This window comes from Mesorhizobium sp. CNPSo 4671 (assembly GCF_057784245.1).
On record NZ_JBWLUW010000001.1, the window covers coordinates 455,310 to 683,751 of the forward strand.

Below are 228,442 nucleotides of genomic sequence, written 5' to 3' on the forward strand. Positions count from 1 at the left end.
GAAAAGGCCCGCATCGAGCGTGAGGGCGCGCAAAGCAAGCTGGAGATAGAACGCAAGAAGCTGCTCGAGGTCGCCGAGTTGGAACGCCAGATCGCGCTCGCCGAAAAGGCACTGGAAGTGACCAGGGCCGAGGCAGAAAAGCGTCGCGCCGAGATCGTCGAGAACCAGGCGACCGAGACGGCGCGCATCGCGCAGGAGCGGGTCGTCGACGAGGTTCGCATTGAACGCGAGCGCCATCTCGAAGCCCTACAGATCGCCAAGCGCCAGGCGTTCGAGGAGGCCGAGATTTCGGCCAGCGAGGAGGTCGAGCGCGCCCGCATCACCACCGAGCGCGGCATCGAGGAAGCGCGGCTGATCAAGGATCGCGATATCAGGCAGATGGGCGTGGAGCGCGACCAGAAGATCGAGATCGCCGAGATCCAGAAGGCGATCGACATCGCCAAGAAGACGCAGGAGCGTTCTTCGGCGATCGCGGCTTCCGAAGCCGTGCGCGCCAAGGCCGTCCAGGCCGAGGAGCAGGCCTTCACCGCCCGCGAGCGCGAGATCGCCGAGCGCCGCAAGCTGACCGACCTGATAGGCGCACAGCGCGAGGCCGAACGCGAGGCGCTGCGCATCACATCCGCAGCGGACGCCGAGATGAAGGCGGCGAAGAGCCTGGCGGAAGCGCAGAAGATCGCCGCGGTTGCGTCGGCCGAGTCGGAGAAGATCCACGCCCTTGCCGCCGCGCAGCGCTACGAGGTCGACGCCGCCGGCCACCGCCAGCTCAACGAGGCCGAGAACATCCTTTCCGAAGGCGCGCGGGCCGGTCGCCTGCGCGGCAAATTGCTCGACCACATGGAAGGCATCATCCGCGAGAGCGTCAAGCCGATGGAGAAGATCGACGGCATCAAGATCCTGCATGTCGACGGCATCAATGGCGGCACGGGGGGCAACCGCAACGTCACCGACGAGGTGATCGACTCCGCGCTGCGCTACCGGGTGCAGGCGCCGATGATCGACAATCTGATGAAGGAGATCGGCATCGAGGGCGGCTCGCTCGGCCGCATGACCGATGTGCTGCGCGACGCCAAGGACATTTCCAGCCTGACCCGCGACAAGAAGGGCAAGGGCAAACCCGCCAAGGACGACGATGACGACCGCGATCACTGAGGTGAGGGCGGTGTTTCCTTGCGCTTCGTTGGGCCGTGCGAGACGACGTCTTGCGCCTGATTGCCAAGTGGTTCCCCCACTCCGTCGCTGCTTCGCACCGCCACCTCTCCCCCCTCCGGAGGGAGAGGAAAGGAGCCTGCCGCGGATGGCTCGCGCCCTTCCTCTCCCCCGTCGAGCGGGGGAGAGGTGTCGAGCGAAGCTCGACGGAGTGGGGGTCGACCTGGCGTGGCGCGAGACAATGCTTGCGCGGACTGCCATGCCCGCAACCGGCTCGCAAGAATGACCAAGGTCTATGTCTCCTCGGTCATTCCTGCGCCGGCGGCGGAAGTGTGGAAGCTCGTTCGCAACTTCAATGCATTGCCGAGCTGGGCGCCGTTCGTCGCCGACAGCCGCATTGAGCAGAATGCGCAACCCGACCAGATCGGCTGCATCAGGAATTTCACGCTCAGGGACGGCGGCCGCGTCCGCGAAAGGCTGCTGGCGCTGTCCGACTACGACCTGTCCTGCAGCTATGCGATCCTCGAAAGCCCGATGGCAGTGGAGAACTATGTCGCCACCCTCTCGCTGACGCCGATCACCGACGGCAATCTGACGCTCGCCGAATGGCAAGCGGAGTTCGACTGCGCGCCGGACCGCGAGGCCGCCCTGATGCACCAGATCGGCCATGGCGTGTTCCAGACCGCCTTGACCGCGCTGAAACACCGGTTCGGGCGCTGACGCCGGCCGATGGTCAAGGTTTGCCAGAGCACGATCATCGAGGCGCCAATCGACGAGGTCTGGGCGATCCTGCGCGATTTCAACGGCCATGACCGCTGGCATCCGGCGATCGCTTTCAGCGAGATCGAGGGCGGCGAGCCGGTCGATGCGGTAGGCTCCGTGCGCCACTTCAGGCTGAACGACGGCGGGGAGTTGCGCGAACAATTGCTGGCGCTGTCCGACAAGGACCGGCGTCTGAGCTATTGCCTGCTCGAAGCGCCGCTGCCGCTGATGGGCTATGTCGCCTCGCTCAGGCTGAAGCCGGTGACCGACGGCGATGCTACTTTCTGGGAGTGGCGCTCCGAGTTTCAGCCGCCGGCGCATCGCCGCGACGAACTGGTCAGGCTGGTGACCGAAGACATCTATCAGGCCGGCTTCGCGGCGGTGCGCAATCTGCTGCGGCGCCGGAGGACGGGCTCACCAGTCGAAACGAGATCGCCTCGAGAGGTTGTCGAGCCGACTCCATCGGTGAATGTACGGCATTCCGCGTCAATGGTCGCGGCAGGCCAGGTCGCAACGACCCGTGCGATCGTCGTCGAGCGCTATGGCGGGCCGGAGGAGTTGCAGTTCAAAGAGATCGGACTGCCGCCGCCCACGCCGAACGAGGTGCGGATCCGCCATACGGTGATCGGGGTCAATTTCATCGACGTCTATTGCCGAATCGGGTTTTTCGACCTCCTGCAGCCGCCCGGCGTGCCGGGCATGGAGGCGGCGGGTGTCATCGAGGCGGTTGGTTCGGTGGTGTCGGGCTTTTCGGTTGGCGACCGCATCGCCTATGCCTGTCCGCCGGTCGGCGCCTACAGCGAGCGGCGCAATATGGCGCCTGAACTGCTGGTCCATCTCTCGGACGACATTGCCGATGAGATCGCCGCCGCCTCGCTGCTCAAGGGCGTCAGCGCCAGTTTCCTGCTGCATGATGTCCACGCGGTGAAGCCAGGCGATATCGTGCTCATCCATGCGGCGGCCGGCGGCATCGGCCAATTGCTGGTGCAATGGGCTCGTCATCTCGGCGCAACGGTGATCGCGACGGTGTCGAGCGACGACAAGGCGCGCATCGTCGAGCGTCTCGGCGCGCACCATGTCATCGTCTATTCCCGCGAAAATTTCACTGAGGCCGTCTTGCGGCTGACCGGGGGCAGGGGCGCCGACGTCGCCTATGACGCGGTCGGCAACGACACATTCGCCGGCTCGCTCGCGGCTTTGGCCGTGCGCGGCCATCTCGTCAGCTTTGGCCAGGCTTCCGGACCGATCGGCAATTGGGATATCGGCCGCTTCGCGTCGAAGTCGCTGACCGTCTCGCGGCCCAACTATGCCCATTACACCGACACGCCGGAAAAGCTTGCGCCGCACGTCGCCAGGTTCTTCCAGGCACTTCGCCAGGGCGTGGTCCGCGTAGAGGCGCCGACGCGTTACACCCTCGCCAACGCCGCCGATGCGCACCGCGATCTGGAAGCCCGCCGCACCACGGGAGCCCTGATCCTGCTGCCGTAGCCGAGGGCACCAAGCCCAAGTTTCATTTTTGAGCGTCAATAAATAATTTGACGCGCGGAACTCTTTTGCGTTGTAGTGGAAACGCGAAAATTTGACTGAACAAATTTGGTCAAGCAAAGCTGCCTCACGGCAACGGCCGCAGTACTGATTCTGGCCGGACCGAGAAGGTTGGCGGGCGCGGGCAAAGGAATATCGATGGCGGAGAAGACCCACCGCACGATGGATGATTTCGCCAGGGCGTCCGGCGTGTCGCGGCCGACCCTGTCGAAATATTTCGACGATCCGGCGAGCGTGAAGCCGGCGACGCGGGCGCGCATCGAGGCGGCACTTCGATCCTCGGACTATCAGCCCAACGTTTTCGCGCGCAATCTCAACCGCAAACGCACCCGCAATGTCGGCATCGTCGTGCCGGCGCTCACCGATCCGTTCTATGCCGAGATGGTCAGCCGCATCGAACTGCGCTGCCGCGACGAAGGTTTCTGGCCGATCGTCATCTCCTCGCACGGTTCGCCGAAACTGGAGGCGGAATCAGTCAAGACGCTGTTGTCGCTGAAGGTCGCCGGCGCCATCATCGCTCCGCTGGGATCAGTCTCCGAACCAGGCGTCTTCGAGCGAATGAGCGAGGACATTCCAATCGTCTATTTCGACACCTACATCGAAGGCGATACGCCTTTCGTCGGCAACGACAACCACCAGAGCACCTCGACCATCGTCGACTATCTCTGCCGGTCCGGCGAACCGCCGGTCTATGTCGACATTCCGCACGTCAACCACAATTCGGGCGAGCGCCTGCAGAGCTATATCGAGACGATGCGGGCCGCCGGCCTTGAACCGGTCGTGCTCGAGGCGGCGGGCGGCTACAACTGGGATTTCGAGCGCATCGGCCATGAATGGATGGAGCGCACGCTCGAGAAAGGCGGACTGCCGGCGCGCACGCTGCTGTGCGCCAATGACCGTCTCGCCTTCGGCGTCATGGCGGCCGCCTTTTCGCGCGGGCTGAAGATCGGCCGCCGGGCCGATTGCGACTTCCGCGTCGCCGCCCATGACGACCATCCGCTGAGCCGCTACACCTGTCCGGCGCTGACCACCATGGCGCAGGATTTCGCCGCCATGGCCGGCCGCAGCGTCGAGATGCTGCTGGCCTTACTGGACGAGGCCGACCCGCCCGGCCAGGGTCTGGCGCGCAACGTCAAGCTCGGCGCAACGCTGGTGATGCGTCAGTCGGCCTGAGCGGGCGTCTGCAGTTTGAGCCAGGCCGCCGCTTCGCTCACCGCTTGTCGCGCGGCTAGAATGTGGCGGCCCATCGAGACGAAGCCGTGGATCTGGCCCGGCCATTCCCGCAGGACCAGCGGCACGCCTTCGGCGCGCAGGCGTTCGGCATAGGCCGCGCCTTCGTCGGCAAGGATGTCGTGTCCGGCGATCGCGACAAATGCGGGTGCGGCGCCGGCAAGGCTTGACGCCAGCAGCGGCGAGATGCGCCAGTTCGAGATGTCGTCCGGCGTTCGCACATAATGGTCGCGAAACCAGGCCATGGTGGCGGCGGTCAGCCCAAAGCCGTCGCCGAAACGCCGGTAGCTGTCCGCGGTCTGGCGGGCATCGGTGTTGGGATAGATCAGGATCTGCGCGGCAAGCGGGGGCGCCAGTCCGTCGCGGGCAAGCAACGCCAGAACGGCGGCGAGGTTGCCGCCGGCGCTGTCGCCTGCGACGCTGATGGCGGCTGGGTCGATGCCCAGTTCGCCGCCATTCTCCGCCATGAAGCGGAGCGCCGCCGTGCAATCCTCGAGCCCGGCGGGAAATTTGTGCTCCGGCGCCAGCCGGTAATCGGGGCAGACCACGACGGCGTTGCCCAGATTGGCGAGCCATCGGCAGATCTCGTCATGCGAGGAGAGATTGCCCACGACCCAGCCGCCGCCATGCAGATAGAGCACGGCGCGCGCCCCAGTGCGCGGCGCGCCGATGCCGCGATGGATGCGGATCGCGACTGGGCCGTTCAGCCCGTCGATCTCTTGCTGTGCGGTCGCCGCCACCGGCTCGTGCTCGCCCTGCTGTGTTGGGAAGGAAGCGTTATAGGCGGCCCGCGCCGCCGCAACACTGCCATTCTCGAACGGCTCGCCACCGGCCGCACGGCCGATTTCGAGGACACGCAAAGCATCAGGATCGAGTGTCATCCCCACCTCCATCATGCCCGTGCCTAGGCGAGCAGGCTGCTTGCCTCGTCCTCGGTCAACAGCGCCGGCTGGATGACGTCACCGGTAACGGTGACCGAACTCTTCGTTTCGCCCGAACGCAGGATCGCTTCCATGATCTCCAGCACATGCAGCGCCAGAGTGCCGGAGGCGCGGGGTGTGGCGCCTGTCTTCAGCGAGCGCACCAGATCGGCGACGCCGAGCATGCGGTAATTGGCGCGGTCGGGCGCCGCATAGGGCCAGTTGCGGGCGCCGTAAAGTTCGCCTTCGCTGGCGAAATCCTTCCACTCGGCGCCGCGTTCGGACAGCGACACGGTGCCACCGAACGTGTCGGGATCGGGCAGGCGCAGCGAACCTTCCGTGCCATGCAGTTCGATTGGATGGTTGGAGTGCTTGAAGACATCCCATGACGCGCCGAAGGTAACGGTGGCGCCGGAGCGGAATTCCAGCAACGACAGCACGTTGGTCGGCGTGCCGACCTTGAAGCTGGTGTTCTTGAACGGCCCCTCGGCAGTGATCAAACGCTCCTCCTGGCCGCGCGTCGCCATCGCCATGACGCGTGCGACGGGACCAAGCAGATTGACCAGCATGGTCAGATAATAGGGGCCCATGTCGAACACCGGGCCGCCGCCCGGCTGGTAGTAGAATTGCGGGTTCGGATGCCAGTGCTCCATGCCGCGCCCCATCATGAAGGCGGTGCCGGTGACCGGGCGGCCGATCGCGCCCTCATCCATCAGACGGCGCGCCCGGCGTCCGGCGGCACCGAGGAAGGTATCGGGGGCCGAGCCGAGCAGCACACCGCGCTTGGCCGCCTCCGCCACCAGGCGGCGACCGTCGCCGGCCGACGTCGCCAGAGGCTTTTCGGTGAAGACGTGTTTTCCCGCCGAAAGCGCTGAGAACGAAATGTCGAAATGCGCCGCCGGAATGGTCAGGTTGAGGACGAGATCAATCTCGGGGTCGGCGAGCAGCGCATCGACGCCCAGCGCCCGGATGCCATATTCCTTCGCCCGCAGCGCCGCCATGTCGGCCGAGATATCGGCGCAGGCGCGCAGCTCGATGCCGCCGAAAAGCGCGGCATTGCGCAGGTAGGTCATCGAGATGTTGCCGCATCCGATGACGCCGATTCCGAGCTTCGCCTTTGATTTTCCCTGCATTTCTGGCCGTACCTCCCAACTTCGTCATGCTCTGCCGGATCCGCCGCGCCGGCAACGGATCATTCTGGTAAAGCGCTATACAACATTTTAAATCTTGACGCGCGTAAAATTTTTATAGAACATGCGAAAATGCTGGCGCGACATTCGGGAGGCTGCCGGCCCTAGGAGGAGAAAATGGCAGACGTGAAAAAACGGCCGGCCGCCGATGCGAATCCCGTGGGTCATGCGCGCATTGGATATTTCGGTCGCAGCCAGGGACAGCGACGGGGTCAGGCATAGATCACCTTGGCCCCGGTCCTATCAAGCTGGCTGCGTATCGGGCCGGACAGGCCATCGTCGGTGATCACAACATCGACGCTCGACAGCGAAAATGCCTTGGAGGTCCCGCTGACGCCCCATTTGCTCGAATCCGCAAGCAGGACAACGCGCCGGGCCATGCGCACGAGGTTTCGCTTCGTTCGCGCCATGTCTTCGTTCACGTCGACCACATCCAGTGACGAGTCAATCGCATGCGCTCCAACAAAGACCTGATGCGCCACCAAGCCGCCGAGAGCCGTGTCGGCATCGGTGATCAGCGTGCTCACCGTGTCTGGATAGACGCGGCCACCGATCATGTGAACGTCGAGCCCGGGCCGATGCATCAGATGCTGCACAATATTCATCGCCGTGGCCGCGACCACGACATTGTTGAGCGGCGGTAACAGCATGGCAACCTGCATCAATGTCGAGCCGCCGTCGAAGATGACCGATTGGTTGTCCTCGAACAGTTCTACCGCTGCCCGGGCGATGCGTTTCTTTGCATCGAGGTTCGTTTGCATCCGCCGGGCGAACGCGGCCGTGGTCGAATCCGTAGTCCGGGTCACTGCCCCTCCACGGGTCTTGGTCAGCAGTCCCTTGCGATCCAGTATCTCGAGGTCGGAACGCACCGTGACTTCCGACACGCCAAAATCGTCGGACAGGTCCTTGATGCGAACCTGTCCGCTGCGTTGCACTTCACCCAGGATCGATTGGCGTCTCTGCTCCGACAACATTGCTCTGTCCTTGCCTCCATGCGCCAAGCGCTCGCCCTGGCCTCGGTTCACTCTACCAAAAATATGCGAATTCGAAAGATTTCGAAAGATTGCATTTGTTCTTTCTTTCGAAAACACTGGGTCCAGGATTTTGAAATCAATCGATTGGAGAGTTTTGGACACATGAGCCTCGGAACCAAGGTGCGGCTGGCGCGCCTCTTCTCACATCCATCGGGGAACCTTTTTGGCGGCGCCGTCGACCACTTCGTCGGCTATGGCGACGTGCGCAAAGGCGGCCTTGCCGACCTGCCGGGCGCGCTTGCACGCGTCATGATGGGCAAACCCGACTACGTCAGCATCCAGCCCGGCACCGCGCGCCATCTGTGGCCGCAATATGCGGGCAAGGCTGCCCTGGTGATCCAGGCCGGCTGCTTCACCCCGGACGATCGCATCAGTGAACTGATTGCAACGCCCGAGGATGCGGTGCGCGCTGGCGCCGATGCGTTGGCCGTGGCCATTCCGGTGCGCGGCGCGACCGAGGGCAAATACATACGCTGGCTGACCGATTCGGTGAATGCGGCGGCCCGCTACGGCATGCCGGTGGTGGCGCATATCTACCCTCGCGATTTCACCGACGGGGCAAAAATCGTCTTCACCCCCGACGAGATCGCCTATGCGGCGCGCATCGGCTACGAGTCCGGCGTCGACGTGATCAAGATCGGCTACACGGGCGATTTCGAGTCGTTCCGGGAGACCGTGCGGACCTGCCCGGTGCCGGTTGTGATCGCGGGTGGTCCGAAGACCGATACGCTGCTCGGCGCGCTTCAGCAGACGGCGGACGCTATCCGTGCCGGCGCGCGCGGTGCCGTGGTGGGCCGCAATCTCTGGGGGCATGGCGATCCTCAGAAGGCGGCGCTTGCCTTTCGCGGCGTCATCCATGACGGCCTGTCGGCGCAAGACGCCCTGGCGAAAGCGGGGGCCTGAACGATGCCCGCCATCCCCTCGATCCTCGGCTTCGGCGCTATTGCGATCGACGACATCGTCTATGTCGATCAGCCGTTGTCCGCAGGCAAGGGGAAGGTGCTGCAAAGTGCCCGGGCTTTCGGGGGAAATGTCGCGACGGCCCTTGCCGCCGTCGCGCGGCTCGGCGGAAGCGCCGGGTTCGTCGGCTGGCTGGGCAATGCCGCGGACGACGCCGTGCTGTGCGATCTCATTGAGAGCGGTGTTGAAACCGCATTCGCGCCGCGCCACCCGCACGCGCGCCCGGTGCGCTCGCGCATCACCGTCGGTTCGGATGGGGAGCGGTTCATCGCGTATGACGACGAAGCGATGCTGGGCACCGCGCCGGACTTTCCGGACGAGGTTCTCAGCCGCGCGACTGTCCTGATCGTCGACAGCTATGCGATCCGGTCGCTGGATGTCGTGGCTCGGGCTCGCGATCTCGGCCTTGCGATCCTTGGCGATATCGAATGGAGCGGCGGCCCGGCCACGGAGCGGCTGATCGCGCTCTGCGACCACCTCATTCTTCCCCTGGGCTTTGCGCGGACCGCTACGGGCTGCCGATCTCCCGCCGAGATGCTCGATGCATTGTGGTCGCCGTCGCGATCCGCCGTCGTTCTGACCGATGGCGGCAGGGGCGTGTACTATCGCGGACGCGAAGAGACAGGGCTCTGGCACTTGCCCCCGCACCGGGTTGCCGTCGTCGACACGACCGGCGCCGGTGACTGCTTTCACGGCGCCTATGCCCATGCATTGACGCGCGGCGCCGACACTGGGGGCCGGGTGGCATTCGCTGCCGCGGCGGCGGCCCTTTCGATAACGGGGCATGGCGGGCGCGAAGCGCTTCCGACCGACGACCAGGTCACGCAACTCCTGGCATCGGCGAACGCGCCGTCGGCAGTCGAACTCAGATGTGCGCAACTCGATACCGGGACATAGCCTGAAACGATCCGAGGAAACATTTTCACAGGTGAAAATAGGCCAAGGAGAATAACAAAATCAGCGGCTTAGACTTGTGGAGGGAGGAATATGGCAGAAGTCGTTCTTGAGAATATCTGCAAGACATACGGGAACAATTTTCACGCAATCGACCAATTGAACCTGTCGGTCAAGGACGGCGAGTTCTTGATACTCGTCGGGCCGTCCGGCTGCGGCAAATCCACCGCGTTGCGGATGATCGCGGGATTGGAGGATGTCACCAGCGGCAGCCTCCGGATCGGTGGCGTCGACGTCGTCGACATGCCGCCCAAGGACCGTGACATCGCAATGGTCTTCCAGAGCTATGCCCTCTACCCGCATATGACGGTGTTCGAAAATATCGGCTTTTCGATGCGGCTGGCAGGCAAGCCGAAGGCCGAGCGCAAGAAGCGCGTCGACGAGATCGCCAAGACCCTTCAGCTGACGTCGCTGCTGGACAGCAAACCCGCCAACCTTTCCGGCGGACAGCGTCAGCGCGTCGCCATGGGCCGCGCCATGGTGCGCGAGCCGGCTGCCTTTCTCATGGACGAACCGCTTTCCAATCTGGACGCGAAACTGCGCGTGCAGATGCGTGCTGAAATCACCAGCCTGCAAAAGCAGCTCGGCGTCACCACCATATACGTGACCCACGACCAGATCGAAGCGATGACGATGGGCGACAGGGTCGCGGTGCTGAAAGGCGGTGTGCTGCAGCAGGTCGATACCCCCAAGAGGCTCTATGAATCGCCGGTGAACGCCTTCGTTGCCGGCTTTATCGGTTCTCCCTCGATGAACCTTTTCGAGGCGACGCTGACGGGCAACGAACTGATGGCCGGTGCCTTCGCCATCCGGCTGCAGGATGCGGCCTTCGTGCGCAGGCCCGGCTTGAGATCGTATTCGGGGCGCAAAATCGTGTTCGGGATCCGGCCGGAACATCTCTATGACAGCAGCCTCGAATCCGGCCGCAAGTATCAGACGATACCGGCAAAGGTGACGTCGATCGAGGAGCTCGGGTCCGAACACATCGTCCATCTGAACATCGACGCGGTCCGGGTGGACTCCGGCGATCCGGACGCGGTGCAGGATTTCGGCCTGACGTCGAACGCGGTGGCGAAATTCGAACCGGACAGCGCAGTCCGCCCCGGTTCGGAAATCCGGTTGGCCCTGGATGATACCAAGCTCCATTTCTTCGATCCCGAGACGCATCTGGCGATCTGAAGAATTGTGGGCAGAGCCCGCAGGCGAGAGCGAGGCGCCTGCGAAAGTAAGCGGAAGAAGACTTCTGAATGAAGCAGACGATCGGCTGCATTGTGCGGTCGATCCTAGAGAAGGAGGAGAAAAAAATGACGTTTCGGATAAAACCCGCGATGCTGAAAATGGCCGCGGCAGCCTGGTTGCTTGGCGCTACCGCCGCCATGGCGGACACGACGCTGGAGTTCACCCAATGGTGGGAGCCTGAATTGCCCGCAGGCTCCTTGCGGAAAATCATGGACGATTTCGAGACCGCGAATCCCGGCATCAAGGTGACGCTGGTCAGCGGCCCCTATGCGACCACGCGAGACCAGATCTCGGTTGGTGCGGCAACCGGAACGCTCAGCGACGTCGTTGGGCTCGACGGCGCCTGGGTGAACAATCTGAACGCGCAGGGCGCGCTCGCCGACATGAATCCAATGATGGATGCGAGCAAGTTCGACAAAGCCCAAGTCGCGGATATCATCAAGGTGGACGGCAAGGCGGTGATGTTTCCCGTGGCTTCCTTCGTCTATCCGGTCTTCGTGAATTTGGACCTCGCCGCCCAGGCAGGCGTGACCAAGCTGCCGTCGACCCGTGCGGAGTTTCTCGAAGCCGCCAAGAAGATGACGCACGCCGACAAGAACCAGTATGGCTGGGTGCTGCCGCTGTCGCTGCAGACGCCGTCCGGCGTCCAGAACGACATGATGTCGTGGGTCTGGGCATCGGGTCAATCGATGATGGCGGACGGCAAGCCCGCCCTCGAGGGCAAGCCGGTCGTGGATATGCTCGCCTTCGTCAAATCGCTCAACGACGCGGGCACCATCTCGCCCGGCATTGCCACCAAGACCGAGCAGGAAAAGGTCGAGGAATTCGTCAACGACCGGGTCGGAATGATGGTCGACTCGCTCGCACATGTGAACCTCATCCGCAAACGCAATCCCAAGCTGAACTTCGACATCATCCCGGTTCCGGTCGTGGAGGGTTATACGGGCAAGCGGGGCCTTCCCTATGCCTCATGGGGCATCGGCATCTCCGCGAGCTCAAAGCATCAGGAAGAGGCCTGGAAGCTCGTCCAGTACTTGATGAGCGAGAAGGTCAACGCCAAGCTGGTGTCGCTGGCCAATGCGTTCCCGGGCAACGTCAACGCCAAGCCCGATTTCGTGACCTCGGACAAGGCTTTCGCCAAGGCTTTCGAGATCTTCAAGACCGGCTATCTCGCCAACGAGTTCACCGGCCTGCCGGTGGCTGAAGACCTGATGACCCAGTTCGACGTGCAAGCCCAGAAGATGCTTGCCGGCGAGCAGTCTCCGGAACAAGCCGCCGCCGCCGCTCAAAAGGGCTGGATGGCGAAATTCTGATCCGGCTGTTCCCATCTGCTATCTTCAACCGGGTGGCCTGGCTTCGGGCAGGCCACCCGGCAACAACGGATCGGCAATTTGAGATGGACCTGTTTTTGAAGCTTACCTTCTCTTGAAGGCGTATCCCAAGGTTGGCACATGACCCGGCAAAAGCGCTCCCACCACAAGCTGAAACGAGCGGTCGCACCCTACCTCTATCTGTCTCCCTCGCTGCTCATAATCGGGCTGCTGATGCTGCTGCCGATGGTGACGGTGATTGGCTATTCGTTCCAGAACAGCGCGGTGCTGCGTCGTGACCCATCCTTTGCCGGACTGAAACACTACCAGGCGATCTTCGACGACCCCGTGTTCTGGGCTTCGCTGTGGCACACGCTCTACTTCACATGCATGAGTGTCATTTTCCACATGACCATCGGCATGGTCTTCGCGCTCATGCTGAACAGCGACCGCATCAATCCGACGCTGCGCAATATTCTGCGCGTGCTTTACATACTGCCCTGGCTGTTCACCGCGGTGATCATCGCCGTGATCTGGCGCCTGCTGCTCGAGCCGAACGGTGTCGTGAACAGCATTCTCATGCAATTGGGCATCATCGGCTCCAAGGTCGAGTGGTTCTCCTCGCCCGAAACCGCGCTGCACGCCGTCACCTTCGCCAATATCTGGGCGGGCTACCCGCTTTTCATGGTCAGCCTGCTCGCGGGTTTGCAGGGCATTCCCAAGGACTTCTACGAGGCCGCCGATATTGACGGGGCGAAGGCCTACCAGAAGCTGATCTTCATCACTATCCCGCAGCTGATGCCGATCATCATCAGCATCTCGCTGCTCGACTTCATCTGGACCATGCAGGTCTTTCCGTTGATCTGGATCACGACAGGCGGCGGTCCGATCTACTCGACCGAGGTGCTGAGCACCTACACCTACAAGCTGGCGTTTTCGAGCTACAACCTGTCGCAGGCTTCGGCGAGTGCCGTGGTCATCCTGCTGATCTCTCTCGGCCTGACGCTGTTGTACATCCGCTATCAAAAGGCTCGGTAGTCACCATGAGGAAAAGGCACACGCCGAAAGACAGGCTGATCACCGTTGCGCTCCATCTAGCGCTTGCAGCGGGGCTCTTTTTCGCGGCCTTCCCGATCTACTGGATGCTGAGCAGTTCGTTCAAATCGAATACCGAAATCTTTGCCCTGCCGCCAACAATCCTGCCAAAGGCCTTCACGCTTGAAGCCTATGCAGCCATCCTTGGCGACCCGGTAAAGCTGCGCTTCTTCTTCAACAGCTACTTCGTGGCCGGAGCAGTGACCGTGCTGACGGTGCTGATCGCCCTGCTTGCGGCTTACGGGTTCAGCCGCTTCAACTTCCGCGGCAAGGGCAGCCTGAACACACTCATCATCAGCACGCAGACGATCCCGCCGATCACGCTTTTGATCCCCTTCTTCGGGCTTGTCGTCTCATACGGTATCTTCGATACCTACATCGCACTGATCCTGACATACCTGGTGTTTACACTGCCCTACGCGATCCTGCTGATGACGGGATATCTGAACACCTTGCCCCGCGATCTCGACGAAGCGGTGGCTGTCGACGGCGGCAGCAGCTGGACAGCGCTTTGGCGGGTGATCGTCCCGATTTCACTGCCTGGTATCGTGGCGACGTCGGTCTACACCTTCCTGTTGTGCTGGAACGAGTTCCTCTTCGCACTCACGCTGACAAAGTCGACCTCCATGCGCACCGTCCCGATCGGCATCCAGCTGTTGATGGGGCAGCACGCCTTCGAATGGAACCAGATGATGGCGATGAGCGTGCTTGGCTCTCTACCGCTCCTGCTCATCTACCTCGTTGCCCAGAGGTACTTCCTCGCCGGCATGACCGCGGGCTCGGTCAAATAGGATGTCCCTCCCACGGCGACGCAGACTGGTATCAAGGAATAAGCGGTATCAAGGATTGAAAGGATGAACGTGAAAGACCTCAAAGTCGGCTGCCAGACCTTTACCTGGGAAATGCTCGGTGACCGTTTTACCGGCGGCCCCGACGATCTGTTGAAGGCGATTTCCGATGGCGGCTACTCCGGTATCGAGATCACCGACACCATGATCGGCCGCTACGCCGGCCGGCCGTCGGAGTTCGCCGCCGCGCTGAAGTCGTCCGGCCTGACGCTGGTCTCCTTCGCCTTCGGTTCGAACAGCGGGTTTACGCTGAAGGATCAGATCGGCGCCGACCTCGATGCGGCGCAGCGCTGGATCGACTTCGCCGCCGCCTTTCCCGGCGCGCTTGTCTCGATGGGGTCGGCAACCGTGGTGTCCGAGGGGCCGCGCGACGACAAGTTCGCCATCGCCGCCGAGGTCTACAACAAGGCCGGCGAGCTCGGCCGCAAGGCCGGCGTCCAGGTCGCGGTGCATCCGAGCTCGCACCACAACACGCTGCTGTTCGACCGCGCCGATTACGACAGGATCTTTGCCTTGCTCGACCGCGATCTGGTCGGCTGGGTGCCGGACACCGGCCACATCTTGCGCGGCCACAAGGACATGGCCGACACGCTGCGCACCTATCGCGACCGCATCCGCTATATCCATTTGAAGGACGTCGACGCCAAAGGCACTTGGGCGATGCTGGGCAAGGGCGTCTGTGACACGCCGAAGGTTATCGAGATCGCGAACACCGCGCCGCGCTTCAACGGCTGGCTGGTGCTGGAAGAGGAATCCGAAACGGCCGCCGCCGATCCCGCCGGCGCGGTCAAGACCAACCGCCAGACAATGCGCAGCTACGGCGCCTGAAGAACGAGACGATGATCAAGAAACAAGACAGACGCCTGAGAGTCGGTGTGCTCGGCTGCGGCCCGATCGCGCAATTCGCGCATCTGCAATCCTGCGCCAAGGCCGGCAATGCCGATCTCTACGCCATCTGCGACGCGGCGCCCGATCTGCTCGCCCGCATGGGCGCCACCTACGAACCGCAAAAAATGTATGCCGACTATGACGCCATGCTCGCCGATCCCGAGCTGGAGGCGGTGATCGTCGCCACCTCGGACGCCTATCACGTACCGATGTCGATCAAGGCGCTCGATGCCGGCAAGCATGTGCTCTGCGAAAAGCCGATCGGCACTTCGGTGGAGGAAGGCGAGGCCCTGGCCGCGGCGGTGAAGCGTTCGGGCAAGGTGCTGCAGGTCGGCCACATGAAGCGCTTCGATCCGGCGCTGGAAGCAGCGCGCGACTTCGTCTGCGATGAGATGGGCGAGGTGCTGGCGCTGAAGGCCTGGTACTGCGATTCCACCCACCGCTACACCAACACCGACGCCATTCAGCCGCTGCCCGTCACCAGCAAGCTGGCGCGCAAGCCGTCGGGCAATCCCAAGGCGGATCTCAGGCAATATTTCATGCTGGCGCATGGCTCGCATCTCGTCGACACAGCCCGCTTCCTCTGCGGCGAGATCACTGCAGTCCGCGCACGTCTCAACGAACGCTTCGGCGCCTATTGCTGGTTCGTCGAGACCGAATTCGCCAGCGGCGCGCTCGGCCATCTCGATCTGACCGTCGCCGTGAGGATGGACTGGCATGAAGGTTTCCAGCTCTATGGCGAGAACGGTTCGGTCATCGCCAAGACCTTCAATCCCTGGTACTTCCGCGCCAGCGAGGTCGATATCTTCCACGAAAAGGACGCGACCTCGCGCAAACCGCTTGGCGCCGATGGTCATTTCTTCCGCCGCCAGTTGGAAGGCCTTGCCGACACCGTGCTGAACGGCACGCCGATGCGTGGCGCCAATGTCGAGGACGGCATCGCCTCGATCCGCGCCATGGTCGCCATTGCCCGCTCAGTGGAAACGGGCGAGCGGGTCGGACTCGCCTCCGTTTCGGGTGCGGTCTGATGCGCCTCGGCATCTTCGCCAAGACGTTTGCGGGCACTGACCCCGCCGCCGTGCTGGCCGCGGTGAAGCAGGCCGGATATGAGACGACGCAGTTCAATCTTGCCTGCGCCGGCCTGCCGTCTATGCCGGATGCGGTACCAGCGGATGCCATCGCTTCCATCCGCGCTGCCGCACAATCATCAGGTGTTTCGCTTGCTGCACTTTCGGGCACCTACAATATGGCGCATCCCGACAGGGCCGTGCGCGACGATGGCCTCCGGCGCCTCGCCGTCGTCATCAAGACGGCGGCATCCCTTGGCATCCCGCTGGTCACACTCTGCACCGGCTCGCGCAATATTGCCGATCAATGGGCCTATCATCCCGAAAATGCCACGCCTTCCGCCTGGTTCGACATGGCCGCCGAAATGGGGAAGGCGCTGGCGCTGGCCGAGGACGCCGGCGTCGATCTCGGCATCGAGCCCGAGCAGGCCAACATCGTCACCTCGGCCAGGGACGCGACGCGCCTGATCGCCGACATGCGCTCGAAGCGCTTGAAGATCGTGCTCGACCCGGCCAACCTGTTCGACTACGCGACGCCCGGCGAAGCGCGCGCCATCGTCGCTGCCGCGATCGACGAAGCCGCCGGCCACATTGCCATGGCACACGCCAAGGACCGGCATGGTGACGGCCGCTTCGCCACGTCAGGGCAAGGCATCGTCGACTTCCCGGATTTCGTGGCGCGTTTGAAGGCCGTAGGTTTCGACGGGGCGCTCGTCACCCACGGGCTGTCCGCCGATGAGGCTCAGGGCGTTGCCGCCTTCCTGCGAGGGCTGCTCTGATGAGTGCGGCGCCAACGATCCTGCTGCGCGATGATGCCTCTCTTCGTGTCTTCGACACGGGGCAGGGCGGGCTTTCTATCGTCTTTCAGCATGGCCTCGGCGGCGATGCCGCGCAGGTGGCGCAGAATTTTCCCGACGGCCCGTCACGCCGCCGGCTGACGGTCGAATGCCGCGCGCAAGGTGGCTCCGGCGCCGGCAGCAAACGACCGTTCACGATCGCGATGTTCGCCGACGATGTACTGGCTGCCGCAGACGCGGCCGGCCTCGACCGCTTCGTTGCCGGCGGCATTTCGATGGGCGCGGCGATCGCGCTGCGCCTCGCTGCTCGCCACCCGGACCGTGTGCTTGGCTTGGTGCTCGTGCGCCCCGCCTGGACCTTCGACGCAGCACCACAAAACATGCGGCCCTATGTCGAAGTGGCGGAACTCATCCGCCGGCTTCCACTGGCTGAAGCGCGCGAAACCTTCGCGTCCTCCGCGACAGCAGCCCGCTTTAGCACAGAGGCGCCGGACAATCTCGCCTCGCTGCTCGGCTTCTTCCAGCGCGAGAATGCGACCGTCTTCGCTGAGGTGATGCAGGCGATCGCCAATGACGGGCCTGGCGTGACGCGGGCGCAAGCCGCCAGCCTCGCAATACCCACGCTGGTCATCGGCAGCGGCATCGATCTCGTCCATCCCCTGGCGACCGCCCGCGATCTCGCCGAGACCATCCCCAATGCGGTCTTCGCCGAGGTGACGCCGAAGGCCATCGACAAGGAACGCCACTTCGCCGAAATCCGCGCCGCCATCGGCGGCTTTCTCGACAGACATTTCAACAAACAGGACCCATCATGACGTCAAAGCCCCTGTCAGGCCCGGCGGCCATCGCCGCATTGCCGCGCGATCGCTTGATCGCCGAATTCTCGCTCTGGTCAGCCAATCTCGCCAATTTCGAGAGCGATCTCAGGCGAATCGAACCCCATGTCGATCTGCATCACATCGATGTGGCGGACGGCCATTTCGCGCCGTCCTTCCTGTTCTTTCCCGATCTCGTCGCCCGCATCGCCGGGCTGACGGCGAAACCCATCCACGTCCATCTGATGGTCGATGCGGGAATCGTCGAAGCGCAGACGCGCCAGTTCATCGAGGCCGGCGCCGACATGATCAGCGTCCATGCCGAAAACGGCGAGGCGGGATTGCGCGCCGTGCGGCTGGCCCGCGAACTCGGTGCCGAAGCCGGCGTCGTGCTGAGGCTGGAGACGCCGGTCGAGGCGGTAAAACCTTTCGTTTCCGAGGTCGCCTTCGTCACGCTGCTCGGCACCGCGATCGGCGTCAAGGGCCAGAGCCTGTCGGAGAAGGCCTGCGACCGGCTGGGTGCCGCCCGTGCCATTCTGCGGGAGGCCGGCCGCGAGGCGGCCGTCGTGCTTGCCGCCGATGGCGGCATCCGCCACGAGACCGTGCCGCTGCTGCGTGCCGCCGGTGCCGAAACCGTGGTTCTCGGTTCGCTCGCCTTCGGCGACAAGGATCTGGCCGGCCGCATCGGCTGGCTGCATGGGCTGAAGGTCGCGGCATGAGCATCGAAGCCGCCCTCGCAATCGATCTTGGCGGCACCGAGCTTCGTGCCGCGCTGGTCGATCGTGACGGCAAGATCCTGGCCTTCGCCGCCGTGCCGACACAGGCGCAGGCCGGACCCGACGTGGTGATCGGCCAGATCGAGGCGCTGGCCGCGACCGTGCATGCCGAGGCGCCGGGCCTCGCCATTGTCGGCGTCGGCGTCGGCGCGCCGGGACCGCTCGACCCGCTGGCCGGCATTGCCGTTGGGCCGCCGACGCTGGCCGGCTGGCAGGACGTGCCGCTGGCCGATATCCTCGAGCGCCGGCTCGGCCTGCCGGTGCGGCTGGAGAACGACGCCAATGCGGCAGCACTTGGCGAATGGCGCTTCGGTGCCGGCCATGGCGCGCGTTCGCTGGTCTTCGTCACGGTGTCGACCGGCATCGGTGGCGGCGTCGTTGCCGACGGGCGCATCCTGCACGGCCGCCGTGGGCTGGCCGCCGAGATCGGCCATATGACCATCACCAATGAGGGCGAGCGCTGCGTCTGCGGCGTCGTCGGTTGCTTCGAGGCCATCGCCTCGGGCACGGCACTTGGCCGCCGTGCCAATGCAGCGACGTCGGCCTTTGACGGCTCGACGCTGCGCCGTCTCTCGGCCAATGCCGAGGTCACCGGCCGCCACGTGGTCGAGGCCGCACGGCTGCAGGACGACCTCGCTCTGGCCTTGCTCGAGGAGGAGGCGCGCTGGCTGGGCGTCGGCTTCACCAATCTCTTGCATCTCTATTCGCCCGACGTGCTGGTCGTCGGCGGCGGCATCGCCAATGGCCTCGACCTGATGCATCCCGTCATCGAGGCTACAATCCGGCAGCGCGCCATGCGTGCCTATCGCGACGTGCCGGTCGTGCAGGCCCAACTCGGCCGTCACGCCGGGCTGGTCGGCGCCGCCAGCCTTGTCCTCTTCGATGATGGCAGCCTGGCCGCCCGCATGCCTGTCGGTCCAAGCACGTTTCCGGAAGCGAGGCGGGACTTCAACGGCTGACACGTCAATCTAAAAATGGCCGGAGGCGCGATGCTTCCGGCCATTTGGTGTGCGACCGCGGATTACTCGGCGGGAACGACATCCGCCGGCAGGCTGTCATCGGGCGTGCCAGCCAGGGCTCTCGCCAGCTTTGCTTCGTCGAGCTCGCCTTCCCAGCGGGCGACCACCAGCGTGGCGACGGCATTGCCTACGAAGTTGGTCAGCGCCCGGCACTCCGACATGAAGCGGTCGACGCCGAGGATCAGCGCCATGCCGGCGACCGGCACCGAAGGCACGACCGAAAGCGTCGCGGCGAGCGTGATAAAGCCGGCTCCGGTGATGCCGGCGGCACCCTTGGACGAGAGCATTGCCACCAGCAGCAGCAGGATCTGGTCGCCCATCGACAGGTGGATGTTCGTCGCCTGGGCGATGAACAGCGCGGCAAGCGTCATGTAGATGTTGGTGCCGTCGAGGTTGAAGGAATAGCCGGTCGGAATGACCAGGCCGACCACCGAACGCTTGGCGCCGGCCTTTTCCATCTTCTCCATCAGCGAGGGCAGGGCGGCTTCCGACGAGGAGGTGCCCAGCACCAAAAGCAGCTCTTCCTTGATGTAGCGCAGCAGCGACAGGATGGAGAAGCCGTTGTAGCGGCAGACCGCACCCAGCACGACGAACACGAACAGCAGCGACGTCGCGTAGAAGGTGCCGACCAGCATGGCGAGGTTGATGACCGAGCCGATGCCGTATTTGCCGATGGTGAAGGCCATGGCGCCGAAAGCGCCGATGGGGGCTGCCTTCATCAGCACGCTGACCAGCTTGAACATCGGCGCCATCAGCGCCTGCAGGAAGTTGAGCACCGGTGCGCCCCTGTCGCCGACCAGCGCCAGCGCGATGCCGAACAGCACCGAGAAGAACAGCACCTGCAAGATGTCGCCATCGGCGAAGGCGCCGACGATCGTGCCGGGGATGATGTTCATCAGGAAGCCGGTGACCGACTGGTCATGCGCCTTGGCGGCATAGGTGTTGACGGTCGAGGCATCGAGTGTTGCCGGGTCGATGTTGAAGCCGGCGCCCGGCTGCACGACATTGGCGACTACGAGACCGATGATGAGCGCCAGCGTCGAGAAGGTGAGGAAGTAGAGCATCGCCTTGCCGGCGACACGGCCGACCTTCTGCAGGTCGCTCATGCCGGCGATGCCTGTCGCCACCGTCAGGAAGATGACCGGGGCGATGATCATCTTGACCAGCTTGATGAAGGCGTCGCCGAGCGGCTTCATGCTCTCGCCGATCGACGGATAGTAATGGCCGAGCAGGATGCCGACGGTGATCGCCACCAGCACCTGCACGTAGAGTTGGGCATAAAGGGGCTTGCGCTGCGCGGCGGCCGCGCCGGATTGGTCTGCGATGTGCATCGAACTCTCCCTGGCCGGATGGACGGAATGCACCGTCCTGCGTGACTTCTCCCATCGCGGCGTTCCGGTCGCCCGCCGCTGGCAAGGAGGTTTGCAAGCGCTGTGCCAGATCGGGGGAAGCCCGGAATCCCGGGATTCCGGGCATTCTTCAGCGGCCTTCGGTGGAGGCGTGTGCGGATTTCCGCACAGGAGGCGTTTGCCTGGGCGGAATTTCGCATTAGAGTGTGGCCGCAAGGCCGCGAGAAAAGGGAGAGGTCAGACGCCGCAGGCACGCACTGATAGCGGCTCAGCCGGGTTTGCTGGCGGCGGACCGCTACGCGAGGCGGTGGCCCGGCTGCGCGACGGCCGCTGGCTTGTCGTCATCATCGCCCTGGCGATCCTGGCCGGCGCGATCGCCATCGCGGGACGCATCGCCACCGGCCAGGCGACCAATGATCTGCGCGACACAGCGCTTGCCGCTTTGCCGCTGGCGGCGGGAACGCTGACCGGCGAGATAGAAAAACAGCGCCTGGTTCCCTTGGTGCTGGCCCGCGACGATGCGGTGCGCGGGGCGCTGCGCCGGGCCGGAAAGATGCAGGAAGCGGCCCTCAACGACAAGCTCAAGGCGATCGCCGGCGATGCCTCGGCATCCGCCATCTATGTCATCGATACGGCGGGCATCGCGATATCGGCCAGCAATGCCGGCGAGCCGACGAGCTTTGTCGGCATAGACTATAATTTTCGCCATTACTTCAACGAGGCGATGGCGAAGGGCTCTGCCAGCCAGTATGGCCTCGGCACGATCAGCGGCCGCCCGGGACTCTATCTTTCGAGCCGGGTCGACGACAACGGCAAGCCCCTGGGTGTCGCGGTGTTGAAGGTCGAGCTCGACGGCGTCGAAGCCAATTGGCGCTCCAGCGGCTTTCTTGTTTTCGTCACCGACGAACGCGGCGTCGTGCTGGCCACCAGTGAGCCCAAATGGCGGTTTCATGCACTGGCGCCGCTCTCCGCCCAAGACGCCGCCGCTGCCCATGAGCAGCTGCAATTGCCGGACGCCGCCTTCGAACCCTTGCCGATACGGCGCGGCGCCGGCGACGGCCTGGCGACGATCGACAGCGCCGGCAAGCCGCGCCAGTTCGTCGAAGTGGTCCAGGACCTGCCCGGTGCCGTCCCCGGCTGGCGCCTCTGGCTGCTGACGCCGGCGGACGCCGCTCTCTCGTCAGCTGCCAACACGGCGCGGCTGACGACGCTGCTCGGGCTGCTGCTGACTGGCCTGCTTGGCTATGTGTTCACAAGACGCCGCCGCACACGCCGTCTGCGGCAGGAGGCACTGGCGCGCATGAATGCCGAGCTCGAAAGCCGGGTCAGCACACGGACGGCCGAACTGACACGCTCCAACACCGCACTCGCCGGCGAGATCGCCGAGCGCGAAAATGCCGAGGCCAAGGTCCGCCGGCTGCGTGACGATCTCGCCCAGGCCAACAGGCTTTCCATCCTCGGCCAGATCGCCGCCGGCGTGGCGCATGAGATCAACCAGCCGGTCGCCGCGATCCGCACCTATGCCGAGAATGCCGGCCGTTTTCTCGATCGCGGCAAGACCGAACCGGCAAGCGGCAATCTGACCTCGATCGTCTCGATGACCGAGCGCATCGGCGCGATCACCAGTACTTTGCGCACCTTCGCCCGTCGGCCCGGTGTCGCCGCCTCGCCCTTGCCGGTGCGCGAGGCGATCGACGGCGCGCTGTCGCTGCTGTCCGGCCGTATCCGCGATTCCGGCGTCACCATCGTCAAGCCGCAAGGCAACCCATCGCCGATGGTGATGGCCAGTCGCATCCGGCTGGAACAGATCCTCGTCAACCTGTTGCAGAACGCGCTGGATGCCATGAAGGACCAACCCGATCCCCGCATCGAGATCGACCTCGCCGAGCGAGACGACCGGGTGCTGATTTCGGTGCGCGACAACGGTCCCGGCCTCGGGCCGGAAGCAGCCGGCAATCTGTTCATGCCGTTCCAGACCACCAAGGAGAAGGGGCTCGGCCTCGGGCTGGTGATCTCGCAGGAGATCGCCCAGGAATTGGGCGGCACCTTGCAGCTCGACCCCGGCAGCGCCAAAGGCGCGTCCTTCACCATCGATTTGAGGCGAATTGAATGAACGAGGGATCAGGGTTGGTCGCACTCGTCGATGACGATGCCGATCTGCTGCACGCCACCACGCAATTGCTCGAGCTTGCCGGCTTTACGGTCGTCGCGCGCGATGCCGCCGAAGCCGCACTTGCCGTTGTCGACAGGGACTTTGACGGCGTCGTCGTCAGCGACATCCGCATGCGGGGCATGAACGGCCTGCAGCTGTTCGACCGCATCAAGGCGATCGACCCTGATATACCGGTGATCTTGGTCACCGGACATGGCGATGTCGATCTTGCTGTGGCCGCACTCAAGGACGGCGTCTACGATTTTATCCCAAAACCCTATGCCGGCGATCGCCTTGTCGAGGCGCTGAAACGGGCATCGGAGAAGCGGCGGCTGGTGATGGAAAACCGGCGGCTGCGCGAAGCAGCCGCTCTGGCCGCCGACGGCCTGCCGCTGATCGGCGAGGCGCCCGCCATCCGTCGCTTGCGCGAGACCTTGCGCCAGATCGCCGACATGGATGTCGACGTGCTGGTGGAGGGCGAGACCGGAACCGGCAAGGAAGTGGTGGCCGACCTCTTGCACCGCTGGGGCAGGCGCCGCGCCAAACCCTTCGTGGCGCTGAACTGCGGCGCCCTGCCGGAGACCGTCATCGAAAGCGAGCTGTTCGGCCACGAGGTGGGCGCGTTCACCGGCGCGCAGCGGCGGCGGATCGGTCGCGTCGAGCATTCCAGCGGCGGCACGCTGTTCCTCGACGAGATCGAGTCCATGCCGCCGGCCCTGCAGGTCAAGCTGCTGCGGGTGCTGGAGACGCGCAGCCTCACGCCGCTCGGCTCGAACGACATCCGGCGCATCGATTTGCGGGTCGTGGCGGCAACCAAGGTCGATCTCGGGCGGCCCGACCAGCGTGGCGATTTTCGCGAGGATCTCTATTTCCGCCTCAACGTGGTGACGCTGCGCATCCCGCCGCTGCGCGAGCGGCGCGGCGACATCCCGATGCTGTTCGGCCATTTCCTCGGCAAGGCGGCGGAACGCTTCGGCCGGTCGGTTGCCAAGGTGAACGCCGCGGTCAGCGATCATCTCCAGTCGCATGCCTGGCCGGGGAATGTGCGAGAGCTCGCGCATTTCGCCGATCGCGTCGCGCTCGGTCTCGGTCCGGACGACGAGACGAAAGCGGTTCCTCCGCAATCGGCGGAGCCTGCGGCCTCGCTGCCCGAACGCGTCGGCCACTACGAGGCGCAGCTCATCCGCGAGGCGCTGCGCGAGCATGGCGGCGATGTGCGCGGCGCCATCGACGCGCTCGGCGTGCCGCGCAAGACTTTTTACGACAAGCTCAAGCGCTACGGCATCGCGGCATCCGAGTTCCGCAATGGCGGCGATCCGCACTCTGCTCGAGAGCAGATATAGATTGCGCGGACCTCACGCTTCACAACCCTTCATCCCATCCAGCCATGCATTCCGGAAACCGCCATGAACACGACACTTGAAACAACGGCAAATCCCTTGCCGCAAGACCTCACATTTCTCGGCGAACAGCTGACGGCATTCAACGACGGCGATGTCGGCGCATCGGAAAGAAAGGCGCTCGCTGTGTTCGTGCGCGACGAGAATGGCGCGGTCGTTGCCGGCATTTCGGGCTACACCGCCTGGGGCTGGCTCTACGTGCAGTGGCTGTGGGTCGATGAAAGGCTGCGCGGCCAGCATATGGCGGGCCGGATGCTGGACGCCGCTGAGCGGGAAGCCGTGGCGCGCGGCTGCAACAACGCCTGGATCGACACCTTCAGTCCCAACGCCGCCAAGGTCTACCAGCGCCAGGGTTATGTGCCCTTCGGCACGCTGGCCGATTTCCCCGTCGGTCGCAGCCGCATCTTCCTGCAGAAGAAACTGACTTAACCGGCGAGCTTTCCGCCGCGCATCGGCTGCGGCGCGCCGGTGGTGCTTGGAAAACTGATCGGCAGGCCGCGCAGCACGCGCACCGCGAGGAAGGCAAAACACTCTGCTTCCACCGCATCGCCACTCCAGCCGAGGCTTTCGGCCTGCACCACCTCGACGCCGGCGCGGCTGGCCAGCATGGCCATCATTGTCGGGTTGTGGCGGCCGCCGCCGCTGACCACCAGCTTTTTCGGCCGGGTCGGCAAAAGGTCGAGCGCCTTGCCGACGGCGCCGGCGGTGAAGGCGGTGAGCAGGGCCGCGCCATCCTCGGCGTCGAGGCCATCGGCCATGGCGGCGCCGAAGTCGAAACGGTCCAGTGATTTGGGGTAGGGCTTGCTGAGATAGGGATGCTGCAGCAGCTTGGCGAGCCTTGCCTCGTCGACCGTTCCCGCGCGGCCAAGCGCGCCGTCGCGGTCCATGTCGCCAAGCCCCTTAGACTTGATGAAGTCGTTGAGCGGGGCATTGGCGGGCCCAGTGTCGAAGGCGACGACGTTGTCGGCGCCATCCCACCAGGTGATGTTGGCGACGCCGCCGAGATTGAGCACGGCCACCTCGCCGCTGGCGCCGGCGCTGCGCATCAGCGCGGTGTGATAGGCGGCGGCCAAGGGCGCGCCTTGTCCGCCGGCGCGCATGTCGGCCGAGCGGAAATCATAGGCGACCTTTGTACCCAATATGCTGTGCATCAGCTCGCCGTCACCGAGCTGCCGGGTCTGGCCGAGCCGTCCAACCTGCGGCGCGCGATGCAGCACGGTCTGGCCGTGAAAACCGACGACGCCGATATCGGCCATGGTCATGCCATAGCCTTCGACCAGCTCCTTCACCGCCGCCGACTGGGCACGCGTCAGCGCCTCCTCGGCCTTGCGGAAGATCGTCGGTTCCGGCCCGACAAAATTCCAGGCCCGCGCCGCCGTCAGCGTCTCTTCCAGCAGTGACCGGATCGATTGGGGGTAGGGCATCAGCCGGTAGGTGCCGAAATCGTCGATGCGCTCGCCATCGGTCTTGATCAGCGCGACGTCGATATTGCCGTCAAGCACGGTGCCGGTCATCAGGCCGACGGCCCAGATTGGTTCCATCATTGAGCTCCTAAAGTCCATTGACGAGATCGCCGACCGTCTGCCGAAGCTGAACGATTCCGCTGTCGAAATGACGTGTCGGATGGATCCGGTTGGTGAGCAAGGTCCATGCCTTGCCCCTGTCGAAGTCGATCCACAGTCCGGTGCCGGTGAAGCCGGTATGACCGATGGTTCCCGGGCTGCACAAGGCCCCGCCGGACCAGCCGTCATAGGGGCGCTCCCAGCCATGGGTGCGGGTGGCGGACAGGGGCGTGCGCATCAGCGCGATCGACTGCTCGGCGGCACCTGTACCGTCCAGCAGCCCTTGCGCGAAATCCAGCACCGAAGCGACTGTTCCGAACAGGCCGGCATGACCGGCGCCCTGCAGCGCCGAGCAATTGTCGTCATGCACCTCGCCGGACAGAACGCAATGGCGCCAGGTGCAGTCCTCGGTCGCCGCGGCAACATCCGGCTCCGTCGCCCAAGCAAAACCTGGGCCGGGATCCATGTCGCGGATGGTCTTGCCCGACAGCCGCTCAAGGGCAAAGCCGAGCAGGATGAAATTGATGTCGGAATAGACGGGGTCACGGGCGCGCCATTCGCGCTGCAGGATGAAGGCGCGCAGCAGGTCGGGGTCACGTCCGTAAGTGTAGATCGGCTCGACGGCCGGAAACGGCGTCTGATGGCCGAGGCACTGGCGGAATGTCACCTTCCGCTCCCAGGCCTCGGCATCATATTGGCGCAGGTCCGGCAGCACCGAAATCAACGGCGCGTCGAGATCGATGACACCATTCTCCGCCAGCGCCAGGATGCGCGGCGTGGTGAAGATGATTTTGGTCAGCGACGCCAGGTCGAACCAGGTTTCGACGGTCATCGGTCGCTGCTTCGGCACGAGTTGCGCCGTGCCGATCGCCCTGGCGATACGGTGGCCATTGCTGTCTACGATGCCGAGCACGCCGCCGGGGATGCGCTTTGCAGTCACTGCGGCTTCCAACGGTACGACCGCGCGGTCGAAGAGCTGTTGAAGGTCGCCAGAGAGCACGGAAGTCACGCCTCGACCCTCGCCATATGATCCCCGCCAAACTGCTTCCACCGCGCCGGCGCCGGCTCGAACCCCTGCGGGCGCACAAGCGAGGGTACCTGGCGTGTGTCGATCTCGAAACGCTCGCGCCGTCGCTCGATGGTCGGAACGGCGGCGATCAGCTTCCTCGTATAGGAATGCTTCGGCTGCGACAGCACCGAAGCCGCGTCGCCGATCTCGACGATCTGGCCGGCATAGATGACGGCGATGCGGTGCGCGATCCGCTCGACCACCGCCATGTCGTGCGAGATGAAGAGATAGGCCAGCCCGAACTCGCGCTGCAGGTCGACCAGCAGCTCCAGCACCTTGGCCTGCACCGAGACGTCCAGCGCCGACACCGCTTCATCGAGAACGACCACGGACGGATTGAGCATCAGCGCGCGGGCAATGCACAGCCTTTGCCGCTGGCCGCCGGAGAATTCATGGGGATAACGCTGCAAGCTGTTCGTGGGCAGGCCGACGCGCTCGAGCAGGCTCGCCATTCTGGCCCGCGTTCCGGCATTCACGCGACCACCGTTCGCGATCACCGGCTCGGCCAGGATGCTCTCGATGCTGAGCCTCGGATTGAGCGAGGCATAGGGGTTCTGGAACACCATCTGCACGGGCTTGGCGCTGTGTTCTGCCGAGGCTGCCCGAGCGCCAACCGAGAAGCTGCCGCGCGTCGAGCGCACCAGCCCAAGCACCGCCTTTGCAGTGGTCGATTTGCCGGAACCGCTCTCGCCAACGATGGCCAGCGTCTCGCCCGGCATCAGGTCGAGATCGATGCCGTCGACGGCATGCACCGCGCCGGTGGCGCGGCTAAAGAAATTGCTCTTGAGGGGAAACCGCACGGCGAGGCCGTCGACCTTCAAGGCCGGTTCTGCGGGTATGTCCTTGTCGCGCCGGCCGTCGACGCGCGCGGCGCTTCCGTTGGCGAAATGCGGCACGGCGTGCAGCAGATGCTGCGTGTAAGGATGTTGCGGCCTGTCGAGGATCTGGTTCAGTTCGCCCTGTTCGACGGCCCGCCCGTTCTGCATCACCATCACCTTGTCGGCGATGCCGGCAACCAGGCCGATATCGTGGGTGATGAAGATCATCGACATGCCGCTTTCCTGTTTCAACTCGGCAAGCAGCGCCATGATCTGTGCCTGCACGGTGACGTCGAGCGCCGTCGTCGGCTCGTCGGCGATCAGCAGGCGCGGATTGCATGCGAGCGCAAGGGCGATCATCACCCTTTGCAGCATGCCGCCCGACAGCTGGTTGGGCGTGTATTTCAGCCGCCTTGCCGCATCGGGAATGCGCACGCGGTCGAGCGCATCCTTGGCAGCCGCCGTGGCCCGACTTCCGGTCAGGCCGCGATGCAGCCGGAACGATTCCTCGATCTGCGTGCCGATGGTCAGCACCGGATTGAGCGAGGTCATCGGTTCCTGGAAGATCATGCCGATCTCGGCGCCACGAATGCCGGTCAGCTGCGGTTCGGTGGCAGCCATCAGGTCGAAGAGGCTGCCATCGGCCCGCTTCAGCTTCATCGCGCCGCCGGTGATGCGGCCGCCGCCGAAATCGATGAGGCGGTTGATCGACAGCGCGGTGACGGATTTGCCTGAACCGCTCTCGCCGACAATGGCCAGTGTTTCGCCATCCGCCAGATCGAAGCTGACGCCGCGCACCACTTCATTGGCTTGTGGATTGCGGCCGAAGCCGACGCGAAGGTCGCTGACCGACAGCAGCGGGATCATGCCGGCGCCCTCCGCATCCTCGGGTCGAGGATATCGCGCAAGGCATCGCCCAGAAGGTTGAAGCCGAGGATGCTGATCATGATCGCCAGCCCCGGGAAGATCATCAGCCAGGGCGCTGTCTCCATCAAATTGCGGCTGTCGCTCAGCATCAGACCAAGTGATGCGGCGGGCGGCTGCGTTCCCAGCCCGAGAAAACTCAGGCCTGCTTCCGTCAACAGCGCCCAGGCAAGCGCCAGCGTCACTTGGACGGTCAATGGCGCCACCAGATTGAGCAGCAAATGGCGCGTGACGATGTAGAACGAACTGCTGCCGAAGGTACGCGCGGCGTCGACGAATTCACGTGCCTTGAGCGAAAGGGCAGGGCCGCGCACCACGCGGGTGAAGATCGGCGTGTAGACGATGCCGATGGCGACGACACTGGTCCATGTGCCTGGCCCCGCAACCGTGACGATGAGCAGCGCCAGCAGGATGGCCGGGAAGGCCAGCAGCACATCCATGATACGCATCACCACGCCGTCCCAGCGGCGGCCGAGCCAGGCGGCTGCCAGCCCCAGCACGGTGCCGGCAAGGGCGGCGAAGGCGACCGAGAAGAAGGCAACCGTAAAAGACTGGCCGACGCCCGCCATCAGACGGCTGGCGACGTCGCGGCCGAACAAGTCGGTGCCCATCCAGTAGGCGCCATTGGGCGCGTGCAGCCGGTCGACGCGGAACTGCGTGATCGGATTGTGCGGCGTCAGCCCAACCAGGCCGAGGATGGCGATCAGCAAATAGACGCCGACGATGACACCGCCGATGCGGCCGCTGCCATGGCCGAAGATGGCGCGCAGGATGCGCATCACTGCTCTCCCAGTCGGATGCGCGGATCGAGCCCGACATAGGCGAGGTCGACCAGGAGATTGACGATCATGAAGTTGAAGGCGATGAACAGCACGGCGCCCTGCACCAGCGCGTAGTCGCGCTGCAGGATCGCGTCGAGCACCATGCGCCCGAGGCCGGGCAAGGCATAGATCTGCTCGACGATGACGGCGCCGCCCAGGAGATAGCCAAACTCGATGCCGCTCAGCGTCACCACCGGGATCAGCGCATTGGGGAGCGCATGCCGCCAGACGACGCTGCGCGCCGACGCGCCCTTGCTGCGCGCGGTGCGCACATAATCGTCGCTCAAAACGTCGAGCATCGCCGAGCGCGATATGCGCGTGACCGACGCGGCGAAGGCAAAGCCCAGCGTGATGGCGGGCAGGATCAGCTGGCTGAGATTGCGCAAGGGATCCTGCCAGAGCGGCGCGAATTCGCCCATCGCCGGCAGCACGCCGAAGCCGGCCGACAGCGTGTAGATGATCAGGAGGCCGAGCACGAAGCTCGGCGTCGACTGGCCGATCATGGCGACGATGCGCACACCGAGATCGGACGGTTTTTCGTTGTGAGTGGCGGCGTAGATGCCGGCCGGCATGCCGACGGCAAGCGCGATGATCATCGACAGCAGAGCCAACTCCAGCGTCAGCGGGAAGCGTTCAAGGATGACGTCGAGGACTGGCCTGCCATAGGTGACGGAGATGCCGAAATTGCCGTGCAGGATGCCGCCGATCCAGCGCCAGTACTGGACGAACCAGGGCTGGTCGATGCCGAAATAGGCGGCGAGCGAATCCCGTTGTGCCGGCGTCAGCAGGCCGGCTTCGGTGCCGAGCATGGCCGTGATCGAATCGCCAGGCACCATCCGGATCGCCACGAAGACCAGGATGGACACGCCAAGCAGGACGAGAGGAAACGTCGCCAGTCGTCGCATCAGATAGTTCACGCGAAGAAGTCCTCTCGTCCGATGCCTGCACCGGTCACTGCTGGATGGTAACCTTGCTCAGGCTGAACAGCGTGCCCGTCGGCGTCGGCACGAAGCCGGCGATGTTCTTCTGCTGTGCCGTATAGCTGTAGGAGGTGTAGAGCCAGATCCACGGCGACATCTCGGCGAGGTGCTTTTCGAATTCGGCGAAGATCGCCTTGCGCTTGGCCGGGTCGGTCTCGGCGCGGCCCTGCTGCATCTGGCTGTCCAGCGTGTCGTCGATGTAGTTGGCCACCTTCTGCAGATTGCCTGCCTTGGTCCAGTAGCGGTTGTACATGGTGTAGGGGTCGGCGCGGCCGCCATTGAGCGCGATCGCCATGTCGAAATCGCCCTTCAGCCAGGCGTCGACATAGACGTTGAGCTCCATCATTTTGATGTCGAGCTTGACGCCGATTTCGGCGAGCTGCGACTGGATGACCTGGGCTTCCGCCGCCGCCGTCGGCGGTTCGCCGGTGGCGCCGATCACGGTCGCCGAAAAGCCGTCGGCAAAGCCGGCTTCTTCCATCAGCTTCTTGGCCTTCTCGACGTCGCGCTTGTAGCAGAACAGCTGGCTCGGATCGGTCGCCAGTGCCGGTATGGTCAGCGGTCCGGTGACCTTGCCTTCGCCGAGCGAAGCCGTGTCCAGCACCTCCTGCCGGTCGATGGCGCAGGAGATCGCCTGGCGCACCTTGAGCTCGGTCATCGGCTTGCGTGACGGATTGAGCTGCAGCACGTGATAGGCGAGCACCGGCACGCGGTTCAGCTGCAGGCTGGCTTCTTTCGGCACCAGCGTGGCGACCAGCGGGTCGTTGAGCAGCGCGAAATCGATCTGCTTGGTGCGCATGGCGGCAAGGATCGCCGCTTCGTCCGGCAGCACGCTGATCTCGATGCCGTCGACGCCGGTCGCGCCGCCGGCCCAGTCCTTGTTGGCACTCAAGACTTCCTTGGCGTTGGGGTCCCATTTGTCGAGCTTGAACGGGCCCGAGCCGACCGCCTTGGTGCCGACCGAGCCGGCCTTGATTTCGGCCGCCGGGACGATCGCGGCGTTGACGTCGCTCATCGCCGTCAGGATTGGCACGTCGGGCTGCGACAGATGGAACACGACAGTCGCCGCATCGGGCGTGTCGATGCCGGCGATCGACAGGAAATTGGCGCGGGCGGCCGCCCCCGTCTTCTCGTCGAGAATGCGCTCGAACGAGGCCTTGACGTCGGCTGAGGTGACGGCCGTGCCGTCCTGGAACTTCGCCTTGGGGTCGAGCTTGAAGGTCAGTTCCTTGCCATCCTTGGAGAACTCCCAGGATGTGGCGATTGCCGGGATGATCTGCAGGCCGGCATCGACCCGCACCAGCGGCTCATAGATCAGTTCCAGCAGCCGCAGTGACGAAAACGCCGTCTGCTTGTGCGGATCAAGCCCGGTGGCGTCCTGCGACCAGGCCATGTGCAGTGTTGCGGCCTGCGTCGAAACCACAGCCACGCCGAGCATCGCGGCAACCGTGATGCCCGACAGCAATGTTCTTGTGAGATGCCTTGTCATTTCTCGTCTCCCATTATGATTTGACTTGATGCCTTGCAGTTTCCGCCGACCGCTTCCAAGGCACACATGCTTCGGAGTATCGGCCCAGTCTATGCGGCTTCGCGCCGTCTTGTCTAAAGCGGCCTCTTGCCGTTTTGTCCCCGGGCGGCTTCATGCCGTCCTGTCGCTGATTGCCTTTCGCAGGAAGCCTCCAGCCTTGCCGAGGGCAGCCCGCGCCGTCTCGGTATCGAGGCCGGTGATCGTCACCAGGATCGCCAGCTTCACGTCATTGCTTGTCTGGTGGAGTGCCTGCCTGGCCTGCTGCGCCGAACAGCCGGTGGTCTGCATGACGATCCTTGTTGCCCTCGCCACCAGCTTCTTGTTGGACGGGTTGAGGTCGACCATCAGATTTTGAAAACTCTTACCGATGCGGATCATCGAGGCGGTGGTCAGCATGTTGAGCACCAGCTTCTGTGCCGTTCCCGACTTCAGCCTGGTCGAGCCGGTGAGCACTTCCGGGCCGACGACCGGCGAGATGGCGATGTTGGCGATGCCGGCAATGGTCGATGCCGGATTGCAGGACAGGGCAACCGTGGTGGCACCCACCTGCTTGGCATAGTTCAGTCCGCCGATGACATAAGGCGTGCGCCCGCTGACCGCGATGCCGACCACCACGTCGTTCGGTGTTAGTCCGATCTCCTGCAGCGCCCTGGCGCCCATTTTCGGATCATCCTCGGCGCCTTCCGTCGACCGTACCAGGGCGTCCGAACCGCCGGCGATCAGGCCGATCACCATGTCCTCGGGCACACCGAAAGTGGGCGGGCATTCCGAAGCGTCGAGTACGCCGAGCCGCCCGCTGGTGCCGGCGCCGATATAGATTAGGCGCGCGCCTTTCTGGAAGGCAAGCACGATGCGGTCGACCGCAGCCGCGATCTCCGGCAGCACCTTTTCGACGGCCGCCGGAACAATTCTGTCCTCGTCATTGATCTTACGCAGCACATCGATGGTCGGCAGCAGGTCGATGTCCATGGTCCGCGGGTTGCGGCCTTCGGAAACCAGCAGGTCCAGCTCGGACATCAACCCTTGCTCGGTCATTCCAGTGCTTTCAAAAATCATGCTGCCCGGACGGCTCAACGGGCACCAGGGCATAGGGACCTTGGGTCCGTCATCGCAGTTTTTCTTTGTTAACTTTTTAGAATTTTATATTCACATCGTCAACAAAAATTTGGAATATTTTATTCCATCTCCTTCGATGGCTACCGCGTGCAGAGCGACCTCTTGGCAAGGATGATCGCCCCGGACACGGCGTCGCCGTCGGCGGGCTTCAGGCGGCGCCTTACATCGGGCGAAAGCCAGGGTTCGAGTGGGCTGGCGAGGCCGCCAAGCAGGGTCACGCGCGGCGCGCCTTTTTCGAACAGCACCCGCACCAGCGTGTCGATCTGCTCGGCCGCACTTTGCACGATGCGCCGACCGGCCGGATCGCCCTGGTCGGCGTGGCGCATCACCATCGGTGCCAGCGCCGCGTAGTCGGTAGCGCTGGCGCGATCCATCCAGGCGACGGCCTCCATCGGGTCGCTGTCGAAGCGCTGCATCACTTCCGCCAACAGCGCCGTCCGCTCGTGCCGTTCGTCATGGCTGCGCAGCGCCAGCTGTACCGCCTTCAGGCCAAGGTCCGCGCCGCTGCCTTCGTCGGAGATCGGAAAGCCGTAGCCGCCGACGCGCAAATCGCGGCCCTCGGCGAAGCCAAGGCCGATCGAGCCTGTACCGGCAATGACGATGGCGCCGTCCTGACCGGAATGCGCGCCAAGGCAGGCGCCGACGCCGTCGCTGACGAAATCGATGCTGGCAAAGGGATGCGCGATCGCCCGTAGCGCCTCCAACGCGCCCTTGCGGCCGATACCGGCAAGGCCGATGCCGGCGCGAATCCGGGCGGTCTCGGCCGGCCCGAAGCCTGTCTCTTCGATTGCCGCGCCAAAGGCCTTGGCGATGGAGGCCCAGGCCGCGTCGATGCCGAGCCGCGTCGTCGCCGGGCCGGACAGGCCTTGCCCCAGCACGGTTCCCTCCGCATCTTCGATCCGGGCCCGACAGCCAGTGCCGCCGCCATCGACGCCGAGAAAATAGTCCGGGCCGCTCATGGGCTCAGCCGCTCGATATCGGCGCCGCAAAGACGCAGCTTGCGGTCCAGCTGTTCATAGCCGCGGTCGAGGTGATAGACGCGGTTGATGATCGTCTCGCCCTCGCTGACCAGTGCCGCCAGCACCAGCGACACCGAAGCGCGTAGATCGGTGGCCATCACCTGCGCGCCATGCAGTTTTTCGCCGCCGCGCACCAGCGCCATGGTGCCCTGCAGCTTGATGTTGGCGCCGAGCCGCATCAGTTCCGGCACATGCATGAAGCGGTTCTCGAAGATGGTTTCGCGCAGCAGCGACGCGCCGTCGGCGCAACACATAAGCGCCATGAACTGCGCCTGCAGATCGGTCGGAAATCCCGGATAAGGTTCCGTCGTGAGATCGGCGGCCTTGAGTGGCCGGTCGCGAGACACGATCAATCCGCGATCTCCAGGCCAGACGCTGACGCCGGTGGCCTCCAGCAATTGCACGACAGAAGCCATGTGTTCGAGCCGGGCATGCGTCAGTTCAAGCTGACCGCCGGTGATCGCCGCGGCAATCGCATAGGTGCCGGCCTCGATCCGGTCCGGGATAATGTCGTGCCGGGCCGCGTGCCATCTGGTGCCGCCGGCGATCAGGATGCGGTGCGTGCCGGCGCCCTCGATGCGCGCGCCCATCGCGTTGAGGCAAGCGGCGAGATCGGCCACTTCCGGCTCGCGCGCCGCGTTGAGGATTTCTGTTTCGCCTTTGGCCGTGGTCGCCGCCATCATGGCGGTCTCCGTTGCCCCGACCGATGGCGAACTGAGCACGATGCGGGTGCCGGTTAGCCCGTTTGGCGCCGAGGCGACGATCAGGCCATTCTCGATGGCGATGCGGGCGCCGAGTGCGGCGAGGGCGGAGACATGCATGTCGACCGGCCGCGCGCCGATCGCGCAGCCGCCGGGCAGCGAAACGCGGGCATGGCCGAACCGGGCGAGCAGCGGCGCCAGAACCAGCACCGTCGCGCGCATTTTGCGTACCGCGTCATAAGACGTTTCCTTCGACACGGCGGCACTGGTGTCGATGGTCGCGGCATGGGCCGACCGCGTCACGTCGGCGCCGTGAAGCCGGACCACGCCGAGCATGTTTTCGACGTCGGTCACATCTGGCAGATTGGTCAGTTCGAGCGGGTAGGGGCTGAGCAGGGCGGCCGCGATCTGCGGCAAGGCAGCGTTCTTGGCGCCGGATATGGTGACCGCGCCTTCCAGTCTTCGTCCGCCGACGATCCGCAATCTGTCCATGGCTGAACCCTTGTCTGGCGAAAGCCGGGCGGCGGTCTCTCCGGGAGAGCCATTCGATTCCCAAGCCTGGCCAGTTCGAGAATTAATTCTGCGTTCTTGGCTGTCAATCGAAATTGGAATATTTTATTCCTATAAGCATCGAAGCGCGCCAGAGGGTTCATGTCCGTTCTCAAGCAGATCAATGCGAAGCTCGATGGCATGGCGCCTGGCGATCGCGAGATCGGCCAGTACATAGTCGACAATCCCGACCACATGCTGCGCCTGTCGACGGCAGCGCTTGCCGCCGAGATCGGCCGCAGCCAGTCGAGTGTCGTCAAGTTCAGCCAGAAACTCGGCTATGCCAGCTACCAGGAACTCAAGCTCGCCGTCAGCGAGGCCAAGGCGCAGGACTGGCAGGTGCCTGCCGGCGTCATCCACGGTTCGATCGAGGTCGGCGACACCTATCCGGTCATCCTGAAGAAGCTGATCGGCAGCAAGCTTCTGTCGATGCAGCAGACCGTGGCCGCCAACACCGAGCGCATCATTTCCCGCACGCTGGAACTGCTGGATGGCGCGCGCCGCATCCATCTGGTCGGCGTCGGCGCCTCCTCGCTGGTGGCGCGCGATTTCTCCTACAAGCTGATGAAGCTCGGCCGCAACGTGCTGCATGACAGCGACAGCCACATCCAGATGGCCAATGCGGCGACGCTGGGGCCCGGCGACGTGCTGTTCGCGCTCTCCTATTCCGGTGCCAGCATCGAAACCTTGCGCATCGCCGAGCTTGCACGCAAGCGCGGCACGATGGTGATCGCCGTCACCGGCCTGCACGACAATCCGCTGAGCCGCGTCGCCGACATCCGCCTCTTCACCATCGCCGACGAGGAGCGTGCGCGCTCCTCGTCCATCACTGCGCGCGACGCGCAGCTGACGCTGACCGACCTTTTGTTCATTCTGCTGGTGCAGAAGCAGCCGGACGCCAACGACTATGTCCACAACAGCGAGGCGGCGGTCTCCGTGCTGAAGGCCGAGCGGTCCTCGTAGGCGTTACCAAGTCGTGTGCATCTTCAGCTTGAACGAGCGGCCTTCGCCGAAGGAGCAGGTCAGCGTCGTCTGGCAACTGGCGACATAGGTCTTGTTGAACAGATTGGTGACGTTGAGATCGACGCTCCAATTCTCCTTCTCGTAGCCGAGTTTCAGATCGGCGAGCGTGACGGCCGGCACCTTCGCCGTGTTCTCGTTGTCGGCCCATGAGGAGCCAATGTAGCGCAGGCCACCGCCGACCAAGATGCCGTCATACCAGTCGCCGCGGAACGTGTAGTCGACCGAGGCCGAGGCCATAACCTCCGGCGCGATGAAGGGTGTCTTGCCGATCAGCGCCGGATTGGCATCCTTAGTGATTTCGAGATTGTAGGCCGTGAATGCGCCCGAAATCCGGAAATCATCCGTCACATTGACCTTGCCTTCGAGTTCGACGCCGCGCGAGCGCACTTCGCCGGTCTGCATCTGTGTGAAGAGCGTGACGTTCGAGGGGACGTTCTGGCGCGTCAGGTCAAACAGCGACACGGTGAACAGGCCATCGACAAAGGTCGGCACATACTTCACGCCGACTTCATATTGCGTACCCTCTTCGGGCTTGAACAGATTGCCGATCGCGTCGGTGCCGATGATCGGATTGAAGAAAGTGGCGATGCTGGCATAGGGGGTTACGCCGTTGGCGAACTCATAGGCGAGGCCGGCACGGCCGGAGAAATCGCCTACCGTGCTGCTCTGCGTGCTGGAGCTCGCCGAGTAATAGGTCGGACGATTATCGGCGTCGAGCCAGCCACGGTCATAGCGGCCGTTCAGTGTCACCAGCCAGCCATCGCCAAAACGCAGCTGATCCTGCGCATAGAAGCCAAGCTGCTTCTGCGTCAGGTTCTGGCTGAGATAGCTGACGCGTGGCGTCAGCGGCGAACCGTAGACGGGGTTGAACGCGTCGATGGGATTGTCATAGTTGGGATCGTAGAGGCCAGACGACTGCACCTGATCGATGTTGTAGTACTTGAAATCCAGACCGGCGAGGATCGTGTGCTCGATTGGACCGGTCGTCACCTTGCCCTCGATCTGGTTGTCGAGAAGGAAGGTCTTTGCCGTGGTGTCGTGGTCGAAATTTATTCGCGCCAGGTCGGTAGGCCCGCCGGTGAGCGACCAGCCGTTCGGATAGATACTGACCTCATTGATATCGGCGGCGGTGAAGCGGGCGTTGGAACGAACCGTCCAATCATTGTCGAATTCGTGTTCGAATTCGTAACCGATCGAGCCCTGTTCGCGCTTGTAGAGATCGATGCTCGGTTCAGTGAAATTCGCATCGGGGTCGATGCGGCCGTAGTTTACGCCGCCGACTATGTGGTCCGTTACCGTGCCGTCATAGGGCAAAAAGCTGCCGCCATTGTGGTTCTCGTCGATGTGGCTGTAATTGGCCAGGATGGTCAGCGTGGTCGCTTCGTCCGGCTTCCAGCTGATGCTGGGCGAGATGAAGCCGCGCCAGCCGTTCTGGAAGTCGCTGTAGGTGTCGCCGCCGGCGATCTTGCCATTGATGCGGTAGCTGACCGTGCCGTTGCTGGCCACGTCGCCAATGTCGAAGCCGAGATAGACATTGCCGGCATCGTTGATGCCGGTTTCGACAGTGCGCTTACGTTCGAACTCCGGCCGCTTGCTGACATAGTTGACCAGCCCGCCGGGATTGCTGCCGCCATAGAGTACGGAAGCCGGGCCCTTCAGCACCTCGATGCGCTCGAGCCCGAAACTGTCGACATAAAAGCCGCCGAAGCCATAGCTGAACAGCTGCAACCCATCCATGTAGGTGCCGGTGGCGGTCGCCTGGAAACCGCGGATGAACAGCCAGTTGGTGTCGCTGTCCGGGCCGAAGGGCTGGGCGAAGACGCCGGCGGTGTAGCGCAGGGCCTCATCCACCTTCTGCGCGCCCTGGTCGTCGATCTCCTGCCGGCCGACCACGGAGACGGATTGCGGGATGTCCTTGATGTCGGTTGCCGTCTTGGAGCCGGTCGTGGTCTTCTTGGCGACGACACCTTCGACCGGGCCGGTCGCGCTGCCGCCAGCCTCGCCCTCGACCACGACAGGCTCAAGCTGGGTGCCGGCAGGTGCCGTTTGAGCGAAGGCGTCGATCGGCGGGATCATCGCGACGGCGGCGACACTGGCCCCCAGAAGCGCCTTCATCCGGTAAAGTCTGCTCATCAGGAAAGTCCCCGCCTGTCGTCGTTGAGATACTTGATCATTTATCTCAACTTATAGGCAGGTCATTGGACGGATTTGGGCGGCTTGTCCATTCTTGTCCAAACGAGGGACATCGCGGCATCATGTTGCGGAAATGTCACGGGTGACCGCTGCTCCTCGCCTATGCGCGGGGCGTTAGTCCAACCGCCGACTTGAACCAGCGCGTCAGCCCTCAAGCGTGCAATGAAGCGCCGTCTTCGCGATTTTTATACATCAGGAAGTGCTTATATCACGCGATGTTGCGATAGCTTGAGCACTATATAGAAAGAGCACAATGTAAAATATACGCTTGCTTAACCTCCGCGTGCATACTGCGGACTGGGCAGACCTGTTTGCTTGCTCTCCCGCACGAATTGAGAATGCGCATGTCGGTTACGCGTCGTACGCTGCTTATGGCCGGAAGCGGTGGGTTGCTGATTTCGCAGGCTCAGGCGGCCGGCACTCAGGCGCAGAGCGCCCCAAAGCCCGTCGCAAGCGGCGATGCGCTGCGTATCGCAATGCCGGCCTTTGCTTCCAATCCGTTCTTCCCGGCCGATGGGCTGGGCGACAATGGCATAGACATGGAACTGGCGCACGGCATCGCCGCGCAGCTTGGCTTGGAGCCGGTGTTCGACCGGTCCGCCGCGACATTCGACGGCGTGGTGAATCTGGTGAGTTCCGGTCAGGCGGACCTGGCGATCGGCAAACTCAGCCGGACGCTTCAGCGCGGTCGGTCGATCGTCTATTCCCGGCCCTATGCCATGCTGCGCCAGGGGCTGATCGCCAACCGCCTCAACCTGGCGCGTATTGCGCAAGGCAAGCCGCCCGAGCAGATCATCCGCAATTTCTCAGGCGATCTCGGCGTGATCGAGGGTTCTTCCTTCGCCACCTATGCGCCGGCAACCTTCCCGCATGCACAGATCCACCGCTTCGCCAGCTGGGATCTGATCATCGATGCGATCCGCAACGGGACGATCGACATGGCTTATCGCGATGATTTCGAGATCAAGAAGCTGATGGTCGACGATCCGTCGATGACGGTGGCCGCGCGCTCGATCACGCTGACCGACAAGGTCGACACCATCGCCGTCGGCGTGCGGCCCGACAATCCGCATCTCGCGGCCTTTGTCGACCTTTATCTCGATCTCGCCCGGGGTCAGCAGGTTCTCAACACCGACGAGATCATCGCCCGCTATCGCCAGGGGAGCAAAGCCTGACATGGCCATCTCCGAGGCAGCCGGACCCATGCCTTTCGATTGGCGGCTCGCCGCAAGGCGCATCTTGCGCTCGCCGGTGACGACGCTCGCGATGATCGGGGCAGGGATCCTGTGCGGTCTCTACTATCCGGCCTTTGCCCATGCGATCAGCCCTGTCGCGCAGCTCTATCTGAATTTCCTCAAGATGGTCGTCCTGCCTTATCTGGTCTCGTCGGTTATCTTCTCCATCACCGCGATGGTTCAGGACCCCAAATCAGTGCGTTACCTGGGCAAGGTGGGTGTGGCCGTTCTGGTTGTGTCGTTCCTCGGCGTGCTGGTGAGCGGCACCTTGTCGCTAATCCTCCAGCCGGGCCAGGTCGAGAACCCGCAATCGCGCATCGAGCTTGGCGAGTTCATCAATTCGCAGGGCAGCGTCTCCACCGATCTCGCCTTCCCGTTCCAGCCGCCATACAATGAGGGCGCCGAGAGCGGGCATTCGATCCTGCTCGACCTGGTGCCGAACAATGTCTTCAACGCACTGGCCTCGGGCCAGACCATCCAGGTCCTGCTGTTCTGCCTGCTTTTCGGGCTCGCCATGGGAAAGATCCCTCAGCCCTCGTCGATGAGCCTGACTCAGGCGCTCAACGCGGTCTACCGGGCCTGTACGGTCCTCACCAACTGGTTCATCTGGGGATTGCCCTTCGCGACCTTCATCCTGATCGCCGACCAGACCGCATCGACCGGAACCAAGCCGCTGATGCTGATGGGCGGCTACCTGCTGGTTATGGGGCTTTCCTGCCTCATCTTCGTCGCCGGCGCCCTTGCCATCATCGCCATCCGGTCGCGGCGAAGCTACTGGACGACGATCAAGACCTGCCAGCCCCTGCTCATGGTGGCCATCACCACGCGTTCCACCGTCGCTTCGCTGCCATGGGTCATCAACCTGTTGAGCGAGCGCCTGCGGTTCAGCCTGGTGGTCGTCGAACTGCTGGTGCCGCTGCAGGCGGCGCTGCTGCGCACCGGCCCGGCGCTGCTCTACACCTCGGGCACCCTGTTCATTGCTCAGCTCTACGGCCATCCGCTCGGCGTGCCGGACCTCGTGCTCGTCGGCATCGCCTCGGCGCTTCTCGCGCTGACCACCGGCGGCATGGGCAGCCTGCTCATCCTGTCCCAGATGTCCATCGTGTGTGGCTACCTCAAGCTTCCCTTCGAGGCGGCGTTCGCCCTGTTCGTCGCGGTGGATGCAGCCGTGGACACGTTCATGACGCTGGCCAGCGTTTCTACCGTCGCGGCGAGCACGGCAATGATCGCGCCCAGCCACAGGGAGACGACGCAGCCTGTCGAAACCGTCTCCGAGCAGCTCGAAGCCGAGCCCGTCGGATGATCGACGACAGCATCCGTCCGCAGCTTGGCATTATCGGCGGCCTCGGGCCGCTTGCGTCGGCCGACTTCTACTTCAAGCTGACCCGAATGACCCAGGCGTTCCGGGACAACGACCATGTGCCTTCAGTCATCCTCAGCGTCCCACAGCTGCCCGACAGGACCGAAGCGATCCTCGGCAACCATGACGGACCGCTGGCGCCTCTGAAGGCCGCGGTCTCGACGCTCAATGCGCTCGGCGTCGCCTGTATCGCGGTGCCGTGCAACACCGCCCATCATTGGTACGACCAGCTGGCGGCGAATTCGCAGGCGGAAATCATCCATATCGGCGACGCAGTGGTGGCGGAGACGCGTCGTAGCCTGGACCGCGGCCGGGTTGCGATTCTCGCCACCCGGGGCACGCTGGTCTCCGGCTTCTATCAGGACAGGATGTCGGCGGCGGGATTTGGGCTCTGCCTTCCCGCGAATGGCGAGTTTCAGCAGCGCGTCGATAACGCGATCGGCCTCGTCAAGGCTGGCTCGATCACGGATGCGGCGATCGAGACTGAGCGCGCGCTGGATATCGCGCGATCAGCTGGCGCCGATGCCGCCCTTCTCGGCTGTACCGAACTGTCGGTGGTGGCCGCAAGCCTCAACGATGTCAGTGGATTGGTCGTCGTCGACAGCAATGCCGCCCTGGCGCGAGCCTGTCTGACACGGTTGGGTTTCGGTGCGCAGGACGCCCGCGGCCTGCCGACCGTAACGCAGTTGCCGGGACATGACCGGTCGATGCGCGCCAGTTCAGCCGTACTGGCCCAGTCGTATTCGCGCTTGTAGGGATCGATGCTCGGTTCCGTGAACAGATAAATGTCACTGGCTGCCGGCGCTCTTCATCCAGGCGCCGGGCGTCACGCCGACCACCGCCTTGAACACGCGCGTCAGATGCGCCTGGTCGAAGAAGCCGGTTGCCTCGGCGATGTCGGCAAGCGAGGCGGCGTCATGCGCCATCATTGCCTTTGCTCTGCCAATCCGCGCCTGCATCTGCCAGCGGTGCGGCGGCACGCCGGTTGCCGCCTTGAAGGCATGGCTCATTGCGGTTTCCGACAGGCCGGTCAGCGCGGCGAGATCGGCAAGCCGGATACGGTCGAGGCAGTGCGCGTCGATGTAGTCGGTGACGAGACGCAGCTTACGGCGTGACAGCGACGACCGACGCCTGGCGGTTCTTGGCGGATCGATCTGGAAAAGACTGGCGAACAGGGCGTTGAGCAGGCCCTCGCCATAGAGATCGTGCAGGGGCTGGTCGCTGCTGCACTCCGCCGCGATCAGGCCGGCCAGCATGGCGATCCGCTCGTCGCGGAACTGGAAGCGCGACATCTGCAAGGTTTCACGGTCAAGACTGCGGCCGAAGCGGCGCGTCAGCGTCGCCACGTCGAAATGCAGGTCAAGATGCCGGATCCGGCGCAGCCCCTCGACCCGGCCACGGATCGGCACGCCGGCCGGAATGTAGGCCATGGAGAGGGCTTGATCGTGGCGGCTCAATTCACCCTTGGCGCCTTCGACGAAGAAGGCGCCGTCGCCATCCACGTCGAGCGCGACAAACAGCCGGGGATCGGGAGAGACATAGTAACCCTCGGCCCGGTCACCGCACGAGACATCCCAGAGATCGGCAACCACGCCGTCCCAAAGATGCCATTTCAGGTCGCCGATGATCGAAAAGCCCTCGATCCGGCTTTCCATGCGCGCAACGAAGGTCAAGTCCTGTCTGTCTCCCGGCATAATACATGATAAAAATAATCATGTTATGCCCGGTTGACGACCGCGCCGCAAGTCCTTTGCCTTTTACAGCTGTTCGAAGGTCGTCCGCGCCGACGCTTATGGTCAGTTGAGCCTAAACGCTTTCGAGATAGGTCTCGATCTCGAAGTCGCTGACGTTGAGCGCGAAGGTGTTCAGCTCCTGGCGTTTGCAGGCGACGAAGGAGTCGCGCAGGATCGCCGGGAAGATTTCCGCCACATGCGTCCCGCTTTCGAAGGTGGCGATCGCCGATGCCCAGTCCGGCGGCAGCTTGGCCGGTGCCGTGCCTTGCCCGTCGCTTCCGGTCGGTTCGCCCGGCGACATCTGCCCTTCGATGCCGATCAGCGCCGCGCCCAGTATGGCGGCAAGCACCAGATAGGGATTGGCGTCGGCTCCCGACACGCGATGCTCGATGCGGCGTGCGGCGGTCGGCCCGCCGGGAATGCGGATCGCCACCATGCGGTTCTCGTAGCCCCAGGCGACCGCGGTCGGCGCGTAGGAGCGCGGGCGAAGCCGGCGGTAGGAATTGAAGTGCGGTGCGAACACCAGCGTGCTCTCGGCCATCGCCGCCAGCAACCCGCCGACGGCGTGGCGCATGATTTCGGAGCCCTGGCCGGTACCGTCGTCGAACACATTGCGGCCTTCGGCGTCGACCAGGCTGAAATGGACGTGAAAGCCGTTGCCGGCCCGGTCGCCATAGGGCTTGGCCATGAAGCAGGCGGCAAAGCCGTGCTTGCGGGCAATGCCCTTCACCGTGCGCTTGAACAGCACCGCGTCGTCGGCCGCCCGCAAGGCGTCGGCGACATGGTTCAGATTGATCTCGAACTGGCCGACGCCATTTTCGGCAATCGCCGTGTCGACGGGAATGCCTTGCGCCCGGCAGGCCTCGTAGACGTCATGGATGAAGGCCTCGAAATCGTCGATCTCGTCGATCGACAGCGCCGCGTCGGAATCGAGACGCCGCCCGGTGACCGGCGAGACGGGTCCCACCGGCCGCTGCGACTGCGGATCGACTAGGTAGAATTCGAGTTCGGTTGCCGCGACCGGGGTCAGGCCGAGCGCCTTGTAGCGGTCGAGGATGCGCGCCAGCGCCCGCCGGGGATCGCCGAGATAGGGCGCGCCGCTTTCGTCGGCGAGCCAGAGCGGGACGAGCGCCGTCGGATGCGCCGTCCAGTCCACCGGCAGGATGCCGCGTCCCGTCCATTGGCAGAGGCCATCGGCGTCGCCGGTCGAGAAAACCAGCGTGTTGCCTTCGATATCCTCGCCCCAGATGTCGAGCCCGATCAGCGAGTAGGGCATGCGCAGCTTGCCCTCCAGCGCCTTGCGCGCCTGCTCGACAGGAATGCGTTTTCCCCGCATGACGCCGTTGAGGTCGCACACCGCCGCCCTCAGGCTCTGTATGTCGCTTCTGCTTTCAAGCCAGCTCAGGACGTCCGCAATTGCATCGCTCAATTTAAAGCCTCTGGTTTTCGAAGGTGCCCAAGCCCTGCCGGCTGCGCTATCCCTGGTAAAGATGCTTGTGAGTTTTTCGGAAAGCCTATCCGGTTGATGCCGGATATTTTTCCTTATTTTTTCAAGTCACTAGCCGGGATGTCGGGAGGCATCTGAAAACCAATTGCGCGATCTGCGATCGCAACATAGAGGCAAGATAGCGGAAAGCCAAGGGGCATTCGGCATGCGGCTTCGCCGCCGGGCAGGCACGATCGGCCTTTGGGTCCAGCGACTGTCGCCCGGCGATCTTAGCGCCCGGCACCCGGAAATCTGGCCTGCCGCAAGATGTGCGCGGCGCCTTCTTCGATGTCGCGCACGATGGCTGAGCGGGCGCGCGCCGCGTCCTGCGCCTCTATCGCGGCGACGACTTCCTCGTGATAATCGATATCGAGGATGGGGGAGAGATCGTCCTCGAACCCCATGGCAAGGTTCCGGAGGAAGGGGCCGACCTGCATCCAGACGGTTTCGATCAGGAAGATCATCTGCTCGTTGCCGCAATGGCGATAGATCGAGAATTTGAAGGCGTAGTTCTTCCTGAGATAATCGTCGATGTCGCCCTCGCGCGCCGCCAGGGTCAATTCGCTGCTGTGGCGCCGGATCGTCCGCAGATTGTTGCCGTTGATGCGCTTTGTCGCGAGTTCGGTCGCCGAGCCTTCCAGGATCGTGCGCACTGCTGTCAATTGCGAAAACCGTTCGGCCGAAATGACAGGCACCTCGACACTGCCGTTCGGCATAGGGCTCAGCGCCCGCAGCGCCTGCAGCCGCATAAAGGCGCTGCGCACCGGCATGTCGCTGGTACCGAGTTCCTTGGCGAGCTTGCGCGAGGTCAGCTTCTGGCCAGGCGTGAACTGGCCCGACATCAGCGCCCGCACAAGCTCCAGATAGACCTTTTCATGCAGGGGCACGCTGTCGATGGCGCTCAACCCGAATTGTGTTCTGTCGGCCATTGGCGGGAGCGCTACTTCATTCGTTCTGAAATCTGGCCTGACGACGGCAGCCGCAGATGATCCTGATCGGGTCGAGCACGGCCGACGCCGAAGTCGATATATCTGCACATGATAGACGCCTCATTCGTTATGCGGCAAGCTGTTAGCAATGTGGCCAAGGGCAGGTCGCGCGGCAAAGATGCCGGCGCACGCGGCAGGCCCGCGGCATCCGCGTAGCGATTTGCAATATCGCCATCACAAATCTTGACCTTTCGCGCACTTGCACGTCCGGCCGCTCTCTGGCTTTTTGGGGCACCCATCCGAACGGACTGATTCGCGTCATGCCGCTCGATTGCAATGTCCTAGAGGCAGTCTGCGGATGGGTCGTGAAGCGCGCGCAATTGACGAAGGAGAAGCAGGCATGGCCGAGTTCAAGAAGCCGGAAATCTCCGAGATGAGACCCAAGATCACCGTCATCGGTGTCGGCGGCGGTGGCGGCAACGCCATCAACAACATGATCGCGGAGCAGCTTCAGGGAACCGAATTCATCGCCGCCAACACCGATGCCCAGGCGCTGACCATGTCGAAGGCGACGCGGCTGATCCAGCTCGGCGCGCATGTCACCGAGGGTCTTGGCGCTGGTTCGCTGCCCGAGATCGGCCGGGCCGCGGCCGAGGAGTCGCTCGACGAGATCATGGACCACCTGGCCGGCACGCATATGTGTTTCGTCACCGCCGGCATGGGCGGCGGCACGGGAACCGGCGCCGCCCCGGTCATTGCCCAGGCAGCGCGCAAGGCCGGGATACTGACGGTGGGTGTCGTCACCAAGCCTTTCACCTTCGAGGGCCGGCGCCGCATGCAGATGGCCGAGGAAGGCATCGAGCGGCTGCGCGAAGCCGCCGACACGGTGATCGTCATCCCGAACCAGAACCTGTTCCGCATCGCCGATGCCAAGACCACCTTCGCCGACGCTTTCGTGATTGCAGACCGGGTGCTTTATTCCGGCGTCAGCTGCATCACCGATCTCATCGTCAAGGAAGGTCTGATCAATCTCGACTTCGCCGACGTCAAATCGGTCATGCGTGGCATGGGCCGCGCCATGATGGGAACCGGCGAGGCGTCGGGCGAAAGCCGGGCGATGAAGGCGGCGGAAGCCGCGATAGCCAACCCGCTGCTAGACGAAGTGTCGATGAAGGGCGCCAAGGGCGTGCTGGTCTCGATATCGGGCGGCCGCGACATGACCCTGTTCGAGGTCGACGAGGCTGCCACCCGCATCCGCGAGGAGGTCTACGAGGACGCCGACATCATTGTCGGCGCCATCTTCGATAAGAGCATGGAAGGCCGCTTCAGGGTTTCGGTGGTGGCGACCGGCCTCGATAGGGCGATCGCCGATGCCGATGCCGGCATCGCCCATGACCGTTCCATGCCCCCCGCCGCACGGATTTTACAGTAGGCCTTTTCCCTTTGAGTTGACGGAGCCTCGGGCAGGCGGCCTGCAGAACAACGCAGGCGCGCCGTGTTTGCTCGCGTTCCGTACCCGGCTGACATCACCTCCGATCGAAATTTAAAACGTTTGCATTTTTGCAAAAGGCAATTACAAACGTTTCAAACTCGCCTGAGGGAGGATCGGTGACCACCCGCGTCATCACGCTGAAGGAGCTCGCGGCAAGCCTGGACCTGTCGATCACGACGGTTTCGCGGGCGCTTGCCGGCCATGAGCAGATCGCGCTCAAGACGCGTGAGCGCGTCGCGCAGGCGGCGCGCCAGGCCGGTTATGTGCCCAACACCGCGGCGCGCACGCTTGTCTCGGGTCGAAGCGGCTTCGTCGGCCTCGTCCTGCCGATACGCGGCCCCAACCTCGTCGATTCCTTCCTCGGCGAATTCGTCACCGGGCTTGGCGAAGGGCTGGTCTCGCATGGCGCCGACCTCATCCTGGCGACGGCCGCGCTTGGCCATTCCGAGCTGTCGGTGCTGCGCCATGTCGTTGAATCCGGGCGCGCCGACGGCGTCGTCGTCACCCGCATCGCCGAGACCGACGAGCGCCTTGCCTATCTGCGCGAGCGTGGCTTTCCGTTTGTCGCTCATGGCCGGCTGCTCGACAGCGACTTCGGCTACAACTGGCTCGACACCGATGGCGCGCACGCCTTCGGCGAAGCCTTCGACATGCTCTATGATCTCGGCCACCGCCATTTCGGCCTGGTGACGATCTCCGAAGCGATGACCTTTCGTCATCTGAGGCAAGATGGCCTCGCGGCCGCCATCGCCCGGCGGGGCGATCCCTCGGTGCGGCTCGACGTGGTGACGGCGCCGCGCTTCGACCAGCAGGCGCGCATCGAGGCCGTCAACCGGATGCTTCGAGGCCCCGGCAGGCCGACGGCCATCGTCGCTTTGTTCGACGAACTGGCGCTGACCGTGATGGAGGAGGCTGTCCGTGCCGGGCTCAGCGTGCCGCGCGACCTGTCCGTCATCGGCTTCGACAACATCGCTGCGTCGGCCTATGCGCCGCCGGGCCTCACCACCTTCGACGCCTCGATCCGGCAATGCGCGCGCGAGATCGCCGACATGCTGCTCACCATCATCGCCGAGAAGCCCGGCAAGCCGCTGACGCGGCTGATCCGGCCGACACTGGTTGCGCGGGCAAGCCATGGACCGGCGCCACGGACAAAAAGCTGACGCCGCAAACCCGGCGCATATCCAGGGAGGAAGACCATGATGAAAGCATTGAAGATATTGGCAGGGGCCTCGCTGGCACTCTCGGTCGCCGCTGGTGGTGCCGAGGCACAACAGGTGCTGTTCTGGTCGACGCAGGCACGTCCGGTCGAAGAGACGCAGAAGATGCGCGACGAGGTGCTGAAAGGCTTTGAAGGCGCGGTCGACTATCAGGTTGCCGAGGACGGTCCCTGGCTCACCCGCCTGCAGGCGGAATTGCAAGCCGGCTCCGGCACGATCGGCCTGCTTGGCGGCCTGCACGGCGATTTCTCCACCGTCGGCGCCAGCCTTGTCGATCTGTCGGCTGTCAATGTCGGCGGGGTCAAGGTCAACGAGGCCTACAAGAAACTCGGCATGCTCGGCACCGGCGAGCAGAAATACATGCCCTGGATGCAGGCCACCTATCTGATGGCGGCCAACAAGCAGGCGCTGCAATATCTGCCGGCGGGCACCGATCTCAACACCATCACCTATGACCAGCTGATTGAATGGTCGAAGAATATCGCCGAGAAGACCGGCTCGCCGAAATTCGGCTTTCCGGCTGGTCCCAAGGGCCTGAAGCATCGCTTCTTCGAAGGTTTTCTCTATCCGTCCTACACCGGTTCGATGGTCACGAAATTCCGCTCGGCCGAGGCTGAAACGGCGTGGAACAAGTTCAAGGAATTGTGGCAGTACACCAACCCGAATTCGACCAACTACGCCTTCATGCAGGAGCCGCTGCTTTCAGGCGAGGTCTGGGTGGCGTTCGACCATGTCGCGCGGCTCGCCGACGCCTTCAACAAGAAGCCGGATGAGTTCGTTGCCTTTCCCGCACCGGCCGGCCCTGCCGGTCGCGGCTTCATGCCTGTCGTGGCCGGTGTCGCCATTCCCAAAACCTCGCCGGACCCGGAGAAAGCCAAGGCGCTGGTCGCCTATATGCTGAAGCCGGAAACGCAGATCGCCACGCTGAAGGCGACCAATTTCTTCCCTGTCGTCGACGTCAAATTGCCCGACGACATGCCGGCTTCGGTGAAGGCCTTCGGCCCGGCGATCGCCACCATGACCGGGGCTCCTGACGCACTGCCGGCGCTGCTGCCGATGGGGCTCGGTGACCTCGGCGGCAAGTTCAACCAGGTCTACACCGACAGTTTCGAGCGCATCGTGCTCGGTGGTGAGGACGTGCATGGCGTGCTCGAACAGCAAGCGGCCGCGCTCAAGGCGATCATCGATCAGGCGAAGGCGCCGTGCTGGGCGCCCGACAAGCCATCCACAGGCGCTTGCCCGGTGGAATAGGCAGGCCACGATCCCAAACCGAAGGACCGCGTCAGCGAAAAGTGGAAGCCGGTTTTCGGAAAAGATCATGGTCAAACGATAAGACATCCTCCCGAGGGGGGCGTCCGGAGTTTGTTGCACTCCGGGCGCCCAGACCGCCCACCTTCCGCGGCTTCAAAGGACACCACAAATGCACGGCAAGGCTCTGCCCTATCTGCTGCTGATGCCGGCGACCTTGTTCCTGTGCATCTTCTTCCTCTACCCGTTCGCGCTGGTCGCCTTCGAGGCGGTGACCCGCGACGGCGCCTTCACCCTCGACAATTTCCGCACCATGGCCGGCAGCTGGAAATTCCCGGTCACCGTCCGCAACACGCTGCTTCTGGCCGCGATCGTCGTGCCGATCCAGCTCACCATGGCGTTGCTGATGGCAAGCGTCGTGTCGCGGCTGGAGACCGGGCGCAGTGCAGCGCTCTACATCTTCGCCATCCCGCTCGGCATTTCCGATCTCGCCGCCGGTCTGATCTGGCTCGCCATCTTCGACCAGTCCGGCTTCCTCAACACGCTGCTTTCGAGCTTAGGCGTCGTCGACAGGCCGGTCATGTTCCTCGGCTACCAGAGCAAGCTGACCATCTTCATCGCCGTGGCGCTGGCCGAGATCTGGCGGGCGACCGCAATCATGATGGTCATCCTCGTCGCCGGCATGGGGCTGATCCCCAAGGAATATTACGAGGCGGCGGAAGTGTTCGGGGCAAGCCCCTGGCAGCGCTTTGTGCGCGTCACGCTGCCGCTGCTGCGCCCCTCGCTGCAGACGGCGATCATCCTGCGCGTCATCCTCGCCTTCGAGGTCTTCGCCGTGGTCGCGGCCCTTGGCGGCACCAATCTGCCGGTGCTGATGGGCGAGACCTATAATTGGCAATTCACGCTGCAGGACCGCAATGTCGCCGCCGCCTCGGCGCTGCTCATCCTCGCCATCTCGATCGGCTTCACGCTGTTTTTCCTCAGGGTGCTGCGCGTTCCCAAGGAGGCACGGATATGAGTGCCGTTGCCGAAACACCGGTCGCAGCGGTCGCCGACGCACGCAAGGCCGGGGACTGGCTGCTGATCGCCACCGCCCTTCTGCTTTGCGTCTGGGTGCTGCTGCCGATCTATCTCTTGATCGTCAACGCCCTGTCGTCGCCCGACCAGGTGACCGCTTTCCCCAAGCGCTTCTTCCCGTCCTTCGATCTCGGCAGCCTTTCCTTCTTCATCAATTTCGCCGGCGTCGCCAGGGCGCTGTGGAATTCGGTGCTCGTCGCGACGCTGACCATGGTCCTGGCCATCGGCTTCGGCGCGCCGGCCGGCTACGCGCTGTCGCGCTTCGATTTTCCGGGGAAGGGCACATTCCGCTTCCTGGTGCTGATGACCCGCGCCTTCCCGCTGCCGCTTCTGGCGCTGCCGCTGGCGGTGATGTTCATCCGCACCGGCCTCGACGACACCGCCATCGGGCTGGCGCTGGTGCACACCACGCTGGCGCTGCCGTTCGCCGTGCTGATCACCTTCTCGCTGTTCTCGGGTATTCCCTTCGAGCTCGAGGAGGCGGCCTGGACGCTCGGCTGTACGCGCTGGCAGGCGTTCCGCAAGGTGATCCTGCCGCTGGCGCTGCCCGGCATCGCCGCCTCGGCGGTGTTTGCCTTCACCATCTCCTGGAACGAGGTGTTCGCCGCCGCCGTGCTCACCATCGAAAACCGGACGCTGCCCGCCTTCCTGCTGCAGAGCCTTGGCGAGTCGCCGCTCTATCTCAAATTCGCCGGCGGCGCGGCACTGGTCGTGCCGGCGCTGATCTTCATCTTCGCCGTCCGCAAATACCTTTTCGCCATGTGGGGGATCGCCAACCGATGACAAGTGACACGGAGACGGCCCATGGCTGAGATCGCAATCAAGGGCGTGGCCAAGCGCTTCGGCGGCTTCACTGCGCTGCACCAGGTCGACCTCACAATATCGGACCAGGAATTCATGGTGCTGCTTGGCGCCTCGGGCTGCGGCAAGACCACGCTGCTTCGGATCGTCGCCGGGTTAGAACGCCCGAGCCAGGGCGAGGTCTGGATCGGCGGGCGCCGGGTCGACCAGCTGCCGCCGCGCGAGCGCGGCATCGCCATGGTGTTCCAGAACTATGCCGTCTTCCCGCATCTAACCGTGTTCGAGAACATCGCCTTCGGCCTGCGCATGAAGAAATTGCCGCAACAGGAGGTCGAGCGCCGCGTCAACCGCACCGCCGAGCTCATGCATATCGAGCAATTGCTGAAGCGCTATTCCGGCCAATTGTCCGGCGGCCAGCGCCAGCGTGTCGCCGTCGCCCGCGCGCTCGCCATGGAGCCCGACGTCATCCTGATGGACGAGCCGCTGTCGAACCTCGACGCGCTGCTGCGGCTGGAAATGCGCGCCGAGCTCAAGGGCGTGCTGGCTGCGTCGAAGACCACCACCATCTATGTCACCCACGACCAGGTCGAGGCGATGAGCCTCGCCGACCGCATCGCCGTCATGCATCAGGGCCGCATCGTCCAGGCGGCCTCGCCGGTCGAGGTCTACCGCAATCCGGCCGCGCGTTTCGTCGGCTCCTTCATCGGCAATCCACCGATGAATTTCATCCCGGCGACCAAGGCCGCGAACGGCAGCTGGACCGTTGCCGGACTGACCCTGCCGGGCCCGAAGTCGGACAAGCCAAGAATAGAATTCGCCATCCGTCCCGAGGATGTCGAAGCCGGCGGCGAGGGCTTGCACGCCACGGTGCGCGTCATCGAGCCGCTCGGGCCGCACACGCTGGTCACCTGCGATGTCGAGGGCGGCCTCTTTCGCGCCATTCTGGATTCTAACGCCAGCGTTCAGGTCGGTGACAGCCTGCGCCTGGCGCCCAAGCCCGACCGCATCCGCTGGTTCGATCCTGAAACCACCAATGCCCTTTGACGCCGAAAGCCCTGAAACGCCCATGACTGCTTCCGCCACCAGTGACATCATCGCCCGCGCCGTCGAGGTGCTCAGGGAGAACGACCAGGGCGCCTACACCATTCCGACAAAGGGTCTCTACCCCTTCCAGTGGAACTGGGATTCCTGCCTGACCGCACTCGGCCTTGCCCATTACGACGAGGCGCGTGCCTGGACCGAAATGGAGACCTTGTTCGCGCATCAGTGGCCGGACGGCATGGTGCCGCACATCGTCTTCCATGTCTGGAACGACGGCTATTTTCCCGGCCCCGGGGTCTGGCGGACCGGCCGTCCGACGGCGACTTCCGGCATCACTCAGCCGGCGGTCGCCGGCTTTGCCGCGCGCCGGCTTTTCGACCGGGCGAGCGACAAAAAACTGGCAGCAGAGCGAGCTCGCGCATTGCTGCCGAAGATCGATGCCTGGCACCGCTGGTTTTACGCGAACCGCGACCCCAAGGGGGAGGGGCTGGTCGCCATCGTCCATCCCTGGGAGTCCGGCCGCGACAATTCCGTCGACTGGGACGAGGCTTTCGAACGCGTGCCGACCGAGGGCGTCGAGCCCTATACGCGCCGCGACACCTTGCATGCTGATCCGGCGCATCGGCCGACGCGCGAGCAATATGATCGCTACATCTGGCTGGTGCAGCATTTTCGCGGGCTCGGCTGGGATAATGCCAGGCTGCATGACGCCTCGCCCTTCCAGGTCGTCGATCCCGGCTTCAATGCCATTCTGATCCGCGCCGCGGCTGATCTTGCCGATCTCGCCGAGGAACTGGGCGAAACCGAGATCGCCGCCGCCAACCGCGCCCGCGCGCAAAAGGGCCTGGCCGCCATGGAGCGGCTGTGGAGCGATGCGCATGGCCAGTATCTCTGCCTCGACCGCGTCGCCGGCGAGCTGATCGACAGCGCGTCGGTGGGCGGCATCCTGCCGGTCTTCGCGGCCATCCCCAAGCCTCGCGCTGCCGCGCTCGCCGCAACCGTCGAACGGCTTGCCGGCAAGGCACGCCATGTCGTGCCGTCGCATGATCCCGGCGATCCGCGTTTCGACGCCAAGCGCTATTGGCGCGGTCCGGTCTGGCTGGTGGTCAACTACATGATATCAGACGGGCTTGCCGCTGCCGGCCACGCCGACACGGCAGTGCGCATCACTCAGTCAGGCCTGGATTTGATCCGCGAAAGTGGCTTTGCCGAATATTACGACCCGCTCACCGGCGAGCCGCTTGGCGGCGGCCGCTTCACCTGGACGGCGGCAATGGTGATAGAGTTTCTGCGCAACGCCAGTTGATTGCTTGCAGCCCGCTGTATCGATCTCTATCCCTCTGTTGCTACAAGAATCCGTCATATCGGGCCATCTATATTGGCAACCGGAATTCGTTCGAGCGACGAGAGGCGCGGCTTGGAATTTGACTTGAAGACCATAGAAGCGCTCGCGCCCGACCAGGCGTCGCTGAGCGCAGCGTCCAAGTTGACCAGGCAGTCGAACTGGCCCCGGCTGGAAAAGAACGAAGAACTGGCGCTTATCTGGGGCGAATGCCAGGGCTCCGGCTCAAATCCCTATCGCGTCGTCGTCGACACCGGCGACCACGGCTACAAATGCACCTGTCCGTCGCGAAAATTTCCCTGCAAGCACACTCTGGCGCTGATGTGGATCGCCGCCACCGCGCCAGCGAGTTTCGCCACCGCCCGCTCGACGCCGGAATGGGTGAACGATTGGCTGGGCCGTCGCCGGAAGACCACCGCGCAGCCGGCCGCACCGGCGCCCGGCGCGGCAGGCAAGAGCATTGGCGAAGCCTCGCGCGACGATGAAGGCGCTGCTGTCGAGGATCCCGCCGCGATCGAGCGCCGCGAGGCCGCGCAGCGCAAGCGCGCCGAGGATACGCGGTCCTCGGTCTCGGCTGCTTTGGACGAGCTCGATCAATGGATATCGGATCAGTTGCGGCTCGGCCTTGCCGGCTTTGTGGACAACAGCAGCGATCGTTGCCGCCGCATCGCGGCACGGCTGGTCGACATGAAGGCGACGGCGCTTGCCGGCCGCATCGACGAGATTCCGTCGCGGCTGATGGGGCTGCGCAGCGAGGAGCGGCCGGATGCCGCGATCCGAGAACTCGGCAAGCTCGTGCTGCTGGCCAAGGCCTGGCGCTCGGCACCAGACGACGCCGAACTGAGACGGCTGGTATCGACCTCGGAAAGCCGCGAGCAGGTCCTCGCCAATCCCGACGCGATCCAGGTCGAAAGCATCTGGGAGGTGCTGGGTGAGAAGATCGAGACGCGCCGTGACGGTCTTGTCAGCCATTCGACCTGGCTGCTCGACCTGAAGAGCGCCGCCCCGCAATTTGCTCTCCTGCTGGACTTTTTCCCCGCCTCAGCCGGTCGCCGGTCCAACGCCTTCACGCCGGGCGATCGCTTCGATGCAAGGCTGGTCTTCTATCCCGCGCGCCTGCCGCTGCGGGCGCTGGTGGTGGAGCGAAAGGGCGACGTCTCGCCGGGCCACTGGCCGGATTTCGGCTTTGGCGCGGCCGATCCGCTGGCGTCCCATGTCGCTCAGCAGGACATGGCTCCCTGGCTCACCGATTGTCCCGTCATGCTGCCGCCCGGCGCGATCCTGCTGGACGATCGCGGCGATGCCTGGTGGCAATCCACTGACGATCCGCACGGCATCGCCTTGCCTGTCGCCGATACCGTCAATCCCACGCTGCTTGGTCTCGACCTTGCGGCAACGGCAGCGCTTTGGAGCGGCAGCCGGCTTCATTTGCTGGCGGCGCAAAGCGGCTTCGGGAGGCTTGACCTGTCGTGAACGAGATCGAGCAGACGGGCCTTGCGACCATGCGCGATTGCTGGATCACCGGCGCAACGAGCTTTGAGCTGGCTCCAGCCACGTGGAAGGAGTTCGCCGCCGGCGCAAGCCCCGATGAGCGTGAGCGCCGCTTGTTGGCGATCGCCGCGCAAGCCCTCGAAATCGCCTTGCGGCCGGCGGCACCAAAAACGCTGAAGCGTCGCCCGCCGCTGCCCGGACTTGCCTTGGCGATGCTGCCGGAGCGGCTGCGGCCGCTTCTGCGGTCGGCGCTGAAGCATGCCGCCGACGCAAGGGGCAAGTCGCGCGTGGTGGCCCTCGTCGCCAGCCGCGGCTTCGTGCTGCACCCGATGGACTGGATGCCGGCCGCGTCCGATCAGACCAGCCCGGATGTCTATGCGCCGTGGATCGACTGGCAGGCGGGCGTCGATGGCGAAAAACACACCAGACGGGAGCAGCTGACGGCGCAGAATTGGGACGATTTCTATCCCGCCGCGCGCCGTGGTGCGCTGGCCGACATGCGCCGCACCGCGCCGGCTGTGGCCCGGCAACTGATCGAGGCCAGGGGGGCAAGCGAGCCGGCGGAGATCAGGCTTGCGCTCATCGCACTCATGCACTTCGGCCTGGGCGCCGATGATGTGCCCTTCCTGAAAAGCCTGTCCGCCGATCGCTCCGGCAAGGTGCGCGAATTGGCCGGCCGGCTGCTGGCGCGGTTGGGAGTGCATGGCCAGCCAGGCGATGGCGGGCCGGAAGATCCGATAGCCGAACTCGCCGCCTTCATCACGGAAGGCAAATCCGGCTTCATCCGCCGCCGCACCACCTACACGCCGGCTAAGCTTAAATCCCCGGCGCAGGAACGGCGCCGCGCGGAACTGTTCGAGACCTGCAACCTGGTCGACCTTGCCGATCGCTTCGGCGTCAGCGAGTCTGATTTCATCGGCGCGTGGCAGTTCGGCGCCGACAACAATGTCGATATCCTTGTCGCCCGCATGGTCGCCGCGTCCGGCAGCGACGCCGCGGTCACGCACATGGCCGACATGCTGGTCGCCGAGGGCGGCAAGCCGTCGCCTTTCGTCCTGCATCTGATGCCGCGGCTGGACAGTCGCCGGCAGCGTGTCCTGATCAGGCTGATCCTGAAGGACACGCAGTATCTCGGCGCACTCAGCCTGGCCGAAGGCGTCGAAGCCGGCTGGCTGGACTGGGCCGACCTGACCAACGGCAAGACGCTGCCGGCACTGCGCGCCGCTGTCGCGGGAAACGATGACGCCGTGAAGCGCGGCGTCGACCAGATTCTGGAAACCATGGGCTTTCTGGCCACGGCAGCGGCGGCGGAAAAATTGATCGGCGATGTCGTTGCGGCCGGCATGGCGCCGGCAGCGCCTTCGCTCGCTTTTCTGCGCCTCAACGCATCCCTGGCAGGGCCCAACACATGATCAATCCGGAGAACAGCAAATGAACGCAGCCATCCGTCTTCCGGTCGAGCAGGCCTACGCCGCCGAATTGCAGGCGCTCGCGCGCAATGACGATCGGCAAAGGCCCGCCGGCTGGAGCCTGTCGCCAAAGGCGGTGCTGACCTATCTCCTTGGCGGAAAGGCTGATGACGGCACACTGATCACGCCCAAATATGTCGGCCGCCGCCGGCTGATGGAAACCGCGGTGGCGACGCTTGCCACCGACCGCGCGCTGTTGCTGCTCGGTGTTCCCGGCACCGCCAAGTCCTGGGTGTCGGAGCATCTCGCCGCTGCCATCATGGGCGACTCGACGCTGATCGTGCAGTGCACGGCCGGCACCGACGAGAACCAGATCCGTTACGGCTGGAACTACGCGCAGCTTCTGGCCAAGGGCCCGAGCCAGGAGGCATTGGTGCCGACGCCGCTCTACCGCGCCATGCAGGACGGCAAGCTCTGCCGCCTCGAGGAACTGACGCGCATGGGTTCGGACGTGCAGGACACGCTGATCACCGTGCTGTCAGAAAAGATGATGCCGATCCCCGAACTCAACACCTCGATCTATGCGCAGCGCGGCTTCAACATCATCGCCACCGCCAACAACCGCGACAAGGGCGTCAACGAATTGTCCTCGGCGCTGAAGCGCCGCTTCAATGTCGTCGTGCTGCCCTTGCCCGAAGACATGGCGGAGGAAGTGGCGATCGTCTCCAAGCGCGTCGGCGAGATGGCCGGCGGTCTCGACCTGCCGGTGCCGAAGAATGTCGGTGAGGAGATCGCCCGGGTGCTGACCATTTTCCGTGAGCTGCGCTCGGGTGCAACGGCGGATGGCAAGGTGACGCTGAAGACGCCGTCGGGCTCGCTGTCCACGGCCGAAGCGATCGCCACCATGGTTGGCGGTCTCAGCCAGGCGGCCTGGTTCGACAGCGGCAAGCTCGGCGCCGAGGGCCTCGCTGCCAGCCTTGTCGGCGCGATTGTGAAGGATCCCGTTCAGGACAAACTGGTTCTGGAGGAATACCTTGAGACCGTGCTCAAGAAGCGGCCCGACTATGCCGGCTACTACGCTGCCTTGAACGCCGCGATCTGACGCCATGGCAACAGGCGACGTTTCCTATTTCGGCATACGCCATCACGGGCCCGGTTCCGCCGACAGCCTGGTGCAGGCGTTGCAGGAGTTGAAACCGGTCGCCGTGCTGATCGAAGGGCCGGCCGATGCCTCGGCATTGCTGCCACTGCTCGCCCGCGCCGAAATGCAGCCGCCCGTGGCGCTGCTATGCTATCCCGAGGACGATCCGGCCTCGACCAGTTTCTGGCCCTTTGCCGAGTTCTCACCCGAGTATCAGGCCACACTCTGGGCCGTCGCCAACAACGCGGCAGTGCGTTTCATCGACCTGCCGTCTTCGGCCCGGGTCGCACCGGCTGAGGTTGCGGAAAAAACCGATGGAACGGAAGCCACCGTCGAGCCTGAGACGGCGCCGCATCTGCGCGACCCGATCGGCACGCTGGCGCAGGCCGCCGGCTATGAGGATGGCGAGAGCTGGTGGGCCGATATCATCGAGCAGAACCCTGAGCCCGGCCCGATCTTCGCGGCAATCGCCGACGCGATGACCACTCTGCGCGAAGGTGAAGGTCCGCTTGCCGAATTCGAGGCGAAGCGCGAAGCGCATATACGGCTTGAAATCGCCGCCGCGCGCAAGGAACTCGACGGGCCGATCGCTGTCGTCTGCGGCGCCTTCCATGTGCCGGCGCTGCGGGCGACACGACCGCTCAAAGAGGACCAGGCCCTGCTCAAGGGGCTCGCCCGGCGCAAGAGCACGATGACCTGGGCGCCATGGACGGGGCCACGTCTGGCGCTCGGCTTCGGTTATGGCGCCGGCGTCGTGGCACCGGGCTGGTGCAAGCATCTGTGGCGCACGCGAGGCCGGCATGACGCGGCGACGCTGTGGCTCGCCATGATCGCGGCAGTGCTGCGGGCAAAGGGGCACATGGTCTCGACCGCTTCGCTGATCGAAGCCGAGAGGCTGGCCCGCGCGCTGGCTGCGATCCGCGAGCGGCCAAAGGCTGGCTTCGAGGAATTGCGCGATGCGGCGATCGCCGCCTTGTTCAACGGCGAAGCGGTGCTGTGGGCGCTGGTCGAAGCCGAACTGCTGCTGGGTGCCGATGTCGGTGAAATTCCACCCGACACCCCACTGGCGCCGCTGATCGAGGATCTGCAGCGCAACCAGAAGGCGGCGCGGCTGAAGCCGGAGGCGCTGGAGCGCGAATTGTCGGTCGACCTGCGCAGCGACAGCGGGCTGTCCCGGTCGACCTTGCTGCACCGGCTGAACGTGCTTGGCGTGCACTGGGGCAAACTCACCGACAGCGGCCGCAGCCGCGGCACGTTTCGCGAGCGCTGGACGCTGTCATGGGAGCCGGAATATGCCGTTCGCCTGGTCGAGAACCTCGTCCATGGGCCGACCATCGAAAAGGCCGCCAACGGCCGGCTGATCCAGATGATCGGCGCGTCGACATCGCTGGACGCGCTGGCGGCGCTGGTTCAGGGCGCCATCACGGCCAATTTGTCGGAGGCGTCGACGGCTGGCCTCGCGACATTGGAGGAACGCGCAGCGCGCAGCAGCGAATGCCTGGAAATCCTGGCATCGGTGCCGCCGCTCGCCGACATCATCCGCTATGGCGAAGCCCGCAAGACCGAAACGGCTCGCCTGTCCGGCCTGCTGGAGCGGCTGATCGTCGAAGGCGGTATCGCGCTCCCCTACGCCGCCCGCGACCTCGATGCCCAGGCTTCGACGGCGCTGGTCGGCGCCATGCGCAAGGCCGACGAGGCGATCAAGCTGGTCGAATCGGAACAGGACGTGCTGGACGCCTGGCGCAATGGACTGGCGGCGGTGCTCGATGGATCGCGATCGACGGCGCTGGTGGCCGGCTGTGCTGCGCATCTGCTTTACGAGGCCGGCCATTTGTCCGCGGAAGCCGCGGCGGGCCTGATCGCGCGGCGCCTGTCGCCGGGAACGCCGGTCGCCGAGGCCGCGGGGTTCTTCGAGGGCTTCTTCAGTACCGCCGGTCAGCGGCTGATCTATGATGAAGGCCTGCGCGGAGCGGTCGATGCCTGGCTCAAATCCCTCGACGAGGATGCTTTCATCGCGCATCTGCCGTTGCTGCGCCGGGTCTTTTCGCATCTGGATTCGATGGAGCGGCGGCGGTTGATCGAAGCGGTCCTCGGCCGCGCCAGGCGCCTGCCGGCCGGGCTGACGCCGACGCCTGGCGGTGACGAGGCCTGGCGCCGGCATCTGGAACGGCTTGGACCTCTCCTGATGAGCGAGAATGGCAATGGATGACGAGGCCGACATCAGCGAAACCGGGCCGACCGGCGACGGACGGGAGCGCCGCTGGCGCCTGGCGATCGGCGCCGATGACGAGAACTCTTCAGCGCTGTCCGACACCGACAAGCGGCTGTCGGCAGCGCTCGATGCTCTCTATGGCGATGGCGCCGGCGATGCGGCAGCCGACCCGCGCAAGCGGCGCGGCGGGCTCGGCCGCTCGGCGCCGAAGGTGGCGCAGTGGATGGGGGATATCAGGTCGTTCTTTCCCGTGCAGGTCGTGCAGATCGTCCAGAAGGATGCCTTCGAGCGGCTCAATTTGAAGCAGATGCTGATGGAGCCGGAATTCCTCAAGGCGATCGACGCCGACGTCAATCTCGTCGCCGATTTGATCTCGCTGCGCTCGGTCATGCCGACCAAGACCAAGGATATCGCCCGCACCATCATCGCCGACATCGTTGCCAAGCTGATGCAGCGGCTGGAGCAGAAGACCGCCGAGGCGATCCGTGGCGCGCTCGACCGGTCGCAGCGCACCAACCGCCCCCGACAGCGCGACATCGACTGGCCGCGGACCATTTCGGCCAACCTTCGCCATTACCAGCCCGAGCACAAAACCATCGTCCCGGAGAAGCTGGTCGGCTTCGTGCGCAAGCAGCGCAGGCTGGTCGATCTCGACGAAGTCGTGCTCTGCGTCGACCAGTCGGGCTCGATGGCAAGCTCGGTGATCTACGCCTCGATATTCGCTGCTGTGATGGCTTCCTTGCCGGTGGTGCGAACAAAACTCGTCTGCTTCGATACGGCCATCGTCGACCTGACTGAAGACCTCAGCGACCCGGTCGAGGTCCTTTTCGGCGTGCAGCTTGGCGGCGGCACCGACATCAACCAGGCCGTCGCCTATTGCGCCGACCGTATCGAGCGGCCGACCAAGTCGCATATGGTGCTGATCACCGACCTCTATGAAGGCGGCAACGGCCAGGAATTGCTGCAGCGGCTGGCGGCACTTGTCCGCTCCGGCGTCAATGTCGTGGTGCTGCTGGCGCTGACCGACCAGGGCAGGCCGGGCTATGACCCGAAGATGGCAGGCTCCGTGGCCGCACTCGGCATCCCGGTCTTCGCCTGCACGCCGGACCTGTTCCCCGACATGATGGCGGCGGCCTTGCGACGCGAAGATGTCGGCGCATGGGCGGCAAGCGCCGATATCAAGCTGGTTCGCGCCGAGGACGCCAACCCGGCGGCTGACGCCTAAGCCGCGCTCAACTCGGCGTCATCGAGCGGCAATCCAAAACCAGGCTTGAACAGCCGGCGATGCTGATCTGCACGCCGAACAGGGCTGCTCGCGTTGCCATTCACCGACATCGCCAGACGGCCGGCCCAAGCCCGCTTCGGTCGCCATGTCGTGATTTGCACAGGGGTCGCTTGACTCCAATCGCCCGTTGTGAAAAATTTTGCAGCAACTGATAAAAATATCAAAGGGTGGAAATGGTAGGGTTCGGCAACGGTCTCCTGCGCGACGATGAAACCAGCATGGCGACGCGTGCCGCCTGGCTTCACTATGCCGGCGGCCTAACCCAGTCCGAGGTCGCCAAGCGGCTGGGGCTGACCAGCCTCAAGGCCCATCGCCTCATCACCAAGGCCAACCAGGAAGGGCTGGTGAAGGTCTATATCGACGGCGAAGTCTCCGAATGCGTCGAGCTCGAGGACGAGTTGTCCCGCCGCTACGGCCTCGACTATTGCGAGGTGGTTCCGGACTTCGATTCCGAGGATTTGCCGCTCAAGGCGCTGGGCATTGCCGGCGCGCAGTTCCTCAAGCGCGAGATCGAGCGCGGCGAGGAGGCGCTGATCGGTGTCGGTCATGGCCGCACTCTGGCCGCTTGCGTGGAATATCTGCCGCGCACCTCGACCGACAAGATCCGCTTCGTCTCGCTGCTCGGCGGCCTGACGCGCAAATTCTCGGCCAATCCGCATGATGTCATTCACCGCCTCGCCGAACGCACCGGCGCCGAAGCCTATGTCATGCCGGTGCCGATGTTCGCCAACACCGCCGAGGATCGCACCGTCCTGCTCGGGCAGAAGGGCATCAGCGAGGTGTTTGATCTCGCGCGCTCCGCCGACCTGTTGTTTGCCGGCATCGGCACCGCCGAACGCGAAGCGTCGCTGGTTGCCACCGGCATGATCGAGAAGGGCGAGATGGAGGAGATCCGCCGCAATGGCGGCGTCGGCGAATTGCTCGGCCATTTCTTCGACGAGGCCGGCAAGGCGGTGGCGACGACCGTTTCCAACCGGGCGCTGGCCTTGACGCGTGAGGACATTGCCAGCCGCCGGATCGTCGCCGTCGCCGGCGGCAAGATCAAGGTTCGCGCCATCAAGTCGGTGCTCGAAGGCCGCTATCTCAAGGGCCTGATAACAGACGAGCGGACGGCGCGATCGCTCGTGGAAGAGACGCCGGTCGGGTAGCCGGCAACGTTTTAGTTGAAACTACCCTGTGGAGGAGAAGACGAAATGCATGAGAAAGAGAAAGACCTCATTGACGCCTTCCTGCGCGGACAAGTTGACCGTCGCGGGCTGATAAAGGGCCTCGGTGCCATGGGCCTTGCCGCCGGCACCGCCGGCACGCTGCTCAATCTGGGGCAGACCCGCGCGCTCGCCGCCGATTTCGACTGGCAGGCGCACAAGGGCAAGACCATCAAGCTCCTGCTCAACAAGCATCCCTATGCCGATGCGATGATCGCAGATCTCGAAAACTTCAAGAAGCTGACGGGCATGAATGTCGTCTATGACGTGTTCCCGGAAGACGTCTATTTCGACAAGGTCACGGCGGCCCTTTCGGCAAGCTCGCCCGAATACGACGCGTTCATGACAGGCGCCTACATGACCTGGACCTATGGTCCCGCCGGCTGGATCACCGACCTCAACGAATGGATCAAGGATCCGGCCAAGACCAACCCGAACTATGCCTGGGACGATTTCCTGCCCGGCGTGAAGAATTCCTGTGCCTGGAATGGCAAGCCGGGCGGCGCGCTGGGTTCGGAAGATGCCAAGCAGTGGTGCATTCCGTGGGGCTTCGAACAGAACAACATCACCTACAACAAGGCGATGTTCGACAAGGCCGGTGTCACCATTCCCGGCAACATGGATGAGATGGTCGCTGCCGCGGCCAAGCTCACCAAGGATGTCGGTGGCGGCGTCTACGGCATCGGCGTGCGTGGCTCGCGCTCCTGGGCGACGATCCATCCCGGCTTCCTGTCGGCCTACGCCAATTTTGACCAGAAGGACCTCAACGTTTCGGCCGACGGAAAACTGTCGGCGGCCATGAACACCGCCGAATCCAAGGCCTTCCACAAGCAGTGGGTGCAGATGATCCAGGAGAGCGGCCCCAAGGACTGGTCGACCTACACCTGGTATCAGGTCGGTACCGATCTTGGCGCCGGCGCCTCGGCGATGATCTTCGACGCCGATATCCTCGGCTACTTCATGAATGGCGGCGACAACAAAATGGCCGGCAAGCTTGCCTTCGCAAGCTTCAAGGCCAACCCGGCAGCCAAGGCGGCGACCCCCAACATCTGGATCTGGTCGCTGGCAATGTCCAATTTCTCCAAGGACAAGGACGCCACCTGGTACTTCATGCAATGGGCCTCCGGGCCGGAGCATGGGCTGTTCGGCGCGACCAAGATGGACTTCGTCAATCCGGTCCGCCAGTCGGTGTGGAAGGACGAGATGTTCCGCGAAAAGCTGAACAAGAGCTATCCGGGCTATGTCGAGATGTTCGACGCCTCGGCGCCGGGCGCCTCGATCAAGTTCACCGCGCAGCCGCTGTTCTTCGACCTCACCACCGAATGGGCGGCGACGCTGCAGAAGATGGTGGCAAAGGAAGTGCCGGTCGACGAAGGCCTCGACAAGCTCGCCGAAAGCATCAACGGCCAGCTCAAGGAAGCCGGGCTCGGTTAAGTGGCAACGAGGGCCGGCCTGCTTGGCGGACCGGCCCTCATCACACCTTTTGACGTTTGCGATGCGGTGCCGGAAGGTGGCCGCTATTTCGCCCGACCGGCCGCCTTGCTCCCTTGGGCGGCCGGCAGGGCGAAGCGACAGCAACAACGGAGCAGCTCGATGACTGCGGTGGTATCGCAAAGGCCCAAGCCATCCGGCTTCAGGATCAGCAAGCGGGTGCTGCCCTATGTGCTCAGCCTGCCGGCCTTGCTCGTCTGCATCGGCATCCTGATCCCGTTCCTCACCTCGGTCGTCTATTCCTTCCAGCGCTACCGGCTGAGCCAACCCTGGGCGCGGCAGTTCAACTGGGGCGACAACTACATCTCCTTTTTCACCGACCCGAAATTCTGGAACACGCTGAAGGTGTCGCTGCTCTATGCCGGCACCACGGTCGTGCTGGAACTGCTTCTCGGCCTCGCCATCGCCTTGCTGCTGCAGAAGCGCTCGACGCTGAACAATTTCATTTCGATCATGCTGTTGATGCCGTTGATGACGGCGCCCGCACTTGCCGCGCTGATGTGGAAGCTGATGACGAATCCTGGCTTCGGCGTGCTGAGCTATCTCGCCAGCCTGATCGGGCTGCAGGATTTCCGCTGGGCCTCGTCGCCGTCGACGGCGCTGTTCACCGTCGTGCTCGTCGACATCTGGGTCTACACGCCCTTCATCATGATCCTGCTGCTCGCCGGCCTGCGCAGCCTGCCGACCCAGCCCTTCGAGGCGGCGGCGCTGGATGGCGTGCCGAGAAGCTTCGTCTTCTTCCGCATCACGCTGCCGATGCTCACGCCCTACATCCTGACGGCGACTTTGTTCCGGCTGCTTGATTCCATCCAGCAGTTCGACATCATCTATGCCATGACCCAAGGCGGCCCGGGCGACACGCTGACGGTCTTCCAGGTCGAGGCCTATCTCAACTTCTTCCAGTCGACCAATGTCGGCCGCTCGGCGGCGCTGATGATCATCCTGTGGGCGATCACTTATTTCCTCTCCAACATCTTCATCAAGAACTGGCTCAGGCTGCGCGAACGCGCCCGTGGCCAGGCATAGGAGGCCGGGATGGAACACACCTCGTTTCTCGAACGCATCCTGCGCGGCATTGCGCTCACGCTGGTCGTGATCTTCTTCATGTTCCCGATCGTCTGGATCTTCATGATGTCATTCCAGACCAACGAGACGATCCTGCGCATTCCACCACAGCTGATCTTCGAGCCGACGCTGGCCAACTACACCGCGCTGATCACCGGCAAGCTGATGACCGCCGCCGGCACGCTCGACATCGCCTTCATGCGCAACCTCGGGAATTCGGTGTTCCTCTCGGTGACCTCGGTGGCGGTGTCGCTGCTGCTCGGCGTGCCGGCGGCCTATGCCTTCGCGCGGCACAAATTCCGCGGCTCGGAGGACATTGCCTTCACGCTGCTGTCGTTCAAATTCGCGCCGGCGCTCCTGGTGCTGTTGCCGCTCACCCTCTATTTCCAGAAGCTCGGGCTCGCCAACACCTATATCGGGCTGATCTGGGTCTACCAGCTGATCTGCCTGCCGCTGATCCTGTGGATCGTGCGCGGCTACTTCGAGGATATCCCGGCCGACATCGAATATGCCTACCGCATCGGCGGCCATTCCTGGTTCGCCACCTTCCGCAAGATCGCCCTGCCGCTCGCCGGCCCCGGCATCGCCGCCGCCGGCTTGCTCGCCTTCATTTTCGCCTGGAACAATTTCGTCTTCGCGCTGGTGCTGGCCTCGGCCGACAAGCAGCCGGTGACGGTCGGCGCGCTCGCCTTCATCACTTCCTCCGGCATACAGTACGGCCAGATTTCGGCGGCCATCGTGCTCTCGATCACGCCGACGCTAGCGCTCGCCCTCTATGCGCAGCGCTATCTGGTCGAAGGCCTCTCGCTTGGCGCGGTGAAAGGATAGACATGGCCAGCCTCGAACTCAGAAACATCGTCAAGCGCTACAAGAGCCAGACCGTCCTCGACAATCTGTCGCTGACTGTCGCCGACGGTGAAACCCTCGTGCTGTTTGGACCCTCGGGTGCCGGCAAGACGGTGCTGCTCAGGCTCGTTGCCGGCGTCATCGATCCGGATGAGGGTAAGATCTTCATCGGCGGTGACGACATGACTGATGTCGATGCGGAGTTCCGCGGCATCGGCATGGCGTTCCAGAATTTCGCGCTGTTTCCGCATATGACCGCATTCGACAACATCGCCACGCCGCTGGAGGCCAAGCGGTCCTCGCAAGGCGCCATCAAGGCCGGCGTCGAGAGCGTCGCCAAGCTGTTGAAGATCGCCCATGTGCTCAGCCACAAGCCGCGCGCGCTCTCCAACGGCCAGAAGCAGCGCACCGCACTTGCCCGCGCGCTGGTCGGCTCGCCGCCGCTTCTGCTGCTCGACGATCCCTTGCGCAATGTCGACGCCAAGCTGCGTTTCGAGATGCGGCTCGAACTGCCGCGCCTGCTCGCCGATCGCGGTGCCACCGTCGTCTACGTCACCCAGGACTATAAGGAAGCCATGGCACTCGGCGATCGCATCGCTGTCATGTCGCAAGGCGTCATCAGGCAGCTCGGCACGCCCGAGCAGATCTATCGCGAGCCGGCCAATATCGAGATCGCGCGGCTGTTCGGCGACCCCACCATCAACCTTCTCGACGTCAAGCCCGCGCGGGATAGCAGGGGCATTTATGTCGGCCTCTCCAATGTCCAGGTTCATCTCGCCGGTGCTTATGACACGGCGGTCGGCCGCGACTGTGTGATCGGCCTGCGGCCTGAAGCGCTGAGCTTCGTCGAGGAGGGCATCCCGGGCGCCATTCCGGTGACGGTCGAGGCCGAGACGCCGCTCAACGAAAAGATCGTCACATTGGTGCGCACCGTGCGCGGCCGCGAGATCCTGGTTTCGCGCCCGGCCGGAGCGCCGGGGCGCAGCGAGGGCAAGGCCCATATCGCCGTCGACGGCAAGAGTGCCCTGCTGTTCGATCACGCCAGCGGCGACCGCATCGGTTCGAAGAACGTCGTCGCCTTGCGCAATGGAGAAGCGGCATGAGCCAGAGCGCACTCACCATTTCAGGCGTCGACAAGTTCTATGGTCCGATCGACCGGGGCGTGCACGCCGTCAAGAACCTGACGATGGACATCGCCAAAGGCGAGATCGTCGCCCTGCTCGGTTCGTCGGGCTGCGGCAAGACCTCGACACTGCGCATGATCGCCGGTTTCGAGGACGTGTCGCGCGGCGAAATCGCCGTCGCCGGCCGCAAGGTGCACACTCTGGCGCCGGTCAAGCGCAATGTGGCGATGGCCTTCGAAGGTTACTCGCTCTATCCGCCGCTCACCGTGCGCGAGAACATGGCTTTCGCGCTGAAGGCGGCGCGGTTGCCGAAGAGCGAGGTCGACGCCAAGGTCGCCAGCATCGCCAAACTGCTCGAGATCGAGGACATACTGGAGCGCTACCCCAGCTCCATTTCCGGCGGCCAACAGCAACGCGCCAGCCTCGGCCGAGCGTTGATCCGCGAGGCTGATCTGCATCTGCTCGACGAGCCGATGGGGCAGCTCGAACCGCAGCTGCGCGCCGTGCTGCGCGGCCGCATCAAGCATTTCATCAAGGAGCGCGGTCTGACCGCGATCCTGGTCACCCACGACCAGACCGAGGCCAATGCGCTTGCCGACCGCATCGCGGTGATGGAAGGCGGCGTGCTGCAGCAGTTCGACACGCCGGACCGGATCAAGGAGCGCCCGGCGAACCTGTTTACCGGCACCTTCGTTGGCGAACCGCCGATGAACGTCTTCGAGGCGTATGTCGCGACAGCCGCCGGCCGCATCAATCTCAGGCTGCCCGATGGCCTGTCGCTCGACTACGACAAGGACGCCTTCAGCGCTCCGGTGCGCGATCAACTGCTCAGCCGCGAGCGGGTCGTCATCGGCATCAGGCCCTATGCGGTCCGGCGCTCGAAGGAGGGTGTTCCCGCCAGGGTTTCGGCCAATCAGTGGCTTGGCGACCAGACCCATATCGCCGCCGACTTCGCCGGCGGTTCGCTGGTCCTGGTCGAACATGACCGCACCCGCCTCGACCTGGGTGCGCCGATCAATGTCAGCATCGATCCGAAGAACCTGCACGTCTTCGACCAGGCGAGCGGCGAGGCGATCTCGCACGGCATGGAGCTTGCGTGATGCGTGACATACTGATCGGCATCGACGCCGGCACCTCCGTCATCAAATCCATCGCCTTCGACATAAAGGGCCGGCAGATTGCCGCCGCCGCTTTACCGAACCACTATGAAACGTTGCCGGGAGGCGGCGCCGAACAGGATCTTACGCAGACATGGTCCGACGCCGCCACGACCCTTCGCCAGCTCGCCGACAAGGTGCCGGACCTCGCCAGCCGGACGGTGGCGATCGCGGTGACCGGGCAAGGCGACGGCACCTGGCTTATCGACGACAGGGGCGAGCCGGTGGCCAAGGGCTGGCTCTGGCTCGACGCGCGCGCCGCCGCCGTCGTCGAAGAGATCCGCGCGCGGCCCGAGGATCGGCTTCGCTTCGAGAAGACCGGTAGTGGGCTCGCCGCCTGCCAGCAAGGTTCGCAATTCGTCTTCATGAAGCGCACCATGCCCGCAATGCTTGGCAAGGCGGCAACCGCGTTCCACTGCAAGGACTGGCTCTATTTCAAGCTGACCGGCGAACGCGCTACCGATCCGTCCGAGGGCACCTTCACCTTCGGCGATTTCCACACCCGCGACTACAGCGACGAGGTGCTCGACGTGCTTGGCGTCGACGATCTCAGGCATCTGCTGCCGCCGATCGTCGATGGCACAAGGCACAGCACCGCTCTGTCGCAAGCTGCGGCCGACGCCACCGGCATGCTGGCCGGCACACCGGTGGTGCTCGGCTACGTCGACGTCGTCTGTACCGCGCTCGGCGCCGGCCTGCTCGACCGCGAGCGCAAGCCGGGTTGCTCGATCATCGGCTCCACGGGCATGCATATGCGGCTGGCCGAAACTCCCGACGACGTGCAGCTCAACGAAGCGGCGACCGGTTATACGATGGCGATGCCGGCGCCCGGCGTGTTCGCGCAGATGCAGTCGAACATGGCGGCGACGCTCAACATCGACTGGGTGCTTGGGCTAGCCTCCGGCATTCTCGCCTCGCAAGGCATCACCCGCAGCAATGGCGAGATGATCGCTCTGGTCGATGCCTGGATCGCAGCCTCGGAACCGGCCTCGCTGCTCTATCAGCCCTATGTTTCGGAGGCGGGTGAGCGGGGGCCGTTCGTCGATGCCAACGCTAGGGCCGGCTTCGTCGGCATTTCCTCGCGGCACGGTTATGCCGATCTCGTGCGCGCCGTCTTCGAGGGCCTGGCCTTCGCGGCGCGCGATTGCTACGCCGCCATGGGGCCGCTGCCGCGCGAAGTCCGCCTCACCGGCGGCGCGGCCAGAAGCCCGGCGCTGCGCAAGATCCTGGGGGCGGCGCTGGGCGCCGACATTCGCACCAGCGCGCGCGAGGAGGCGGGCGCGGCGGGCGCCGCGATGATCGCCGCGGTCAGCGTCGGCCTTTACAAATCAATGGACGAATGCGTCGGTGAATGGGTGACGCCGCTGCTTGGCGAGGCCGAGCCGAGTGACCGCAACCTCGCCGCGATCTACGACAAGATGACCCCGTCCTACATGTTGGCGCACCAGGCGTTGCGGCCGGTCTGGCGCGCAATGGCGGCATCGCAGGCAAATTGAGAAGTTGAGTATGCGTAAGACAATAGCGATCATTGGCGACAACTTCATGCTTCCGCAGGTGTTCCGTGCGGAAATCGAGAAGGCCGCGAGCGGCGACCTCGACATCAGGACATTGCAGACGGCCTGGCCCGACGAGCCGATGGAGTTCGGCAATCCGTTGCTCGGCCTCGACAAGGTCAAGGAGTATTTCGGCCACCCGGACGAGGTCGTCGATTTCATCGGCGATGCCGAAATCCTCGTCACCCAGCTGGCGCCCCTGTCGGACGGCATGATGCGGCGCCTGCCGACGCTTAAGCTGGTTGCGGTTTCCCGTGGCGGCCCGATCAACATCGACATGGAGGCGGCCAAGGCGCACGGCATCACCGTGGTCAACGTGCCCGGCCGCAACGCGACGGCCGTTGCAGAGTTCACCCTCGGCGCCATCCTGGCCGAGACGCGGCTGATCCGGGTCGGCCACGAGGCCTTGCGCAAGGGCGAATGGCGCGGCGACCTCTACCGCGCCGACCGCACAGGCCGCGAGCTCAACGAAATGACCGTCGGTGTCATCGGCTACGGCAATATCGGCACCAAGGTCGTCCGCCTGCTGCGCGCCTTCGGCTGCCATGTTCTCGTTTGCGACCCTTATGTGCAATTGAGTGCCGAAGACCGCAATGCCGGCGTCGAACTCGTCGCGCTGGACGATCTCCTGTCCCGCTCCGATGTCGTTACGCTGCATCCCCGGGTGACTGAGGAGACGCGCGGCATGATCGGCAAGGACATCATCGCGCGGATGAAGCCGGGAGTGATTCTCATCAACACCGCGCGCGGACCGCTGGTCGACTATGACGCGCTCTACGAGGCACTCGTTTCAGGCCAGATCGCCAGCGCCATGCTGGAGACGTTCGCGGTCGAGCCGGTGCCATCGGACTGGCCGCTGCTGCAGCTTCCCAATGTGACGCTGACGCCCCACATCGCCGGCGCTTCGGTGCGCACCGTCACCTATGCCGCCGAACAGGCCGCCGAAGAGGTGCGCCGCTACCTCGCCGGCTTGCCCCCGGTCAATCCGTGCTGAGGCAGTGGCCATGACTTTTCAAATCGACATCGAGGCCAAGCGACATGAATGGCGGCCCTGAAATCGTCGACCTCTTCGTCATCGGCGGCGGCGTCAATGGCGCCGGCATTGCCCGCGACGCCGCCGGCCGTGGCCTTTCCGTCATCCTGTGCGAAAAGGACGATCTCGCCGAAGGCACCAGTTCGCGCTCCGGCAAGCTCGTCCATGGCGGCCTGCGCTACCTCGAATATTACGAATTCCGCCTGGTGCGCGAAGCGCTGATCGAGCGCGAGGTGCTGCTGGAATCGGCGCCGCACATCATCTGGCCGATGCGCTTCGTGCTGCCGCACAGCCCCGACGACCGGCCGGCCTGGCTGGTGCGGCTTGGCCTGTTCCTCTACGACCATCTCGGCGGCCGCAAGCGGCTGCCGGCGACCCGCACGCTCAATTTGCGCACCGCGCCCGAGGGCGCGCCGATCAAGGATGCGTTCCGGCGCGGCTTCGAATATTCAGACTGCTGGGTCGACGATGCCCGCCTCGTCGTCATCAACGCGCTCGACGCCGCCGAGCGCGGCGCCAGGGTTTTCAGCCGCACCGCCTGCACCGCCGCCCGCCGCGAGGGCGGCCTGTGGCTTGTCGAGATGCAGGACGGCAGGACGGGCATCAGGACGGTGGTTCGGGCCCGCGCGCTGATCAATGCCGCCGGCCCGTGGGTCAACGACATCGTCAACCGCGTTGCCGGCCAGAACTCCACGCGCAATGTGCGCCTGGTCAAGGGCAGCCACATCGTCGTGCCGAAATTCTGGGAGGGGCGGCAGGCCTATCTCATCCAGAACAGCGACAAGCGTGTGATCTTCATCAATCCCTATCAGAACGATCTCGCCCTGATCGGCACCACCGACATCCCTTACGAGGGCCGGCCCGAAGACGTGGCGGCGGATGAGAGCGAGATCGACTACCTGATCAAGGTGGTCAACCGCTATTTCAAGCGCGGCCTTGCGCGCGGCGATTTAGTCTATTCGTTCTCCGGCGTCAGGCCGCTCTATGACGACAATGCCGACAACCCCAGTGCGGTGACCCGCGACTATATTTTCGAGCTTGACGCGCCGAACGCGCAGGCGCCGCTGCTTTCCGTCTTCGGCGGCAAGATCACCACCTTCCGCAAGCTGGCAGAGCATGCGCTGGACAGGATCGCCCCGTTCTTTCCCCATATGGGCAAGCCGTGGACCGCGAAGGCGTATCTGCCCGGCGGCGACATCGCCAATGCCGATTTCGAACAGTTTCTCGGCGACCTCGCAGGCGAATATCCCTGGATGCCGGCATCGCTGCTGAAGCACTATGGCCGGCTCTACGGCACCAGGACACGGGCTTTGGTTGGCGGGGCCCGTTCGCTCGACGAGCTCGGCCGCTGCTTCGGCAAGGATTTCTTCGAGCGCGAGGCCAACTATCTCTTCGACCGGGAATGGGCCGTGACATCGGCCGATATTCTCGAGCGGCGCACCAAGCACGGCCTGCATCTGTCCGCCGAGGAGAGGGCGGCCTTCGAGCATTGGTGCGTTAACCGGCTGGCGAGGGCAGGCTGATGGTCCATCCCGTCGATACCGGCGCCAGCGAATTCCGCATGCTGCGCTCTCTGTCCGCCAGCATCGGCGCCGACCCGTTGTTGGTTCAGGGCGCCGGCGGCAACACCTCCATCAAGCAGTCCGGCGTGCTGTGGATAAAGGCCTCGGGCACCTGGCTGAAGAATGCGCGCGACGACGAGATCATGGTGCCGGTCGCGCTGGCGCCGTTGCTCGATGCCGTGGCGCAGCGGAGCCCGGCGGCGGAGACGGCCGGGCAGTTCACTCTGGCGGAGCTCAACCCTCGCCAGCTGCGGCCCTCCATAGAGACGACGGTGCACGCGCTGCTGCCGCAGAAGATCGTGGTCCACGTCCATTGCGTCGAGACGATTTCGATCGCCGTGCAGGCCGATGCCGAGGCTCTGCTGGAGGAGCGCCTGCGTGGCCTCGATTGGGCTTTCGTGCCCTATCGCCGGCCTGGGCTGCCGCTGGCGCAGGGAATCGCCGAGCGGCTGAAGCCCGCGACCAATGTGCTGGTCCTTGGCAATCATGGGTTGGTGGTCGCCGCCGACACGGTCGCCGAAGCGGCCTTGCTGCTGCAACGGGCGACCGGGCTGCTCGCGCGGCAGCCACGACCGGCCCCGCCGCCTGATCTCGACGCGCTGCTGCGGCTCGCAGCCGGCAGCGACTACCGGCTGCCGGCCTCGGCCGCCGCGCATGCCGTTGCGACCGATCTTGCCAGTTGCCGCATCGCTGCTTCCGGCAGCCTCTATCCGGATCATGTGATCTTCCTTGGCGTCGGCTCGGTGATCGCCGGTCCCGGCGAGGACGCGGCGGCGGTTGTCGCCCGCACCGCGGCGGCGCCGACATCGATCCTCTTTCCCGGCAAGGGCGTGCTGACGCGCCGGGATGCCAATGCTGGCGCCGAAGCGATGGCGCGCTGCCTGGCCGACGTCGCCCAGCGCATCGATGGCGCGGCGCGCGTCAACTACCTCAGCCCGAAGGAGAATGCAGAGCTCTTGAACTGGGACGCCGAAAAATACCGCCAGCAACTCAACCGCGAGGGGGTGACGCTGCAATGACGGCATCTGTCGCCACCAACCTGCGCCAGCGCTGAGGAGGGAACGCGCCTTGGCTTTTACGCTCTCCCTCAACACCAATCCGCTGGTAAACCGTTTTGCTGATCCGGATGACCTGATCGACACCATCGCCTATGACATCGGCATTCGCGACGTGCAGTTCACACATGAATTCGTCAATCCGGGCTGGCCGGCGGCGACGATCGTCAAATTCGTCCGCCTGTTTCGCAACGCGCTCGCCCGCACCGGCGTGCGCGTCACCTCGGGCATGACCGGCCCTTATGGCCGGCTCAATCATTTCGGCCATCCCGACCCCGATGTGCGCCGCTACTATGTCGACTGGTTCAAGACCTTTGCCGACATCTCGGCCGAGCTTGGTGCCAGCGGCATGGGCACCCAATTCGCCATCTTTACCCATCGCGACTTTGACGAGCCAGCGCGCCGCGCGCGGCTGTTCGATATCGCGCTGGATTGCTGGCGCGAGGTCGCCGACCACGCCAGGGCGGCGGGCCTGACCTATCTGTTCTGGGAACCGATGTCGGTCGGCCGCGAATTCGGCCACACCATCGAGAATTGCCGGATGCTGCAAGGCACGATCGACGCCGCCGGCATGGCCATTCCGCTGGAGATGATGGTCGACATCGACCATGGCGACGTCACCTCAAGCAATCCCGCCGACATCGATCCCTATGCCTGGGCCGAGGCCTTTCCCAGGAAATCGCCGATCATCCACGTCAAGCAATCGTCGATGAACAAGGGCGGCCATTGGCCGTTCACCGCAACCTACAACAAGGACGGCCGCATCACGCCGGAGAAGCTGCTGGAGACGGTGCGGCGCGGCGGCGGCACCGACAACGAGATCTGTCTCGAACTGTCGTTCCGCGAGCGCGAGCCGGTCGACCATCAGGTCGTCGCCATGATCCGCGAGTCCGTCGACTACTGGGCGCCGTTCATCGACGCCGGCAGGGCCAGCCTTTTGCCAAAGGGCAAATGAAAAAAGGGCAGGGGCCGATGCGGCTCCTGCCCGTTGAAAGCAGATTTCAAATCAGCCGAACTCAGCCGAATTTCGGATCGAGGCTGCCCGACTTGTAGCGCTTGGCCATTTCCGAGACCGGCAGCGGCTTGATCTTCGGCGCATTGCCGGCGGTGCCGAACTGTTCGAAACGCTCCTTGCAGAGCTTGCGCATCGCCGCCATCGCCGGCGTCAGATATTTGCGCGGATCGAACTCGCTCGGGTTTTCCGTCAGCACCTTGCGGATTGCGCCGGTCAGCGCCATGCGGTTGTCGGTGTCGATGTTGATCTTGCGCACGCCATGCTTGATGCCGCGCTGGATCTCTTCCACCGGCACGCCCCAGGTCGGCTTCATCTGGCCGCCATATTTGTTGATGATCTCCTGCAGGTCCTCCGGCACCGAGGACGAACCGTGCATGACCAGATGCATGTTGGGCAGGCGGCGATGGATTTCCTCGATCACGTTCATCGCCAGCACTGCGCCGTCGGGCTTGCGCGAGAATTTGTAGGCGCCGTGGCTGGTGCCCATCGCCACCGCCAGCGCATCGACATGGGTGTCCTTGACGAACTCCACCGCCTGTTCCGGATCGGTCAAGAGCTGGTCGTGGCTGATCGCGCCTTCGACGCCGTGGCCGTCTTCCTGCTCGCCGCCGCCGCTCTCCAGCGAGCCGAGCACGCCGATCTCACCTTCGACCGAGACACCGCCCCAATGCGCCATGTCGACGACGCGCTTGGTGATGCCCGAATTGTAGGCGTAATCGGCCGGCGACTTGCCGTCTTCCTTGAGCGAGCCGTCCATCATCACCGAGGTGAACCCATACTGGATCGCGGTGACGCAGGTGGCTTCGTTGTTGCCATGGTCGAGATGCATGCAGACCGGGATGTCGGGGTGGATTTCGACCAGCGCGTCGATCAGCTTGGCCAGCACCACGTCATTGGCATAGGCGCGCGCACCGCGGCTTGCCTGCAGGATGACAGGCGATTTGGTCTCTTCCGCCGCCTCCATGATGGCGAGGCCCTGTTCCATGTTGTTCATGTTGAAGGCCGGCACGCCATAGCCGTATTCAGCAGCGTGATCGAGCAATTGTCTCAATGTGATGCGAGCCAACGAATAGTCTCCCGTATCTGGTTTCAAACCTGGTGGTTGCGGGCTGTCCGCGCATCGTCCAGCCCACCGATGCTTCTGGCCGGATTTCCACGCAACCGCAACCGTGACAGACCGTCCCGGCAGCAATTCTTGTTACAGCGCCGCGATCAGGGCAAGCGGAATATCTCAAGATATTATCCCATTATCACAAAATATTTGATACTTTTGCGACGATAGCTGTTATATCTACGATCCCATCAAGGAGCTACGCTTCGGCGTTTTCGGTCAGCGGTGATGAAGAGCGACATCAGGCGGCAAGGCATCATGGAGTTTCTGATGGACGCCGGTCAGGCCGGCGTCGACGACCTCGCCTTGCGTTTTGGCGTCTCGAAAATGACCGTGCACCGCGACCTTGACGATCTCGAGGAAAGCGGTTTCCTGCGCAAGGTGCGCGGCGGCGCTTCGATCCAGCCGAGCAGTCTGTTCGAAAGCGATTTGCGCTACCGGCAGAAGCAGGCGACCGAGGAAAAGCAGCGCCTCGCGGCGGCGGCCGTGGCCATGATCGAACCCGGCCAGACGGTGATCATCGACGACGGTTCGACGGCGGGCGGCATTGCACGCCATCTCGCCGACTTGCGGCCGCTGACGGTGATCTCCAACAATCTCTCCGTCATCCAGGACCTGTCCGGCGCCGGCGGCATCAACCTGATCGCGCTCGGCGGCCAATACAGCAAGAAATTCCACGGCTTCTTCGGCCTGTTGGCAGAGGCTTCGCTCAAATCGCTGCGCGCCGACGTCGCCTTCCTGTCCTCATCCGCCATCCATGGTGCTTCCGCCTTCCACCAGGACCAGGAAGTCGTGCAGGCCAAGCGGCTGATGATGGCGGCGGCGACCCGCAAATATCTCCTGGTCGATCATGGCAAGTTCGGCCGCACGGCGCTGCATTTTCTCACCGACCTCAGCGCATTCGACACCGTCTTCACCGGCCGTGCGCCCGAGCCGGGAATGCGCGCGGCGCTGGATGCCGCCGGCGTTTCGCTGACGGTTATCGACAAGGGATCATGATTCCGACAGCGGGAGCTCCCGTGGGAAGCTGATCGCCAAGCAAAAAGTATGGAGCAGTACGCGTGGTTTACTGGGTAGGCACAAGCTGGAAGATGAACAAGACGCTCGCCGAGGCGCTTGATTTTGCGGAGCGCCTGGCCGGCTTCATTCCCGGTTTTGATGACCGCATCCAGCCCTTCATCATCCCGCCTTTCACGGCGGTGCGCGAGGTCAAGCGGGCACTGTCGTCGACGCGCATCAAGGTCGGCGCGCAGAACATGCATTGGGCCGATGCCGGCGCCTGGACCGGCGAGATCTCGCCGCCGATGCTGAAAGACTGCGGGCTCGATCTGGTCGAACTCGGCCACAGCGAACGGCGCGAGCATTTTGGCGAGACGGATCGAACCGTCGGCCTGAAGACGGCGGCTGCGGTGAAGCACGGCTTGATACCGCTGATCTGTGTCGGCGAGACGCTGGCCGAGCGCGAAGGCGGCAAGGCCGACGCCGTGTTGAGCGCCCAGGTTGAGGGCGCGCTGCAATTCCTCGAAGGCGAGGCGAAGGGCGCAAAAATCCTGTTCGCTTACGAGCCGGTCTGGGCGATCGGCGACAAGGGCATTCCGGCCAGCGCCGACTATGCCGACAAGCAGCAGGCATTGATAAAGACAGTGGCCGGCGGCCTGCTGCCGTCAGTGCCGCCGGTGCTCTATGGCGGCAGCGTCAACCCCGGCAATGCCGCCGAACTGGTCGGCCAGCCCAATATAGACGGCCTCTTCATCGGCCGCTCCGCCTGGCAGGCGGACGGCTACATCGACATTCTGCGCCGCGCCTCGGCGGCGATCTGAAATCATCCAAACACGAAAGGGAAAAACCCATGAAAATAGCCATTGGAGCCGACAGCGCCGGCAAGCCGCTGCTTGACGTCATCGCCGCACACCTTGCGACCAAGCCGGGCCTCATCGTCAGCGACCTCAGCCAGGCCGGCTACTATGCCGACCTGTCGCAAAAGCTCGCCCAGACCATCATCGACGGCGAGAACGAGCGCGGCATCCTGTTCTGCGGCACCGGCATCGGCGTCTCGATCTCGGCCAACAAGGTGCCGGGCATTCGTGCCGCGCTTACCCACGACACCTATTCGGCCGAGCGGGCGGCGAAATCCAACAACGCCCAGATCATCACCATGGGCGCCCGTGTCATCGGCCCGGAACTGGCCAAGGCGATCGTCGACACCTGGCTGGCGTCGGAGTTCGACGAGAAGGGGCCGTCGGCCGGCAATGTCCAGGCGATCGACAGGCTCGACGCAGCGAAGGCCTAACCCAGGCTCTTGCGTATCGCTGCGATGACGGTGACGGCAGACGCCGCGCCCGGGTCCATATGGCCAAGCGACCGCTCGCCGAGCCGCGAGGAGCGGCCCTTGGCGGCGATCATGTCCTTGGTCGCTTCAGCCCCAGACTCGGCGGCGGCAAGGGCCGCCTCGAGGCTCTGAGCCAAAGTCTTGCCGGCGACATTGGCTGCGGCGGCCGCTTCGGCCGCCGGCTGCCAGGCGTCGACCATCGTCTTTTCGCCGGGTTCGGCCTTGCCGCGATCCTTGATGCCTTGCGCCATGGCCTGGAACAGCGCGATGAAATCCGCGTCCACCAGCGTCGCCTTGCCCTTGACGGCGGAAGCCGCGCGCATGAAGGCCGTCGCGTAGAGCGGGCCTGACGAGGCGCCGACGGCATTGAGGAACGATTTCGCCGTGGTGTTGAGCAACGCTGTCGGCTCGGTCACCGAAAGGTCAAGCGGCGCCAGCGCATCGCGCACGGCGTTGAAGCCGAGCGCCATGGCAATGCCGTGGTCGGCGTCGCCAATGACGCCGTCGAGCTGGCAGAGCCTGTCCCTGTCGGCCTCGATCGCCACCGCGATGGCGTCAAACATTCTTTTCAGGTCAGCGGCGTCGATGGTCACGGGAACGCTCTTTCGTCAGCCGGCACGGAACATCGCGCAATCACAGGGGTGGTCGAGCATGGTCTGCAATTCCTCATCGAGATGAAAAAGCGTCACCGAGGCGCCGGCCATTTCCAGCGACGTGCAGTAATTGCCGACCCAGGTCGCGTGGATGGAAACACCGATGTCATCGAGCCGCTGCTTGACCCGCCGGTTCATGATGTAGAGTTCCATCAGCGGCGTCGAGCCGAGTGAATTGACCAGCACCGCGACCTTGTCGCCGCGCTTCGGCGCCATCTCGGCAAAAATCTTGTCCAGCATCTCGTCGGTGATTTCGTCGGCGGTCCTGAGCTTGCCGCGGGCGATGCCGGGTTCGCCATGGATGCCCATGCCGATCTCCATCTCGTCCGCGCCGATCTCGAAATTCGGCCGCCTTGTCTGCGGTAGCGAGCAGGGCGACAGCGCGACGCCCATGGTGAAAGTGTGGTCGTTGGCCTTGCGCGCGATACGTTCGACTTCGTCCAGGGAGAGCATGCGGTCGCAGGCCGCACCGGCCGCCTTGAAGATGAAGAAATTGCCGGCGACACCACGGCGCTTCTGCCGCTGGTCGCGCGGTGCCGAGGCGACGTCGTCGGTGGTCAGCACGGTGCGCACCTCGATGTCGTCCATCGCTGCCATTTCGGCCGCCATGTCGAAATTCATCACGTCGCCGGCATAGTTGCCGTACATGAACAGCACACCGGCGCCGCCGCTGACGGCCTTGGCGCATTCCAGGATCGGATCGGGCGGCGGCGAGGCGAAGACGTTGCCGATGGCCGCCGCGTCCGCCAGTCCCTTGCCGACAAAGCCGAGAAAGGTCGGCTCATGGCCGGAACCGCCGCCGATGACGAGGCCGACCTTGCCGGGCCGTGGCCCGTCACGGGCGATGATCGAGCGCGGGCTGCCGTCCACGCTCCTGAGATGGCGAGGATGCGCAGCGAGGATCCCTTCGAGCATCTCGTCGACGGCACGGTTGCCGTCATTGATGATCTTCTTGGTCTGCACCGGCATCCTCCCGACTTTTCGCAAATACTACCGGGTGTTATCGCGATTTCCACCCGGCCGGGAAGATTTCATGCCGCGATCTTTTCCCGTGCGGCGAGAATTTCCACACAGGCCTTGGCCGCTTCCTTGCCCTTGACGGTGAAGTGCTCGAAGAAGAAGCGGTGGTGCTCGGCGCTGTCGTGGTAGTTATGCGGCGTCAGCACAGCCGAAAGCACCGGAACGCCGGTCGACAACTGTACGTTCATCATACCGTCGATGACGGCGCTGGCGACGAACTCATGCCGGTAGATGCCGCCATTGACGACGAACGCCGTGCCGAGGATCGCGGCATAGCGGCCGGTCTCAGCCAAGGTCTTGGCATGTAGCGGGATCTCGTAGGCGCCGGGTACGTCGAAGACTTCGACGGCGAAGCGGCCGCCTCGGATGTCGGCCAGTTCCGCCTCGAAGGCATGTACGCATTGGTCGACGATGTCGGCGTGCCAGCGCGCCCTGATTACGGCGATGCGAACAGTTTCATAGTCTTTGTGGGAATGCTGATTCATGGGTCCATCCTTCCGTTTCGAACCAGAATCAGGACGCACGATACGGAATCCGTCCCGCCAAGGCGATCCGTTTTCCGTTTCGTTCTCTTTCATCCGGACTCTAACCGTCGGCTCCGGAATCACACCGGATCTGCTGACCTTTCCAATTGTCTTGGAAAGCGCTCGCGGGCTTGGGCTTGAGGCCCTTACCGCCGGTGGGGACTTTCACCCCGCCCTGAGAACATTAACGCGGCTTGTATGAAAGGGCAGGGCGCGGCTGTCAACCGCATGACAGGCCGGTGGCCAATCACGTTCTGTCGACTGGAGCAATGGCGCGAAAAACCGCTTTATCGTGCGCGCCACGCCGCTGCCGCCGCGGCAACCAGCATCAGCAGTGCCGCAACCATCGCGCAGATGGCAAAGCCGAAGCTGGAATAGATCGGCCCGAAGCCGGTGGTGCCGATAAAGACCGCCAGATAGGTGACCGAGCTGTTCAGGCCCATGATTGTGCCGCGCCGCGAGGGGTCGAGTGCCGAGAGTCGCATTACCAGGACATTCAATCCGAAATGATTGGCAAGCCCCCACACCGCCACCATGGCGAGCGTCAGGCCGAAACTGTCACTCGTCGCGGCAATGGCGACATAGACGGCGGCGACAAGAAGATAGGCGAACGGCATGACGCGCCGCGCACCAAGCCGGTCGATCACGCCGTCGAGCAGAGCAGCCGTGCCAAAACCGATGCCATAGGCGAGTGCGGCCCAGCCATTGGCGCTTACCGGCTTGCCCAGCCCAGTGTGAAGGTGATCGCCGAGATAGCCGTAGACCCCGTAGAAGGCGGTCATGAAGGCCGCACAGGCGATCAGAAGCGGCACAATGCCGGGAATGCTGAGCGCTGCCAGCGGTGTCGGCGCCGGGCCGCTCTTCCTGACGTCACTCAGTGACGTCATGGTGAGGCTGGCCAGCGCCAGCAGTGCAAGCACCGCGACGGCTGCGAAGACGGCGCGCCAGTGCACGAGGTCGGCAAGCACGGCCGACAGCGAGACGCCGGCCACCATGCTGAGCGTCCATCCGGTCAGCACGACGCCGATGGTGCCGCTTTCGCGGCCGGGCGGCGCGATCGCCGCCGAACTGGCATAGATCGCCGGCATGGCGACACCGGCAGCGATGCCGGCGAGCAATTGTGCCGCGACCAGCATGATCACCGTCGGCGCCACGGTACTGGCGACGAGCGCCAGTGCCAGCAACAGCAATGCCCCTTGCAGCATCCGGCGGGCGCCGAGCCGGTCTATATAGCGGGCCAGGAACAGGGCGCTCGCCGAGGTTCCGAGGCCGAATGCGGCCGCCGCGATCATGACGGTCGGCACGCTGCTTTCGAAGGACGCGGCCACGGCCGGAGCTATCGGCCCCAGCACCAGCGAATTCGAGCCGATCACGGCGATGCATCCGGTCAACAGATAGGCGAGGGCCGGGATCGGCGGCCTGGCATCGGCTTGTAGCGCTGTGGCTTGATTGCTGTTCGACATATCATCATAATGGCCGTATTAAATTCTGTGGCAATCGGGATTGTCGATATGGATGAAGAAACAGATACCATTCCGCGGAACACGCCGGCACCCCGCGATGTCGACGCGATTGACCGAAAAATATTAGGCGTTCTCGTCGACGACGCCACGGTCAGCTATGCCGAACTCGGCGATCGGGTCGGCCTCTCGCCGCCAGCCGCCCATGAACGGGTCAAGCGCCTTCGGCGCAGCGGTGCCATTCGCGGCACCATGGCCATCATCGACCCCAAGGCGGTGAAGAAACCGCTGCTCGCCTTCGTGCACATCGACACCAGGGGCTGGGGCAAGACCCCGGAGCTGATGGCGGTTTCGCAGTATCCGGAAGTCGAGGAGATCCACACCGTCGCCGGTGACACCTGCATGTTGCTGAAGGTCCGCACCGAAGATACGAGAGCGCTGGAAGGCCTGCTCGCGCGCCTCTACGAAACGCCCGGCGTCACCTCGACCCGCAGCTATGTGGTGCTGTCGACCTATCTCGAGCGTCCGGTGCAGCCTGGCGTCACCGAGACGTGGCCGACGCCCAACCACATGAGCAAGCCGCTGTATTAACCGGCATCGGCGCTATCCGCGCTCCGGGAACATCGCCTTCAAGCCCTCGCGCGAGGCTTTGGCGACGCCGCGTTCGGTGATCAGCCCGGTCACCAGTCGCGCCGGGGTCACGTCGAAAGCCGGGTTCGCGGCCGGCGTCGCTTCGGGTGAGATTCGCACCTGAGCGATTTCGCCATCGGCGGTCTTGCCCCAGACCAGCGAGACCTCGTCGGCCGAACGCTGCTCGATCGGAATCTCGTTCAGCCCATCATGCACCATCCAGTCGATGGTCGGCGACGGCAGCGCGACATAGAACGGCACGTCATTGTCGGCGGCGGCGAGCGCCTTCAAATAGGTGCCGATCTTGTTGCAGACATCGCCGTCGGCGGTGGTGCGGTCGGTGCCGACGATGACCATGTCGATCGCGCCGCGCTGCATCAGATGGCCACCGGCATTGTCGACGATGAGCGTGTGCGGCACACCGTGGCCGGCCATCTCCCAGGCAGTGAGCTGAGCACCCTGGTTGCGCGGCCGCGTCTCGTCGACATAGACGTGGACCGGGATGCCGGCTTCCGTTGCCAGATAGATCGGCGCGGTAGCGGTGCCGTAATCGACGGTCGCCAGCCAGCCCGCGTTGCAATGGGTGAGAATGTTGACCGTCTCGCCCGGCTGCTTGCGCGCGGCGATCGCCTTGATGATGGCGAGACCATTCTCGCCGATGGCGCGATTCAGCCCGACATCCTCGTCGGCGATCTCGGCCGCGCGCCGATAGGCGGCCGCGGCGCGTTGTGCTGTCGGCAGCGGCTTGAGGAAGCGCCGCATCTCGTCAAGCGCCCAGCGCAGATTGATCGCCGTCGGGCGCGTCTCGTGCAGCGTCTCCCAGACGGCATCGAGCGCCGCGTCGGACGGATCGTCCGCCATCTGCATGGCGACGCCATAGGCCGCCGTGACGCCGATGAGCGGCGCGCCGCGCACCCACATGTCGCGGATCGCCGTGGCAATGCCGGTGACAGTGCGGATCGTCTCGATGCGGAAATCATGCGGCAGCCAGCGCTGGTCGATGATCTCAACCGAACGTCCGTCGTCGCTCAGCCAGATGGTGCGATAGTGGCGCTCGCCGACGTTCAAATGCTGCTCTCCTGTTCGATCAACGCGGCCAGGGTGTTGACCTCGTCGATGCTGTGAATCTGGCGCCGGTTGACGGCGATGTGACGGCCGAATTTCAGCGCCTTCGCCTCGCAGGAGGCGCGCAGATCCTCGTCGGCGATGGTCTCGAAATCGCCATTGTGGGCGAGGCCGAGGATGCGCCGATGCACCTCAATGCCGGCAAAGCCGAGCAGATCGGTCCAGATCTGGTGCAGTACATGGTCGAGCGCCTGTTCCGCACCCAGCCTGTCGCCCTGATCCTCGAACAGGCTTTTTTGATAGAGCATGCCGGTGCGCTCGCTGCGCCACAGATGCGAGAACTCGGCGCGGAACACCATCCATGTCTCTGCGGTGACCCCAAGCAGATAGGCACGCATAGCATCGCGTTTGCCCTCCTGTTCGTGTCCGCGCTGTGAGAAGAAGGACATCCAGAAATTGGCGAGCAGCATGCCGACATCGAACGCCATCGGTCCGTAGAAGGCGAACTCCGGATCGATCATCCGGGTCTCCTGGTCGGTGACCATGATCGAGCCGGAATGCAGATCGCCATGCAGCAGCGTTTCGGCATTGGCGGCGAAGATGTGCTTCAGCCGTTGCGCCTCGACCTTGAGGTCGCGGTCGGCGCGCAGTTCGGTGACGAGGCCGTCGAGCTGCGGCGTATGCCGGTTCATCTTGGCGTCGAAATAGGGATCGGAAAACACCAGGTTCTCGGTGATGTCGCAGAGGTCGACATTGTCGGCGAACAGCGCCAGATCGGCCTTGCGATCCTTGGTCACCATCGACAGGTCGGAACCACGAAACAAAGTGCGGGCCATGAACAGGCCGATATCCCTGGCGATGTTCGGCAGCTGGCGTCCCTCGATCAGGGCGCGCCTGAGAATGATATGCGGCGGCGCCAGATACTCCATGATGATCAGCGCCTGGCCTTCATCGAAGTAATAGATTGCCGGCACGGAGCCGGGTGCGCGCGCCTCTTGCCTGGTCAGCGCATGATATTCGAAGAAGGAGCGCTTCAGCGGCAGCGGCCAGCTGTCGCCGACCAGGCGGACATAGGGCAAGGCCTGCTTGATCACAGCCGCACCACTGGCGCCTTCGACGATGAACACGAGGTTCAGATTGCCGTCGCCGACCTCACGGACTTTCCACTGTGTCGTGTCCCGGCCGATCTTGGCGCACAGCGCCTCGTTCGCCCCGAGGCGCGTTGCAAGCGTCTCCACCGACAGTGCTTCGAACGGCAATTTCCCAGTCATCGTCATCCTCTCGCTTATGCGCTCCGAACATAACGGAGGCATGGCGGCTGGGCCAAGCTAGGAAGCGATCTGGCAATTGTCAATCGTGTTGACAATTGCCGACATAGCCCATAGCGTCATGGTCAGGGAGGAACGCATGGTCGGCAATGCCGTGTTCCGTGTAGAGGGACTGAGGAAATCCTTTGGCCGCAACGAGGTGCTTGGCGGCATCTCGCTCGAGCTGCATTCCGGCGAAGTCACCGTGCTGATGGGCGCCAACGGCGCCGGCAAATCCACCCTCGTCAAGATCATCAGCGGCGTCTACGAGTGCGGCGGCGGCACCATGACGCTTGCCGGGCTGGAGTTCATGCCGAACACGCCGGCGGAGGCGATCCGCGCCGGTGTCGTCACCGTGCACCAGAACATCAATGACGGTGTCGTGGCCGACCTCGATGTCGCCACCAATCTGACGCTCGATAGGCTGAGCGGCAAGGGCGTGCCGACCCTGTTCAATCCGGCCCGCGTGCGCCGCGAGGCCAAGGCCGTCGCCGACCGCATGGGTCTGGCCATCGATCTCAAGGCCCGCGTCAACGACCTTTCGCTGGCCGATCGCCAGATGGTGGCGATCGCGCGTGCACTGGCGCATCAGCCGAAAGTGCTGATCCTCGACGAACCGACCTCCTCGCTCTCCAGCGCCGAGGCCGACCGGCTGTTCGCGCTGGTCGACCGGCTGCGCGAGCAAGGCGTGGCGATCCTCTACATCTCGCATCGTATGTCGGACATCAGGCGGCTTGCCGATCGAATCGTCTCGATGCGTGACGGTGTCATCTCCGGTGTCTTCGACACCAAGCCGCTCGACTATGAAGGCGCGGTCAACGCCATGCTCGGTCGTAAGATCCATCTCGACCAGATCGTTGCCCGGAGTTCCGCCAAACCGGTCCTGACGGTCGAAGGCCTGCGAATCGCGCAGGGCGCCAGGCCGATTTCGCTGACGCTTGGCGATGGCGAGGTCGTCGCCATCACCGGCCTCGTCGGTGTCGGCAAGACGGCACTTGCCGAAACGCTGTTCGGCGTGCGCAAGCCGCTCGCCGGCGCCATGACGATGAACGGCAAGCCCTATGCGCCGCGCTCGGCGGGCGATGCAATCGCCGCCGGCGTGTTCCTCGTCGCCAAGGATCGCGCCACCAGCGGCATCGTCGGCGGCTTCAACATCGAGCGCAATGTCAGCCTGCCATTCCTCAAGCGCATGTCTAGCCTGAGCGTGCTCAAGCGCCGCCTCGAACGCGCCACCGCACGCCGGCAGATCGAGGAGCTCAGCATCGTCTGCCGCTCCGAGAAGGACGAGATGTCTGCATTGTCAGGCGGCAACCAGCAGAAGGTCATGGTCGCCCGCTGGATGGCGCAAGACGCAAAGCTGTTCATCCTCGACGAGCCGTTTCAGGGCGTCGACATCTCCGCCAGGCGCGACATCGCCGCCAAGCTGAGGGCAAGCGCCCATGGCCGCGCGACGCTCTTGTTCGTCACCGAACTCGACGAGGCGCTGGAGACGGCCGACCGCATTTTGGTGATGTCGGAACACACAATCGTCGGCGAACACCGCAATGCCGAAGTCGATCTTGATCGCCTGCTGGCCGAGGTCGCCGGCGGGCCACTACACAGCGCGGCCTGAGCGTGGCGGTCGACAGAATTGGAATGGAGAGACTATGGGTTCGAGTTCGGTAAGAATGGCTGCGTCGCGCGGGTGCGCTGAATGACGCTGCGCGACTACGCCATCCGCTATGGCTTCATTGTCCTGTTGTTCGGGCTGGTCGCCTATTTCGCGATCGCCGCCGACGGTTTCGTCTCGCCGCAAAGTGCCGTCTTCATTTTCCAGTCGGTCGCCATCACCGGCGTGCTGGCGCTCGGCGTCACCGCCACGCTGGTCGTCGGCGGCTTCGACCTGTCGATCGGCTCGGTCGCCACGTCGGCCATGATGGCGGCTGCCTATGTCATGGTGGTGCTGGAGCAGAACGCCGTCGTCGCGGTCGTCGTCTGCTTGCTCATCGGCGCCATTGTCGGCCTGATCAATGGCTGGCTGATCGTCTATATGCGTGTGCCCGATCTCCTGGCGACGCTCGGCATGATGTTCCTGCTGGTCGGCCTGCAGCGCATCCCGACCGAAGGCCGTTCGATCGCCACCGGCATGACCATGCCGGACGGCTCGGTCGCCAATGGCAAGTTCGGCGACGCCTTCCTGGCGCTTGGCCGCCACCGCTTCGACTTCTTCATCCCGAACCTCATTCCTGTGTCGGTGGTCGTGCTGCTGGTGCTTGCCGTGCTGATCTGGTTCTTCCTCGAATACACCCGCTTCGGCCGCATGATGTATGCGGTCGGCTCCAACGAGCGCGCCGCCGAACTCGCCGGCGCGCCGGTCAAGGCATACAAGATCTGGGCCTACGTCATTTCAGGCGTCTTCGCCTCGATCGGCGGCATCTTGCTCGCCGCCCGGCTCGGGCGCGGCGACATCGCCTCGGGCAACAATCTGCTGCTCGACGCGGTCGCCGCGGCGCTGATCGGCTATGCGGTGCTCGGTGCCGCCAAGCCGAACGCGTTCGGCACCGCCGTCGGCGCGCTGTTCGTCGGCATCTTGCTACAGGGCCTGACGATGATGAACGCGCCTTATTACACGCAGGATTTCGTCAAGGGCGTGGTTCTGGTCGTCGCCCTTGTCTTCACCTTTGCCCTTTCGGGCAGGGGCAGGGGGTAGTCCGACCGGGCAGGATTTTTGGGTTCAACAAGAGTGGAGGAAAACAAGTGGACATCACAAGAAGACTTCTGGGGAAGGTGGCGCTCGGATTGGCCGGCGCAACCATGCTGATGCAGGTGCCCGCGCTGGCCGCGGACAAGCCGGCGCCGTTCGACAAGCCCGGCGTCAAGATCGCGCTGGTGCGCTATCTCTCGACCGGCGACTTCTTCCAGGCCTATCTCTCGGGCGTGGAAGCGCAGTCGAAGACGCTCGGCATCGATTTGCGCGTGCTCGACAGCCGTCAGGATGCCGCCCTTCAGTCCGACATGGTCGACCAGGCCATCGCGCTCGGCGTGCAGGGCATCATCATCCAGCACGGCCTGACGGAATCGATGAAGGATGCCGCCCAGCGCGCGGTCGACGCCGGCATCAAGGTGGTGGCGTTCGACGTCAATGTCGAAAACCCCAAGATCCCGCAGATCGAACAGTCGGACAAAGACCTTGCGCGCCTGGCGCTCGAGCAGGCGGTCAAGGACAATGGCGAGAGCTGGAACGCCGGCTACGTCTATGTCGCCGGCATCGCGCCGCTCGACCGCCGCAACGAGACCTGGGTCGACGTGAAGAAAAAATATGCCGGCATCAAGGAAGTCGCGATGTTCGGCACGCTCGACAACCCGATCGCCAACTCCGTCGCCAACCAGGCGCGTTCGGTGCTGTCGGCCCATCCCGATATCAAGGTGATGTTCGCCCCCTATGACGAGTTTGCCAAGGGCGTGAAGATCGCCGTCGACGAAGCCGGCCTGAACAAGGGCATCAAGATCTATTCGGCCGACATCTCGACCTCGGACATATCAGCGATGCGCGAGCCCGACAGCGCCTGGGCTGCGACCGCCGCGACCAACCCGGCCGTCGTCGGCCAGGTCTCGGTGCGCGCGCTGGCGCAACTGCTCGCCGGTGAAGACCCCGGCCACAACGTCATCGTGCCACCGACGCTGATCACCCAGAAGGAGCTGATCGACAAGGACATCAAGAACATGGAAGACCTGTCGGCCAAGCTGCCGCAGTTCGCCCATGCCGATGTCGCCATGCCGGCCTGGATGCCGAACCCGAACGCGAAGTAAGGTTCATCATCGCGCAAACGAAAAAGGCGGCCCGTGAGCCGCCTTTTTTGTTGTCTGCTGGAACGTTTACCGCAGCGCCGCCGCGATGTTGCCGCCGTCGACCGTCGTCACGTCGGCGGTGGTGCGTTCGGCCAGCGCATGGTGCAGGAAGGCCTGCGCCACATCCTGTGCCGTCACTTCCTGGCCGAGCAGATTGCCGGACATGTATTCCTTCTCCGACACGCCGCGCGCGCCGGAGCGGCTGGCGATCATGGCGTCGGTCAAAATGCCGGAACGGATGCGGTCGGCGTTGACGGCGTTCGAGCGGATGCCATGGGCGCCGTAGTCGAGCGCGTATTGCCTGGACAGGAACAAAGTCGCCGCCTTCGGCACGCCGTAGGCGCCGAATTTCGGGCCAGGATTGACCGCCTGCTTGGAGGTGTTGAACAACAGCACGCCGCCGGTGCCCTGTTCCAGCATGATGCGCACGGCGTTCTGCGCCACCGACTGGTGGGCGAAGAAATTGAGCTCGAAACTCTTGCGCAGCAGCGCGTCATCGAGCTCGCCGATGCGGCCTTCCCAGGCCGCGCCCGCATTGGAGACGAGAATGTCGACGCCGCCGAAGACAGCAACCGCTTTGTCGAAGGCGGCACGCACCTGTGCCGGGTCGGTGATGTCGGCGGCGACGCCGATCGAATTGTTGCCGGCTTTTTTGGCGGCATCGGCGGCCTTGTCGCCATCGAGATCGACGACGACGGCATGGGCGCCATTGTCGGCGAACAACTTGGCAGTCGCCGCACCGATCGCGCCGGCGCCGCCAGTGATCAGCACGACCTGACCGGTCAGCGGCTTCGGCTTGTTGGAGGCAAGCTTGGCCTGTTCGAGCGACCAGTATTCCAGCGGGAACAAATCGGCCTTGGACAGCGGATGGAACCGGCCGACCGCTTCGGCGCCGCGCACCGCCTCGATCCACATCTCGCCAACGTCGGAGGCGATCCTGGCATCCTTCAGCGTGCGGCCATGGCCGAACATGCCAAGCCCCGGCACCAGCGTCAGTCGCGGCATCGGGTCGAGCATGGTGCGCTTGACGTCGTCGAGCGCGTCATTGGTCTCGAAATAGGCGCGATACTCCTTGGCGAAGGCGTCGACATGGCTCTTGATCACGGCCTTGTAGTCACCGGCCTTGTCGGCATCGGGCGCCGGCACCGCCATCGGCCCGGTCTTGATGCGGATCGACAGATCCGGCGTCGACACGCCGCGTCCGGCATAGTCGGCAATCGCGGCCGAATTGATGAAATCGACAATTGCATCCGAGGTGCGGAAATCAGAGATCATGCGGTCGAAGCGGCCTTCACCACGCGCCACCGCGACGGCGCCGCGCAGCATCGGCGCGATGGAAGCCGGCGTCGCGAGTTTTGCCGGCAGCACCGCCTTGGCGGCCTTCGGCTTGGCATTCTCAGCGACATAGTCCTCGGCGACGTTCACATAGTGGATCATCCGGTCATAGGCCTGTCTGGCATCGTCGCCGAAGGTGAAGATGCCGTGCTTGTCGAGGATCAGGCCTTCGACCGAAGGGTCGGCATCGAAAACGTCGGCCGCCGCCTTGGCGAGGTCGAAGCCCGGCATGATGTAGGGCACGTAGCCCATCTTTTCGCCGAAGACCGTCTTCACCAACGGCTTCGAGTCTTCCTGGTCGACGATGGCCAGGATGGCGGTCGAATGGGTGTGGTCGACGAATTTGTGCGGCAGGAAGGCATGCAGCAGCGTCTCGACCGACGGGTTGGGCGAAGAGGGGTCGATGAGGTTCGCCCGCTGCAGCGCCACCATGTCCTCGTCGGCGAGCTTGTCCAGCGCGCGCGCCTTGAGCAGGGCGCCCATCTTGACCGCCGGCAGGCCCTGCGGCTCGATGACGGCCATGTCCCAGCCGCTGCCCTTGACGCACAGCACATCCCATTCATCGCCGACAAGGTCGGTCGCCTTGATCTTGCAGGAAGTGTTGCCGCCGCCATGCAGGACCAGCTGCGGCACGCCGCCCAAGAGCCGCGTCGTGTAGACGCGCAGCGCGAGGTCGCGGCCGACGCCTTTCTTCGCATAGTCGGCGACGAGTTTCTCGGCCGCGTCGTCGTTCCACAAATTCTTCATGTTCGCTTCGTCCAGTTGCTGTCTTGGGTGGTGAAACAGGAATGCCGCGACGCCTTGATGACAATGCGCCGGCGAAGGGTTGCTTTTCAGGATGCTTTTTGTGGTGCCGCTCCGGCATGATCGAGCAGCCGCTGCGCCATATGCGCGCCGACCACCAGATGCGTGCAAAGCCCGCCGGCGAGTGCCGCCAGCAGCGGTTCGAACTTGCTGTCCTCCTGCACCACCATCAGGCGTTTTTCGATGGCACCGAGCGAGGCGAGTTCGGCCGAAATGACCCGGCGGTTGTAGCTGCAGTCGAGCGCCTCGCCCCTGGCGTCGATGATCTGTCCGGCGATCACACCGGCGGCACCGATGCCGCGCAGGGCGGCCATTTCGTCCGGGTTCAGCGCGCCGCATTTGACGACATGGCTGTCGGCGTCGACGGTGCCGACCGAAAAAAGCGCGAGATTGCAATCGCTGATGCCGGCCAACTGCTCACGGATCACCGGCTCGGCGCGCAGCGCACGCGCCAGTTCTTCGGTCGACAGCACCAGCGGCGCGTAGAAATTGAGCCCCTTGGCGTTGAGCCGGCGCGCGATTTCCATGGTGCACTGGTCTGGCCGATAGGAGTAGGGCGCGCCGAGATTGCCGCAGAGCTGGACCACCGTGACATCCTGCAGGTCGGCATAGGACATGATGTCGGCGATCATGTAGACGGTGCGACCCCAGGCGACGCCGATGCGGTCGCCCTTCTTGACCAGTTCGAGAAAGACGCTCGCCGCCAGCACGGCGATATCCGTAGACGGGTCGGGGATATGGCCGTTCTCCGGCGCGATCCAGACCGCGTCGAGTTTCAAGGCGTCCTCGAGTTTGCGTGCCATCACGTCGTCGGTGAACAGCTGGGTCGAGGTCGAGATGTTGACGATGCCGGTCTCGCGCGCCTTGCGCAGATACATCGCCACCGAAGCACGCGAAATGTTAAGCTGGCTTGCAACCTGGTCCTGCCGCAGGCCATGCGCATAATAGAGCCAGGCGGCTTTGTGAATGATTTGTTCTGCCGGTCGGATCGCCATGCCGCCTCCTCGGCTGACATTAGTCACGGCTCTCGACAAAAGTCAAATTTGGATGTGTGAGCGCGATCGCCTCTCGGCAAGGTGCATCCGGGATCGCCATTCTACAAAGCCTGGATAGCATAGTATTTTCGGCCATTCAGGGGGATGGCCTGACGCGAGACCTAAGGTTAGAAAGCTCGAAAGGACTTTGGGGAGAACGGGATGGGCAACCCTTACGAACAGGATCTGGACAGGAACGCGGCCAACCATCAGCCGCTGACGCCGCTCACCTATCTGGAACGCGCGGCAAAGACCTATCCCGACCACATCGCCATCGTCCATGGAAGCCAGCGCATCTCCTATCGTGATTTCTGGCGCCGCTCGCTGAAGCTTGCCTCGGCGCTGCAAAAGCGCGGCATCGGCAAGGGCGACACGGTCACCGTCATGCTGTCGAACACGCCGCCGATGCTGGAGGCGCATTTCGGCGTGCCGATGACCAAGGCGGTGCTGCACTCACTCAACACGCGGCTCGATGCCGCGGTCATCGCTTTCCAGCTCGACCATGCCGAAACCAAGGTGCTGATCGTCGACCGTGAATTCTCCGGCGTTGTCCGGCAGGCGCTCGATCTGGCCAAGGTCAAGCCTCTGGTCATCGACTTTGACGATCCCGACTACGCCGCCGACGCACCCTATCCGAAGGGGCAACGGATCGGCGCGCTCGATTACGAGGATTTTGTCGCCGGCGGCGACGAGGATTTTGCCTGGTCGATGCCCGACGACGAATGGGACGCCATCTCGCTCAACTACACCTCGGGCACGACGGGCAATCCGAAAGGCGTCGTCTATCACCATCGCGGTGCCGCCCTGATGGCCTATACCAACACCATCCATGCCGGCATGGCCAAGCACGCCGTCTATCTCTGGACGCTGCCCATGTTCCACTGCAACGGCTGGTGTTTTCCCTGGACGCTGGCCGTCCAGGCCGGCACCCATGTCTGCCTGCGCTGGGTGCGGCCGAAGCCGATCTACGACGCCATCGCCGACCATGGCGTCACCCATCTCTGCGGCGCGCCGGTCGTGATGTCGGTGCTCATCAACGCCCGGGATGAGGACAAGCGAACGTTCGCGCAGACCGTGACCTTCAACACCGCGGCCGCGCCGCCGCCGGAAGCCGTGCTGTCGGGGATGGCCGACGCCGGCTTTGCCGTCACCCATCTCTATGGCCTGACCGAAACCTATGGCCCGGCGGTGGTCAACGAATGGCATGGCGAATGGGACAGTCTCGCAAAGGGCGAGCGCAGCGCCAAGAAGGCAAGGCAGGGCGTGCGCTACGCCGCGCTCGAAGGCCTGACCGTCATGGACCCCGAAACGATGCAGGCGACGCCGGCCGACGGCGAAACCATCGGCGAGGTCATGTTCCGCGGCAACATCGTCATGAAGGGCTATCTGAAAAACCGCAAAGCCAGCGACGAAGCCTTCGCCGGCGGCTGGTTCCATTCCGGCGATCTCGGCGTCATGCATCCCGACGGCTACATCCAACTCAAGGACCGCTCCAAGGACATCATCATCTCGGGCGGCGAGAACATTTCCTCGATCGAGGTCGAGGACGCGCTCTACAAACATCCGTCCGTTGCTTCTTGCGGCGTGGTGGCACGCCATGACGACAAATGGGGCGAGGTGCCGGTTGCCTATGTCGAGCTGAAGCCGGGCAAGGCGGCGACCGAGGCCGAGATCATCGAGCACTGCCGCACGCTGCTTGCCCGCTTCAAAGTGCCGAAAGCGGTGATTTTCGCCGAAATACCGAAGACGTCGACGGGCAAGATCCAGAAGTTCCGGCTGCGGGAAATGGCGAAGGGTACCTAACCTCGTCATCCTGCGGTGGAGCAGTCGCGAAGCGACGTCGCGGAAACCCTGGGATCCATGCCGCGACCTCGCGGCGGTGCTCCAGCGGTCGAGAATGGTTCGCCGCTTAGGGGCGTAAACCATTGATTAACCAGGTTCTTGACCGAAGTCCCGAAATGGGTCCTAGGGATCTGCGCCGGGTCGCTACGCTCCTTGCTTCGCTCTAGGATGACGAACTCACCGGAGCCAGTCGCCAATCGCGAGGCCAGTTGTCGCGCCCGCCCACTGTCACCATCTGTCACCAATTATACGCGTACGTCGATTTCGCGTTGACATCCCGCCTTCTTCAATTTACGACTGACGAAAATTGAAATTCGTCACTTGTCAAACGAAAGAGCTATGTCCGAAGCCGCCAACATAGTGGTCGATGCCGCCAGGCAGGAGAATGTGACGCGCATTCTCGACTGCGCCGAGCGCCTGTTCCGACACTATGGCTACGGCAAGACCAATGTTGCCGACATTGCGCGCGACCTCGGCATGTCGCCGGCCAACATCTACCGTTTCTTCGCCTCCAAGGTCGAAATCCACCAGGCGGTCTGCGGCCGGATGCTCGGCGCCAGCTACAAGATGGCCTACGAGATCATGCACCTGCCGATCAGCGCGGAGGAGCGGCTGCGGCGCTACATTCACGCCCAGTACAAGATGACGCTCGAGACCATGCTCGATGAGCAAAAGGTCCATGAGATGGTCATTGTCGCGCTCGAACGCGACTGGGGCGTCATCGACAAGCACGTCAACAGCATCCACGACCTGTTCGCCGAGGTGATCCGCGAGGGCGTCGAGACCGGCGAGTTCAGGCAGCAGGATCACGAAGTTGCCTCGCGCTGCTTCGGCGCCGCCACCGTCATTCTCTGCCACCCGCAGATGGTGGCGCAGTGCCTTGCCAAGACCAACCGGGCAATGCCCGACGAACTTATCGACTACGCCATCAGAGCCTTGAAATAGCCGCCGGTCGCCGGTGTCGACAGTCCGCCTCCAGTCGGGAGTACCACGATGTCTTTGTCCCATTCCATCATCCGCCGGTTGCCGGTCGCGGGCTTGGTCGTTGCAGGGCTCACGCTTGCCGGCTGCAGCCAGGAGAAGGCCGAGGTCAAGGAGATCATCCGCCCGGTCAAGGTCGTCGAGATCGCCCAGGCGCATGACACCCGCATGCTCTCCTATTCCGGCTCGGTGCGTGCCCGCACCGAAAGCGCCCTGGCTTTCCGCGTCAACGGCAAGATCACCGAGCGTCTGGTCGATATCGGCCAGCATGTGGCGCCGGGCGATGTGCTCGCCCGCATCGATCCCACCGACTACGACCTCTCGGTCAAGAGCGCGCAGGCAGCCCTCGATGCCGCCGAGCGGCAGGTCGAGACGACGGAGCTTGCGCGCAAGCGCGCCGAACAACTCTTCGCCAAGAATTTTTCACCGAAATCGCAGCTCGAACAGGCGACGCTGACCTATGACCAGGCGGTCGCCACACGCGACTCCGCCCGCTCGTCGCTCGACCAGGCCAAGAACCAGGTCGGCTATACCGATCTCAAGGCCGACAGGGACGGCATCGTCACCGCGGTCAACGCCGATGTCGGCCAGGTGGTCGGCTCCGGCACGCCTGTGGTCACCGTTGCTGTCGACGGCGAAAAGGAAGTGCTGATCGCGGTGCCGGAAATGGAGATCGCCGAGTTCAAGCCGGGCAAGTCAGTCAAGGCCGGCTTCTGGTCCGACACCACGCTGACGCTCGACGGCAAGGTCCGTGAGGTCGCAGGCAGCGCCGATGCGCAGTCGCGCACCTTCGCCGTCCGTGTCAGCCTGCCCAACGACCAGCGCGTGCTGCTCGGCATGACCGCCAATATCGAGGCCTCGGCCGCCAACGAAAAGCAGCTCGTATCGATCCCGCTGAGCGCGTTGGCGAAGCAGGACAGCCAATCGATCGTCTGGACCGTCGATCGTGGTGCCGACACCGTTCATGCCCGCCCGGTCAAGGTCGCCGAGTTCGCCGCCGATGGCGTGCGTGTCGCCGAAGGATTGAGGCCCGGCGATATCGTGGTCGCCGCCGGCACGCAGTTCATGACCGAGAATCTGAAGGTGAAGCTCGCCGGAGGCGTGGCGCAGCAATCCGCCTCCGCCGAGGGCGAAGACGCCAGCCGGCTGCGCTGACGACAGACAGGTCGGCCGCGCGTTCCCGCGGCCGCAGGTTTCCGGGCGGCGAGCGCCCCGAAGGTCGAGACGTCAAGGGCCCGATGTACCCCCGCATCGATCCTAGCGTCCCACCGCGATGAGTGTCTCTCCACTTGGAAGGCCTCGCCGCCCGGAAGCCAGATCGAAGATGATTTCGTTTCGCGCGCCGCGCTTCTCCGAAGCATCAGGCGCCGGCAACCAAGTAAAGTGGACCAGCACCGATGACGACCTCCACTGAAGAAAAGCGGCCCTTCAACCTATCACGCTGGGCGATCGGCCATCCCTCCATCGCGCGCTTCCTGTTCGGGCTGATCATCATCGCCGGTGCGCTCGGCCTGATGCGCATGGGCCAGAAGGAAGACCCCGACTTCACCTTCCGGGTCATGGTCGTGCAAGCGATCTGGCCGGGCTCTTCGATCCAGGAAATGGAAGATCAGGTCGTCAACAAGATCGAGCGCAAGCTGCAGGAAACGCCACATCTCGACTTCGTGCGCTCCTTCACCCGCGCCGGCAGCGCCATCATCACCGTCCAGATCAAGGGCGACACCAATGCCGCCGAGGTGACGGACGCCTTCTATCAGGTGCGCAAGAAGGTCGGCGACATCTCCGGCGACCTGCCGCAAGGCCTGCTCGGCCCGTATTTCAACGATGAGTTCGGCGATACCTTCATCACGCTCCATTCGATCAGCGGTGATGGCTTCTCCTATCCAGAGCTGAAGAAGTTCGCCATCCAGGCGCGCGATATGCTGTTGACGACGCCCGGCGTCGAGAAGGCCGTCATCATCGGCGACCAGCCGGAAAAGCTCTATATCGACGTCTCGTCCAAGGCACTGGCCGAGCGCGGCCTGACGCTGACCGACCTGCAGAACGCGATCAAGGGCCAGAACAATGTCGATCCGGCCGGTGCCGTCGACACCGGCGTCAATTCGGTGCGCATCTCCGTCGAAGGCGACGTCACCAAGGCTGCCGATATCAGGGAATTGCGCCTGCGTGCCGGTGGTCAGGTCACCCGTCTCGGCGACATCGCCACCGTGACCTCGGGTCTCGAAGATCCCTTCCAGCGCAAATACCGCTTCAACGGTCATGACAGCGTGCAGCTTGGCGTCGTCATGGCCAAGGGCTTCAAGGTCACCGACGTCGGCAAGGATGTCGAGGCGACCTACAAGCGCTTCGAGGAGGCGCTGCCCTATGGCGTGTCGGTCGACCAGATTTCCGACCAGCCGGGTGTCGTCACCGATGCGGTGGCCGAATTCATGCATGCGCTCGGTGAAGCGCTGCTGATCGTGCTTGTCGTCTCGTTCCTGTCGATCGGCTGGCGTTCGGGCCTGGTCATTGCCATCGCCATTCCGCTGGTTCTGGCCGCCACGTTCGCCATCATGTACGAGCTCGGCATCGACCTGCAGCGCATTTCGCTGGGCGCCCTGATCATCGCGCTCGGCCTGCTTGTCGACGACGCCATGATCGTCGTCGAGATGATGGAGCGCAAGCTGGAGGAGGGGCTGGTCAAGATCGAGGCCGCGAGCTTCGCCTATACATCGACCGCTTTCCCGATGCTGACCGGCACGCTGATCACCACCGCCGGCTTCATCCCGGTCGGCTTCGCTGCCTCGACCGCCGGCGAATATGTGCGCACCCTGTTCTATGTCGTCGGCATCGCGCTGATCGTGTCGTGGTTTGTCGCGGTCTATTTCACGCCGTGGCTTGGGCATATGATCCTCAAGCAGCGCAAGCATGCCGGCACCCATCACGATGCCTTCGACACGCGCTTCTACCGTCGGCTGCGCTCGACCGTCGGCTGGGCGGTGCGCCATCGCATCATCGTGCTTGTGATGACGCTGGTGACCTTCGGCACCAGCCTGTGGGCGTTCCAGTTCATCCCGCAGAACTTCTTCCCGCAATCGTCACGGCCGGAAATCCTCGTCGACCTCTGGCTGCCGGAAGGCACCAGCATCAAGGAGGTCGAGGCACAGGCCAAGGCGCTCGAAACCAAGATGATGGACGACAAGGACAAGCGCTTCATCGCCACCTATATCGGCGAAGGCGCGCCGCGCTTCTTCCTGCCGCTCGACCAGCAGCTCACCAATCCGAACTTCGCCCAGATGCTGGTGATGGCCAATGACGAGCCGGCGCGCGAGCGGCTGATCGTCAAGCTGCGTACCGTTCTGGCCGAGGATTTCCCCTCGGTCCGCGCCAAGGTCGACCGCCTGTTCCTCGGGCCACCGACCGGCTGGCCGGTGCAGATGCGCGTCATGGGCCCCGATCGCCAGGAGGTGCGCCGCATTGCCGATCAGGTGAAGGCGAAGTTCCAGCAGAATCCGCTGCTCGGCGCCGTGCATGACGACTGGCTCGAACCCGTGCCGGCGATGAAGCTGGTGATCGACCAGGATCGTGCCCGGGCGCTCGGCGTCACCTCGCAGCGCATCCGCCAGATGCTGCAGGCAACCATGTCCGGCGCGCCGCTCGACAACTTCCGCGACGGCGAAGAGACGGTCTCGATCGTCGCTCGCGAGCCGGACGCCAGCCGCAGCCTGCTGTCCTCGGTCGACTCGGTCTATATCCCGACCGATTTCGGCGGCTTCGTGCCGCTGTCGCAGGTGGCCAAGGTGGTGCCTGTGCTGGAGCAAGGCATCGAGTGGCGCCGCGACCGACTGCCGACCATTAGCGTGCGGGCAACGTTGCCCGACGGTGTGCAGTCCAACGATGTCGTCACCAAGATGTACAAGGACATCCAGGGGCTGCGCGATGGCCTGGCGCCCGGCTACAAGATCGAGATCCAGGGCGGCGCCGAGGATTCGGCCGAAAGCCAGGCGTCCATCGCCGCCAAGGCGCCGATCATGCTGGCCATCATCGTCGTGCTCCTGATGATCCAGCTGCAGAATTTCGGCAAGGCGATGCTGGTGCTGGCAACCGGTCCGCTCGGCATCATCGGGGCGGCCGCCGCCCTTCTGATCAGCGGCGCACCGTTCGGCTTCGTCGCCATTCTCGGCGTCATCGCACTGCTCGGCATCATCATGCGCAACTCGATCATCCTGGTCGACCAGATCGACCAGGACATCGCCAGGGGCATGGAGCGCTCGGAGGCCATCATCGGCTCGGCCGTGCGCCGTTTCCGGCCGATCGTGCTGACGGCGATGACGGCGGTGCTGGCACTGATCCCGATCTCGCGCGCCGTGTTCTGGGGCCCGCTTGCCTACGCCATGATGGGCGGCATCGTGGTCGCCACCGTGCTGACCATCCTGGTGCTGCCGGCCGGCTACGCCCTGTTCTTCGGCCGCGAGCCGAAGAAGGTGGTGAACAGCGAGCAGGCGCCCGAACCGGAGCTGGCCGCCGAGCGGCCGCAACTGGCCCTGGCCGCGGAATAGAGCGGCTTTATCGCATCATCCGCCGCCGATGGCGGGTGATGCGGCGTGACGGCTGATCCGTCATGCCGACGAAAATGCTCCCCGATGCCGGTTTTGCAAAACAGAATTCCTTCCCAGCACCGCAAAGCGGTCCCATCCTGCGCTACACTGGAGCGGTAACGCTCGTCCTCATCAGGGTGTCTTCCCATGGCAGAAAAAAAGCAGTTGCGGCTCGGTGCCTTCATGCGCCCGGTCAGCTTGCACACCGGCGCCTGGCGCTATCCCGACGCCTATCCCGACGCCAACTTCAACTTCGCGCATCTGAAGCGCTTCGCGCAGACGCTTGAGGCGGCGAAGTTCGACGCCTTCTTCATGGCCGACCATCTGGCCGTGCTCAACATGCCGATCGAGGCGCTACGGCGCAGCCACACGGTGACCTCGTTCGAGCCGTTCACGCTCTTGTCGGCGCTTGCTGCCGTCACCGACCATATCGGGCTGGTCGCCACCGCATCGACGACATTCGATGCGCCCTATCACATCGCCCGGCGCTTTGCCTCGCTCGACCATATCAGCGGCGGCCGCGCCGGCTGGAACATCGTCACCACGTCCAATCCCGATGCGGCGCTGAACTTCGGGCTGGACGAACATGTCGAGCATGACGATCGCTATCACCGGGCGCGGGAATTCTATGATGTCGTGACCGGCCTGTGGGACAGTTTTGCCGACGACGCCTTCATCCGCGACGCTGAAAGCGGGCTCTATTTCGATCCGGCCAAATTGCATGTGCTGGACCACAAGGGCGAGCACCTCTCGGTGCGCGGCCCGCTCAACATAGCCCGGCCGGTACAGGGCTGGCCGGTCATCGTCCAGGCCGGCGCGTCGGAAGCCGGACGGCAGCTGGCCGCTGAAACGGCCGAGGTGATTTTCGCCGCCCATGGCGATCTCGCCGCCGGGCAGCGCTTCTTTGCCGACGTCAAGGGCAGGGCCCAAAAACTCGGCCGTTCGCGCGACGACATCAAGATCCTGCCTGGTGCTTTCGTCATTGTCGGCGACAGTGTCGAGGACGCACGGGCCAAGCGGGCGAAGCTCGACAGCCTGGTCTATTACGAGAGCGGTATTGCCTCGCTGTCGATCGCGCTTGGACATGACGCGTCGGCCTTCGATCCCGACGCCGCCTTGCCTGAGATACCGGAGACCAATGCCTCCAAGAGCAGCCGCGAGCGCGTCATCGAGCTCGCCCGGAATGAAAATCTGACGGTGCGCCAGCTTGCCCAGCGGCTGGGCGGCTATTCCGGCCTGGCCTTCGTCGGCACGCCGCAAACCATCGCCGACGAGATGGAGGAATGGCTGGTCACCGAGGGATCGGACGGCTTCAACATCATGTTTCCCTATCTGCCCGCCGGGCTCGACGATTTCGTCGAGAAGGTGGCGCCCGAGCTGCAGCGGCGCGGCATCTTCAGGCGGCAATATGAGGGATCGACGCTGCGCGAGAATCTCGGCCTGAAGCGGCCACCCAACCAGTTCTTCGAAGGCTCCCAAGCGGCCATTCGCAAGGCCGGCTGACGTCTCGGCGCAAAAAAGAAACGGGCGCGCCGAAGCGCGCCCGTTATCATCGGTTGGCGGTGTCAGATGACAAAGTACCAGTTGGCGATCAGCATCACCGCCACGCCGGCGACCAGCGTCAGATAGGGCAGCATGCCCGCTTTTTTGACCGACAGGTCAGCTCCCGTCATGCCGAGATCGGCCAGCATGTGGTCGGGGAATTTGCCCTTGTCCTGGATGTAGTGGCGGAAGCAGAACACCGGGATGATCAGCGCCGCGGTGATCAGCCCGGCCCACAGCGCCATCGGGTTCCACACCTTGGCGCCGGCGCCCATGAACATCGCATTGACATAGGCGAAGATCGCCCCGATCCCCAAGAGCCAGCTCGGCGCGCGCCAGGGTCGCGCAATATGGCCATTGTCGATGCGGTGGATCCAGCCGGCGTTGAGGTTGAGGAAGTTGAAGATGATGTAGCCGCAGTTCGACACGGCGAGGATGAAGAAGAAGCTCGTCGCGTCGGCCGAGGCGATGGCCAGCACGATCAGGTTGAAGCAGAGGTCAGTCCACATCGCCCGCGTCGGCGCGCCATGCTCGTTGACGTGGCTGAGATAGCGCGGCAGCCAGCCATCGACCGAGCCCTGGTAGAGCGTGCGCGAGGAGCCGGCCATCGCCGTCATGATGCACAGCACCAGCGCAAGGATCATCAGCATCACCAAGAGGCTGTGGATGATCTTGCCGCCGCCGACCATGCCGGCTAGCGCGTCCGCCACGCCGGAACCATCGACGATCGGCGTCGCCAGCATGCCGTTGAGGCCCAGCACGCCCTGGAAGGTGAAGGGCACCAGGATGAACAACAGCATGCAGAGCAGGCCGGAATAGAAGATGGCCTTGAAGGTGTCGGTACCGGGGTTCTTGAACTCCGAGGTATAGCAGACGGCGGTCTCGAAGCCGTAGGTCGACCAGGCGGCGATGAACATGCCACCGAGCACCAGCGTCCAGCCGGCGATGTTCCAGGCGCCGGGGTCCGGCGCATAGGCGGCGGCCAGCGGCACCAGCGGCGAGAAGTTGGCCCAGTTGATCTGCCCGGTGAAGATCGGCACGACGCCGACGATCAGCATCGGGATGATGACCAGCAGGCCGATATATTTCTGCACATTGGCGGTGCCGAGGATGCCGCGATGCTGGATCGAGAAGATTATCAGCATCAGCACCGCGCCGATGAAGAAGGTCGCATTGAAGGTGAAGGAGACCGGACCCAACGTGTGGCTGTACAGCGTCCAGTTGCGGATCGCCGGTGTCGCGGCGGTCGTCACCGCGGCAATCGCGTCGGCGGGCGCCGTCCCGGCATGCGCAGCGATATAGGCAACGACTTCCGCCGAGGTCTCGGTGAACAGCGGCACCGGCGCCAGCGCGTTGAGGATATAGGCGGCGGCGATCGAGCAGCCGAGCGACAGCACCGGTGACCAGGCGAACCAGTTGCACCATACCGACAGCGGCGCGATGAATTTGGAGTAGCGCAGCCAGGCGGTGGCGCCATAGATCGACGCGCCGCCCGACTTGTTCGGGAACAGGCCGGCGATCTCGGCATAGGTGAAGGATTGCAGGAAGCCCATGATCATGGACACCGTCCAGATCAGGAAGGCCAGCGTCCCCGTCGTGCCGGCGATGCCGCCGATCGAAAACAGGACCAGCGCCGGAACGCCGCTTGCCACCCAGAAGGCGCCGCGCCAGTCGATATGCCTGAGCAGCTTGCTTTCGGCAGGCTGCTCGAGGGCCGTGCTTATGGTGCTCATGTCAGTGACTTCCCCTTTTTTAAGTGTTCCCCGCCGGCGATGCCTCGGCTTTGCGAAGCTTGCTCCCCGGCCAATGATCTCGACCGACGTGTTTCCACTCAGTCGTATTTTTTTCTTAGGAGTGAAGATTGATCCGGCGCGCTTTCACGTCAAGCGTTTTGTGGCGTCGTGCACATCACGCTTGCGCGCGCACGCTCTTCCCTTCTCCCCTTGAGGGAGAAGGTGGCCTCGCGAAGCGAGGTCGGATGAGGGGTGCTCCAGGGAACGCCGACGTCTCACTCCGCTGGAACACCCCTCAACCGTCTCGGCGCTGCGCGCCGATCCACCTTCTCCCACAAGGGGAGAAGGCAAGGGTCGCAACGTTCAGGAGCGCGGTCTGGTCTTCTGCGGATCGTAATGAGCGAAGGCGACGACTCGCGCCGGCAGCCGCTTGGCGTGGCCGTCGAGCTTGCCGATCTCGACCTCGGTGCCGATGGCCGCATGGGTGACGTCGAGCCTGGCTAGCGCGATGTTCTTGCCGAGCACCGGCGAACGCATGCCCGACGTGACCACGCCGATTTGCGCACGGCCGACATGGACGCAGTCGCCATGGCCGACGGCGACATTGCTGTCGATGTCGAGGCCCACCAATTTGTTCTCCGGGTTCTCCTTACGCCGGATCAGCGCCTCGCGGCCGATGAAATCGTCGGTCTTGCTCTTCAGCGGCACGGTGAAGCCGATGCCGGCCTCGAACGGGTCGGTCTGGTCGGAAAATTCGTAACCGGCGAAGATCAGCCCGGCCTCGATGCGCACCATGTCGAGCGCCTGCAGGCCCATCGGCTTCAGCCCATGCGGCTGGCCGGCCTCCCAGATCGCGTCGAACACCTTTTCGGCGTCGCGCGGATGACACCAGATCTCATAGCCGAGTTCGCCAGTATAGCCGGTGCGCGAGACGACAACCGGAATGCCGTTGCCGCCGCCGATGCGCGCGACCGCGAAGCGGAACCATTCGAGTTCATCGATCGACGGCTGCAGTGGCGAGGTCCAGATCACTTCTCTCAGGATGTCGCGGCTTTTCGGACCCTGCACGGCGACATTGTGCATCTGGTCGGTCGATGAGCGCACCAGCACGTTGAGCCCGAGCTTCTTGGCTGTCTCGCGCAGCCATTCGCCGGACAGATCGTCGCCGCCGACCCAGCGGAAATTGTCCTTGCCGAGCCTGAGCAGCGTGCCGTCGTCGATCATGCCGCCATGCTCGTAGCACATGGCGGAATAGACAACCTGGCCCACGCCGAGCTTCTTGACGTCGCGGGTCAGCGTGTATTGCAGCAGCGCTTCGGAATCCGGGCCGGTGACCTCGAATTTTCTGAGCGGCGACAGGTCCATGATCACGGCGTCCTGCCGGCAGGCCCAGTATTCGGCGATGGGGCCTTCCTTGGCGAAGGAATTGGCCAGCCAATAGCCCCTGTACTCCGAGAAGTTGCGGGTCTGTTTGGCAAAGCTCGAATGAAAAGCGGTCTCGCGGGTCATTTTTGGTTCCGAATCGGGCGTCATGCGTCTGGCGATCGCTCGCGAGAATTTGTGCTGGCCGGAATAGGTCCGCACATGGATGTCGGTCAGGTCCCAGCCATTGGCCGGCGTCGTGTCGTCAGGGCAGGCGGAGGAGACACAGACGATGTCGGCCAATGCGCGCAGCAGGACATAGTCGCCGGCGCGTGACCACGGCTCGTCGGAGACCATGACGCCATGCGCGTCGATCGACGTGTTGAAGAAGAAGTTGATCGCCATCCAGCCGGCGCGGGGGTTGACGCCCTTGCCGGCCAGCGCGCCGTTGAAATTCTCCGAGCAGTTGGTGTGGCCGGGATAGCCGATGTCGTCGTAATATTTGGCAGCACAGGCGAGAGCAAAGGCATCGTGCCGGCCGCATGTGTCCTGCACCACTTCGACCAGCGGCTCCATGTCCTGGTCGTAATATTTCGAATGCAGGCCGGGCATCGGATAGCTCGACCCCATCAGCGTGCGCGTCGTCGTCACGTCGAGCGGATGGTCGAGGCCCTTGTCGAGTTTACGCGCGGAAAAGCACTGGAAGTCGGTGCACTGGCGCCCGTCGACATCGATGATCTGCAGATAGTCGCCGGCCTTGACGAAATAGGATTCAGCCGTCGCCGAATGGACGCGCAGGTCGAGCACCGGATCGGCGAGGGGATCGGCAAGCTGCGATTTCGTTTTCAGGCGGATCGTGGCGCGGCGCACGATGGCGGTGAGCGGCGTTGCCGTATCATGGCCATCGACCAGCATCAGCCCGCCGGGCGCGGCGATTATCATCGAGCCGTCGCGCGCGACGGTGAAACTCTGTTCGGTGCCGGCCGGCGTGGTGGCGCCGAACACGCGCACCGCCTTGGCCTGGTCGAGCTGCACCTGCCGGCGTGCAATGCCGCGCCGCAACGCGCCGATACTGTCGTCGCCATCCACAAGCAGCGCCTTGATGCTGGCGGCGTTGCTGTTGGATTTCTCGCCGAAGATGCCGGGGTCGGTGGCACCGGTGATGTCCCAGGCCAGGAGTTCGCAGGCCTGGCCACCCTCGACATTGCGCACCGTGATCGTGTCGCCGGCCTCGACCTCGATCAGCACCGCGCCATTGCCCTGGATCGTATAGCGCTCCATCCCCGGCGGCAGCGCGATCTGACCGGGCCTCAGGATGAGGCTCGGGCGCGGCGGTCCGGCAGTGACTGCGGGGTAGGGCGACTGGCTCATCTCAGCCTTGCGGTTCGAGAAACAAGTTTGCCTGTGTGTAAAATTATTTTAGCAGCAAGAATAGCAGGGCGGTTGGGTTTGGCAAGGCGGAGGTGATGTAAGCTCCCCTTCTCCCCCTGTGGGAGAAGGTGTCGCCGAAGGTGACGGATGAGGGGTGCTTCAGGGAAAGCGAACGTCTCACTTCGCTGGAACACCCCTCATCCCTCTCGTCGCTGCGCGCCGATCCACCTTCTCCCACACGGGGAGAAGGGAAGAGCGCGCACAAGCGCTACGCCAACTCCTCGGAATGGCCGATAACCACTCCATACTCTGCCGCCGAATCCAGCATCGTATGCCAAAGGCTCTCGGCAAAGGTCGCGAACACCAGAACGTTGAACACCGCCTGCCCATCCGTCCGATCATTACCCCGCCACAGCGTGACGCTGGTGTGATCCATCGAGGTCGCGGCAGCCGCGCCAATCGCGAACGCATCGGCATGCAGATCGATCGACGACAGCTTGGCCAGCATCGCCCGCGCCTTGGCACCGGAGACGCTGATCAGCACCCGCGCATGCGACTGGTCGGAGAGCGAAGCCGACCCGGCGAGGGAAGGAGCAAGAACCGCCATCCCGTTCTTGCCACCCTTTGACAGGACGAAAAACTGATCCGGTCCCGACCAGATCAGTGTGGCATCCGCGGTCTGCACCGCCCTCGGCGTTCCTGGCGCAGCAACGCCGAACCAGCCCTTCGCAGCCTTGGCCAGCTCCGCCGCCTTGCCACGCCGCGCCATCACTTGCACCAGGTCGAAATTGCGGATCTCGGTCAGCGCCACGCCGGCTTCGCCCTGCGCACCATACCGCCCCACCGCGAGCGCGCGGTCGAGGGGGCTGCGGACATCCCAGGAAAACTCAGCCACGCTGGCGCCCTCCATCCGGATCGTAGAAGACGGGATTGCAGAGTTCGACGTCATAGTCTTCGCCGCGTATCGGGTCATGCGCATGGACGATCTCGCCGATGCGTTCGCGGCCGCGCTCGACCAGTGCCAGTCCGATCCACTGGTCCGATGTCGGCGAGAAGCAAACCGAGGTGACGTAGCCCTGGTCGTTGCCCGGCCCGGGTGTCTGCCCTTTCGGGATGATGTGCGCACCCGATCGCAGCCGGCGCGCTCTGTCCGTCGGCCTGACGCCGACGACGACCTGCCGGTCCGGCGCGACCAGTGCCTCGCGGCCGGCCATGACGCGGCCGATGAAATCCTTCTTGGTCGACATCATCTTGCCGAGGCCGAGATCGGCGGCGGTCGTCGTGCCGCTCAGTTCCGGTCCGGCGATGTGGCCCTTTTCGACGCGCATCACGCCGAGCGCCTCGGTGCCGTAAGGCGTGACGCCGAACTGTTTTCCGGCCAGCATCAAATTGCGCGCCATCGCCTCGCCATAGCGCGCCGGCACCGAAATCTCGAACGCCATCTCGCCGGAGAAGGAGATGCGGAACAGCCGCGCCTTGATGCCGCCGCGCAAAGCGACTTCGCGCGCGCCCATGAACGGGAAACCCTCGTTGGAAAGGTCTTCCGCAGGATCGACGATCTCCTTGAGCAGGTCGCGGGTCTTCGGTCCCGCGATCGAGAATTGCGCCCACTGGTCGGAGACCGAGGTCAGCTGCACATCGAGTTCGGGGAACAGCACTTGCCGGCAAAATTCGAGGTGCTGCATCACCAGCCCGGCCTTGGCCGTGGTGGTGGTGAGGAAATAGTGGTCCTCGGCCAACCGTGACGTCGTGCCGTCATCATAGACGATGCCGTCCTCGCGCAGCATCAGCCCGTAACGGGCTTTTCCCACGGCAAGATTGGAGAAGGTGTTGATGTAGACGCGGTCGAGGAAGGCGCCGGCATCCGGGCCGTGCACGTCGATCTTGCCAAGCGTCGAGACATCGCAGAAGCCGACGCCTGAGCGCACCGCCTTGACCTCGCGGGTCACCGATTCCAGCCAGTCCTTTTCACCGGCGCGCGGATACCATTGCGCCCGCTTCCAAAGCCCGGTGTCGACGAAGATCGCGCCCTGTTCGGCGGCCCAGTGATGCGACGGCGTCAGTCTGGTCGCATGGAAAGTCTCGTCGCGATGGTGGCCGGCGAAGGCGCCGATGGCGACCGGCACGTAAGGCGGCCGGTAGATCGTCGCGCCGGTCTCGGGAATGGACCTGCCGCTGACCGCCGCCATGATCGCGAGGCCGGCGACGTTGGACGTCTTGCCCTGGTCGGTCGCCATGCCGAGCGTGGTGTAACGCTTCAGATGCTCGACCGATTCGAAACCCTCGCGCTGCGCCAGTTCGATGTCGGATGCGGTCACGTCATGCTGGTAATCGACAAAGGCCTTGCCCTTGCCGGCGACGTGCCAGAGCGGCGTCAGCGAAAAGGCTTCGTCGTTGGCGAGTGGCGCTGAGCCGACCGTGCCGGCACGCCCGGCATCACGCGCCGCCGCTGCACCTGCGGCGAACCCTTCAGCCAGGCAGGCGCCGAGGCCGAAGGCACCGTTGGCGGCACCGGCTGCAATCATGCCAGGAGGCGCGCCGTCGGGCACGAAGGCAGCGATGTCGTCGCGCCATTTCGGCCGGGCGCGATGATAGGAGGTCAGCCCGACCGCGGGATTCCAGCCGCCGGAAACCGCAAGCCCGTCGGCCTCGACTTCAGCGCGTGCTCCGCCGGTCAGCGACACTGCGATCTTCCTGACCCCATCCTTGCTGCCGTCGACGCCGCTGACGGAGCCATGCAGCACAGTGAAGCCGTTCTTGGAAGCGAGCGAACGATGCGCTGGCGATACATCAGGCCGTGCGTCGATCACCGCCGCGATCTGCAGCCCGGCGCCGAGCGCCATCTCGACCGTGCGCCAGCCATCCTCATTGTTGGTGAACAGTGCGACCCGCTTTGCGGGAGCGGCGGCATAGCGCGTGACATAGGTCCGCATCGCCGACGCCATCATCACGCCGGGCGTGTCATTGCCGGCAAAGACGATGGGACGTTCGATGGCGCCGGCGGCAACGACGCAGCGCTTGGCGACGATCCGCCACAGCCGCTGGCGCACCTGATGTTCGGGCGGCGAGGGCAGGTGGTCGCTGACCCGCTCCAGCGCGCCATAAGTACCGCCATCATAGACGCCGAACAGCGTCGTGCGGGTCATGATACGGACATCGGGCATCGCCGCGAGCTCGGCCAGTGTCCGCGACAACCATTCGGCAGCCGGCAGGCCATCGATTGTGCCGCCATCCGAGAGCAGGCGGCCGCCAGGCGTGAAATCTTCCTCGCAGACAATGACGCGGGCGCCGCTGCGGCCGGCCGCCAATGCTGCCGCCAGACCGGCCGGACCGGAGCCGGCGATCAGCACATCGCAATGCGCCCAGGCCTTGTCGTAGTGGTCGGGATCGGCGACGCCTGCGGCACGGCCAAGACCGGCAGCGCGGCGGATCGCCGGCTCGTAGATGGCTTCCCAGAATTTCGCCGGCCACATGAAGGTCTTGTAGTAGAAGCCGGCGACGAAGATCGGTGCGAACAGCTGGTTCACCGACATCACATCGTGGCGCAGCGACGGCCAACGGTTCTGGCTGGCGGCCTCGAGCCCCTCATAAAGCTCCGCCGTCGTCGCCTTGGTGTTCGGCTCGCGGCGGGCGCCGGTGCGCAGTTCGACCAGCGCGTTGGGCTCTTCCGAGCCAGCGGTCAGGATGCCGCGCGGGCGGTGGTACTTGAACGAGCGGCCGACCAGCTTGACGCCATTGGCAACCAGCGCCGACGCCAGCGTATCGCCCTGGAAGCCGGAAAAGCTCTTGCCGTCGAAGCGGAAATTTAGCGGCGCCGTGCGGTCGATGAGGCCGCCACCGTCGAGCCGGTTTGTCTGCATGCCGGCCATCACGCGCCAACCTTCGCGGCACCGGCGCCCGCTGCCGGTTCCACGGCCGAAATCTCATGCGTCAGCGTGTTGCGGGTGACCTTCAGCCACGCCCGGCAACCGCCGCCATGATACCAGTTCTCGCTCATCACGCCGGCGATGTTGTCGCGCAGATAGACGTAGTCGAAGACCTCGTCTTCCGAAGCGCCAGCCGCTGGCCGCACCGGTTTGGCGTCGCCGAGATAGGTGAACTCGCCGAGTGCGCGTTCGCCGCAGAAAGGACAGACAATACGCATGTTTTCTGGCCGTCCTCAGTGCAGGTTCGGTTGGGCGCCCTGGCCCTTTTCGTCGATCATGGCGCCGGTCCGGAAGCGGTCGAGGCGGAACCGCGCAGCCTCCTCATGTGGCGTGTCGCGGGCCAGAAGATGGGCAAAGACGAAGCCGGATCCCGGCGTCGCCTTGAAGCCGCCATAGCACCAGCCGGCATTGAGATAGAGCCCGTCCACCGGTGTCTTGTCGATGATCGGTGAGCCGTCCATCGACATGTCCATGATGCCGCCCCACTGGCGCAAAAGCCGCACGCGGCCGATCATCGGCATCAGCGCCATGCCGCCCTCGCAGACATCCTCCATGACAGGCATGTTGCCGCGCTGGGCGTAAGAATTGTAGCCGTCAATGTCGCCGCCGAAGACAAGGCCGCCCTTGTCGGACTGGCTGACATAGAAATGGCCGGCGCCGAAGGTCATGACGCCGGGGATAAGCGGCTTGATCGCCTCGGAGACAAAGGCCTGCAGCACGTGACTTTCGATCGGCAGGCGCAGGCCCGCCATATCAGCGACGCGCGACGAAGAGCCGGCGACCGCCATGCCGACCTTGCCGGCGCCGATCCTGCCGCGCGAGGTTTCGACGCCGGTCACCTTGCCGTTGGTGTCCCTGACAAAGCCGGTCACTTCGCAATTCTGGATGATGTCGACGCCGAGCCCGCTCGCCGCATGCGCGTAGCCCCAGACAACGGCATCGTGCCGCGCCGTACCGCCGCGCCGCTGCAGCAATCCGCCCTGTACGGGAAAGCGCGCATTGTCGTAGTTCAGGAACGGGATCATCTTCTTGACCGCGGCGAGGTCGAGCAGTTCGGCGTCGATGCCGTTGATGCGCATCGTGTTGCCGCGCCGCGCATAGGCGTCGCGCTGGGCGTCGGAGTGATAGAGGTTGATGACGCCGCGCTGGCTGACCATCGAATTGTAGTTGAGGTCCTGCTCCATCCGCTCCCACAGCTTCATCGACAATTCGTAGAAGCCGGTGTTGCCGGGCAGGCCGTAATTGGAGCGGATGATGGTGGTGTTGCGGCCGGCATTGCCGGAGCCGATCCAGCCTTTTTCCAGCACGGCGACATTTTTGATGCCGTATTCGCTGGCGAGGAACCAGGCGGTGGCCAGGCCATGGCCGCCGCCGCCGATGATCACCACGTCGTAGCGGTCCTTCGGCGTGGCGTCGCGCCAGGTGCGCTGCCAGTTCTTGTGGCCGGAAAGGGCGGCGCGGGCGAGCGAGAAGATCGAGTATTTCATCAGTTCATTCCGAGGTCGCTCGCACCGGCAGGACGGTTATATGTCCAGCGTGTGGTCGCGCTCCCATTGCGTGAAGTGCGAAGCATAGGAATTCCATTCCTGGTGCTTCAGCTTTAGGTAGGCCGACGAGAATTCCTCCCCCAGCGCCGCCTTGAGCGATTTGTCCTTGTCGAACTCGCGCAGCGCGTCGAGCAGGTTGAGCGGCAGTTTCGGCGCGCCTTTCACCGTGTGGCCGTGCTGGTACATGTCTATGTCGTAGCGCTTGCCGGGATCGGCCTTGGAGCGGATGCCGTCGAGGCCGGCGGCAATGATCACCGCCTGCAAGAGATAAGGGTTGGCAGCACCGTCCGGCAGACGCAGCTCGAAGCGGCCGGGGCCGGGCACGCGCACCATATGGGTGCGGTTGTTGCCGGTCCAGGTCACCGTGTTCGGCGCCCAGGTCGCGCCCGAAATCGTGCGCGGCGCGTTGATGCGCTTGTAGGAGTTGACCGTCGGGTTGGTGATGGCGGCAAGCGCCGAGGCATGCTTCATGATGCCGCCGAGGAAGTTCTTGCCCTTGGCCGACAGGCCGAGTTCCATCGAATTGTCGGCGAAGACGTTGGTCTTGCCCGCCTTGTCCCACACCGAGATATGGGCATGGCAGCCATTGCCGGTCAGGCCCTGGAAGGGTTTTGGCATGAAGGTGGCGCGCAGGCCGTGCTTCTCGGCCACCGACTTGACCATGAACTTGAAGAAGGAGTGCTTGTCGGCGGTGGCGAGCACGTCGTCGAAGGCCCAGTTCATCTCGAACTGGCCGTTGGCGTCCTCATGGTCGTTCTGGTAGGGGCCCCAGCCGAGCGCCAGCATGTGGTCGCAGATCTCGGCGATGACATCGTAGCGGCGCATCACCGCCTGCTGGTCGTAGCAGGGCTTTGAGGCCGTGTCGTATTGGTCCGAGATGACGCTGCCGTCCGGCGAGATCAGGAAGAACTCGGCCTCGACACCGGTCTTGACATGCATCCCATCGCCGGCGGCCTCCGCGATCAGCCGCCTCAGCGTGTTGCGCGGCGTCTGGTCGACCTCCTTGTCGTCCATGATGCAGTTGGCGGCGACCCAGGCCACCTCCTTTTTCCATGGCAACTGGATGACGGAGTCCGGATCCGGCACCGCCAGCATGTCGGGATGGGCCGGCGTGAGATCCAGCCAGGTGGCGAAGCCGGCAAAGCCGGCACCGTCCTTCTGCATGTCAGTGATGGCCTGCGCCGGCACCAGCTTGGCACGTTGTCCGCCAAACAAGTCGGTGTAGGAAATCATGAAGTATTTGACGCCGTTCTCTTTGGCGAATGCGGCGAGATCGTTCCCCATTATAATTCCTCGCTTATGTCTTTGGATGCTGTTTTAGAAGCCGTTCTTCCCCGGTATCCAGTTGGTGCCGGCCAGCGGCACGCCGGCCATGGCGGCGGCTTCGATCGTCAATGCGACGAGGTCCTCGGGTTCGAGATTGTGCAGGCTGTTCTTGCCGCAGGCGCGGGCAATCGTCTGCGCCTCGAGCGTCATCACCTTGAGGTAGTTTGCCAGACGGCGTCCGGCGGCCACCGGGTCGACCCGCTTCATCAACTCCGGGTCCTGGGTGGTAATGCCGGCAGGGTCGCGGCCCTCATGCCAGTCGTCATAGGCGCCGGCCGTCGTGCCGAGTTCGTTGTACTCCGCCTCCCAGCGGGGATCGTTGTCGCCGAGAGCGACGAGAGCTGCCGTGCCGATCGAGACCGCGTCGACACCGAGCGCCAGCGCCTTGGCGACATCGGCGCCGTTGCGGATGCCGCCGGAGACGATCAGCTGCACCTTGCGGTGCATGCCGAGATCTTGCAGCGCCTGCACCGCCGGGCGGATACAGGCAAGCGTAGGCTGGCCGACATTCTCGATGAACACTTCCTGCGTGGCTGCGGTGCCACCCTGCATGCCGTCGACGACGACGACATCGGCGCCGGCCTTCACCGCAAGCGCGGTATCATAATAGGGGCGGGCGCCGCCGACCTTGACGTAGATCGGCTTCTCCCAGTCGGTGATTTCGCGAAGTTCGAGGATCTTGATCTCGAGATCGTCCGGGCCGGTCCAGTCGGGGTGACGCGAGGCCGAGCGCTGGTCGATACCCTTTGGCAGCGTGCGCATCTCCGCGACGCGGTCGGAGATCTTCTGGCCGAGCAGCATGCCGCCGCCACCGGGCTTGGCGCCCTGGCCGACAACGACCTCGATGGCATCGGCACGGCGCAGGTCGCGCGGGTTCATGCCATAGCGGGACGGCAGGTACTGATAGACCAGCGTCTTGGAATGGCCACGCTCTTCCTCGGTCATGCCGCCATCGCCCGTGGTGGTCGAGGTGCCGGCCAGCGTCGCGCCCCGGCCGAGGGCTTCTTTCGCCGGGCCGGACAACGATCCAAAGCTCATCCCGGCTATGGTGATCGGGATCTTCAGTTCGATCGGCTTCTTGGCATGGCGGGAGCCCAGCACGACACTGGTGTCGCAGCGCTCGCGATAGCCTTCGAGCGGATAGCGCGAGATGGAGGCGCCGAGGAACAAGAGGTCGTCGAAATGCGGTAGCTTGCGTTTGGCGCCACCGCCACGGATGTCATATATGCCGGTTGCCGCGGCGCGGCGGATTTCGGAAAGCGTGTAGTCGTCGAAGGTCGCGGATTTGCGCGGCGTCGTCGGCGGATTCTTGTAGGTCATGCTGCCTCAATACGCGTCGGCGTTGTCGATATTGAAATTGTAAAGCGTGCGCGCCGAGCCGTAGCGCTTGAACTCCGACGGCTTGACGCCGGTGACGCCGGCGCGGTCGAGCAGGCCCTGCAGCAATTCCAGATGTTCGGGCCGCATCTCCTTGGCGATGCAGTCGGCACCCAGGCTGTCGACCTTGCCGCGCACGAACAGCCGCGCCTCGTAGATGGAGTCGCCCAGCGCATCGCCGGCATCGCCCAGCACCACCAGATTGCCGGACTGCGCCATGAAGGCCGACATGTGGCCGATATTGCCGTGCACGACGATATCGATGCCCTTCATCGAAATGCCGCAGCGCGACGAGGCATTGCCCTCGATGACCAGCAGGCCACCCTTGCCGGTGGCGCCGGCATACTGGCTGGCGTCGCCTTTCACGATGATCGAACCCGACATCATGTTTTCGCCGACGCCGGGGCCGGCCGAACCGTGCACGGTGATGGTGCTGCCGGAATTCATGCCGCCGCAGTAGTAGCCGACGCTGCCGCGTACATCGATGCTGACGGGCTGGTCGACGCCGACGGCGACCGAATGGCTGCCCTTCGGATGCAGCACTTCCCACGCCGTTTCGTTCGAACCGGGCGCCAGATTGTGCAGCGCCTGGTTGAGTTCGCGCAGCGACGACACATCGAGATCGAAGATCCGGGAGGCGTGGTCCTGCGTCGCCGCCTTTGAAAGTTTGGTTGCCGGCATGAACTCAATGCTCCCAGAAATAGACGGTTGCGGGCTCCGGTTCCCAGACCCTCGCATTGTCTATGCCGGGCAGTTTGGTCAGCGCGCGATACTCCGAGCCGAAGGCGACATACTGGTCGGTCTCGGCCATCACGGCGGGCTTGCAGGCGATCGGGTCGCGGACAACGCCAAAACCGTTCTTGGTGCCGACGACGAAGGTGAAGAAGCCGTCGAGGTCGGAGAGCGTGCCTTCCAGCGCCTCGCCGAGGTTCTTGCCATGCGCCATCTGCGAGGAGAGATAGGCGGCCGCCACTTCGGTGTCGTTCTCGGTCTCGAATTTCATGCCTTCGCGGATCAGCTCGCGGCGGACATTGTTGTGGTTCGACAGTGAGCCATTGTGCACCAGGCACTGGTCGGCGCCGGTCGAGAACGGATGCGCGCCCATCGTCGTCACCGCCGATTCCGTCGCCATGCGGGTGTGGCCGATGCCGTGCGTACCAGTCATCTTACGGACGTCGAAGCGATCGACCACCGCCTCGGGCAGGCCGACTTCCTTGTAGATCTCGACGACGTCGCCGGCGCCCATGATGCGGATATCGGGACGCAGCGCCTGGATAGCTTCGCGGGCTTCATCGATCTTGGCAGGCGCGGTCCTGACGACGGCATGGGTCGACTTCACCGCAATGCTCACAGGCGCGCCGATGGCCTTGGCAAGCTCGATATCGAGGTCGCGAAAATCGCGCGCGGGTTTCGCCGACTGAATGGTGATCTTGGCTTCATTCTTGGAAGGCGCGCCATAGATGGCGATGCCTGCGCTGTCGGGGCCGCGATCGCTGAGCGAGACCAGCATCTCCGACAGCATCGCGCCGAGCTTGGGCTCCAGCGACTTGTCCTTCAAAAACAGTCCGACAATTCCACACATGTCAGCCTCCCGGCGTTTGTAGCTAAGAGATGATGTACCGAATGCGGTGCTCGAATTCAATCATATGAAAAAAATTTTCCTGTAGTTACGTATGCGGCGTGATGCCGCTTTGCGAACTATCGCCGTCGCGGGCTGCATTGTGAACCCATTGGGCATGGCGGATGCGGGCGAGCTTATAGGCGTCGAGGATCGACAGCGCATAGATCAGGAAGCCGCCGGCATGGCGGCCGATGAAGCTGGCGTCGGGCGGCGCGATCTTGGCGGTCACCCAGGCCAGGATCACCATGAAGAAAAGAAACTGCAGCCCGCGCACCGGCACGCCTAGAATGACATGGCCGCTTGCCGGCAGCACGATTGCCGCGCCCAGGACGAGATAAGGGCTCGCCGGCGCACGCTGCGTGTTCGAACTGGTCATGCGGCTTGCCGTTCGCTTTTGTTGATGGCGTCGCGCAGCGCCGAGAGGGAGGTGAGCAGCCGCTCGATCAGCGCCGGATCGATCTGCGTGTCACCGAAGGCGGCTTGCCGGAAAACGCCGTAGCGCGCCCGCTCGGCCTCGGCCAGCAGCCAGACGATGCGTACCCCGTTTGGTGTGATCAGCAGCTCCTTGGCGCGGCCTTCCGAAAAGGGCTCCAGATGCTCGGCGATGACGCCTTGCGGGAAACGCGTGCCGCGGCGGTCGGTCCGCAGCACCGCTTCGAGCGGAAATCCCGGAGCCTTTGGCAGCGTATGCTGGAGATGGTCGAAATTGGAGAAGGTCGTCGGCGAGCCCGGCCGCATCATCATGTCGAACGTCGCCGGCACGGCAACCTTTTCGGTGATCGAAACGCTGAGCCAGCGCGCCGGCAGTTTTCGCGTCGCCAGCGTATCGACGATGGTGCGCAGTTGAACGCGCTGGCCGTTCCACGATCCTTCCCAGGTGATGACACCGGCGGTGCCGTCCGAAACATCGGCAGCGTCGGCGATGACGGCGCGGATGCCGGCCGCGTCGGCGGCGAGCGCCGCCAAAACCCTGTTGCGGCTGCGGCGCGCCAGCCACGCAAAGTGCAGGGCAAGGGCCAGGACAATGGCCCCGGCAAGCAGTGCTGATGTCACCTCGGACATTTTGTCATGTCCGGCCCGCCAAGGATCGGGGCGGGCCGTCTCCCATCAATAGCCCTGTGGTTTCGGCCACGGCATGGTGAACTGGTCGCCGCGCCGCACGAATTTGTAACGGTAGAAATGGAACCACAGCGAGATCAGGAAATAGAAGATGGTCATCGCGATCAACTGTGAGCCGAAGCCGAGGAAGATGGCGAAGAAGGTCACCACGCACAGGCAGAACAGCACGATGGCCGGCAGCGGATGGAAGGGGTGCGTGTAGCCGCGGCGGATGGTGCCGAGCGGCCATTTCTTGCGGAACATCATGATGTTGATGCTCATAAAGGTGTATTGCAGCACGCCCGACAGGATCGAGAAGGTGATCGCCTGGTTGAGGTCGGCGATGAAGGCGAAGGCGAGCGCGATCGGCAGCAGGAACAGGATCGAGCGGTAAGGCGTGCGGTACGTCGGGTGCACCGCCGAGAACCAGCTCGGCAGATAGCGGTCGCGGCCAAGCGAGAACCACGCGCGGGCAGCATCATTGATGCAGCCATTGGCCGAGGCCAGTGCCGCCAGCAGCGTCGCGATGAAGAGCAGGTTTTCGAGCAACGGGCTGCCGGTCAATTTGCCGGCGTCCCACAGCGGATAATAGGTGATGCCGAGATATTCCCACGGCATCAGCGAGGCACAGACATACCAGGTCATGGCGGCGGCGATCAAAAGCGTGATCATGCCGGCCATCGTGCCATAGGGTAGGGAACGCGCCGGCGAGCGCACTTCCTCGGCGGCCTGCGTGGTGCCCTCGATGCCGAGATAATACCAGATGCCGAACTGGAAGGCCGCGATGACGCCGATCCAGCCATAGGGCAGGGCATTGCCGGGGGTGACCAGTTCGTTGAGCTTCAGCACCGCGCCTTGCGTCCACGGGCTGACCGAGAAGAACAGGATGACGATCGAGATATAGGCGATCGCGGTGATGACGAAGTTGACGTTGAGCGTCATCAGCACGCCGCGATAGTTGAGCCAGGCCAGCACGACGATGGTGGCGGCGATGAAGGAATTGTGGGTCAGCCCTTCGACGCCGGCCTTGGCGACGATGGTGTCGCCGAGCAGGATGGCGTCGGAGACCTCGAGCATCGTGTAGGCGAAAACCAGGAACAGCGCGACATTGAAGGCCATCAGCGGCCCGACAATGTGCTTGGCCTGGGCGTATTGTCCACCAGCGGCGGCGACCGTCGACGTCACCTCGGAATCGATCATGGCGACCGAGGTATAGAGCAGCCCGACGATCCAGCAGACGATCAGCGCGGCCAGCGCGCCGCCCTTGTCGGCGGAGAAATTCCAGCCGGTGAATTCACCGACCAGAACGATGCCGACGCCGAGCGCCCAGACATGGGCGGGGCCGAGCACCCGCAGCAGCGAGACCCTGTCGCCGTGGATTGTCGTCGTTTGTGCCGTTTCAACCGCAGCCGTCATGTCAGTCCCCACTCAGATCCGGTGTTTTTCGGAAACGGCTTCAAGCTCGCCTTCGCGCGACGAGGTCAGAACGTCCTCGGAATAGGTCGTATCGACCTTGAACCAGTCGTAGAGCATCCACAAAGCGAGCACGGCCGAGATGCCCCAGCATGCGTAAGAGAGTGAAATCCACATGATCGTGTTCCCCGTCGAAACTCTTACTTGTCGTCGAACTTTTCGTTGATGACATCGCGATATTCGCGGTCGGATGCGCGGAACAGGAAGACGAAATAGCCGATCAGCACCGCGGCCATGATGATCAGCGTTGGCCAGTCGATGACATAGTGAAAGCGGTTCTGGATGACGTCATGCGCGGTCTCGGGCGTGTAGCCGAGCTTCTCCCAGATCGCGGCCATGGTCGGGTTCTGGCCAAGCGCTTCCCAGGTCTTGGCGTCGAGCGCGTCGATGGATTTGGCGGCTCCGGCAAGTCCGAGCTTCAGCGGCAGCCACAGTGCCACGAAAATGGCGACCACGACGACGACGATATCGAAAACCTGGCCGGCCTTGCTCTGCTCCGGCGGCGTATAGCGCGACATCTCTTGTACCCTTCAGGAGTTGCGGTTGCGGGATGCGTCGGCGTTCTTGATATCGAGGCCGTAGATGAAGTCCTTGTCTTCCTTGTAGTGCTTGACCATCGCCAGGATCGCGGCCGTGTTGAAGATCAGCACGGCGGCGGCGGCAATCGCGACGACGGCCTTGATGCCGCTGTCGGGAATGTACGGCCATGTCATGAAGAGGACGAAGAGGATCGTCGCCCACAGGCAGATGATCAGCAACGCGGATCCGCGCAAGTCGGAGCGATACAGCGCCTCGATGCGCTGCTGCAGGTCTGACATCGGTTTTTCCCCTTTTTTCCGGCGTCCGGTTCCGAATCCACCGCGCGCCGCTCTCTTTCAAGAGAGTGAAATTTTTTTCATAAATTCAGACCGTTTACCGCAATTGTCAAGACGAATTTACGCTGAGTTAACCGTTTACTCGAAGCGGTCAATTTTGCCTGACAATGAAATTATTTGCTTTCAGGGGATTGCGGCTACCCCGCGTTTGCGATCAATATTCAGCCCAAAGCTCCGGCCTCGCGCCAAGGAGCAGGGAACAATGGATTTTTGAACGGAGGACGAGCGGATGACGGCATCCTGGAGATTTTCGACCCTGGCGGATCGCCACCGCGCGCTGGGTTCGAAGCTCGAAGACTGGAGCGGCATGGGCACCGCCTGGACCTACGACAAGGACGCCGACGAAGAATACATCGCCATCCGCACCAAGGCCGGGCTGATGGATGTGTCGGGCCTGAAGAAGGTCCACATCACAGGGCCGCATGCCTCGCATCTCATCGACCTCGCCACCACGCGCGACGTGGAAAAGATCTACCCCGGCAAGTCAGCCTATGCCTGCATGCTGAACGAGGCGGGAAAATTCACCGACGACTGCATCCTCTACCGCACCGGCCCGAACAGCTGGATGGTCGTGCATGGCTCGGGCACCGGCCATGAGGAATTGCAGCGCGCCGCGATGGGCAGGGACGTCTCGCTGCGCTTCGACGACAATCTGCATGACCTGTCGCTGCAAGGGCCGACTTCAGTCGACTATCTCGCCAAGCATGTGCCGGGGATTCGCGACCTGAACTATTTCCATCACATGCAGACCCAGCTCTTCGGTTTCCCGGTGATGATCTCGCGCACCGGCTATACCGGCGAGCGCGGCTACGAGATCTTCTGCCGCGGTCAGGATGCCGGCACGATCTGGGACCGAATTCTCGACGAGGGCAAGAGCGCCGGCATCATTCCGTGTCGCTTCACCACGCTCGATATGCTGCGTGTCGAGAGCTATCTGCTGTTCTATCCCTACGACAATTCGCAAAAATATCCGTTCGACAATGAAGGCCCCGGCGACACGCTGTGGGAGCTCGGCCTCGACTTCACCGTCAGCCCCGGCAAGACCGGCTTCCGTGGCGCCGAAGAGCACTATCGGCTGAAGGGCAAGGAGCGCTTCAAGATTTTTGGCGTGCTGCTCGACGGCAAGGAGCCCGCCGACGAAGGCGCGCCGGTCTATCGCGACGGCAAAAAGGTCGGCGTGGTGACCTGCGCCATGTATTCGCCGCTGGTCAAGAAATCGATGGGCATCGCCCGCCTCGACGTCGACTGCGCGGTCAGGGACACCAAGCTCGAAATCCGCAACAAGGGCGGAGCGATCAAGGCGACGGCGCAGCCATTGCCGTTCGACGATCCCAAGAAGACCAAGCGCACGGCGAAAGGTTGAGGCATAATCAACAGCGAGGGGTTCGAGGCACGAAGACTTAAATGGCAGCCAAAAGCATCATCAGCCGGCCCGTCTACGGAACGCTCTCTCCGCAGCCCGGCAAACACCATCTTTTCATCGCCGATGCCGAAGGTGCGCTCGCTATTTTAGGCATGGCAGGCAAGGCTCCGCCGGGTTTTTTTGACGGCGCCGAAATCGTCTTCATCCCAGGCCCCGACGGCAAGCATGTCGCCGCCCTCGAGGCGCTGAAGCCGGCGCAATTCCATCAGGCGCCGTCCTTCGCCAGCCTGCTGCCAAGGCTGAAGCAGACACTGAGCAACGCCCATATGGGTTTGCGTCTCTACCTCGCCGGTACCGAAGGTCTGATCGGCCAGGCCATGCAGGTGGCGCTCGAGGCCGGCATCGATCACACCTCGATGCAGACTGAGCATCGCGGCTCGCTGGCGCGCCGCATGCAATGCGTGCACTGCAAGGGCATCACCGAGAACGTGACGACGCAGCCGGCCACCTGTTCGCATTGCGGCCTGCTGCTTCTGGTGCGCGATCACTATTCGCGGCGGCTGGCGGCTTTCCAGGGTGTCTGCATCAACGCCGAGGATCGCTCCGAGATTCCTCCAATCGAGGAGGCCTTCCCATGAGCACCGGCACCACGAAACTCGATGTCGTCGTCAGCGACGTCGTTCCGGTCAACGAGCTCGTCACCCGCTTCCATTTCCGCCGGCGCGACGGTGAGTTGCTGCCGACCTTTTCCGGCGGCGCCCATGTCGTGGTCGAGATGCGCGATGGCGAGCGCACAAGGCTCAATCCCTATTCGCTGATGGGTTCGCCGCTCGACACGCGCGAATACACGATCTCGGTGCGCCGCGACGATGTCGGGCGCGGCGGCTCGCTGTTCATGCACCGGTCCGTTAAGCCGGGCCTGGAGATGGTGATCAGCTATCCCGTCAATTTGTTCTCGCTCGATCTCAGGGCGAAAAAGCACCTGATGCTGGCCGGGGGCATCGGCATCACGCCCTTCATGGCGCAGACCGCGCAGCTGGCCGGGGAGGGCGGCAATTTCGAACTGCACTACACCTGCCGCACGGCGTCGCTCGGCACCTATGCCGACGTGCTGCGGGAGCGTTACGACAGGCGCATCAGGCTCTATCATGACGACCTGGACGAGCGCATCGACCTCGACCGGTTGCTGTCGACGCAGCCGCTCGGCACGCATCTCTATGTCTGCGGCCCCGCCGGCATGATCAACTGGGTGCGCGACCGCGCGGCCGCCTTGGGCTGGCCCTCGGAAGCCGTGCATTTCGAGCATTTCGCGGCACCCCAGCCGGGAGTGCCTTTCGACGTAACGCTTGCCGTCACCGGCAAGACGATCAGGGTGGACGAGCAGCAGAGCCTGCTGGAAGCCATCGAAGCGGCGGGCGTCGATCCACCCTATCTCTGCCGCGGCGGCGTCTGCGGCCAATGCGAGACCAACGTCATCTCTTACGATGGCAAGTTCATCCACAACGACCACTGGCTGAGCGAGGAAGACCATCGCTCCGGCTGCAAGATCATGCCGTGCGTCTCGCGCTTCGAGGGCCGGTCGCTGGTGCTGGAGCGGTAGGACAAAATCATGGGTATCACCTTTCGCAAGGAAACGTTCCGCGACGATTTCACCTTCAAGAACAGCCCGGAGCACATCAGGCGGTTCCCATTCCCGTTCCATGAAGACGCCTACATGTATGCGGTCAACATCGAGCCGCATGTCGTCGGCCCGAAAGGCAGCGTGCTGGAAAATCTGATCGACGTCGACGAGCACTATGTCGCCGAGATGCAGGACCGTGCTTTGGTGCTGGCCGAGGATCCGCTGCGCTGCCAGTCGCTGCCGCATATGACGCTTGCCGGTTGGGACCTGCTCGAGCTTTTGATGGAGCAGCAGGCGCTGGGCTATCCCGAGCATTTCACGCTGGCGCGTGACGGCGACCGCTGGCGCTGGATCAATCGGCCGCTGGGCATCGATGACACCTTCACCTTCGGCGACACCTCGACGCTGCCTTACGGCCCCATGGAATACATCACCCGCCAGAGCCAGGGCGATTTCTGCATCCTCGACCAGCGCGACGGCAATCTGTGGATGGATGCCGGCATGGTCACCACGCAGGCCGACTGGTCGCTCGATTTCGATATCGGCATGAACTTTTTCGAGTGGCACGCGCCGGTGCCGCTGGCGCATGAGAAGGGCATTTTCACCAGGGCGCTGAAGTTCCTCACCAACATCCAGCAGGGCAAACCGGCGCGGCGCCTCAACTGGACGATGACCATCAATCCGCGCCTCGATACCAGCCCGGAAAATTACCACAAATGGGGACCGGACCGCACCACGGTGACGCCGGAGAATGTCGGTGACAAGGTGCATCTGCGCGTCGAGTTGCAGAGCTTCTGGCGGCTGCCGCGCTCGAACGGCATCGTCTTCCCGATCCGCTGCTATCTGATCAAGATGGACGAGCTGGTAACGCAGCCGAAATGGGCGCGCCGCCTTCACCGCGTCATCCGCGACCTGCCGGAAGAGCTCGCCACCTACAAGGGCCTGACACGGTATCGGCCGACCTTGGTGGAGTGGCTGTCGAAGCTGGATGATGGCAGCCCAACTTCACCCGGTTTCGGGCCGGACTAAGGTGTCCAGACTAAGGTGTATTGATATTCAGGTCAGGCCGAGTCGAAAATGGTGGCTTCCGAGAACCGGAGCGGAGCGTACTTTTCGTACGTGAGCACCGGAAGCGCAGGAAGCCGCCATTTGCAGGCCGGCCTCACCTGGATTGCAATACACCTTACCCAGCGCTGTTCTGCGGATAGCAAATAATCGACAGATACCGCATCGGCAGTTTCGTCAGCTGCTCCGGTCCGTGCGGCGCGTCGGCGTCGAAGAACAGGCTGTCGCCAGGCTTCATCGGGTAGAGATTGCTGCCGTGCCGGTAAACGACTTCGCCCTCCAGCATGTAGAGGAACTCCATGCCCTCGTGCTGGAAGGTCGGAAACACATCGGAGTCTTCGGTCAGCGTGATCAGATAGGGTTCGACGACGACGCCGCTGGTGTTCGAGCCGATATGGCCGAGCAGATTGTACTGGTGGCCGGCGCGCGTGCCGCGGCGCTCGACGTCGAGACCTTCGCCGGCCTTGACGAAGACAGCACTTCGCTCCTCCTCGAAGCGGCGGAAGAAGGCGGTGACGGGGACGCCGAGCGCCCGCGACAGCGCCTGCAAAGTGGTCAGCGACGGCGAGGTGATGCCGTTCTCGATCTTAGACAGCATGCCCAGCGAAATGTCGGTGGCGACGGCGAGGTCGGCGACGGTGATGCCGAGCTTCTTGCGGAACGCCCGCACCTCGCGGCCGATCGCCACCTCCAGCACCTTCTCGCGTGTATCACGGATGGCGTGCGGGTTCTGTGTCAGCGGTGCGCGGATGGTCTTACCGTCCGCCGAAACCTTTGGCTGGGGCTTCGGCTTGGCGCCGGCAAGCCCGGCCTTGGAACTGTCTTTCGCCATGTCGCCCCCGGATTTCGCGGATTTATTTCACTCAAGGTGAACATCAGAGGTGGCGATACAGCAGCGCGGCGGTGTCGGCAAGCGTCTTAAGTCCCACGCGCCGATCCCATCGTTTCTGTCAGCGAAGGTTTTTCGCCAGGATTCCGTCGCGCGCAAACGCCGTTCCCGCAGATGTCTGTTGACAGCACCGAAGGGCCAATTAGTGTCACTGTCAGTGAAATTTGTTTCGCTGGGGAAATCAAAAATGAGGAGGCCCTGCAAATGAAAACTCGTGTTGCCGTCATCGGCGCCGGACCGTCCGGCCTGGCGCAGCTCAGGGCCTTCAAGTCGGCTGAAGACAAGGGCGCCGATATCCCCGAAATCGTCTGCTTCGAAAAGCAGTCGGACTGGGGCGGCCTGTGGAATTACACTTGGCGCACCGGCCTGGACGAGCATGGCGATCCCGTTCACGGCTCGATGTACCGATACCTCTGGTCGAATGGACCGAAGGAATGCCTGGAATTCGCCGACTATACTTTCGAGGAGCATTTCGGCCGGCCGATAGGCTCCTATCCGCCGCGCGCCGTGCTTTGGGATTACATCAAGGGCCGCGTCGAAAAATCGGGCCTGCGCAAATGGGTGCGTTTCAACAGCCCGGTGCGCATGGTCACCTTCTCGGACGAAACGAAGAAATTCACAGTCACCGCGCATGACCGGACCAACGACGTCACCTATTCCGAAGAGTTCGACAATGTCGTCGTCGCTTCCGGGCATTTTTCGGTGCCCAACGTTCCCTATTTCGAAGGGTTTTCGACCTTCAACGGCCGCATCCTGCACAGCCATGATTTCCGCGACGCGATGGAATTCAAGGGCAAGGATATCCTGATCATCGGCCGTTCCTATTCGGCCGAGGATATCGGCTCGCAGTGCTACAAATACGGCGCCAAGTCGATCACCTCCAGTTACCGCTCGAAGCCGATGGGCTTCAAATGGCCGGAGAATTGGAAAGAGGTGCCGCTCTTGCAGAAGGTCGTCGGCAAGACCGCGCACTTCAAGGACGGCACCACCAAGGATGTCGACGCCATCATCCTGTGCACAGGCTATCTCCATTCCTTCCCCTTCCTCACCGACGACCTCAAGCTCAAGACCGCCAACCGCATGTGGCCGCTCGACCTCTATGAAGGCGTCGTCTGGGAGAAGAACCCAAAACTGTCCTATATCGGCATGCAGGACCAGTTCTACACTTTCAACATGTTCGACGCGCAGGCTTGGTTTGCCCGCGACGTCATCATGGGCCGCATCAAGCTGCCCTCAGCCAAGGCGATGGCCGAGCACAGCGCCAAATGGCGCGCCCGCGAGGAAACGCTGGAAGACGCCGAACAGATGATCTGGTTCCAGGGCGACTACACCAAGGAACTGATGGACCAGACCGACTATCCCGGTTTCGACGTCGAGGCGGTCAACCAGACCTTCATGGAATGGGAGCACCACAAGGCGGAAGACATTATGAGTTTTCGCGATCACGCTTACCGCTCGCTGATGACCGGCACCATGGCGCCGCTGCACCATACGCCCTGGCTGCAGGCGCTTGATGATTCCATGGAGAGCTATCTCGAGGTGAAGGGCGTCGCGGCGGAATAGCCGCGGCGCATCGTCCTGCCTATCCCAGCCTGGCCCGCGCCTTCGCAGTCCAGGCGTTGAACAGCCGGTCAGCGACGATGCCGATAAAGGCGATGGCTAGGCCGGCAACGATGCCGCGGCCGGAATCGGCCTTGGACAGTGCGATGAACACTTCCTGGCCGAGGTCGCGTGTGCCGACCATGGCGCAGATGATGATCATCGCCAGCGCCATCAGGATGGTCTGGTTGACGCCGAGCATGATTTCGGGAAGCGCCAGCGGCAATTGCACGCGAAAGAAGGTCTGGCGCGGCGTGCAGCCTGACACTTTGGCTGCCTCGATAAGCGCCGGCGGCACCTGACGGATGCCGTGATTGGTGTAGCGGATCGCCGGCACCACGGCGAAGGCGACGGTCGCGATCATGGCGGTGACGTCGCCGACCCGAAATAGCATCACCACCGGGATGATGAAGCAGAAGGACGGCAGAACCTGCAGCGTGTCGATGATCGGGGTGACGATCTTCTCGAAATGGTCGCTGCGCGCCGCCATCAGCCCGATCGGGATGCCGATCAGGCAGGCGATGAAGGCCGATATACCGCAGAGATAGACCGTCGCCATGGTCTTTTCCCAGAGCCCGGTGATGGCGCAGAAAGCGGTCAGCGCGGCGACCAGCGCCGCGAGGCGGAGGCCCGAAAGCTGATAGCCGGCAAGGCCGAGCAGGAACACCGCGCCCAGCCACGGAAAGCCTTCGCAGAAGGCGCGCACCGGGTTGAGCGCATTGAGGATCAGCGCCACGCGAAAGGCTTCGATCGCATCGAAGAAGTTGATCGTCACCCAGTTCACCGCCGCCTTCCACAGCGGCGCGGTGGTGAAGGTGACAGCCTTGGGCACCACCGCGAAGGCCGGCACGAACAGGCCGAGCAGCGTGGTGACGGCAAGAATGGTGATGGCCAGCGTCAGATTGGGATAGCGCCGCCAGAAGCTCGGGGCGACCGCCTGATGGACATGGCCCTTTGCCTGCTTGTGCGCGATGGCCTGGCTCAGCCGGTCGAGTGCGATGGCCAGCGCCACGATGGCGAGACCGGCTTCCATGGCTTCGCCGACCTTCAGCGCGCGCAGTGCCAGAAGCACGTCGTAGCCGAGGCCGCCGGCGCCGATCATCGAGGCGATGATCACCATGTTCAGCGCCAGCATAATCACCTGGTTGACGCCGACCATCAGCGTTGGCCGCGCCGAGGGCAGCAGCACCCGCCACAGTTTCTGCCGCGCCGTGCAGCCGGCCATGTCGCTGAATTCGCCGATCTCCAGCGGCACGCGCGACAGCCCGAGCATCGTCGCCCGCACCATCGGCGGCGTGGCGAAAATGGCGGTGGCGATCATCGCCGACACCGGACTATTGCCGAACAGGAGCAGCATCGGGATGAGATAGGCGAAGGTCGGGATCGTCTGCATCAGGTCGAGGGCAGGGGAGACGATAAGTCTCTCCGCCCACGGCTTGCGCCATGCCCAGATGCCGGCGAACAGACCGGTGACGATGCAGAACGGCACCGCGATGGAGATCAGCGCCAGCGTCAGCATGGCGCTGGTCCATTGGCCGAACAGCGCGATGTAGAGGAAGCAACCGCCGACCAGCAGGCTGAGTTTGCGACCGCCGACAGCATGGCCGGCGAGGAAAGCGACAGCGCACACCCCGACCCAGGACAGGCGGGGCAGGACATAGGCGTCCGCGCCGTGACCGATCTTGAAATTCTTGGCCAGAAGATTGAGCGCGAAGTCGAGCGGCACGCCGAGCACCGCGGTGATCGAGCGCGTCAGCCACGACAGGTTCGATTTGATCCAGCCCATCAGCGCACTGACCCAGTCGGCGACCGGGACGACGGCGCTCGCCGGATAGTCGACAGCCCAAGGGACGCTGTCTTGGAGCAGGAACACCATGAGCACAGCGGCAAGGGCGAGCGCCCAGACAAGCAGCCATCGCTGAAGCGGGGGCCTCGGCTCGCTGGCGCTTGCCGTCACCGTCATGCGCGGGCTCCGGAACGGTCGATACCGGCCAGCAGGTCGATCACCGCTTGCGGCGTCACTTCGCCGATCGGCTTGCCGGTGCCGTTGACCACCGCGAAAGGCTTGCCGGCGGAAACGATGCTGGCCGAGAAGCTGGCGATCTTGGCTTCCGGCGTCACCGTCCCGCCATGCTCGGCGCCATCGCAGGCACGCATCAGGCTTCGTGCCGAGATCACCTTGGCGCGGTCGACGTCGCGGGTGAATTCGGCGACATAGTCGGTCGCCGGATTGACCACCAGCTGTTCCGGCGTGCCGATCTGGATGACCTCGCCGTCCTTCATGATAGCGATGCGGTCGGCGAGCCGGATCGCCTCGTCGAAATCATGGGTGATGAAGACGATGGTCTTGTGCAGCATGGTCTGCAGCCGCATCAATTCGTCCTGCATCTCGCGGCGGATCAGCGGATCGAGTGCGGAGAACGGCTCGTCGAGGAACCAGATTTCCGGTTTGGTCGCGAGGCTGCGGGCGATGCCGACACGCTGCTGCTGGCCGCCGGAAAGCTCGCGCGGATAGAAATGCTCGCGGCCACGCAGGCCGACGAGTTCAATGACCTCACGGGCGCGTGCCTCGCGCGATGCCCGGTCCTGTCCCTGGATGCTCAGCGGAAAGGCGATGTTGTCCAGCACGTTGAGATGCGGCAGCAGCGCGAAATTCTGGAACACCATGCCCATGCGATGGCGCCTGAGTTCGATCAGTGCCACGTCGGATATCTTGAGCAGGTCCTTGCCTTCGAACTCGACCTTGCCGTGGCTCGGCTCGACCAGCCTCGACATGCAGCGCACCAGCGTCGATTTGCCGGAGCCGGACAGGCCCATGATGATGAAGATCTCGCTTTGGCGGATTTCGAGGTCGACCGCGCGCACGGCGCCGACCAGCCCGGCAGCGGTGACATCGGCCATGCTGGCCTTGCCGTCGCGCTCGCGGATAAAATTGGCCGCGTTCGCCCCGAACAGCTTCCACACATTGCGGCAGGCAAGCTTTATCGGGCGGTCGTCCGTGCCTGGCTGCATCGCCCCTAGTCTAGTCCCGTCCGTCATCCAGTCGTCCTTCTGGAACATCAAGATTTGAGACCCGGCCGATCAGCGGCCGGGTCTCGCGTTTCCAGTCGGAACGATCACTGCGCCCAGGCTTTCCAGTCGGCCTCGTGGGCGGCGATCCAGGCGGCGGCGACATCTTCCGGCTTCTTGCCGTCAAGGTCGATCTCGCCGCTCATCTTGTTGAGCTCGTCGGTATCGATCGTGAAGGCCTTCGCCACCTTGTAGGCAACCGGCCATTTGTCCTTCATGCCGCTCCAGGAGTATTTCCAGATCTCGCCATGCGGCTTGCCGCAATCGTATTTGGCGTCCGGATTCACGCCCCATTTCGGGTCGTTGTAGCATTCGGGCGTGTATTCGGGGAATTGCACCCACTCGCCCTTGTACTTCGCTGGCGCCCAATGCGGCGAATAGATCCACAGCATGATCGGCGCCTTGCGCTGATAGGCGGAGTCGAGTTCGGCGAACATCGCCGCGTCGGTGCCGGCATGAATCACGGTGAAGGGCAGTTTCAGCGCCGCGACACGCTCATCGTCAAAACCTTCCCAGGTCACCGGGCCACCGAGGTAACGACCCTTCGGTGCCGTCTCCGCAGTCGAGAACGATGCTGCGCACGTTGGATCGAGCAGCGCATGCCAGTCGGGCAAGGTCGGGCATTTCTCCTTCATGTATTCGGGAAACCACCACTCTTCCTTGGCCTTCGGGCCGAGCTTGCCGAGCCGTTCGGTCTGGCCGGTGGCATCGGAGGCTTTCATGGCTTCGCCGGCGGTGGTGTCCCAGAATTCCAGGCCGACATCGAGGTCGCCATTGGTCAGGCCGGTTGTGAGGCTGGAGAGGTAGTCGGCGGTCGGATATTCGACGGTGTAGCCGAGCTTTTCCAGGATGCCGCCGAGGATCTTGGCGTTGAGGTTGACGCTGGTCCAGTCGAACAGCGCGATCTTGATCGGATCGTTGGATTCCGGTGCGGCGGCTTGGGCGGAAGGTGTCAGCAGGCTTAGCGTCGCGAGCGCGACGGCACTCATCGATAATTTCGAGATATAGCTGCGAAATGACATGCTTGTTCTCCTTCAAGCTGTGGCGGTTATTGCTCGTTCCCTTCTTGCGTCTTTTTATGATTGTGGTGGAAAGACTGGTCGTTACGCAAGGCCGTTGCCGCCACGTCGCGGCTGAAGCCGGCGCAGGCGAAATGATGCTGAATTTCGGTGATGATGGAGTATGCCGGAAGGGTCAGCGTCATGGCTGCCGATGCATCGCTGCTGGAGCGATCAACCGCGGATCAATTGCCAGTCTTGCGGCGCCCTGCAAGGTGCAAGCCATCAAGGTCCCATGATCCAGAGCATTTCCAGAGGAATTGCTGAAGGCTGTTGGCCTGGCAAGCCCCGTCTCGCCAAGCCGTTTCATAGGATGAAATTATATATACCAACGTTCATCTCACGCAACGACTAACGCTTTGCGGATGCACAAATTCAGACTGCAGGCGAAGTCGACTCCGACACGCAGCCGTTCAAATCTTCCTACCAGCAGACGTAGCCGCCATCGACGATCAGGTCGAGGCCGGTGACGAAGCTCGACGCGCGGCTGGCCAGGAACACCGTCGGCCCGACCATCTCCTCCGGCGCGGCCATACGCCCCATCGGCGTGTCGCGCTTGAAGATCTTGATCTCCTCCGCCACCTCGGGCCGCTTGTTCATCGGCGTCAGCGTGTAGCCCGGGCTGACGACATTGACGCGCAGTCCGCGATCAGCCCACTCCATGGCCAGGCTCTTCGACATGTGGATCACGGCGGCTTTAGACGAATTGTAATGCGCCTGCGTCAGCCCGCGGTTGACAATGGTGCCGGACATCGAGGCGATGTTGATGACCGAGCCCTTGCGCCGCGCCAGCATCTTACGGGCTTCGGCCTGGCAGGACAGGAACACGCCGGCGACGTTGACCTCGTGCACCTTCTGCCATGTCTCAAGCGACATCGTCTCGGCCGGCACTGAGCCGGCGATGCCGGCATTGTTGACGGCGACGGTCAGTGCACCAAGTTCAGCCTCGACGCGATCGATTGCCGCCGCGAGATCGCTTTCGGATGTCACCGTGCCGGTCAGCACCAGCGCCTTGCGGCCAAGTGCGGAGATTTGGTGAGCGGTTTCTTCCAACCCGCCCTTCGATGCGTGGCCGAAACAGGCGACGTCGGCACCCGCCTCGGCCAGTCCGATCGCGATTGCCTGGCCAATGCCGCTGCCGGCGCCGGTGACCAGCGCGACATCGCCGTCCAGCTTGAAAAGATCCATCGATAGCCCCCCCTGATTCAGGGGAGGGTATGCGCTGCATGGGCAATTCGATCAACCTCTTCAGAGATCGCAAGCCTTGGGGCGCTTGTCCGAGGACCAGTCCTTGAGCGGCACCGGCCTGAATTTGCCCTTGATCGGCTTGCCGTCCTCGAGGTCCTTGGAGACAGTCCCCTTGCCGGCGAGATAGTTGATGTCGCAGCCACCCACCGTCGTCTTGACGCCATCCGATGTCTGTTGGTTCCAGTCCCAACTGCGGCTGTAGCCGCCGACCAGGAACTGGCCCCGGCGGTAGACGATCGTCAGCGTGTCTTCTGTCGACTTGCTGGCGCCGCAGCCGAAGCAGGACGTCACGGTCAGCGATCCCTTGCCTTTGCTTTCAAGGTCGATGACCCGGTCTTCGGTCAGCCCCTTCCTTACGATATCGGGCCGGCGCGAGGGATCGAGCTTCTCCTCGCCGGCTGCCAGGTAAATATACAGGTCGGCCGGCCCGCCGGGCTCCTGCATCACTCTCGCCTGATCCATCTTGCCGTCCTGGTCTATATCGAGCTTGAGCTCGAACGCCGGACCGTTTTCGGCAACCGCCGGCACCGGCAAAGCGGCCAGGGTGACAAGCCAGGGAAGGGCCGCATGATGAAATGCCGTCTTCATGAGCAATCGTCCGCCGCGAAGGCGCAGCCTAGCACTGGCCCTGGCGAACGAAAACTCGAGCTCTGGATGACTTCGAACGCAGTCAGCCAGTGCAGTTCAGAAGTAGCCGCTGGACGCGGCCGTGAATTCCTTCGGGATCTCGACACCGTCGACCAGGATCTTGTCGACCAGTTCGTGGTGGAAGCAGACCAGGCCCTTGATGCGCTCGGCCTCGTGCACCGGCTCGGGATAGTACCAGACGAGGTTCTCGTGCCGCTTCTTGGGCGTGGTCACGTGATAGTAGCTGGAGATGCCCTTATAGGGGCAGCGCGAAATGTAGCGGCTGGGCGCGAACATATCGAGCCGCGTGTCGGAAATCGGCAGGTAGTGGCGCACGGGATGGCCGGTCTCGAAGAGGAACACGCCACGGCGTGAATCGGCGACCTGCTCGCCGTCGAGGATGACCTGCACCCGCCGCGAGGACGGCAGGCAGTCGACCCGGCGGAACGGATCGCGGGCGTGGACGAAGATTTCCTCGTCTTCCTCGTACCAATGCGTCATCTTCGGCCAATAGAAGGACATGTAGTCCGACAGGTCAGGCGATCCCTTGACCGGATCGGCATAGCGCCAGGCGGCATCCTCGACCAGCGTGATGCCGGTGTTCAGCGAATAGTGGGTGGCGACTCCCTTGAACGGGCTCTCGGTCGTCGTCGTGCTGGGCAGCAGGAACTCCTCGCGCACGTCGCTCATCGGGAAGTAATAGACCGGCAGATGGTCGCTCTCGTAGAGCACCAGCGCCTTGGCCGTGTCGGCGACGATCATCGATCCCACCTGCACGCGCAGCCGCTTCTGCATCGGCATGGTGAAGGCGACATAGCCCGGCTCGAAATCGTACTGGACGATATTGTCGAGCAGGGGGAAATGCGGCCCGCGGCCGCGCAAATGAGGCTTGCGAATGGTAGTCTCCCGTTTCTTTTCTTTTGTCATCGAGCGTTGGCGCAAGGTGTGATGAACCTGGATTGAGCTATGGTGCCGGAGAGGGTTTCCGGACGGTGGGTTTCCCCCTGCATCGAGCGGCTCGAACGATGGCCCCCCATCGCTCTTCACAGCCCTGCCAGCGAATAGCCTCACCGCCCGAAAAGCGGAATTGTCCAATCCTAGCCTCTATCCCAGCGACACACGATCGAGCAGCAGTCCGGCGGCGATCGGCGGCAGGCCGCTGACATTCTTGCGCACCGGCACCAGCAGATCCGGGAAGTAGCTGAAAATGACAGGTGTCTCGTCGAGCAGCAGCTTCTGGATGTCGGAAGCCGCCGCGCGCTGTGCGCCGATATCGAGTGCCTTGAGGTATGAGGTGACCATGCCGTCATAGGCCGGGTTTTTGAAATGCGCGGCATTCCACGGCCCGTCGCTGACCAATGGGCTTTTCAGGAAGACATTCGGCACGCTGCGGTGCGCGTAGTCGGTGATCCCCAACGGGCTGTCCAGCCAATCCGACTGGCCGAACACCGCCTTGCCATAATATTTGTCCTGGTCCTCGATGTTGAGCGAGATGCGGGCGCCGATTTCCTTGGCGAAATTCTGGAACAGCTGCGCATAGCCTGGAATGTCGGAATAGCGCAGCGTCGTCAGCGTGATGTCGAACCCGCTGGCGAGGCCTGCCGCCTCGAGCAGCTGCTTGGCCTTGGCGATGTCCTGGACGCGTTGCGGCACCGACTTGTCGGTAGCGGGAAAGGCCGGCGCGAACGGGCTATCATTGCCTGTCGCCGCCATACCGCGGCACAGGCCATCGACCAGCTTGGAGCGGTCGATGCTGAGCGCCAGTGCCTGGCGCACGCGCTTGTCGGTGAACGGGCCGGTGTCGCAGCGCATGTGGAGCTGGCGATGCGCGGTCGAGGCGACGCGCAACACCGTGATGTCGGGGCTGTTCAGCACCACCTGGCTGACATCGAGCGGCACGGCGTCGAGGACGTCGACCTCGCCGGCCTGCAGCGCCAGGATGCGCGGCTGCACGTCGCCGTAGAATTTGAATTCGAGCCTGTCGGGCAGCGCCTTCTCGCCCCAATAGTCCTCATTGCGCACGAAGGTCGCACCAACCTTCGGCGTGTAGCTCTCCAGCCGGAATGGGCCGGTGCCTTCAAAGGTCTTTTCGTAATCGCCCTTGTAACTCGCCGGCAGGATGACGGCGTTGTAATTGTCGATCGACACTGAATAGGGAAAGCTGCCGTTCGGCGCATCGAGATGGAAGGCGACGGTGTGGTCGTCGACCTTCTGCGTGCCGCCCTTCGACAGCAGGCCCTTGAACACCGAAAGCGCGTTCGAGGCACCGTTGGGATCGGCCAGGCGATCGAAGGTCGCGACGACGTCGTCGGCTTTGAAATCCTCACCATTGTGGAATTTCACGCCCTTGCGCAGCTTGAAGGTCCAGACGCTGCCATCCACGTTTGGTGACCAACTTTCCGCCAGCACCGGCTTCAAGGTGAGATCCGGCTGGGTGATGCAGAGAAATTCGGCGGTCTGGAAAACCAGTTGGTAGCTGCCGCTGTCATAGTAGGTGACGGGGTCGATGGCACCGCCCGGCGTGGCAACGCCGGCGCGCACCGTGCCGCCCGGCTTGCCCTCGGCACGGGCCTTCTGCGTGCCGAGACCGGCGGCGGCGACAAGGCTGCCCAGGAACGGCAGGGAAAGGCCGAGAACGCTGCCATGGCGCAGGAAATCGCGGCGGTCGAGCCGGCCGGCCAGCAATTCGTCGACAGCGGAATTTTCGATTGCCGTCAGATTTTTGCGAGCGGTATCGATCGTCATGAAAGGCCTTGGCATGGCTGCATTCCTCGCTTGCCCTTGGGGGATCGGCCATTTAGGTCATTGTTGATCGCGACCGGAAAGCGATATTTTTTGATAGGGTCCATCGAAATTTTCGATGCGAGGGTGTGAGCATGGATACCGAGAACCTGCGCAGTTTCCTGGAGGTTGCCGAGCATGGCAGCTTCACTGTCGCGGCAGGCCGGCTCAACCTTGCGCAATCCACCGTCAGCGCGCGGATCAGGGGGCTGGAGGAGCAATTGGGTCGCCGGCTTTTCGTGCGCGACCGCGACGGCGTCACGCTGACGCCGGCCGGCCGGCAGTTCCTGCCGCATGCCTCCTCCATCACCCGCACCTGGGAGCAATCGCGGCAGGACATCGCCGTTCCCGATGGCTATGAGAGCCTGCTGCGGCTGACCGCTCCCGCCTATCTGTGGGAGCGCATCACCTCGCCATGGGTCGAGTGGATGCGCTCCAAGCGGCCGAACGTGGCGCTGCGGCTCGAAGGCAGTTTTCCGGATCTGGCGATTGATCAGCTGGCGGAAGGCCTGCTCGACATCTGCATCCTCTATCTGCCGCGCCCGCACCCCGGCATCGTCTATGAGACGCTGGCTGTCGATCAGGTCGTGCTCGTCCAGCATGCCGAGCAGACCAAGCCCTGGACCGAAAACTACATTCTGATGGATTGGGGGCTCGAATTCCGTATCGAGCACGACCGCGCCTTTGCCGGTATGGTCAAACCGGCCATTTCAGCCGGGCTGGTCTTTATCGGCCTGCAGCATGTGCTGTCACAGCAGGCTGCCGCCTATCTGCCGCTCAGCGCCGTCAGCAGCCATATCGAACGTGGCGAGATACGGCGCATCGACGACGCCCCGGTGTTCCAGCGGCCGATCTATCTTGCCTATCCGTCGAATCCCGTCTCGTCCGACGTGCTCGACGTCGCGCTGACAGGCTTGCGCTCGCTGGCCAAGGACTGGACCAGCGAACAGGGTTTTTCGGAAGGCGACCGCTCCTTAGAGCAGTTCACCATTTCACGGAAACGGTGAACTGCTCTAAGTCATTGTTTTGACGCAATTCCGGACGGAAAACCGTTCACACTTTTCCTAGAATTGCTCGTGGCATGGCCGGCCTGAGGTAGCCGGCCGGCGATGCCTGCTATGCAGGCTCGGTCACGGCCGCCTTCTGCAGCCTGGCCAGTTCCGGGTAGGGGATGTGGCAGCGGATAGAATGGCCGGGCTGCGCCTCGGCCAGCGGCGGCTCCTGCTGCTCGCAGATCGGGCCGATCTTGCGCGGGCAGCGCGTGTTGAAGACGCAGCCCGGGGGCGGGTTGGTGGCGCTGGGGATTTCGCCGTCGAGCCGGATGCGCGCCGTCTCGGTCTGGTCGAGCTTGGGCACCGCCGACAGCAGCGCTTCGGTATAGGGATGATGCGGCCCGGAGAAGACTTCCTCCGATGGCCCGATCTCCATGATGCGGCCGAGATAGAGCACAGCGATCTTGTCGGAGAGGTAACGCACCACGCCAAGGTCGTGCGAGATGAAGATGTAGCTGACATCCTCCTTGGACTGCAGATCGGCGAGCAGGTTGAGGATCGCCGCCTGCACGGAGACGTCGAGCGCGGAGGTCGGCTCGTCGCAGACGACGATGCGCGGATCGCCGGCGAAGGCGCGCGCAATGGCGACGCGCTGCTTCAGGCCACCCGAGAGCTGGCGCGGCTTGACGGCCAGATGCCGGTCGGTGAGGCGCACCGAGCGGACGAGGTCGTCGAGGCGCGCCTCCTGCGCCTTGCCGGAGAGGCCGGCCAGCCGCTTCAAGGCGCGGCCGAGAATGTGGCGGATCGAATGCGAGCGGTTGAGCGCGGAGTCCGGGTTCTGGAAGACGATTTGCATCGCCTTGACCTGGTCGTCGCCGCGGTTCTCCAGCTTCGGCGCCAGCGCCTTGCCCTCGAGCTCGATGGTGCCGCCGTCATCGGGCGGGACAAGGCCGAGCAACAGCCTGGCAAAGGTGGTCTTGCCGCTGCCGGATTCGCCGACCAGCCCCAGCGTCTCGCCGGGCCGCAGATCGAGCGAGACATCCTTGACGGCGCGCAGGGGCTGGCCATGGCTGGCATAGGTTTTGTTCAGCCCGGCGACACGCAGCACCGGTATGGTTGCCGGCTTGGGCGCCGTCGCAACATCGCTCGGCGTGGCGCGCGGCAGGGCTTGCGCCTTGTCGTGATGGAAGCAGCGCGACAGACGCTTGCCGCGCTCGTCGCTCAGATCATAGAGCGGTGGCAATTCGGTGCGGCAGCGCTCGTCGGCGAGCGCACAGCGGTCGGCAAAGGCACAACCCTTGATGTCGGCGCCAATGCCGGGCAGGAAGCCGGGAATGGTGTCGAGCCGGCCCTGGTCCTTGCGCTGGCCGCCGCGTGGCAGGCAGCGCAGGAGAGCCACGGTATAGGGATGGCGCGGGTCGTTGAAGACGACTTCCGTCGGCCCTTCCTCGACCAGCATGCCGGCATAGAGCACGCCGACCCGGTCGCACATGTTGGAGACGACAGCGAGGTTGTGGCTGATGAACAGGATTGAGGCCGAGAGTTCCTGTCTGAGCTGTGCGATGAGGTCGAGCACCTCGGCTTCCACCGTCGCATCGAGGCCGGTGGTCGGCTCGTCGAGGATCAGCATCGACGGATCGTTGGCCAGCGCCATGGCGATTGCCACGCGCTGCTGCATGCCGCCGGAGAGCTGGTGCGGATAGCGCTGCATGACGCTTGGCGGATCGGAGATGCGCACGCGGTTGAGCATGGCAATCGCCCGATCGCTGGCCGCCTGGCCCGTTATGCCTCCAAGCTCGAAGATTTCGGTCAACTGCCGGCCGATACGGATCGACGGGTTCAGCGCCTTGCCGGGATCCTGATAGACCATCGAGACGCTTTCCGCGCGGGCGCGCCTGAGCGCTTCCGCATCGAGCTTCATGACGTCCTGGCCGTCGAGCGAAATCGCGCCGCCCGTGATCGACCCGTTCCTTGGTAAATAGCGCACGACGGTGAGCGCCACGGTGGATTTGCCGCAGCCGGATTCGCCGACCAGCCCATAGGCCTCGCCTTGCCTGATGTTGAGGCTGAGATTGCGCAGCACGGCGCGGTTGCGCCCGGCGACTCGGTAGGCGACCGACAGATCGCTGAGTTCGAGGGCGTTTTCAGCCTTTGTGGACTTAGTCGGGGCGGAATTAGTCATTGAGCGCTCCATGAACGCCGTCGGCCACAAGGTTGACGCCGATCACCAGCGAGGCGATGGCGAGCGCGTCGAACAGCACCGTCCACCAGAAGCCGCCGCCGATCATGCCGTAATTCGAGGAGATCGACAGCCCCCAGTCGGGCGAGGGCGGCTGGATGCCGAAACCCATGAAGGACAGCGTGGCGACCGCGAAGATGGCATAGCCAAGCCGCACGGTGGTCTCGACCAGGATCGGCGGGATGACATTGGGCAGGATCTCGACGAACATCGTGTGGAAGGCGCTCTCGTGCCTGAGCTGGGCGGCGGCGACGTAATCGAGTTCGCGCTCTGCCAGCACCGCCGAGCGCACGGTGCGGGCGATGATCGGCGCGAAGCTCAGCCCAATGACGACGATGACGGTGGCCTTGGAGGTGCCGAGCGCGACGATCGCGAGCAGCGCGACGATGACCACGGGGATGGCCATGAAGGCTTCGAGAATGCGGCTGACGACATCGTCGACGATGCCGCGGAAATAGCCGGTGAGCAGGCCGAGTGCCGTGCCGGCCACCGTCGCCAGCAGCGTTGCCAGCGGGGCGACGGTGAGGATGTCGCGCGAGCCGACGATGACGCGCGAGAAGACGTCGCGGCCGATCTGGTCGGTGCCGAACCAGTGTTCGGACGAAGGCGGCGCCAGCGCGTTGATGATGTCGTCGGCGAGCGGGTCATAGGGTGCGAAGTGCTCGCCGAACAGCGCGCAGGCGACCCAGAACAGCACGATGAAGAGACCGACAAGGAAGGTCCGCGAGCGCATGAGCGAGAAGAAGACTTCCGCGAGCGGACTGCGCCGGCGCGTGTCGTCTTGCGGGGGAGAGGTTGTCTGGACGGCGCTCATTGGTCTGACCCCAGGCGGATGCGCGGATTGAGCACGGAGTAGAGGAAGTCGGCGATCAATGTCGCCACGGCATAGACGATGCCGATGGTGAGGATGCCGGACTCCAGCATCGGAAAATCCTTGCCGCGCGCGGCGGTGAAGATCAGCGAGCCGATGCCCTGGTAACGGAACAGCGTCTCGATCACCACAAGGCCGCCGATGAGATAGCCGGTCTGCGTGGCGATGACGGTGATGGTCGGCAGCAGCGCATTGCGCAGCACGTGGCGCCAGATCACGGTGCGCCAGGGCAGGCCCTTGAGCACGGCGGTTCGCGTATAGTCGGAATCGAGCGCCTCGATCATGCCGGAGCGCGCCATACGCGCGATATAGCCGAACAGCACCAGGAACAGCGGCAGCGACGGCAGGATCAGATAATAGAGCTGGGTGAAGAAGCCGGCATCCTTGGGCCATGCCGCCGAGATCGGCAGCCAGCGCAGCCACACGCCGAAGATCAGGATCAGGATGATGCCGGTGACGAATTCCGGCAGCACCGTCACCGACAGGCCGCCAAGGCTGATGATGCGGTCGAGCGGGCGGTTGAGGTTGAGCGCCGCTATCACCCCGCCGAGAATGCCGATCGGCACCACCAGCACGAAGGCGACGGCGGCTAGCTTCATCGAATTGCCAAGTGAGTCGATGACGAACGGCGCCACCGGCGAGCGGAAGATGTAGGATGTGCCCATGTCGCCGCGGATGAAATTCCAGATCCAGGTGGCATACTGGGTGAGCAAGGGGCGATCGACGCCCAGCGTATGATTGAGCGCGTCGACCGCGCGCTGGTCGGCGAACGGCCCCAGGATCGCGCGCCCGACATTGCCGGGTAGAACCTGGCCGCCCAGGAACACCATGATGCTGAGCAGGAACAGCGTCACGAGCGACAGGGAAACACGCCGGGCAAAGAAGGAGAGAATGGCTAAGCCTCCTTGTGATGGGGCCGCGGTCCGGTCAGGCCGGGCACGTCGGCTAAATGCACTGTGGCAGGCGGATCGAACACTGTCACCGGGGGAACGGCTCCGTCAAATCGCGACACCTGAACAAGCGTCGAATTGCAGGTCGGCGATTGGGCAAGGCGCGACGTTCCCCGATCAGGCGTCAGCACATTCGGATTGCCATGCTTTTCCAGACTGTTCGGCTGTCCGGGCGAGGAGGGGTCGAACCATGCACCGGTGGGCAGCTGGACGACGCCCGGGATCAGGCCGTCCGTCAGCACCGCGCCCGCCAGGCACGCTCCGCGATCGTTGAAGACGCGCACGACCGCTCCGTCCAGGATGCCGCGCGCGGCGGCATCCGCAGGGTTGATCCACAGCGGCGCCCGGCCCGACACCTTGCCCGCCCGGCTGACCGAGCCGTGGTCGTACTGGCTGTGCAGCTTGTCGCCGGGCTGCGGCGACAGAAGATGCAGCGGGAACCGGCTGGCAAGTTCGCTGCCCAGCCATTCCCGCGGCTCAAGCCAGACGGCGTGGCCGGGACAGTCGTCATAGCCGAAGGAATCGACCGTCGGCGAGAACAGTTCTATGCGGCCCGACGGTGTCGCCAGCCGATGCCGCTCCGGATCGGCCCGGAAGGCGCCGAGCAAAGTCTGCGACGTCACCTGCCGGGCGAGGTCGGCGTGGCCGTCATGCCAGAAACGGTCGAATGTCGGCATCTCGACGCCGGCCGCGTCCGCGCTGTTCCTGGCCTGCTCGTAAAGCAACCGGATCCACTCGCCGGCTCCACGCCCTTCGGTGAAGGCTTCGCTTGTGCCGAGCCGGGCCGACAGCTCCGCAAAGATCCGATAATCGTCGCGAGCCTCCCCAACCGGATCGATCGCTTGCTTCATGGCGACGACGAGGTTTTCCCGGTTCGAAAAGGCGAGGTCGTTTCGCTCCAGCGGTGTGGTGACCGGCAGCACGATGTCGGCATGGCGTGCGGACGCCGTCCAGAACGGCTCGTTGACGATTATCGTTTCAGGCCGCCGCCAAGCCTCGATCAGCCGGTTCAGGTCCTGGTGGTGGTGGAACGGATTGCCACCGGCCCAGTAGACCAGCCTGATATCGGGGTAGACCAGCGCGGCGCCATTGAAGTCGAACGAGCTGCCCGGATTGAGCAGCATGTCGGCCATCCGCGCGACCGGGATGAAGTCCGGTACCTGGTTCTTGCCTTGCGGCACGGACGGCCAGCGGAAACCCATCTCCGGCCTTCCAGCGCCGTTGGTCGACGAATAGCCGAAGCCAAGGCCGCCGCCCGGCAATCCGATCTGGCCGAGCAGCGCGGCCAGCGTGATAGCCGCCCAGTATGGCTGCTCGCCATGGTCGGCGCGCTGCAGCGACCAGCTGACCATCACCATTGTGCGCTTGGCGGCTATTTCCCTGGCCAGTGCGACGATCCTGTCCTCAACCACGCCGCTCAGGGCGGCAGCCCATGCCGGGCTCTTCGGCTGGCCGTCGGCTTCTCCCAGGATATAGGCCCGCACGGCCTCGAAGCCGCTGCAGTAGCGTACCAGGAAGGCCTCGTCATGACGGTGCTCGCTGATGAGAACATGGCACAGGGCCAGCATCAAGGCGGTGTCGCTGTTCGGCCGCAGCGGCAGCCATTCGGTCTCGACACCGCGCGGTGCATCATCCCGCACGGGTGAGATGTTGATCAGCCGGGCGCCGTTGCCGACGGCCTTTTGCAGGGCCGCTGCGGCTTCGTGCCGGGCCGCGCCGCCGCCCTGTATCTGCGCGTTGCGCCAGGGCAGGCCGCCAAAGGCGATGATCAGTTCGCTGTGCCGTTCGATCCCGTCCCAGGTGGAATGATTGCCTGTCAGGCCGTCGGTTCCGCCAAGCACATGCGGCAGGATGATCTCGGCCGCGCCGTAGGAATAGCTGAGCACCGAACTCGTATAGCCGCCAATCGTGTTGAGGAAGCGGTGGACCTGGCTCTGCGCATGGTGGAACCGCCCCGCGCTCGCCCAGCCATAGGATCCCGCATAGATCGCGCTGTTGCCATGCGCGACGCGGACACGGTCCAATTCGGCCGCGACGATGTCCAGTGCCGTTTCCCAGGGAACTTCGACGAAAGCCTCGCCGCCACGCCCACCCTTGCCGCTGGACCTCTCTCCCTCAAGCCAGCCGCGCCTGATGGCGGGACGGGACACGCGCAGGTCGCCCTGCACCGTGCCGAGCATGGACTTGCCGATCGGCGATGGATCGGGGTCGCCGCTCCATGGCTCCACGCCGACGAGCCTGCCGTTCTCGGCACGGACTTCGTAGGTCCCCCAATGCATGGTGGTGAGCAGGGTCTCGGACTCCATGGGCAATGATCGATCGTCCCGCAACGCGAGGTTCCGCGTCAGGCCGGCGCGCAGCGCCTTGCCTCGGCCTGACAGCGAAAGCACCAGCCCCGGAGGGGGCTGGTAGTTGCGGGATGGGCTTGTCTGCCTCCGCTTAGGCCTTCGATGCCTTTTCGAGGAACAACTGCGACATGGCGGTCGGCTGCACGCCGGCCACACCTTTGGCCGTCGCCGTCAGGTAGTCGTAGAAATAGCCGAAGATGACCGGCGTTTCCTCGAGCAGCAGCTTCTGGATCTTGCCGGCGTCAGCCTTCTGCGCCTCGAGGTCGAGCGCGGCGATGTAGCTGTTTGCCAGCGTGTCGTAATCCTTGTTCTTGAAGTGCGCTGCATTCCAGGTGCCGTCGCTCTTCAGCGGTGCCGCAAGGAAGACGTTCGGCACGCCACGGTGACCATAGTCGGTGATGCCCATCACCGAATCCAGCCAGTTCGATTTGCCGAACACGGCGTCGCCGTAATACGCGCCCTGGTCGAGGATGTTGAGCTCGAGCTCGATACCGATCTCCTTGACCCAGTTCTGGATGAGCTGGGCGTATTCGGGGATTTCCAGATAACGCTCGGTGGTCAGCGTCACCTTGAAGCCCTTGCCGGCGCCGGCTGCTTCCATCAGCTGCTTGGCCTGCGCGATGTCCTGCTTGCGCTGCGGCACACTCGTATCGGTCGACGGATAGGCAGGCGCGAACGGGCTGTCATTGCCCGGCGAAGCCCGGCCTTTCATCAGGCCGGCGACCAGCTTGTCGCGATCGAGGCTGAGCGCGATGGCTCGGCGCACGCGCGGGTCCTTGAACGGATCGGAATCGCAGCGCAGATGCAGTTGCTGGTGGGCGACAGACTTCAGGCTGATGATGTCGATGCTCGGATCGTTGAGCAGTGCGACGCCGGCCAGAACCGGCATCTGGTTGATGATGTCGACCTGTCCGCCCTGCAGCGCCAGGATCATCGGCTGCGTGTCGGCGAAGAAAGTGAACTCGGTGCGGTCGGGCAGCGCCTTCTCGCCCCAATAGTCGTCGTTGCGGACGAAGGAGGCGCCGACCTTGGCGGTGTATTTTTCGACCTTGAACGGCCCGGTGCCGTCGAAGCTTTTCTCGTAGTCGCCCTTGTAGCTCGCCGGGATGATGACGGCGTTGTAATTGTCCGACGACACCATGTAGGGGAAGTTGCCGTTCGGCGCGTCGAGATGGAATTCCACCGTATAGTCGTCGACCTTCTTGGTGGCGCCCTTCTGCAGGATGCCGGTGAACACCGACAGAGCATTGGACGAGTTCGCCGGGTCGGCAAGGCGGTCGATGCTGGCCACGACATCGTCGGCCTTCATCTCGCCGCCTGAGTGGAATTTCACACCCTTGCGCAGCTTGAAGGTCCACACCGTGCCGTTGTCGTTCGGCTTCCAGCTTTCCGCCAAAGCCGGCTTCAGCACAAGGTCTGGGCCGTCAATGCAGAGGAATTCGGCAACCTGCTGCAGCACGACGAGGCCGCCGGCATCGGCAATGGTAACCGGGTCGATGGCTGCCGCCGGCACGCTGCTGGCGACGCGGATGGTGGCGCCGGCTGCGCCCGCGGCGCGCGCCAGCGACGGCATGCCGCCAAAGCCGGCGGCCGTGGTGATGCCGCCCAGAAGCGGCAGCGACAGGCCGAGCAGGCTGCCGTGGCGAATGAAGTCGCGGCGGCTGACACGGCCGTCGACGAGACCGTCGATGAGATGGTTTTCGAGCGGCGAGCGATTGCGCCGGATCAGGTCGAGAATGCGATAGTTCTTGCTCATGGGTTTAACCCTTTCCCCTGTTTCTTATGGCTGAAGATGCACTTCCGGTTGACGTAATTCCGAGGAGTTCTCCTGTCCTGGCCATCAACGAAGTCGGTCGACCGGGACTGTAGCATGCTGTCTTTTCTGGTCCATCCGATCCTTGCGGCGCAGGGGTCAGATTTTCTTGAAGCAATGCTTCCATCCCGTCAGGTCCTGCCGTGGCGATCCAATCGCTGTGGCGGACCCTTGTTGTTGAATAAGTCTCCTTTCCCTTCTCGGTCCTAGTTCAGCGGCAGGCGGCGATATGTGCCGGGCTTTGCCGGGTCGTGATATTTGTTGCACGGGCCGTTCTCGACGAAATCGCGGTGGCAGGCCGCGAGGTTTTTCTGTGACAGCGTGACGCCGAGGCCGGGGCCTTCCGGCACGCGCACGACATTGTTCCTCGGCGAAAACGGCCCTTCCTCGGTGATGTCCATGGGCTGCATGCGAAACAGCGACTGGTTCGGCTCCCGGATCCAGCCGAGCGCTGCGCACAGGTGCAGATAGGCCGCGCTGCCGATGCCGCTGTCGCCGCTGTAGCACCAGAAATCGATGCCGGCGTGTTCGCAGGCGCCGACGAAGCGCAGCATGCGGCCGATGCCGCCATGCGCCGTCGGGTTGCCGACAAAGGCGTCCGGAACCTTGAGGTCCATGGCGCGCGCAATGTCGATGTTATGGGTCGAAAACGGGATCGAGCAATGCTGCCGCAACTGCCGCATCTCCTCGATGGTCGCCACCGGATCCTCCCAGTTGCGCACGCCAAGGTCTTCGAGCGGCCGCGCCAGCCGCCGCGCCGTCGCCAGCGAATAGGCCTGGTTGGAATCGATGCGGATGATCGCCTCGTCGCCGAGCCTTTCGCGGATCAGCTCGACCATTCTCAGCGAGACTTTCGGGTCCTCGGTCGAGAATTTGCCTTCGAAGAAGGTCGTGCCATGCGTCTCGTGCAACTCCGCACAATAGTCGGCGACTTCTTCCGGCGTCGTCTCGCCTTTCACCTTCGGGCCGTCGCCGCGCAGCGAGAAATAGTCGGTGAACGGGATGTCCTTGCGCACCGCGCCGCCAAGCAGCTGGTAGAGCGGCTGCTTCCACGCCTTGCCGCGCAGGTCCCACAGCGCCATCTCGACGGCGCCGAAGGCCATGATGCGGGTGCGGTCGTTGATCGACTGCACGCCGGTCCAGTAGGGCAGGCAGACATGCTCGGCGCCGGCGATGTCGATGGCATCGCGGCCGATGAGGCGCTCGGCCAAGACACCATTGATGATCGCGGCCGCCGCCGGCGTCGGCGCCTCGCCCAGGCCAATCAGCCCATCCTCGGTCTCGACCTCGACAATGGTCTGCGAAAACCCGTCGAGCTCGCCGAACACCCAGCCATAGGGTGCTTCGAGGCGCAGATTGATCGGCGTGGCCTTGATGCTGCGGATTTTCATCTCAGCCGCCGATTTCAAAGAACGGCTTGCCGAGCAGGCTCGGGTCCACGTCGATGCCGAGACCGGGTCCGTCTGGAATGCCCATATGACTGCCGGTGACCGGCGGGGCGTTGAAGGCCGTACGCACCGTCACCCATTCATGGAAGGCAATGGCATGCAACCGCCGCTCTTGCGGCGTGGACAGCGACAGATGTGCCATCGCCGCCGTGTCGATCTCGGCGCCGCCAGTGTCCTCGACCGTGATCATGAAGCCAAGGTCGACGGCCACGTCGCGGATCTGCCGGGTCCTGGTCACGCCGCCCAGCCGCGAGATCTTCAACGTCAACCCGTCGGCCGCGCCCAGGCGATGGATTTCCAGCATTGCCTCGAGCGAGATGACGGATTCGTCGAGCACCATCGGCTTGTCGAGCATGCGGCGCACCGACATGTTCTCCTCGATCGTCGTGCAGGGCTGCTCGAACGTGTAGTCGATGCCACGCGTGGCATCGGCGAACTGCCGTGCCTGATAGGGTGTCCAGCCGGCATTGGCGTCGCAGAAAATCACCGTACCTTTCGGCACGGCCGAGGCGACTGTCGTTACCCGCTCGATGTCGTCGTGCACATTGCCGCCGACCTTGACCTGCAGACGGCGACAGCCCTCTGCGATGATCCTTTTTGCCAGTGCCGCCATCTGATCGAGCGTGCCGTGGGTGACGACCCGGTAGGTCTCCGCCATATCGCTTTCGCGGCCGCCGAGCATGGTCACCAGCGGCACGTCGGCGGCGCGCGCGGCGAGATCCCAGCACGCCATGTCGAGCGCCGATTTGATGTAGGGGTGGCCCTTGAACACCGTGTCCATCAGCCGGCCGATGCTGGCCAGCCCACGTGGATCGTGGCCGATGAGATGCGGCGCGATTTCGGGCACGCCCGCGCGGGCGCCGGCCGGGAAGGCTGCCGAGTAGAAATTGCCGAGCGGCGCCATCTCGCCCCAGCCGGTCAGGCCGCTGTCGGCGGTGATGGCGACGATCACCGCGTCGAAGCAGCCGGCCTCACGCCCCTTGGACATCCGGTAGGGCCCGTCCACGAAGGGCTGCACCACATGGTAGGCTTTGATGGATTTGATCTGCACTCTGTCTGTCCGCTGGCTACAATGTCTGGGGAATTGATCAGGCGCCCCTCGATGGGCGCTGTTCGAGGCCGCGTGCGTAAGAAAGCAGCTGTTCGAAATCGACATGGATATGCTCGCGGGCATGGCTCTGGGCAGCACGCATGTCGGTGCCCTTCATCAGCCGCACGTAAGTCTCATGGACGTCTTCAGCCGGCACCGGCTCATTGCGCGCATGCTGGTGCAGCGCGAAATACATCTGCAGCCGGCTGGTCAGCCGCTGCCAGGTTTCCAGCAGCACGGAATTGTCGGCCCATTCGTAGATCAGCCCATGCAGTTGCAGCGCCGTTTCGATCTGCCTTGTGGTGTCGAGGTTGCGTGTCGCCTGCTTCACCGCTTCGTGGCGGCGGTCAAGTTCATCGAAGAAACGCTGGTCGCGCTGTGGCCATGTCCGCTCGATGGCGAACTCGTCCAGCACCTGGTTGAGCGAATAGGCATCGTCAATGTCCTTGGCCGTGACATCGATGACGAAGGTGCCGGCATAGGGAATGCTGGTCAGGAGACCTTCCTGCACCAGCTCGCGCATCGCCTCGCGCAACGGCGCGCGGCTGACCCGCATCTGTTCGGAAATCCGGAGCTCGTTGAGCTTCTGGCCGGGTTCCAGCTGACCGGTCAGGATCGCGCGCCGCAGCAGCGCGACGATTTCGGCGCGGCGCGTCGTGTCGGCAATCGGGCTGAAATCCGTCTTCACCATCCGGCCCACTCCAGCGAGAACAGAAGGCAAGACAATCAGATTGTCGACAATCTAACAAGATAGCATTTTCGGATTTTTCACCCGGCAACCCGGTCGATGAGTTGGGCGGCTCAGGCCGCCCGGCCATAGAAGCCGACCCGCTCCTCGGCGCTGAATATCACCCCCGGCTTCTCATAGTAGGAGAACACCGCGATCATGCGTTCGCGCTCGCCTTCGACCGTGGTGACACGGTGTGCGGTGTTCTTGCCGCGGAAGACATTGAGCGTACCGGGCTTCATGCGCAGGATTCTTGCGTCGGGATCACGCCCTTCGAGCAGCCGGGCCACACCCTCATAATTCGGGTTGTCATCCGACCTCAGATCGGTGCGGTATTCCAAATCGCCGCCGCGCTCCGCCTGCTGCAGCAGCAGCGTCGTGGTGAATTCCGAGCGGTCGAAATGCCAGTTCAACGCCTCGCCAGCGCGATAGGCCATGACATTGGTGCGAGCCAGCGGATCCTGCATGACATGCAGTTTTGCCTTGCCCATCGTCGCCGCCAGGAACCGCACCAGCGGTTCATACTCGTAGATGGCAAGCACGGTGCTGCCGGGAATCTGGTCGGCGCAGACCGTATGGCTTGTTGTTTCGACCTTGCGCAGCGCGGGATGCTCGGGTGCGAGTTCGGGGATATCGGGCTTGAAGTAGATGTTATGCATGCGCTTGTGGACATGGGACTGCGTGTCCATCACCGGCTTGATTTCCCGCACCGCCCGTTCGGCGACGCCAGGCCGCAGAAAACCTTCGAGGTTGAACATGCCGTCGGCCCTGAGGGCTTCGATCGACTGTTCGACGAGGCGGTTCCATTCGGTGCTGCCTTCGCGGTCGAGCGGATAGCGGTCGAGATTGAGAATGTCTTTCATGTCGCGTGCTCCATAGGTTGGGCACAGAAGACGGCAAAAAATTCTTTCTCTCAACGGGGAAAATTATTAGGATTGGCCAAGAAAAACTTGTGGAGCCTGGCATGGAGAAGCTGCCGCCGCTGAACGCGATCAAGGCCTTCGAGGTCGCGGCCCGTGCCGGCAGCTTCACCCTGGCGGCGAGCGAACTTGGCGTGTCCTCCGCGGCGGTCAGCCAGCAGATCCGCAATCTCGAAACCTGGTTCGGCAAGCAGCTGTTCGTGCGCACGGGCAACCGCATCACGCTGACGGACGCCGGCCACGCCATCTATCCGCAGACCGCGCGCGCGCTGGGCGACATCGCCGCCATCGGCCAGCGCATGCTGGAAGGCGGCTTGAGGACGCGTCTGGTCGTCAGCGTGCCGTTTTCGCTGGCCGAGCTGTGGCTGGCGCCGAGGCTGGCCGCTCTTCTCGAGGCCTTTCCGCATATGGCGATCGATGTGCGGGCGGAAGACGATCCGATCGACCTGATGCGCTGGAATGTCGACCTGCGCATCTCCTATGGCGACTATCACTATCCCAATCTGCGGATGGTCCGCCTCGTCCACGACGACGTGCTGCCGGTCTGCGCGCCGGAATTCTGGCACCGGCATGGCAACGGTGATCCGGGGCTCACGGACCTGCATGAGAGCCTGTTCATCCACACCAATTGGGGGCCGAACTATGCTTCGCACCCGAGCTGGGCTGACTGGTTCGCGGCATGTGGCGGCAGCCGCTCGCCCGACCCGTCGCATGGGCGGCGTGTCGGCCTGTCCAGTCTGGCGATCGCCTCGGCGAGGCTGGGTCTGGGCATCGCGCTTGGCCAGCGGGTGATGGCGCAGGCCGATCTGGAGGCTGGCCGCCTGATCGCGCTCTCGCCAGTCTCTGTGCGCCTCGGTCACCCCTATTGCGCCTTCATGCCGCCGGCCAAGGTCGACCGTGCCGATGTGGCCGCTCTTGTCGGCCTGCTCGAAAAAACGGCGCCCACGACCTGAAAAAATGGCGCCCCGACCTGTGGGAAGGCCGGGGCGCCGCGCAAAAACCGGGCCTGCGGGGGATTCAGGTAGCCGGTTTCTGTGGCAGTGGCGAGATCGGCATTCCAGGTCCGATCTTCTGCAGATTGCCTGTGATCACCTGGTCGCCTTCGGAGACGCCGCTCAGGATGGCCACCAGATCGCCGCTGGTCGGGCCAAGGGAGACCAGCCGCTGGTCGACCGTGTTGCCCTTGCCGACGACGTAGAGGTATTTGCCGAGCTGGCTCGAACCCAGCGCCGTCTGTGGTACCATCAGCGCATCGGGCTGCTGCCTGATATGCAGCCGCACGCGGACATACTGGCCAGGGATGAGCGTAAACTTCGCATTGCCGATGGTGGCGCGTGCGGTGATGGTGCCGGTCGAATGATCGACCGTATTGTCGATGAAGGTGAGTTCACCCTTCTGGCTGGACTCGGTCGCGCCAGGAAGCAAAACCTCGACCTCGATCGGGCCGGCCGCGCGGGCCTGCTCGATCTCGGCCAGATCCGTCTCGCTCGGATTGAAGGTGACATAGATAGGGTCGAGCTGCACCAGCGTGTTGAGCACCGTGCCGGCGACGCTGACCAGCGTGCCGACCGAAGCCTGGTTGCGGCCCAGGCGCCCGGTGAACGGAGCGTGGATCTCGGCGTAGCTCAGATTGAGCTCCGCCGTGCGCACGGCCGCCTGGTTGAGCGCCAGCGACGCCTGCGCTTCGCGCAAGGTGCTGGTGCGCTGGTCGAAACTGTCCTTGTCCAGGTAACCGCTCTTGGCGAGCTCTGTGCCGCGGCCGAGATTGGACCGCGCATAGTCGAGCGTCGCCGTATCGCGCTGGACCTGGGCCTTCGCCTGGTCGAGCGCAGCCTGGAAGTCGTCAGGCGAGATCTTGTAGAGAATATCGCCCTGCCGCACATCGGCGCCGTCCTGCGCCGTCTGTTCCTGCAAATAGCCGGGTACGCGCGCCTGCAACGTGATGCTGCGGATCGGCTCGATGCGGGCGGCATAGTCGAGATAGATCGGGATCGTCTTTTTGACCACGCTCGCCACCGGCACCGGCATCACGAATGCCGCAGGAGCGGGCGCAGCCCCAGCCGTGCTGGCGCTCAGCCTGAGATTGCCCATGTCGAGCAGGTGGACGCTGGCCACCGAGATCGCACCCAGCGCGACCGCCGTTCCCAACGCGATTTTCCATTTACGCATGATTAGTCTCCAATCTTATTCGGCCGCTTCCGCCAGGGGAGGGAAGGCGGGTTCGGCAGTTGGTTCAGTATGTTGGGAAGCGGACTCGCCGCTTTCGCGGCGCTCCCGCAGCTGTTCGATGACTGCGTAGAAGACCGGCACGAACACCAGCGACAGGATGGTCGCGGCGACCATGCCGCCAAACACCGTGGTGCCGATCGACTGGCGGCTTGCCGCGCCGGCGCCTGTCGCGAACATCAGCGGCAGCACGCCGAGGATGAAGGCGAAGGCCGTCATCAGGATCGGCCGGAGTCTCAGCCGCGCGGCTTCCATCGCCGCCTCGACGATGCTGAGGCCCTCCTCGCGCCGCCGTCTGGCGAACTCGACGATCAGGATCGCGTTCTTCGCCGCCAGGCCGATCAGCATGACGAAGCCGATCTGCGAGTAGACGTCGATCTGCATGCCGCGCACCCAGAGCGCCGCGAACGCGCCAAACAGGGCGAGCGGCACGGCGAGCAGCACCATGAACGGCATCGCCCAGCTCTCATACTGCGCCGCCAGGATCAGGAAGACGAAGACGATGGCGAGGCCGAAGACGACGGACGCGATCGATCCTGCCTTGAGTTCCTGGAAGGTGATGCCGGTCCATTCGAAACCGAAATCCCTGGGCAGCGCGGTGGCAGCCGCCCGTTCCATGGCAGCAACCGCCTGGCCCGAGGAGAAGCCCGGTGCGGCACCGCCATTGATCGAGGCGGAGGCATTGTTGTTGTAGTGCGGCACGGTCTCCGGACCGACGAACGGCACCAGCTTGCCCAGCGTGCTGAGCGGCACCATGCCGCCGGAGGCATTGCGCACATAGAGCCGCGAAATGTCGGCCGCGCCCGCACGTGCATCCTTGTCGGCCTGGATGGTCACCCGGAAGGTGCGGCCAAACAGGTTGAAGTCATTCACGTAGAGCGAGCCGAGATAGATCTGCAGCGTGTTGAAGACATCAGGCAAATTGAGGCCGAGGAGCTTCGCCTTGCTGCGGTCGAGGTCATAGTTGAACTGCGGCGTCGAGGTCGAGAACGGCGAGAACAACTGCTGCGGATTGATTTCCGGCTGCTTGCGCGCCTCGGCGATCACAGCTTGCGTCGCGTCGTTGAGGGCCGTGCTGCCGCGACCGGTGAGATCCTCGACGACGAATTCGAAACCGCCCGTCGTGCCGATACCCGGGATCGAAGGCGGATCGAAGGAGAGCGCGAAGGCTTCCGGTATCTGCAACAGCTTGCCGCGCACATCGGCAACGAGCTTTGATGCGCTCTGGTCGGGAGTACGCTCCTCCCAGGGCTTCAGAATGGCAAACTCGACCGCCGAGTTCGACTGTGCGGCACTGGTCAGGAAGTTCAGTCCGCTGATCGAGCCGACAATGTCGACGCCGGGGGTTGCCTGCAGGATGTCGCGCGCCTTCTGGGCCACCGCGTCGGTGCGCTCGAGTGAGGCGCCGTCGGGCAGCTGGATGACGACGAAGAAATAGCCCTGGTCCTCGACCGGAAGGAAGGTCGACGGCAGGCGCTGCCAGACAAAATAGGTGGCAACCAGGCCGGCCGCGAACAGGCCGAGCATGATCCAGCGCAAGCGGATGAGAATGCGCACGCCATGGGCGTAGGCATGCGACATTTTGTCGAAACCCGTATTGAACCAGCGGAACAGCACGAACTGCGTCTCGCCGCGATGGCGCAGGAAGGCGGCGCTGAGCGCGGGGCTGAGCGTCAGCGAATTGAAGGCGGAAATGCCAACCGAAATCGCCACCGTCAGCGCGAACTGGTTGTAGAGCTTGCCGGAAACGCCGGGAATGAAGGCGACCGGCACGAACACCGCCATCAGCACGGCGGTGGTGGCGATGATCGGACCGGTGACTTCGGCCATGGCGGCCTTGGTCGCCGCCAGTGGCTTCAGCCCGGCCTCGAGCTGTCGTTCGACATTCTCGACCACCACGATGGCGTCGTCGACGACAAGGCCGATCGCCAGCACCATGCCGAGTAGGGAGAGCATGTTGAGCGAGAAGCCCATCATCTCCATGACGACGAGCGTCGCCACCAAAGACACCGGAATGGCGATGGTCGGGATGATCGTCGTGCGCCAGCTCTGCAGGAAGATGAACACCACGGCGACGACGAGCACCAGGGCTTCGCCGAGCGTGATCAGCACGTCATGCATCGACGCCGAGACGAAGCGCGTCGTGTCGTAGTGCATTGCATAGGACACGCCCTTCGGGAAACGGGCCGACAGCTCCTGCATCTTGTCTTTTACGCGCTGCTGAAGGTCGAGCGCGTTGGAGCCGGGCATCTGGTAGACGGCGAGCACCACGGTCGGTTCCTTGCCGAAGAAGGCCGAGGATGAATATTGCAGCGCGCCGAGCTCGATGCGCGCGACGTCGCGAAGCCGCACCAGTGAGCCGGTGTCGGTGTTGGCGCGCACGACGATGTCGCCGAACTCCTTCGGGTCGCTCAGGCGGCCGACGGCATTGACCTGCATTTCGAAGGCGGTGCCGGCGGGCGCCGGCGACTGGCCGATCTTGCCGGCCGCCACCTGGACGTTCTGCTCGGCGATGGCATTCTGCACGTCGACGGCGGTGATGCCGAGATTGGCGAGCTTGTCCGGGTCGAGCCAGACACGCATCGAATAGCGCCGCTCGCCGAAAATCTGAACGTCGCCGACGCCTTGCAGGCGCTTCAGCGGATCGACGACCTGCAGATAGGCAAGGTTCGAGAGCGCCACCGGATCGACGGAACTGTCGGGCGAGGTGAGGTTGACGATCAGCACGAAGTTCGGGTTCTGCTTCTTGATCGTAACGCCGCCCTGGTTGACGATCGCCGGCAGCGACGAGGCCGCCTGCGAGACGCGGTTCTGCACGTCGACGGCGGCGGTGCTGAGGGAATAGCCGACATCGAAGGTGATGGTGATGGTCGAGGAGCCGTCATTGGAGCTCGTCGACGACATGTAGGTCATGCCTTGCACGCCGTTGATCTGCTGCTCCAGCGGCGTCGTCACGGTATCGGCCACGACTTGCGCGCTGGCGCCCGGATAGTGGGCGCTGACCACGACCTGGGGCGGCGTGATGTCGGGAAACTGCGAGACCGGCAGCAGGAAATAACAAATCGTGCCGGCGAGCACCATGATGATGGCGATCGCCGAGGCGAAGATCGGACGGTGGATGAAGAAGTTTACCACGACACGCATGCCTCGCCGGCTGCTGTTGCCCGCCCAAAGGCGCTGGCAACCCTGGACAAATGGCCGTGCCCGTCACGGGGGACTTCCCGTGACCGCAGCAACGGCACCTCGCGACGCTGCCCATCGGCAAGCGAGCGAAGCATCTTCTCGAAGGCGCGGGGATCGACCCCATCTGCCTTCATGACCAGCCGGATCATCGGATCCCGGACGGCCTCATCTATGGTAAGATCGCGGCGCTGTGGCATTGGCCGGCTCCTTGTCTGTCGATTCGCAGCCCATGCTCGCGAACCGTTTTTCATTTCCTCACCGGCCGAAGCCGCATGATTGGCAGTTTCTCGTCCCTCTCATCTGGCAGGACCAGTTCACGGCCTTGTTATTGACGACGGACGACATAGGTGTTACCAGTAAGTAACATCTACATAGTTACAGACCGGTAACACCCTAGTCAAGAGGTGGCCGTGGTTTTTAGGAAACGAAAGGAGATCATGATGACAGACAGCGTCGTGGAGCGCTCGCGTCCCCGGGATCGGATCCTGGAGACGGCACGCGACATGTTCCACAAGCACGGCATCAAGGGCGTCGGCGTCGACGCCATCACCGAAGCTGCCGGCACAAACAAGATGACGCTCTATCGTCACTTCGAATCCAAGGATGATTTGATCGTCGAGTGCCTGCGCGCCAATGCGGCCAAGGCCGGCGCCATGTGGGACACGTTCGAGGCCGAATTTCCCGGCGACAAGCTCGCACAACTGCATGCCTGGGTTCGCAAGGCGGCTGCCATGCTCAATGCCGACGGCCGTGGCTGCGACATGGCCAATGCTGCCGCTGAACTGGCCGAGCCGGACCATCCGGCGAGGCTGGTGATCAAGGAACTCAAGGAAGCCCAGCGCGAGCGCCTTGTGACGCTGTGCCGGGACGCGGGCATCGGCCAGGCCGAACTGCTCGCCGATACGTTGTCGCTGCTGTTCGAAGGCGCGCGTGTCAGCGTGCAAACGGTGGGCACCGAAGGGCCTAGCACGCAGTTCGTGCGCATGGCTGAAGGGCTGATCGTTTCCTTCCGAGGCACTGCCGCCGGTTGAAGTCCGCCCCTTCTGGCGATTTACCGGTCGTATGACCGCGACAGCGCGGGCCCTTTGGTGCGAGTGGCGCACGAATTTTCGACGGCTGAACGAAAAAAGCCCGCTGCCGGGAGGAGGTGGCAGCGGGCTCGATTTCGAGTGTGGCGCGGGAGGAGGTGCACCCCACTCAGCGTCGGCATCGCATCTGGGAGGAGTAGATGGCCGACAACCAGAACCTACGAATTGCCCAATGATTCGGCAACAATGAATTGTGCATAGCAGCTGTGCAGATTTGCCGTGTCAATTATCCTACAAATGCGGGAAACCGGCTTTGCCCAGAGCAATTCCAGGAAAAGTGTGAAGCGATTTTCCCGGGAAAGCGCATAGCGCTTTCCCTTTGGGAATTGCGTTAAAAATCTAAGCCGCCCCACCTTACTGGACCGGCACGTTTTCCCGAAAAATCAGGCGCGGCTCGATGAATTTCCGTGTGAGATAGGGCGCCGATGAGGCGATTGAGCCGAGCAGGCGGATGACCGACTGTTCGGCAATCAGCCTGGCGTTCTGGTCGATGACGACGTCGGCGAGATCGTCAACGAGGTAACCGCGCGTTTCCCTCGTCAGATCGTGGCAGATAAACACCGGCTTGCGGTTGGGCCTGGCTTCCCGGATGGCTTTCGCAACGCCGGAGCGTCCGGCTCCGACGCAATAGATGCCGAGCAGTTCCGGTTCATTGTGCAGCGCCTTCATGGTTTCGGCGTAGCTGGCATCCGGCTCGTCATTGATCTCGACGGCGCTGGTCACGGTGAGGTTGGGGAATTCCTCGCCAAGCACGGAGCGAAAGCCCATTTCACGCTCCTCATGGCCGCGATAGGAGCGCGAACCGACGACCATCGCCAGATGGCCCGCGCGGCCGCCGAGGAAGCGCCCCATGAGAAGTGCCGCCGTTCGCCCCGCCACCCGGTTGTCGATGCCGACATAAGCCGAGCGAGGGGCGGCCGGAATGTCGGACACCAGCGTCACCAGGCGGATGCCGGCCTCGACAATATCGCGCAGGATGTTGCGGGTTCGTGGATGGTCGACGGCGATGACCCCGACGCCATTGGCCCTCAGCGACAGGTTCTCGACGGCGCTCTGCAGCGCGTTCGGCGAGATGCCAGCGAGATTGTGGATCCGGCACGAAGCGACCAGCGGCAGGCGTGATGCGTAGTCCTCGATGTGCCTTGCCAGATCCTGCATGAAGGCGTTGCTGCCGATCGGCAGGAAGAATTCGAGGTTGGCGGGCTTCGAGGGAAGCGTCACCTGATCGGCGACCGGCAGATAGCCAAGCTGCTTGGCGGCCTCCATGACGCGTTGCCGGTTGGCCGCGCTGGCGCCGGGCCGGTTGTTGAGCACCCTGTCGACCGTCGCGGTCGAGAGCCCGCAATTCCTGGCGATGTCGGAGACGGTGGCCTTCATGCCGCAACCCTATGCGCCGATGCGATGGCGCGCCAGACGGGTGATGTGTCAGGCGATGTGCCAAGGGATGCGATCTGAGGGGCGGGTGATCGATACCCATCGCCAGGACGCGCATTCCGTTGCTTCGACAAAACGGCTTCCGCCCGTCCTCAATGCGCCGGCTTGCCGTCGGCGATGGCGTCGCGGATTTCCTTGTCCGACATGCCGGTGATGATCCGCTCGACGTCCGTCACGGTCGTCTTCTTCGGATCGATGTCATCGGCGACCACCTTGCCCCGGCGCATGACGACGATGCGGTCGACCACCTGGAAGACATGGTGGATGTTGTGCGCGATGAAGATGCAGGAGTGGCCGGAATCGCGGGCGTTGCGCACGAAGCTCAGCACGCCTTGCGTTTCGGCGACGCCGAGATTGTTGGTCGGCTCGTCGAGGATGATGAGGTCGCTGTCGAAATGCATGGCGCGCGCGATCGCCACGGCCTGGCGCTCGCCGCCGGAGAGCGAGCCGATCGGCGTCGTCGGCGGAATGTTCTTCGAGATGCCGACCTGTTTGAGCAGGTCGCGGGCGACAGTGTTCATCGCCTCCTGGTCCATGCGGTTGAGAAAGCGCGGCGGCTTGATCGGCTCGCGCCCGAGGAAAAGATTGCGGGCGATCGACAGTTGCGTGACCAGCGCGGAATCCTGGTAGATGGTCTCGATGCCCTGCGCGATGGCGTCGCTGGTACTGCGCAAGCTGACCTTCTTGCCGCGGATGAAGATGTCACCGCTGGTCAGCGGCACGGCGCCCGACAAAACCTTGATCAGCGTCGACTTGCCGGCGCCGTTGTCGCCGAGCAGGCCGACGATCTCGCGCTCGTTGACATGGAAGTTGGCGTCCTCCAGTGCCTGCACGCGGCCGTAGGACTTGCGGATGTTCTGCATGCGGATCAATGGCTCGGCCATGGTTCAAGTCCCTGCCTGATGCCGGCGTTCCAGCCATGAGTGGAGCGCCATCATGCCAAGAATGATCGCGCCGATGAAGATGTTGTAGGCAAGACCGGGCACGCCGATCAGCACGATGCCGTTGCGCATCACGCGCAGGATCAGGATGCCGAGCACGGTGCCGATGATGGTGCCGCGTCCGCCGGTCAGCGCCGTGCCGCCGATCACCACCATGGCGATGACTTCCAACTCGTAGCCGGTGCCGCTGTTGGGGTTGGCGGCGGACGTGCGCAGCGAGGAGATGACGCCGGCCAGCGAGGCCATGAGCGACGACAGCACGAACAGGCCGATCTTGACGCGGTTGACATTGACGCCGCGGGCGCGCGCCGCGTTGGGATTGCCGCCCGCCGCCTGGATCCAGTTGCCTGTCCGGCTTTGCGTCAGCACATAGCCGAGCGCGATCGCCGCGGCGATAAACCAGAACAGCGACATGTAGATGCGAAACGGCCCGATGAAGAAGTCGCCGACCAGCGCCTCCGCCAGCCAGCTGCCCTCGGCACTCCAGGTGCGCTGCGGAAAACCGTCGGTGATGAAAAGCGCGCTGCCGCGCACCACCAGAAGCATGCCGAGCGTCACCAGGAAGGACGGGATCTTGAGCTGGGTGACGAACCAGCCATTGACCAGGCCGATCAGGGCGGCAACCACCAGCGCCGCCACGAAGCCTATTTCCAGCGAGGTGACGCCGCCATTGAACAGCGTCCACATCAGCACCGGCGAGAAACCGAAAAGGGAGCCGACCGACAGGTCGAATTCGCCCGATGTCATCAGCAAGGTCATGGCGAGCGCGATCAGGCCGAGTTCGACCGTGAAGGCCAGCGTGTTGGAGATGTTCTGCGGCGACAGGAAATCGTGATTGAAGCCCCAGAAAACGCCGATCTCGACGACGAGCAGGACGAAGGGACCGAATTCCGGCCGCGCAATCAGGCGTTGGACAAGCGAATGATTTTCCACAGGGAATCCGCGACATGATGGGAATGGCTGACACCTGCACCGGTTCGGCGAGGCTCGGCGAATGGGCAAGCCAGTCGCGACCGTGGATACGATCGCGACTGTTTGGGTCCGGGACGTTACTTGCCGGACAGGATCTTGTCGTAGACGCCGGCGGTGTCCTTCTCGTAGAGCGCGCCGGTGATGACGTTGAAGCCCGGAGGGATGCCCGACGCCGCCATGTTGGCGAGCGAGAGCGCGACATAGCTGGTCGCCTGCGGATCCTGCCACTGGCCGGCATTGACATAGCCGTTCAGCACTTCCTGTGTGGTGTCGAGCGAATTGCCCCAGCCGACGACCGGGATTTCGCCGGGCTTGACGCCGACCTGGTCGAACACCCGCTTGATCGAGCCGGTGACGAGATCGCCCAGGCCGATGATCGCATTGACCTTGCCCTTGTGGGCGGTGAGATAGTCGACCATGCGGTTGATCACTTCGGCCTGGTCGAGCGTCGCCTCGGTCACTTCATAGGTGATGCCGAGCGGTCCGAAGACGCTCTTGATGCCTTCCTCTTCCTGGACGCCATAGGTGGCGCCGGGGATCTCGACCGGCATCCAGACGAAGTCGCCCTTCTTCACCAGGCCCTTGTCGACCAGATATTGCGCCCAATGCTTGCCGAAGGTGACGTTGTCGCCGCCGACATAGGCATTGAAATTGGCCTTGGGATCGGGCGTGTTGAAGTTGATGATCGGGATGTTGGCGGCGCGGGCTTCCTTGACGATCTCGACAAGGCTGCCCGGATCGGGGCTGGTGGTGACGATGCCGTCGGCCTTGGCGGAGAGGGCGGCGCGGACCGCTTCCTGCTGCGAGGCGACGTCGCCATTGTGGAACGAGGTGTTGACGGTGTTGCCGGTGTCCTTGGCCCATTGCTTGGCACCGGCCAGGAAGTAGGTCCAGACCGGATCGGCCGGGCCGCCATGTGAAATCCAGTAGAAGGTCTTGGCCTGCGCCGCTGCCGGAATGAGCGTTAGCGCGACCAGAAGGCCGTAGAGCACAAGTCTTAGTCTTGTCAGCATTTGATTTCCTCCCGGTTGAAGATGATCCGTCCCTTGTTCCGGCTCCAGCCGGATTGCGTCTTTTGCCAGCGCCGCTCGGATGCCTCAGAGCATTCCCTTTTTCGACGGATGGCAAGCCTCCATCTGCAGATGTAGTTGGCGCCTGACGCGGCGCCATCAACGATCCCATCAGATTGCATCAGTCGGGGTGATTTTTCAGGGCAGCCGGATGATTGGCGCTGAGGCTCAGCCGAGAGGATTGTCCCCGATGTGTCCTGCACGCCGGTTGCGCCACAGCCGGATCAGCCGGTCGACCGCCAGGGCAAGCACGACCAGGGCGCCAGTGCCGAAAGTGCTCCACGCGGCATCGACGCCAAGCATGCTCATGGCGCTGAGGATCACCTGGAGGACCAGCATGCCGATCGCGGCACCGATGACGCTGCCGTGGCCGCCTGCAAGCGATGTGCCGCCGATGATGGCCGCGGCGATTGCCACCAGCGCGAAAGTGCTGCCCTCACCGGTAACAACCGCGCCGTGGACGCCGAGATGGATAACACCGGCCAGTCCCGCCATCGCACCCATCAGAACCAGCGTCAGCACCCGTACTTTCGAGGTTGGAATACCGGCATGGGCGGCAGCTTGCGGATTGCTGCCCACGGCCTGGACCCGGTAGCCGAAGCGGGTGCGGTGGAGGACGACATGCAGTACCAGCGCCAGCACGACGAAGATGACGCCCGCTGCCGGCACGACGACGAACGCCTTGCCCGACAGCGTCGCGAAGAAGCTCCGGTCCGCGCCTGGGGGCACGATCGTCTGTCCCTTGACAGCGACCAGCGACAGGCCCTGGATCATCCACCAGGTACCGAGCGTCACCACCAGGGCCGGCAGGCGCAGCACGATCGCCAGCAGGCCGTTGACCAGGCCGAGGCCGGCACCCGCAGCGACCCCGACCAGGGCGGCAGGCCAGGGGTCCATTCCCGCAACCATAAGCAGGGCCGCCAGGGCCGCCGCGAGATGGAAGACGGCACCCGCCGAAAGGTCGATCTCGCGAGCCGCGAGCACGAAAACCATGCCGATCGCCAGCAGGCCGGGCAGGGCGGCTTGGCCCAGCACCGACAGCAGGTTGGCCGGTTCGAGGAAGGAAGAGTTCAGCCAGCCAAGCAGTGCGAGCAGCAGGGCAAGTGCAACGACAGCGCCGCTCTCGGACGGCAGCCGAATGCTGCGTCTGGCTTGATGGTTTACTGAGCCGGCAAGCGGCGGCACGGTATCGGTCCTGGTCATGCCGCACTCTCCCGATTGCTCCTACGGTTTTCGTCCGCGGGCTTGCCCGAGGTGATCAGCGTCAGAAGCCTGCCCACATCCATATCGTCGCCGGCGATTTCGCCGGCCAGCCTGCCCTGATGGAAAGCAAGGATGCGATCGCAGAGCCCTGTCAGTTCGGACAGCTCGCTGGAATGCAGCAGCACGATGCAGCCGCGGGCTGCCATCTGGCGGATCAACGCGTAGATCTCCTGCTTGCTGCCGATGTCGATGCCGCGGGCGGGTTCGTCGAGCAGCACCACTTGCGGGCCGATCTCCAGCCATTTGGCGATGATCACCTTCTGCTGGCCACCGGCCGAAAGCGAGCCCGCCGGCATCTCGGGCGTGCTCCTGATGCGCAGCGCCTCGATCTGCCGAGCGGCGCGGCCGAGCGCCGCCTCGGGCGAATACCAACGCGAACCCCAGTCGCGTGCGCCGACGACGACGTTCGCCATGTTGAAGGCGATCGACTTGTCGGGCATCAGCCCATTGCCGCGCTCGCCCGAAATCATGCAGATGCTGCGGCGCGCCGCTTCCGTCTGCGTCCTCGGCAAGCCGTCGCCATCGGGATAACGCACCTTGCCTTGGCGCGGTCTGCGCAGCCCGAACAACAGGGCAAGCAGGTCGCTCGATCCAGAACCGGCAAGCCCGAGAATCTGGCCGGCGTGGGCCGTTAGGTTGACCCCGGAAAGAATGCCGCCGCCGAGCCCGTTAATGGTGATCTGCGGCCGCAGCGTGCCGGCCAGCGTCGGCAGGGTCCTGAGCGGCAGCGGGAACAGTGACTGGCGCAACTGGCCGATCATCGCTTCCTCGGACGTTGTCAACTCCTGCCGCGCCTTTGATAAGACGTCGCGGCCGTTGCGGATCACCGTCAGCTGGTCGGCGATGGCAAGTGCGTCCCCCAACCGGTTCGACGCGTAGAGCATGCTCATGCCCCCTGGCTTTCAGCCCCCGCAGCACCGCGAACAGCCGCTCGCTCTGGCGCTGGTCGAGCGCTGAGTTCGGGTCGTCGAGGAGGAGAAGCCTCGGGTTTTCCAGCAGCGCACGGGCGACCGCGACCAGCTGCCGTTCACCGGGCCCGAGATCGCCGAGCGGGGCGTGGACATCGACGTCGAGACCAAGCTGGCGAAGCAGCTCGCGGCTGCGTGCCTCCATTTCGCGCCGTGAGATCAGCCCGTTGTGGAGCGGCTCGCGGTTGACGAACAGATTGGCCAGCACCGGGCGCTCGGGAAACAGCCCCGGCTGTTGCAGGACCACGCCGATGCCGAGCTTGCGCGCCGCGTTGGGGCTGTCGATCGTCGCGGTCTTGCCGTCAAATTCGATGATGCCGCGGTCCGGCCGGACAATGCCCGCCAGCATCTTTGTCAGCGTCGATTTGCCGGCGCCGCTTTCGCCGACCAGCGCGTGGATCGAGCCGCGCTCGACCACAAGGTTCATGTCATCGAGCGCGACCGTACCGCCAAAGCGCCTGGCGACCTTGCGCACGAACAGGATCGGCGAATCGGACATCGGAACGGCCCCCCGACCGCACCGCGATCTTGAAGCGCTTTGCGTCCGCCGTCATCCGGGTTTCGCATAAAATTGTGTTGATTGCGACTGTTTTGGACAGATTCTAGATAAAATCGGCCTTCGCCAGGTCGCGCATGAGATGGCTGGCGCCGTAGGTCCAGTGCGGGCAATCGGGCGACAGCCGCACCCGGTTGACCAGCGCGCCGAATTTTTCGGACGAGATGGTGACGATGTCGCCGACCTTGTGGGTAAACCCCTTGCCCTTTTCGCCGCGGTCCTTCGACGGCACGAACATAGTGCCGAGATAGAGCGCCAGCCCATCCGGGTATTGGTGGTGCGAGCCCATGGCGGCGGCAACCAGCTCTTCCGGCGAACGGCTGATCTCGGCCATCGAGCTTGCGCCCTCCAGCGAGAACCCGTCCTCGCCCTCGACCTTGAGGCGCACCACGGCGCGCTTCACGTCGTCGATCGAGAAGGTGTCGTCGAAGAGGCGGATAAGGGGTCCAAGCGACGCCGAGGCATTGTTGTCCTTGGCCTTGCCGAGCAGCAGCGCGGAGCGCCCTTCGACGTCGCGCAGATTGACGTCGTTGCCGATGGTGGCGCCGACGATCCTGCCGCTTGAGGCGGCGATCATGGCGATCTCCGGCTCCGGATTGTTCCACGTCGACACCGGATGCAGGCCGACATCGGCGCCGAAGCCGACCGAGGCCATCGGCTGGCATTTGGTGAAGATCTCGGCGTCGGGACCAATGCCCACTTCCAGATATTGCGACCAGGCGCCGCGCGCGATCAGCTTGGCCTTGATCTCCATCGCTTCCGGCGAACCGGGCTTGAGCTTCGACAGATCATGGCCGATCAGCCCGGCAATGTCGGCGCGGATGGCGTCGGCCTTCTCCGCCGAGCCACGCGCCTGTTCCTCGATCACCCGCTCGAGCAGGCTGACGACGAAGGTCACGCCGGACGCCTTGACCGCCTGCAGGTCGACCGGGGAAAGCAGATAGGGTTTTGCCGGATCGCGCGCTGCCTCGAAACTGTTGGCCGCTATGTCATCGAGCGAGCCGATCGGCTTGCCCTTGGCCGAACGCACATGCCCTGCCGGATCGGTCATCTCGCAGATATCCCGTACGGTCGGCGCCGCGCTCGAGGTGATGTCGAAGACGGTGCCGTCTCGCACCGTGACGATCAGGGGATGGGGCACATCCGGTGATCGAGCGCGGCCGAGAAAGACGCCATCGTCAGGCAGAAACGTCATGTTTGTCATTGCACTCTCGTCATTGCGCAGGATAGTTCGATGTTATGAGGTGCGCATGGCCCCTTCAAGCCGACACGCCCTGAAGCAGCATGTGCCAAGCGACAGGCGATCAACGGAAAAGGCCCTTGTCACCATGTCGCTGCACCGCTTCGCGACTTCCGATTTGGCGCTACAGTTCACCCCAACGTAACCGCAAATGCGCGCTTGTCGATCCGCCTTTTTCCAGCGTGGTCAGGCCGCTGCCGTGATGGGCGTCCACCACATGTGAAACGGGTTCGAAGCAGAAGAAATCAGCGTCTCGTGCCGGCGAATAGAGGACGAAGACATTCAGCGAGGGCGATGCCTCGACCGTGACGGCGATAGCGTCATCCGGCTGGATGATCGTGGCGTGCCCGTTCCAACCTTCGAAGGCATTGTTGACCCAGGCGTCGGGGAGCGGCGCGACTTGCGAAAAATCCCAGTCCGGCCGGGAGGCCAGCGGCACCACCCCCGTCGGCAGGTGTCGTTCGTCCTCCAACCAGACACTGTGCGCCGATGCGTGCAGCAAAGTGCGCGGGTGGCGCGGAAACCAAGGGTGGAAACCGAGCCCGTAGGGCAGGCGGATAGTGGCTCGGTTCTCGACAGTCAGCGCTGCGGACAGCGCGCCATCGTCCAATGCATAGCGGACGCTCGCACGGTAGCGGTAAGGTCCGATCGCCCCATCCTCCAGAGCCAACTCCATTTCAGTGCCGGTTCGCCTCGTCAACCGCCACGGCTTCTGAAATGCGTCGCCGTGGAGTGGGAACGGCTCGCCTTCGACATTGGGCTCTATCGCATGGAAGCGCCCGTCAAACTCGAAGCCTCCACCGGAAATGCGGTTTGACCAGGGGATCAGCAGTTGCGACCCGAACTTCAGCAGGCCCCTCGACGGCTCAAGCACAGGCGTCGGTGCTCGGCCGGGGCGGAGCGCGTCGTAGCGCATGATGGCAGCGCCCTCGCGGGGGCGCACCACAAGGCTTGCCCGCCCATCGGCAAGTTCGATCTCATCGCCATTGATCATCGAAAGGGAGCCATGGCTACCATCCGCCATCGATGTTGATGTTTTGACCGCTGATCATGTCCGAGGCCGGGGAGGCGAGGAATAACACCAAATCGGCAATATGCTGCGGCTCGATGCGCCGCTTCAGGCTTTGGTTGGTGAGGATCCAGTCATTGTATTCCTCGAGCTGTTCTCCGAAGACGCGCTCCTCTGCCTCGGAAACGACGGCGCCGGGCGACACCGCGTTCACGGTGATGCCGTGTGGTCCCAATTCCCGCGCCAACGACTTGGTGAGTCCCAGCATGGCGCCTTTCGAGGCCACATAGGGCACGTAACCGTCCCAGCGGCCATTCAGCGTCACCGAGCAGAAATTGACGATCCTGCCCCAGCCCTTCTTCTTCATGCCAGGGGCGCAGGCGCGCGCCAGCGCGAAGGCGGCCGATGAATTCACACGGATCTGGTCCTCGTACTCACCAAGCGAGAATTCCTCGAACGGACGGTTGATGATGAGTGCGGCGTTGTTGATCAGAATGTCGATCGTGCCTTCTTCGTCGGCGAGCGCCTTGACCGCTGCCTCGGCTTTGGCCAGCTGGTTCAAGTCGCAACCGACATAGACGATCGTGCCCTTGTTTGCCGCCGCCAATTCCGCTGCGATTCCGGGTCCTTCGGCATTCTCCGGTCGGTCAAGCAAAAGCACGCGCGCGCCAGCGCCGGCAAGCGCGGCAGCCTGGGCGCGGCCGAGCGAACCGAGACCACCCGTCAGGAGCACAACTTTACCGGAAAGGTTCGTCATCACCGTTCCCGCTCCTCAAAGCACGTTGTGGACTTCATCGATGGAGGTTTCCTCGATGCGTTTGTCGAGCACGACCTCGCCGCGCGCCATCGCGACCACGCGGTCACAGCAATCAAACACGTGATGCATGTTGTGGCTAATGAAAACGCCGGTCACCCCTTGTGCCTTCAATCCACGCACAAAGCCGATGACCTTGCTGGTCTCCTTGACCGAAAGGTGATTGGTCGGCTCGTCGAGGATCATCACCTGCGACTTGAAATGCATGGCTCGCGCGATGGCGACGCCTTGCCGCTGGCCGCCTGACAGTTCACCGACCAGTGCGTCGGGCGAGCGCAGATGCAGGTCGACATTGGCGATCGCCTTGATGCTTTCGCTGCCCATCTTCTTTTGATCCAGGATGCCGACGCCGAATACGGAAAACAGCGTCGGTTCGCGGCCGATAAACAGGTTCCTGGCGATCGACATGGTGGGGACCATCGAATTGTACTGGTAGATGGTCTCGATACCGAGGTTCATCGCGTCGCGCGGCTTGGCGATCCGCACCGGTTTGCCTTCGACCAGGATCTCGCCCTCGTCGGCGGTATGGACGCCGGACAGGATGTTGATGAGCGTCGATTTGCCGGCACCGTTGTCGCCGACCAGCCCGAGCGCCTCGCCCCGCTTCAGGTCGAGGCTCACCCCCTTCAACGCATGGACGCCGGAATACCATTTGTGAAGATTGCGGACGGAGATGATTGCGTCTTCCATGGCTCAGCCCTCCATCTTGATCGCCTTGGCGCGCTTGCGCATCCAGGCATTGGCGACGACGGCGAAAATGGTCAGGAAGCCGATCGCGAATTTGAACCAGTTCGCGTCGACATTGGAGAGCACCAGCCCATTGTCGATGATACGGATGAGGATTGTGCCGATGATGCCGCCGGCGACCGTACCGATGCCGCCTGCGAGCGAAGCACCGCCGATGACCGCCGAGGCGACCGCCTGGAGTTCCAGACCTTCGCCGATGGAAGGCAAAGGGGAGCCCAGCCTCAGCACTTGCAGCATCCCGGCGAAACCCGACAGCATCGAGCAAAGCATGAAGCATGCGAGTTTTACCCTCGCGGTCGGGATGCCCATCGAGGCGGCAGCAGGATGAAAGCCGCCGGTGGCCTTTATCCAGTTGCCGAAATTGGTTCTGGAAAGCATCAGCGACGTCAGCAGGGCAATTCCCGCAAACCACAGGAACGACATGCGGAACATGTTGCCGGGGCCGACGAACGAGGTGAACAGCCAGTTCGGCAGATCGGCGGGAAGCAAGGGTGGAAACCCGCCCGAGACGACGATCGTCAGGGACCGGGCGATGAAAAGCATGCCGAGCGTGGTGATGAAGCTCGGGATCTCGAACCGGATCGTCACATAGCCGTTGATAAATCCGATCACCGCGCAAACGACAAGCCCGGCCAGCAAGGCAAGCGGGAAAGGCACCCCTTCGACCATGAGGACCGCCATGCACATCGGCATCAGCGCGAACACCGATCCAACCGACAGGTCGAACTCGCCGCTGATCATCAAGATCGTCACGCCGATGGCGACGAGGCCCGTTTCCGGCAGAATGCCGAGTATGCCACGAAGGTTGTCCTGGTTGAGGAACACGCCATTCGAGCGGATCTCGAAAATCACCACCAGAAGCACCAGCAGGATCAGTCCCGCCAGTTCCGGCTTTTCCAGATAGGTCTTGAAGAGGCGTTTCAAGGCAGGCTCCAGGAATTCGAGGCAAGGGACCACCCGGCAGTGCGAGGACCGCCGGGTGAACACATGGCGGGCGTGTGCTTAACGCAGACCTTGCGAGGAAAGCGTCATGATCGCGTCGGCCTGATCCGGGCGAACGATGCCTTGACCCGTATCGATGTCGGAGGGTGCCAGACCTATCTTCTTGTTCAGGTAGGCCTCCATGACGGGCATGAAACCCTGCATGTAGGGCTGTTGGTCCACCAAAGCCTGTACGTAGCCCTTCTGCATCTGCTGCAGAACTTCCGGCACCAGATCGAAACCGCCAAGCAGGACCTTGCCCGGCGCGACGCCGCGGTCCTGCAGCGAGCGCGCAACGCCCGCGCACCAGAAGCCGGTGTCGAAATAGGCTGTGGTGTCGGGATGCGCATTGAGATAGGCGCCGACACGATCGGACGTGATCGCAAGGTCCGTTCCACTGTCGATCCGCTCCCATGAGACCTGACGGTCGGGATGGGCCGCCTTGTACTCTTCCAGGAACTGCATCACGCCTGCGCCGCGGCTTTCGGACCAGTTCTGGCCGGGTGCGGAAATGCCGACCAGAACCTTGATTGGCCCCTCTTTCGGGAAGCTCTCGGAAATCGCCTTGCCGAGCGAATAGCCCGCCGGCTTGAAACCTTGCCCGATGAAGGCCTGCCGCGCATTGCCCTTGGCGCCTTCGGTGTCGTCGACATTGACGGCAATCACCAACACACCGGCATCCCGCGCCTCCTTGATGACGTCGTCGAACGCCTTGTTGTCGACAATCGAGGTCAGCAGGGCATCCGGCTTGGCGGCAAGCGCGGCGCGCATGTTGGCGAGTTGCTGCTCGACCGAGCCTTCGGTCTGGGTGAAAATCATGTTGCACTTGGCCTCGACCTTGCCGCAGGCATCGTCAAAGCCCTTCTTCACCGCCTGCCAGAAGGTGTTCGAGGCCGACGAATGGTGCGTAAAGACGATGTTGAGCCCGTCGGCACTGGCGACGGAAGGCCCGGCAAGCAGCGTCGTGGCGAGCAAAAGCGTTGCAGTCAGTCGTTTCATTTCTATTCCTCCCGTTGAGTGTTCTTCAGATGTCCGCCTTGTCGGAGACGCGGCGATGGACGGTGTAGGCCCGACCGAGGTCGGGATTGAGTTCCAGCCCGAGGCCCGGGCCGGGCGGCACGGTGATCATGCCGTCCTTGACTTCCGGTAGCGCGGTCACGAGGTCGCGGTACCAGGTCCTGTAAAATGCCCGCACACTCTCCTGGACGAGCGCGTTGGGCGCGTTGAGGGACAAATGCGTGGACGCCGCCAGGACCACTGGCCCGGTGCAGTCATGCGGGGCGACCGGCAAATGCCAGGCCTCCGCCATCGCGGCGATCTTGCGTGCTTCGGAAAGTCCGCCGCACCAGGAAATGTCCAGCATGACGATGCCCGCAGCGCCGGTCTCCAGAAGGTCCCGGAATGCCCAGCGACTGCCCAAGGTTTCCGACGCCGAGATCGGTGCCGGGCTCGCGGCCTCATAGCGCTTGAGATCGGCGAGGCTGTCCATGCGGATGGGATCCTCATGCCAGTAGGTGCCATAAGGTGCGAGCGCCTTGGCGATCTTGATCGCGGGCAAGAGTTGCCACATGGAGTGGAACTCGACCATGATGTCGATCTTGTCGCCGACGGCTTTGCGGATCTTTTCGAAGGGTTGCAGCGCGGCTTTGAGGTCGCCGGCGGTGATGTCCTGTCCCCGGCTTTTCTCGGCGGCATGGTCGAAAGGCCAGATCTTCATGGCCGTGATACCGTCCTCGAGCAGCTCCGCCGCCAATTCGTCGGCGCGGTGGAGAAACCCGTTCAGGTCGTCGTATCCTTGCCTTGTGCCGAGACCATAATTCGCGGTGGTCTGTCCCTTGCCGTCCTTGATGTATTCGGTGCCGGCGCAGGTGTTGTAGGTGCGGATGGACTGCCGCGAGAAGCCTCCCAGGAGCTGCGCAATCGGCTGGTTCATGGCCTTGCCGAAAATGTCCCAGAGCGCGATGTCGAAGGCGGAATTGCCGCGGACTTCGACCCCGCTTGAGCGGAAACCGAGATAGCCGACCAGATCCGCGGAAAGCAGATCGATCTGCAGTGGATCGCGGCCGATGACGCGTGGCGCGACATATTCATGGACATATTCCTCGACCGTGCGGGCCAAGAAAAAGGTCTCGCCAAGGCCGGTGATGCCCTCGTCGGTATGCACCTCGATCCAGAGCAGATTGGGCCGCTCTTCGATGCGGATGGTCTCGATCGAGCGGATTTTCATGCGATCCCCGCGTCGATCAAGGCCTTGACGCTTTTGTCGAAATGCGCGGCCATATGTTCGGCGGCAAGTTGCGGGTTCCCCGCGATGATCGACCGAGCAATATCTGCATGCCCCTCGATCATCTTGATCTGCTCTTCCTCGGTGGCACGCGTACGCCAGCCGATCACCCAGGTGCGTCGCGTGACACCGCTGAAGGCGTTGATGATCAACGAAAACACCGGGTTGTGAGAGGCCCGCGCGATCGCCTCATGGAATGCGATGTCGTGTTCCATGACGGTCTCGGGCGCACGGTAATTCTCGCGCATCAGCTGCGCGCATTTCTGAATTTCAGCCGCCTCCGCGTCGGTTCGGCGCAGTGCCGCGAGCGCCACTGTGCGCATTTCGATGGTACGCCGCACATCATAAACCTGTTGGACGCTGATCTGTTCGGTGGTGACGCCGTGCTCGATCACCATCGACATGGCACCAATGTCGAGCTTGGCAACGCTGGCGCGCCGGCCGGCGCTCATGTCGATGAGGCGCATCGCCGACAATGATCGAAACGCCTCCCGCACCACCGTTCGCGACACGCTGAGCTTGCGGGTCATGTCGGCTTCACTGGGCAAGAGGTCGCCAGGGCCAAGGCCTTCCACGCGGATGTGTTGGGTAATGGCTTGAATGGCGGCACTCACCAGCCCGGGACTTGTCTCGTCAGGCTCTATGCCACGATCGCTCACCGTTTCCTCCAAACCTGTATGACATGTTTTGTTGAAATGCCTATAGCTTTATGAAATCTTGTCTGTCAATAGCGGTTGACCGCTCGACATTTTGGAGGGGAACGGCAGTGGACAGCAGAGAAAGACAGCCAGGCTTCGTGTTCGATGCCAGGGATATCGTTGGTGAGAGCCTGATTTGGGACGAGAACAGGAAGACACTGATCTGGGTGGATATCATCGGGCGGCGCATTCACCTGCTCGATCCCGTCACGCTCGATCACAAGAGCTGGCAGACAACGGACCTCGCAACCTCGATTGGCCTGCGCCGGGACGGTGGCGCGATCGTGGGGCTGCGAAAGGACGTGGCACTGTGGGATTTTGGGGAGAGCTTCAGAACGATCGCGACGATCGAATCGGACAGCCCTGACACACGGTTGAATGAGGGTGTGGTCGCCCCGGATGGGTCATTCTGGGTTGGCACCATGGAAAACAACATCGGCCCCGACGATCTTGCGCGCGATATTTCGCGAGATGCGGGGCGGATCTATCGTGTCGACACAGCCGGCTCTGTCGAGGCGCTCAGTGCCGATCGCTTCGGCATCACCAACACGATGGTCTGGACGGCGGATGATACCTTCATCACGGCGGACACGACGAAGAACCAGATCTTTCGCTATCACTGGGACAGGGTGCGGTCGCGCATAACCGACAGGCGCCCTTTCTTTTCGGGTTTTCTTCGCGGCCTGCCGGACGGGTCGTGCATGGATGCGGAGGGCTATGTCTGGAACTGTCGCGTTGCGGGGGGCGGCTGCCTGGTCCGTATCTCACCTGACGGGGTTCTGGACAGAGTGGTGGAGCTGCCCTGCAGCTGGCCGACCAGCTGCGCTTTCGGTGGCGAGAATTTCGACATCCTCTTCGTCACCTCGGCGCGGTTTACCATGAGCGAGAGACATTTGCGGGCAAACCCGCAGGAGGGCGGGCTGTTCGCGGTGCACGCAGGCGTTCGAGGCACACCGACCAAACGGTTCGGATGAGACAACCTGACTGAAGCTGCCGAGAACGGCAGGCTTATCAGGTCGGCTACAGCCTTTTCGACCATTCCAGGCAAAGCCCAAGCGTTCCGGCAGTCGCTGGAGCGTTGATGACGGCCAATTCAGGAAAGCCGGATTCCGCTTGACAGTTTCATGAATATGAAAAAGTCTTAGCCAATTTCAAAATTGGTGGGCGGGTCGATGTCGACCTTAGTTGCAGCACAGGCGCCAGAGGCCCGGTCTTCATCCGGCTTCCGGTTCGCCATGCTGCTGCCCGGCGCCCTGGTCACCTTCCTGCTGATCCTATTTGCGCTTGGCCTGGTGCTGTTCCTTGCCTTCCGCGGCAATGACGGCTCGCTGCTCGGCGTCGGGCTGACCGTCGAGAACTTCGTGACCGTGGCCACCGATCCGCTCTACTGGACGGTGACGCTGCGCTCGCTCGTCATCGCCGGCCTGGTGACGCTTGCAACCGTCGTCACCGCCTATCCGGTCGCCTACTATCTCGCCTTCCATGCCGGGCGCCGGCGCGGCCTGCTCTTGTTCCTGGTGACGCTGCCGTTCTGGACCAGCTATCTCCTGCGCGTCTTCGCCTGGAAGATCGTGCTCGCCTATAACGGCGTGTTGAACTCGGCGCTGATTGAAAGCGGCATCTGGTCAGAGCCGACGCTGGCCTTTCTCAACACGCCGGCCGCCGTCGTCGTCACGCTCGCCCACGCCTATGCGCCCTTCGCCATCCTGCCGATCTATGTCGCGCTGGACACCATCCCGAAATCGTTGCTCGAGGCAGCCTCCGACCTCGGCGCGCGGCCGTTCACCGCGTTCCGTCGCGTCGTGCTGCCGAACTCAATGCCGGGCGTGCTGGCGGCGGCGCTCGTCGTCTTCGTGCCGACGGTCGGCGACTATGTCACGCCGGCCATGGTCGGCGGCCCGGCCAGCACCATGATCGGCACGCTGATCCAGTCGCAGTTCGGCAAGGCCAATGACTGGCCGTTCGGCGCCGCCCTTTCGGTCTGCGTCATGCTGGTCATCCTCGTCGTGGTGCTGGTCGCACGCGGTGCCGACCGCAGATTTGGCAGCCGCACATGAAAGCGGACCGCGCCGGCACGAAACGGGATGGAAGCTGGCTCGGCCTCTACGTGCTTGCTTATCTGGTGTTCCTCTATCTGCCGGTCCTGCTGATTCCGCTGTTTTCCTTCAACGATTCGATCCAGGCTGCGTTTCCGCTGCAGGGTTTTACGTTGCAATGGTACGAGACGCTTTATGGCAATCCGGCGCTGTCGGGCGCACTCTTGAACAGCCTTGTCATCGGCGTCATCGCCGCATCCGGTGCCACGCTGTGCGGCATCACCGTGTCCTATATGGACCTGTATGGCCGCTCGCCTCTGGCCGCCACGATCAGCGCCATCGCCCGGCTGCCAATCCTCATTCCCGGTGTCATCGTCGGCATATCCCTCTTGATCCTGGTCAACCTCATTGGCCTTGGACCATCGCGCGTCGCCATCGTGCTTGGCCACATACTGGTGGCGCTGCCGACGACGGTGGTCGTCATGCGCAGCCGTTTCGCCGCCATTCCCAGGACGGTTCGCGAGGCCGCGCTGGACCTCGGCGCCTCCGACTGGACGACGTTCCGGCGCGTCATGCTACCGCTCAGCCTGCCGGCCGTGCTGTCGGCTTTCATGCTTGCCTTCCTGATTTCCTTCGACGAATTCATCGTCGTCTTCTTTCTCGCCGGAACTGAGCCGACGCTGCCGCTCTACATCTGGAGCCAGCTGCGCTTCCCCCGCTCGCTGCCGACCGTCATGGCGCTGGGGACGGTGATCCTGGCCGTATCCTTCATCATCGCCGGCACCGCCGAGATCCTGCGCCATCGCGGGCTCGGCGCCGCGCGCCGCAATCCAGCCTGACCATAACAAAGAAGAGGAGAACGAAAATGACCTTCCACCTGAAATCGATAACCGGACACAAAGCTCGCGCCGGCCTTGCCGCACTGGCGCTCGCACTGTCGTCGACCGTGGCGCTGGCCGCCGAAAAGCTGCAATATTTCACCTGGTCGGGCTACGAGCTGCCCGACTTCAACAAGAGCTTCCTCGCCGCGCACCCCGATGGCGTCGAGGCCTCGATCTTCGGGGACGACGACGATGCCTTCACCAAGGTCAAGGCTGGCTTCCGTCCTGATATCGCGCATCCCTGCTATGACAAGGTGGCGCGCTGGAACAAGGAAGGCCTGCTGCAGCCGATCGACACCAAGCGCATCAAGAACTGGGATTCGATCTTCCCGGTGTTCAAGAACCTGCCCGATCTGCAGGCCGGCGACGGCAAGGTGTGGATGGTGCCATGGGACTGGGGCAACACGTCCATCCTCTACCGCACGGATCTGGTGAAGAACCCGGAAGCGAGTTGGAACCTTTTGTGGGACAAGCAATATGCCGGCCGCATGGCGACCATCGACGCCGTGCATGACACGCCGATCGTCGCAGCACTTCTGGCCGGCGTGAATCCTTTCGACATGACGCCCGAACAGATGGACAAGGTCGCGGCAAAACTGCGCGAACAGCGCCCGCTGCTGTCGAGCTACACCACCGACATGACCTCGGTCGAGCAGGCGCTGGCCAGCGGCCAGCTGGTCGCCGCCATGACCTGGAACGCGTCGGCCACCTCGCTGAAGAAGCAGGGCGTGCCGGTCGAGTTCATGAAGCCGAAGGAAGGCATGCTGACCTGGGCCTGCGGCTTCGTCATGCTGAAGGACGCCAAGAATGTCGATCTCGCCTATGACTTCATCAACAGTCGGCTCGACGCCGACTCGGGTAAGTTTCTCATTCAGTCCTACGGCTATGGCAGTTCGCTGAGCACCGCTTTCGCCGGCGTGGCGAAGGACGAGCTGGAGAAACTGCAGCTGCCGTCCGATCCGGAAGTGATGCTGAAAAGCACGATCTTCACCGGGCCGATGAAGCAGAATGACGATGTGGCAAAGATGTTCGAGAAGGTGAAGGCTGGCGGGTGAGGCTGATCTTCCCTTCTCCCCTTGTGGGAGAAGGTGTCGCCGAAGGCGACGGATGAGGGGTGCTTCAGCTTGGCGCCGACGGCGATCCGTCACCCACCTCTCATCCGTCTCGGCGCTGCGTGCCGATCCACCTTCTCCCACAAGGGGAGAAGGCAAAACCGCGAAGCACTGCGCCAGTGAAGTGACTGCAACGAGGACGAATGCATGGAAGTTCTTGACGAAGCGAAACCCAAGGACGATGCCGACGTTCGTGTTGGCCGGCGCGTGCGGGCGCTGCGGCTCGAGCGCCGCCTGTCGCTGGCCGAACTGGCGGCAAAAGCCGGCGTGTCGATCGGTGCGCTGAGCCAGATCGAGCGCGGCATGTCCTCGTTGCGCGTCAAGGTGATCTGGCCGCTCGCCGCTGCGCTGGACATTGAGCCGTCGGCGCTGATTGCCGACGGCAATGATGCCGTCAACGATCTCTATTGCGTGCGCGCCGACAAAAGGCGGCAGATCCCGGTCAAGTCGGAAGGCATCGCCAAGGCGCTGCTGTCGCCGCCGGGCGCGACGCTCACCGGTATGCTGGTGACGGTCGAGGCCGATGGCGGCACGGCGGAAGCCTATGCCCATGCCGGCCATGAATTCGGCTATGTCCTTTCGGGCGAGGTCGAACTGGTGGTGGATTCGACCAAATACGGGTTGAAGACCGGCGACAGCTTTGCCTTCAAGAGCACGCTTTTGCATGCCTTCCGCAATCCCGGCGCCGAGCAATGTCAAATCCTCTGGATCAACACCACAAAACCCTCCGAGGTTCGCGATGGCGCCTGATCCACTTGTCCGGTTGCAGGCGGTCTCGAAGGTTTTTCCCGGCGGCATCGTTGGGCTCGATGCCGTCGACCTCGACATTATCAGCGGCGAGTTCATCACGCTGCTTGGGCCATCGGGCTGCGGCAAGACCACCAGCCTGCGCGTCATTGCCGGTTTCGAAAGCCCCTCGAGCGGCAAGGTCTTGCTCGACGGCCGCGACATCACCGCGCTTCGGCCCTTCGACCGGCCCGTCAACACCGTGTTCCAGGATTACGCGCTGTTTCCGCATATGGACGTCGCCGAGAATGTCGGCTTCGGCCTGTCCCTGCGCAAACTGTCCGGCGCCGAGCAGGCCAAGCGCGTCGGCGAGGCGCTTGACATGGTCGGTCTCGCCGACAAGCTCCGCGCCCGCGTCTCCGAACTCTCGGGCGGCCAGCGTCAGCGCGTGGCACTTGCCCGCGCCATCGTCTGCGAGCCGCGCGTGCTTTTGCTCGACGAGCCGCTGTCGGCGCTCGACGCGCATCTGCGCGAACAGATGCAGGTGGAACTGAAACGGCTGCAATCGCGGCTTGGCACCACCTTCGTCATGGTCACCCACGACCAGACCGAGGCTTTGTCGATCTCCGACCGCATCGTCGTCATGAACAAGGGCCGCATCGAGCAGATTGCGCCGCCGGCGACGCTCTATGACCGGCCCGCCACGAAGTTCGTGGCGAGCTTCATCGGCACCATGAACCTGCTGCAGTCACACTTTGTCGGCCGCGATGGCGATCGCCTGCGTTTTACCGCCGGCACCTTGCCGCTGGAGGCCATTTCTGAAACCAGCCACTCGCCCGGCGAAGGCGAGATACGCACCATCGGCGTGCGTCCGGAGGATCTGCTGGCAGCCACCGAAGCCGCGCCCGGCACGGCGCCTGCGCGCGTCAACAGCATCGTCTTCCACGGCCGTACCTTGCGGCTGCATGCCGAACTGGGGCAGGGGTTGCCGGTGGTGATAGATGCGCCGCGCCAGGCCGAGGGGTTTCAATTCAGCGTCGGCGACGTGGCGCATATCAGCCTGCGCCGTGGCGCCAACTGCCCCATGCTGCCGGGCTAGTCTGATCCCCTTCGCAAGGTTGCCGCCAATTGACCGGCCAGGACGATTCCATGGCCGGCATGTGAGAAATCGTCGCCACACAGTCGCGTTATATCTATCGTCCTGACACGGCTTGTCAGCTGTCGTGCGGGCAAAGGTGGCGGGCCGGCAAGCGATCCCCTACTTCGAGTGCGTCTGAACAGGAGGAACACAAAATGACCATCGCAGAAATTGCCAAGGATTTCACCGAGCTCCTCAAGCAGGGCGACCACAACGGTGCTGCCGAAAAATACAATGCCGACGACATCGCCAGCTACGAAGCCATGGAAGGGCCGATGGCCGTCAGCCATGGCAAGGAGGCCCTCAGGCAGAAGAGCCAGTGGTGGCAGGAAAACCACGAAGTCCATGGCGGCTCGGTCGAAGGCCCCTATGTCAATGGCGACCAGTTCGCGGTGCGCTTTACCTTCGACATAACGCCCAAGGCCACCGGCCAGCGCGTCACCATGGATGAGGTCGGCCTGTACACGGTCAAGAACGGCAAGATCGCCGAAGAGCGCTTTTACTACTGAGGCAGGAAACTCCGACTTCGGAGTCTGCTCTTCGCTACAGGATCGAGTACAAGCATGGTGGCCAGGACGGTGTCTTGGCCATCATGCGAGAGGTCCAAATCGTCTTCAGATACTCGGCAAGCTGGTCGGCCACCGTGCCCCAGCCATCGAAGAAACCCATCCTCTAGTATTGGCAAGCCCGGAAATTCCGCGGTTGCCGGCCTGGGTGCTGGCAAAGCGGGCAGGGCGGTTTTAGGCTGTGCGACGGATTCGGCTATCAGCCCAGGGAAGCGCGCTTTGACGATTACGATCTACGGCATCACCACCTGCGATACGGTCAAGAAGGCACGCGTCTGGCTGGACAACCATGACGTACCCTATCGCTTTCACGATTTTCGTGCGGAGGGGCTGGACGCGAAGCGGCTCGATGGCTGGGTGGGCAAGGTCGGCTGGGAAAAGCTGCTCAACAAGGGCAGCACCACGTTCCGCGAGCTGGCGGACAAGGACAAGCAATCGCTCGATGAGAAGAAAGCCAAGGCGCTGATGTTGACCAAGCCAACGATGGTCAAGCGGCCGGTGCTGGAGGTGGGTGACCGGGTTCTCGTTGGCTTCAAGCCGGAGGCTTATGAGCAGGCGGTGAGGTAGGTAGCGAAGCCGTTGAAGCTGCCGATCTCCCCCCTCGTGGGGGAGATGTCCGGCAGGACAGAGGGGGGGCGCTGTCCCGCCGGCCTCCGAAGTTCCGGCCGCCTCAGCCGATCCCGCGCAGATACCCCGCCAGCGCCACGGCATTGTTGTGCGCTTCGTCATGGGCGCCGTAGAGCAGCGTTACCTTGCCCTCGCGAAGCAGGTGGCGCAATTGCGCCACCGCCTCGCCATTCCCATCCAGCTCAACACGATACCGCTCCTGAAACTCTGCCCAGCGCGCCGGTTCATGCCCGAACCACTTTCGCAATTCATCGCTCGGCGCGACCGCCTTCAGCCACAGCGCCAGCGCGGCATGCTCCTTGCTGACGCCGCGTGGCCAGATGCGATCGACGAGAACCCGCTGCCCGTCACCAGGTGCGGGTGGCTCGTAAATCCGCTTCACCGTCAGGTCGAAGGCCATCACACCCTCGCTGGTTGGAAACCTTCAGGCCCACTCGCCCTTGCGCATCACAGGCACGCGGCTGCCGTCCTTGTGGACGCCGTCAATGTCGATCTTGTCCGAGCCGATCATCCAGTCGATGTGGATAAAACTCTTGTTGCCGCCGCGCGCGGCGATCTCGTCTTGGCTGAGCGAGGCGCCGTCGACGAAGCACTTCGAATAGCACTGCCCGAGCGCGATGTGGCAGGCCGCGTTTTCGTCGAAAAGCGTGTTGAAGAACAGCAACCCGCTGGCCGAGATCGGCGAAGAATGCGGCACCAGCGCCACTTCGCCCAGCCGCCGCGACCCCTCATCGGTGTCGAGCACCTTTTTCAGCACATCCTCGCCCTTCGAAGCCTTGGCCTCGACGATCCGGCCTTCCTCGAACCGCACCGAGATCTCGTCGATCAGCGTGCCCTGGTAGGACAGCGGCTTGGTCGAGGAGACATGGCCCTCGACCCGCCTGGCATGCGGCGTGGTGAACACCTCTTCGGTCGGGATGTTGGGGTTGCAGGTGATGCCGTTCTTGGCGGTCGAGGCACCGCCCATCCACCCATGGCCGTCAGCCAGTCCGACCGTCAGGTCGGTGCCCGGTCCGGTGAAATGCAGGGCGTGGAAATTATGGCCGTTCAGCCATTCGGTGCGGCCGCGCAGCGCGGCATTGTGCGCCGTCCAGTTGCCGATCGGGTCCTCCACGTCGACCCGTGACGCCGCAAAGATGGCGTCGGCGAGCTTGGCCACCGCGACATCGTCGGCATCGCCAGGGAAAACCTGCTTGGCCCAGGCGAGGTCCGGATAGGCGACGATGTTCCAGTTGATGTCAAAGCCGGTGATCTTCTCCAGCGCCGGTTGGTAGGCCATCGAGTTCGCCTTGTTGGCGCGCGCCACTTTCGCCGGGTCCTGCGCCGACAACAGCGATGGATCCTCGCCGCGCACGGCAAGCCTGGCCGCATTGTTGGAAAACGCCTTCGCCATGCCTTCATAGAGCCAGCCGGCGGCGTGGTCGAAACTGGCGTCCGCCCCGAAGCGGTAGCGCGCCAGCGTCATCTCGTCATCGTTGAAGATCGGCGTCACCAGCCCAGCGCCGGCCTTGTAGGCATGTTCGACAATGCGCCTGGTCAACGGCAATGCTGCGATCGACGAGGTCAGCACCAGATCCTGTCCGGGCTGCAATTGCAGCCCGACCTTGATGGCGACCTCCGCCAGCCTGTCGAGCTTCACCGGGTCGATCGTTGCGGAAACGCCGCGCGAATGTGTGGTCATGATCCTGCCTGCCGTGATGTTTGATCTGGTCTTACATAGACCGCGGCCGGCATCCTTTCCACCGCGATTGCGCTGGGCCAGTTCAGGCCGCGCTTTCGAGCGACCCGAACTGCGCCATCGTCGCCGCGATCTCTTCCTTGATCCAGGCCTTGAAGTCCCGGACCTTGCGGCTCTCCGCCTTGGCCGACGAGGTCACCAGCCAGTAGCCGAGACCGCTTTGGGCGCGGATGCCGAACGGCGCCACCAGCCGCCCGTCGGCCAGCGCATCCGCCGTCAGCAACTGCCAGCCCAGCATCACGCCATGGCCGGCAATGGCCGATTCCAGGCACAGCATCGGATCGGTGAAGCGCGCGCCTTTCTGGAAGGTGACGGGTGGAACACCGGCTGCCGTGAACCAGCTTTCCCAGTTGATCATCGCCCGCTCGTCGGTGATGGCGCAGGTCTGGGCAAGGTCCTCGATCGATTGCAGTTTCCTGGCGATATCAGGCGAGCAGACCGGAAAAACCTCCTGTGCCAGAAGCAGTTCCGCTCGCCCTTCTGGCCATTCGCCGTCGCCAAGCCGGATGGCGATGTCAACGTCGGAGCGGTCGAGATTGGTGAGCCGCACCGTGGCGTCGATGCGCAGCAGCACATTGGGATGGCGGTCGAAGTGCCGCGATAGCCTGGGCAGCAGCCATTTCGAGGCGAAGGCCGGTGCCACCGAAACGACCAACGTGCATTGCGTGGCCTCGTCGGCCAAGGCCACGGCCTGAGCAAGCTCGCGAAACCCCGTGCCGAGACGGGTCGCGAAGACGGCGCCGAATTCGGTCAGCACCAGACCGCTTGCCGTGCGCTCGAACAGCGCCTGGCCGAGCTGCTTTTCGGTGCGGCTTATCTGCTGGCTGACGGCGCTGACGGAAACGTTGAGCTCGCCGGCGGCCGCCGCGAGTGATCCGAGACGGGCAACGGTTTCGACGGCGCGAAGGCCGTTGAGGTGGACGCGGTTGAGCATGGTCATTTGAGATTTTCTAAACTGTTCGGTCTGAAATCTCAATTGAAAGACGCGCCGGAACGGCAGACTTTGTTGATGGGAGAGACACCCGTGGAGCCGGAAATGTCAAGGATGCTGTCATCGCTTAAGGTTCTGTTCGCTGGGGGCACGCCCTACGAGCCGCGCTCGCAGAGCGATACGCAGACATGGCTCACCGATCCGCTTTCGCACCCCGTCCTGAATACCATGTCGGAGCGCGAACTTGGCGACGTGCCGTTCAGGCTGACGGCGCGGCGGACAGTGCACGAGACCACCTCGTGGCAAGCCGGTTTCGGTGGGCGCTGCTGAGCGGATTCCGCACCCCCCGGCTTAAGGAAAACTCGAGCTGGCGCAACACGCTGTAGGCCCACTGGGTAGGCCCACTGGCCCAACGAAAGGCGATTGTTTCAGCGATCCCTGCATTTATTGTGCGCTGCAATGACATCCGCCTCCACAGCGCTGCGCTTCACAGTCGCCGGCATGATTGCGATGGCCGTCGCCATGGGCATCGGCCGCTTCGTCTACACGCCGATCCTGCCCGGCATGATGGAAGAACTGCATCTGTCGCCGGCCAATGCCGGGTGGATCGCGTCTGCCAATTATCTCGGCTACCTCGTCGGCGCGTTTGTGGCGGCGGGCGGCTGGGCGCATGGTCGCGAGCGCCTGCTGATGCTGGGCGGTCTTGGCGCCAGCACCATCCTTGCGGCCTTGATGGGACTGTCCGACACCATGGTCGCCTTTCTCGTCATCCGCTTTCTGGCCGGTCTGGCCAGTGCCTTCGTCATGGTTTTCATGGCCAGCATCGCTTTCAGCCATATCAATGCTGCCGGTCGTGGCGACCTGCAGGCCTGGCATTTCGGCGGCGTCGGCCTCGGCATCGCGATCTCCGCGGCGATGATGGCGGTGCTGGTCACCGACCATGCCGGCTGGGCCGCGGGCTGGTTGTGGTCGGGGGCAATTTCGGCGTGTGGCTTCGTGGTCGTGGCGCTGCTGGCCAACGAAGGCCCGCTCGCCAACGGTGAAGCCGTCCGTGAGCCCGCGCTGCCGAAAGACCGGTCGCTGATGAAGATCATCGTCGCCTACGGCCTGTTCGGGTTCGGCTATGTGGTGACGGCGACATTCCTGGTCGCCATCGTCCGGCAAGGTGGCGGCAGCCGCGTCTTCGAGGCCATGGTGTGGCTGGTCGCCGGCCTTGCCGGTTTTCCCTCGACCTGGCTGTGGCAGAAGATCGCTGGACGGATCGGGCTCTACGCCGCCTATGCGTTGGCATGCTTCATCGAAGTGATCGGCGTCACCGCCAGCGTGGCGCTTGGCGGATATTCGGGGCCACTGCTTGGCGGGCTGCTGCTTGGCGGCACCTTCATTGCCATCACCGCACTTGGCCTGCAGGCCGCCCGCCAGCAGGCGCCGAAGGCACCCCGGCGCATCTTTGCGTTGATGACGGCCTCGTTCGGTCTCGGTCAGATCATAGGCCCGATTGCCGCCGGCCTTTTGGCGCAGATGTCAGGCGATTTCTTCCTCGCTTCCATCGTCGCTGCGGCCATGCTGGTGGTCTCCGGCGCCATCACCTGGTCGGCCGCGCCAAAATCGCCATGATTTGTGGTCTTGCTCTGCGCCGGGTGTCGGGCAGGCATTTTCTTTCCCCCTAATGTGTGACTTTATGCCCGCCGAAGTCAGCTGATTTGCCCATCGAGCAAGGAATTCGCCACAGTGTTCGTATCCTTCTTCCCGCAGCCGAAGCTCTTTTTCTCTTCGGCCGCCATCTGGAGCCTTGCGGCAATCCTGTTCTGGTTTTTCGGGGGGGAGCAACTGGGCTCCGTTTTCGGGCTGCCAGCGGCCGCCGCTGACGCGCCGCCCATCATCGGCATCGCCGTGCTGGTGTCGAAGCCGTTCCTCTGGTTCTACATCTACTTCGTGGCCTGCGTGGCCATCTTCTACGCGTTCTGGAGCTGGTATTCCCCGCATCCGTGGCAGCGTTGGTCCATCCTGATGACGGCGGTCATCCTGTTCTTCATCTATTTCAATGTGCAGGTCAGCGTGGCCGTCAACGCCTGGTACGGACCCTTCTTCGACTATGTGCAAGGCCTGATGTCAGGGACCGGGAAATCGACCAACGGTGAATTCTACACCGGACTGGCTGACTTCTCATGGCTGGCGCTGGTTGGCATGAATGTCCAGGTGGTCAATGCCTTCATCGTCAGCCACTGGATCTTCCGCTGGCGCACGGCGATGAACAACTACTTCATCGAGAATTGGGGCAGGCTGCGCCATATCGAGGGTGCTTCGCAGCGAATCCAGGAAGACACGATGCGGTTCTCGCAGATCATGGAGGATCTCGGCTCCAGCTTCGTCCAGTCGATCATGACCTTGATCGCCTTCCTGCCGGTGATGATCCAACTGCAGGCTCATATCAGCGAATTGCCGATCATCGGTGCGATCCCGCAGCCCCTGGTGGTCGCGGCACTCGCTTGGTGTCTGTTCGGAACGATCTCGGTGATGATTGCCGGCCTGAAGCTTCCCGGGCTGCAGTTCCGCAACCAGCGCGTCGAAGCCGCTTATCGCAAGGAGCTGGTTTACGGCGAAGACCATGCGGACAGGGCGCAACCCGCGACCACTGCCGAGCTGTTCGCCAATGTCCGGCACAATTATTTCAGGCTTTATTTCCACTACATCTATTTCAACGTCGTCCGGTACACCTACCTTCAGGCCGACAACATCTTCTCGCTGCTGATCCTGGGTCCGTCGCTGGTCGCGCACAAGATAACGTTCGGCGCGCTGAACCAGATCTCGAATGCCTTCGGCAAGGTGACGGGTTCGCTGCAGTTCCTGCTGACCTCGTGGTCGACCATTGTCGAACTGCAATCGGTCCACAAGCGCCTGCGCGCCTTCGAGGCGACGCTGCTGGGCGAGCCGCTGCCCGAAATCGACCAGCGCTATCTGGCAAGGCAGGGCGCCGAAGATCCGGCATAGTAAGGTTTGATGTAAAACGGGTTGGCGGCTTAGCCGCCAACCGAGGCCTGCTTCTGGCCGCCATCCTGCCGCGTGACATAATCGCGAAAACTGATGCATTCGACATCTGACTTGACGCAGACCTCGCCGGCAAAGCGCTCCAGCGCGTTCCAGTAGGCGCCGTCATTCATCAGCGTGAAGTGGAAGCCGAGTTCCAGCGGAATACGCCTGCCCTGATACTGCGCGTCGAAAGCGGCGCGAAACGCCTGATAGGTCCGGTCGGCGAATTCGCCCGCCTTGCTCGGCCGCTCGAAGCCGCCGGAGTGTCTGACATAGAGATTGTAATCCATGGCGATCACCGGCCTGGAATTCGGACCTTCCGGAATCTGCGGCAGTGAAAAGCGGGTGATGCCGCCGACGGTCGGCGGCTGGGCAGGGCCCTGCGAGACGCCGCTGGCGTCGAACTGGTAGCCGGCGGCGGGTAAGGCCTCGTAGAGCGTCTTGCTTGCCGACAGATAGGGCGCGCGAAAACCGACCACGCCATGCCGGGCGAATTCGCGCCAGCCATCGGGTTCAGGCACAATGCCGTTGATCGCATAGGCGTTCTCGAGAATGTGCTTGAACGAGCCGAACTCCTTCAGCCAGTCGGCCTTGCTCCAGTCCTTGCCGTCGAAATGGCCACAGGCGTGGCTGGCGATGTCATGGCCCTCATGCGCGGCAAGGCCGATCTGTTCGAGCCGCTCGGCCACTTCCTGTTTGGAAGCGGCAAAGCCGATATTGGATTTGCCGGCCGTTTTGCCGGGCGCGGTGTATTCCTTGCGCGTCTCAGGCGACAGCAGGAAGACGCAGGAGAGAAAATAGGTGAAATGCGCGCCGGTGCGCTGCGCCAGCGCCCGGCTGCGCTTCCACTGCGAGATGTCGCGGGCGCTGTCGAAGGAAATGATGACCACCTGCTTCGGCTTCGCCGGCATTGGCGGCGCGGGTGGATTGGCCAGAGCCGAGCCGGCGGTGGCGAGGGAGGCAAGTGCAAACGCAGCAACACGAAACAAACAAGGCATCGGCAACTTACAGGCTCCTGGCGGTCAGCAAGCCGGCTATCCCCGAAATGTGGCGTGGGTGCGATTGGGCTTTTCGACCGTTTGCCCCGGGGCAAACATCCGTTTGCCCCGGGGGAATAGCCGATTTTCCGGCCGAACCCCTTCCATGCCGACAAAATTTCGCTAAAACGCGGGCTCATGAACCGCCCCGGCCCGGGGCAAAAGTGGTTTTGATTGATGTCCGACGACAGTTTTATCCGTGAAGTCAACGACGAGATGCGTCGGGAACAGGCGCAGAAGCTGTGGGACCGTTTCGGCCCGGCCTTGCTTGTCATTGCGATCCTCGTGGTGCTCGGCACCGCCGCTTTCGTCGGCTACCGCTATTGGGACGAGACGCGCGCCAACCGCTCCGGCGATGCGTTCTCGCAGGCGCTGAAGCTTGCCAATGACGGCAAGAACGACGATGCGCTGGCCGCGCTCGATCAGTTGGAGAAAGATGGCTACGGCGCCTATCCGCTGCTCGCCCGCATGCGTGCCGCCACCGTCAAGGCGAGCAAAGGTGACACCGATGCCGCCGTCAAGGATTTCGATGAGGTCGCCGCCGACACCGCCATCCCCCAGGGCATTCGTGACATGGCGCGGCTCAGGGCGGCGCTCCTGCTCGTCGATCACGGCTCCTTCGCCGACGTGTCCAGCCGCGTCGAGGCGCTGACATCGGACACCAACACGCTGCGCCACACCGCGCGTGAGGCGCTCGGCCTTGCCGCCTGGAAGGAAGGCAAGACCCAGGACGCGCTAAAGCTGTTCGACCAGATCGCCGCCGATGACGGCGCCCCGCGCAATACCCGCGAGCGGGCAACGCTGATGTCCGAGCTGATCCGCGGCTCTGGCAATGCCTCGTAAATGCATGTCGCCCAAAAGTGTGCCGCGGTTTTGGGACAACGACATGCATGATTGTGGGACCGTATGACCTTCAAAGTCGCCATCATCGGCAGACCTAACGTCGGCAAATCGACTCTTTTCAATCGGCTGGTGGGAAGGAAGCTGGCGCTTGTCGACGACACGCCGGGCGTCACCCGCGACCGTCGCGTCCATGCCGCCAAGCTCTACGACCTGCATTTCGACGTCATCGACACCGCCGGTTTCGAGGACGCGGGTGCCTCGACCTTGCCCGGCCGCATGCGGGCGCAGACCGAGATCGCCATCCGCGAAGCCGACCTGATCTTCTTCACCATCGACGCCAAGTCCGGCTTGCTGCCGGACGACAGGACCTTCGCCGAGATCGTGCGCAAGTCCGGCAAGCCGGTCGTGCTGGTCGCCAACAAGGCCGAAGCCAAGGGCGCGCAGGGCGGCATGCTGGAGGCCTGGGAACTGGGTCTTGGCGAGCCGATCCCGGTTTCGGCCGAACATGGCCAGGGCATGCCCGATCTGCGCGATGCGGTCATTGGCGCGCTCGGCGAGGCGTGCGCCTTCGGCGAGGAGGAAGAGGGCGAAGACGACGAGATCGCCGCCACCGAGGTGCTGATCGGCGAGGACATTGCCGACCCTGATGCCGAGGATGCGCACACCTACGACGACACCAAGCCGATGCGCATCGCCGTCGTCGGCCGCCCGAACGCCGGCAAGTCGACGCTGATCAATGCGCTGATTGGCGAGGAACGGCTGCTGACAGGACCGGAAGCCGGCATCACTCGGGATTCGATCTCGGTCGACTGGGACTGGCATGGCCGTCGGCTGAAACTGTTCGATACCGCGGGCATGCGCCGCAAGGCCAGGATCCACGAAAAGCTGGAAGTGATGTCGGTGCAGGATGGCTTGCGCGCCATCCGCTTCGCCGAGATCGTTGTCATCGTGCTCGACGCCACCATTCCCTTCGAGAAGCAGGACCTGCAGATCGCCGACCTGATCATCCGTGAGGGCAGGGCGCCGGTGATCGCCTTCAACAAATGGGACCTGATCGATCATCCGCAGGAGCTGCTGGCGGAACTGCGCGAGAAGACTGAGCGGCTGCTGCCGCAGGTGCGCGGCATCCAGGCGGTGCCGGTCTCGGCCGAGACCGGGCGCGGCCTCGACAAGCTGATGGACGCGGTGCTCAGGACGCACAAGGTCTGGAACAGCCGCGTCTCGACCGGCAAGCTCAACCGCTGGCTGGAAGCCATACTGGCGCACCACCCCCCGCCCGCCGTTGCCGGGCGCCGCCTCAAGGTCAAATATGTCACCCAGGCCAAGACGCGGCCGCCGGGTTTTGTTGTTCAGTGCTCGCGTCCGGATGCGATGCCGCAATCCTATGTGCGCTATCTCTCCAACAGCCTGCGCGAAGCCTTCGACATGCCGGGCGTGCCGATCCGCATCGCGCTGCGCACCTCGGACAATCCGTTCGCCGGCCGAGCCAAGAAGCGCAACTGAGCTCCAGCGCTCGTCTGATCAGGCCACCGCACGCAAGCCGGCAGTCCGCGCATTGCCCGGCAAGGCCTGCCGCGCCGCTTCCAGCAATATGTCTCCGAGGCGTGCCGCCACCGGCTCGGGCTCGGCATCCCGGCGATGCAGGAACAGCGCCATCTTGGGAAGTGCCGGCAGCCCAGCGATCTCCGGCGTCATCGCGCTGACGCTGGCCGGCAGGCCGATGTCGGTGCGGATCGTCAGTCCCAGCCCAGCCGCCACGGCCGCCCAGATGCCGCCAAGGCTCGGGCTGGAGAAGGCCATGCGCCAGGGCAGCCCGGCGCGGTCGAGCGTTTCCGTCGCCACCGTGCGCAGCAGGCATGGCGCCTCGAGCGCCACCAGCGGCAGTGGCTCGCCGTCCCGCAGGCTAGTCTCGATGCGCTTTGCCGGGCCGATCCAGCGCATGGGAACATCCGCGACATGTTCGCTGTAGGGCAGCGTCTGGCCGCTGTGCCAGGCGAGCGCGATGTCGAGGCTGCCCGACACCACCCTTTCGGCAAGATCGTGGCTGCGCGCGATCCTGGCCTCGATCTTGACCTTGGGGTGGGCGCGGGCGAAGCGGCCGAGCACGTCCGGCAGCACCGCCTCGCCGAAATCCTCCTGCAGGCCGAGCCGCACCCAGCCTTCCAGTTCGACGTCATGGATCGCCGCGGCCGCCTCGTCATTCAGCTCGAGCAGCCGGTGGGCATAGCCGAGCATGGTCTCGCCGGCCTCCGTCAAAGCGAGGCCGCGCCCCGATTTACGGAAGATCGGCGTCGCCGCCTGCTCTTCCAGTTTCTTCAATTGCGCGCTGACCGCCGAGGTCGACCGGCCGAGCCGGTCGGCGGCCTTGGCAAAGCTGCCCAACTCCATGCCGGTGACGAAACTGCGGAGAACGTCGAGGTCGAAAGTCGCACGTTGCATAGAAATGTCCTGTTTTTCAGGATTAACAGTCAAAAAATTCCTGATTTTAAGGACGAAATTATGGCGCTACAGAGGTGCCGTCAAGGTCCAGGCGACTGGGCCACCACGGGAATGAAACCATGTCCGCCATTGTCGACTGCACCAACCAACAGCCAAGACAAATCCTGAAAGACAGCGCTGCAGGCCCCGCCGCAAGGGTGTTCAGCCCCGGCCATCGCTGGAAGGTCCTGGGCATCGGCGTCGCCGCGAACGCCAGTTTCTCGGCCACCTTCTCCGGCATACCGGCAACGGCGGTCGTGCTTCGTCAGGGCTATCACTTAAGCAATGCCGAACTTGGCTTGGCGCTCGGCCTTCTCGGCCTGGGCGTTGCGCTCAGCGAATTGCCCTGGGGCCTGCTCACCGATCGCTGGGGCGATCGTCGCGTGCTGCTGATCGGGCTTGGCGCGACGGCGGCCTGGCTCCTTGCCATGGCCATGCTTGTCGTGCCGACAAGGTCAGGCGTTCCCGATGTCATGCTGCTGTCGGCAAGCCTGCTCCTCACCGGATTGCTCGGTGGCAGCGTCAACGGCTCGAGCGGCCGCGCCATCATGGGCTGGTTCCGGGAAAACGAGCGCGGCTTTGCCATGAGCATAAGGCAGACGGCGGTGCCGCTTGGCGGTGGCCTCGGCGCGCTTGTCCTGCCGTCGCTCGCGCTCGCTTTCGGCTTCTCCGCGGTGTTCGGGCTGCTGGCGGGCGCATCGGCTCTCTCCGCCCTGTTTGCCTGGCGTTGGCTGCACGAACCGCCGACGGCGGGGCACGCCGTTTCGCCGGCCGCGGCCGGACCGGCGCCGCTGCGCAACATCGAAGTCTGGCGCATCGCCACCGCCATCGGCCTGCTTTGCTTCCCACAAGTGGCGGTGCTCACCTTCGCATCGGTGTTCCTGCACGACTTCGCCGGGCTGGGAACAGCGGCGATCAGTGCGAGCCTCGCAGCCGTGCAGACCGGTGCCATGGTCATGCGCGTCTGGAGTGGCCGCTTCACCGACCGCCATGGCAACCGCCGCCAGTTTCTGCGCCTGTTGAGTGCGCTCAGCGCGTTCGCCTTCGCGGTGCTTTGGCTGCTGGTGCTGGTCAGCCCCGCGATGCCGGGCGGCCAGTCTTTCCTGGTTGCCGTCCTTCCCTTGGTGCTGATTGTGGCAGGCTCTCGGTGTCCGCCTGGCATGGCGTCGCCTATACCGAGCTAGCCACCCTTGCCGGCGCCGGCCATGTCGGAACCGCGCTCAGCTTGGCCAACACCTTTGTTTTTGTAGGTTTCTTCCTGGTGCCGGTGGCCATTCCCGGGCTGCTGCACCTCTGGTCCTGGTCCGGCGTCTGGCTGTCGGCCGCCATCTGCGCGCTGATCGCCTGGCCGATCTTCCTGCGGCCCGCCCAAACGCTCTCGCCGCAAAACCGCCCGACTTCGAAACCACGACCTTGAGCCGACTGAGAAAACCCGATCGATCCCGTTAACGTCCCATCAAGGTTAATGCATCATTTTGCTCTCCAGTGGGGTCAGTGGCGTTCCTGGAGAGAGTTCCGTGCATCGACGCGTCTTGAAGCGGCTTGTTGCCGCCGCCGGTGAGAAGAAACGCAATTTTGTGTCTCCTTTCATCATCGGCCTCGGCATCTGGATCGGCTTCCCGACCGTCGCCGCCTACCAGGACATGACCAGCCTCGTTTCCGGCCTTGAATCGCCGACCGCGCGCTGGAATTCCTATGTCGAGAGATCCGTCGCGGGCTCGACCCATGCCGCCGAGATGCCCTTCATCGATTCCGACGTCACCGGCTCGATCTCCGGATCGGGCATTCACCTGGCTGGCGTCGGCAATGTGTCATTTCGTGGCAAGGGCGGCAAGGTCAGCGGCTCGCCCGACGAGGATCGCGTGGTGCGTGCCGACAAGAAGGGCCGCATCGTCCAGGTGTCTCCCGTCGCGCCGCCGAAGAACTTCAACGCTGGTTCGATTTTCCAGCGGACCTCTTCCCTGATGCGGCCGAGCATGGACGGCGGCCTGAAAATGGCCTTTGCCAAGCCGCAGATCAAAGGCAAGGAAATCCAGATCGCCGCGGAATTCCATGCGCGCGAGGACAAGAAGCCTGATCCCGGCGTGCCGGCCATGCTTGCCGCTTTGGTGAACAACGACCATCCCGACGTCCTGGCGACGGCCTATGCGCAATCCGAGCCGGACTATGCCAAGGCTTCGCCCTTCGAAGCCTTGCTGCAGGACGAGCAGCCCAACAGCGGCCGCTTCATTCCGCCGATGGCCAAGGGCGACCATTGGTGGATCCAGAACCCGCTGCCGGCCAGCGTCTTCTCCAAGCCCGAGCAAAAATGCCTGGCCAATGGCATCTATTTCGAGGCAAGGAGCGAATCCGTGCGTGGCCAGGCTGCCGTTGCCCAGGTCATCCTCAACCGCGTGCGCAATCCGGCCTATCCGAATTCGATCTGCGGCGTCGTCTACCAGAACGATAGCTGGTTCAACCGCTGCCAGTTCTCCTTCGCTTGTGACGGCAGGAAGAAGCGCATCGACGATCCTGCCGCCTACAAGACCGCGCAGGACATCGCCATGGCCGTCACCGCCGGCAAGATCTTCATCCCCGAGGTCGGATCGTCGACCCACTACTATGCCCAATATGTCCATCCGGGCTGGGCGCGCACGATGCAGAAGATGACCAAGATCGGCCTGCATATCTTCTACCGCACCTATGGCGGCGGCTGGAGTTGAGGGCTCCCCAGCCGCTGGTCTTTTCTACCGGCCACAGGCTCGATCAGAGAGCCATTGCCGGGGGGATTCGTGCAACGCATCCCCATCATCGCGGCGGGCACGATGTCGCACCTCTCTAATTCGTTGATTTTATTGCCTAAAATACATGACAATGAACTTCCGCCCGTGGCTTGACGGGCGCAAACCCTCTAACTATGTTGCCGGCGACTTTAGAAGCGGACGGACGGTGACGGTCTGACCGGGCAGGGGGGTTGCGATGGCCGAGAAAAACAGGCCAGACGGAACCGGAGAAACCGGCCGCGGCAATCAGCATGAAACCGGCATCCGCGACGAGGATCTTGAGCGACGTCGGCGTGAACTTGAAGCATCGCTTGCGACAAGGCTGCCGAACCGGCTCGAGGGGAAAGACGACGCGAAAGCGGGCAGTGCGGCTGGTTACGGCCAGGCGGTCAAGCTCTCCAGCGAATTTATCGCTGGCGTGGTGGTAGGCGCCGGCATCGGCTGGATCATCGACCGTATGGCGGGGACATCGCCGTGGGGTCTGATCGTTTTCCTGCTGCTTGGTTTTGGCGCCGGTATACTCAATGTCATGCGTTCCGCGGGCGTTGTGGCAGAATTCGGACAGGGCGATAAATCGCGCTCTGGCCGGGACGACAGCAAATAGCCGCCCTGGTGCGGCAATGATAATTTGGCCGTACGCGGCATTGACGGGGTTAGAACGTGGCAGCTGACAAGGTCGATCCGATCCACCAGTTCCATATCATCAAGCTGATTCCGATTAACATCGGCGGCTACGACCTGTCCTTCACAAATTCGGCATTGTTCATGGTCGCGACCGTGATCGTCGCGGCCGCCTTCCTCTATCTCACCACATCCAGCCGCAGCCTGGTTCCCGGTCGGCTTCAGTCGATCTCGGAAATGGCCTACGAATTCGTCGGCAACATGTTGCGCGATGCCGCCGGCACGCAGGGCATGAAGTTCTTCCCGCTTGTGTTTTCGCTGTTCATGTTCGTGCTGGTCGCCAATCTGCTCGGCCTGTTCCCCTATTTCTTCACCATCACCAGCCACATCATCGTCACCTTCGGCCTCGCCATCCTGGTGATTGGCACCGTCATCGTCTACGGCTTCATGAAGCACGGTCTGGGCTTCCTCAAGCTGTTCGTGCCGAAAGGCGTGCCCCTCGTGATGATGGTGCTTGTCGTTCCGATCGAGGTGATTTCCTTCGTCTCGCGCCCGATCAGCCTCTCGGTTCGTCTGTTCGCCAACATGTTGGCCGGCCACATCACGCTGAAGGTGTTTTCGGGCTTCGTCGTCAGCCTCTCCGCGTTGGGCGCGGTCGGCGTGGCGGGCTCGATCCTGCCGCTGGCCATGGCGGTGGCGCTGACGGCGCTGGAACTGCTCGTCGCCTTCCTGCAAGCTTACGTCTTTGCGGTGTTGACCTGCATGTACCTCAACGACGCCCTGCACCCCAGCCACTAAATTTCACCGGCGCGTGACGCCAATTACAATCTGCAACGACAACGGAACCACAAGGAGTTTGACATGGAAGTAAATGCAGCAGCTGCAATCGGCGCCGGCATCGCTTGCCTGGGCATGGGTGGCGCGGGCATCGGCCTGGGCAACATCTTCGGCAGCTATCTCTCGGGCGCGCTGCGCAATCCGTCGGCTGCCGATGGCCAGTTCGGCCGCCTGATTTTCGGCTTTGCCGTGACCGAAGCTCTGGGCATCTTCTCGCTCCTGATCGCGCTCCTCCTGGTGTTCAAGTAAGAAACACAGGCTGACGAAGGGGGGCGCATGGTGCGACCTTACCTTATGGACAGGGGAATGAGATGTTCGTGACATCTGCCTTTGCGGAAGAGACCGCGCCCGCCGTGACGGAAGGCGACACGCATTCCGGCACCGGCGTGCCTGCCGAAGCGCACGGCACGTTCCCGCCATTCGATCCGGCAACGTTTCCGTCACAGCTTCTGTGGCTGGCGATCACCTTCGGGCTGTTCTACCTCTTCTTGAAGAAGGTAGCGATGCCGCGCGTTGGCGGCATCATCGATGTCCGCAACGATCGCATCAGCCAGGATCTCGATCAGGCGAGCAAGTTGAAGGGCGAGGCCGACGCCGCCGTTGCTGCTTACGAGCAGGAACTGGCGGAAGCCAAGAAGAACGCCAGCTCGATCGGCCAGCAGGCCGCCGATGCAGCCAAGGCGGAGGCCGAGACCGCGCGCAAGAAGATCGAGTCCGCTCTCGACGAGAAGCTTGGCGAGGCCGAGGCGCGCATTTCTTCCATCAAGGCCAACGCCATGAAGGAAGTCGGCAGCATCGCCGAGGACACCGCTTCGGCGATCGTCGAAGCCTTGGTCGGCGGCAAGGCCAGCAAGGCCGAGATCGCGGCCGCGGTCAAATCCGTGGCCCGTTGAGGAGCGCATCATGGACGCTACATCTCTCGCAACGCTCTGGGCCACGATTGCCCTGATCATCTTCCTGGGCATCGCTATCTACATCAAGGTGCCTGGCCTGATCGCCAAGGCGCTCGACGCCCGCGCCGCCAGAATCAGCAGCGAACTCGACGAGGCCCGCAAGCTGCGCGACGAGGCCCAGCAATTGCTTGGCCAGTACAAGAAGAAGCGCAAGGAAGCCGAGCAGGAGGCTGCCGACATCGTCGCTGCCGCCAAGCGCGAAGCCGAAATGCTCGCCGCCGAGGCGCACAAGAAGACCGAGGATTACGTTGCCCGGCGCACCGCGCTTGCCGAACAGAAGATCGGTCAGGCCGAGCGCGATGCGGTGGCCGAGGTGCGCGCCAGCGCCGTCGACATCGCCGTCGAGGCCGCCCGCGCGCTGCTCGCCGTAAAGGTCGACGTCAAGGCCGGAGCCGATCTGTTCAAGGCTTCGCTCGCGGATGTGAAGGCCAAGCTGAACTGAGCCGACAAGATTTGAAAATCAAAAAGCCGCCCGGGCAACCTGGCGGCTTTTTTGTTGGCGATGCGTCAAAGCAGCTAATCTCCCCCACAAGGGGGGAGATCAGCTATATCGCCGTCCGGCTCAATCCAGTCCGGCCAGGCTCTCTTCCTCAACCACCTCGGCTCCGCCCAGCCTGAACGGTGCGAACGACACGCGGTGCAGGCGCGCGACCGGGCCATGCGCCTCGATGGCCGTGCGGTGGCGGGCGGTGGCGTAGCCCATATGGACCTCGAAGCCGTAGCGGTCGTGGTGGCTGCCGCAGCCGCACATCATGCGGTCGCGCATCACCTTGGCGACGATCGAGGCGGCGGCGATCGATTGCGAGCGCTGGTCGCCCTTGATCAGCGCACGGCCGTCGCAAGGCAACCCCGGCGGCACGTCGCGGCCGTCGGCCAACGCGAGCTTCGGCCGAACCGACAGCCCGACCAGGGCGCGGCGCATCGCCTCGAGGCTGGCCTTCAGGATATTGCTGCCGTCAATGCCTTCGGCGCTGATCGAGGCCATCGAAACCGCCTGCGCCGAACCAAGAATGCGCAGGAACAGCGCCTCGCGCTGCAAATGGCTGAGCCGTTTTGAATCGTCGAGGCCTTCGGGGATGTTGGCGGGGTCGAGCACGACAGCCGCGGCGACCACAGGCCCGGCCAGCGGACCGCGGCCGGCCTCGTCCATCCCCGCGACCGGCCATAGCCCGTCAGCCATCGCCTTCGTCTCGAAGGAGAAATCGGGTTTCTCGACGATTTCGAAGAGAAGCGGAGAATCGGAACGCGCGCGAGCCATGTTGCGGCGAGGTTCGCATCGGCTCCGATTCTCCGCAAGTCCCTCCGGGTCGGGTGGGGCGCCGGACCGGGAGGGCACCGTCTGCAGGCCGGGGCGGGCCGGACGGGATTTTGTACGCCGTGGCAGGTCAAACCGCCGCGGCGAATTGCGTTCTCAGAGCAGCATCAGCTGCTCCTGGTCCTTTCCGGCGGCGACGAACTGGTCGGTACGCAGCGTGCGCCGCTCGGCATTGATGCCGAGCCGCTTGGCGGTGATCTCGAAACGGCGGCCGATCTGCCAGGCATAGGGTCCGGCTCCCTTCATGCGCTTGCCCCATTCCGAATCGTAGTCCTTGCCGTCGCGCATCGAGCGGATCAGCGACATCACGTGGCGGTAGCGGTCGGGATAGTGGCGCAGCAGCCAGTCCTTGAAGATCGGGCTGACTTCCAGCGGCAGGCGCAGCACGACATAACCCGCCTCGCGCGCGCCGGCGGCTCGTGCCGAATCGAGGATCCGCTCCATCTCCTGGTCGGTGAGGCCGGGGATGATCGGCGCCACCATGACCGAAGTCGGAATGCCGGCATCTGACAGCTGCCGGATCGCCTCCAGCCGCTTGGTCGGCGTCGACGCTCGGGGCTCCATCGTCCTGGCCAGCATGCGGTCCATCGTCGTCACCGACAGCGCCACCTTGGCCAGTCCACGTTCGGCCATGCGCGACAAGATGTCGATGTCGCGCGTCACCAGAGCGGATTTGGTGACGATGCCGACCGGATGGCCGCGCGCCTCCAGCACTTCCAGGATCTCGCGCATGATCCGGTACTGCTTTTCGATCGGCTGGTAGGGATCGGTGTTGGTGCCGATGGCGATGGTGCGCGGCTGGTAGCCGTCCTTCGACAGTTCCTTGTCGAGCAGCCGCGCCGCATCCGGCTTGGCGAACAGCTTGGATTCGAAATCCAGCCCCGGCGACAGGCCCATGAACGCATGCGTCGGCCGTGCGAAACAATAGACGCACCCATGTTCGCAGCCGCGATAGGGGTTGATCGATCGGTCGAAGGAAATGTCGGGCGATTCATTGCGGGTGATGATGGCGCGCGGCTTTTCGACCTGCACCTCGGTCTTGAACGGCGGCAGTTCCTCCAGCGAACTCCAGCCATCGTCGAAGACATGCCGGCTGACCGGTTCGAAGCGGCCGGACGGATTGATGCCCGCCGACCGGCCGCGGTTGCGGTCCGGACGGATACGCATGCCGCTCTGCTCGATCATCGCATTGGCCATTTCGGCGCGTCCTGCTCCGAAGGCTGCAATGTCGGCGCGCACGATCGGTTCCATCTTGGCCCGCTCCCAGGGACTGTCCATGTTGTGTCGAATCGCTCTGTTCATGAAATTATTCCTATTTGGCCAATGAGAACAAAGCAAGAACTTTTTATGCTGCGCCGCAAAAACTGGCGCTGTGCGCGGCTTTCCGCTATTCGGCTAAACATGCTCAGTGTTCTCATCGAAACGCGTAATGACGAGGAGGCTCTCGCCCGCACGCTCGCCTCGCTGATCGGCGGCGCGGTCGAGGGTGTTGTGCGCGAAGTCGTCGTCTGCGACACCGGCTCGACCGACCAGACGCATCATGTCGCCGAGCATGCCGGCTGCCACTATGTGGCAAGCGGCGGTATCTCCGCCGGCATCCGGCAGGCCAAGGGGGACTGGCTGCTGCTGCTGGAGCCGGGCGCGCGGCTGGTGGAGGGCTGGATCGAAGCGGTCGTCGTCCACACGGCGAAGCAAACCATGGCGGCGCGGTTTTCTCGCGCACGCGGCAGCCGCACGCCGTTCCTGGCCCGGGTCTTTTCAGGAAATCGCGCGCTCGCCGACGGGCTGGTGATCAGCAAACGGCAGGCCGCATCGCTGTCGAAGAGCGCCGGCAGCGCCGAGGCTCTGGCGCGCGGCCTGGCGACGAAGAAGCTCGACGCCGAGATCTGGGTGGCGCCGCCGAAGCAGCAGCACCGCGGCCCAAAGTGATTTTTTGCATCTGCTCTGTCCATTGTGCATTGCACAAAACCTGACGCGGGGTTAGCCTTCCCCCGAGGTGGGTGAATTGGGTTTGGGTCATACGAGTGGTGAGCACCGATGCGGCATCGGGTGTCACCCTCATAGAAGAGGATCCGATGAGCCTTTCAACATCAGAAAAATCCGGCGCCGCCAGTCTCGAAGCCATTGCCCGCAATGGGAGTCTGCTGCGGCGCATTGCCGTGCGCATTCCGACCTATCTCACGGACCTGCGCGAAAACCCGGCCTGGCTGCCGATGTTCATGCTGGCGCGCACCATGCCTGGGCGCCGGATGCATTGGCTGGGCGCAAAGCGCGCCCGTCCTGCCGACAATGTTGGGGAGACGATGTTTTCCGGTGTCGAGCGAGCCGCGGTGGTCGATGCGCTGCGTTCCGACGGCCTGTTTTCAGGCCTGGTCCTTCCGTCGGAGATCCATGAGGAGATCGCAGCTTTCGCGGGGCGCACGCCTTGCTTCGGCAATTTCGACCGGCGTCTCGAATTCATGCCGGGCGAGCATGCGCAGGCGGAGAAACGCCTGGGCCGCTCGCTGCTCAGCGGGCACTATTTCGAACGCATCCTCGACTGCCCGGCGGCACTCGCCATTCAGCGCGATCCGCTGCTTCTCGACATTGCCGCGCACTATCTCGGCGCTCAGGCCAAACTGATCACGACGCGTGTCTGGTGGAGCTTTCCGACCGGCGACGCCTCGGACGCCGACAAGAACCTTGCCTCGCTCGGCAAGTATCACTTCGACCTCGACGACTGGCGCATGCTGAAATTCTTCTTCTACCTCAAGCCTGTCGATGCCGACACCGGTCCGCACGTCTATGTCAGAGGCAGCCACAGGCGCCGTGCCATCAAGCATCAGCTCACCCTGTTGGTCGGCCATCCCGCCCAGGAGGTGCTGGACGTCTATGGCGAGCAAAGCCCGGTGACGCTGACGGGCGAAGCCGGCCTCGGCTTCGTCGAGGATCCGTTCGGCTTTCACATGGGCACCGTGCCGGCGCGCACGCCGCGGCTGATGATGGAAGTCGGCTTCGGCGTTTCGCGCCCCTCGCGCCGGCGCTTTCACGGCGAGCCGGTCATCCGGTAAAGGCGGACCGGATCTCCACCGGCATCCAGCGCGCCTGTCGCCGGGTAATGCGGCTTGCCCTGCTCTCGGCATCATAGTCCACGGCGACCGGTTCGCGGCTGAACTGCAACCGGTCGTCCAGGGCATTGACGATGGCAATCGCCCTTGGATCCCTGTCATCGGTGGTGACCGCCGCGACGTAGACACCGCAGCCCCGGCAGATCAAATACTCGGCTGTACGCAGACCGAACCGGTATCTGTGCAATCGGGCTTCGTCCTCGACCGAGACGGTCAATCGTCCGTCCGGGTCGGCGAGGGCGCGCGAGCCATGCTTGATGCAGAACGCGCATTGGCAGGCGCGGATTTCGATTTGTGAAGGATCGAGTTTGGTTGAAAATCGAAGGCGTATGTTGCCGCAATGGCATCCGCCGATATGCTCGCTCATCGCATCGTCCTTGTCGTGATCGGCTATGGCCCTTCCACGAAAAGGTACTTTCTCCGGTATCCGGTTTGGAATGGCGTTTCGAAGGCACGAACGCCGTTTCGCCTGGCAAACACGGCGTGAAACCGGGACTTGCCCTCGGCTTTTACGGAGCCGACTTGCCGCGCCGCAGATGTTCGTCCAGGCGCGGCATGATCTCGACGAAGTTGCAGGGCATGTGCCGGTAGTCGAGCTGCGCCTTGAGGATACCGTCCCAGGCGTCCTTGCAGGCGCCGGGCGAGCCCGGCAGAACGAAGACGAAAGTGGCGTTGACGACGCCGCCAGTCGCCCGGCTCTGGATCGTCGACGTGCCGATCTTGTCGTAGGAAATGCGGTGGAACACTTCCGAAAAGCCGTCCATTCGCTTTTCGAAGATCGGCTCCAGCGCCTCCGGCGTCACGTCGCGCCCAGTGAAGCCGGTGCCGCCGGTGGTGATGACGACATCGATAGCCTTGTCGCGCGACCACGCCAGCACCGTGTCGCGGATCTTGTCGCGGTCATCGGTGACGATGTCGCGGGCGGCCAGGATGTGGCCGGCCTCGGTGATGCGGTCGGCCAGCGTCTGGCCGGATTTGTCGTCGGCAAGGCTTCGCGTGTCGGAAACCGTCAGCACCGCGATGCGCACGGGCATGAACGAACGGCTCTCGTTGATCCCAGCCATTTCACTCAGCCTCCGATGACATGCTGCGCGTCGCCGCGACGAACCAGTCGGGCTGGCGGCTGCGGATTTCGGCCGCCGCGCGCTTGGCGACATTGCCGGTTTCGAACAGGCCAAAGCAGGTCGCGCCCGATCCGGACATGCGGGAAAAGCCAGATCCGGCCTTGTCAAGCCACGAAAGCGCCCGGCCGATGGCGGGCTGCAGCGCAAGCGCAGCCGGTTCGAGATCGTTGCGGGTGACCTCCAGCCAGTTGCGCAGGCTGTGAAAGTCGATGCGGCGCGGCAGCGGCGGCAGGGGCTCGTTGTCGCGGTGGGAAAGGGCCGCGAACACGTCGGCCGTGGAGACCGGCGTGCCGGGATTGACCAGCACCAGTCCCAGCGCCGAGAAATCCGGCACGATCGACAGCTCTTCACCAATGCCGCGCGCCACCAGCGGCTTTGCCGCCAGGCACATCGGCACATCGGCGCCGAGCGAGAGACCGATCCGCGCCAGTTCGGCGCCGCCCATTTCCAGGCCCCATGTCTGCGCCAGTCCGCGCAGCACGGCCGCCGCGTCGCTCGATCCGCCGCCGACGCCGGAGGCGACCGGCAGGTTCTTTTCCAGCTTTATGGCGACAGATGGGGTGCGCTCGGGGCCGGCCTCCCGTCGCAAGGCATCGCGCGCCTTGAGCACAAGATTGCCGGCGTCGAGCGGAACCGCGGGCGCATAGCGGCCGGACACAGTAAAATCGTCGCTGTCGGCGAGCGCGATCTCGACCCGGTCGCCAAAACGCGTGAACACCGCAAGGCTGTCGATCAGATGATAACCGTCAGGCCGCCTGCCGGTGACATGCAGCGCCAGATTGATCTTGGCGTGCGCGTGCCAGATGCGCGAACCGATCTCGGTGTCCACGGCGTCAGTCGTATGGGGGATGATGCTCAGTCCTTGGCCAGCCGGTATTCGCCGGTCTTCGGATCCTTAACCAGCGTTCCCATCGCGCCATTGGCCGCCTGCTTTTCGGTGCGCCGCACCTTGGCCGTCACGCGCTCGGCCTCGCGCACGAAGGTGCGGTAGCCGAAATAGGCGGCGACGCCAACGACGGTGAAGAAAATGATCTGCGGCATGCCAAAACTCCTCCCACGCTGGGCCGGCGAAGGCGGCCGGTTGGGTCGGTTAATGCATGTCGCCCAAAACTGTGTTCTGTTTGGGAAAACGACATGCATAGGACTTCAAGCTTTCATGCTAGACGGTTTTGCCGGTTTTTCAAAGCCCGAAGCGAGCCCACAATGCGCGCTCTTCCGCCGCATCGATGATGCCGCTGGCGGCAGCGGCGGCGATATCGGGCGCCGAAAAGCCGTTGCTCGAGCCGAACAGGCCGAAACGGCTGAGGAAACCGCGTGGCGCCGTGACCAATCTCAACTGGGTCTTCGCCCCGAACCGGGTCTTCAGCACCGTGCGCATGTCGCCGAGCGCATCAACGAGGCCTAGCTCCAGCCCCCTTTTTCCGGTCCAGAACAGGCCGGTGAACAGGTCTGGATCGTCCTTCAGCTTGCTGCCGCGCCGCTCCTTGACCAGATCGATGAAGGTGTCGTGGACCTCGAGCTGCAGCGCCTTCAGCCGTTCGACGTCTTCCTTCTTCTCGGGCTTGAATGGATCAAGCACCGCCTTGTTCTGGCCGGCCGTGTGGACACGGCGCTCGACGCCGATCTTCTTCATCAGTTCGGGAAAGCCGAACGAGGCCGAGACCACGCCGATGGAGCCGACGATGGAGGACGGATCGGCAAAAATCTCGTCGCCGGCGACCGCGATCATGTAGCCGCCCGAGGCCGCGACGTCCTCGACGAAGACCAGAACTTGTCTGTTCTTTTCAACCGCCAGGTCGCGGATGCGCTTGAAGATCAGCCGCGATTGCACCGGCGAGCCGCCGGGCGAATTGATCGAGATGGCGACTGCCGGCGCGTCGAAGGAAAACGCCTTCTCGATGAGGCCGGCGGTGGAGGCCAGCGACAGGTTCTGCCGGAACTGGCCGCCGGCCATGATGGTACCGTGCAGCCGGATGACCGGAATGATGACGACGGTGGAGCGCCAGGATTTCGGCAGCAGTCGGTTGAAAAGGCGTTTCACGAGGGCATGGTCTCCGGTCGATGGGTTGCAGGCATGTAGGGATTTCCCGGCCAACGGCAATGCGGAGGCCAGGAATAGCTCAATCTCCAAACAACGAGGCGAGACCGTTGGCGATCATTTCGCTGCGCTCGTCGGGGCCGTTGCCCGATTGCGCGTGAAGCATAAGGGGTGGGCGGATTGCGAGCTTTCCGCGCGCGCCGAGTGCTGCCCGCACGATGATGCGGATCGCGGCTGCGTCGGGGCGAGGGTGGACGGCAAGCATCTCTGCATCGCCGAAACGGCCTGACATCGCGTCGAGGATGGCGCCGAGCTGTTCGGGCCGCGCAATGACGGCAAGTCCGCCGCGCGGCCTGACCACCGCCGCCGCACTGCGGATCCAGCTTTCGAACAGGCGGTCCTCCATGACATGGGCTTCCTTCCGCAGCCGGTCAGGCGTGGCGCGGTCCCGGGCGGCGTTGAAGGGCGGGTTCATGATGACGTAGTCGAAATCATTATCAGCGAGGCCGGCTGCCGCTCGCGCCCGGCCGGATACCGTGACATCGGCGATAAGCACGGACGCACGATCGCTGAGATGGGCATTGCCGGGATGAGCAAGGGTGGCCGCGGCAAAGGCCGCCATTTCCGGCGCGCGTTCGACCAGCACGGCCTGGGAAGCCGGACAGCGCGACAGCACGGCCAGGCCGGCAGCGCCGGCGCCGGCGCCGAAATCGGCGAGGCGTCCGTCGAACGAGGATGGCACGGATGCCGCCAGCATCATCGCATCCATGCCGGCGCGGTGGCCGCCATGCTTGGGCTGCACGAGCCAGAACCGGCCGCGATGGAAGGCATCGACCGTATGGGCCGGCGTGTCCGGGCCAAGGATGTCAAGGGCAGGGGCGGCTGGCGCGGCCGACATTATTTTGTGCGGATCTCGTTGGCGATGCCGGCGTCCGTGAGGATGCGACGTGCTGCATCGGCCTGGTCAGCGTCGACCATGACGCGCTTCTGCAAAAGACCGATCGACCCTTCGAGAATGCTCATATTCTGATCGGCGACGAAGCAGGCAATGCCAGCGTCGCGCATCAGCGATTCGACAAAGGAGATGATGACGGCATCGTTGGTGCGGACAAGCTCTATCATCGTATGAAACTCGCAGTTTGCGCTATTGATGTAAACGGGCAGGGGATTCCGCGGCAGAGCCTCGCTTCCTGCCGGATCGTTAACAAGCTGTCACCGGCGCCGCGCCAATTCGCCACTTGCCGTGGCCGTGTCCGCCGCCCTAGAGTCCGTATCGGGACTAAGGGTGCCGTCGCACGCGTTATACCAAGGCGGGAGTGATTGTCGTGGGTGTCGTTCTCAACATCGAAAACGGGAAGCGGGAACCCGCCTCCATCAAGGATCTCATCGATCTGACGGCTGCCGATATGGGCCGCGTCAACGAATTGATCCTGTCCAAGGCCGGCTCCGACGTCGAGATGATCCCGGAGGTTGCCAACCATCTGATCTCGTCCGGCGGCAAGCGGCTCAGGCCGATGCTGACGCTCGCTGCCGCGCAGATGTTCGGCTATGCCGGCGAGGGCCACGTCAAGCTCGCCACCTCGGTCGAGTTCATGCATACGGCGACGCTTCTCCACGACGACGTCGTCGACGAGAGCGGCATGCGGCGCGGCAAGAAGACCGCCCGCATGATCTGGGGCAATCAGGCGAGCGTGCTGGTCGGCGACTTCCTGCTCGGCCAGGCCTTCCGCATGATGGTCGATGTCGGTTCGCTCGAAGCGCTCGACATCCTGTCGAGTGCAGCCTCGATTATCGCCGAGGGCGAGGTGATGCAGCTTGCCGCCGCCAAGAACCTCGAAACCACCGAGGATGAGCACTTCGCAGTCATCAAGGCCAAGACCGCTGCGCTGTTTTCGGCCGCCGCCGAAGTTGGACCGGTCATCGCCCAGGCAACCCGCAATGATCGCGCCGCACTTCGCTCCTACGGCATGAATCTCGGCCTTGCCTTCCAGCTCATCGACGATGCGCTGGACTATGGCGGCACCAGCAAGGATCTCGGCAAGAATGTCGGCGACGATTTCCGCGAGGGCAAAGTGACCTTGCCGGTCATCCTCGCCTACCGGCGCGGCACCAAGGCCGAGCGCACCTTCTGGAAGCGCGCCATCGAGGACAATGTCGTCGACGACGCCGGCCTGGAAAAGGCGATCGGCCTGATGACCCGTCACGGCGCCATTGCCGACACGATCGGCCGCGCCCGGCATTTCGGCGAGATCGCCCGCGACGCGCTGGCGCCGCTGGAGGAAACGTCGCAGAAATCGGCGCTGATCGACGTCATCGATTTTTGCATCAGCCGGGTGAACTGAACGGCGTCACTTCGGCGTCGGCTACTTTCCCCGGCAGGACCATTGCGGCCAGCAGGCTGAACACGATGCCTGCCGCCGCAAGCCAGAAGGCCAGCTCTATGCCGTCGGCGATGGCGGTCTTCAGTGCATCGCCCGTCAATCCGGCAATGTGGCTGTTGGCGACGGCGATCAGCGTCGCCATGCCGATGGCGTTGCCAATGTTGAGCGTCGTGCAGGCCATGCCCGAGGCAACGCCCTGTTCGTCATGCGCGACACCCGAAGCAGCCGCGATCCACATCGCGGTCCAGACGATGCCTTGGCCGACACCGGAGATGATCAGGCCCGGAACGAGGGCGGCATAGCTGCTCTCGGCCGACGCGCCAAGGACCATCAAGGCTGTGCCGGCCGCCCCGATAACCATGCCGCCAACCAGGGTCGAGGGTGTCGAAAAGCGCGTCGCCAGCCGCTCGCCGAGCTGCGTGCCGGTGGCGATAGCGATCGATGGCACCAGGAAGGCGAGGCCGGTCTCCAGCGCGGTGAAGCCATGCACGGTCTGCAGCAGCACGGTGAGGAAATAGGGCAAGGCCCCGAACGTTCCCATGTAGAGGAAGGTGATCGTCATGCCGGCGACCAGGCTGCGGTTGCGGAACAGGCGCAGCGGCATAAGCGGGTCGGCGCTCCGTGCCTCGATCACGGCGAAGACTACCAGGAAGAATGCCGCCAACAGGGCGCTGGTGAGGATTGTCGGTGACGTCCAGCCATAGTCCGGTCCCTGAACCAGCGTGAAGACTAGCAGCGTGGCGCCCGCGGTGACGGTGAGCGCGCCGGGCAGGTCGAAATTGCGATGCGCCTGCCGCTTCGGATCACGCGGGATGATGGCAAAGGCGGCGGCGATGGCGATCCCGGCCAGCGCCACATTGACATAAAACACGGCCGGCCAGCCGAAGGCGCCGGTCAAAAACCCTCCCGCCAGGGAGCCAAGGGTCAGGCCGCTTGCCCCGGCGCCACCCCAGACCGCGAGCGCCCGGTTGCGCTCCGGCCCTTCCGCGAACAGGCGATTGATCAGCGACAATGTCGCCGGAAACAGGAAGGCAGCGCCGATGCCTTGCACGGCGCGCGCCGTGATGATGACCCCGGGCGACCACGCGAGGCCGCCAAGTAGCGATGAGAGCGCATAGAGCCAGAGCGCGAAGATGAAGACGCGGCGCTGGCCGACCAGGTCTGCGGCGCGGCCGCCAAACAGCAGGAAGCCGCCGGTGAAGACCGTGTAGGCGCTCACCACCCATTGCAATGTCTGGCCGGAAAAGCCGAGGCCCGAGCCGATCTCCGGCAGCGCCACGAAGACGATGTTGAGGTCGAGCGCGATGATGAGCTGGGCGAAGGCGAGCAGCGCCAGCGTGGCGCCGCGCCCGCTGCCGGCCGCCGCTTGAGTTGGCGCGATATCGAGCGCCGCGTCTTGATTGAGTGAACTCATGTCAGTCTCCGGTTTCCGATTCTTTATCGATTGACAAAGAATTGGAATTTGCAATCCGGAGTCAAGCGGATTATTTGTTGATCGATAAAAAATGGAGTTGGCGATGGCGGGCAGGCCAAGGGAGTTCGATCGTGATCAGGCGCTTGAGAAGGCGCGGGATGCCTTCTGGACGCGCGGCTACGAAGGCACCTCGATGGCCGATCTCGTCTCGGTGCTCGGCATCGCCTCGGCGCGCATCTACGCGGCCTTTGGTTCCAAGGAGGATCTGTTTCGGGAAGCGGTCGGCCTCTATGAGGCCAATGAAGGCGGTTTTGCCACACGGGCGCTTGCGGAAGAGCCGGCCGCCCGGCGCGCCATCGAGCGGATGCTGCGCGATGCCGTCGAAACCTACACAAAGCCGGGGCGGCCGCAGGGCTGCATGGTGGTATCGGCCGCCACCAACTGCGCCGTCGAGAATGACCGTGTGCAGGAGTGGCTGGCACAGCACCGCCGCGCGCGCACGGTATCGATCGTCGAGCGGCTGAACGAGGCTGTTCGGGACGGCGAACTGAAACCGGGTACGGATGCCGAGGCGCTGGGCGATTACTACGCCACGCTCATGCACGGGCTTTCGGTACAGGCGCGTGATGGCGTACCAAACAAGCGCCTGCACGATCTCGTCACTGTCGCCATGCAGGCGTTGGACGCAAGGTTGGCAGGGCGCCCCTGAATGCCGGTACCGTTTCGCCAGGCAGTTGTGGAAGCCGGTCTCGCCATCTCGACAAGCGGCCCTTCCGCAAATTATCTATAAAACATGGCAAAGGGCACGGACGACACCATCGCGGTGCGCATCAGCAAGGTGCTGGCGGACCGCATCATCTCGGGCGCGATCGAGCCTGGCGCCCGGTTGCGCCAGGATCATGTCGCCGAGGAGTTCCACACCAGCCATGTTCCGGTGCGCGAGGCGTTCCGCCGGCTGGAAGCGCAAGGCCTGGCCGTCAGCGAGCCGCGCCGCGGCGTGCGCGTCGCGGCCTTCGATCTCGGCGAGGTCAAGGAAGTGGCTGAAATGCGGGCCGCCCTCGAGGTGCTGGCGCTGCGTCATGCCGCGCCGCATCTGACGTCAGCCATTCTCGATCTTGCCGAGGAAGCCACCAAGGCCGGCGATAAGTCCCGCGACGTCAGGTCCTGGGAAGAAGCCAACCGCGCCTTTCACCGGCTGATCCTGGCACCATGCGCCATGCCGCGCCTGCTCGCCACCATCGACGATCTGCACGCGGCCAGCGCCCGCTTCCTGTTCGCGGCATGGCGTTCGGAGTGGGAGGCGCGCACCGACCAGGACCATCGGGCGATCCTGACCGCCCTGCGGCAAGGCAACGCCGAATCGGCCGCAGCGACTCTGGGACGGCATGTCCAATGGATTGGCCGCAAGCCGGTCCGGACGGCCTCCGGCGCGACGCGCGAAGCCTTTGCGATCGTGGGTTGACGCAAGTCGCCCAAAAGTGGCCCCCGGTTTTGGGAACACGACACGCATGAAGCAATGATCCGAAGCGCGTCGCGACGCAGGTCAGACGGTCTTTGTCGTGGGAAGGCTTGCTATCCCGGCGAAAATGTGGATTCGATAATAGATCGAAAACCGAAATTATCTATAATTTCAAATCGAGCGAAGGAATCCTCATGACAGACATCGCATTCACGTCCAGCAAGCCGTCTTTCAGCCCGCTCCGGCTCCAGGATCGCTCGCTCACCTGGCAGGTCGGAGCCGTCGTGCTCGGCACGCTGTTCCTGGCGATGTCGTCCTACATCGAAGTGCCGATGGTGCCGGTTCCAGTGACCATGCAGACCTTCGCGGTGACGCTCATTGGCGCCCTCTATGGCTGGCGGCTTGGCGCGGTCACCATCGCGGCGTGGCTTGTCGAGGGTGCTGCCGGCTTTCCGGTGCTGGCCGGCGGCGCGGCCGGCGTGGCGCATTTCGTCGGCCCGACCGGCGGCTATCTCTTCGCCTTCCCGGTCACCGGCGCGCTGGTCGGCTGGCTGGCCGAACGCGGCTGGAACGGCAACAAGGTGCTGCTTGCCTTCGCCGCCATGCTGCTCGGCAATCTTGCCTGTCTGGTGCTCGGAACGGCATGGCTTGCCGTCATGATCGGCACTGAGAAGGCCATCACCTTCGGCTTCCTGCCGTTCATCGTCGGCGGATTGCTGAAGTCGGCGCTTGGTGCTGCGACGCTCATGGCGCTTCGCGGCGGCAAGGCCAAGCCGGCCAATTCGTGACGATCAGGCTGCGCGCCCACCACCTCCTTTGCCTGCTCACCTATGTGGGCAAGGGATACAGCCCCGCTTTCACCGCCAATTACGACGCGGTTGCGGAGCGCCTGAGCCGGGGCGAGGATATCCTCCTCGTTTCCGGTCCAGACGACATCTGCGCGCCTTTGCTCGATGAGCCGGAACCGCATTGCCTCAACGAGAGCGTCATCGAGCGGGACCGGCTTGCCGCACGCGATGTCGGGGATCTGCTGGCCCGGCCAATCCAGGCGGGCGTCCACGTCGATCTCGACGCGGCAACCCTGGCGCGGGTGCGCCAGGCGTTTTCTGTCGGTGGCGTGCGCAAGGCTTGCGACGGCTGCGAATGGAACGAGCTGTGCAGCGCGATAGCGGCCGGCGGCTTTGCCGATACGAAGGTGCAGCGATCCGTCGCGCCGGGAGAGCGTGGACCTTGACGCGGGCTTTTCCGCGGTCGAAAGTCGCCTTCAGCCATGGTTTGTTAATCGGCTGACCCGATTGTGAATTTCAGGCGGATTGAAGCGCGACCCCAAAAAGGCCATGCTTTGCCCGGAAAGATCGAGTCTACGTCGATCCCGCTGATGCGGAGATGGCGCCTGGCTGAAAGGGATACGATGCAGCAAGGACGTGCGCGCTGGCTGACAAGGCTGGCAATTGTGACGGGCATGGCGATCTCGGCTCTGCCGGCCTATGCCAAGCAATCCACCGAACCGGTCAAGATCTCGTCGTTCTCGGGCGCCTATCTGGCCGCCCGGATCGCCGAAGGCGACAATGATCTCGACAGCGCCATCGCCTACTACAAGCAGGCCCTGGCCTTCGATCCGGGTGACACCGGCCTGCAGCAGAGCCTGATGCTGTCGCTGATCGCGCAAGGCCGCTTCGACGAATCCCTGGTCTATGCCGACAAGCTCAAGGAAGTGCCCGATGTCGAGCGCTTCTCGCGCTTGGCACTGGCGGTCGATTCCTTCCACAAGAAGGATTTCACTAAGGCGCAGTACTGGCTCAAGCTGTCGCTGGAGTCCGATCTCGACCGGTTGATCTCCGGCGTCATGTCCGGCTGGGCGCAGCAAGGCGCTGGTGAAGCCACGGATGCGATGGCTTCCATCGACAAGCTGCAGGGCCCTGACTGGTTCGGTCTGTTCAAAGCCTTCCACCGCGCCCTGATCGCCGATGCATCCGGCATGCCTGAGAAGGCCGAGGCGATCTACGCCGCAACGCTGCAGGACACGACCGCCGGCGGCGCGGCGCCCGAAACCTGGATGCGCAATGCGCAGGCCTATGCCTCGTTCCTGGCCCGCAAGGGCGACAAGGCCAAGGCGATCTCGGTGCTCGACCAGGCCGAGGCGTTTTCGCCGGGCAAGCTGGAAATCGTCGCCCTGCGCGACAGGATCGCCAAGGGCGACAAGATCCCGCCCTTCGTCTCAGGTCCGTCCGACGGCGCTTCCGAAATCCTGCTCGATCTGGCCACCGCGCTCAACCGTGGCGGCGGCGAACCGTTCGTCCGCCTTTATCTGCAATACGCGCTCGCCCTGAGGCCTGACAGCGATGCGGCTCTCGTGCAGCTCGCGGCCGTCGCCGAACAGCTTAAGGATGGCGAGGGCGCCATCGCGCTCTATCGGCGGATCCCTGACTCTTCGCCGCTGAAGGAGCTGTCGGACCTGCAGCTCGGCCTCAACCTTGCCGATCTCGACCGCCATGACGAGGCGATCACCCATCTGAAGGCCTTCGTCGACGCGCATCCCAACGACATGCGCGCCTATCTGGCGCTTGGCGGGGTCTATTCCTCCAAGGATGATTTCCGCTCGGCCGCCAATCTCTATGACAAGGCCGTCGAGGTGCTGAAGACGCCGACCGCGGCCAACTGGAATATCTTCTATCAGCGCGGTATCGCCTACGAGCGACTGAAGGAATGGCCGAAGGCCGAGCCGAATTTCCGCAAGGCGCTGGAGCTGCAGCCTGATCAGCCGCAGGTTTTGAACTATCTCGGCTATTCCTGGGTCGACATGAACACCAACCTGAAGGAAGGCCTGGCGATGATCCAGAAGGCCGTCGATCTCAGGCCGAGCGACGGTTACATCGTCGATTCGCTGGGTTGGGCCTATTTCCGCCTTGGCAGGTTCGACGACGCGGTGCGCGAAATGGAACGCGCCGTATCGCTGAAGCCGGAAGATCCGGTTCTCAACGACCATCTCGGCGACGCCTATTGGCGCGTCGGCCGCAAGCTGGAAGCCACCTTCCAGTGGAACCAGGCCCGCGACCTGAAGCCCGATCCCGACGTGCTGGCCACCTTGCAGCAGAAGCTGATGAAGGGCCTGCCGCCGATCGAGTCCAACACGGCGCAGGAGACCCCGAAGGTCAAGCCAGAGCCTGTGCCTGCCCCGAAGGGGTGAAATCGGCTTTTTTGGAATGCAAACGGGGCTCTTTCGGAGTCCCGTTTTCGTTTGGAATGGCGCGCCGTCCTCAAAATAGTTTGCGGTAGACGACAAAGCCGGAGCGTTCGCCGACCTTGTCATAGAGCTTCATCGCGGTTTGGTTGGTCTCGTGTGTCAGCCAGTACACCCGGCCGGAGCCGGCGGCCTGCGCGCGCTCATAGACGCCTTCGATCAGCGCCCGGCCGATGCCATTGCCGCGCGAAGCCTGCGTGGTGAAAAGATCCTGCAGATAACAGTTCGGCGCGATCGCCGTCGTACTGCGGTGAAAGAGATAGTGCACGAGGCCGTGGAGCTGTCCCTCGCTTTCGGCCACCAGCGCATGGACCGGCTCATAGGCGTCGAAGAAGCGCGACCACGTCATCGCGGTGATCTCGCTCGCCAGCGCCGTCTCGCCCGAGCGGCCATAAAATGCGTTGTAGCCGTCCCACAGCGGCAGCCATCGGTCGAAATCCTGTCGCGTGACCGGGCGGATGATGATGGAGCTGGACATTGCTGGACCTGTCGTCGTTGCTGTGGGCTGCGAGGGACGAAACAGACCGCAGGCTCCCGAGGCCGGCAATGGGCCAGTCTCCAGCAAACTCTTCAACACCACGCAGCGCGCTCATGGCGGCCCGCATCCGGCGCGCCTTGCTTGACGCTTCGCCGTCGTGTCTCTAGGACGTGCCGCTAAGAGCATGATCCCGGAAAGTGGGTACCGGTTTTCGGAAAAGATCATGCTCAAGGGACAGGCTCTAGCCTTTGCTGTCGAGGCCACCGTGACGATTGAAATTCCCGCCCATATGCATCCCAGCCGCTCGTTCCAGGGGCTGATCCTGACCTTGCACAATTACTGGGCGGCCTATGGTTGCGTCATCCTGCAGCCCTACGACATGGAGGTCGGCGCCGGAACGTTTCATCCGGCAACGACGCTGCGCGCACTCGGGCCCCGGCGCTGGAACGCCGCCTACGTCCAGCCCTCGCGCCGTCCCAAGGATGGCCGCTATGGCGAGAACCCGAACCGGCTGCAGCATTATTACCAGTACCAGGTGATCCTGAAGCCGAACCCGCCGAACCTGCAGGAGCTCTATCTCGGCTCGCTGGCGGCGATCGGCGTCGACCCGCTGCTGCATGACATCCGCTTTGTCGAGGATGACTGGGAAAGCCCGACGCTGGGCGCCTGGGGGCTGGGCTGGGAATGCTGGTGCGACGGCATGGAAGTGTCGCAGTTCACCTACTTCCAGCAGGTCTGCGGCATCGAATGCGCGCCGGTGGCAGGCGAGCTGACCTACGGGCTGGAGCGGCTGGCCATGTATGTGCAGGGCGTCGACAATGTCTACGACCTCAACTTCAACGGCCGCGAGGGCGCCGACAAGGTGACCTATGGCGATGTCTTCCTGCAGGCCGAGCAGGAATATTCGCGCCACAATTTCGAATACGCCAACACGGCGATGCTGCTCAGGCATTTCGAGGACGCCGAGGCCGAGTGCAAGGCGCTGCTCGAGGCCGGTGCGCCGGCATCGAACGACAATCTGCCGATGCACAAGATGGTCTTCCCGGCCTACGACCAGTGCATCAAGGCCAGCCATGTCTTCAATCTGCTCGACGCGCGCGGCGTGATCTCGGTCACCGAGCGGCAAAGCTACATCCTGCGGGTGCGCAATCTGGCGAAGGCCTGCGGCGAGGCGTTCTTGAAGACACAGGCGGGTGGATTGGCGGCCTAGCTGGCTGCTTTCGAGGGGGCGGCGAATGCGCTGGTCGGCGCAACGTTCTGACCGCTGGCACCGTCGATGGTCCGCATTGCCTGCCGTACGCCCGGCATCGAGAAGGCGCCGTGGACCTGCGCGGTGAAGCAGGCGCTGAGCGCGAGGATCTGCAGAAGTCTGGATGCCGTTTTCATGGTCGTTCAGCCAATAGTTCCCTGCCTGAGCGTGGGTCGCTCCAGCGCTGCGTTCGGTTCATGGAAATCTTTGATCCAAGGACGGGCCGGATCGCTTTGGCCCGACAGGGCGGTCAAAATTTCTGGAAAGGGTGACAGCGGCCAGCCGAGTTGCTATGCCCCGCCCGGACCACTCTCCCGCATGAGCTGACCCCAATGCCCGACCTGCTTCTAGAACTTCGCTCCGAGGAAATCCCCGCGCGCATGCAGCGCAAGGCGGCGGGTGATCTCAGGAAGATGCTGACCGACGGTCTGGTCGAGGCGGGTCTGACCTATGAGGCGGCGCGCGAGTACTGGACGCCACGGCGCCTGACGCTCGACATCAGAGGGCTGACGGCACGCTCGAAGGATATTCGTGAAGAGATCAAGGGACCGTCGACGACGGCGCCCGAGCAGGCGGTACAGGGGTTCCTGCGCAAGGCAGGGCTGTCCTCGGTCGCCGAGGCGCATGTCCATTCCGACCCGAAGAAGGGCGACTTCTATGTCGCCCATATTTCGAAGCCGGGCAGGGCGGCCGAAGAGATCATCGCCGAACTGGTGCCCGGCATTATCCGCAACTTCCCCTGGCCGAAATCGATGCGCTGGGGGCCGGCCTCGGCCAAGCCGGGCTCGCTGCGCTGGGTGCGGCCGCTGCAATCGATCCTGTGCACTTTCGGCCCGGAGACCGAGGAGCCTGTCGTGGTCGATTTCGAGATCGACGGCATCCGCTCCGGCAATATCACCTACGGCCACCGTTTCCTGGCGCCGGGCGAAATCGCCGTGCGCCGCTTCGACGATTATGTGAGCAAGCTGGAGGCGGCAAAGGTCGTGCTCGATGCCGACCGTCGCAAGGAGATCATCCTTGCCGACGCCCGCAACCTTGCCTTTGCCAACAGGCTCGACCTGGTCGAGGACGAAAGCTTGCTGGAAGTGGTGTCCGGGCTGGTTGAATGGCCTGTCGTGCTGATGGGCGAGTTCGAGCAGGATTTCCTCGCCATTCCGGCCGAAGTGATCCGGTTGACCATCCGCGCCAACCAGAAATGCTTTGTCACGCGCCCGCAAGGTGAAGGCGAAGCGCTCTCCAACCGCTTCATCCTCACCGCCAACATCGAAGCCAGGGACGGCGGCAAGGAGATCGCCCACGGCAACGGCAAGGTGGTGCGCGCCCGTCTGTCCGACGCGCTCTATTTCTGGACGACCGACCAGGGCGATCTGCCCGATCTCGGCCAGCTCGAAGCATCGGCTGAAAAGTTCGGGCTCGATCTGAAAAAGCCGCTCGACCAGCGCATGGCCCGCCTCGATCATCTCGGCGTGACCTTCCACGCCAAACTCGGCACGCAGGGCGAGCGGGTGGAGCGGATCAAGCGGCTCGCCGAAGAACTGGCGCCGATCGTCGGCGCCGATCCCGCGCTCGCCGCTCGCGCAGCCGTTCTCGCCAAGGCCGATCTGCAGACCGAAGTGGTCGGCGAGTTTCCGGAACTGCAGGGCGCCATGGGCCGCAAATACGCGCTGCTGCAGGGCGAGCATTCATCCGTGGCCGCGGCCATCGAGGAGCACTACAAGCCGCAAGGTCCATCTGATCGTGTACCGAGCGATCCGGTGTCGGCTGCGGTAGCGCTTGCCGACAAACTCGACACGCTGGTCGGCTTCTGGCTGATCGACGAAAAACCTACTGGGTCAAAAGACCCCTATGCCTTGCGAAGGGCAGCGCTGGGCGTGGTCAGAATATTGGTGGAGAACAGCGTACGGCTGAACGTCGTTGAAACGATGGAAGCTCATGTTCCGCGAGTTCATCAATCGATAAAGGAGGCTCTCCTTAGGCAAGGTGGAACCTTCGCTATCGGCCAAGGAATGCAACAATTCAGAGGGAGGCAGGTTGATTCCAACGTCCTCGACCTCCTCGCCTTCTTCCACGATCGCCTCAAAGTCTACCTTCGCGACCAGGGCGCTCGCCACGATCTCATCGACGCCGTCATCACGCCGCAGTCCGACGACCTCTTGCAGATCGTCCGCCGCGTCGAAGCGCTCGGCTCCTTCCTCGACACCGAGGACGGCAAGAACCTGCTCGCCGGCACCAAGCGTGCGGCCAACATCCTGGCTGCCGAGGAGAAGAAGAAGACGGCGGTCGCCGGAACCGTTGAGCCGGCTTTGTTCAAGGAGAATGCCGAGAAATCGTTGTTTGCAGCGGTGAATCAGGCCGAGAAGCAAGCCGGCGAAGCGATTCAAAACGAAGACTTTTCGGCCGCGATGCTGGCGCTTAGCGCGTTGCGCGAACCCGTTGATTCATTCTTTGAAGGTGTTCTCGTGAATGATGAAGACCTGGCGGTGCGAGCCAACCGTCTGGCGCTTCTCACACGCATCCGCGCGGCGACGGGTCAGGTCGCGGATTTCTCGAAAATCGCCGGCTGAGCGCCCAGGAAAAATATCTCTCAGCCGGGCGTTCGAGCCGGCTTACAGTCATATGACGATGATCTCTCCGTGGCAAAAGGGACATGTTCCCCAACCCAACGGAGGCTTCCATGAATTCCGATCACGACATCGAAGTGACTGAAGAAACCTCGGCCGCCGCCGAGGCGCTTGAATCCGCTTCCGAAACCGATCACGACGCCGCTGCCGCCGTCGAAGCCGCCGATCACTCTGGCGACGAGGATGGCGACGAAGAAGAAGGCGACGACGAAGACGGCGAAGAGTCTGACGAAGCGGCCACGGCCTCGGGTGAAGACGACGAAGATGAAGACGAAGACGACGCTGATGACGCCGTGAAGGCCGAAGGCGACGACGCCGAAGAAGAATCCGAAGACGGCGAGTCCGAAGAAGACGACGACAAGGAAGAAGTGGCCTGAGATTTCAATCCGGCTCTGTCGAGAAAAGGGGGCGGCGCATCTGCGCCGCCTTTTTTGTCCATCTTTCCGGACACTGACTTGTCAGTTGTCCCGAAACGCTGACTTGTCAGTCCTCCAGGATGCTGACGCGCACGCTGTTTTCATAGACGTCGACCTGGATCAGCGGTTCGCCATTGACGATGGCGCGCTTGGTCGACGAACTCATCGCGCCGGGGCGCTCCAGCATGCGCTGCAGGTCGGCGCGCGCGTCGTTGGTCGTGAACCACTCATCGCCCTGGTCGTCTCTGTCGCGGCGACGGAATTTGTGCCAGTTGGCGCGATCCTGGCGCACCATCTGCGCGGCGTTGTCCAGCGCATAGCCATCGCTCGCCTGATGATCCCTGTCGGAAATGCGCGCGACATAGGATCCCAGCATGTCATCGGCTTGCGCCGCACTGGCGCCCAGCAGCGACGCCAGCAGAAGCCCGGCCACGGTAACGGTCTTGGATAGTCTCATGATCAACCCCCTTTGAAACGACGAAGCCCGTCTGTCAGAGCCGCCCCTTTGCCTCAAGCACTTGGCTAAATTCAGGCGGCGGCGTCCAGCGAGATGTGCCGCACGAACTCGCGCGGCAATGGTGCGCCGAGCGCCGGAGTGCCGTCAAGCTGTCAACGATCTGGCCAGTCCGGCCGTTTGCCGGCCGCTACTTGACCTTGCCGACGCCGGAAGCGGGCATGGTCGATGCGGCCGGTTTCTTCTGCGTGTTCGATGCCGGAGCGGCCGAGGCGGTCGCCTTGGCTGGAGTGGGGGCAGGGGTGGTGGCCGCAGCTGGTGCCTTGCCTTGCACCGGTGTCGCGAAGTCACCGCCGACGACGCCGCCGCGAATGATCATCGGGCCTGGCATGAAACCGTGCCGTGCCTCGGGCGCGTTGGGGATGGCCGCCACCTTCTCATAGGTGACGTCAGGCTCGCCGAGCGCAACGACGGACATCACATCGCTTGCCTTCGTGTCATCCGCCTTGAGGGTCAGGACGGAGGGCGTTGTGGCCGGCGCGCCGGGAAAGACCAGCGACGAGGCCGGAGCTTCGCCGCTCAACGCCGCCAGGGTGATGATACCCAGCAGGATACGCACAGACACGATGACCACTCCCCTTTGCCCAAGCCCGAATGGTAGTCGACCGGAATTGATGCCGGCTTTCGCGGAAACATAGCATTTTAGGAATTGATAAATCGCCAAGGCCCGCTCTTGCCGAACGGCCGGCTTGCCCAACAGCCGCCATCGTACTACGCAGCCTGCATCTGCGAGGTGACGAGAGTGGCTGAGATACTTGCCGTCGGCGAGGCGTTGGAGCGGGCACTGGCGCTGCTCGAAGGCGGCGATGTCGTCGCCATCCCGACGGAGACCGTCTACGGGCTTGCCGGCGACGCCACCAACGGCATTGGCGTGGCGCGCATTTTCGAGGCCAAGGGTCGGCCGCGTTTCAACCCGCTGATCGCCCATGTCGCTGACATGGCGATGGCCGAGCGCATCGCGGTGTTCGATCCATTGTCGAAGAGACTGGCACTGGCGTTCTGGCCGGGTCCGCTGACGCTGGTGCTGCCGCAGCGGCCCGGTAACGGCATCCATCCGCTGGTCACGGCCGGGCTCGACACGATCGCCTTGCGCATGCCGAAGGGCTTTGGCGGCGATCTCATCGCAAAACTCGGCCGGCCGCTCGCCGCACCCAGCGCCAATTCATCCGGCAGGATCAGCGCGACGACGGCGCAAGCGGTGGCAGCCGATCTCGGCGCACGCATCAAGCTGGTGGTCGATGGCGGCGCGACGCCGGTCGGACTGGAATCGACCATCGTCAAGGCCGAAGGGGCAGGATTGCGCCTGCTTCGTCCCGGCGGCATCGCCGCCGAAGAGATCGAGGCGGCCATCGGCATGACGCTGTTGCGCGGCGGCACCGCCGGCGTCGAGGCGCCGGGCATGCTTGCCTCACACTATGCGCCGGGCGCGGCGATGCGGCTCAATGCTGATACGGTTGGTGAGGGCGAGGCGCTGCTTGCCTTCGGCGGTCAGCGGGCCGAAGGTTGGCGGCATGCAGCCGCCTTCCTCAATTTGTCCGTATCAGGCGATCTGCGCGAAGCGGCGAGCAATCTTTTCGCCTATATGCAGGATCTCGATCGCAGCGGCGCACGCACCATCGCTGTCGAGACGATTCCCTTCGACGGGCTTGGCGAGGCCATCAACGACCGGCTCTCGCGTGCCGCCGCCCCTCGTGACAACACTCAGCCCACACCGTAGTTTTCCCGCATGACCGAAATTTCAGCAAAACTCGATCCCGCTGTCATCGATCGCTTCGCGGCGATTGTCGGTAACAAATACGCGCTGCGCGACGAACAGGACATCGCGCCCTACCTCATCGAGCGGCGCGGGCTCTGGCATGGCGTGACATCGCTGGTGCTGCGGCCGGGCAGCGTCGACGAGGTCAGCCGAATCATGCGTCTGGCGACCGAGACGGGAACGCCGATCGTGCCGCAAAGCGGCAACACCGGTCTGGTCGGCGCCCAGGTGCCGGACAGATCCGGCCGCGAGATCATCCTGTCGCTGTCGCGGCTGAACCGCATCCGCGAGATCGACGTCCTGTCGAACACAGTGACTGTCGAGGCTGGCGTCATCCTGCAGACGCTGCAGGAGGCGGCCGACGCCGCCGACCGGCTGTTTCCGCTGTCGCTCGCCGCGCAAGGCTCCTGCCAGATCGGCGGCAACCTTTCTTCCAATGCCGGCGGCACCGGCGTGCTGGCCTATGGCAACGCCCGCGAACTCTGCCTCGGCGTCGAAGTGGTGCTGCCGACGGGCGAGGTCTTCGACGATCTGCGCAAGCTGAAAAAGGACAACACCGGCTACGATTTGAAGAACCTGTTCGTCGGCGCCGAAGGCACGCTCGGCATCATCACCGCCGCTGTCTTGAAGCTCTTCCCGAAGCCGAAAGGCAGGGAGGTCGCCTTTGCCGGCATGTCGTCGCCCAAAGCGGCGCTGTCGCTCTTTACCTTGGCGATGGACTGGGCCGGCGCCTCGCTCACCGCTTTCGAGCTGATCGGCAAAAGGCCTTACGACTTCACGCTGAAGCATGGCCAAGGCATCACGCGGCCGCTGGCCGATGATTGGCCATGGTATGTGCTGATGCAGGTCTCTTCAGGACGTTCCGAGGAAGACGGCAGGGCGCTGATCGAGGAGATCCTGGCCGAGGCGCTCGAGCAAGGCATCATCGGCGACGCAGTGGTCTCGGCAAGTCTTGCCCAGGGCGATGCCTTCTGGAATTTCCGCGAGACGCTGCCAGAGTGCCAGAAGCCCGAGGGCGCTTCGATCAAGCACGACATCTCGGTGCCGACAGCCGCGATCCCGGAGTTCATCGACAAGGCGGCCGGCGTGGTGGAAGGGGTCTGCCCCGGCGCACGCGTGGTCTGCTTCGGCCACATGGGTGACGGCAATCTGCATTACAACATCTCGCGCCCCGTGGACTGGCAGGATGAGGCGTTCCTCGACCTTTACCATCCCATGAACCACGCCGTGCACGATGTCGTGCGCACCTTCCACGGTTCGATCTCGGCCGAGCACGGCATCGGCCAGTTGAAGCGCGACGAACTGATCGCCACCGCGCCGCCGATGGCTATCGATCTGATGCGCCGGGTGAAAGCCGCCTTCGATCCGGCCGGCATCATGAATCCCGGTAAGGTTATCTGATCCTTTCAACATCTTGTGGTCGGTGGCATTCCGATAACCATCCCTGAGATCAGCAAAATTTAACCGACTTTCTTAAGCGCGGCGGTAAGGAGCCCACGCTACTGTTTCCCCATAACGAGGCCGGGAAAACTGGCCCGGAGAGAACCGGACACCGGCTCTCAGGAGACAGACAGGAAGGCACTCTATGAACACCGGACTGAAGCCAGTCTGGGCGGGACGCAACATGCGCCTCGACCCATTCCGACTGCCCCAGATGGTCAGCTACGCCACGCGCGACGACTACGGCGACGTGACGTTCACCATCGACCACCGTGGCGCCGTGATCCGCCGCATGCTCGAGATGAGCGGCGTGCCGGCGATCATCGCCCTTCCGGCCAATGCGTTCCGCGGCGTCGCCGCCCGCGCCATGGAGGATCCGGAAGGCAATGTCACGGTGACGCTCGAACTCCTTCACAATGATCCAATGCTGTCGGTGCCGCTTTTGGTGGCCGACGATCTCGACGATGTCGCCGCCGACTGGCGCGCCTGGGCTGATGCCTACCGCCTGCCGATGCTGTTGATCGAATCGGACGGCGTCGCCCGCACCCTGGAAGAATCGCTCGGCGCCGCCATCAAGACGCTGCCGCCGCAGGATCGCCGCAAGGGCCGCATTTCGCACACGCGCCGCCCGCGCTTCCTCGCCCGCCGCAGGGCCGGCAACCTCGGTCTCAGGCTGGTCATCGACGGCCAGGAGATCATTTCGAGGGAGTGAGAAGCGGTTCGCGTAGCGAACGAAAAGCCAATTGCTTGGCTTTTCGAGCTTCGAACGCCCTGAGTCTGCGAAGGGCCAGGGCGCGGAAAAAGCCGCTACACCAGCGGCTTCAGCGCCACCCACACTGCGCCACCGATCAGGCCGAGGAAGATCAGCCAGCCGACCTGGTTGTTCGACCGGAACAGCCGCAGGCATTGGTCCGGATCGTTGATATCCAGAACGGCGATCTGCCGTGCCATATGGGCGCCGGCGGCGATCAATCCTGCCAGCGCCACCACCGGCGCCTGCGCCGACGCGAAGGCAATGGCGAAGCAGATCAGCGTGCCGCCGTAAAGCCCGACCAGCCACGACTTGGTGTTGTCGCCGAACAGCCGTGCCGTCGAGCGCACGCCGACAATGGCGTCGTCTTCCTTGTCCTGATGCGCATAGATGGTGTCGTAGCCGATCACCCACAGGATCGAGCCGATATAGAGCATGATGGCGGGGCCATCGAGATCGCCGAACTCGACCGCCCATCCCATCAGCGCGCCCCAGGAAAAGGCAAGGCCGAGAAACAGTTGCGGCCAGTTGGTTATCCGCTTCATGAATGGATAGATGGCGACAATCGCCAGCGAGCAGACGCCGAGCAGGATGGCGAAGCTGTTGAACTGCAGGAGCACGACAAGGCCGACCAGGGCCTGCAGCACCAGAAACAGCCAGGCCCGCCGGCGCGTCGTCTGGCCCGACGGCAGCGGACGCGAGCGGGTGCGTTCGACCTGGTTGTCGATGTTCTCGTCGACGATGTCGTTGTAGGTGCAGCCGGCGCCGCGCATGGCGATGGCGCCGACCAGGAACAGCACGAGATACAATGGTGCCGGCAGCAGCGAGAGCAGCGGGTCGCCGGGGCGGGGATAGGCGCTCGCGGCGAGCGCCGCCGACCACCAGCACGGCCACAGAAGCAATTGCCAGCCGATCGGCCTGTCCCACCGCGCAAGCTGTGCATAGGGCCAAACCGCGCGCGGCAGCACGCGGTAGACCCAATGGCCGTTCGGTGCATCGGCGACACGGCCCTGGACCGCTTTCGACTGGATAGGTTCCATATCCATGGAGTGGCAGCAGCCGCGGAAACCGTCAAGCGGCTAGCGGATGCGGGCTGTCGCCGACCCCTCAAGAGGTGAAGATGTCGCGCGTGGAAAACCAGTCTTTCGCCGTCTCGACGAAGGCAAGCGCCGCATTCGACACTGCAGCTGCGTGTCATAGGTGAGGATGATGCGCTGCATCGGCAGCGGATCCGACAATGGCTTGCAGATCAGGGGCAGCCCGTCATAGCTGCGGTCGCCATGCGGCCTTGTGTAGCTGACGGCGACACCAAAACCGTTTGCAACCATGCTGCGCTGGAGTTCGAACGAACTCGTCGCCCTGTCGGCCACCGGCGAAAGGCCACGGCTGCGGAACAGGTCGAGCATGTGCTGCCAGCTCTGCGGCTGGTCCGTCGTGATCAGCGGATAGGCGGCCAGATCGGCCAGACTGACCTCGGCACGGTCCGCCAGCGCATGGCCAGCCGGCAACAGCGCATGCGGCCGCAGCTCGTGCAGCAGGATGCGGGCGAAATGCGACGGCAGGCCGAGATCGTAGCTGAGGCCAAGATCGATGGCGGCGTCCGCCAGACGCCGCCCGAGCGTTTCGAACGTCTCGTCGCGAACGATGACAGCGACGTCTGGATGGCGCTCGGAGAAAGCGCGGATGAGACCCGGCGCGAAATAGGGCGCCAAATCCTCGAAACATCCAAGCACCAGCTCACCGCCGACGGCTAAATTGCCCGCCCCGAGGCTCATCAGTTCATCCGTCTCGGCAAGAACCAGTTTTGCCTTCGCCACGATGACACGGCCGAAGGAGGTCAGCGAAACGCCGCTCCCGCGCTGGCGCACGAACAGTTTCTGGCCGAAATCCTTTTCTATTGCGTCGATCGCCACGGAAATCGAGGGCTGGGAAATGTTCAGCGTCCTGGCTGCGCCGGTGACGCTTCCGTGGCGGGCGACCGCAACCAGATAACGCAACTGCGTGAGAGTCAGGCTCATAGTTTCGTTCTATGTGTCAGATGAGAAGTTATTATTTTACTGAATGAAGGCGCATTGCGATAGTCGTCCCGATCCTGAAAGGAGGACACTATGGTCTCCCAGACTGCTGCCCGCGCCATCGACACCAGCCTGATCGATGCGGAGACGATTGCCGACTATCAGCGCGACGGTGCGGTTTGCATCCGCGGCGCCTTCAAGGGCTGGGTCGATACGATTGCCGCCGGCATCGAGCGCAACATGCAGAACCGCAGCGCCACCGCGTCCGATATCGCCAATGGCCGCGGCAGTTTCTTCGACGACTACTGCAATTGGGAGCGCATCCCCGAATTCGTCGAGGTGGTGCGGAAATCGCCGGCCGCGCAAATCGCGGCGGCGGTGATGCAGTCGCGCACCGCGCAGTTTTTTCACGATCACGTGCTGGTCAAGGAGCCCGGCACGCAGAAGCCGACACCCTGGCATCAGGACATCCCCTATTATTTCGTCGACGGCCAGCAGACGGTCAGCTTCTGGATCCCCATCGACCCGGTGAAGGAGGCGACGCTGCGGCTGATCGCCGGCTCGCACAAATGGGACAAGATGATCCTGCCGGTGCGCTGGCTCGACGACAGCAATTTCTATGCCGGCGAGGGCGATTATCTGCCGGTGCCCGATCCCGACAAGGACCCGTCGACGAAGGTGCTTGAATGGGAGATGGAACCGGGCGACGCCATCCTGTTCGACTTCCGCACCGCGCATGGTGCGCGCGGCAATCTAACCGCGGCCCGGCGGCGGGCGCTGTCGCTGCGCTGGGTCGGCGACGATGCCCATTATGTCGAGCGGCCGGGCCGCACATCGCCGCCCTATCACGGCCATGGCATGCAGCCGGGCCAGAAATTGCGCGAGGACTGGTTCCCCGTGGTCTTTCCCGGCTGAAGCGGGCCAGAATATGGGCGCCGGTATTCGGCGCCCATATTCGGCTGGGATAACGTTCCCGTGCGCAATTCGGATCAAAACGCCCTGATGCCTTGACCCGTCGCCCGGAGAGCAATAGCGGGTGCTCTCCAGGGTTTGCATTATGAGGTGGCCATGAACGTTCTTCTTCTAGGCTCCGGCGGCCGCGAACATGCGCTTGCCTGGAAGATTGCCGCCTCGCCGCTGCTGACCAAACTCTACGCGGCTCCCGGCAATCCCGGCATCGGCAGCGAGGCCGAACTGGTGAAGCTGGATATCACCGATCACGCTACCGTCGCCGCCTTCTGCCGGGAGAAGAAAATCGACCTCGTCGTCGTGGGTCCGGAAGGGCCGCTGGTCGCCGGCATTGCCGACGATCTGCGCGCCGAAAACATCCGCGTCTTCGGCCCTTCCAAGGCCGCCGCGCGGTTGGAAGGCTCTAAGGGTTTCACCAAGGATCTCTGCGCTCGATACAACATCCCCACTGCCGCCTATGGTCGTTTCCACGATCTGGCCTCGGCCAAAGCCTATGTCGAAAAGACGGGTGCTCCGATCGTCATCAAGGCAGATGGGCTCGCCGCCGGCAAGGGTGTCACCGTCGCCATGACGCTGGACGAGGCGAGGGCGGCCCTCGATGCCTGTTTCGAGGGCTCCTTCGGCGCTGCCGGCGCGGAGGTGGTGGTCGAGGAATTCATGACCGGCGAGGAGGCGAGCTTCTTCTGCCTCTGCGACGGCACCACGGCACTTCCCTTCGGCACCGCGCAGGACCACAAACGCGTCGGCGATGGCGACACTGGCCCCAACACCGGCGGCATGGGCGCCTATTCGCCAGCGCCGGTGATGACGCCTGAGATGATCGAGCGCACCATGCACGAGATCATCGAGCCGACCATGCGCGGCATGGCCGAGCTTGGCGCGCCCTTCGCCGGCATTCTCTTCGCCGGGCTGATGATCACGGACAAGGGGCCGAAGCTGATCGAATACAACACCCGCTTCGGCGATCCGGAATGCCAGGTGCTGATGATGCGGCTGAAGGACGACCTCTTGGTGCTGCTCAATGCCGCCGTCGACGCCCAGCTGGCGCACACGTCCATACGCTGGCGCGACGAGGCGGCGCTCACCGTGGTGATGGCGGCGCGGGGCTATCCCGGCACGCCGGAAAAAGGCTCGGTTATCCGCGGCGTCGAGCAGGCGGCGAGCGACGGCGTCCAGATATTCCATGCCGGTACCGCCATCAATGGCGGCGCGCTGGTCGCCAATGGCGGCCGCGTCCTCAATGTCACGGCGACCGGTGCCACGGTCGGCGCGGCGCAGGCGCGGGCCTATGCCGCGCTCGACCGGATCGACTGGCCTGACGGGTTCTGCCGCCGCGACATCGGCTGGCAAGCCGTGGCGCGCGAGCAGGCAAGCTGAGATTTCGGCAGCCTAGGGCTGGCCGCGATCGATTTTGGTCGAAGCGGTGCTGACCGGGTCGGCCGCGGCAAAGGCGGCGTCAAGCTGCTCGGGTGAGCGCTGCCCGGTCCGCATCCAGGCGACATATTGCACGATGCCGAAGCCCGGGCGGCGCGGCACGGTCTTTACGACAGGCATGCGGAACCCGTCGCGGAATTTCGACCAGCGAGAGCCGAGCACCGAGACCATTTCCTCGAAGGTCGGCGGCGTTGCCACATCGGCATAGATGAGTGTGGCCTTGCCGGCGAGCGCTGCTTCGCGCGCGAGCGGCACCGGCACGCTGGCGAGATAGTCGGATGGCACGTCGATCAGCCCGCCAAAGGGCCATTGCTGGCGCAGTGTGGCGGCATCCGTCGGCGCGACGTTGACGTCGATATCGTTAGGCGTGCCGGCAACCCTGTAGGGGCAACGGAAACGGCCGCAATTGGCCTGCGCCGAGAATTGCCAAAGTGCGTAGCTCCGCCAGTTGCCCATCGGAAAATGCACGTCGATGTCGGGCTTGTAGCGCGCGTACCAAAGCGGCAGCCGCGACAGGAGCCGGTATTTGTAGCGGTTGTCGGCGATGTACTGGGCGGTCTTGCCGTTGGTGTAGAGCACCGGGAAGCGGCCGACGCGCCGATGCACCTGGCGCACGAACTCCTCGGCGTCGTCGAGCGACATCCATTGCAAGGGATCGATGCCCTCGATATCGAGAACCATGAGATCGTCCGACGCGGGGTCGGCGAAGTCGAGAAAATTGTTGGCCTGCTCGACCGGATTGCCGGGGCGGGCGAGGTGATAGGCGCCCCATTTCAGACCGAGCGCCTTGGCGACGACCCGGCGCGTCTGGAACAGTTCGCGCGTCACTGCATGGCGCTTCCACAGCGCTTTGCAGAGCTTCACGTCGGTGTCGCTGCCGAAACAGAAATAGGGCGGCGGCATGCCGTCGGAGGCCTTGTTGATGAAGGCGACGATGCGCTTGTCGGTGGCAAGCTGCGCCCAGTCGATGGAATTGTACTCGTAGGCGTCGACGACCAGCGCGCGGTCGGCACTCTTCCACGGCTCGGAAAAGTCCGAAGCCTTTGCCGCCGATATCAGCGCCATCATCGCCGCAAGAGCGATCGCTGAGCGGCGAAGAAGATGCGCCGGCGTTTTCAAACAGGGGGTCCCCGTTGATCAAACACCGATGGTGAACCGGTATGGTTAAGGAATACTTCTCGATGCAGAGGCCGTGGGAACCTAGCGCCGGCTGAACAGCTGAAATTCGAACGGGTCGGGCGCGGGCTCCTGCCGTAGCGTGCCTTCGGCGGCGCGCTTGCGGTGGTGGGCAAGCGAACATTGCGGCGAGCACAATATGCCGCGATCCGACCAATAGGCTGCACCGTGTTCCAGCTGGCCGCCATGATGCCAGAATCCCGTTGCGCGATAGGGCAAGCCGCATTCGATGCAGCGATAGGCGTCTGGTCTGGCGAGCATGGGCTGGTTCCGGTCGGCTGGTTCTGGTCTGTCGCCGGTCGACTTGATGCGGCGTGGATCGAATTTAATACAGGCCGGCGCGATTGCAAAATCCGCGTGACAAAATTTGACGTTTACGTAAAAAGAAACCGGGAGGCCGCCCAAAGGCGGATGGTTTTGCGGCCGCGCCGGCTCTAGGGTTGGCGAGGCCGATGCATCAGGAGGATCGAGCGGCATGTATCGGGCACCGGTCGAGGATATCGCTTTCACCTTGAAGCACGTGGCGGGCATGAAATCGGCCCTCGATGCCGGCACGTTCGGCGATCTCGGCGAGGACCTGGTCGATGCGGTCCTCAGCGAGGCTGGCCGTTTCGCCACCGAGGAGGTGGCGCCCCTCTACAAGATCGGTGACGAACACGGAGCCGTGCTGAAGGACGCCGCCGTCACCACGCCGCCCGGCTGGAAGGAGCTTTACCGCCGCTGGATCGATGGCGGCTGGAATGCGCTGTCGGGGCCTGAAGAGTATGGCGGCCAAGCGCTGCCGACCATGCTTGGTGTCGCCGCGCTCGAAATGTGGAACTCCGCCGCCATGGCCTTCGGCATCGGCCCGACGCTGACCATGGGCGCTGTCGAAGCACTCGACCAGCATGCCTCCGAAGCGCTCAAGGCCAAGTATCTTGCAAAGCTCGTATCGGGCGAATGGATGGGTACGATGAACCTGACCGAGCCGCAGGCTGGCTCGGACCTCGCTGCCTTGCGCGCCCGCGCCGAGCCCGCCGGCGACGGCACCTACCGTATCTTCGGCCAGAAGATATTCATCACCTATGGCGAGCACGATTTCACCGACAACATCATCCATCTGGTGCTGGCACGGCTGCCGGACGCACCGGCCGGCACGCGCGGCATTTCGCTGTTCCTGGTGCCGAAGTTTTTCGTCAATGATGATGGCTCGCTCGGTGCCCGCAACGACGTCTTCTGTTCTGGCCTCGAGCACAAGCTTGGCATTCATGCCTCGCCCACTTGCACCATGATCTATGGCGACGGTTTCCAGGGTGCCAAGCCCGGCGCCATTGGCTGGCTGATCGGCGAGGAGAACAAGGGCCTGGCCTGCATGTTCACCATGATGAACAATGCGCGGCTGTGCGTCGGTATGCAGGGTGTCGCGGTCGCGGAAGCCGCCACCCAGAAGGCAATCGCCTACGCCAATGAGCGGCGCCAGGGCAAGGCGGCGGATCACGCCGGGGCCGGCATGGCGCCGATCGTCCATCACCCCGACGTGCAGCGCAATCTCCTCACAATGAAGGCGCTGACGCAGACGGCGCGAGCGATCAGCTATTCCTGTGCCCACGCCATCGACATGGCACGGGTCTCGGACGGTGACGAGGCTGCGCATTGGCGCGACCGCGCCAATCTCTTGACACCGCTGGCCAAGGCATTTTCGACCGATGTCGGTGTCGAAGTGGCCTCGTTCGGCGTGCAGGTGCATGGCGGCATGGGCTTCATCGAGGAGACGGGGGCGGCAGCGCTCTATCGCGATGCCCGCATTGCGCCGATCTACGAGGGCACCAACGGCATCCAGGCGATCGATCTGGTCATGCGCAAGCTGCCGCTCGGCGGCGGCGAGCATGTGCATGGCTTCATCGGCGAATTGGCTACGGTCGCCAACGCCGTGCGCATCTCCAACCTGCAGGGTTTCGGCCGCACCGCCGATGCGCTCGATGCTGCACTCAACGATCTGACACTGGCGACCCGTCTCCTGCAGAGATTGTCGGCCGACGGTCGGGTGGAGGAGGTGCTGGCGGGCGCGACGCCGTATCTGCGGTTGATCTCGCTTGCCGCTGGCGGCGCTTATCTGGCGCGGGGCGGTCTTGCCGATCAGGGCCGCATCGCCCTTTGCCGCTTCTTCGCCGAGAATCTGCTGGGCGAGGCACGTACATTGAAGGAACGCGTCATCGACGGCGCGGAGAGCCTCGCTGCCGCCGGCAAGTCGCTGATATCAGCTTGAATTCTCACAGCGCTCACCAGGGAAAAAGACCGTGACAGACCATATCCTCGTCGAGCGCCAGGGCGCCATCCAGATCATCCGCATGAACCGCCCGGACAAGAAGAACGCACTGACGCGCGCCATGTACGCGAAAATGTCCCAAACCTTGGCCCAGGGTGACGCCGATCCGGCGGTCCGCGTCAATGTTTTCCTCGGCGTGCCCGGCGCCTTCTCCTCCGGCAACGATCTTGCCGATTTCATGGTCGTCGCCACCGGTGGCGATGGCGGCACGGAGGTCTGGGATTTCCTGATGGCGCTGGCCCGGGTCGAAAAACCCATCGTCTCCGGCGTAGACGGCATCGCGGTCGGCATCGGCACCACGATCAATTTGCATTGCGACCTGACCTTCGCCACGCCGCGCACCGTGTTCAGGACGCCTTTCGTAGATCTCGGCCTTGTGCCCGAGGCGGGATCGAGCCTGCTGGCGCCGCGCATCCTGGGGCAGCAGGGCGCGTTCGCGCTGCTCGGCCTCGGCGAAGGCTTTTCCGCCGAGCGCGCCAAGGCCGTTGGCCTGATCTACGAAGTGGTCGAGGAAGACGCGCTGGAAGCCTCGGTCCTGGCGGCCGCCGGCCAGATCGCCGCCAAGCCGCCGCAGGCGCTGAAGATCGCGCGAGATCTCATGCGTGGCTCGCGCGACGACCTCATCGCCCGCATCGGCGAGGAGAGCGAGCATTTCCGCGAGCGGCTGAAGTCGGACGAGGCGCGCGCGGCGCTCACCGCATTCATGACCAGAAAGAAGAGCTGAGCCTTCAGGGATAAAGCCGCGTCTTGTCCCAGCCGCCTTTGGCGTTACGGGAAAAGACCGCCCGGTCGTGCAGCCGGAACGGACGGTCGTGCCAGAACTCGATCGTCTTCGGCACGATGCGGAAGCCCGACCAGTGCTTCGGCCGCGGAATCTCACCGATGGCGTAGCGCGCCGTGTATTCGGCGACTGCTTTCTCCAGCGCGAAGCGGCTTTCCAGCGGCCGTGACTGTTTTGAGGCCCAGGCGCCGATACGGCTGCCGCGTGGGCGCGTGGCAAAATAGGCGTCGGCTTCCGCGTCGCTGACGATCTCCACCGGACCGCGAATGCGCACCTGCCGGCGCAGCGATTTCCAATGGAAACACATCGCCGCCTTCATGCTGCCAAGAATCTCCTGGCCCTTCGCGCTTTCGAAATTCGTGTAGAAAACAAAGCCGCCTTCATCGAACCCCTTGAGCAGCACCATCCGCACATCCGGCATGCCTTCGGCATCGACGGTCGCCAGTGCCACGCCATTGGCGTCATTGATTTCGCTCTTGGTGGCGTCATCAAGCCATGCGGCGAAGAGGCGAAACGGCTCTGCCGCTTCGGTAAAGTCACTGGTTGTTAACTCTGTGTCACTCATAGTTTTTCTCAAATTGTCACGAAATCAGGGAGGTTGCCGATTGTCGCGTATCGCGCAAGCTTTTGACAGCAGGCAATGGAGCGTTATCGCTTCGGCCAGCGCGAAAGCGGCGATCGTGGCGGCCGCCTTGCCGCTTGCCGCCTGCGGCGCGGGTGGCTTCAGCCTGGAAAAGGCCGAAGTCGACCGCTCGATCCTGACCAGCAGCACGCAGACTTCAGCGGCACCTGCCGATTCGGATCGCGATTCCGACCAGACGACGATCGGCAATGCGGTGTCCTCCGCCGATATCGAGCAGCTCGGCGGCCAGGCCGTGCCGTGGGCCAATGCCGGCACCGGGTCGCGCGGCTCCATCACTGAACTGGCTGAATTGAAGGACAGGGGCCAGACATGCCGCCGCTTCAAGGCTTCGCGCGAGAGCTTTGATGGCGTTGCCATGTTCGAGGGGGAACTCTGCCTGGCCAGCGCCGGCGGCTGGCGCATGCAGGACTTCAAGGCACTCTGAGCCTGATCTGATTTTCCGCCCTTGATATGATGCTCCGCTACTGGAATTTCTTCCTATGCGAGCGCATATAGGAGGCAAGTATGGACTCAACTCATTTCCAGGGCAGGAAGCATGCGCGACCCGTATGAGGTCCTGGGCGTTGCAAAGAACGCATCGGCCAAGGACATAAAATCGGCATACCGGAAACTCGCCAAGAAACATCATCCGGACCAGAATCCGAATGATCCCAAGGCGAAGGACCGTTTTGCCCAGGCCAACCAGGCCTATGAGATCGTCGGCGATGAGAAGAACCGTGCGGCTTTCGATCGCGGCGAGATCGACGCCGACGGCAAGCCGCGCTTCCAGGGATTTGAAGGTGCCGCTGGTGGCGACCCCTTCGGTGGGTTTCGCCGCCAGCAAGGTGCCGGTGGTTCGCGATTCGAATTCCGTTCGGGGCGCCCGGGCGGTGATCCGTTCGACGGCAACAGCGATATATTCAGCCAGATTTTCGGCGACGCCTTTTCGGGCGCGCGCGGCGCTGGCGACCGCCGCCAGCCGGCGACGGCGGCCGATCTGAACGTCACGCTCGATGTCACCATCGAGGAAGCCGCGACCGCCGAAAAGGTGACCGCGATGTTCCCGGATGGCCGCAAGGTGGCGGTCAAGCTGCCGGTCTTTGTCGAGGATGGCCAGACCATCCGGCTGAAAGGGCAGGGCGAGCAGGGACCGGGCCAGCCTGGCGACGCGGTGGTCAAGATCCATATCCGCCGTCATCCGCGCTACCGCATCGAGGGCCGCGACCTGCATGCCGATCTGCCGGTGTCGCTGGCGGATGCGGTGCTCGGCGCCAAGGTGCCGGTCGAGACACCGACCGGCAGGCTGGCGGTCAACGTTCCCGCCTGGTCGAGTTCGGACAAGGTGCTCCGCCTGAAAGGCAGGGGCCTGCCGGAAAAGGCCGGCGGCCACGGCGACCTCTATGCCCATGTCCGCATCATGCTTCCGGAAGGCGGCGACAGTGCGCTCGAAGCGTTGCTGCGTGGCCAAAAAGGCTGATCCAGCGCTTTTGTCCCCCGAACTGTCCGGTTTGAGCGCTTGAAGGGGCTCTGTGCCTGTGCGATAGGCACTCCACAAAGCAGAAACCGTGCGGAGAGCGCAGACATGGCGGGTGGACAGGGCTTGATGGCCGGCAAGCGCGGCCTGATTCTTGGCGTCGCGAACAACAGATCGATTGCCTACGGCATCGCCAAGGCATGCGTCGATCATGGCGCCGAAATCGCGCTGACCTATCAGGGCGAGGCGTTCAAGAAGCGTGTCGAGCCGCTGGCGGCGGAACTGGGCGCTTATGTCGCCGGCCATTGCGACGTCACCGATCCGGCGAGCCTCGACGAGGTTTTCGCCAATGTCGCCAAGCATTGGGGCGGCAAGCTCGACTTCCTCGTCCATGCCATCGCTTTCTCCGACAAGGACGAGCTGACTGGCCGCTATGTCGAGACGACGCGCGACAATTTCCTGCGCACCATGGACATTTCGGTGTTTTCCTTCACCACCATCGCCAAGCGTGCCGAGGCACTGATGACTGATGGCGGTTCGCTGCTGACGCTGACTTATTACGGCGCCGAGAAGGTGATGCCGCACTACAACGTCATGGGCGTCGCCAAGGCCGCGCTCGAGGCCAGCGTGCGCTATCTCGCTGTCGATCTCGGCGCCAAGAAGATCCGCGTCAACGCGATCTCCGCCGGCCCGATCAAGACGCTGGCCGCCTCCGGCATCGGCGACTTCCGCTACATCCTGAAGTGGAACGAATACAATTCGCCGCTGAAGCAGACGGTCACGCAGGAAGAGGTCGGCGATTCCGGCGTCTATTTCCTGTCCGACCTGTCGCGTGGCGTTACCGGCGAAGTGCATCATGTCGATTCCGGCTATCACGTGGTCGGCATGAAGGCGGTCGACGCGCCCGACATTTCGACGGTCAAGGATTAATTCCCTTCGCCTATCGTCCGCTAGGCCCAGGCCCGACCTCCGGAAAACTGATGTACCCGCTGGTTTTTATCGTGCGCCACGGCCAGACCGCGTGGAACGCCGAGGCCCGGCTTCAGGGTCAGGCCGACACCGACCTCAATGGTCTTGGCCGCGAGCAGGCGACCGGAAACGGGCTTCGGCTGGCCGAGCTTGTCGGTGACGTCAGGGATTTCGATTTCGTCGCCAGCCCGATGCGGCGGACGCGCGAAACGATGGAACGCATCCGTGCCGCGATGAAGCTCGATCCGCTCGCCTATCGAACCGATCCCAGACTGATTGAAGTCAATTTCGGTGACTGGCAGAGCTTTACCTTTGCCGAGTTGGAGACGCAGTCTCCCGGAGCAAAGCGGTCACGCGCACGGGACAAATGGAACTTCCAGCCGCCCGGCGACGGTGCGGAGAGCTACCAGATGCTGCTCGAACGGGTGAAACCCTACTTCGACGGGATCGACCGCAGGACGATCTGTGTGACACATGGTGGCGTCATGCGCACCCTGTTTCGCTTCGTGCTCGATATGGCAGAGGACGAGGCCGCGAACCTGGAAATACCGCAGGATCGTGTGCTCAAACTCGAAGGCAAGAGCCTGGAGTGGCTGTAGCTAGTCGTCCTGGATTATCGCATCAGTCGATGTAGGTCACCACACCCGTGCCAAGGTCATAGATCGCCGCGACGATCTTCAGCTTGCCGGTCCCGATGAGGCCGGCCAGGAGCTTGCTTGAAACGGCCAGG

The 228,442-nt window shown here is 63.8% G+C and carries 211 protein-coding genes, 1 pseudogene and 1 riboswitch (2 of these 213 only partly in view); of the genes and pseudogenes, 109 read left to right on the forward strand and 103 right to left on the reverse strand.

The window, feature by feature from the left end; all coding sequences use genetic code 11:
- The 4 genes from AC04SF_RS02010 to AC04SF_RS02025 all read left to right on the forward strand — a co-directional run.
- Positions 1-1,149: the 3' portion of a flotillin family protein gene (locus tag AC04SF_RS02010; RefSeq protein ID WP_488476285.1), read on the forward strand. 1,038 nt of this gene lie to the left of the window's left edge; the window shows 1,149 of its 2,187 coding nt (coding positions 1,039-2,187); its start codon lies beyond the left edge, outside the window; the stop codon is at positions 1,147-1,149.
- A gap of 279 nt (positions 1,150-1,428) precedes the next feature.
- Positions 1,429-1,866: an SRPBCC family protein gene (locus tag AC04SF_RS02015; RefSeq protein ID WP_488476286.1), complete on the forward strand. Its 438-nt coding sequence runs from the start codon at positions 1,429-1,431 to the stop codon at positions 1,864-1,866.
- 9 nt (positions 1,867-1,875) lie between these two features.
- Positions 1,876-3,396 carry a zinc-binding dehydrogenase gene (locus AC04SF_RS02020; protein WP_488476287.1) on the forward strand — a complete coding sequence of 507 codons (1,521 nt, stop codon included), beginning with the start codon at positions 1,876-1,878 and terminating at the stop codon, positions 3,394-3,396.
- Between the two features lie 195 nt (positions 3,397-3,591).
- Positions 3,592-4,626, forward strand: coding sequence for a LacI family DNA-binding transcriptional regulator (locus AC04SF_RS02025; protein ID WP_096455564.1), 1,035 nt, complete (start codon positions 3,592-3,594; stop codon positions 4,624-4,626).
- Here AC04SF_RS02025 and AC04SF_RS02030 read toward each other — a convergent pair.
- From AC04SF_RS02030 to AC04SF_RS02040, 3 genes are all read right to left on the reverse strand, one after another.
- Positions 4,614-5,564, reverse strand: a complete 951-nt coding sequence (locus AC04SF_RS02030; RefSeq protein ID WP_488476288.1) for an alpha/beta hydrolase — start codon at positions 5,562-5,564, stop codon at positions 4,614-4,616. The two genes, AC04SF_RS02025 and AC04SF_RS02030, sit on opposite strands and share 13 nt — an antisense overlap.
- 23 nt (positions 5,565-5,587) lie before the next feature.
- Positions 5,588-6,736, reverse strand: coding sequence for a Gfo/Idh/MocA family protein (locus AC04SF_RS02035; RefSeq protein WP_488476289.1), 1,149 nt, complete (start codon positions 6,734-6,736; stop codon positions 5,588-5,590).
- Positions 6,737-7,005: 269 nt separating this feature from the next.
- On the reverse strand, positions 7,006-7,767 hold the full coding sequence (locus tag AC04SF_RS02040; RefSeq protein WP_488476290.1) for a DeoR/GlpR family DNA-binding transcription regulator: 762 nt from the start codon (positions 7,765-7,767) through the stop codon (positions 7,006-7,008).
- Positions 7,768-7,929: 162 nt separating this feature from the next.
- On the opposite strand from AC04SF_RS02040, the gene AC04SF_RS02045 reads away from it, so the two are divergent.
- From AC04SF_RS02045 to AC04SF_RS02100, 12 genes are all read left to right on the forward strand, one after another.
- On the forward strand, positions 7,930-8,730 hold the full coding sequence (locus AC04SF_RS02045; protein ID WP_202350982.1) for a beta/alpha barrel domain-containing protein: 801 nt from the start codon (positions 7,930-7,932) through the stop codon (positions 8,728-8,730).
- 3 nt (positions 8,731-8,733) lie between these two features.
- Positions 8,734-9,684 (forward strand): PfkB family carbohydrate kinase, encoded by a 951-nt coding sequence (locus tag AC04SF_RS02050; protein ID WP_488476291.1) that lies wholly within the window; start codon positions 8,734-8,736, stop codon positions 9,682-9,684.
- Between the two features lie 90 nt (positions 9,685-9,774).
- Positions 9,775-10,920, forward strand: a complete 1,146-nt coding sequence (locus AC04SF_RS02055; protein ID WP_488476292.1) for an ABC transporter ATP-binding protein — start codon at positions 9,775-9,777, stop codon at positions 10,918-10,920.
- Between the two features lie 125 nt (positions 10,921-11,045).
- Positions 11,046-12,293, forward strand: a complete 1,248-nt coding sequence (locus tag AC04SF_RS02060) for an ABC transporter substrate-binding protein (RefSeq protein ID WP_488476293.1) — start codon at positions 11,046-11,048, stop codon at positions 12,291-12,293.
- Positions 12,294-12,431: 138 nt separating this feature from the next.
- Positions 12,432-13,328: a carbohydrate ABC transporter permease gene (locus AC04SF_RS02065; RefSeq protein ID WP_488476294.1), complete on the forward strand. Its 897-nt coding sequence runs from the start codon at positions 12,432-12,434 to the stop codon at positions 13,326-13,328.
- 5 nt (positions 13,329-13,333) lie between these two features.
- Positions 13,334-14,176: a carbohydrate ABC transporter permease gene (locus tag AC04SF_RS02070; RefSeq protein WP_096455577.1), complete on the forward strand. Its 843-nt coding sequence runs from the start codon at positions 13,334-13,336 to the stop codon at positions 14,174-14,176.
- Positions 14,177-14,239: 63 nt separating this feature from the next.
- A complete protein-coding gene (locus AC04SF_RS02075; protein WP_488476295.1) occupies positions 14,240-15,061 on the forward strand; it encodes a sugar phosphate isomerase/epimerase family protein in 822 nt (273 codons plus the stop codon).
- Between the two features lie 11 nt (positions 15,062-15,072).
- Complete coding sequence (locus AC04SF_RS02080; RefSeq protein WP_488476296.1) at positions 15,073-16,149, forward strand: Gfo/Idh/MocA family protein; 1,077 nt, start codon at positions 15,073-15,075, stop codon at positions 16,147-16,149.
- The gene (locus AC04SF_RS02085; RefSeq protein ID WP_488476297.1) at positions 16,149-16,967 is read left to right on the forward strand and encodes a sugar phosphate isomerase/epimerase family protein; all 819 of its coding nucleotides are present in this window, start codon (positions 16,149-16,151) and stop codon (positions 16,965-16,967) included. Before AC04SF_RS02080 ends, AC04SF_RS02085 begins: the two co-directional genes overlap by 1 nt.
- A complete protein-coding gene (locus AC04SF_RS02090; RefSeq protein WP_488476298.1) occupies positions 16,967-17,800 on the forward strand; it encodes an alpha/beta fold hydrolase in 834 nt (277 codons plus the stop codon). Before AC04SF_RS02085 ends, AC04SF_RS02090 begins: the two co-directional genes overlap by 1 nt.
- Positions 17,797-18,519, forward strand: a complete 723-nt coding sequence (locus tag AC04SF_RS02095; protein ID WP_096455586.1) for a ribulose-phosphate 3-epimerase — start codon at positions 17,797-17,799, stop codon at positions 18,517-18,519. The genes AC04SF_RS02090 and AC04SF_RS02095 overlap by 4 nt, the downstream gene beginning before the upstream one ends.
- Positions 18,516-19,535 (forward strand): ROK family protein, encoded by a 1,020-nt coding sequence (locus AC04SF_RS02100; protein WP_010914690.1) that lies wholly within the window; start codon positions 18,516-18,518, stop codon positions 19,533-19,535. Before AC04SF_RS02095 ends, AC04SF_RS02100 begins: the two co-directional genes overlap by 4 nt.
- A gap of 62 nt (positions 19,536-19,597) precedes the next feature.
- Here AC04SF_RS02100 and AC04SF_RS02105 read toward each other — a convergent pair whose 3' ends face one another.
- Positions 19,598-20,926, reverse strand: coding sequence for a dicarboxylate/amino acid:cation symporter (locus tag AC04SF_RS02105; protein WP_488476299.1), 1,329 nt, complete (start codon positions 20,924-20,926; stop codon positions 19,598-19,600).
- A gap of 325 nt (positions 20,927-21,251) precedes the next feature.
- Between AC04SF_RS02105 and AC04SF_RS02110 the strand changes: the two genes are divergently transcribed.
- The 3 genes from AC04SF_RS02110 to AC04SF_RS02120 all read left to right on the forward strand — a co-directional run bounded on the left by AC04SF_RS02110 (position 21,252) and on the right by AC04SF_RS02120 (position 24,925).
- Positions 21,252-23,057: a sensor histidine kinase gene (locus AC04SF_RS02110; RefSeq protein WP_488476300.1), complete on the forward strand. Its 1,806-nt coding sequence runs from the start codon at positions 21,252-21,254 to the stop codon at positions 23,055-23,057.
- Complete coding sequence (locus tag AC04SF_RS02115; protein ID WP_488476301.1) at positions 23,054-24,439, forward strand: sigma-54-dependent transcriptional regulator; 1,386 nt, start codon at positions 23,054-23,056, stop codon at positions 24,437-24,439. Before AC04SF_RS02110 ends, AC04SF_RS02115 begins: the two co-directional genes overlap by 4 nt.
- Positions 24,440-24,502: 63 nt before the next feature.
- Positions 24,503-24,925, forward strand: coding sequence for a GNAT family N-acetyltransferase (locus AC04SF_RS02120; protein WP_488476302.1), 423 nt, complete (start codon positions 24,503-24,505; stop codon positions 24,923-24,925).
- Here the strand turns inward: AC04SF_RS02120 and AC04SF_RS02125 are convergent.
- The 9 genes from AC04SF_RS02125 to murA form a co-directional block, all read right to left on the reverse strand.
- Positions 24,922-26,037 carry an anhydro-N-acetylmuramic acid kinase gene (locus tag AC04SF_RS02125; protein ID WP_488476303.1) on the reverse strand — a complete coding sequence of 372 codons (1,116 nt, stop codon included), beginning with the start codon at positions 26,035-26,037 and terminating at the stop codon, positions 24,922-24,924. The genes AC04SF_RS02120 and AC04SF_RS02125 overlap by 4 nt on opposite strands.
- A gap of 10 nt (positions 26,038-26,047) precedes the next feature.
- On the reverse strand, positions 26,048-27,067 hold the full coding sequence (locus tag AC04SF_RS02130; protein ID WP_488476304.1) for a serine hydrolase domain-containing protein: 1,020 nt from the start codon (positions 27,065-27,067) through the stop codon (positions 26,048-26,050).
- Positions 27,064-28,812 carry an ABC transporter ATP-binding protein gene (locus AC04SF_RS02135; protein ID WP_488476305.1) on the reverse strand — a complete coding sequence of 583 codons (1,749 nt, stop codon included), beginning with the start codon at positions 28,810-28,812 and terminating at the stop codon, positions 27,064-27,066. The genes AC04SF_RS02130 and AC04SF_RS02135 overlap by 4 nt, the downstream gene beginning before the upstream one ends.
- On the reverse strand, positions 28,809-29,648 hold the full coding sequence (locus AC04SF_RS02140) for an ABC transporter permease (RefSeq protein ID WP_488476306.1): 840 nt from the start codon (positions 29,646-29,648) through the stop codon (positions 28,809-28,811). Before AC04SF_RS02140 ends, AC04SF_RS02135 begins: the two co-directional genes overlap by 4 nt.
- The gene (locus AC04SF_RS02145) at positions 29,648-30,607 is read right to left on the reverse strand and encodes an ABC transporter permease (protein WP_096455608.1); all 960 of its coding nucleotides are present in this window, start codon (positions 30,605-30,607) and stop codon (positions 29,648-29,650) included. Before AC04SF_RS02145 ends, AC04SF_RS02140 begins: the two co-directional genes overlap by 1 nt.
- A 34-nt stretch (positions 30,608-30,641) precedes the next feature.
- Positions 30,642-32,159: an ABC transporter substrate-binding protein gene (locus AC04SF_RS02150; RefSeq protein WP_488476307.1), complete on the reverse strand. Its 1,518-nt coding sequence runs from the start codon at positions 32,157-32,159 to the stop codon at positions 30,642-30,644.
- 150 nt (positions 32,160-32,309) lie between these two features.
- Positions 32,310-33,233 carry an N-acetylmuramic acid 6-phosphate etherase gene (gene murQ / locus AC04SF_RS02155; RefSeq protein ID WP_488476308.1) on the reverse strand — a complete coding sequence of 308 codons (924 nt, stop codon included), beginning with the start codon at positions 33,231-33,233 and terminating at the stop codon, positions 32,310-32,312.
- Between the two features lie 161 nt (positions 33,234-33,394).
- Complete coding sequence (locus AC04SF_RS02160; protein ID WP_488476309.1) at positions 33,395-34,273, reverse strand: glucosamine kinase nucleotide-binding domain-containing protein; 879 nt, start codon at positions 34,271-34,273, stop codon at positions 33,395-33,397.
- Positions 34,270-35,526, reverse strand: a complete 1,257-nt coding sequence (murA, locus tag AC04SF_RS02165; RefSeq protein WP_488476310.1) for a UDP-N-acetylglucosamine 1-carboxyvinyltransferase — start codon at positions 35,524-35,526, stop codon at positions 34,270-34,272. The genes AC04SF_RS02160 and murA overlap by 4 nt, the downstream gene beginning before the upstream one ends.
- 159 nt (positions 35,527-35,685) lie before the next feature.
- Here murA and AC04SF_RS02170 point away from each other — a divergent pair, with 159 nt between their 5' ends.
- Positions 35,686-36,546, forward strand: coding sequence for a MurR/RpiR family transcriptional regulator (locus AC04SF_RS02170; protein ID WP_488476311.1), 861 nt, complete (start codon positions 35,686-35,688; stop codon positions 36,544-36,546).
- 3 nt (positions 36,547-36,549) lie between these two features.
- Here the strand turns inward: AC04SF_RS02170 and AC04SF_RS02175 are convergent, their stop codons facing one another.
- Entirely contained in the window at positions 36,550-38,739 is a 2,190-nt protein-coding gene (locus AC04SF_RS02175; RefSeq protein ID WP_488476312.1) for a TonB-dependent siderophore receptor, read from the reverse strand.
- Positions 38,740-39,143: 404 nt separating this feature from the next.
- On the opposite strand from AC04SF_RS02175, the gene AC04SF_RS02180 reads away from it, so the two are divergent.
- Genes AC04SF_RS02180 through cuyB form a run of 3 tightly spaced genes read left to right on the forward strand, consistent with a single transcriptional unit; the run spans position 39,144 to position 42,149 of the window.
- The gene (locus AC04SF_RS02180; protein WP_488476313.1) at positions 39,144-39,974 is read left to right on the forward strand and encodes a substrate-binding periplasmic protein; all 831 of its coding nucleotides are present in this window, start codon (positions 39,144-39,146) and stop codon (positions 39,972-39,974) included.
- A gap of 1 nt (position 39,975) precedes the next feature.
- Positions 39,976-41,337, forward strand: coding sequence for a dicarboxylate/amino acid:cation symporter (locus AC04SF_RS02185; protein ID WP_488476314.1), 1,362 nt, complete (start codon positions 39,976-39,978; stop codon positions 41,335-41,337).
- The gene (gene cuyB, locus AC04SF_RS02190; RefSeq protein ID WP_488476315.1) at positions 41,334-42,149 is read left to right on the forward strand and encodes a cysteate racemase; all 816 of its coding nucleotides are present in this window, start codon (positions 41,334-41,336) and stop codon (positions 42,147-42,149) included. Before AC04SF_RS02185 ends, cuyB begins: the two co-directional genes overlap by 4 nt.
- 33 nt (positions 42,150-42,182) lie before the next feature.
- Here the strand turns inward: cuyB and AC04SF_RS02195 are convergent, their stop codons facing one another.
- The 3 genes from AC04SF_RS02195 to AC04SF_RS02205 form a co-directional block, all read right to left on the reverse strand.
- Positions 42,183-43,067, reverse strand: coding sequence for a helix-turn-helix domain-containing protein (locus AC04SF_RS02195; protein WP_488476316.1), 885 nt, complete (start codon positions 43,065-43,067; stop codon positions 42,183-42,185).
- A 133-nt stretch (positions 43,068-43,200) separates the two neighbouring features.
- Entirely contained in the window at positions 43,201-44,556 is a 1,356-nt protein-coding gene (locus tag AC04SF_RS02200; RefSeq protein ID WP_488476317.1) for a glutamine synthetase family protein, read from the reverse strand.
- Positions 44,557-44,843: 287 nt separating this feature from the next.
- Entirely contained in the window at positions 44,844-45,542 is a 699-nt protein-coding gene (locus AC04SF_RS02205; protein WP_477237875.1) for a GntR family transcriptional regulator, read from the reverse strand.
- 400 nt (positions 45,543-45,942) lie between these two features.
- Here AC04SF_RS02205 and ftsZ point away from each other — a divergent pair, with 400 nt between their 5' ends.
- The 23 genes from ftsZ to AC04SF_RS02320 all read left to right on the forward strand — a co-directional run bounded on the left by ftsZ (position 45,943) and on the right by AC04SF_RS02320 (position 74,344).
- Entirely contained in the window at positions 45,943-46,974 is a 1,032-nt protein-coding gene (gene ftsZ / locus AC04SF_RS02210; RefSeq protein WP_488476318.1) for a cell division protein FtsZ, read from the forward strand.
- Between the two features lie 176 nt (positions 46,975-47,150).
- Positions 47,151-48,194, forward strand: coding sequence for a substrate-binding domain-containing protein (locus AC04SF_RS02215; protein ID WP_488476319.1), 1,044 nt, complete (start codon positions 47,151-47,153; stop codon positions 48,192-48,194).
- A gap of 36 nt (positions 48,195-48,230) precedes the next feature.
- The gene (locus AC04SF_RS02220) at positions 48,231-49,502 is read left to right on the forward strand and encodes an ABC transporter substrate-binding protein (RefSeq protein ID WP_488476320.1); all 1,272 of its coding nucleotides are present in this window, start codon (positions 48,231-48,233) and stop codon (positions 49,500-49,502) included.
- A gap of 169 nt (positions 49,503-49,671) precedes the next feature.
- Complete coding sequence (locus tag AC04SF_RS02225) at positions 49,672-50,517, forward strand: carbohydrate ABC transporter permease (protein ID WP_488476321.1); 846 nt, start codon at positions 49,672-49,674, stop codon at positions 50,515-50,517.
- The gene (locus tag AC04SF_RS02230) at positions 50,514-51,359 is read left to right on the forward strand and encodes a carbohydrate ABC transporter permease (RefSeq protein WP_488476322.1); all 846 of its coding nucleotides are present in this window, start codon (positions 50,514-50,516) and stop codon (positions 51,357-51,359) included. The genes AC04SF_RS02225 and AC04SF_RS02230 overlap by 4 nt, the downstream gene beginning before the upstream one ends.
- A 21-nt stretch (positions 51,360-51,380) precedes the next feature.
- On the forward strand, positions 51,381-52,421 hold the full coding sequence (locus AC04SF_RS02235; protein WP_488476323.1) for an ABC transporter ATP-binding protein: 1,041 nt from the start codon (positions 51,381-51,383) through the stop codon (positions 52,419-52,421).
- Between the two features lie 22 nt (positions 52,422-52,443).
- Complete coding sequence (locus AC04SF_RS02240; protein WP_488476324.1) at positions 52,444-53,724, forward strand: MGH1-like glycoside hydrolase domain-containing protein; 1,281 nt, start codon at positions 52,444-52,446, stop codon at positions 53,722-53,724.
- 123 nt (positions 53,725-53,847) lie between these two features.
- Positions 53,848-55,233: an SWIM zinc finger family protein gene (locus AC04SF_RS02245; RefSeq protein ID WP_488476325.1), complete on the forward strand. Its 1,386-nt coding sequence runs from the start codon at positions 53,848-53,850 to the stop codon at positions 55,231-55,233.
- Complete coding sequence (locus tag AC04SF_RS02250; protein ID WP_488476326.1) at positions 55,230-56,663, forward strand: DUF5691 domain-containing protein; 1,434 nt, start codon at positions 55,230-55,232, stop codon at positions 56,661-56,663. Before AC04SF_RS02245 ends, AC04SF_RS02250 begins: the two co-directional genes overlap by 4 nt.
- A gap of 19 nt (positions 56,664-56,682) precedes the next feature.
- Positions 56,683-57,762 carry an ATP-binding protein gene (locus AC04SF_RS02255; RefSeq protein ID WP_488476327.1) on the forward strand — a complete coding sequence of 360 codons (1,080 nt, stop codon included), beginning with the start codon at positions 56,683-56,685 and terminating at the stop codon, positions 57,760-57,762.
- A 4-nt stretch (positions 57,763-57,766) separates the two neighbouring features.
- On the forward strand, positions 57,767-60,010 hold the full coding sequence (locus tag AC04SF_RS02260) for a DUF5682 family protein (RefSeq protein WP_488476328.1): 2,244 nt from the start codon (positions 57,767-57,769) through the stop codon (positions 60,008-60,010).
- Positions 60,003-61,238, forward strand: a complete 1,236-nt coding sequence (locus tag AC04SF_RS02265) for a VWA domain-containing protein (protein ID WP_488476668.1) — start codon at positions 60,003-60,005, stop codon at positions 61,236-61,238. Before AC04SF_RS02260 ends, AC04SF_RS02265 begins: the two co-directional genes overlap by 8 nt.
- A 233-nt stretch (positions 61,239-61,471) precedes the next feature.
- The gene (locus AC04SF_RS02270) at positions 61,472-62,446 is read left to right on the forward strand and encodes a sugar-binding transcriptional regulator (RefSeq protein WP_115143718.1); all 975 of its coding nucleotides are present in this window, start codon (positions 61,472-61,474) and stop codon (positions 62,444-62,446) included.
- Positions 62,447-62,491: 45 nt separating this feature from the next.
- Positions 62,492-63,937 carry an ABC transporter substrate-binding protein gene (locus tag AC04SF_RS02275; protein WP_096455654.1) on the forward strand — a complete coding sequence of 482 codons (1,446 nt, stop codon included), beginning with the start codon at positions 62,492-62,494 and terminating at the stop codon, positions 63,935-63,937.
- A 159-nt stretch (positions 63,938-64,096) separates the two neighbouring features.
- Complete coding sequence (locus tag AC04SF_RS02280) at positions 64,097-65,020, forward strand: carbohydrate ABC transporter permease (protein ID WP_023777019.1); 924 nt, start codon at positions 64,097-64,099, stop codon at positions 65,018-65,020.
- A gap of 9 nt (positions 65,021-65,029) precedes the next feature.
- Positions 65,030-65,887 carry a carbohydrate ABC transporter permease gene (locus AC04SF_RS02285; protein ID WP_488476329.1) on the forward strand — a complete coding sequence of 286 codons (858 nt, stop codon included), beginning with the start codon at positions 65,030-65,032 and terminating at the stop codon, positions 65,885-65,887.
- 2 nt (positions 65,888-65,889) lie between these two features.
- Positions 65,890-67,008, forward strand: a complete 1,119-nt coding sequence (locus AC04SF_RS02290) for an ABC transporter ATP-binding protein (protein WP_488476330.1) — start codon at positions 65,890-65,892, stop codon at positions 67,006-67,008.
- Entirely contained in the window at positions 67,005-68,129 is a 1,125-nt protein-coding gene (locus AC04SF_RS02295) for an ABC transporter ATP-binding protein (RefSeq protein WP_488476331.1), read from the forward strand. Before AC04SF_RS02290 ends, AC04SF_RS02295 begins: the two co-directional genes overlap by 4 nt.
- A complete protein-coding gene (locus AC04SF_RS02300; protein WP_488476332.1) occupies positions 68,129-69,682 on the forward strand; it encodes an FGGY family carbohydrate kinase in 1,554 nt (517 codons plus the stop codon). The genes AC04SF_RS02295 and AC04SF_RS02300 overlap by 1 nt, the downstream gene beginning before the upstream one ends.
- Positions 69,683-69,692: 10 nt before the next feature.
- On the forward strand, positions 69,693-70,733 hold the full coding sequence (locus AC04SF_RS02305) for a 2-hydroxyacid dehydrogenase (protein WP_488476333.1): 1,041 nt from the start codon (positions 69,693-69,695) through the stop codon (positions 70,731-70,733).
- Positions 70,734-70,777: 44 nt separating this feature from the next.
- Positions 70,778-72,295 (forward strand): glycerol-3-phosphate dehydrogenase, encoded by a 1,518-nt coding sequence (locus AC04SF_RS02310; RefSeq protein WP_488476334.1) that lies wholly within the window; start codon positions 70,778-70,780, stop codon positions 72,293-72,295.
- The gene (locus AC04SF_RS02315; RefSeq protein ID WP_488476335.1) at positions 72,295-73,353 is read left to right on the forward strand and encodes a class II aldolase/adducin family protein; all 1,059 of its coding nucleotides are present in this window, start codon (positions 72,295-72,297) and stop codon (positions 73,351-73,353) included. The genes AC04SF_RS02310 and AC04SF_RS02315 overlap by 1 nt, the downstream gene beginning before the upstream one ends.
- 49 nt (positions 73,354-73,402) lie before the next feature.
- Positions 73,403-74,344: a sugar phosphate isomerase/epimerase family protein gene (locus tag AC04SF_RS02320; protein ID WP_488476336.1), complete on the forward strand. Its 942-nt coding sequence runs from the start codon at positions 73,403-73,405 to the stop codon at positions 74,342-74,344.
- A 61-nt stretch (positions 74,345-74,405) separates the two neighbouring features.
- Here AC04SF_RS02320 and fba read toward each other — a convergent pair whose 3' ends face one another.
- Entirely contained in the window at positions 74,406-75,470 is a 1,065-nt protein-coding gene (gene fba, locus AC04SF_RS02325; protein WP_010914722.1) for a class II fructose-bisphosphate aldolase, read from the reverse strand.
- Positions 75,471-75,743: 273 nt separating this feature from the next.
- Here fba and AC04SF_RS02330 point away from each other — a divergent pair, with 273 nt between their 5' ends.
- The 3 genes from AC04SF_RS02330 to derI all read left to right on the forward strand — a co-directional run bounded on the left by AC04SF_RS02330 (position 75,744) and on the right by derI (position 77,805).
- Positions 75,744-76,514, forward strand: a complete 771-nt coding sequence (locus AC04SF_RS02330; protein WP_488476337.1) for a DeoR/GlpR family DNA-binding transcription regulator — start codon at positions 75,744-75,746, stop codon at positions 76,512-76,514.
- Positions 76,515-76,576: 62 nt separating this feature from the next.
- Positions 76,577-77,335, forward strand: coding sequence for a triose-phosphate isomerase (locus AC04SF_RS02335; RefSeq protein WP_488476338.1), 759 nt, complete (start codon positions 76,577-76,579; stop codon positions 77,333-77,335).
- Between the two features lie 29 nt (positions 77,336-77,364).
- Positions 77,365-77,805, forward strand: coding sequence for a D-erythrulose-4-phosphate isomerase (gene derI / locus AC04SF_RS02340; RefSeq protein ID WP_488476339.1), 441 nt, complete (start codon positions 77,365-77,367; stop codon positions 77,803-77,805).
- Here derI and dhaL read toward each other — a convergent pair.
- The 4 genes from dhaL to AC04SF_RS02360 all read right to left on the reverse strand — a co-directional run bounded on the left by dhaL (position 77,802) and on the right by AC04SF_RS02360 (position 81,504).
- Complete coding sequence (gene dhaL, locus AC04SF_RS02345) at positions 77,802-78,437, reverse strand: dihydroxyacetone kinase subunit DhaL (RefSeq protein ID WP_488476340.1); 636 nt, start codon at positions 78,435-78,437, stop codon at positions 77,802-77,804. The two genes, derI and dhaL, sit on opposite strands and share 4 nt — an antisense overlap.
- A 15-nt stretch (positions 78,438-78,452) precedes the next feature.
- Positions 78,453-79,466 (reverse strand): dihydroxyacetone kinase subunit DhaK, encoded by a 1,014-nt coding sequence (locus AC04SF_RS02350; RefSeq protein ID WP_488476341.1) that lies wholly within the window; start codon positions 79,464-79,466, stop codon positions 78,453-78,455.
- 62 nt (positions 79,467-79,528) lie between these two features.
- Positions 79,529-80,002, reverse strand: coding sequence for a 6,7-dimethyl-8-ribityllumazine synthase (locus AC04SF_RS02355; RefSeq protein WP_488476342.1), 474 nt, complete (start codon positions 80,000-80,002; stop codon positions 79,529-79,531).
- A 77-nt stretch (positions 80,003-80,079) separates the two neighbouring features.
- Positions 80,080-80,228: riboswitch (FMN riboswitch) on the reverse strand.
- A 100-nt stretch (positions 80,229-80,328) separates the two neighbouring features.
- On the reverse strand, positions 80,329-81,504 hold the full coding sequence (locus tag AC04SF_RS02360) for an MFS transporter (protein ID WP_488476343.1): 1,176 nt from the start codon (positions 81,502-81,504) through the stop codon (positions 80,329-80,331).
- A gap of 48 nt (positions 81,505-81,552) precedes the next feature.
- On the opposite strand from AC04SF_RS02360, the gene AC04SF_RS02365 reads away from it, so the two are divergent.
- Positions 81,553-82,092: an Lrp/AsnC family transcriptional regulator gene (locus AC04SF_RS02365; protein ID WP_096455684.1), complete on the forward strand. Its 540-nt coding sequence runs from the start codon at positions 81,553-81,555 to the stop codon at positions 82,090-82,092.
- A gap of 12 nt (positions 82,093-82,104) precedes the next feature.
- Here the strand turns inward: AC04SF_RS02365 and mtnA are convergent, their stop codons facing one another.
- Positions 82,105-83,199 carry an S-methyl-5-thioribose-1-phosphate isomerase gene (gene mtnA, locus AC04SF_RS02370; protein WP_488476344.1) on the reverse strand — a complete coding sequence of 365 codons (1,095 nt, stop codon included), beginning with the start codon at positions 83,197-83,199 and terminating at the stop codon, positions 82,105-82,107.
- On the reverse strand, positions 83,196-84,467 hold the full coding sequence (mtnK, locus tag AC04SF_RS02375) for an S-methyl-5-thioribose kinase (protein ID WP_488476345.1): 1,272 nt from the start codon (positions 84,465-84,467) through the stop codon (positions 83,196-83,198). Before mtnK ends, mtnA begins: the two co-directional genes overlap by 4 nt.
- 136 nt (positions 84,468-84,603) lie before the next feature.
- Between mtnK and AC04SF_RS02380 the strand changes: the two genes are divergently transcribed.
- From AC04SF_RS02380 to AC04SF_RS02390, 3 genes are all read left to right on the forward strand, one after another.
- A complete protein-coding gene (locus AC04SF_RS02380; protein WP_488476669.1) occupies positions 84,604-86,115 on the forward strand; it encodes a sugar ABC transporter ATP-binding protein in 1,512 nt (503 codons plus the stop codon).
- An 81-nt stretch (positions 86,116-86,196) separates the two neighbouring features.
- Positions 86,197-87,192, forward strand: coding sequence for an ABC transporter permease (locus AC04SF_RS02385; RefSeq protein WP_095791243.1), 996 nt, complete (start codon positions 86,197-86,199; stop codon positions 87,190-87,192).
- Positions 87,193-87,239: 47 nt separating this feature from the next.
- Positions 87,240-88,292, forward strand: a complete 1,053-nt coding sequence (locus tag AC04SF_RS02390) for a substrate-binding domain-containing protein (RefSeq protein ID WP_488476346.1) — start codon at positions 87,240-87,242, stop codon at positions 88,290-88,292.
- Positions 88,293-88,358: 66 nt separating this feature from the next.
- On the opposite strand, the gene AC04SF_RS02395 is transcribed toward AC04SF_RS02390, so the two are convergent.
- The gene (locus tag AC04SF_RS02395; protein WP_488476347.1) at positions 88,359-90,413 is read right to left on the reverse strand and encodes a bifunctional aldolase/short-chain dehydrogenase; all 2,055 of its coding nucleotides are present in this window, start codon (positions 90,411-90,413) and stop codon (positions 88,359-88,361) included.
- A gap of 86 nt (positions 90,414-90,499) precedes the next feature.
- The gene (locus tag AC04SF_RS02400; protein ID WP_202350949.1) at positions 90,500-91,465 is read right to left on the reverse strand and encodes a sugar-binding transcriptional regulator; all 966 of its coding nucleotides are present in this window, start codon (positions 91,463-91,465) and stop codon (positions 90,500-90,502) included.
- A 201-nt stretch (positions 91,466-91,666) separates the two neighbouring features.
- Between AC04SF_RS02400 and AC04SF_RS02405 the strand changes: the two genes are divergently transcribed.
- The 5 genes from AC04SF_RS02405 to AC04SF_RS02425 all read left to right on the forward strand — a co-directional run bounded on the left by AC04SF_RS02405 (position 91,667) and on the right by AC04SF_RS02425 (position 100,407).
- Positions 91,667-93,307: an acyl-CoA synthetase gene (locus AC04SF_RS02405; RefSeq protein ID WP_488476348.1), complete on the forward strand. Its 1,641-nt coding sequence runs from the start codon at positions 91,667-91,669 to the stop codon at positions 93,305-93,307.
- Between the two features lie 378 nt (positions 93,308-93,685).
- Positions 93,686-94,291, forward strand: coding sequence for a TetR/AcrR family transcriptional regulator (locus AC04SF_RS02410; RefSeq protein ID WP_096455704.1), 606 nt, complete (start codon positions 93,686-93,688; stop codon positions 94,289-94,291).
- Between the two features lie 48 nt (positions 94,292-94,339).
- Positions 94,340-95,482, forward strand: a complete 1,143-nt coding sequence (locus tag AC04SF_RS02415; protein WP_488476349.1) for an efflux RND transporter periplasmic adaptor subunit — start codon at positions 94,340-94,342, stop codon at positions 95,480-95,482.
- 242 nt (positions 95,483-95,724) lie between these two features.
- On the forward strand, positions 95,725-98,865 hold the full coding sequence (locus AC04SF_RS02420; protein WP_488476350.1) for an efflux RND transporter permease subunit: 3,141 nt from the start codon (positions 95,725-95,727) through the stop codon (positions 98,863-98,865).
- Between the two features lie 186 nt (positions 98,866-99,051).
- On the forward strand, positions 99,052-100,407 hold the full coding sequence (locus AC04SF_RS02425) for an LLM class flavin-dependent oxidoreductase (RefSeq protein ID WP_488476351.1): 1,356 nt from the start codon (positions 99,052-99,054) through the stop codon (positions 100,405-100,407).
- Positions 100,408-100,469: 62 nt separating this feature from the next.
- On the opposite strand, the gene AC04SF_RS02430 is transcribed toward AC04SF_RS02425, so the two are convergent.
- From AC04SF_RS02430 to AC04SF_RS02505, 16 genes are all read right to left on the reverse strand, one after another.
- The gene (locus tag AC04SF_RS02430) at positions 100,470-102,179 is read right to left on the reverse strand and encodes a trimethylamine N-oxide permease (protein ID WP_488476352.1); all 1,710 of its coding nucleotides are present in this window, start codon (positions 102,177-102,179) and stop codon (positions 100,470-100,472) included.
- A 363-nt stretch (positions 102,180-102,542) separates the two neighbouring features.
- Complete coding sequence (locus tag AC04SF_RS02435) at positions 102,543-104,912, reverse strand: trimethylamine N-oxide demethylase (protein WP_488476353.1); 2,370 nt, start codon at positions 104,910-104,912, stop codon at positions 102,543-102,545.
- 268 nt (positions 104,913-105,180) lie between these two features.
- A complete protein-coding gene (locus AC04SF_RS02440; RefSeq protein ID WP_488476354.1) occupies positions 105,181-105,822 on the reverse strand; it encodes a sarcosine oxidase subunit gamma in 642 nt (213 codons plus the stop codon).
- Positions 105,800-108,781, reverse strand: coding sequence for a sarcosine oxidase subunit alpha (locus AC04SF_RS02445; RefSeq protein WP_488476355.1), 2,982 nt, complete (start codon positions 108,779-108,781; stop codon positions 105,800-105,802). The genes AC04SF_RS02440 and AC04SF_RS02445 overlap by 23 nt, the downstream gene beginning before the upstream one ends.
- Positions 108,781-109,056, reverse strand: coding sequence for a sarcosine oxidase subunit delta (locus AC04SF_RS02450; protein ID WP_488476356.1), 276 nt, complete (start codon positions 109,054-109,056; stop codon positions 108,781-108,783). Before AC04SF_RS02450 ends, AC04SF_RS02445 begins: the two co-directional genes overlap by 1 nt.
- A 15-nt stretch (positions 109,057-109,071) precedes the next feature.
- Entirely contained in the window at positions 109,072-110,325 is a 1,254-nt protein-coding gene (locus AC04SF_RS02455; protein ID WP_488476357.1) for a sarcosine oxidase subunit beta family protein, read from the reverse strand.
- Positions 110,326-110,361: 36 nt separating this feature from the next.
- Positions 110,362-111,669, reverse strand: coding sequence for a type III glutamate--ammonia ligase (gene glnT / locus AC04SF_RS02460; protein WP_096455722.1), 1,308 nt, complete (start codon positions 111,667-111,669; stop codon positions 110,362-110,364).
- Positions 111,670-111,702: 33 nt separating this feature from the next.
- Positions 111,703-113,031, reverse strand: coding sequence for an FMN-binding glutamate synthase family protein (locus tag AC04SF_RS02465; protein ID WP_172351489.1), 1,329 nt, complete (start codon positions 113,029-113,031; stop codon positions 111,703-111,705).
- Between the two features lie 6 nt (positions 113,032-113,037).
- Positions 113,038-113,769, reverse strand: coding sequence for a GltB/FmdC/FwdC-like GXGXG domain-containing protein (locus AC04SF_RS02470; protein WP_488476358.1), 732 nt, complete (start codon positions 113,767-113,769; stop codon positions 113,038-113,040).
- Positions 113,770-113,773: 4 nt separating this feature from the next.
- Entirely contained in the window at positions 113,774-114,670 is an 897-nt protein-coding gene (locus tag AC04SF_RS02475; protein ID WP_488476359.1) for a class II glutamine amidotransferase, read from the reverse strand.
- 85 nt (positions 114,671-114,755) lie between these two features.
- Positions 114,756-115,085: a hypothetical protein gene (locus tag AC04SF_RS02480; protein WP_488476360.1), complete on the reverse strand. Its 330-nt coding sequence runs from the start codon at positions 115,083-115,085 to the stop codon at positions 114,756-114,758.
- Positions 115,082-115,771, reverse strand: a complete 690-nt coding sequence (locus tag AC04SF_RS02485) for a hypothetical protein (protein ID WP_488476361.1) — start codon at positions 115,769-115,771, stop codon at positions 115,082-115,084. Before AC04SF_RS02485 ends, AC04SF_RS02480 begins: the two co-directional genes overlap by 4 nt.
- Before the next feature lie 45 nt (positions 115,772-115,816).
- A complete protein-coding gene (locus AC04SF_RS02490) occupies positions 115,817-117,223 on the reverse strand; it encodes an APC family permease (protein WP_096455732.1) in 1,407 nt (468 codons plus the stop codon).
- Positions 117,224-117,235: 12 nt separating this feature from the next.
- Positions 117,236-117,397, reverse strand: coding sequence for a hypothetical protein (locus AC04SF_RS02495; protein ID WP_488476362.1), 162 nt, complete (start codon positions 117,395-117,397; stop codon positions 117,236-117,238).
- A gap of 23 nt (positions 117,398-117,420) precedes the next feature.
- Positions 117,421-117,798, reverse strand: a complete 378-nt coding sequence (locus AC04SF_RS02500; RefSeq protein WP_019856864.1) for a hypothetical protein — start codon at positions 117,796-117,798, stop codon at positions 117,421-117,423.
- Between the two features lie 12 nt (positions 117,799-117,810).
- A complete protein-coding gene (locus AC04SF_RS02505) occupies positions 117,811-118,098 on the reverse strand; it encodes a hypothetical protein (protein ID WP_183457243.1) in 288 nt (95 codons plus the stop codon).
- A 286-nt stretch (positions 118,099-118,384) separates the two neighbouring features.
- Here AC04SF_RS02505 and AC04SF_RS02510 point away from each other — a divergent pair, with 286 nt between their 5' ends.
- From AC04SF_RS02510 to AC04SF_RS02525, 4 genes are read left to right on the forward strand one after another with little or no spacing between them, the layout of a single operon-like run.
- On the forward strand, positions 118,385-119,518 hold the full coding sequence (locus AC04SF_RS02510) for an aminomethyl transferase family protein (protein WP_488476363.1): 1,134 nt from the start codon (positions 118,385-118,387) through the stop codon (positions 119,516-119,518).
- 41 nt (positions 119,519-119,559) lie between these two features.
- Positions 119,560-120,156: a dimethylamine monooxygenase subunit DmmA family protein gene (locus AC04SF_RS02515; protein WP_096455740.1), complete on the forward strand. Its 597-nt coding sequence runs from the start codon at positions 119,560-119,562 to the stop codon at positions 120,154-120,156.
- On the forward strand, positions 120,153-121,118 hold the full coding sequence (locus tag AC04SF_RS02520) for a PDR/VanB family oxidoreductase (protein WP_488476364.1): 966 nt from the start codon (positions 120,153-120,155) through the stop codon (positions 121,116-121,118). Before AC04SF_RS02515 ends, AC04SF_RS02520 begins: the two co-directional genes overlap by 4 nt.
- A gap of 9 nt (positions 121,119-121,127) precedes the next feature.
- Positions 121,128-122,168: a heme-dependent oxidative N-demethylase family protein gene (locus AC04SF_RS02525; RefSeq protein ID WP_488476365.1), complete on the forward strand. Its 1,041-nt coding sequence runs from the start codon at positions 121,128-121,130 to the stop codon at positions 122,166-122,168.
- Positions 122,169-122,322: 154 nt separating this feature from the next.
- Here AC04SF_RS02525 and AC04SF_RS02530 read toward each other — a convergent pair whose 3' ends face one another.
- On the reverse strand, positions 122,323-123,036 hold the full coding sequence (locus AC04SF_RS02530) for a helix-turn-helix domain-containing protein (RefSeq protein WP_064983208.1): 714 nt from the start codon (positions 123,034-123,036) through the stop codon (positions 122,323-122,325).
- A 261-nt stretch (positions 123,037-123,297) separates the two neighbouring features.
- On the opposite strand from AC04SF_RS02530, the gene AC04SF_RS02535 reads away from it, so the two are divergent.
- Positions 123,298-124,656 carry a trimethylamine monooxygenase gene (locus tag AC04SF_RS02535; RefSeq protein WP_488476366.1) on the forward strand — a complete coding sequence of 453 codons (1,359 nt, stop codon included), beginning with the start codon at positions 123,298-123,300 and terminating at the stop codon, positions 124,654-124,656.
- Positions 124,657-124,675: 19 nt separating this feature from the next.
- Here AC04SF_RS02535 and AC04SF_RS02540 read toward each other — a convergent pair whose 3' ends face one another.
- The 8 genes from AC04SF_RS02540 to AC04SF_RS02575 all read right to left on the reverse strand — a co-directional run bounded on the left by AC04SF_RS02540 (position 124,676) and on the right by AC04SF_RS02575 (position 133,454).
- Positions 124,676-126,655: an ABC transporter permease gene (locus AC04SF_RS02540; RefSeq protein WP_488476367.1), complete on the reverse strand. Its 1,980-nt coding sequence runs from the start codon at positions 126,653-126,655 to the stop codon at positions 124,676-124,678.
- Complete coding sequence (locus tag AC04SF_RS02545; protein ID WP_488476368.1) at positions 126,652-127,731, reverse strand: quaternary amine ABC transporter ATP-binding protein; 1,080 nt, start codon at positions 127,729-127,731, stop codon at positions 126,652-126,654. Before AC04SF_RS02545 ends, AC04SF_RS02540 begins: the two co-directional genes overlap by 4 nt.
- A gap of 77 nt (positions 127,732-127,808) precedes the next feature.
- Positions 127,809-128,783: an ABC transporter substrate-binding protein gene (locus AC04SF_RS02550; protein ID WP_488476369.1), complete on the reverse strand. Its 975-nt coding sequence runs from the start codon at positions 128,781-128,783 to the stop codon at positions 127,809-127,811.
- A 26-nt stretch (positions 128,784-128,809) separates the two neighbouring features.
- Positions 128,810-128,965, reverse strand: coding sequence for a hypothetical protein (locus tag AC04SF_RS02555; RefSeq protein WP_488476370.1), 156 nt, complete (start codon positions 128,963-128,965; stop codon positions 128,810-128,812).
- Between the two features lie 277 nt (positions 128,966-129,242).
- Positions 129,243-130,007, reverse strand: a complete 765-nt coding sequence (locus AC04SF_RS02560) for an SDR family oxidoreductase (protein WP_488476371.1) — start codon at positions 130,005-130,007, stop codon at positions 129,243-129,245.
- Between the two features lie 60 nt (positions 130,008-130,067).
- On the reverse strand, positions 130,068-130,655 hold the full coding sequence (locus tag AC04SF_RS02565) for a hypothetical protein (RefSeq protein ID WP_488476372.1): 588 nt from the start codon (positions 130,653-130,655) through the stop codon (positions 130,068-130,070).
- A 96-nt stretch (positions 130,656-130,751) separates the two neighbouring features.
- Positions 130,752-131,621 carry a DUF427 domain-containing protein gene (locus tag AC04SF_RS02570; protein ID WP_488476373.1) on the reverse strand — a complete coding sequence of 290 codons (870 nt, stop codon included), beginning with the start codon at positions 131,619-131,621 and terminating at the stop codon, positions 130,752-130,754.
- A 177-nt stretch (positions 131,622-131,798) separates the two neighbouring features.
- Positions 131,799-133,454, reverse strand: coding sequence for an ABC transporter substrate-binding protein (locus AC04SF_RS02575; protein WP_488476374.1), 1,656 nt, complete (start codon positions 133,452-133,454; stop codon positions 131,799-131,801).
- 116 nt (positions 133,455-133,570) lie between these two features.
- Between AC04SF_RS02575 and AC04SF_RS02580 the strand changes: the two genes are divergently transcribed.
- Positions 133,571-134,482 (forward strand): LysR family transcriptional regulator, encoded by a 912-nt coding sequence (locus tag AC04SF_RS02580; protein WP_488476375.1) that lies wholly within the window; start codon positions 133,571-133,573, stop codon positions 134,480-134,482.
- 109 nt (positions 134,483-134,591) lie between these two features.
- Here AC04SF_RS02580 and AC04SF_RS02585 read toward each other — a convergent pair whose 3' ends face one another.
- From AC04SF_RS02585 to AC04SF_RS02625, 9 genes are all read right to left on the reverse strand, one after another.
- On the reverse strand, positions 134,592-136,649 hold the full coding sequence (locus tag AC04SF_RS02585) for a dipeptide ABC transporter ATP-binding protein (protein ID WP_488476376.1): 2,058 nt from the start codon (positions 136,647-136,649) through the stop codon (positions 134,592-134,594).
- Positions 136,642-137,520, reverse strand: a complete 879-nt coding sequence (locus AC04SF_RS02590; protein ID WP_115143649.1) for an ABC transporter permease — start codon at positions 137,518-137,520, stop codon at positions 136,642-136,644. Before AC04SF_RS02590 ends, AC04SF_RS02585 begins: the two co-directional genes overlap by 8 nt.
- Positions 137,517-138,470 carry an ABC transporter permease gene (locus AC04SF_RS02595; protein WP_096455764.1) on the reverse strand — a complete coding sequence of 318 codons (954 nt, stop codon included), beginning with the start codon at positions 138,468-138,470 and terminating at the stop codon, positions 137,517-137,519. Before AC04SF_RS02595 ends, AC04SF_RS02590 begins: the two co-directional genes overlap by 4 nt.
- Positions 138,471-138,472: 2 nt before the next feature.
- Positions 138,473-140,833 carry a molybdopterin guanine dinucleotide-containing S/N-oxide reductase gene (locus AC04SF_RS02600; RefSeq protein ID WP_488476377.1) on the reverse strand — a complete coding sequence of 787 codons (2,361 nt, stop codon included), beginning with the start codon at positions 140,831-140,833 and terminating at the stop codon, positions 138,473-138,475.
- A 133-nt stretch (positions 140,834-140,966) separates the two neighbouring features.
- Entirely contained in the window at positions 140,967-142,631 is a 1,665-nt protein-coding gene (locus tag AC04SF_RS02605) for an ABC transporter substrate-binding protein (RefSeq protein ID WP_488476378.1), read from the reverse strand.
- Between the two features lie 263 nt (positions 142,632-142,894).
- Positions 142,895-144,079 (reverse strand): mandelate racemase/muconate lactonizing enzyme family protein, encoded by a 1,185-nt coding sequence (locus AC04SF_RS02610; protein ID WP_488476379.1) that lies wholly within the window; start codon positions 144,077-144,079, stop codon positions 142,895-142,897.
- A gap of 1 nt (position 144,080) precedes the next feature.
- Positions 144,081-145,187, reverse strand: a complete 1,107-nt coding sequence (locus tag AC04SF_RS02615) for a mandelate racemase/muconate lactonizing enzyme family protein (protein WP_488476380.1) — start codon at positions 145,185-145,187, stop codon at positions 144,081-144,083.
- Between the two features lie 37 nt (positions 145,188-145,224).
- Positions 145,225-145,917, reverse strand: a complete 693-nt coding sequence (locus AC04SF_RS02620; protein WP_488476381.1) for a GntR family transcriptional regulator — start codon at positions 145,915-145,917, stop codon at positions 145,225-145,227.
- Between the two features lie 110 nt (positions 145,918-146,027).
- Complete coding sequence (locus AC04SF_RS02625; RefSeq protein WP_488476382.1) at positions 146,028-146,816, reverse strand: HalD/BesD family halogenase; 789 nt, start codon at positions 146,814-146,816, stop codon at positions 146,028-146,030.
- Between the two features lie 101 nt (positions 146,817-146,917).
- Here AC04SF_RS02625 and AC04SF_RS02630 point away from each other — a divergent pair, with 101 nt between their 5' ends.
- Positions 146,918-147,826, forward strand: coding sequence for a LysR substrate-binding domain-containing protein (locus AC04SF_RS02630; RefSeq protein ID WP_488476383.1), 909 nt, complete (start codon positions 146,918-146,920; stop codon positions 147,824-147,826).
- Positions 147,827-147,890: 64 nt separating this feature from the next.
- On the opposite strand, the gene AC04SF_RS02635 is transcribed toward AC04SF_RS02630, so the two are convergent.
- The 3 genes from AC04SF_RS02635 to AC04SF_RS02645 are packed head-to-tail and all read right to left on the reverse strand — an operon-like array spanning position 147,891 to position 152,479.
- Positions 147,891-149,042, reverse strand: a complete 1,152-nt coding sequence (locus AC04SF_RS02635; protein WP_488476384.1) for an efflux RND transporter periplasmic adaptor subunit — start codon at positions 149,040-149,042, stop codon at positions 147,891-147,893.
- A 15-nt stretch (positions 149,043-149,057) separates the two neighbouring features.
- The gene (locus AC04SF_RS02640; RefSeq protein WP_488476670.1) at positions 149,058-152,234 is read right to left on the reverse strand and encodes an efflux RND transporter permease subunit; all 3,177 of its coding nucleotides are present in this window, start codon (positions 152,232-152,234) and stop codon (positions 149,058-149,060) included.
- Positions 152,228-152,479 (reverse strand): hypothetical protein, encoded by a 252-nt coding sequence (locus AC04SF_RS02645; RefSeq protein WP_488476385.1) that lies wholly within the window; start codon positions 152,477-152,479, stop codon positions 152,228-152,230. The genes AC04SF_RS02640 and AC04SF_RS02645 overlap by 7 nt, the downstream gene beginning before the upstream one ends.
- Before the next feature lie 243 nt (positions 152,480-152,722).
- On the opposite strand from AC04SF_RS02645, the gene AC04SF_RS02650 reads away from it, so the two are divergent.
- Positions 152,723-153,313: a TetR/AcrR family transcriptional regulator gene (locus AC04SF_RS02650; RefSeq protein WP_096458938.1), complete on the forward strand. Its 591-nt coding sequence runs from the start codon at positions 152,723-152,725 to the stop codon at positions 153,311-153,313.
- 411 nt (positions 153,314-153,724) lie between these two features.
- Here AC04SF_RS02650 and AC04SF_RS02655 read toward each other — a convergent pair whose 3' ends face one another.
- The 15 genes from AC04SF_RS02655 to AC04SF_RS02725 form a co-directional block, all read right to left on the reverse strand.
- Positions 153,725-154,747 (reverse strand): LacI family DNA-binding transcriptional regulator, encoded by a 1,023-nt coding sequence (locus AC04SF_RS02655; RefSeq protein WP_488476386.1) that lies wholly within the window; start codon positions 154,745-154,747, stop codon positions 153,725-153,727.
- Between the two features lie 149 nt (positions 154,748-154,896).
- Positions 154,897-155,688 (reverse strand): ATP-binding cassette domain-containing protein, encoded by a 792-nt coding sequence (locus AC04SF_RS02660; protein WP_488476387.1) that lies wholly within the window; start codon positions 155,686-155,688, stop codon positions 154,897-154,899.
- 3 nt (positions 155,689-155,691) lie between these two features.
- A complete protein-coding gene (locus AC04SF_RS02665) occupies positions 155,692-156,678 on the reverse strand; it encodes an ABC transporter permease (RefSeq protein ID WP_488476388.1) in 987 nt (328 codons plus the stop codon).
- Positions 156,679-156,794: 116 nt separating this feature from the next.
- On the reverse strand, positions 156,795-157,730 hold the full coding sequence (locus AC04SF_RS02670) for a substrate-binding domain-containing protein (protein WP_488476389.1): 936 nt from the start codon (positions 157,728-157,730) through the stop codon (positions 156,795-156,797).
- A 225-nt stretch (positions 157,731-157,955) separates the two neighbouring features.
- Positions 157,956-158,990, reverse strand: coding sequence for an ABC transporter permease (locus AC04SF_RS02675; RefSeq protein ID WP_488476390.1), 1,035 nt, complete (start codon positions 158,988-158,990; stop codon positions 157,956-157,958).
- Positions 158,987-159,832 carry an ATP-binding cassette domain-containing protein gene (locus tag AC04SF_RS02680; RefSeq protein WP_488476391.1) on the reverse strand — a complete coding sequence of 282 codons (846 nt, stop codon included), beginning with the start codon at positions 159,830-159,832 and terminating at the stop codon, positions 158,987-158,989. The genes AC04SF_RS02675 and AC04SF_RS02680 overlap by 4 nt, the downstream gene beginning before the upstream one ends.
- A complete protein-coding gene (locus tag AC04SF_RS02685) occupies positions 159,720-160,517 on the reverse strand; it encodes an ATP-binding cassette domain-containing protein (protein ID WP_488476392.1) in 798 nt (265 codons plus the stop codon). Before AC04SF_RS02685 ends, AC04SF_RS02680 begins: the two co-directional genes overlap by 113 nt.
- 103 nt (positions 160,518-160,620) lie before the next feature.
- Positions 160,621-161,778 (reverse strand): fumarylacetoacetate hydrolase family protein, encoded by a 1,158-nt coding sequence (locus tag AC04SF_RS02690; RefSeq protein WP_488476393.1) that lies wholly within the window; start codon positions 161,776-161,778, stop codon positions 160,621-160,623.
- Between the two features lie 160 nt (positions 161,779-161,938).
- Positions 161,939-162,808, reverse strand: coding sequence for an aldose 1-epimerase (locus AC04SF_RS02695; protein WP_488476394.1), 870 nt, complete (start codon positions 162,806-162,808; stop codon positions 161,939-161,941).
- Between the two features lie 16 nt (positions 162,809-162,824).
- Positions 162,825-163,580 carry an SDR family oxidoreductase gene (locus AC04SF_RS02700; RefSeq protein ID WP_488476395.1) on the reverse strand — a complete coding sequence of 252 codons (756 nt, stop codon included), beginning with the start codon at positions 163,578-163,580 and terminating at the stop codon, positions 162,825-162,827.
- Positions 163,581-163,595: 15 nt separating this feature from the next.
- Positions 163,596-164,327, reverse strand: a complete 732-nt coding sequence (locus AC04SF_RS02705) for an ATP-binding cassette domain-containing protein (protein WP_488476396.1) — start codon at positions 164,325-164,327, stop codon at positions 163,596-163,598.
- A gap of 3 nt (positions 164,328-164,330) precedes the next feature.
- The gene (locus tag AC04SF_RS02710; protein WP_488476397.1) at positions 164,331-165,308 is read right to left on the reverse strand and encodes an ABC transporter permease; all 978 of its coding nucleotides are present in this window, start codon (positions 165,306-165,308) and stop codon (positions 164,331-164,333) included.
- A gap of 78 nt (positions 165,309-165,386) precedes the next feature.
- On the reverse strand, positions 165,387-166,364 hold the full coding sequence (locus AC04SF_RS02715) for a sugar ABC transporter substrate-binding protein (RefSeq protein WP_202350923.1): 978 nt from the start codon (positions 166,362-166,364) through the stop codon (positions 165,387-165,389).
- 25 nt (positions 166,365-166,389) lie between these two features.
- The gene (locus tag AC04SF_RS02720) at positions 166,390-167,592 is read right to left on the reverse strand and encodes a mandelate racemase/muconate lactonizing enzyme family protein (protein WP_488476398.1); all 1,203 of its coding nucleotides are present in this window, start codon (positions 167,590-167,592) and stop codon (positions 166,390-166,392) included.
- Positions 167,589-168,263 (reverse strand): FadR/GntR family transcriptional regulator, encoded by a 675-nt coding sequence (locus AC04SF_RS02725; protein WP_488476399.1) that lies wholly within the window; start codon positions 168,261-168,263, stop codon positions 167,589-167,591. The genes AC04SF_RS02720 and AC04SF_RS02725 overlap by 4 nt, the downstream gene beginning before the upstream one ends.
- A 152-nt stretch (positions 168,264-168,415) precedes the next feature.
- On the opposite strand from AC04SF_RS02725, the gene AC04SF_RS02730 reads away from it, so the two are divergent.
- From AC04SF_RS02730 to AC04SF_RS02765, 8 genes are all read left to right on the forward strand, one after another.
- Positions 168,416-169,321, forward strand: a complete 906-nt coding sequence (locus AC04SF_RS02730) for an SMP-30/gluconolactonase/LRE family protein (protein WP_488476400.1) — start codon at positions 168,416-168,418, stop codon at positions 169,319-169,321.
- Positions 169,322-169,519: 198 nt separating this feature from the next.
- Positions 169,520-170,404: an ABC transporter permease gene (locus tag AC04SF_RS02735; protein ID WP_488476401.1), complete on the forward strand. Its 885-nt coding sequence runs from the start codon at positions 169,520-169,522 to the stop codon at positions 170,402-170,404.
- Entirely contained in the window at positions 170,401-171,222 is an 822-nt protein-coding gene (locus tag AC04SF_RS02740) for an ABC transporter permease (RefSeq protein ID WP_488476402.1), read from the forward strand. Before AC04SF_RS02735 ends, AC04SF_RS02740 begins: the two co-directional genes overlap by 4 nt.
- Before the next feature lie 26 nt (positions 171,223-171,248).
- Positions 171,249-172,319, forward strand: a complete 1,071-nt coding sequence (locus tag AC04SF_RS02745) for an ABC transporter substrate-binding protein (protein WP_096455813.1) — start codon at positions 171,249-171,251, stop codon at positions 172,317-172,319.
- Positions 172,320-172,523: 204 nt separating this feature from the next.
- A complete protein-coding gene (locus tag AC04SF_RS02750) occupies positions 172,524-173,126 on the forward strand; it encodes a cupin domain-containing protein (protein ID WP_488476403.1) in 603 nt (200 codons plus the stop codon).
- Positions 173,116-174,201: an ABC transporter ATP-binding protein gene (locus AC04SF_RS02755; RefSeq protein ID WP_488476404.1), complete on the forward strand. Its 1,086-nt coding sequence runs from the start codon at positions 173,116-173,118 to the stop codon at positions 174,199-174,201. The genes AC04SF_RS02750 and AC04SF_RS02755 overlap by 11 nt, the downstream gene beginning before the upstream one ends.
- 194 nt (positions 174,202-174,395) lie before the next feature.
- On the forward strand, positions 174,396-174,749 hold the full coding sequence (locus AC04SF_RS02760; protein ID WP_096455819.1) for a SnoaL-like domain-containing protein: 354 nt from the start codon (positions 174,396-174,398) through the stop codon (positions 174,747-174,749).
- A 276-nt stretch (positions 174,750-175,025) separates the two neighbouring features.
- Complete coding sequence (locus AC04SF_RS02765; protein ID WP_488476405.1) at positions 175,026-175,373, forward strand: ArsC family reductase; 348 nt, start codon at positions 175,026-175,028, stop codon at positions 175,371-175,373.
- A 103-nt stretch (positions 175,374-175,476) separates the two neighbouring features.
- On the opposite strand, the gene AC04SF_RS02770 is transcribed toward AC04SF_RS02765, so the two are convergent.
- From AC04SF_RS02770 to AC04SF_RS02780, 3 genes are all read right to left on the reverse strand, one after another.
- Positions 175,477-175,833 carry a DUF488 domain-containing protein gene (locus AC04SF_RS02770; RefSeq protein WP_488476406.1) on the reverse strand — a complete coding sequence of 119 codons (357 nt, stop codon included), beginning with the start codon at positions 175,831-175,833 and terminating at the stop codon, positions 175,477-175,479.
- A 24-nt stretch (positions 175,834-175,857) separates the two neighbouring features.
- A complete protein-coding gene (locus tag AC04SF_RS02775) occupies positions 175,858-177,114 on the reverse strand; it encodes an aminopeptidase (protein WP_488476407.1) in 1,257 nt (418 codons plus the stop codon).
- A gap of 82 nt (positions 177,115-177,196) precedes the next feature.
- Positions 177,197-178,111: a LysR substrate-binding domain-containing protein gene (locus AC04SF_RS02780; RefSeq protein ID WP_488476408.1), complete on the reverse strand. Its 915-nt coding sequence runs from the start codon at positions 178,109-178,111 to the stop codon at positions 177,197-177,199.
- 96 nt (positions 178,112-178,207) lie between these two features.
- Between AC04SF_RS02780 and AC04SF_RS02785 the strand changes: the two genes are divergently transcribed.
- From AC04SF_RS02785 to sbmA, 3 genes are all read left to right on the forward strand, one after another.
- Entirely contained in the window at positions 178,208-178,432 is a 225-nt protein-coding gene (locus AC04SF_RS02785) for a hypothetical protein (protein ID WP_488476409.1), read from the forward strand.
- 129 nt (positions 178,433-178,561) lie between these two features.
- Positions 178,562-179,719, forward strand: a complete 1,158-nt coding sequence (locus tag AC04SF_RS02790) for a YbfB/YjiJ family MFS transporter (protein ID WP_488476410.1) — start codon at positions 178,562-178,564, stop codon at positions 179,717-179,719.
- A gap of 114 nt (positions 179,720-179,833) precedes the next feature.
- On the forward strand, positions 179,834-181,093 hold the full coding sequence (sbmA, locus tag AC04SF_RS02795; protein WP_096455831.1) for a peptide antibiotic transporter SbmA: 1,260 nt from the start codon (positions 179,834-179,836) through the stop codon (positions 181,091-181,093).
- Between the two features lie 29 nt (positions 181,094-181,122).
- Here the strand turns inward: sbmA and AC04SF_RS02800 are convergent, their stop codons facing one another.
- Positions 181,123-182,130, reverse strand: a complete 1,008-nt coding sequence (locus AC04SF_RS02800) for a polysaccharide deacetylase family protein (protein WP_488476671.1) — start codon at positions 182,128-182,130, stop codon at positions 181,123-181,125.
- 216 nt (positions 182,131-182,346) lie between these two features.
- On the opposite strand from AC04SF_RS02800, the gene AC04SF_RS02805 reads away from it, so the two are divergent.
- Positions 182,347-183,012 carry a tetratricopeptide repeat protein gene (locus AC04SF_RS02805; RefSeq protein ID WP_096455835.1) on the forward strand — a complete coding sequence of 222 codons (666 nt, stop codon included), beginning with the start codon at positions 182,347-182,349 and terminating at the stop codon, positions 183,010-183,012.
- A 63-nt stretch (positions 183,013-183,075) separates the two neighbouring features.
- Positions 183,076-184,515: a ribosome biogenesis GTPase Der gene (der, locus tag AC04SF_RS02810; RefSeq protein WP_488476411.1), complete on the forward strand. Its 1,440-nt coding sequence runs from the start codon at positions 183,076-183,078 to the stop codon at positions 184,513-184,515.
- A gap of 18 nt (positions 184,516-184,533) precedes the next feature.
- On the opposite strand, the gene AC04SF_RS02815 is transcribed toward der, so the two are convergent.
- Positions 184,534-185,451 (reverse strand): LysR substrate-binding domain-containing protein, encoded by a 918-nt coding sequence (locus AC04SF_RS02815; protein ID WP_488476412.1) that lies wholly within the window; start codon positions 185,449-185,451, stop codon positions 184,534-184,536.
- 119 nt (positions 185,452-185,570) lie between these two features.
- Here AC04SF_RS02815 and AC04SF_RS02820 point away from each other — a divergent pair, with 119 nt between their 5' ends.
- The 8 genes from AC04SF_RS02820 (at position 185,571) to AC04SF_RS02855 (ending at position 191,105) form a co-directional block, all read left to right on the forward strand.
- Positions 185,571-186,674, forward strand: coding sequence for an MFS transporter (locus tag AC04SF_RS02820; RefSeq protein ID WP_488476413.1), 1,104 nt, complete (start codon positions 185,571-185,573; stop codon positions 186,672-186,674).
- On the forward strand, positions 186,638-186,907 hold the full coding sequence (locus AC04SF_RS02825; protein WP_488476414.1) for a hypothetical protein: 270 nt from the start codon (positions 186,638-186,640) through the stop codon (positions 186,905-186,907). Before AC04SF_RS02820 ends, AC04SF_RS02825 begins: the two co-directional genes overlap by 37 nt.
- 100 nt (positions 186,908-187,007) lie before the next feature.
- Positions 187,008-188,192: a cell wall hydrolase gene (locus AC04SF_RS02830; protein ID WP_202350902.1), complete on the forward strand. Its 1,185-nt coding sequence runs from the start codon at positions 187,008-187,010 to the stop codon at positions 188,190-188,192.
- Between the two features lie 256 nt (positions 188,193-188,448).
- Positions 188,449-188,856 (forward strand): AtpZ/AtpI family protein, encoded by a 408-nt coding sequence (locus AC04SF_RS02835; protein WP_488476415.1) that lies wholly within the window; start codon positions 188,449-188,451, stop codon positions 188,854-188,856.
- A gap of 56 nt (positions 188,857-188,912) precedes the next feature.
- Positions 188,913-189,671, forward strand: a complete 759-nt coding sequence (locus AC04SF_RS02840) for a F0F1 ATP synthase subunit A (RefSeq protein WP_096455849.1) — start codon at positions 188,913-188,915, stop codon at positions 189,669-189,671.
- Positions 189,672-189,734: 63 nt separating this feature from the next.
- On the forward strand, positions 189,735-189,959 hold the full coding sequence (locus tag AC04SF_RS02845) for a F0F1 ATP synthase subunit C (RefSeq protein WP_010914827.1): 225 nt from the start codon (positions 189,735-189,737) through the stop codon (positions 189,957-189,959).
- Between the two features lie 62 nt (positions 189,960-190,021).
- A complete protein-coding gene (locus tag AC04SF_RS02850) occupies positions 190,022-190,603 on the forward strand; it encodes a F0F1 ATP synthase subunit B (RefSeq protein ID WP_096455851.1) in 582 nt (193 codons plus the stop codon).
- A gap of 10 nt (positions 190,604-190,613) precedes the next feature.
- Positions 190,614-191,105 (forward strand): F0F1 ATP synthase subunit B, encoded by a 492-nt coding sequence (locus AC04SF_RS02855; protein ID WP_488476416.1) that lies wholly within the window; start codon positions 190,614-190,616, stop codon positions 191,103-191,105.
- Between the two features lie 120 nt (positions 191,106-191,225).
- On the opposite strand, the gene rnhB is transcribed toward AC04SF_RS02855, so the two are convergent.
- Complete coding sequence (gene rnhB / locus AC04SF_RS02860; RefSeq protein ID WP_475435199.1) at positions 191,226-191,921, reverse strand: ribonuclease HII; 696 nt, start codon at positions 191,919-191,921, stop codon at positions 191,226-191,228.
- Between the two features lie 153 nt (positions 191,922-192,074).
- Complete coding sequence (locus AC04SF_RS02865; protein WP_488476672.1) at positions 192,075-193,229, reverse strand: PA0069 family radical SAM protein; 1,155 nt, start codon at positions 193,227-193,229, stop codon at positions 192,075-192,077.
- A gap of 150 nt (positions 193,230-193,379) precedes the next feature.
- Between AC04SF_RS02865 and AC04SF_RS02870 the strand changes: the two genes are divergently transcribed.
- The gene (locus AC04SF_RS02870) at positions 193,380-193,907 is read left to right on the forward strand and encodes a glycosyltransferase (RefSeq protein WP_488476417.1); all 528 of its coding nucleotides are present in this window, start codon (positions 193,380-193,382) and stop codon (positions 193,905-193,907) included.
- A gap of 146 nt (positions 193,908-194,053) precedes the next feature.
- On the forward strand, positions 194,054-195,028 hold the full coding sequence (locus tag AC04SF_RS02875; protein WP_488476418.1) for a hypothetical protein: 975 nt from the start codon (positions 194,054-194,056) through the stop codon (positions 195,026-195,028).
- Here AC04SF_RS02875 and AC04SF_RS02880 read toward each other — a convergent pair.
- From AC04SF_RS02880 to AC04SF_RS02910, 7 genes are all read right to left on the reverse strand, one after another.
- A complete protein-coding gene (locus tag AC04SF_RS02880; protein ID WP_488476419.1) occupies positions 195,018-195,452 on the reverse strand; it encodes a GFA family protein in 435 nt (144 codons plus the stop codon). The genes AC04SF_RS02875 and AC04SF_RS02880 overlap by 11 nt on opposite strands.
- 142 nt (positions 195,453-195,594) lie before the next feature.
- Positions 195,595-196,149 (reverse strand): molybdenum cofactor biosynthesis protein B, encoded by a 555-nt coding sequence (gene moaB, locus AC04SF_RS02885; RefSeq protein WP_096455861.1) that lies wholly within the window; start codon positions 196,147-196,149, stop codon positions 195,595-195,597.
- Position 196,150: 1 nt separating this feature from the next.
- Positions 196,151-197,038 (reverse strand): 4-(cytidine 5'-diphospho)-2-C-methyl-D-erythritol kinase, encoded by an 888-nt coding sequence (locus AC04SF_RS02890; protein ID WP_488476420.1) that lies wholly within the window; start codon positions 197,036-197,038, stop codon positions 196,151-196,153.
- A gap of 26 nt (positions 197,039-197,064) precedes the next feature.
- Complete coding sequence (locus AC04SF_RS02895; protein WP_013896713.1) at positions 197,065-197,250, reverse strand: membrane protein; 186 nt, start codon at positions 197,248-197,250, stop codon at positions 197,065-197,067.
- A 139-nt stretch (positions 197,251-197,389) separates the two neighbouring features.
- On the reverse strand, positions 197,390-198,250 hold the full coding sequence (locus AC04SF_RS02900; RefSeq protein ID WP_488476421.1) for a S49 family peptidase: 861 nt from the start codon (positions 198,248-198,250) through the stop codon (positions 197,390-197,392).
- A gap of 79 nt (positions 198,251-198,329) precedes the next feature.
- Positions 198,330-199,145, reverse strand: coding sequence for a tRNA1(Val) (adenine(37)-N6)-methyltransferase (locus tag AC04SF_RS02905; protein ID WP_488476422.1), 816 nt, complete (start codon positions 199,143-199,145; stop codon positions 198,330-198,332).
- On the reverse strand, positions 199,145-199,369 hold the full coding sequence (locus tag AC04SF_RS02910) for a putative signal transducing protein (RefSeq protein WP_096455869.1): 225 nt from the start codon (positions 199,367-199,369) through the stop codon (positions 199,145-199,147). The genes AC04SF_RS02905 and AC04SF_RS02910 overlap by 1 nt, the downstream gene beginning before the upstream one ends.
- A gap of 203 nt (positions 199,370-199,572) precedes the next feature.
- Here AC04SF_RS02910 and AC04SF_RS02915 point away from each other — a divergent pair, with 203 nt between their 5' ends.
- Entirely contained in the window at positions 199,573-200,589 is a 1,017-nt protein-coding gene (locus tag AC04SF_RS02915; RefSeq protein WP_095198726.1) for a polyprenyl synthetase family protein, read from the forward strand.
- On the opposite strand, the gene AC04SF_RS02920 is transcribed toward AC04SF_RS02915, so the two are convergent.
- On the reverse strand, positions 200,573-202,042 hold the full coding sequence (locus tag AC04SF_RS02920) for an MFS transporter (RefSeq protein WP_488476423.1): 1,470 nt from the start codon (positions 202,040-202,042) through the stop codon (positions 200,573-200,575). The genes AC04SF_RS02915 and AC04SF_RS02920 overlap by 17 nt on opposite strands.
- A 103-nt stretch (positions 202,043-202,145) precedes the next feature.
- Between AC04SF_RS02920 and AC04SF_RS02925 the strand changes: the two genes are divergently transcribed.
- From AC04SF_RS02925 to AC04SF_RS02945, 5 genes are all read left to right on the forward strand, one after another.
- Positions 202,146-202,751, forward strand: a complete 606-nt coding sequence (locus AC04SF_RS02925; protein WP_488476424.1) for a TetR/AcrR family transcriptional regulator — start codon at positions 202,146-202,148, stop codon at positions 202,749-202,751.
- 84 nt (positions 202,752-202,835) lie between these two features.
- On the forward strand, positions 202,836-203,504 hold the full coding sequence (locus AC04SF_RS02930) for a GntR family transcriptional regulator (RefSeq protein ID WP_488476425.1): 669 nt from the start codon (positions 202,836-202,838) through the stop codon (positions 203,502-203,504).
- 191 nt (positions 203,505-203,695) lie between these two features.
- On the forward strand, positions 203,696-204,289 hold the full coding sequence (locus AC04SF_RS02935) for a biotin transporter BioY (RefSeq protein WP_488476426.1): 594 nt from the start codon (positions 203,696-203,698) through the stop codon (positions 204,287-204,289).
- Positions 204,286-204,735, forward strand: a complete 450-nt coding sequence (locus AC04SF_RS02940) for a DUF1284 domain-containing protein (RefSeq protein ID WP_488476427.1) — start codon at positions 204,286-204,288, stop codon at positions 204,733-204,735. The genes AC04SF_RS02935 and AC04SF_RS02940 overlap by 4 nt, the downstream gene beginning before the upstream one ends.
- A gap of 177 nt (positions 204,736-204,912) precedes the next feature.
- Positions 204,913-206,688, forward strand: a complete 1,776-nt coding sequence (locus AC04SF_RS02945; RefSeq protein WP_488476428.1) for a tetratricopeptide repeat protein — start codon at positions 204,913-204,915, stop codon at positions 206,686-206,688.
- A 70-nt stretch (positions 206,689-206,758) separates the two neighbouring features.
- Here the strand turns inward: AC04SF_RS02945 and AC04SF_RS02950 are convergent, their stop codons facing one another.
- Entirely contained in the window at positions 206,759-207,220 is a 462-nt protein-coding gene (locus AC04SF_RS02950; protein ID WP_488476429.1) for a GNAT family N-acetyltransferase, read from the reverse strand.
- 223 nt (positions 207,221-207,443) lie between these two features.
- Between AC04SF_RS02950 and AC04SF_RS02955 the strand changes: the two genes are divergently transcribed.
- Positions 207,444-208,430, forward strand: a complete 987-nt coding sequence (locus AC04SF_RS02955; protein ID WP_488476430.1) for a glycine--tRNA ligase subunit alpha — start codon at positions 207,444-207,446, stop codon at positions 208,428-208,430.
- On the opposite strand, the gene AC04SF_RS02960 is transcribed toward AC04SF_RS02955, so the two are convergent.
- Positions 208,427-208,606 carry a hypothetical protein gene (locus AC04SF_RS02960; protein ID WP_488476431.1) on the reverse strand — a complete coding sequence of 60 codons (180 nt, stop codon included), beginning with the start codon at positions 208,604-208,606 and terminating at the stop codon, positions 208,427-208,429. The two genes, AC04SF_RS02955 and AC04SF_RS02960, sit on opposite strands and share 4 nt — an antisense overlap.
- A 195-nt stretch (positions 208,607-208,801) precedes the next feature.
- On the opposite strand from AC04SF_RS02960, the gene glyS reads away from it, so the two are divergent.
- Both glyS and AC04SF_RS02970 read left to right on the forward strand, forming a co-directional pair.
- Entirely contained in the window at positions 208,802-211,033 is a 2,232-nt protein-coding gene (gene glyS, locus AC04SF_RS02965) for a glycine--tRNA ligase subunit beta (protein WP_488476432.1), read from the forward strand.
- Between the two features lie 110 nt (positions 211,034-211,143).
- Positions 211,144-211,467, forward strand: coding sequence for an ATPase (locus AC04SF_RS02970; RefSeq protein WP_488476433.1), 324 nt, complete (start codon positions 211,144-211,146; stop codon positions 211,465-211,467).
- Between the two features lie 106 nt (positions 211,468-211,573).
- On the opposite strand, the gene AC04SF_RS02975 is transcribed toward AC04SF_RS02970, so the two are convergent.
- Positions 211,574-211,963, reverse strand: coding sequence for a hypothetical protein (locus tag AC04SF_RS02975; RefSeq protein ID WP_488476434.1), 390 nt, complete (start codon positions 211,961-211,963; stop codon positions 211,574-211,576).
- Between the two features lie 187 nt (positions 211,964-212,150).
- Positions 212,151-212,585, reverse strand: coding sequence for a hypothetical protein (locus tag AC04SF_RS02980; RefSeq protein WP_488476435.1), 435 nt, complete (start codon positions 212,583-212,585; stop codon positions 212,151-212,153).
- A gap of 177 nt (positions 212,586-212,762) precedes the next feature.
- Here AC04SF_RS02980 and AC04SF_RS02985 point away from each other — a divergent pair, with 177 nt between their 5' ends.
- From AC04SF_RS02985 to AC04SF_RS02995, 3 genes are all read left to right on the forward strand, one after another.
- Positions 212,763-213,737 (forward strand): L-threonylcarbamoyladenylate synthase, encoded by a 975-nt coding sequence (locus tag AC04SF_RS02985; RefSeq protein WP_488476436.1) that lies wholly within the window; start codon positions 212,763-212,765, stop codon positions 213,735-213,737.
- 9 nt (positions 213,738-213,746) lie between these two features.
- Entirely contained in the window at positions 213,747-215,177 is a 1,431-nt protein-coding gene (locus AC04SF_RS02990; protein WP_488476437.1) for an FAD-binding oxidoreductase, read from the forward strand.
- A gap of 184 nt (positions 215,178-215,361) precedes the next feature.
- Complete coding sequence (locus AC04SF_RS02995) at positions 215,362-215,928, forward strand: DUF6101 family protein (RefSeq protein WP_096455895.1); 567 nt, start codon at positions 215,362-215,364, stop codon at positions 215,926-215,928.
- Between the two features lie 95 nt (positions 215,929-216,023).
- Here the strand turns inward: AC04SF_RS02995 and ubiA are convergent, their stop codons facing one another.
- On the reverse strand, positions 216,024-217,007 hold the full coding sequence (gene ubiA / locus AC04SF_RS03000) for a 4-hydroxybenzoate octaprenyltransferase (protein ID WP_488476673.1): 984 nt from the start codon (positions 217,005-217,007) through the stop codon (positions 216,024-216,026).
- 67 nt (positions 217,008-217,074) lie between these two features.
- A pseudogene (locus tag AC04SF_RS03005) lies at positions 217,075-217,985 on the reverse strand (LysR family transcriptional regulator).
- Positions 217,986-218,075: 90 nt separating this feature from the next.
- Between AC04SF_RS03005 and AC04SF_RS03010 the strand changes: the two are divergent.
- Together AC04SF_RS03010 and purD are read left to right on the forward strand one after the other, a co-directional pair.
- Positions 218,076-218,897: a phytanoyl-CoA dioxygenase family protein gene (locus AC04SF_RS03010; RefSeq protein WP_488476438.1), complete on the forward strand. Its 822-nt coding sequence runs from the start codon at positions 218,076-218,078 to the stop codon at positions 218,895-218,897.
- 153 nt (positions 218,898-219,050) lie between these two features.
- On the forward strand, positions 219,051-220,328 hold the full coding sequence (gene purD / locus AC04SF_RS03015) for a phosphoribosylamine--glycine ligase (protein ID WP_488476439.1): 1,278 nt from the start codon (positions 219,051-219,053) through the stop codon (positions 220,326-220,328).
- 12 nt (positions 220,329-220,340) lie between these two features.
- On the opposite strand, the gene AC04SF_RS03020 is transcribed toward purD, so the two are convergent.
- Together AC04SF_RS03020 and AC04SF_RS03025 are read right to left on the reverse strand one after the other, a co-directional pair.
- Positions 220,341-221,453, reverse strand: a complete 1,113-nt coding sequence (locus tag AC04SF_RS03020) for a glycoside hydrolase family 25 protein (RefSeq protein ID WP_488476674.1) — start codon at positions 221,451-221,453, stop codon at positions 220,341-220,343.
- A gap of 132 nt (positions 221,454-221,585) precedes the next feature.
- Positions 221,586-221,822 (reverse strand): hypothetical protein, encoded by a 237-nt coding sequence (locus AC04SF_RS03025; RefSeq protein ID WP_488476440.1) that lies wholly within the window; start codon positions 221,820-221,822, stop codon positions 221,586-221,588.
- Positions 221,823-222,036: 214 nt separating this feature from the next.
- Between AC04SF_RS03025 and AC04SF_RS03030 the strand changes: the two genes are divergently transcribed.
- The gene (locus AC04SF_RS03030) at positions 222,037-223,806 is read left to right on the forward strand and encodes an acyl-CoA dehydrogenase family protein (RefSeq protein ID WP_488476441.1); all 1,770 of its coding nucleotides are present in this window, start codon (positions 222,037-222,039) and stop codon (positions 223,804-223,806) included.
- Between the two features lie 31 nt (positions 223,807-223,837).
- Positions 223,838-224,590: a crotonase/enoyl-CoA hydratase family protein gene (locus AC04SF_RS03035; protein WP_488476442.1), complete on the forward strand. Its 753-nt coding sequence runs from the start codon at positions 223,838-223,840 to the stop codon at positions 224,588-224,590.
- Positions 224,591-224,594: 4 nt separating this feature from the next.
- Here AC04SF_RS03035 and pdxH read toward each other — a convergent pair whose 3' ends face one another.
- Entirely contained in the window at positions 224,595-225,212 is a 618-nt protein-coding gene (gene pdxH, locus AC04SF_RS03040; RefSeq protein WP_488476443.1) for a pyridoxamine 5'-phosphate oxidase, read from the reverse strand.
- Between the two features lie 40 nt (positions 225,213-225,252).
- Between pdxH and AC04SF_RS03045 the strand changes: the two genes are divergently transcribed.
- The 4 genes from AC04SF_RS03045 (at position 225,253) to AC04SF_RS03060 (ending at position 228,311) form a co-directional block, all read left to right on the forward strand.
- Entirely contained in the window at positions 225,253-225,714 is a 462-nt protein-coding gene (locus AC04SF_RS03045; protein WP_096455911.1) for an RT0821/Lpp0805 family surface protein, read from the forward strand.
- 111 nt (positions 225,715-225,825) lie between these two features.
- Positions 225,826-226,746, forward strand: coding sequence for a DnaJ C-terminal domain-containing protein (locus AC04SF_RS03050; protein WP_488476444.1), 921 nt, complete (start codon positions 225,826-225,828; stop codon positions 226,744-226,746).
- 105 nt (positions 226,747-226,851) lie between these two features.
- Positions 226,852-227,673, forward strand: coding sequence for an enoyl-ACP reductase FabI (fabI, locus tag AC04SF_RS03055; protein ID WP_096455915.1), 822 nt, complete (start codon positions 226,852-226,854; stop codon positions 227,671-227,673).
- Between the two features lie 50 nt (positions 227,674-227,723).
- Complete coding sequence (locus AC04SF_RS03060; RefSeq protein WP_488476445.1) at positions 227,724-228,311, forward strand: histidine phosphatase family protein; 588 nt, start codon at positions 227,724-227,726, stop codon at positions 228,309-228,311.
- 22 nt (positions 228,312-228,333) lie between these two features.
- On the opposite strand, the gene AC04SF_RS03065 is transcribed toward AC04SF_RS03060, so the two are convergent.
- Positions 228,334-228,442, reverse strand: the final stretch of a protein-coding gene (locus AC04SF_RS03065; protein ID WP_488476446.1) for a carbonic anhydrase. The gene runs 611 nt beyond the window's last position; only the last 109 of its 720 coding nucleotides appear in the window; its start codon lies off the right edge, out of view — the gene reads right to left on this strand; its stop codon occupies positions 228,334-228,336.

Bases quoted from the DNA above. Each gene is read 5' to 3' on its own strand.
- AC04SF_RS02135 (WP_488476305.1), bottom strand. From the start codon at position 28,812: ATGATCCCGCTGCTGTCGGTCAGCGACCTTCGCGTCGGCTTCGGCCGC.
- AC04SF_RS02075 (WP_488476295.1), top strand. From the start codon at position 14,240: ATGAACGTGAAAGACCTCAAAGTCGGCTGCCAGACCTTTACCTGGGAA.
- AC04SF_RS02170 (WP_488476311.1), top strand. From the start codon at position 35,686: ATGTCCGTTCTCAAGCAGATCAATGCGAAGCTCGATGGCATGGCGCCT.
- AC04SF_RS02855 (WP_488476416.1), top strand. From the start codon at position 190,614: ATGGACGCTACATCTCTCGCAACGCTCTGGGCCACGATTGCCCTGATC.
- AC04SF_RS02015 (WP_488476286.1), top strand. From the start codon at position 1,429: ATGACCAAGGTCTATGTCTCCTCGGTCATTCCTGCGCCGGCGGCGGAA.
- AC04SF_RS02540 (WP_488476367.1), bottom strand. From the start codon at position 126,655: ATGACGGTGACGGCAAGCGCCAGCGAGCCGAGGCCCCCGCTTCAGCGA.
- AC04SF_RS02910 (WP_096455869.1), bottom strand. From the start codon at position 199,369: ATGATAGAGCTTGTCCGCACCAACGATGCCGTCATCATCTCCTTTGTC.
- AC04SF_RS02410 (WP_096455704.1), top strand. From the start codon at position 93,686: ATGTCCGAAGCCGCCAACATAGTGGTCGATGCCGCCAGGCAGGAGAAT.
- AC04SF_RS02695 (WP_488476394.1), bottom strand. From the start codon at position 162,808: ATGATCAATGGCGATGAGATCGAACTTGCCGATGGGCGGGCAAGCCTT.
- AC04SF_RS02175 (WP_488476312.1), bottom strand. From the start codon at position 38,739: ATGAGCAGACTTTACCGGATGAAGGCGCTTCTGGGGGCCAGTGTCGCC.
- AC04SF_RS02455 (WP_488476357.1), bottom strand. From the start codon at position 110,325: ATGAAATACTCGATCTTCTCGCTCGCCCGCGCCGCCCTTTCCGGCCAC.
- AC04SF_RS02770 (WP_488476406.1), bottom strand. From the start codon at position 175,833: ATGGCCTTCGACCTGACGGTGAAGCGGATTTACGAGCCACCCGCACCT.
- AC04SF_RS02315 (WP_488476335.1), top strand. From the start codon at position 72,295: ATGGTCCATCCCGTCGATACCGGCGCCAGCGAATTCCGCATGCTGCGC.
- AC04SF_RS02870 (WP_488476417.1), top strand. From the start codon at position 193,380: ATGCTCAGTGTTCTCATCGAAACGCGTAATGACGAGGAGGCTCTCGCC.
- AC04SF_RS02700 (WP_488476395.1), bottom strand. From the start codon at position 163,580: ATGACGAACCTTTCCGGTAAAGTTGTGCTCCTGACGGGTGGTCTCGGT.
- AC04SF_RS02255 (WP_488476327.1), top strand. From the start codon at position 56,683: ATGAACGCAGCCATCCGTCTTCCGGTCGAGCAGGCCTACGCCGCCGAA.
- AC04SF_RS02620 (WP_488476381.1), bottom strand. From the start codon at position 145,917: ATGGTGAAGACGGATTTCAGCCCGATTGCCGACACGACGCGCCGCGCC.
- AC04SF_RS02480 (WP_488476360.1), bottom strand. From the start codon at position 115,085: ATGACCAGTTCGAACACGCAGCGTGCGCCGGCGAGCCCTTATCTCGTC.
- AC04SF_RS02955 (WP_488476430.1), top strand. From the start codon at position 207,444: ATGCTCAAGGGACAGGCTCTAGCCTTTGCTGTCGAGGCCACCGTGACG.
- AC04SF_RS02025 (WP_096455564.1), top strand. From the start codon at position 3,592: ATGGCGGAGAAGACCCACCGCACGATGGATGATTTCGCCAGGGCGTCC.
- AC04SF_RS03030 (WP_488476441.1), top strand. From the start codon at position 222,037: ATGTATCGGGCACCGGTCGAGGATATCGCTTTCACCTTGAAGCACGTG.
- AC04SF_RS02530 (WP_064983208.1), bottom strand. From the start codon at position 123,036: ATGGCGAAAGACAGTTCCAAGGCCGGGCTTGCCGGCGCCAAGCCGAAG.
- AC04SF_RS02845 (WP_010914827.1), top strand. From the start codon at position 189,735: ATGGAAGTAAATGCAGCAGCTGCAATCGGCGCCGGCATCGCTTGCCTG.
- AC04SF_RS02060 (WP_488476293.1), top strand. From the start codon at position 11,046: ATGACGTTTCGGATAAAACCCGCGATGCTGAAAATGGCCGCGGCAGCC.
- AC04SF_RS02775 (WP_488476407.1), bottom strand. From the start codon at position 177,114: ATGACCACACATTCGCGCGGCGTTTCCGCAACGATCGACCCGGTGAAG.
- AC04SF_RS02535 (WP_488476366.1), top strand. From the start codon at position 123,298: ATGAAAACTCGTGTTGCCGTCATCGGCGCCGGACCGTCCGGCCTGGCG.
- der (WP_488476411.1), top strand. From the start codon at position 183,076: ATGACCTTCAAAGTCGCCATCATCGGCAGACCTAACGTCGGCAAATCG.
- AC04SF_RS02080 (WP_488476296.1), top strand. From the start codon at position 15,073: ATGATCAAGAAACAAGACAGACGCCTGAGAGTCGGTGTGCTCGGCTGC.
- AC04SF_RS02305 (WP_488476333.1), top strand. From the start codon at position 69,693: ATGCGTAAGACAATAGCGATCATTGGCGACAACTTCATGCTTCCGCAG.
- AC04SF_RS02140 (WP_488476306.1), bottom strand. From the start codon at position 29,648: ATGCGCATCCTGCGCGCCATCTTCGGCCATGGCAGCGGCCGCATCGGC.
- AC04SF_RS02290 (WP_488476330.1), top strand. From the start codon at position 65,890: ATGGCCAGCCTCGAACTCAGAAACATCGTCAAGCGCTACAAGAGCCAG.
- cuyB (WP_488476315.1), top strand. From the start codon at position 41,334: ATGATCGACGACAGCATCCGTCCGCAGCTTGGCATTATCGGCGGCCTC.
- AC04SF_RS02655 (WP_488476386.1), bottom strand. From the start codon at position 154,747: ATGAAGGCCACCGTCTCCGACATCGCCAGGAATTGCGGGCTCTCGACC.
- murA (WP_488476310.1), bottom strand. From the start codon at position 35,526: ATGGACAGATTGCGGATCGTCGGCGGACGAAGACTGGAAGGCGCGGTC.
- AC04SF_RS02565 (WP_488476372.1), bottom strand. From the start codon at position 130,655: ATGAAGACGGCATTTCATCATGCGGCCCTTCCCTGGCTTGTCACCCTG.
- AC04SF_RS02905 (WP_488476422.1), bottom strand. From the start codon at position 199,145: ATGTCGGCCGCGCCAGCCGCCCCTGCCCTTGACATCCTTGGCCCGGAC.
- AC04SF_RS02050 (WP_488476291.1), top strand. From the start codon at position 8,734: ATGCCCGCCATCCCCTCGATCCTCGGCTTCGGCGCTATTGCGATCGAC.
- AC04SF_RS02360 (WP_488476343.1), bottom strand. From the start codon at position 81,504: ATGTCGAACAGCAATCAAGCCACAGCGCTACAAGCCGATGCCAGGCCG.
- AC04SF_RS02205 (WP_477237875.1), bottom strand. From the start codon at position 45,542: ATGGCCGACAGAACACAATTCGGGTTGAGCGCCATCGACAGCGTGCCC.
- AC04SF_RS02585 (WP_488476376.1), bottom strand. From the start codon at position 136,649: ATGACTAATTCCGCCCCGACTAAGTCCACAAAGGCTGAAAACGCCCTC.
- AC04SF_RS02125 (WP_488476303.1), bottom strand. From the start codon at position 26,037: ATGGAACCAATCTGGGCCGTCGGCCTGATGACCGGCACCGTGCTTGAC.
- rnhB (WP_475435199.1), bottom strand. From the start codon at position 191,921: ATGGCTCGCGCGCGTTCCGATTCTCCGCTTCTCTTCGAAATCGTCGAG.
- AC04SF_RS02220 (WP_488476320.1), top strand. From the start codon at position 48,231: ATGATGAAAGCATTGAAGATATTGGCAGGGGCCTCGCTGGCACTCTCG.
- AC04SF_RS02365 (WP_096455684.1), top strand. From the start codon at position 81,553: ATGGATGAAGAAACAGATACCATTCCGCGGAACACGCCGGCACCCCGC.
- AC04SF_RS02095 (WP_096455586.1), top strand. From the start codon at position 17,797: ATGACGTCAAAGCCCCTGTCAGGCCCGGCGGCCATCGCCGCATTGCCG.
- AC04SF_RS02835 (WP_488476415.1), top strand. From the start codon at position 188,449: ATGGCCGAGAAAAACAGGCCAGACGGAACCGGAGAAACCGGCCGCGGC.
- ftsZ (WP_488476318.1), top strand. From the start codon at position 45,943: ATGGCCGAGTTCAAGAAGCCGGAAATCTCCGAGATGAGACCCAAGATC.
- AC04SF_RS02850 (WP_096455851.1), top strand. From the start codon at position 190,022: ATGTTCGTGACATCTGCCTTTGCGGAAGAGACCGCGCCCGCCGTGACG.
- AC04SF_RS02950 (WP_488476429.1), bottom strand. From the start codon at position 207,220: ATGTCCAGCTCCATCATCATCCGCCCGGTCACGCGACAGGATTTCGAC.
- AC04SF_RS02550 (WP_488476369.1), bottom strand. From the start codon at position 128,783: ATGTCATTTCGCAGCTATATCTCGAAATTATCGATGAGTGCCGTCGCG.
- AC04SF_RS02355 (WP_488476342.1), bottom strand. From the start codon at position 80,002: ATGAATCAGCATTCCCACAAAGACTATGAAACTGTTCGCATCGCCGTA.
- AC04SF_RS03050 (WP_488476444.1), top strand. From the start codon at position 225,826: ATGCGCGACCCGTATGAGGTCCTGGGCGTTGCAAAGAACGCATCGGCC.
- AC04SF_RS02400 (WP_202350949.1), bottom strand. From the start codon at position 91,465: ATGGCGATCCGACCGGCAGAACAAATCATTCACAAAGCCGCCTGGCTC.
- AC04SF_RS02740 (WP_488476402.1), top strand. From the start codon at position 170,401: ATGAAAGCGGACCGCGCCGGCACGAAACGGGATGGAAGCTGGCTCGGC.
- AC04SF_RS02645 (WP_488476385.1), bottom strand. From the start codon at position 152,479: ATGCCACAGCGCCGCGATCTTACCATAGATGAGGCCGTCCGGGATCCG.
- AC04SF_RS02735 (WP_488476401.1), top strand. From the start codon at position 169,520: ATGTCGACCTTAGTTGCAGCACAGGCGCCAGAGGCCCGGTCTTCATCC.
- AC04SF_RS02990 (WP_488476437.1), top strand. From the start codon at position 213,747: ATGACCGAAATTTCAGCAAAACTCGATCCCGCTGTCATCGATCGCTTC.
- AC04SF_RS02465 (WP_172351489.1), bottom strand. From the start codon at position 113,031: ATGACCTACAAGAATCCGCCGACGACGCCGCGCAAATCCGCGACCTTC.
- AC04SF_RS02260 (WP_488476328.1), top strand. From the start codon at position 57,767: ATGGCAACAGGCGACGTTTCCTATTTCGGCATACGCCATCACGGGCCC.
- AC04SF_RS02115 (WP_488476301.1), top strand. From the start codon at position 23,054: ATGAACGAGGGATCAGGGTTGGTCGCACTCGTCGATGACGATGCCGAT.
- AC04SF_RS02995 (WP_096455895.1), top strand. From the start codon at position 215,362: ATGAACACCGGACTGAAGCCAGTCTGGGCGGGACGCAACATGCGCCTC.
- pdxH (WP_488476443.1), bottom strand. From the start codon at position 225,212: ATGAGTGACACAGAGTTAACAACCAGTGACTTTACCGAAGCGGCAGAG.
- AC04SF_RS02185 (WP_488476314.1), top strand. From the start codon at position 39,976: ATGGCCATCTCCGAGGCAGCCGGACCCATGCCTTTCGATTGGCGGCTC.
- AC04SF_RS02090 (WP_488476298.1), top strand. From the start codon at position 16,967: ATGAGTGCGGCGCCAACGATCCTGCTGCGCGATGATGCCTCTCTTCGT.
- AC04SF_RS02275 (WP_096455654.1), top strand. From the start codon at position 62,492: ATGCATGAGAAAGAGAAAGACCTCATTGACGCCTTCCTGCGCGGACAA.
- AC04SF_RS02420 (WP_488476350.1), top strand. From the start codon at position 95,725: ATGACGACCTCCACTGAAGAAAAGCGGCCCTTCAACCTATCACGCTGG.
- AC04SF_RS02445 (WP_488476355.1), bottom strand. From the start codon at position 108,781: ATGGCCGGCATGCAGACAAACCGGCTCGACGGTGGCGGCCTCATCGAC.
- AC04SF_RS02805 (WP_096455835.1), top strand. From the start codon at position 182,347: ATGTCCGACGACAGTTTTATCCGTGAAGTCAACGACGAGATGCGTCGG.
- AC04SF_RS02760 (WP_096455819.1), top strand. From the start codon at position 174,396: ATGACCATCGCAGAAATTGCCAAGGATTTCACCGAGCTCCTCAAGCAG.
- AC04SF_RS02600 (WP_488476377.1), bottom strand. From the start codon at position 140,833: ATGGAGTCCGAGACCCTGCTCACCACCATGCATTGGGGGACCTACGAA.
- AC04SF_RS02920 (WP_488476423.1), bottom strand. From the start codon at position 202,042: ATGAGTTCACTCAATCAAGACGCGGCGCTCGATATCGCGCCAACTCAA.
- AC04SF_RS02520 (WP_488476364.1), top strand. From the start codon at position 120,153: ATGAGCACCGGCACCACGAAACTCGATGTCGTCGTCAGCGACGTCGTT.
- AC04SF_RS02120 (WP_488476302.1), top strand. From the start codon at position 24,503: ATGAACACGACACTTGAAACAACGGCAAATCCCTTGCCGCAAGACCTC.
- murQ (WP_488476308.1), bottom strand. From the start codon at position 33,233: ATGACCGAGCAAGGGTTGATGTCCGAGCTGGACCTGCTGGTTTCCGAA.
- AC04SF_RS02685 (WP_488476392.1), bottom strand. From the start codon at position 160,517: ATGTCCGATTCGCCGATCCTGTTCGTGCGCAAGGTCGCCAGGCGCTTT.
- AC04SF_RS02675 (WP_488476390.1), bottom strand. From the start codon at position 158,990: ATGACCAGGACCGATACCGTGCCGCCGCTTGCCGGCTCAGTAAACCAT.
- AC04SF_RS02960 (WP_488476431.1), bottom strand. From the start codon at position 208,606: ATGAAAACGGCATCCAGACTTCTGCAGATCCTCGCGCTCAGCGCCTGC.
- AC04SF_RS02055 (WP_488476292.1), top strand. From the start codon at position 9,775: ATGGCAGAAGTCGTTCTTGAGAATATCTGCAAGACATACGGGAACAAT.
- AC04SF_RS02500 (WP_019856864.1), bottom strand. From the start codon at position 117,798: ATGTCGCGCTATACGCCGCCGGAGCAGAGCAAGGCCGGCCAGGTTTTC.
- AC04SF_RS02490 (WP_096455732.1), bottom strand. From the start codon at position 117,223: ATGACGGCTGCGGTTGAAACGGCACAAACGACGACAATCCACGGCGAC.
- AC04SF_RS02635 (WP_488476384.1), bottom strand. From the start codon at position 149,042: ATGCGTAAATGGAAAATCGCGTTGGGAACGGCGGTCGCGCTGGGTGCG.
- AC04SF_RS02495 (WP_488476362.1), bottom strand. From the start codon at position 117,397: ATGTGGATTTCACTCTCTTACGCATGCTGGGGCATCTCGGCCGTGCTC.
- AC04SF_RS02690 (WP_488476393.1), bottom strand. From the start codon at position 161,778: ATGACAAACATGACGTTTCTGCCTGACGATGGCGTCTTTCTCGGCCGC.
- AC04SF_RS02555 (WP_488476370.1), bottom strand. From the start codon at position 128,965: ATGACGCTGACCCTTCCGGCATACTCCATCATCACCGAAATTCAGCAT.
- AC04SF_RS02715 (WP_202350923.1), bottom strand. From the start codon at position 166,364: ATGAAACGACTGACTGCAACGCTTTTGCTCGCCACGACGCTGCTTGCC.
- AC04SF_RS02650 (WP_096458938.1), top strand. From the start codon at position 152,723: ATGACAGACAGCGTCGTGGAGCGCTCGCGTCCCCGGGATCGGATCCTG.
- AC04SF_RS02475 (WP_488476359.1), bottom strand. From the start codon at position 114,670: ATGTGTGGAATTGTCGGACTGTTTTTGAAGGACAAGTCGCTGGAGCCC.
- glnT (WP_096455722.1), bottom strand. From the start codon at position 111,669: ATGGGGAACGATCTCGCCGCATTCGCCAAAGAGAACGGCGTCAAATAC.
- mtnK (WP_488476345.1), bottom strand. From the start codon at position 84,467: ATGACTGGGAAATTGCCGTTCGAAGCACTGTCGGTGGAGACGCTTGCA.
- AC04SF_RS02485 (WP_488476361.1), bottom strand. From the start codon at position 115,771: ATGTCCGAGGTGACATCAGCACTGCTTGCCGGGGCCATTGTCCTGGCC.
- AC04SF_RS02425 (WP_488476351.1), top strand. From the start codon at position 99,052: ATGGCAGAAAAAAAGCAGTTGCGGCTCGGTGCCTTCATGCGCCCGGTC.
- AC04SF_RS02235 (WP_488476323.1), top strand. From the start codon at position 51,381: ATGGCTGAGATCGCAATCAAGGGCGTGGCCAAGCGCTTCGGCGGCTTC.
- AC04SF_RS02070 (WP_096455577.1), top strand. From the start codon at position 13,334: ATGAGGAAAAGGCACACGCCGAAAGACAGGCTGATCACCGTTGCGCTC.
- AC04SF_RS02280 (WP_023777019.1), top strand. From the start codon at position 64,097: ATGACTGCGGTGGTATCGCAAAGGCCCAAGCCATCCGGCTTCAGGATC.
- AC04SF_RS02300 (WP_488476332.1), top strand. From the start codon at position 68,129: ATGCGTGACATACTGATCGGCATCGACGCCGGCACCTCCGTCATCAAA.
- AC04SF_RS02350 (WP_488476341.1), bottom strand. From the start codon at position 79,466: ATGCCGGTGCAGACCAAGAAGATCATCAATGACGGCAACCGTGCCGTC.
- AC04SF_RS02865 (WP_488476672.1), bottom strand. From the start codon at position 193,229: ATGGAACCGATCGTGCGCGCCGACATTGCAGCCTTCGGAGCAGGACGC.
- AC04SF_RS02415 (WP_488476349.1), top strand. From the start codon at position 94,340: ATGTCTTTGTCCCATTCCATCATCCGCCGGTTGCCGGTCGCGGGCTTG.
- AC04SF_RS02330 (WP_488476337.1), top strand. From the start codon at position 75,744: ATGAAGAGCGACATCAGGCGGCAAGGCATCATGGAGTTTCTGATGGAC.
- AC04SF_RS03060 (WP_488476445.1), top strand. From the start codon at position 227,724: ATGTACCCGCTGGTTTTTATCGTGCGCCACGGCCAGACCGCGTGGAAC.
- AC04SF_RS02395 (WP_488476347.1), bottom strand. From the start codon at position 90,413: ATGAAGAATTTGTGGAACGACGACGCGGCCGAGAAACTCGTCGCCGAC.
- AC04SF_RS02430 (WP_488476352.1), bottom strand. From the start codon at position 102,179: ATGAGCACCATAAGCACGGCCCTCGAGCAGCCTGCCGAAAGCAAGCTG.
- AC04SF_RS02265 (WP_488476668.1), top strand. From the start codon at position 60,003: ATGGATGACGAGGCCGACATCAGCGAAACCGGGCCGACCGGCGACGGA.
- AC04SF_RS02930 (WP_488476425.1), top strand. From the start codon at position 202,836: ATGGCAAAGGGCACGGACGACACCATCGCGGTGCGCATCAGCAAGGTG.
- AC04SF_RS02610 (WP_488476379.1), bottom strand. From the start codon at position 144,079: ATGAAAATCCGCAGCATCAAGGCCACGCCGATCAATCTGCGCCTCGAA.
- AC04SF_RS02150 (WP_488476307.1), bottom strand. From the start codon at position 32,159: ATGACAAGGCATCTCACAAGAACATTGCTGTCGGGCATCACGGTTGCC.
- AC04SF_RS02970 (WP_488476433.1), top strand. From the start codon at position 211,144: ATGAATTCCGATCACGACATCGAAGTGACTGAAGAAACCTCGGCCGCC.
- ubiA (WP_488476673.1), bottom strand. From the start codon at position 217,007: ATGGAACCTATCCAGTCGAAAGCGGTCCAGGGCCGTGTCGCCGATGCA.
- AC04SF_RS02605 (WP_488476378.1), bottom strand. From the start codon at position 142,631: ATGAGCAAGAACTATCGCATTCTCGACCTGATCCGGCGCAATCGCTCG.
- AC04SF_RS02045 (WP_202350982.1), top strand. From the start codon at position 7,930: ATGAGCCTCGGAACCAAGGTGCGGCTGGCGCGCCTCTTCTCACATCCA.
- AC04SF_RS02270 (WP_115143718.1), top strand. From the start codon at position 61,472: ATGGTAGGGTTCGGCAACGGTCTCCTGCGCGACGATGAAACCAGCATG.
- AC04SF_RS02030 (WP_488476288.1), bottom strand. From the start codon at position 5,564: ATGACACTCGATCCTGATGCTTTGCGTGTCCTCGAAATCGGCCGTGCG.
- AC04SF_RS02780 (WP_488476408.1), bottom strand. From the start codon at position 178,111: ATGACCATGCTCAACCGCGTCCACCTCAACGGCCTTCGCGCCGTCGAA.
- AC04SF_RS02040 (WP_488476290.1), bottom strand. From the start codon at position 7,767: ATGTTGTCGGAGCAGAGACGCCAATCGATCCTGGGTGAAGTGCAACGC.
- AC04SF_RS02510 (WP_488476363.1), top strand. From the start codon at position 118,385: ATGACGGCATCCTGGAGATTTTCGACCCTGGCGGATCGCCACCGCGCG.
- AC04SF_RS02525 (WP_488476365.1), top strand. From the start codon at position 121,128: ATGGGTATCACCTTTCGCAAGGAAACGTTCCGCGACGATTTCACCTTC.
- AC04SF_RS02790 (WP_488476410.1), top strand. From the start codon at position 178,562: ATGACATCCGCCTCCACAGCGCTGCGCTTCACAGTCGCCGGCATGATT.
- moaB (WP_096455861.1), bottom strand. From the start codon at position 196,149: ATGGCTGGGATCAACGAGAGCCGTTCGTTCATGCCCGTGCGCATCGCG.
- AC04SF_RS03010 (WP_488476438.1), top strand. From the start codon at position 218,076: ATGGTCTCCCAGACTGCTGCCCGCGCCATCGACACCAGCCTGATCGAT.
- purD (WP_488476439.1), top strand. From the start codon at position 219,051: ATGAACGTTCTTCTTCTAGGCTCCGGCGGCCGCGAACATGCGCTTGCC.
- AC04SF_RS02295 (WP_488476331.1), top strand. From the start codon at position 67,005: ATGAGCCAGAGCGCACTCACCATTTCAGGCGTCGACAAGTTCTATGGT.
- AC04SF_RS03020 (WP_488476674.1), bottom strand. From the start codon at position 221,453: ATGATGGCGCTGATATCGGCGGCAAAGGCTTCGGACTTTTCCGAGCCG.
- derI (WP_488476339.1), top strand. From the start codon at position 77,365: ATGAAAATAGCCATTGGAGCCGACAGCGCCGGCAAGCCGCTGCTTGAC.
- AC04SF_RS02925 (WP_488476424.1), top strand. From the start codon at position 202,146: ATGGCGGGCAGGCCAAGGGAGTTCGATCGTGATCAGGCGCTTGAGAAG.
- AC04SF_RS02385 (WP_095791243.1), top strand. From the start codon at position 86,197: ATGACGCTGCGCGACTACGCCATCCGCTATGGCTTCATTGTCCTGTTG.
- AC04SF_RS02755 (WP_488476404.1), top strand. From the start codon at position 173,116: ATGGCGCCTGATCCACTTGTCCGGTTGCAGGCGGTCTCGAAGGTTTTT.
- AC04SF_RS02590 (WP_115143649.1), bottom strand. From the start codon at position 137,520: ATGAGCGCCGTCCAGACAACCTCTCCCCCGCAAGACGACACGCGCCGG.
- AC04SF_RS02515 (WP_096455740.1), top strand. From the start codon at position 119,560: ATGGCAGCCAAAAGCATCATCAGCCGGCCCGTCTACGGAACGCTCTCT.
- AC04SF_RS02750 (WP_488476403.1), top strand. From the start codon at position 172,524: ATGGAAGTTCTTGACGAAGCGAAACCCAAGGACGATGCCGACGTTCGT.
- AC04SF_RS02105 (WP_488476299.1), bottom strand. From the start codon at position 20,926: ATGCACATCGCAGACCAATCCGGCGCGGCCGCCGCGCAGCGCAAGCCC.
- AC04SF_RS02800 (WP_488476671.1), bottom strand. From the start codon at position 182,130: ATGCCTTGTTTGTTTCGTGTTGCTGCGTTTGCACTTGCCTCCCTCGCC.
- AC04SF_RS02405 (WP_488476348.1), top strand. From the start codon at position 91,667: ATGGGCAACCCTTACGAACAGGATCTGGACAGGAACGCGGCCAACCAT.
- AC04SF_RS02705 (WP_488476396.1), bottom strand. From the start codon at position 164,327: ATGGAAGACGCAATCATCTCCGTCCGCAATCTTCACAAATGGTATTCC.
- AC04SF_RS02285 (WP_488476329.1), top strand. From the start codon at position 65,030: ATGGAACACACCTCGTTTCTCGAACGCATCCTGCGCGGCATTGCGCTC.
- fabI (WP_096455915.1), top strand. From the start codon at position 226,852: ATGGCGGGTGGACAGGGCTTGATGGCCGGCAAGCGCGGCCTGATTCTT.
- AC04SF_RS02570 (WP_488476373.1), bottom strand. From the start codon at position 131,621: ATGACAAAAGAAAAGAAACGGGAGACTACCATTCGCAAGCCTCATTTG.
- AC04SF_RS02580 (WP_488476375.1), top strand. From the start codon at position 133,571: ATGGATACCGAGAACCTGCGCAGTTTCCTGGAGGTTGCCGAGCATGGC.
- AC04SF_RS02230 (WP_488476322.1), top strand. From the start codon at position 50,514: ATGAGTGCCGTTGCCGAAACACCGGTCGCAGCGGTCGCCGACGCACGC.
- AC04SF_RS02435 (WP_488476353.1), bottom strand. From the start codon at position 104,912: ATGAGCCAGTCGCCCTACCCCGCAGTCACTGCCGGACCGCCGCGCCCG.
- AC04SF_RS02380 (WP_488476669.1), top strand. From the start codon at position 84,604: ATGGTCGGCAATGCCGTGTTCCGTGTAGAGGGACTGAGGAAATCCTTT.
- AC04SF_RS02065 (WP_488476294.1), top strand. From the start codon at position 12,432: ATGACCCGGCAAAAGCGCTCCCACCACAAGCTGAAACGAGCGGTCGCA.
- AC04SF_RS02085 (WP_488476297.1), top strand. From the start codon at position 16,149: ATGCGCCTCGGCATCTTCGCCAAGACGTTTGCGGGCACTGACCCCGCC.
- AC04SF_RS02575 (WP_488476374.1), bottom strand. From the start codon at position 133,454: ATGCCAAGGCCTTTCATGACGATCGATACCGCTCGCAAAAATCTGACG.
- AC04SF_RS02895 (WP_013896713.1), bottom strand. From the start codon at position 197,250: ATGCCGCAGATCATTTTCTTCACCGTCGTTGGCGTCGCCGCCTATTTC.
- AC04SF_RS02035 (WP_488476289.1), bottom strand. From the start codon at position 6,736: ATGCAGGGAAAATCAAAGGCGAAGCTCGGAATCGGCGTCATCGGATGC.
- AC04SF_RS02975 (WP_488476434.1), bottom strand. From the start codon at position 211,963: ATGAGACTATCCAAGACCGTTACCGTGGCCGGGCTTCTGCTGGCGTCG.
- AC04SF_RS02100 (WP_010914690.1), top strand. From the start codon at position 18,516: ATGAGCATCGAAGCCGCCCTCGCAATCGATCTTGGCGGCACCGAGCTT.
- AC04SF_RS03025 (WP_488476440.1), bottom strand. From the start codon at position 221,822: ATGCTCGCCAGACCAGACGCCTATCGCTGCATCGAATGCGGCTTGCCC.
- AC04SF_RS02310 (WP_488476334.1), top strand. From the start codon at position 70,778: ATGAATGGCGGCCCTGAAATCGTCGACCTCTTCGTCATCGGCGGCGGC.
- AC04SF_RS02630 (WP_488476383.1), top strand. From the start codon at position 146,918: ATGGAGAAGCTGCCGCCGCTGAACGCGATCAAGGCCTTCGAGGTCGCG.
- AC04SF_RS02745 (WP_096455813.1), top strand. From the start codon at position 171,249: ATGACCTTCCACCTGAAATCGATAACCGGACACAAAGCTCGCGCCGGC.
- AC04SF_RS02180 (WP_488476313.1), top strand. From the start codon at position 39,144: ATGTCGGTTACGCGTCGTACGCTGCTTATGGCCGGAAGCGGTGGGTTG.
- AC04SF_RS02880 (WP_488476419.1), bottom strand. From the start codon at position 195,452: ATGAGCGAGCATATCGGCGGATGCCATTGCGGCAACATACGCCTTCGA.
- AC04SF_RS02160 (WP_488476309.1), bottom strand. From the start codon at position 34,273: ATGAGCGGCCCGGACTATTTTCTCGGCGTCGATGGCGGCGGCACTGGC.
- AC04SF_RS02545 (WP_488476368.1), bottom strand. From the start codon at position 127,731: ATGACGGACGGGACTAGACTAGGGGCGATGCAGCCAGGCACGGACGAC.
- AC04SF_RS02240 (WP_488476324.1), top strand. From the start codon at position 52,444: ATGACTGCTTCCGCCACCAGTGACATCATCGCCCGCGCCGTCGAGGTG.
- AC04SF_RS02785 (WP_488476409.1), top strand. From the start codon at position 178,208: ATGTCAAGGATGCTGTCATCGCTTAAGGTTCTGTTCGCTGGGGGCACG.
- AC04SF_RS02875 (WP_488476418.1), top strand. From the start codon at position 194,054: ATGAGCCTTTCAACATCAGAAAAATCCGGCGCCGCCAGTCTCGAAGCC.
- AC04SF_RS02815 (WP_488476412.1), bottom strand. From the start codon at position 185,451: ATGCAACGTGCGACTTTCGACCTCGACGTTCTCCGCAGTTTCGTCACC.
- AC04SF_RS02935 (WP_488476426.1), top strand. From the start codon at position 203,696: ATGACAGACATCGCATTCACGTCCAGCAAGCCGTCTTTCAGCCCGCTC.
- AC04SF_RS02440 (WP_488476354.1), bottom strand. From the start codon at position 105,822: ATGGAGGGCGCCAGCGTGGCTGAGTTTTCCTGGGATGTCCGCAGCCCC.
- glyS (WP_488476432.1), top strand. From the start codon at position 208,802: ATGCCCGACCTGCTTCTAGAACTTCGCTCCGAGGAAATCCCCGCGCGC.
- AC04SF_RS02670 (WP_488476389.1), bottom strand. From the start codon at position 157,730: ATGCTGACAAGACTAAGACTTGTGCTCTACGGCCTTCTGGTCGCGCTA.
- AC04SF_RS02560 (WP_488476371.1), bottom strand. From the start codon at position 130,007: ATGGATCTTTTCAAGCTGGACGGCGATGTCGCGCTGGTCACCGGCGCC.
- AC04SF_RS02945 (WP_488476428.1), top strand. From the start codon at position 204,913: ATGCAGCAAGGACGTGCGCGCTGGCTGACAAGGCTGGCAATTGTGACG.
- AC04SF_RS02470 (WP_488476358.1), bottom strand. From the start codon at position 113,769: ATGCCGGCAACCAAACTTTCAAAGGCGGCGACGCAGGACCACGCCTCC.
- AC04SF_RS02505 (WP_183457243.1), bottom strand. From the start codon at position 118,098: ATGTCAGACCTGCAGCAGCGCATCGAGGCGCTGTATCGCTCCGACTTG.
- AC04SF_RS02020 (WP_488476287.1), top strand. From the start codon at position 1,876: ATGGTCAAGGTTTGCCAGAGCACGATCATCGAGGCGCCAATCGACGAG.
- AC04SF_RS02720 (WP_488476398.1), bottom strand. From the start codon at position 167,592: ATGAAAATCCGCTCGATCGAGACCATCCGCATCGAAGAGCGGCCCAAT.
- AC04SF_RS02225 (WP_488476321.1), top strand. From the start codon at position 49,672: ATGCACGGCAAGGCTCTGCCCTATCTGCTGCTGATGCCGGCGACCTTG.
- AC04SF_RS02625 (WP_488476382.1), bottom strand. From the start codon at position 146,816: ATGAAAGACATTCTCAATCTCGACCGCTATCCGCTCGACCGCGAAGGC.
- AC04SF_RS02450 (WP_488476356.1), bottom strand. From the start codon at position 109,056: ATGCGTATTGTCTGTCCTTTCTGCGGCGAACGCGCACTCGGCGAGTTC.
- AC04SF_RS02820 (WP_488476413.1), top strand. From the start codon at position 185,571: ATGTCCGCCATTGTCGACTGCACCAACCAACAGCCAAGACAAATCCTG.
- AC04SF_RS02660 (WP_488476387.1), bottom strand. From the start codon at position 155,688: ATGGCCGAGCCATTGATCCGCATGCAGAACATCCGCAAGTCCTACGGC.